The 230,686-nt window shown below is 54.2% G+C and carries 198 protein-coding genes, 1 tRNA gene, 1 rRNA gene, 2 pseudogenes and 1 riboswitch (1 of these 203 cut by a window edge); of the genes and pseudogenes, 95 read left to right on the top strand and 107 right to left on the bottom strand.

Annotated elements, in window-relative coordinates; translation table 11 throughout:
• The 7 genes from murA to mlaF all read right to left on the bottom strand — a co-directional run.
• Window positions 1-603 carry the 5' end (the start) of a UDP-N-acetylglucosamine 1-carboxyvinyltransferase gene (murA, locus tag DFO57_RS07450; RefSeq protein ID WP_014595155.1) on the bottom strand. The gene continues 657 nt to the left of window position 1, outside the view, so the window shows 603 of its 1,260 coding nt (coding positions 1-603); its start codon is at window positions 601-603; the stop codon falls past the left edge of the window.
• 64 nt (window positions 604-667) lie between these two features.
• A complete protein-coding gene (gene ibaG, locus DFO57_RS07445; protein WP_010251880.1) occupies window positions 668-925 on the bottom strand; it encodes a BolA family iron metabolism protein IbaG in 258 nt (85 codons plus the stop codon).
• 122 nt (window positions 926-1,047) lie between these two features.
• Window positions 1,048-1,344: a lipid asymmetry maintenance protein MlaB gene (gene mlaB / locus DFO57_RS07440; RefSeq protein ID WP_013024334.1), complete on the bottom strand. Its 297-nt coding sequence runs from the start codon at window positions 1,342-1,344 to the stop codon at window positions 1,048-1,050.
• A complete protein-coding gene (gene mlaC / locus DFO57_RS07435; RefSeq protein WP_024472197.1) occupies window positions 1,344-1,976 on the bottom strand; it encodes a phospholipid-binding protein MlaC in 633 nt (210 codons plus the stop codon). The genes mlaB and mlaC overlap by 1 nt, the downstream gene beginning before the upstream one ends.
• A gap of 16 nt (window positions 1,977-1,992) precedes the next feature.
• The gene (gene mlaD, locus DFO57_RS07430; protein WP_014595154.1) at window positions 1,993-2,547 is read right to left on the bottom strand and encodes an outer membrane lipid asymmetry maintenance protein MlaD; all 555 of its coding nucleotides are present in this window, start codon (window positions 2,545-2,547) and stop codon (window positions 1,993-1,995) included.
• Between the two features lie 4 nt (window positions 2,548-2,551).
• A complete protein-coding gene (gene mlaE, locus DFO57_RS07425) occupies window positions 2,552-3,334 on the bottom strand; it encodes a lipid asymmetry maintenance ABC transporter permease subunit MlaE (protein ID WP_013024331.1) in 783 nt (260 codons plus the stop codon).
• Between the two features lie 4 nt (window positions 3,335-3,338).
• Window positions 3,339-4,154 (bottom strand): phospholipid ABC transporter ATP-binding protein MlaF, encoded by an 816-nt coding sequence (gene mlaF / locus DFO57_RS07420; protein ID WP_014595153.1) that lies wholly within the window; start codon window positions 4,152-4,154, stop codon window positions 3,339-3,341.
• Between the two features lie 212 nt (window positions 4,155-4,366).
• Between mlaF and DFO57_RS07415 the strand changes: the two genes are divergently transcribed.
• The 11 genes from DFO57_RS07415 to npr all read left to right on the top strand — a co-directional run bounded on the left by DFO57_RS07415 (window position 4,367) and on the right by npr (window position 12,361).
• Entirely contained in the window at window positions 4,367-5,347 is a 981-nt protein-coding gene (locus tag DFO57_RS07415) for a calcium/sodium antiporter (RefSeq protein ID WP_013024329.1), read from the top strand.
• Window positions 5,348-5,363: 16 nt separating this feature from the next.
• Window positions 5,364-6,350, top strand: coding sequence for an arabinose-5-phosphate isomerase KdsD (gene kdsD / locus DFO57_RS07410; protein ID WP_013024328.1), 987 nt, complete (start codon window positions 5,364-5,366; stop codon window positions 6,348-6,350).
• A gap of 13 nt (window positions 6,351-6,363) precedes the next feature.
• Window positions 6,364-6,930 (top strand): 3-deoxy-manno-octulosonate-8-phosphatase KdsC, encoded by a 567-nt coding sequence (gene kdsC, locus DFO57_RS07405; RefSeq protein WP_013024327.1) that lies wholly within the window; start codon window positions 6,364-6,366, stop codon window positions 6,928-6,930.
• Window positions 6,927-7,508, top strand: a complete 582-nt coding sequence (lptC, locus tag DFO57_RS07400; protein WP_014606755.1) for an LPS export ABC transporter periplasmic protein LptC — start codon at window positions 6,927-6,929, stop codon at window positions 7,506-7,508. Before kdsC ends, lptC begins: the two co-directional genes overlap by 4 nt.
• The gene (lptA, locus tag DFO57_RS07395) at window positions 7,477-8,031 is read left to right on the top strand and encodes a lipopolysaccharide ABC transporter substrate-binding protein LptA (protein ID WP_014606756.1); all 555 of its coding nucleotides are present in this window, start codon (window positions 7,477-7,479) and stop codon (window positions 8,029-8,031) included. The genes lptC and lptA overlap by 32 nt, the downstream gene beginning before the upstream one ends.
• A gap of 5 nt (window positions 8,032-8,036) precedes the next feature.
• Complete coding sequence (gene lptB / locus DFO57_RS07390) at window positions 8,037-8,762, top strand: LPS export ABC transporter ATP-binding protein (RefSeq protein ID WP_013024324.1); 726 nt, start codon at window positions 8,037-8,039, stop codon at window positions 8,760-8,762.
• A 48-nt stretch (window positions 8,763-8,810) separates the two neighbouring features.
• On the top strand, window positions 8,811-10,247 hold the full coding sequence (rpoN, locus tag DFO57_RS07385) for an RNA polymerase factor sigma-54 (protein WP_013024323.1): 1,437 nt from the start codon (window positions 8,811-8,813) through the stop codon (window positions 10,245-10,247).
• Window positions 10,248-10,268: 21 nt separating this feature from the next.
• Window positions 10,269-10,556: a ribosome hibernation promoting factor gene (gene hpf / locus DFO57_RS07380; protein WP_013024322.1), complete on the top strand. Its 288-nt coding sequence runs from the start codon at window positions 10,269-10,271 to the stop codon at window positions 10,554-10,556.
• Between the two features lie 152 nt (window positions 10,557-10,708).
• The gene (ptsN, locus tag DFO57_RS07375; protein WP_013024321.1) at window positions 10,709-11,188 is read left to right on the top strand and encodes a PTS IIA-like nitrogen regulatory protein PtsN; all 480 of its coding nucleotides are present in this window, start codon (window positions 10,709-10,711) and stop codon (window positions 11,186-11,188) included.
• A gap of 49 nt (window positions 11,189-11,237) precedes the next feature.
• Window positions 11,238-12,092, top strand: a complete 855-nt coding sequence (gene rapZ, locus DFO57_RS07370; protein WP_013024320.1) for an RNase adapter RapZ — start codon at window positions 11,238-11,240, stop codon at window positions 12,090-12,092.
• Window positions 12,089-12,361 carry a PTS phosphocarrier protein NPr gene (gene npr / locus DFO57_RS07365; protein ID WP_013024319.1) on the top strand — a complete coding sequence of 91 codons (273 nt, stop codon included), beginning with the start codon at window positions 12,089-12,091 and terminating at the stop codon, window positions 12,359-12,361. The genes rapZ and npr overlap by 4 nt, the downstream gene beginning before the upstream one ends.
• A gap of 2 nt (window positions 12,362-12,363) precedes the next feature.
• Here npr and mtgA read toward each other — a convergent pair whose 3' ends face one another.
• Both mtgA and arcB read right to left on the bottom strand, forming a co-directional pair.
• Window positions 12,364-13,083: a monofunctional biosynthetic peptidoglycan transglycosylase gene (gene mtgA / locus DFO57_RS07360; protein ID WP_013024318.1), complete on the bottom strand. Its 720-nt coding sequence runs from the start codon at window positions 13,081-13,083 to the stop codon at window positions 12,364-12,366.
• Between the two features lie 879 nt (window positions 13,084-13,962).
• Window positions 13,963-16,299: an aerobic respiration two-component sensor histidine kinase ArcB gene (arcB, locus tag DFO57_RS07355; RefSeq protein ID WP_110015216.1), complete on the bottom strand. Its 2,337-nt coding sequence runs from the start codon at window positions 16,297-16,299 to the stop codon at window positions 13,963-13,965.
• Between the two features lie 890 nt (window positions 16,300-17,189).
• On the opposite strand from arcB, the gene DFO57_RS07350 reads away from it, so the two are divergent.
• Both DFO57_RS07350 and DFO57_RS07345 read left to right on the top strand, forming a co-directional pair.
• Window positions 17,190-22,721: a glutamate synthase-related protein gene (locus DFO57_RS07350; protein WP_014606757.1), complete on the top strand. Its 5,532-nt coding sequence runs from the start codon at window positions 17,190-17,192 to the stop codon at window positions 22,719-22,721.
• 177 nt (window positions 22,722-22,898) lie between these two features.
• A complete protein-coding gene (locus DFO57_RS07345) occupies window positions 22,899-24,656 on the top strand; it encodes a sulfite reductase subunit alpha (protein WP_013024315.1) in 1,758 nt (585 codons plus the stop codon).
• 113 nt (window positions 24,657-24,769) lie between these two features.
• On the opposite strand, the gene sspB is transcribed toward DFO57_RS07345, so the two are convergent.
• From sspB to zapE, 5 genes are all read right to left on the bottom strand, one after another.
• Window positions 24,770-25,255, bottom strand: coding sequence for a ClpXP protease specificity-enhancing factor (sspB, locus tag DFO57_RS07340; RefSeq protein WP_013024314.1), 486 nt, complete (start codon window positions 25,253-25,255; stop codon window positions 24,770-24,772).
• A gap of 3 nt (window positions 25,256-25,258) precedes the next feature.
• Window positions 25,259-25,900, bottom strand: a complete 642-nt coding sequence (sspA, locus tag DFO57_RS07335; protein WP_013024313.1) for a stringent starvation protein SspA — start codon at window positions 25,898-25,900, stop codon at window positions 25,259-25,261.
• Window positions 25,901-26,216: 316 nt separating this feature from the next.
• Window positions 26,217-26,609 carry a 30S ribosomal protein S9 gene (gene rpsI / locus DFO57_RS07330; RefSeq protein WP_006121723.1) on the bottom strand — a complete coding sequence of 131 codons (393 nt, stop codon included), beginning with the start codon at window positions 26,607-26,609 and terminating at the stop codon, window positions 26,217-26,219.
• 15 nt (window positions 26,610-26,624) lie between these two features.
• A complete protein-coding gene (gene rplM / locus DFO57_RS07325) occupies window positions 26,625-27,053 on the bottom strand; it encodes a 50S ribosomal protein L13 (RefSeq protein WP_006121722.1) in 429 nt (142 codons plus the stop codon).
• Window positions 27,054-27,278: 225 nt separating this feature from the next.
• Window positions 27,279-28,406 carry a cell division protein ZapE gene (gene zapE / locus DFO57_RS07320; protein ID WP_110015215.1) on the bottom strand — a complete coding sequence of 376 codons (1,128 nt, stop codon included), beginning with the start codon at window positions 28,404-28,406 and terminating at the stop codon, window positions 27,279-27,281.
• Window positions 28,407-28,583: 177 nt separating this feature from the next.
• On the opposite strand from zapE, the gene zapG reads away from it, so the two are divergent.
• From zapG to degS, 3 genes are all read left to right on the top strand, one after another.
• Window positions 28,584-28,985 (top strand): Z-ring associated protein ZapG, encoded by a 402-nt coding sequence (gene zapG / locus DFO57_RS07315; RefSeq protein ID WP_006121720.1) that lies wholly within the window; start codon window positions 28,584-28,586, stop codon window positions 28,983-28,985.
• Window positions 28,986-29,094: 109 nt separating this feature from the next.
• A complete protein-coding gene (degQ, locus tag DFO57_RS07310; protein WP_014595149.1) occupies window positions 29,095-30,477 on the top strand; it encodes a serine endoprotease DegQ in 1,383 nt (460 codons plus the stop codon).
• 89 nt (window positions 30,478-30,566) lie between these two features.
• A complete protein-coding gene (gene degS, locus DFO57_RS07305) occupies window positions 30,567-31,628 on the top strand; it encodes an outer membrane-stress sensor serine endopeptidase DegS (RefSeq protein ID WP_013024309.1) in 1,062 nt (353 codons plus the stop codon).
• 84 nt (window positions 31,629-31,712) lie between these two features.
• On the opposite strand, the gene epmA is transcribed toward degS, so the two are convergent.
• The gene (gene epmA, locus DFO57_RS07300; protein ID WP_110015214.1) at window positions 31,713-32,690 is read right to left on the bottom strand and encodes an elongation factor P--(R)-beta-lysine ligase; all 978 of its coding nucleotides are present in this window, start codon (window positions 32,688-32,690) and stop codon (window positions 31,713-31,715) included.
• Window positions 32,691-32,824: 134 nt separating this feature from the next.
• On the opposite strand from epmA, the gene DFO57_RS07295 reads away from it, so the two are divergent.
• Window positions 32,825-33,349, top strand: a complete 525-nt coding sequence (locus tag DFO57_RS07295) for a lipocalin family protein (RefSeq protein ID WP_014595147.1) — start codon at window positions 32,825-32,827, stop codon at window positions 33,347-33,349.
• Window positions 33,350-33,389: 40 nt separating this feature from the next.
• Here the strand turns inward: DFO57_RS07295 and DFO57_RS07290 are convergent, their stop codons facing one another.
• From DFO57_RS07290 to efp, 3 genes are all read right to left on the bottom strand, one after another.
• Window positions 33,390-33,524: an entericidin A/B family lipoprotein gene (locus DFO57_RS07290; RefSeq protein ID WP_014606758.1), complete on the bottom strand. Its 135-nt coding sequence runs from the start codon at window positions 33,522-33,524 to the stop codon at window positions 33,390-33,392.
• Between the two features lie 104 nt (window positions 33,525-33,628).
• On the bottom strand, window positions 33,629-33,760 hold the full coding sequence (locus DFO57_RS07285; RefSeq protein ID WP_024472200.1) for an entericidin A/B family lipoprotein: 132 nt from the start codon (window positions 33,758-33,760) through the stop codon (window positions 33,629-33,631).
• A gap of 48 nt (window positions 33,761-33,808) precedes the next feature.
• Entirely contained in the window at window positions 33,809-34,375 is a 567-nt protein-coding gene (efp, locus tag DFO57_RS07280) for an elongation factor P (RefSeq protein WP_013024304.1), read from the bottom strand.
• Between the two features lie 40 nt (window positions 34,376-34,415).
• On the opposite strand from efp, the gene epmB reads away from it, so the two are divergent.
• Window positions 34,416-35,444, top strand: coding sequence for an EF-P beta-lysylation protein EpmB (gene epmB / locus DFO57_RS07275; protein ID WP_013024303.1), 1,029 nt, complete (start codon window positions 34,416-34,418; stop codon window positions 35,442-35,444).
• Window positions 35,445-35,605: 161 nt separating this feature from the next.
• On the opposite strand, the gene DFO57_RS07270 is transcribed toward epmB, so the two are convergent.
• The 4 genes from DFO57_RS07270 to DFO57_RS07255 all read right to left on the bottom strand — a co-directional run bounded on the left by DFO57_RS07270 (window position 35,606) and on the right by DFO57_RS07255 (window position 38,834).
• Entirely contained in the window at window positions 35,606-35,956 is a 351-nt protein-coding gene (locus tag DFO57_RS07270; protein WP_014606760.1) for a DUF4156 domain-containing protein, read from the bottom strand.
• A gap of 192 nt (window positions 35,957-36,148) precedes the next feature.
• Window positions 36,149-37,798, bottom strand: a complete 1,650-nt coding sequence (groL, locus tag DFO57_RS07265; protein WP_013024301.1) for a chaperonin GroEL — start codon at window positions 37,796-37,798, stop codon at window positions 36,149-36,151.
• A gap of 48 nt (window positions 37,799-37,846) precedes the next feature.
• The gene (locus tag DFO57_RS07260; RefSeq protein WP_014606761.1) at window positions 37,847-38,140 is read right to left on the bottom strand and encodes a co-chaperone GroES; all 294 of its coding nucleotides are present in this window, start codon (window positions 38,138-38,140) and stop codon (window positions 37,847-37,849) included.
• 232 nt (window positions 38,141-38,372) lie between these two features.
• Complete coding sequence (locus tag DFO57_RS07255) at window positions 38,373-38,834, bottom strand: FxsA family protein (protein ID WP_014606762.1); 462 nt, start codon at window positions 38,832-38,834, stop codon at window positions 38,373-38,375.
• A 321-nt stretch (window positions 38,835-39,155) separates the two neighbouring features.
• Between DFO57_RS07255 and aspA the strand changes: the two genes are divergently transcribed.
• From aspA to DFO57_RS07225, 6 genes and pseudogenes are all read left to right on the top strand, one after another.
• The gene (gene aspA, locus DFO57_RS07250) at window positions 39,156-40,592 is read left to right on the top strand and encodes an aspartate ammonia-lyase (RefSeq protein WP_015701111.1); all 1,437 of its coding nucleotides are present in this window, start codon (window positions 39,156-39,158) and stop codon (window positions 40,590-40,592) included.
• A gap of 114 nt (window positions 40,593-40,706) precedes the next feature.
• Window positions 40,707-42,008 (top strand): anaerobic C4-dicarboxylate transporter, encoded by a 1,302-nt coding sequence (locus DFO57_RS07245; RefSeq protein WP_013024297.1) that lies wholly within the window; start codon window positions 40,707-40,709, stop codon window positions 42,006-42,008.
• Between the two features lie 57 nt (window positions 42,009-42,065).
• Window positions 42,066-42,380: pseudogene (gene cutA, locus DFO57_RS07240) on the top strand (divalent cation tolerance protein CutA).
• A complete protein-coding gene (locus DFO57_RS07235; RefSeq protein WP_029569493.1) occupies window positions 42,356-44,050 on the top strand; it encodes a protein-disulfide reductase DsbD in 1,695 nt (564 codons plus the stop codon). Before cutA ends, DFO57_RS07235 begins: the two are co-directional and overlap by 25 nt.
• A gap of 64 nt (window positions 44,051-44,114) precedes the next feature.
• Window positions 44,115-44,693, top strand: coding sequence for a transcriptional regulator (locus tag DFO57_RS07230; protein WP_014606765.1), 579 nt, complete (start codon window positions 44,115-44,117; stop codon window positions 44,691-44,693).
• A gap of 106 nt (window positions 44,694-44,799) precedes the next feature.
• A tRNA-Phe gene (locus DFO57_RS07225) sits at window positions 44,800-44,875 on the top strand.
• A gap of 928 nt (window positions 44,876-45,803) precedes the next feature.
• Here the strand turns inward: DFO57_RS07225 and DFO57_RS07220 are convergent.
• The 8 genes and pseudogenes from DFO57_RS07220 to feoA form a co-directional block, all read right to left on the bottom strand.
• Complete coding sequence (locus tag DFO57_RS07220; protein ID WP_014606869.1) at window positions 45,804-46,223, bottom strand: hypothetical protein; 420 nt, start codon at window positions 46,221-46,223, stop codon at window positions 45,804-45,806.
• A 59-nt stretch (window positions 46,224-46,282) separates the two neighbouring features.
• Window positions 46,283-47,137, bottom strand: coding sequence for a hypothetical protein (locus DFO57_RS07215; protein WP_014595140.1), 855 nt, complete (start codon window positions 47,135-47,137; stop codon window positions 46,283-46,285).
• Between the two features lie 821 nt (window positions 47,138-47,958).
• Window positions 47,959-48,111: pseudogene (locus DFO57_RS07205) on the bottom strand (transposase); the annotation flags it as partial.
• 595 nt (window positions 48,112-48,706) lie between these two features.
• Window positions 48,707-49,702, bottom strand: a complete 996-nt coding sequence (locus tag DFO57_RS07190; protein WP_014595139.1) for a glycosyltransferase family A protein — start codon at window positions 49,700-49,702, stop codon at window positions 48,707-48,709.
• Between the two features lie 402 nt (window positions 49,703-50,104).
• A complete protein-coding gene (locus DFO57_RS07185; RefSeq protein WP_014606871.1) occupies window positions 50,105-51,409 on the bottom strand; it encodes an oligosaccharide flippase family protein in 1,305 nt (434 codons plus the stop codon).
• Window positions 51,406-52,404, bottom strand: coding sequence for a glycosyltransferase (locus DFO57_RS07180; RefSeq protein ID WP_015701205.1), 999 nt, complete (start codon window positions 52,402-52,404; stop codon window positions 51,406-51,408). Before DFO57_RS07180 ends, DFO57_RS07185 begins: the two co-directional genes overlap by 4 nt.
• An 862-nt stretch (window positions 52,405-53,266) precedes the next feature.
• A complete protein-coding gene (gene feoB / locus DFO57_RS07175) occupies window positions 53,267-55,588 on the bottom strand; it encodes a Fe(2+) transporter permease subunit FeoB (RefSeq protein ID WP_089517677.1) in 2,322 nt (773 codons plus the stop codon).
• Complete coding sequence (feoA, locus tag DFO57_RS07170) at window positions 55,588-55,812, bottom strand: ferrous iron transporter A (RefSeq protein ID WP_013024283.1); 225 nt, start codon at window positions 55,810-55,812, stop codon at window positions 55,588-55,590. The genes feoB and feoA overlap by 1 nt, the downstream gene beginning before the upstream one ends.
• A 433-nt stretch (window positions 55,813-56,245) precedes the next feature.
• Here feoA and cspA point away from each other — a divergent pair, with 433 nt between their 5' ends.
• Together cspA and DFO57_RS07160 are read left to right on the top strand one after the other, a co-directional pair.
• The gene (gene cspA / locus DFO57_RS07165) at window positions 56,246-56,458 is read left to right on the top strand and encodes an RNA chaperone/antiterminator CspA (RefSeq protein WP_014606872.1); all 213 of its coding nucleotides are present in this window, start codon (window positions 56,246-56,248) and stop codon (window positions 56,456-56,458) included.
• 562 nt (window positions 56,459-57,020) lie between these two features.
• Entirely contained in the window at window positions 57,021-58,682 is a 1,662-nt protein-coding gene (locus DFO57_RS07160; RefSeq protein WP_013024281.1) for a methyl-accepting chemotaxis protein, read from the top strand.
• A gap of 101 nt (window positions 58,683-58,783) precedes the next feature.
• On the opposite strand, the gene DFO57_RS07155 is transcribed toward DFO57_RS07160, so the two are convergent.
• Complete coding sequence (locus DFO57_RS07155) at window positions 58,784-59,917, bottom strand: endo-1,4-beta-xylanase (RefSeq protein WP_233255853.1); 1,134 nt, start codon at window positions 59,915-59,917, stop codon at window positions 58,784-58,786.
• A gap of 388 nt (window positions 59,918-60,305) precedes the next feature.
• Here DFO57_RS07155 and DFO57_RS07150 point away from each other — a divergent pair, with 388 nt between their 5' ends.
• The 5 genes from DFO57_RS07150 to DFO57_RS07130 all read left to right on the top strand — a co-directional run bounded on the left by DFO57_RS07150 (window position 60,306) and on the right by DFO57_RS07130 (window position 64,649).
• Window positions 60,306-61,268, top strand: coding sequence for an aldo/keto reductase (locus DFO57_RS07150; protein ID WP_110015213.1), 963 nt, complete (start codon window positions 60,306-60,308; stop codon window positions 61,266-61,268).
• A gap of 213 nt (window positions 61,269-61,481) precedes the next feature.
• Window positions 61,482-62,816 (top strand): carbohydrate porin, encoded by a 1,335-nt coding sequence (locus tag DFO57_RS07145; RefSeq protein ID WP_031283312.1) that lies wholly within the window; start codon window positions 61,482-61,484, stop codon window positions 62,814-62,816.
• A 212-nt stretch (window positions 62,817-63,028) separates the two neighbouring features.
• On the top strand, window positions 63,029-63,340 hold the full coding sequence (locus tag DFO57_RS07140; protein WP_014606875.1) for a cupin: 312 nt from the start codon (window positions 63,029-63,031) through the stop codon (window positions 63,338-63,340).
• A gap of 70 nt (window positions 63,341-63,410) precedes the next feature.
• The gene (locus tag DFO57_RS07135) at window positions 63,411-63,950 is read left to right on the top strand and encodes an AAA family ATPase (RefSeq protein ID WP_110015212.1); all 540 of its coding nucleotides are present in this window, start codon (window positions 63,411-63,413) and stop codon (window positions 63,948-63,950) included.
• 177 nt (window positions 63,951-64,127) lie between these two features.
• Window positions 64,128-64,649 carry a GNAT family N-acetyltransferase gene (locus DFO57_RS07130; protein WP_031283310.1) on the top strand — a complete coding sequence of 174 codons (522 nt, stop codon included), beginning with the start codon at window positions 64,128-64,130 and terminating at the stop codon, window positions 64,647-64,649.
• Window positions 64,650-64,674: 25 nt separating this feature from the next.
• On the opposite strand, the gene DFO57_RS07125 is transcribed toward DFO57_RS07130, so the two are convergent.
• Window positions 64,675-65,487: an IclR family transcriptional regulator gene (locus tag DFO57_RS07125; RefSeq protein WP_014595130.1), complete on the bottom strand. Its 813-nt coding sequence runs from the start codon at window positions 65,485-65,487 to the stop codon at window positions 64,675-64,677.
• Window positions 65,488-65,805: 318 nt separating this feature from the next.
• Here DFO57_RS07125 and DFO57_RS07120 point away from each other — a divergent pair, with 318 nt between their 5' ends.
• The 13 genes from DFO57_RS07120 to DFO57_RS07055 all read left to right on the top strand — a co-directional run bounded on the left by DFO57_RS07120 (window position 65,806) and on the right by DFO57_RS07055 (window position 79,015).
• Window positions 65,806-67,332: a sugar ABC transporter ATP-binding protein gene (locus tag DFO57_RS07120; protein ID WP_110015210.1), complete on the top strand. Its 1,527-nt coding sequence runs from the start codon at window positions 65,806-65,808 to the stop codon at window positions 67,330-67,332.
• 22 nt (window positions 67,333-67,354) lie between these two features.
• A complete protein-coding gene (locus DFO57_RS07115) occupies window positions 67,355-68,455 on the top strand; it encodes an ABC transporter permease (RefSeq protein WP_013024268.1) in 1,101 nt (366 codons plus the stop codon).
• Window positions 68,452-69,552, top strand: a complete 1,101-nt coding sequence (locus DFO57_RS07110; RefSeq protein ID WP_110015209.1) for a substrate-binding domain-containing protein — start codon at window positions 68,452-68,454, stop codon at window positions 69,550-69,552. Before DFO57_RS07115 ends, DFO57_RS07110 begins: the two co-directional genes overlap by 4 nt.
• 14 nt (window positions 69,553-69,566) lie before the next feature.
• Window positions 69,567-70,397: an SMP-30/gluconolactonase/LRE family protein gene (locus tag DFO57_RS07105; protein WP_014595129.1), complete on the top strand. Its 831-nt coding sequence runs from the start codon at window positions 69,567-69,569 to the stop codon at window positions 70,395-70,397.
• 252 nt (window positions 70,398-70,649) lie between these two features.
• The gene (gene yiaK, locus DFO57_RS07095) at window positions 70,650-71,648 is read left to right on the top strand and encodes a 3-dehydro-L-gulonate 2-dehydrogenase (protein WP_014595128.1); all 999 of its coding nucleotides are present in this window, start codon (window positions 70,650-70,652) and stop codon (window positions 71,646-71,648) included.
• Window positions 71,649-71,658: 10 nt separating this feature from the next.
• The gene (locus DFO57_RS07090; RefSeq protein ID WP_019105625.1) at window positions 71,659-72,126 is read left to right on the top strand and encodes a YhcH/YjgK/YiaL family protein; all 468 of its coding nucleotides are present in this window, start codon (window positions 71,659-71,661) and stop codon (window positions 72,124-72,126) included.
• Between the two features lie 15 nt (window positions 72,127-72,141).
• Complete coding sequence (locus DFO57_RS07085) at window positions 72,142-73,437, top strand: MFS transporter (RefSeq protein WP_029569394.1); 1,296 nt, start codon at window positions 72,142-72,144, stop codon at window positions 73,435-73,437.
• The gene (locus DFO57_RS07080) at window positions 73,434-74,915 is read left to right on the top strand and encodes an FGGY-family carbohydrate kinase (protein ID WP_078828961.1); all 1,482 of its coding nucleotides are present in this window, start codon (window positions 73,434-73,436) and stop codon (window positions 74,913-74,915) included. Before DFO57_RS07085 ends, DFO57_RS07080 begins: the two co-directional genes overlap by 4 nt.
• On the top strand, window positions 74,912-75,568 hold the full coding sequence (ulaD, locus tag DFO57_RS07075) for a 3-keto-L-gulonate-6-phosphate decarboxylase UlaD (RefSeq protein WP_013024260.1): 657 nt from the start codon (window positions 74,912-74,914) through the stop codon (window positions 75,566-75,568). The genes DFO57_RS07080 and ulaD overlap by 4 nt, the downstream gene beginning before the upstream one ends.
• Window positions 75,565-76,425 carry an L-ribulose-5-phosphate 3-epimerase gene (locus DFO57_RS07070; protein WP_014595123.1) on the top strand — a complete coding sequence of 287 codons (861 nt, stop codon included), beginning with the start codon at window positions 75,565-75,567 and terminating at the stop codon, window positions 76,423-76,425. The genes ulaD and DFO57_RS07070 overlap by 4 nt, the downstream gene beginning before the upstream one ends.
• Window positions 76,422-77,120 (top strand): L-ribulose-5-phosphate 4-epimerase, encoded by a 699-nt coding sequence (araD, locus tag DFO57_RS07065; RefSeq protein WP_029570889.1) that lies wholly within the window; start codon window positions 76,422-76,424, stop codon window positions 77,118-77,120. Before DFO57_RS07070 ends, araD begins: the two co-directional genes overlap by 4 nt.
• Before the next feature lie 38 nt (window positions 77,121-77,158).
• Complete coding sequence (locus DFO57_RS07060; protein WP_078828962.1) at window positions 77,159-77,677, top strand: DUF1440 domain-containing protein; 519 nt, start codon at window positions 77,159-77,161, stop codon at window positions 77,675-77,677.
• Between the two features lie 264 nt (window positions 77,678-77,941).
• Entirely contained in the window at window positions 77,942-79,015 is a 1,074-nt protein-coding gene (locus DFO57_RS07055; RefSeq protein ID WP_105083329.1) for an acyltransferase, read from the top strand.
• Between the two features lie 43 nt (window positions 79,016-79,058).
• On the opposite strand, the gene DFO57_RS07050 is transcribed toward DFO57_RS07055, so the two are convergent.
• From DFO57_RS07050 to iucA, 6 genes are all read right to left on the bottom strand, one after another.
• Window positions 79,059-80,726, bottom strand: coding sequence for a methyl-accepting chemotaxis protein (locus DFO57_RS07050; protein WP_110015208.1), 1,668 nt, complete (start codon window positions 80,724-80,726; stop codon window positions 79,059-79,061).
• A gap of 209 nt (window positions 80,727-80,935) precedes the next feature.
• On the bottom strand, window positions 80,936-83,131 hold the full coding sequence (locus DFO57_RS07045; RefSeq protein ID WP_014595119.1) for a TonB-dependent siderophore receptor: 2,196 nt from the start codon (window positions 83,129-83,131) through the stop codon (window positions 80,936-80,938).
• A gap of 27 nt (window positions 83,132-83,158) precedes the next feature.
• The gene (gene iucD / locus DFO57_RS07040) at window positions 83,159-84,493 is read right to left on the bottom strand and encodes an NADPH-dependent L-lysine N(6)-monooxygenase (protein WP_013024253.1); all 1,335 of its coding nucleotides are present in this window, start codon (window positions 84,491-84,493) and stop codon (window positions 83,159-83,161) included.
• A gap of 3 nt (window positions 84,494-84,496) precedes the next feature.
• Window positions 84,497-86,230 (bottom strand): aerobactin synthase IucC, encoded by a 1,734-nt coding sequence (gene iucC, locus DFO57_RS07035; RefSeq protein ID WP_015701216.1) that lies wholly within the window; start codon window positions 86,228-86,230, stop codon window positions 84,497-84,499.
• On the bottom strand, window positions 86,230-87,177 hold the full coding sequence (iucB, locus tag DFO57_RS07030) for a GNAT family N-acetyltransferase (RefSeq protein WP_110015207.1): 948 nt from the start codon (window positions 87,175-87,177) through the stop codon (window positions 86,230-86,232). Before iucB ends, iucC begins: the two co-directional genes overlap by 1 nt.
• Window positions 87,178-88,902, bottom strand: coding sequence for an aerobactin synthase IucA (gene iucA / locus DFO57_RS07025; RefSeq protein ID WP_146206684.1), 1,725 nt, complete (start codon window positions 88,900-88,902; stop codon window positions 87,178-87,180).
• A 132-nt stretch (window positions 88,903-89,034) separates the two neighbouring features.
• On the opposite strand from iucA, the gene DFO57_RS07020 reads away from it, so the two are divergent.
• From DFO57_RS07020 to DFO57_RS07010, 3 genes are read left to right on the top strand one after another with little or no spacing between them, the layout of a single operon-like run.
• The gene (locus DFO57_RS07020) at window positions 89,035-90,246 is read left to right on the top strand and encodes an MFS transporter (RefSeq protein WP_015701218.1); all 1,212 of its coding nucleotides are present in this window, start codon (window positions 89,035-89,037) and stop codon (window positions 90,244-90,246) included.
• Between the two features lie 15 nt (window positions 90,247-90,261).
• Window positions 90,262-91,152 (top strand): siderophore-interacting protein, encoded by an 891-nt coding sequence (locus DFO57_RS07015; protein WP_015701219.1) that lies wholly within the window; start codon window positions 90,262-90,264, stop codon window positions 91,150-91,152.
• A gap of 37 nt (window positions 91,153-91,189) precedes the next feature.
• Window positions 91,190-91,621, top strand: coding sequence for a GFA family protein (locus DFO57_RS07010; RefSeq protein WP_105077052.1), 432 nt, complete (start codon window positions 91,190-91,192; stop codon window positions 91,619-91,621).
• 35 nt (window positions 91,622-91,656) lie between these two features.
• Here the strand turns inward: DFO57_RS07010 and DFO57_RS07005 are convergent, their stop codons facing one another.
• A complete protein-coding gene (locus DFO57_RS07005) occupies window positions 91,657-92,526 on the bottom strand; it encodes a LysR family transcriptional regulator (RefSeq protein WP_105079527.1) in 870 nt (289 codons plus the stop codon).
• A gap of 98 nt (window positions 92,527-92,624) precedes the next feature.
• Between DFO57_RS07005 and DFO57_RS07000 the strand changes: the two genes are divergently transcribed.
• Both DFO57_RS07000 and DFO57_RS06995 read left to right on the top strand, forming a co-directional pair.
• Entirely contained in the window at window positions 92,625-93,134 is a 510-nt protein-coding gene (locus DFO57_RS07000) for a phenolic acid decarboxylase (protein WP_015701223.1), read from the top strand.
• Between the two features lie 208 nt (window positions 93,135-93,342).
• Window positions 93,343-93,663 (top strand): hypothetical protein, encoded by a 321-nt coding sequence (locus DFO57_RS06995; RefSeq protein ID WP_013024243.1) that lies wholly within the window; start codon window positions 93,343-93,345, stop codon window positions 93,661-93,663.
• Between the two features lie 10 nt (window positions 93,664-93,673).
• Here DFO57_RS06995 and DFO57_RS06990 read toward each other — a convergent pair whose 3' ends face one another.
• Window positions 93,674-94,909 (bottom strand): FAD/NAD(P)-binding oxidoreductase, encoded by a 1,236-nt coding sequence (locus DFO57_RS06990; protein ID WP_105079046.1) that lies wholly within the window; start codon window positions 94,907-94,909, stop codon window positions 93,674-93,676.
• Between the two features lie 185 nt (window positions 94,910-95,094).
• Between DFO57_RS06990 and DFO57_RS06985 the strand changes: the two genes are divergently transcribed.
• The 5 genes from DFO57_RS06985 to dsbG are packed head-to-tail and all read left to right on the top strand — an operon-like array spanning window position 95,095 to window position 98,865.
• Window positions 95,095-95,886 carry a sulfite exporter TauE/SafE family protein gene (locus DFO57_RS06985; RefSeq protein ID WP_029570883.1) on the top strand — a complete coding sequence of 264 codons (792 nt, stop codon included), beginning with the start codon at window positions 95,095-95,097 and terminating at the stop codon, window positions 95,884-95,886.
• A gap of 17 nt (window positions 95,887-95,903) precedes the next feature.
• Window positions 95,904-97,187, top strand: a complete 1,284-nt coding sequence (blh, locus tag DFO57_RS06980) for a bifunctional sulfur transferase/dioxygenase Blh (RefSeq protein WP_110015206.1) — start codon at window positions 95,904-95,906, stop codon at window positions 97,185-97,187.
• Window positions 97,188-97,223: 36 nt separating this feature from the next.
• On the top strand, window positions 97,224-97,649 hold the full coding sequence (locus tag DFO57_RS06975; RefSeq protein WP_072137749.1) for a YeeE/YedE family protein: 426 nt from the start codon (window positions 97,224-97,226) through the stop codon (window positions 97,647-97,649).
• 15 nt (window positions 97,650-97,664) lie between these two features.
• A complete protein-coding gene (locus tag DFO57_RS06970; RefSeq protein WP_110015205.1) occupies window positions 97,665-98,099 on the top strand; it encodes a DUF6691 family protein in 435 nt (144 codons plus the stop codon).
• Window positions 98,100-98,112: 13 nt separating this feature from the next.
• A complete protein-coding gene (dsbG, locus tag DFO57_RS06965) occupies window positions 98,113-98,865 on the top strand; it encodes a thiol:disulfide interchange protein DsbG (RefSeq protein WP_014595108.1) in 753 nt (250 codons plus the stop codon).
• A 6-nt stretch (window positions 98,866-98,871) separates the two neighbouring features.
• Here the strand turns inward: dsbG and DFO57_RS06960 are convergent, their stop codons facing one another.
• The 7 genes from DFO57_RS06960 to DFO57_RS06930 all read right to left on the bottom strand — a co-directional run bounded on the left by DFO57_RS06960 (window position 98,872) and on the right by DFO57_RS06930 (window position 110,334).
• Window positions 98,872-99,888 carry a substrate-binding domain-containing protein gene (locus DFO57_RS06960; RefSeq protein ID WP_013024236.1) on the bottom strand — a complete coding sequence of 339 codons (1,017 nt, stop codon included), beginning with the start codon at window positions 99,886-99,888 and terminating at the stop codon, window positions 98,872-98,874.
• 29 nt (window positions 99,889-99,917) lie between these two features.
• Complete coding sequence (locus DFO57_RS06955; protein WP_110015204.1) at window positions 99,918-101,327, bottom strand: sucrose-6-phosphate hydrolase; 1,410 nt, start codon at window positions 101,325-101,327, stop codon at window positions 99,918-99,920.
• Window positions 101,327-102,697: a sucrose-specific PTS transporter subunit IIBC gene (locus tag DFO57_RS06950; RefSeq protein WP_013024234.1), complete on the bottom strand. Its 1,371-nt coding sequence runs from the start codon at window positions 102,695-102,697 to the stop codon at window positions 101,327-101,329. Before DFO57_RS06950 ends, DFO57_RS06955 begins: the two co-directional genes overlap by 1 nt.
• A gap of 66 nt (window positions 102,698-102,763) precedes the next feature.
• Window positions 102,764-104,281, bottom strand: a complete 1,518-nt coding sequence (locus DFO57_RS06945; RefSeq protein WP_014606901.1) for a carbohydrate porin — start codon at window positions 104,279-104,281, stop codon at window positions 102,764-102,766.
• A gap of 250 nt (window positions 104,282-104,531) precedes the next feature.
• The gene (locus DFO57_RS06940) at window positions 104,532-105,776 is read right to left on the bottom strand and encodes an MFS transporter (protein WP_014606902.1); all 1,245 of its coding nucleotides are present in this window, start codon (window positions 105,774-105,776) and stop codon (window positions 104,532-104,534) included.
• Between the two features lie 49 nt (window positions 105,777-105,825).
• Complete coding sequence (locus DFO57_RS06935) at window positions 105,826-108,912, bottom strand: beta-galactosidase (protein ID WP_110015203.1); 3,087 nt, start codon at window positions 108,910-108,912, stop codon at window positions 105,826-105,828.
• 504 nt (window positions 108,913-109,416) lie between these two features.
• Window positions 109,417-110,334, bottom strand: coding sequence for an aminoimidazole riboside kinase (locus tag DFO57_RS06930; RefSeq protein WP_110015202.1), 918 nt, complete (start codon window positions 110,332-110,334; stop codon window positions 109,417-109,419).
• Between the two features lie 228 nt (window positions 110,335-110,562).
• Here DFO57_RS06930 and yghU point away from each other — a divergent pair, with 228 nt between their 5' ends.
• Together yghU and DFO57_RS06920 are read left to right on the top strand one after the other, a co-directional pair.
• Window positions 110,563-111,426, top strand: coding sequence for a glutathione-dependent disulfide-bond oxidoreductase (gene yghU, locus DFO57_RS06925; RefSeq protein WP_013024229.1), 864 nt, complete (start codon window positions 110,563-110,565; stop codon window positions 111,424-111,426).
• An 11-nt stretch (window positions 111,427-111,437) separates the two neighbouring features.
• Complete coding sequence (locus tag DFO57_RS06920) at window positions 111,438-111,728, top strand: DUF1330 domain-containing protein (RefSeq protein ID WP_013024228.1); 291 nt, start codon at window positions 111,438-111,440, stop codon at window positions 111,726-111,728.
• A 158-nt stretch (window positions 111,729-111,886) separates the two neighbouring features.
• Here the strand turns inward: DFO57_RS06920 and DFO57_RS06915 are convergent, their stop codons facing one another.
• Together DFO57_RS06915 and DFO57_RS06910 are read right to left on the bottom strand one after the other, a co-directional pair.
• Window positions 111,887-113,323: a methyl-accepting chemotaxis protein gene (locus DFO57_RS06915; RefSeq protein WP_015701235.1), complete on the bottom strand. Its 1,437-nt coding sequence runs from the start codon at window positions 113,321-113,323 to the stop codon at window positions 111,887-111,889.
• Between the two features lie 154 nt (window positions 113,324-113,477).
• The gene (locus DFO57_RS06910) at window positions 113,478-114,410 is read right to left on the bottom strand and encodes a LysR family transcriptional regulator (protein WP_013024226.1); all 933 of its coding nucleotides are present in this window, start codon (window positions 114,408-114,410) and stop codon (window positions 113,478-113,480) included.
• A 135-nt stretch (window positions 114,411-114,545) separates the two neighbouring features.
• Between DFO57_RS06910 and DFO57_RS06905 the strand changes: the two genes are divergently transcribed.
• Window positions 114,546-115,616 (top strand): tartrate dehydrogenase, encoded by a 1,071-nt coding sequence (locus DFO57_RS06905; protein WP_014606905.1) that lies wholly within the window; start codon window positions 114,546-114,548, stop codon window positions 115,614-115,616.
• Between the two features lies 1 nt (window position 115,617).
• Here the strand turns inward: DFO57_RS06905 and DFO57_RS06900 are convergent, their stop codons facing one another.
• The 4 genes from DFO57_RS06900 to DFO57_RS06885 all read right to left on the bottom strand — a co-directional run bounded on the left by DFO57_RS06900 (window position 115,618) and on the right by DFO57_RS06885 (window position 120,069).
• A complete protein-coding gene (locus DFO57_RS06900; protein WP_013024224.1) occupies window positions 115,618-116,949 on the bottom strand; it encodes a glycoside hydrolase family 28 protein in 1,332 nt (443 codons plus the stop codon).
• A gap of 37 nt (window positions 116,950-116,986) precedes the next feature.
• Window positions 116,987-117,802 carry a carbohydrate ABC transporter permease gene (locus tag DFO57_RS06895; RefSeq protein ID WP_014595099.1) on the bottom strand — a complete coding sequence of 272 codons (816 nt, stop codon included), beginning with the start codon at window positions 117,800-117,802 and terminating at the stop codon, window positions 116,987-116,989.
• A complete protein-coding gene (locus tag DFO57_RS06890; protein ID WP_013024220.1) occupies window positions 117,802-118,674 on the bottom strand; it encodes a carbohydrate ABC transporter permease in 873 nt (290 codons plus the stop codon). Before DFO57_RS06890 ends, DFO57_RS06895 begins: the two co-directional genes overlap by 1 nt.
• 63 nt (window positions 118,675-118,737) lie before the next feature.
• Window positions 118,738-120,069 carry an extracellular solute-binding protein gene (locus DFO57_RS06885; protein WP_033770543.1) on the bottom strand — a complete coding sequence of 444 codons (1,332 nt, stop codon included), beginning with the start codon at window positions 120,067-120,069 and terminating at the stop codon, window positions 118,738-118,740.
• A gap of 526 nt (window positions 120,070-120,595) precedes the next feature.
• On the opposite strand from DFO57_RS06885, the gene DFO57_RS06880 reads away from it, so the two are divergent.
• Complete coding sequence (locus DFO57_RS06880; protein ID WP_041930951.1) at window positions 120,596-121,195, top strand: GNAT family N-acetyltransferase; 600 nt, start codon at window positions 120,596-120,598, stop codon at window positions 121,193-121,195.
• Between the two features lie 12 nt (window positions 121,196-121,207).
• Entirely contained in the window at window positions 121,208-122,299 is a 1,092-nt protein-coding gene (locus DFO57_RS06875) for an ABC transporter ATP-binding protein (RefSeq protein WP_014606908.1), read from the top strand.
• A 22-nt stretch (window positions 122,300-122,321) separates the two neighbouring features.
• Here DFO57_RS06875 and DFO57_RS06870 read toward each other — a convergent pair whose 3' ends face one another.
• Window positions 122,322-123,440, bottom strand: coding sequence for an ROK family transcriptional regulator (locus tag DFO57_RS06870; RefSeq protein WP_013024216.1), 1,119 nt, complete (start codon window positions 123,438-123,440; stop codon window positions 122,322-122,324).
• Window positions 123,437-124,312 (bottom strand): BadF/BadG/BcrA/BcrD ATPase family protein, encoded by an 876-nt coding sequence (locus DFO57_RS06865; protein ID WP_019105643.1) that lies wholly within the window; start codon window positions 124,310-124,312, stop codon window positions 123,437-123,439. Before DFO57_RS06865 ends, DFO57_RS06870 begins: the two co-directional genes overlap by 4 nt.
• 274 nt (window positions 124,313-124,586) lie before the next feature.
• Here DFO57_RS06865 and DFO57_RS06860 point away from each other — a divergent pair, with 274 nt between their 5' ends.
• The 3 genes from DFO57_RS06860 (at window position 124,587) to DFO57_RS06850 (ending at window position 129,570) form a co-directional block, all read left to right on the top strand.
• Window positions 124,587-125,747 carry a Gfo/Idh/MocA family protein gene (locus DFO57_RS06860; RefSeq protein WP_014595093.1) on the top strand — a complete coding sequence of 387 codons (1,161 nt, stop codon included), beginning with the start codon at window positions 124,587-124,589 and terminating at the stop codon, window positions 125,745-125,747.
• Window positions 125,748-126,307: 560 nt separating this feature from the next.
• Window positions 126,308-126,913, top strand: a complete 606-nt coding sequence (locus DFO57_RS06855; protein ID WP_013024213.1) for a hypothetical protein — start codon at window positions 126,308-126,310, stop codon at window positions 126,911-126,913.
• Window positions 126,914-127,179: 266 nt separating this feature from the next.
• Window positions 127,180-129,570, top strand: coding sequence for a glucose/quinate/shikimate family membrane-bound PQQ-dependent dehydrogenase (locus tag DFO57_RS06850; protein ID WP_014606912.1), 2,391 nt, complete (start codon window positions 127,180-127,182; stop codon window positions 129,568-129,570).
• A 48-nt stretch (window positions 129,571-129,618) separates the two neighbouring features.
• Here the strand turns inward: DFO57_RS06850 and DFO57_RS06845 are convergent, their stop codons facing one another.
• The 3 genes from DFO57_RS06845 to DFO57_RS06835 form a co-directional block, all read right to left on the bottom strand.
• Entirely contained in the window at window positions 129,619-130,842 is a 1,224-nt protein-coding gene (locus DFO57_RS06845; RefSeq protein ID WP_110015201.1) for an MFS transporter, read from the bottom strand.
• 109 nt (window positions 130,843-130,951) lie between these two features.
• Window positions 130,952-131,848 (bottom strand): LysR family transcriptional regulator, encoded by an 897-nt coding sequence (locus DFO57_RS06840; protein WP_110015200.1) that lies wholly within the window; start codon window positions 131,846-131,848, stop codon window positions 130,952-130,954.
• A gap of 185 nt (window positions 131,849-132,033) precedes the next feature.
• Window positions 132,034-132,402: a helix-turn-helix domain-containing protein gene (locus DFO57_RS06835; RefSeq protein WP_014606915.1), complete on the bottom strand. Its 369-nt coding sequence runs from the start codon at window positions 132,400-132,402 to the stop codon at window positions 132,034-132,036.
• Window positions 132,403-132,626: 224 nt separating this feature from the next.
• Here DFO57_RS06835 and DFO57_RS06830 point away from each other — a divergent pair, with 224 nt between their 5' ends.
• The 3 genes from DFO57_RS06830 (at window position 132,627) to DFO57_RS06820 (ending at window position 135,773) form a co-directional block, all read left to right on the top strand.
• Window positions 132,627-133,286 carry a response regulator gene (locus DFO57_RS06830; RefSeq protein WP_014595088.1) on the top strand — a complete coding sequence of 220 codons (660 nt, stop codon included), beginning with the start codon at window positions 132,627-132,629 and terminating at the stop codon, window positions 133,284-133,286.
• Window positions 133,283-134,632, top strand: coding sequence for a HAMP domain-containing sensor histidine kinase (locus tag DFO57_RS06825; RefSeq protein WP_026020989.1), 1,350 nt, complete (start codon window positions 133,283-133,285; stop codon window positions 134,630-134,632). The genes DFO57_RS06830 and DFO57_RS06825 overlap by 4 nt, the downstream gene beginning before the upstream one ends.
• 274 nt (window positions 134,633-134,906) lie before the next feature.
• A complete protein-coding gene (locus DFO57_RS06820) occupies window positions 134,907-135,773 on the top strand; it encodes a nucleoside-specific channel-forming protein Tsx (protein ID WP_014595086.1) in 867 nt (288 codons plus the stop codon).
• Between the two features lie 86 nt (window positions 135,774-135,859).
• On the opposite strand, the gene yjdN is transcribed toward DFO57_RS06820, so the two are convergent.
• Window positions 135,860-136,297: a VOC family metalloprotein YjdN gene (gene yjdN, locus DFO57_RS06815; RefSeq protein WP_013024205.1), complete on the bottom strand. Its 438-nt coding sequence runs from the start codon at window positions 136,295-136,297 to the stop codon at window positions 135,860-135,862.
• A gap of 571 nt (window positions 136,298-136,868) precedes the next feature.
• Between yjdN and DFO57_RS06810 the strand changes: the two genes are divergently transcribed.
• Window positions 136,869-138,413, top strand: coding sequence for a methyl-accepting chemotaxis protein (locus DFO57_RS06810; RefSeq protein ID WP_014595085.1), 1,545 nt, complete (start codon window positions 136,869-136,871; stop codon window positions 138,411-138,413).
• A gap of 355 nt (window positions 138,414-138,768) precedes the next feature.
• Window positions 138,769-140,178 carry an MFS transporter gene (locus tag DFO57_RS06805; protein ID WP_014606919.1) on the top strand — a complete coding sequence of 470 codons (1,410 nt, stop codon included), beginning with the start codon at window positions 138,769-138,771 and terminating at the stop codon, window positions 140,176-140,178.
• A 43-nt stretch (window positions 140,179-140,221) separates the two neighbouring features.
• Here DFO57_RS06805 and DFO57_RS06800 read toward each other — a convergent pair whose 3' ends face one another.
• From DFO57_RS06800 to DFO57_RS06790, 3 genes are read right to left on the bottom strand one after another with little or no spacing between them, the layout of a single operon-like run.
• Window positions 140,222-141,532 carry a cytochrome c gene (locus DFO57_RS06800; RefSeq protein WP_105082563.1) on the bottom strand — a complete coding sequence of 437 codons (1,311 nt, stop codon included), beginning with the start codon at window positions 141,530-141,532 and terminating at the stop codon, window positions 140,222-140,224.
• Window positions 141,533-141,543: 11 nt separating this feature from the next.
• A complete protein-coding gene (locus DFO57_RS06795; RefSeq protein ID WP_013024201.1) occupies window positions 141,544-143,328 on the bottom strand; it encodes a GMC family oxidoreductase in 1,785 nt (594 codons plus the stop codon).
• A 2-nt stretch (window positions 143,329-143,330) separates the two neighbouring features.
• On the bottom strand, window positions 143,331-144,056 hold the full coding sequence (locus DFO57_RS06790; RefSeq protein WP_019105649.1) for a gluconate 2-dehydrogenase subunit 3 family protein: 726 nt from the start codon (window positions 144,054-144,056) through the stop codon (window positions 143,331-143,333).
• Window positions 144,057-144,329: 273 nt separating this feature from the next.
• On the opposite strand from DFO57_RS06790, the gene sbmA reads away from it, so the two are divergent.
• Window positions 144,330-145,577 (top strand): peptide antibiotic transporter SbmA, encoded by a 1,248-nt coding sequence (gene sbmA / locus DFO57_RS06785; RefSeq protein WP_110015199.1) that lies wholly within the window; start codon window positions 144,330-144,332, stop codon window positions 145,575-145,577.
• Window positions 145,578-146,110: 533 nt separating this feature from the next.
• Here sbmA and DFO57_RS06780 read toward each other — a convergent pair.
• Together DFO57_RS06780 and DFO57_RS06775 are read right to left on the bottom strand one after the other, a co-directional pair.
• Window positions 146,111-146,320: a DUF1471 domain-containing protein gene (locus DFO57_RS06780; protein WP_014606922.1), complete on the bottom strand. Its 210-nt coding sequence runs from the start codon at window positions 146,318-146,320 to the stop codon at window positions 146,111-146,113.
• A 214-nt stretch (window positions 146,321-146,534) separates the two neighbouring features.
• Window positions 146,535-147,722, bottom strand: coding sequence for an MFS transporter (locus tag DFO57_RS06775; RefSeq protein WP_013024197.1), 1,188 nt, complete (start codon window positions 147,720-147,722; stop codon window positions 146,535-146,537).
• A 104-nt stretch (window positions 147,723-147,826) separates the two neighbouring features.
• Between DFO57_RS06775 and DFO57_RS06770 the strand changes: the two genes are divergently transcribed.
• Entirely contained in the window at window positions 147,827-148,792 is a 966-nt protein-coding gene (locus DFO57_RS06770; RefSeq protein WP_014606924.1) for an AraC family transcriptional regulator, read from the top strand.
• Here DFO57_RS06770 and DFO57_RS06765 read toward each other — a convergent pair.
• From DFO57_RS06765 to gltP, 4 genes are all read right to left on the bottom strand, one after another.
• Window positions 148,789-150,333 carry a PAS domain-containing methyl-accepting chemotaxis protein gene (locus DFO57_RS06765; protein WP_013024196.1) on the bottom strand — a complete coding sequence of 515 codons (1,545 nt, stop codon included), beginning with the start codon at window positions 150,331-150,333 and terminating at the stop codon, window positions 148,789-148,791. The two genes, DFO57_RS06770 and DFO57_RS06765, sit on opposite strands and share 4 nt — an antisense overlap.
• 322 nt (window positions 150,334-150,655) lie before the next feature.
• Window positions 150,656-152,089 (bottom strand): PTS N-acetylmuramic acid transporter subunit IIBC, encoded by a 1,434-nt coding sequence (murP, locus tag DFO57_RS06760; RefSeq protein WP_110015198.1) that lies wholly within the window; start codon window positions 152,087-152,089, stop codon window positions 150,656-150,658.
• Entirely contained in the window at window positions 152,089-153,000 is a 912-nt protein-coding gene (murQ, locus tag DFO57_RS06755; protein WP_105079068.1) for an N-acetylmuramic acid 6-phosphate etherase, read from the bottom strand. The genes murP and murQ overlap by 1 nt, the downstream gene beginning before the upstream one ends.
• 150 nt (window positions 153,001-153,150) lie before the next feature.
• Window positions 153,151-154,452, bottom strand: coding sequence for a glutamate/aspartate:proton symporter GltP (gene gltP / locus DFO57_RS06750; RefSeq protein WP_110015197.1), 1,302 nt, complete (start codon window positions 154,450-154,452; stop codon window positions 153,151-153,153).
• Window positions 154,453-155,037: 585 nt separating this feature from the next.
• Here gltP and acs point away from each other — a divergent pair.
• From acs to actP, 3 genes are all read left to right on the top strand, one after another.
• Entirely contained in the window at window positions 155,038-156,993 is a 1,956-nt protein-coding gene (acs, locus tag DFO57_RS06745) for an acetate--CoA ligase (protein WP_110015196.1), read from the top strand.
• A 129-nt stretch (window positions 156,994-157,122) separates the two neighbouring features.
• On the top strand, window positions 157,123-157,452 hold the full coding sequence (locus DFO57_RS06740) for a DUF485 domain-containing protein (RefSeq protein WP_014606928.1): 330 nt from the start codon (window positions 157,123-157,125) through the stop codon (window positions 157,450-157,452).
• Window positions 157,449-159,104: a cation/acetate symporter ActP gene (actP, locus tag DFO57_RS06735; RefSeq protein ID WP_013024190.1), complete on the top strand. Its 1,656-nt coding sequence runs from the start codon at window positions 157,449-157,451 to the stop codon at window positions 159,102-159,104. The genes DFO57_RS06740 and actP overlap by 4 nt, the downstream gene beginning before the upstream one ends.
• 67 nt (window positions 159,105-159,171) lie before the next feature.
• Here actP and DFO57_RS06730 read toward each other — a convergent pair whose 3' ends face one another.
• The 3 genes from DFO57_RS06730 to DFO57_RS06720 form a co-directional block, all read right to left on the bottom strand.
• A complete protein-coding gene (locus DFO57_RS06730) occupies window positions 159,172-159,717 on the bottom strand; it encodes a YfaZ family outer membrane protein (protein WP_014606929.1) in 546 nt (181 codons plus the stop codon).
• A gap of 183 nt (window positions 159,718-159,900) precedes the next feature.
• Window positions 159,901-160,596: an LrgB family protein gene (locus DFO57_RS06725; protein ID WP_019105652.1), complete on the bottom strand. Its 696-nt coding sequence runs from the start codon at window positions 160,594-160,596 to the stop codon at window positions 159,901-159,903.
• Entirely contained in the window at window positions 160,589-161,020 is a 432-nt protein-coding gene (locus DFO57_RS06720; protein ID WP_015701251.1) for a CidA/LrgA family protein, read from the bottom strand. Before DFO57_RS06720 ends, DFO57_RS06725 begins: the two co-directional genes overlap by 8 nt.
• Window positions 161,021-161,117: 97 nt before the next feature.
• Here DFO57_RS06720 and DFO57_RS06715 point away from each other — a divergent pair, with 97 nt between their 5' ends.
• Window positions 161,118-162,020: a LysR family transcriptional regulator gene (locus DFO57_RS06715; protein WP_013024186.1), complete on the top strand. Its 903-nt coding sequence runs from the start codon at window positions 161,118-161,120 to the stop codon at window positions 162,018-162,020.
• Between the two features lie 64 nt (window positions 162,021-162,084).
• On the opposite strand, the gene DFO57_RS06710 is transcribed toward DFO57_RS06715, so the two are convergent.
• The 4 genes from DFO57_RS06710 to soxR form a co-directional block, all read right to left on the bottom strand.
• Complete coding sequence (locus DFO57_RS06710; RefSeq protein WP_013024185.1) at window positions 162,085-163,737, bottom strand: Na+/H+ antiporter; 1,653 nt, start codon at window positions 163,735-163,737, stop codon at window positions 162,085-162,087.
• A gap of 144 nt (window positions 163,738-163,881) precedes the next feature.
• A complete protein-coding gene (locus tag DFO57_RS06705; RefSeq protein WP_110015195.1) occupies window positions 163,882-165,231 on the bottom strand; it encodes an NCS2 family permease in 1,350 nt (449 codons plus the stop codon).
• Window positions 165,232-165,568: 337 nt separating this feature from the next.
• A complete protein-coding gene (locus DFO57_RS06700; protein ID WP_031283300.1) occupies window positions 165,569-166,234 on the bottom strand; it encodes a glutathione S-transferase family protein in 666 nt (221 codons plus the stop codon).
• A 39-nt stretch (window positions 166,235-166,273) separates the two neighbouring features.
• Complete coding sequence (soxR, locus tag DFO57_RS06695; protein ID WP_013024182.1) at window positions 166,274-166,759, bottom strand: redox-sensitive transcriptional activator SoxR; 486 nt, start codon at window positions 166,757-166,759, stop codon at window positions 166,274-166,276.
• A 164-nt stretch (window positions 166,760-166,923) separates the two neighbouring features.
• Here soxR and soxS point away from each other — a divergent pair, with 164 nt between their 5' ends.
• Together soxS and DFO57_RS06685 are read left to right on the top strand one after the other, a co-directional pair.
• Window positions 166,924-167,349, top strand: a complete 426-nt coding sequence (gene soxS, locus DFO57_RS06690; RefSeq protein WP_013024181.1) for a superoxide response transcriptional regulator SoxS — start codon at window positions 166,924-166,926, stop codon at window positions 167,347-167,349.
• A gap of 245 nt (window positions 167,350-167,594) precedes the next feature.
• On the top strand, window positions 167,595-167,876 hold the full coding sequence (locus DFO57_RS06685; protein WP_014606931.1) for a YjcB family protein: 282 nt from the start codon (window positions 167,595-167,597) through the stop codon (window positions 167,874-167,876).
• 52 nt (window positions 167,877-167,928) lie between these two features.
• Here DFO57_RS06685 and DFO57_RS06680 read toward each other — a convergent pair whose 3' ends face one another.
• Window positions 167,929-168,879: an ATP-grasp fold amidoligase family protein gene (locus DFO57_RS06680; RefSeq protein WP_022622123.1), complete on the bottom strand. Its 951-nt coding sequence runs from the start codon at window positions 168,877-168,879 to the stop codon at window positions 167,929-167,931.
• Between the two features lie 8 nt (window positions 168,880-168,887).
• A complete protein-coding gene (locus DFO57_RS06675; protein ID WP_024471458.1) occupies window positions 168,888-170,144 on the bottom strand; it encodes a polysaccharide biosynthesis C-terminal domain-containing protein in 1,257 nt (418 codons plus the stop codon).
• A gap of 522 nt (window positions 170,145-170,666) precedes the next feature.
• Here DFO57_RS06675 and DFO57_RS06670 point away from each other — a divergent pair.
• Window positions 170,667-171,062, top strand: a complete 396-nt coding sequence (locus DFO57_RS06670) for a transposase (RefSeq protein ID WP_014606933.1) — start codon at window positions 170,667-170,669, stop codon at window positions 171,060-171,062.
• 1,478 nt (window positions 171,063-172,540) lie between these two features.
• On the opposite strand, the gene DFO57_RS06665 is transcribed toward DFO57_RS06670, so the two are convergent.
• Window positions 172,541-173,383: an AraC family transcriptional regulator gene (locus DFO57_RS06665; protein ID WP_013024176.1), complete on the bottom strand. Its 843-nt coding sequence runs from the start codon at window positions 173,381-173,383 to the stop codon at window positions 172,541-172,543.
• A 114-nt stretch (window positions 173,384-173,497) separates the two neighbouring features.
• Here DFO57_RS06665 and DFO57_RS06660 point away from each other — a divergent pair, with 114 nt between their 5' ends.
• Together DFO57_RS06660 and DFO57_RS06655 are read left to right on the top strand one after the other, a co-directional pair.
• Window positions 173,498-174,016 carry an isochorismatase family protein gene (locus tag DFO57_RS06660; RefSeq protein WP_015701260.1) on the top strand — a complete coding sequence of 173 codons (519 nt, stop codon included), beginning with the start codon at window positions 173,498-173,500 and terminating at the stop codon, window positions 174,014-174,016.
• Between the two features lie 96 nt (window positions 174,017-174,112).
• Entirely contained in the window at window positions 174,113-174,685 is a 573-nt protein-coding gene (locus tag DFO57_RS06655) for a DUF1349 domain-containing protein (RefSeq protein WP_015701261.1), read from the top strand.
• A gap of 95 nt (window positions 174,686-174,780) precedes the next feature.
• Here the strand turns inward: DFO57_RS06655 and ssb1 are convergent, their stop codons facing one another.
• Complete coding sequence (gene ssb1 / locus DFO57_RS06650) at window positions 174,781-175,326, bottom strand: single-stranded DNA-binding protein SSB1 (protein ID WP_013024173.1); 546 nt, start codon at window positions 175,324-175,326, stop codon at window positions 174,781-174,783.
• Between the two features lie 222 nt (window positions 175,327-175,548).
• On the opposite strand from ssb1, the gene uvrA reads away from it, so the two are divergent.
• Complete coding sequence (uvrA, locus tag DFO57_RS06645; protein ID WP_013024172.1) at window positions 175,549-178,377, top strand: excinuclease ABC subunit UvrA; 2,829 nt, start codon at window positions 175,549-175,551, stop codon at window positions 178,375-178,377.
• A 222-nt stretch (window positions 178,378-178,599) separates the two neighbouring features.
• On the opposite strand, the gene DFO57_RS06640 is transcribed toward uvrA, so the two are convergent.
• Window positions 178,600-178,845 (bottom strand): TIGR04076 family protein, encoded by a 246-nt coding sequence (locus DFO57_RS06640; protein WP_013024171.1) that lies wholly within the window; start codon window positions 178,843-178,845, stop codon window positions 178,600-178,602.
• 811 nt (window positions 178,846-179,656) lie between these two features.
• Here DFO57_RS06640 and DFO57_RS06635 point away from each other — a divergent pair.
• Complete coding sequence (locus DFO57_RS06635) at window positions 179,657-180,721, top strand: NAD(P)-dependent alcohol dehydrogenase (RefSeq protein ID WP_014595065.1); 1,065 nt, start codon at window positions 179,657-179,659, stop codon at window positions 180,719-180,721.
• 38 nt (window positions 180,722-180,759) lie between these two features.
• Here the strand turns inward: DFO57_RS06635 and DFO57_RS06630 are convergent, their stop codons facing one another.
• The 6 genes from DFO57_RS06630 to dnaB form a co-directional block, all read right to left on the bottom strand.
• Window positions 180,760-181,083: an MmcQ/YjbR family DNA-binding protein gene (locus tag DFO57_RS06630; protein ID WP_014606938.1), complete on the bottom strand. Its 324-nt coding sequence runs from the start codon at window positions 181,081-181,083 to the stop codon at window positions 180,760-180,762.
• A gap of 2 nt (window positions 181,084-181,085) precedes the next feature.
• The gene (locus DFO57_RS06625; protein WP_014606939.1) at window positions 181,086-181,502 is read right to left on the bottom strand and encodes a secondary thiamine-phosphate synthase enzyme YjbQ; all 417 of its coding nucleotides are present in this window, start codon (window positions 181,500-181,502) and stop codon (window positions 181,086-181,088) included.
• Window positions 181,503-181,627: 125 nt separating this feature from the next.
• Window positions 181,628-182,821: an amino acid aminotransferase gene (locus tag DFO57_RS06620; RefSeq protein WP_024471455.1), complete on the bottom strand. Its 1,194-nt coding sequence runs from the start codon at window positions 182,819-182,821 to the stop codon at window positions 181,628-181,630.
• A 41-nt stretch (window positions 182,822-182,862) separates the two neighbouring features.
• Window positions 182,863-183,477, bottom strand: a complete 615-nt coding sequence (locus tag DFO57_RS06615) for a YitT family protein (protein WP_110015194.1) — start codon at window positions 183,475-183,477, stop codon at window positions 182,863-182,865.
• A gap of 195 nt (window positions 183,478-183,672) precedes the next feature.
• Window positions 183,673-184,164 carry an Lrp/AsnC family transcriptional regulator gene (locus DFO57_RS06610; protein ID WP_110015193.1) on the bottom strand — a complete coding sequence of 164 codons (492 nt, stop codon included), beginning with the start codon at window positions 184,162-184,164 and terminating at the stop codon, window positions 183,673-183,675.
• A 125-nt stretch (window positions 184,165-184,289) separates the two neighbouring features.
• Entirely contained in the window at window positions 184,290-185,696 is a 1,407-nt protein-coding gene (gene dnaB / locus DFO57_RS06605) for a replicative DNA helicase (protein ID WP_013024164.1), read from the bottom strand.
• Window positions 185,697-185,792: 96 nt separating this feature from the next.
• On the opposite strand from dnaB, the gene DFO57_RS06600 reads away from it, so the two are divergent.
• A complete protein-coding gene (locus DFO57_RS06600; RefSeq protein WP_015701265.1) occupies window positions 185,793-186,776 on the top strand; it encodes a quinone oxidoreductase in 984 nt (327 codons plus the stop codon).
• 181 nt (window positions 186,777-186,957) lie between these two features.
• Here DFO57_RS06600 and pspG read toward each other — a convergent pair whose 3' ends face one another.
• From pspG to DFO57_RS06585, 3 genes are all read right to left on the bottom strand, one after another.
• The gene (gene pspG / locus DFO57_RS06595; RefSeq protein ID WP_014606942.1) at window positions 186,958-187,224 is read right to left on the bottom strand and encodes an envelope stress response protein PspG; all 267 of its coding nucleotides are present in this window, start codon (window positions 187,222-187,224) and stop codon (window positions 186,958-186,960) included.
• Between the two features lie 162 nt (window positions 187,225-187,386).
• Window positions 187,387-188,382 carry a tRNA dihydrouridine(20/20a) synthase DusA gene (dusA, locus tag DFO57_RS06590; protein ID WP_110015192.1) on the bottom strand — a complete coding sequence of 332 codons (996 nt, stop codon included), beginning with the start codon at window positions 188,380-188,382 and terminating at the stop codon, window positions 187,387-187,389.
• A gap of 98 nt (window positions 188,383-188,480) precedes the next feature.
• Window positions 188,481-189,752: a conjugal transfer protein TraF gene (locus tag DFO57_RS06585; protein ID WP_013024160.1), complete on the bottom strand. Its 1,272-nt coding sequence runs from the start codon at window positions 189,750-189,752 to the stop codon at window positions 188,481-188,483.
• 428 nt (window positions 189,753-190,180) lie between these two features.
• On the opposite strand from DFO57_RS06585, the gene zur reads away from it, so the two are divergent.
• Window positions 190,181-190,702 carry a zinc uptake transcriptional repressor Zur gene (zur, locus tag DFO57_RS06580; protein ID WP_013024159.1) on the top strand — a complete coding sequence of 174 codons (522 nt, stop codon included), beginning with the start codon at window positions 190,181-190,183 and terminating at the stop codon, window positions 190,700-190,702.
• Between the two features lie 70 nt (window positions 190,703-190,772).
• Here the strand turns inward: zur and DFO57_RS06575 are convergent, their stop codons facing one another.
• The 4 genes from DFO57_RS06575 to DFO57_RS06560 form a co-directional block, all read right to left on the bottom strand.
• Window positions 190,773-190,985, bottom strand: coding sequence for a CsbD family protein (locus DFO57_RS06575; RefSeq protein ID WP_014606944.1), 213 nt, complete (start codon window positions 190,983-190,985; stop codon window positions 190,773-190,775).
• A gap of 171 nt (window positions 190,986-191,156) precedes the next feature.
• Entirely contained in the window at window positions 191,157-192,479 is a 1,323-nt protein-coding gene (gene dinF, locus DFO57_RS06570) for an MATE family efflux transporter DinF (RefSeq protein ID WP_105079056.1), read from the bottom strand.
• Window positions 192,480-192,589: 110 nt separating this feature from the next.
• Window positions 192,590-193,204, bottom strand: a complete 615-nt coding sequence (gene lexA / locus DFO57_RS06565; RefSeq protein ID WP_014606946.1) for a transcriptional repressor LexA — start codon at window positions 193,202-193,204, stop codon at window positions 192,590-192,592.
• A gap of 106 nt (window positions 193,205-193,310) precedes the next feature.
• Window positions 193,311-193,679: a diacylglycerol kinase gene (locus DFO57_RS06560; RefSeq protein ID WP_110015191.1), complete on the bottom strand. Its 369-nt coding sequence runs from the start codon at window positions 193,677-193,679 to the stop codon at window positions 193,311-193,313.
• A gap of 128 nt (window positions 193,680-193,807) precedes the next feature.
• Between DFO57_RS06560 and plsB the strand changes: the two genes are divergently transcribed.
• Window positions 193,808-196,234 carry a glycerol-3-phosphate 1-O-acyltransferase PlsB gene (gene plsB, locus DFO57_RS06555; protein ID WP_014595060.1) on the top strand — a complete coding sequence of 809 codons (2,427 nt, stop codon included), beginning with the start codon at window positions 193,808-193,810 and terminating at the stop codon, window positions 196,232-196,234.
• 129 nt (window positions 196,235-196,363) lie between these two features.
• Here plsB and ubiA read toward each other — a convergent pair whose 3' ends face one another.
• From ubiA to psiE, 3 genes are all read right to left on the bottom strand, one after another.
• Complete coding sequence (ubiA, locus tag DFO57_RS06550) at window positions 196,364-197,248, bottom strand: 4-hydroxybenzoate octaprenyltransferase (RefSeq protein ID WP_029569358.1); 885 nt, start codon at window positions 197,246-197,248, stop codon at window positions 196,364-196,366.
• An 11-nt stretch (window positions 197,249-197,259) separates the two neighbouring features.
• Window positions 197,260-197,772 carry a chorismate lyase gene (gene ubiC, locus DFO57_RS06545; protein WP_072136291.1) on the bottom strand — a complete coding sequence of 171 codons (513 nt, stop codon included), beginning with the start codon at window positions 197,770-197,772 and terminating at the stop codon, window positions 197,260-197,262.
• Between the two features lie 84 nt (window positions 197,773-197,856).
• A complete protein-coding gene (gene psiE / locus DFO57_RS06540; RefSeq protein ID WP_013024151.1) occupies window positions 197,857-198,267 on the bottom strand; it encodes a phosphate-starvation-inducible protein PsiE in 411 nt (136 codons plus the stop codon).
• A 627-nt stretch (window positions 198,268-198,894) separates the two neighbouring features.
• Between psiE and DFO57_RS06535 the strand changes: the two genes are divergently transcribed.
• Together DFO57_RS06535 and DFO57_RS06530 are read left to right on the top strand one after the other, a co-directional pair.
• On the top strand, window positions 198,895-199,707 hold the full coding sequence (locus DFO57_RS06535; RefSeq protein ID WP_014595057.1) for an alkaline phosphatase family protein: 813 nt from the start codon (window positions 198,895-198,897) through the stop codon (window positions 199,705-199,707).
• A gap of 397 nt (window positions 199,708-200,104) precedes the next feature.
• A complete protein-coding gene (locus DFO57_RS06530; protein WP_014606950.1) occupies window positions 200,105-201,730 on the top strand; it encodes a Na/Pi cotransporter family protein in 1,626 nt (541 codons plus the stop codon).
• A 48-nt stretch (window positions 201,731-201,778) separates the two neighbouring features.
• Here the strand turns inward: DFO57_RS06530 and panS are convergent, their stop codons facing one another.
• Window positions 201,779-202,699, bottom strand: a complete 921-nt coding sequence (panS, locus tag DFO57_RS06525; RefSeq protein WP_013024148.1) for a ketopantoate/pantoate/pantothenate transporter PanS — start codon at window positions 202,697-202,699, stop codon at window positions 201,779-201,781.
• A gap of 117 nt (window positions 202,700-202,816) precedes the next feature.
• Window positions 202,817-204,169 carry a lysine-sensitive aspartokinase 3 gene (gene lysC, locus DFO57_RS06520; RefSeq protein WP_110015190.1) on the bottom strand — a complete coding sequence of 451 codons (1,353 nt, stop codon included), beginning with the start codon at window positions 204,167-204,169 and terminating at the stop codon, window positions 202,817-202,819.
• 110 nt (window positions 204,170-204,279) lie between these two features.
• Window positions 204,280-204,472: riboswitch (Lysine riboswitch) on the bottom strand.
• Between the two features lie 399 nt (window positions 204,473-204,871).
• Between lysC and pgi the strand changes: the two genes are divergently transcribed.
• The 5 genes from pgi to DFO57_RS06495 all read left to right on the top strand — a co-directional run bounded on the left by pgi (window position 204,872) and on the right by DFO57_RS06495 (window position 211,002).
• Complete coding sequence (gene pgi, locus DFO57_RS06515) at window positions 204,872-206,518, top strand: glucose-6-phosphate isomerase (protein WP_014606951.1); 1,647 nt, start codon at window positions 204,872-204,874, stop codon at window positions 206,516-206,518.
• A gap of 564 nt (window positions 206,519-207,082) precedes the next feature.
• A complete protein-coding gene (yjbE, locus tag DFO57_RS06510) occupies window positions 207,083-207,331 on the top strand; it encodes an exopolysaccharide production protein YjbE (RefSeq protein ID WP_026020991.1) in 249 nt (82 codons plus the stop codon).
• Window positions 207,332-207,524: 193 nt separating this feature from the next.
• Window positions 207,525-208,172 carry a YjbF family lipoprotein gene (locus DFO57_RS06505; RefSeq protein ID WP_033766286.1) on the top strand — a complete coding sequence of 216 codons (648 nt, stop codon included), beginning with the start codon at window positions 207,525-207,527 and terminating at the stop codon, window positions 208,170-208,172.
• Window positions 208,169-208,912, top strand: a complete 744-nt coding sequence (locus tag DFO57_RS06500) for a capsule biosynthesis GfcC family protein (RefSeq protein ID WP_110015189.1) — start codon at window positions 208,169-208,171, stop codon at window positions 208,910-208,912. Before DFO57_RS06505 ends, DFO57_RS06500 begins: the two co-directional genes overlap by 4 nt.
• Window positions 208,912-211,002 (top strand): YjbH domain-containing protein, encoded by a 2,091-nt coding sequence (locus tag DFO57_RS06495; protein WP_013024142.1) that lies wholly within the window; start codon window positions 208,912-208,914, stop codon window positions 211,000-211,002. Before DFO57_RS06500 ends, DFO57_RS06495 begins: the two co-directional genes overlap by 1 nt.
• Before the next feature lie 32 nt (window positions 211,003-211,034).
• Here the strand turns inward: DFO57_RS06495 and metH are convergent, their stop codons facing one another.
• Window positions 211,035-214,718, bottom strand: a complete 3,684-nt coding sequence (gene metH, locus DFO57_RS06490) for a methionine synthase (protein ID WP_110015297.1) — start codon at window positions 214,716-214,718, stop codon at window positions 211,035-211,037.
• Between the two features lie 191 nt (window positions 214,719-214,909).
• Between metH and iclR the strand changes: the two genes are divergently transcribed.
• Complete coding sequence (iclR, locus tag DFO57_RS06485; RefSeq protein ID WP_014595049.1) at window positions 214,910-215,740, top strand: glyoxylate bypass operon transcriptional repressor IclR; 831 nt, start codon at window positions 214,910-214,912, stop codon at window positions 215,738-215,740.
• Window positions 215,741-215,876: 136 nt separating this feature from the next.
• Here iclR and DFO57_RS06480 read toward each other — a convergent pair whose 3' ends face one another.
• Window positions 215,877-217,049 carry a serine hydrolase gene (locus DFO57_RS06480; protein WP_105088421.1) on the bottom strand — a complete coding sequence of 391 codons (1,173 nt, stop codon included), beginning with the start codon at window positions 217,047-217,049 and terminating at the stop codon, window positions 215,877-215,879.
• A 598-nt stretch (window positions 217,050-217,647) separates the two neighbouring features.
• Here DFO57_RS06480 and DFO57_RS06475 point away from each other — a divergent pair.
• From DFO57_RS06475 to uxuR, 3 genes are all read left to right on the top strand, one after another.
• Entirely contained in the window at window positions 217,648-219,177 is a 1,530-nt protein-coding gene (locus DFO57_RS06475; RefSeq protein WP_014595047.1) for an MFS transporter, read from the top strand.
• A gap of 120 nt (window positions 219,178-219,297) precedes the next feature.
• Window positions 219,298-220,560: a glucuronide uptake porin UidC gene (gene uidC, locus DFO57_RS06470; RefSeq protein WP_013024137.1), complete on the top strand. Its 1,263-nt coding sequence runs from the start codon at window positions 219,298-219,300 to the stop codon at window positions 220,558-220,560.
• 206 nt (window positions 220,561-220,766) lie between these two features.
• Window positions 220,767-221,537: a Uxu operon transcriptional regulator gene (gene uxuR, locus DFO57_RS06465; RefSeq protein ID WP_014595046.1), complete on the top strand. Its 771-nt coding sequence runs from the start codon at window positions 220,767-220,769 to the stop codon at window positions 221,535-221,537.
• On the opposite strand, the gene aceK is transcribed toward uxuR, so the two are convergent.
• The 6 genes from aceK to DFO57_RS06435 all read right to left on the bottom strand — a co-directional run bounded on the left by aceK (window position 221,495) and on the right by DFO57_RS06435 (window position 229,389).
• Window positions 221,495-223,300, bottom strand: a complete 1,806-nt coding sequence (gene aceK / locus DFO57_RS06460) for a bifunctional isocitrate dehydrogenase kinase/phosphatase (protein WP_088900584.1) — start codon at window positions 223,298-223,300, stop codon at window positions 221,495-221,497. The genes uxuR and aceK overlap by 43 nt on opposite strands.
• Window positions 223,301-223,358: 58 nt before the next feature.
• A complete protein-coding gene (aceA, locus tag DFO57_RS06455) occupies window positions 223,359-224,660 on the bottom strand; it encodes an isocitrate lyase (RefSeq protein ID WP_014595044.1) in 1,302 nt (433 codons plus the stop codon).
• Between the two features lie 17 nt (window positions 224,661-224,677).
• Entirely contained in the window at window positions 224,678-226,276 is a 1,599-nt protein-coding gene (gene aceB, locus DFO57_RS06450) for a malate synthase A (protein ID WP_088900583.1), read from the bottom strand.
• Window positions 226,277-226,538: 262 nt separating this feature from the next.
• A complete protein-coding gene (gene metA, locus DFO57_RS06445; RefSeq protein ID WP_013024132.1) occupies window positions 226,539-227,468 on the bottom strand; it encodes a homoserine O-succinyltransferase in 930 nt (309 codons plus the stop codon).
• Between the two features lie 180 nt (window positions 227,469-227,648).
• Window positions 227,649-228,374: a substrate-binding domain-containing protein gene (locus DFO57_RS06440; protein WP_064372940.1), complete on the bottom strand. Its 726-nt coding sequence runs from the start codon at window positions 228,372-228,374 to the stop codon at window positions 227,649-227,651.
• Window positions 228,343-229,389, bottom strand: a complete 1,047-nt coding sequence (locus tag DFO57_RS06435; RefSeq protein WP_015701279.1) for an ABC transporter substrate-binding protein — start codon at window positions 229,387-229,389, stop codon at window positions 228,343-228,345. The genes DFO57_RS06440 and DFO57_RS06435 overlap by 32 nt, the downstream gene beginning before the upstream one ends.
• 622 nt (window positions 229,390-230,011) lie before the next feature.
• On the opposite strand from DFO57_RS06435, the gene DFO57_RS06430 reads away from it, so the two are divergent.
• On the top strand, window positions 230,012-230,227 hold the full coding sequence (locus DFO57_RS06430) for a DUF1471 domain-containing protein (protein WP_014606960.1): 216 nt from the start codon (window positions 230,012-230,014) through the stop codon (window positions 230,225-230,227).
• Between the two features lie 372 nt (window positions 230,228-230,599).
• On the opposite strand, the gene rrf is transcribed toward DFO57_RS06430, so the two are convergent.
• A 5S ribosomal RNA gene (gene rrf, locus DFO57_RS06425) occupies window positions 230,600-230,686 on the bottom strand; the annotation flags it as partial.

Genomic DNA, 230,686 nt, shown 5'->3' with positions numbered 1-230,686 from the left:
CAGCGTGTTGAGGAAGTTGGCGGTATCAACGATTTCAGGTTCACGCGCCGCATTCTCAATCACGGTAGTGCCGGTTGCCAGCGTCGCTGCGCTCATGATGGTGACGGTCGCGCCCACGCTGACTTTGTCCATCACGATCAGCGCGCCCTTCAGGCGTCCGTTAACGGATGCTTTGACATAACCTTCTTCCAGCTTGATCTCTGCACCTAACTGCTCAAGGCCCGTAATATGCAGGTCAACCGGACGCGCACCGATGGCGCAGCCGCCCGGCAGTGACACTTCGCCCTGGCCAAAACGCGCCACCAGCGGACCCAGCGCCCAAATTGAGGCACGCATGGTTTTCACCAGTTCGTAAGGCGCACAAAAAACGTCTACACCGCTGGCATCAACGTGTACAGAACCGTTGCGCTCAACCTTTGCACCCAATTGCGTCAACAGCTTCATGGTGGTGTCGATGTCACGCAGCTTTGGCACATTCGTGATCTCTACCGGCTCTTCAGCCAGCAAAGCAGCAAACAGAATGGGTAGCGCGGCGTTTTTCGCGCCGGAAATAGTGACTTCACCACTTAAGCGGGTGGGGCCTTGCACACGAAATTTATCCATTAACACGGTTCTCAATTAACTGGCTATAAAACGGTCACGCTCAGGCGAGCAGCCCCGGAGGGAATCAAAAACCGTTGAGTTTACGGTCACGCGCCCACTCTGCAGGCGTGTAAGTTTTGATGGAGACGGCATGAATACGGTTGTCCGCAATAAATTCCATCAGCGGCGCATAGACAGCCTGCTGCTTCTTCACGCGGCTTAACTCACCAAACAGCTCACCCACGGCGATAACCTGGAAATGGCTGCCATCATTGCTCATGACATGAACTTCATCTAAGGGCAGCGCTGCCATCAGCACGGCCTGAATCTCACTGTTTTCCATTGCTCTTAACTTCACTTAATAATAATAAGGCTGACATAGTAGAGGAAAGTGCCTGATTCTTAAATACGCAAAAGCCCCTGTACGGGACCGGGGCTTTGACGAGAAAGGCCAGTTCAGGCGCTTTAATCTGCAGAAACAATAATTTGTTGCAGGTTGTAAAGGGTGATCAACGACTGCAATTTGTCGCCGATTCCCACAAAGCGCAGCGAGCCTCCCTGCTGCGAGGTAATCTCCCGCAGGTGAACCAGCAGCGCAAGTCCCGATGAATCCACCCTTTGCAGGGCGGAAACATCGATCAGTTCGACCGCGTTAACCAGCGCTTCACGCTGCTCCCACAGACTCAGCAGCGTGTCACGATCCAGCTCGCCTTCCAGCCGCAGCGTGTTTGCCTCGCGTGACCAGTGCAGTGATGCCTGCATTATTTGTTTTGATCCAGGGTGATAGGCTGTTTCGCTGAGGCTTCCAGCTGAGCGGTCAGCGCATCGATCCCCTTGGTACGCAGCAGATCGCCCCACTCATTCTGTTTGGTGGTGATCATGCTCACGCCTTCCGCGATCATATCGAAAGCCTGCCAGTTGCCGGTCTGGCTGTTCTTACGCCACTGGAAGTCGAGGCGTACAGGCGGACGGCCCTGAGGATCGATAATGGTCACGCGGATAGCCACAATATTGGTGTTGCCAATCGGCTTCTCAGGTTCAATCTGATAAGTCTGACCGTGATACAGGGCCAGCGCCTGGCCATAAGCCTGAGCCAGATAGTCGCCAAACGCTTTGAAATAAGCTTCACGCTGTGCCGGTGTGGCATCGCGGTAGAAGCGGCCCAGCACTAATGCACCGGCATATTTGATTTGCACGTAAGGCAGGAGCTCCTGACGAACGATCTCACGCAGATAGTTTGGATCCTGCTTAATTTTCGGCTGTTCGTTCTTGAGACGGGTGAACGTTTTGTTAGCCGCTTCGTTCATCAGTTTATAAGGATTGCTTTGATCGGCCGCGGTGGCTGCCAGTGGCGTGACCACCAGCATGGCGATCATCAGAAAACGTTTAAACATCATGTTATCCCTCTATTTAAGGTTGAGCCGCTGCTGCCGGTGCGGCCATCTCGCCGCCCTGCGCGTCCTTACTGTCACTGGTTTGCTTGTTGCCTTTATTGTCGCCGCTTTTATACAGGAACTGGCCAATCAAATCTTCCAGCACCATCGCCGACTTGGTATCGCGAATCGTCCCGCCGTCATTCAGCATTGACGATCCTAGCTCAGGATCGTCAAAGCCGATATTTAACGACAGAAACTGCTCGCCCAGTAACCCCTGAGTGCGGATCGCCAGCGAACTGGTATCCGGAATCTGGTTGGCATATTTATCACTGATATCCATTGTGACGCGCGGCAGTAACGTTTTAGGTTCAAGAGAAATGTCCGTTACGCGACCAATCACCACGCCGCCAATTTTCACTGGCGAACTGGCTTTCAGGCCGCCGATGTTATCGAAGGTGGCATACAGTTTCCAGGTGGGCTCCGTACCTAAAGATTTGAGATCTGCCACGCGCAGGCAGAGAAACAACACGGCAATCATTGCCATGATCATAAACACGCCAACCCAAATTTCGCTTTTTTTGCTTTGCATCGCATCAATTCCCAAACATCAGTGCTGTCAGCACAAAATCTAAACCGAGCACCGCCAGTGATGCATGCACCACGGTGCGCGTCGTGGCGCGGCTAATCCCTTCAGAGGTCGGGATGGCATCGTAACCGTTGAACAATGCAATCCAGGTGACAGTGACGGCAAACACAGCGCTTTTAATAATGCAGTTGACCACATCGCTACGAAAATCGACGGCGTTTTGCATCGCCGACCAGAAGAAGCCAGGGTCAATCCCTTTCCAGCTCACGCCTACCAGCGCTCCGCCCGTAATCCCTACAGCAGTAAAGATTAACGCCAGCAGCGGCATGCTGATAAAACCCGCCCAAAAGCGCGGCGAAACGACACGGCGCAGGGGATCGACCGCCATCATCTCCATACTGGAGAGTTGCTCCGTGGCTTTCATCAGCCCGATCTCTGCCGTTAAGGCCGATCCTGCGCGCCCTGCAAACAGCAGCGCCGTCACAACCGGACCCAGTTCACGCAGCAGCGACAGCGCCACCAGCATGCCCAGACTGGTTTCAGCGCCATAGGTGGTTAACACCAGATAGCCCTGGAGGCCCAGCACCATGCCAATAAACAGACCGGAGACGACAATGATGACCAGAGACAGTACGCCGATGCTGTAAAGCTGTTTGATCAGCAGCGGAAAGTGTTTACGGAACGCGGGCTTACCGACCAGCGCATGAAAAAGCATTAAACCGGCACGCCCAAAGCTGGCGCAGGTTCCTATTCCCCGGCGTCCTAATGACGCCAGTGCTTTCAACAACATCAGCTTAGATTCTCCCTGAGCCGGTTAAGTCGGCCAAATAGTCGCCCGCCGGAAAACGAAACGGCACTGGCCCATCCGCAATGCCGTCAATAAACTGGCGCACACGGGGATCGTTGTTAGCACGCAGGTCTGGCGTCGTGCCGTGCGCAATAATTTTTTGTCCTGCCACAATGTAGGCGTAATCAGCAATACTCAACACTTCGGGCACGTCGTGGGAAACCACGATGCAGGTCAGGCCCAGCGCATGATTCAGTTCATCAATAAGCTTAACCAGCACGCCCATGGTAATGGGATCCTGCCCTACAAAGGGTTCATCGAACATAATGAGTTCAGGCTCAAGCGCAATCGCGCGCGCCAGCGCAACCCTGCGAGCCATCCCGCCTGACAGCTCCGCAGGCTTCAGCTGCGCAGCACCGCGTAGACCCACGGCTTCCAGCTTCATCAGTACGGTACTGTGTAAAATCGGCGCGGGCAGCCGGGTATGTTCACGCAGCGGCCAGGCCACATTTTCGTATACCGTTAAGTCGGTAAACAGCGCGCCTGACTGAAACAACATGCTCATCTTTTTACGCGCTTCATACAACTTTGTGCGCGACAATGTCGGAATGTTCTCATCCCGAAACCAGATCTCACCGCTGTCAGGTTGCAGTTGTCCGCCGATTAAGCGTAGCAGCGTTGTTTTCCCGATCCCCGACGGCCCCATAATCGCCGTCACTTTACCTTTTGGCACCGTCAGCGAAATATCGTCGAAAATTTTGCGATCGCCACGTGAAAAACTCACGCCACGAACCTCAACCAGGTTCGTTTTTTGTTGGATCATTATCACCTCTATTACGGATCGGGCGTCAACATAGGGTACGATGGTAGCCTGTTAAGGCTAAACGCACGATAGCTTTACAGAAACTTAATACAAAGATTTGGCGAAAACGGTCATAAAATTTACTTTTGCCGCTCAGAAGGTCAAAATCAGCGCCTGTTTTGTCACAAAGAACCTGAAGGCGAGCCGACAGGGGTTTTAAGCAAGGATTTTTCATGTTCGTCGCTACCGCACTGCTGATTATCGGACTGCTTTTACTGGCTTATGGTGCCGATCGTCTGGTGTTTAGTGCTGCAATACTTTGTCGATCCTTTGGCATCCCGCCCCTGATAATCGGCATGACCGTCGTCAGTATCGGCACCTCGCTCCCGGAGATCATTCTCTCTTTCTCGGCAGCGCAGTACGGACAGATGGATCTGGCGGTGGGCACCGCGCTTGGCTCAAACATCACCAACATTCTTTTGATTCTCGGTGGCGCGGCCTTGTTGCATCCCCTGAGCATCCATTCCAATTTAATACGCCGTGAACTGCCGCTGATGGTGCTGGTCTCACTTCTTAGCGGCATCATGTTATTTGATAACTATCTTAGTCGCCTGGATGGCCTTGCACTGATTGCTATCGCCGCGATTTATCTGATAGTGACCATCCGCATCGCGCGCAAAGCAGAGAAGGACAATAACGATACGTTAACGCGCGAACAATTAGCCGAACTGCCGCGTGAAGAGAGCGGAAATACCGTCGCCTTTCTCTGGCTGGCCGTCGCACTGATTATCCTGCCCATGTCGACGCACATGGTGATCGATAACGCGACCGTATTTGCGGATTACTTTGGCGTCAGCGAGTTGGTCATGGGGCTGACGCTCATCGCGGTCGGCACCAGTCTGCCAGAGCTGGCAACGGTCATCGCGGGCGCGCTGAAAGGTGAAGATGATATCGCTATCGGCAACCTGATTGGTGCCAATATTTATAATCTGGCTATCGTTCTGGGTCTGCCGGCCCTGATTCATCCCGGCAGCGTAGACTATCACGCATTTGCGCGCGATTACTGGATAATGCTGGGTGTCAGCGTGCTGTTCGCCATGCTTTGTCTGCTGCGTCGCCGCCGGGTTGGCCGTACGGCGGGCTCGCTTTTACTCTGTGGTTTCTTCGTCTGGGTAACGCTGCTGTGGCTACAGCCGGCGTTTATGGACGGCTAACAAGGACAGATTCGCCATGTCATATCAGCAACCAACGGTAAATTTTGATTTTCAGAAAGCCGGTAAAACGGTATTACGCATCGAGCGCGAAGGCCTGGAGCAGCTTGATCAATATATTAATGAGGCTTTCGCCGACGCCTGCGCACTGATTTATGCCTGTCAGGGAAAAGTGGTGGTCATGGGGATGGGCAAGTCGGGCCATATCGGGAAAAAAATGGCGGCCACCTTTGCCAGCACCGGCACGCCGGCGTTCTTTGTGCATCCCGCTGAAGCCAGCCATGGCGATCTTGGCATGGTAGGTAAAGACGATGTCGTCATCGCGATATCTAACAGTGGCGAATCCAGTGAGATTTTGGCGCTGATACCGGTAATGAAACGCCAAAAGATTCCGTTGATCTGTATGACAAGCCGTCCTGAAAGCGCCATGGCCCGCGCCGCAGATATCCACCTGTGCGTGAAAGTCCCACAGGAGGCCTGTCCGCTCGGCCTGGCCCCCACCACCAGCACAACCGCAACGCTGGTCATGGGCGATGCGCTGGCCGTTTCCCTGCTGGAAGCCCGCGGCTTTACGCCAGAAGACTTTGCCTTGTCCCATCCGGGCGGTGCGCTGGGCCGGAAGCTGCTGCTACACGTCAGCGACATTATGCACAGCGGGGATGAACTCCCGCACGTCACTCGCGATGCTTCCCTGCGTGATGCCCTGCTGGAAATCACCCGTAAAAATCTCGGCCTGACGGTTATCGTGGACGATCTGATGAAGATCGAGGGCATCTTTACCGATGGTGACCTGCGCCGCATCTTTGATATGGGCATTGATTTTCAACACGCCACTATCGCTGAAGTCATGACCCGGGGTGGCATTCGCGTGCGGCCTAACGTGCTGGCGGTGGATGCGCTGAATTTGATGCAAACCAAAAACATTACTTCCCTGCTGGTGGCCGATGACGACCGTCTGTTGGGTGTGGTACATATGCATGACATGCTGCGCGCTGGCGTAGTGTAAACAGGAAGACATAATGCAGTCGGAAAATGCCACTTTAGAAACGTGCTACGGCCCGGTCAGTTCAGATGTCATGACGCGCGCCAGTAAAATTCGCCTGCTGATCTGCGACGTTGACGGTGTGATGTCGGATGGCCTGATTTATATGGGGAACAGCGGCGAAGAGCTGAAAACCTTTAACGTGCGCGATGGCTATGGCGTTCGCTGCCTGCTGACCTCTGACGTCGAAGTGGCTATTATTACCGGCCGCACGGCCAAATTACTGGAAGACCGCTGTAAAACGCTCGGGATTCGCCACCTTTATCAGGGGCAATCAGATAAGCTTTTGGCCTATGGTGAACTTCTGGATACACTGTCGCTCTCTGACGATCAGGTCGCCTATATTGGCGACGATCTGATTGACTGGCCAGTGATGGCGAAAGTCGGGCTAAGCGTGGCTGTCGCCGATGCCCATCCATTGCTATTGACGCGCGCGAACTACGTTACCCGTATTGCCGGTGGGCGCGGCGCGGTGCGGGAGCTGTGCGATCTCATCTTAATGGCGCAAAATAAATTCGAGGATGCCAAAGGGCAATCAGTATGAGTAAAAGCAGGCGTTGGATAACGTTGGGTCTGGCCTTGATTGCGCTGGTGCTTATTGGCTGGAATTTCACTAACCGGGATGGCGACAACAGCGCGCCGGTAGCGAATAATGATCAAACGCCAACCTACACTAGTGCCAATTCGCATACCGTAGTCTACAACCCGCAAGGCGGGCTGGCTTATAAGCTGATATCGGACAAAGTCACCTATTACGAAGACAGCGGAATAAGCTGGTTTGATAATCCGGTGATGACTACCTATGACGAAAATAAAATGCCGACCTGGACGGTACGTTCAGATAAAGCAAAGCTTACCAAAGATCGTATGCTGTATCTGTACGGCCATGTTGAGCTGAATGCTCTGGCTCCAGATTCTGAGCTTGAGAGAATTAAAACGGATAACGCTCAGGTCAATCTTGTCACGCAGGACGTCGCCTCTGACGACCAGGTGACGTTATATGGCCGCAGTTTTAACTCTACCGGTATGAAAATGCGCGGTAATTTACGGACAAAGAACGCCGAGTTAATCGAAAAGGTCAAAACTTCTTATGAAATTCAAAATGAACAAAAACCGCATTAAGTTTTTACTGGCCAGTATGCTGCTTGCAACCAGCCTGCCTGCTCTGGCGCTGACCGGTGACTCGGACAAACCCGTCAATATCGACTCTGAGAATCAGTCTCTGGATCTGCAAGGCAATGTCGCGACCTTCACCGGTAATGTTATTGTCACCCAGGGATCGATCAAAATTACTGCGGATAAAGTGGTGGTCACGCGTCCGGGCGGTGACAGTAAAAAAACCATCGTAGATGCTTACGGTAACCCTGCCACCTTTTACCAGATGCAGGACAACGGCAAACCGGTTCAGGGTCATGCGTCCAAACTGCATTATGAGCTTGCCAATGACTTTGTTGAGCTGACCGGCAACGCCTACATTGAGCAACTGGACAGCAACATCAAAGGCGACCGCATCACCTATCTGGTAAAAGAGCAAAAAATGCAGGCTTACAGCCAGGGCCAGAGCAAGCGCGTAACGACCGTGCTGGTGCCGTCGCAGTTGCAGGATAAGCCCGCGTCAACCAACAGCGAAAAAAAGAGTAACTGATCACTATGGCCACATTAATCGCAGAAAACCTGGCAAAGGCTTATAAAGGCCGCCGCGTGGTTGAAGACGTCAGCCTGCAGGTAAAGTCCGGTGAAATCGTCGGGCTGTTGGGTCCAAACGGTGCGGGTAAAACGACCACCTTTTACATGGTGGTGGGCATTGTTCCGCGCGATGCGGGACGCATCATTATTGATGACGAAGATATCAGCATCCTGCCGCTTCATGCGCGTGCGCGCCGCGGCATTGGCTATCTGCCGCAGGAAGCCTCAATCTTTCGTCGCCTGAGCGTTTACGACAACCTGATGGCGGTCCTGCAAATTCGTGATGACTTAACCGAAGAGCAGCGACAGGATCGGGCTAACGAGCTAATGGAAGAGTTTCACATTGCTCATCTGCGCGACAATATGGGGCAATCGCTGTCGGGTGGTGAGCGCCGTCGCGTAGAAATTGCGCGTGCGCTGGCAGCTAATCCGAAATTTATCCTGCTGGATGAACCCTTTGCCGGGGTCGACCCGATTTCCGTTATCGACATCAAAAAAATCATTGAACACCTGCGTGACAGTGGCCTTGGTGTTCTCATCACCGACCACAACGTGCGTGAAACGCTGGCGGTCTGTGAACGCGCCTATATCGTCAGTCAGGGAAACCTGATTGCGCACGGTACGCCGAATGAAGTCCTTGCAGATGAGCAAGTTAAACGGGTTTATTTGGGTGAAGAGTTCAGACTCTGATAAGGTGTCGTTAATACTGATGTTTACCCGGGAATATCCATCCTGTCTATGAAGCAAGGTTTGCAACTCAGGCTCAGCCAACAACTGGCGATGACCCCACAACTGCAGCAGGCGATACGTCTGCTGCAGCTCTCTACGCTCGAACTCCAGCAAGAGTTACAGCTGGCGCTGGAAAGCAATCCCCTGCTTGAGCAAACCGATCTGCACGATGAAATAGACGCGAAAGAGTATCAGGAAGGCGAAGCGGGACTGGATACCCGAGAAGCGCTGGAACAAAAGGATATGCCTGAAGAGCTGCCGCTTGACGCCACGTGGGACGAGATTTACACCGCAGGCACGCCTTCAGGAACCGGCACCGATTATCAGGATGACGAGCTGCCGATTTATCAGGGCGAAACCACACAGTCACTGCAGGACTATCTTATGTGGCAGGTCGAGTTAACGCCCTTCAGCGATAACGACCGTGCCATTGCGACCTCTATCGTCGATGCCATTGATGACACCGGTTATCTTACCGTTTCACTTGAAGAGATTCTCGATAGTATCGGTAACGACGAGCTGGAAATCGACGAAGTCGAAGCCGTGTTAAAGCGCGTTCAGCGTTTCGATCCTGTCGGCGTCGGCGCGCGTGATTTGCGCGACTGCCTGCTGGTGCAGCTGTCGCAGTATGCGCCTGAAACGCCGATGCTGGCGGAAGCAAAATTGATCGTCAGCAGCCATCTCGATTTGCTGGCGAACCACGATTTCCGCAGCCTGATGCGCGTAACGCGTCTGAAAGAAGACGTACTGAAAGAGGCGATGCTGCTGATTCAGTCGCTCGATCCGCGCCCGGGTCAGTCGATTAACACCGGTGAACCCGAATACGTGATTCCCGATGTGCTGGTACGTAAAGTGACGACGCGCTGGACGGTCGAGCTGAATACCGACAGCCTGCCCAGGTTGAAGATCAACCAGCAATATGCCGCCATGGGCGGAGCCGGACGCAACGACAGCGACAGTCAGTTTATCCGCAGTAATTTGCAGGAAGCCCGCTGGCTGATTAAAAGTCTTGAAAGCCGTAACGAGACATTGTTAAAAGTCTCCCGCTGTATTGTGGAACAGCAACAGGCCTTTTTTGACCAGGGTGAAGAGTTTATGCGTCCTATGGTGCTGGCCGATATTGCCCAGGCGGTGGACATGCATGAATCGACGATTTCCCGCGTGACTACGCAAAAATACCTTCACAGCCCACGAGGCATTTTTGAACTGAAGTATTTTTTCTCCAGTCATGTTAATACTGAAGGTGGCGGAGAAGCGTCATCTACCGCTATTCGTGCGCTGGTGAAAAAATTAATCTCGGCGGAAAACCCCGCCAAGCCCTTGAGTGACAGTAAACTGACCTCCATGTTATCTGATCAAGGGATAATAGTGGCACGTCGAACCGTCGCTAAGTACCGCGAGTCTTTGTCCATACCGCCTTCAAATCAGCGTAAACAGCTGGTTTGACAGAAATGAGAAGGAAGACCTATGCAGCTGAACCTTACCGGGCAAAATGTTGAAATCACCGAACCCCTGCGTGAGTTCGTGACAACGAAATTTGCCAAACTGGAACATTACTTTGATCATATCAATCAGGTGTATGTTGTCCTGAAAGTTGAGAAGGTGACGCAGATTGCTGATGCAACCCTGCACGTCAACGGTGGCGAGCTGCACGCCACATCTGAAGCGGAAGATATGTATGCGGCAATTGACGGATTGATTGACAAGTTGACCCGTCAACTGACCAAATATAAAGACAAGCTAAAAAAACACTAACCTTCACGCTGGCAGGCGCGCCCGGCGCGCAAAGCTGAAAGGATGGGGCGGATTAACCGCCCCGTTTTGTCATCTGTGCCAGCGCCATTATTCCGCGACGTGATGTTTACGTACCGGGTTGATGGCTATGTGAACTCGCAAGTGAAACGACAATGAACAATGATTTAACACTGGAACTGAGCACGGTGCTTTCGCCAGACTGCACCCGCAGTAGCGTACACTGCCAAAGCAAAAAACGGGCGCTGGAGATTATCAGCGAACTGGCCGCTAAGCAGCTCAACCTGCCGCATCAAACGCTGTTTGAAGCGATCCTAACCCGTGAGCGCATGGGGAGCACCGGTATCGGTAACGGTATCGCGATCCCTCACGGCAAGCTGGAGGAAGATACTTTACGGGCCGTAGGCGTCTTTATCAGCCTGGAGCAACCCATCGCTTTTGATGCCGTGGATAACCAGCCTGTCGATCTGCTTTTTGCGCTACTGGTGCCGGCTGACCAGTGCAAAACCCATTTACATACGCTGTCGTTAGTGGCAAAACGACTGGCGGATAAAACGGTTTGCCGCCGCCTGCGTGCCGCGCAGAGCGATGAAGAACTGTATGCGATTATTACCGAAGCACAAACAGAGCAATAAAGCGCGTGATTTACCGGTGTAAGCCGGCTTTAAAACGGGAGAGAAGGTCATGGTGCTGATGATCGTCAGCGGTCGGTCAGGCTCGGGAAAGTCAGTGGCGCTTCGCGCGCTGGAAGATATGGGTTTTTACTGCGTTGATAACCTGCCAGTGGTGCTGTTGCCTCAACTGGCTGAATCACTGGTCGAGCGCAATATCTCTGCGGCCGTGAGTATTGACGTACGCAATATGCCCGAATCTCCTGAGATTTTTGAGACAGCGCTCAGCAGTTTGCCTTCAGCATTCTCACCGCAGTTGCTGTTTCTTGATGCCGATCGCAACACGTTGATCCGCCGTTACAGTGATACGCGCCGTCTGCATCCGTTATCCAGCAAGAATCTGTCGCTGGAAAGCGCGATTGACGAAGAGAGCGACCTGCTTGAGCCGCTGCGTTCCCGTGCCGATCTGATTATTGATACTTCAGAGATGTCAGTACACGAACTGGCGGAGATGCTGCGTACCCGCTTGCTGGGTAAACGTGAGCGTGAGCTGACAATGGTGTTCGAATCGTTTGGCTTCAAGCACGGCATTCCCATTGATGCAGATTACGTTTTCGACGTGCGCTTTTTGCCTAACCCGCACTGGGATCCCAAATTACGTCCCATGACCGGTCTGGACAGGCCCGTGGCCGCGTTCCTCGATCGCCATACTGAAGTCCATAACTTCATATATCAGACGCGTAGCTATCTGGAACTCTGGTTGCCGATGCTGGAAACCAACAACCGTAGCTATCTTACCGTGGCGATTGGCTGTACTGGCGGCAAACATCGCTCCGTGTATATTGCCGAACAGCTGGCTGACTATTTTCGCTCGCGGGGTAAAAATGTACAGTCTCGTCATCGCACGCTGGAAAAACGTAAATCATGACCGTTAAGCAAACCGTGGAAATCAGAAATAAGCTCGGCATGCATGCACGTCCTGCTATGAAGCTGTTTGAACTGGTGCAGAGTTTCGATGCCGAAGTGCTGTTACGTAACGAGAGCGGAACAGAGGCCGAAGCCAGCAGCGTTATCGCGTTGCTGATGCTGGATTCGGCCAAAGGCGGTCATATTGAGATCGAAGCCAGCGGTCCACAGGAAACGGAAGCCCTGGCCGCCGTCATTGAGCTGTTTGAAGCCGGATTCGACGAAGACTAACGTCAGTTCAGGTGATTGCGCTGCAGGAAGCCTTCGCCACCCAGCTGACGCATCTGGCGCAGGATCCACTGCTGGCGTTGACGGACATAGCCTGAAGGTGCATCTGCGCGAAAGCGCAGCGGATTAGGCAAGACAGCAGCCAGCAGCGCCGCTTCGGACAGGGTTAATCGGCTGGCAGGTTTATGAAAGAAGCGGCGTGAAGCCGCCTCTACCCCGAACGTGCCTTTGCCAAACTCCGCGATATTCAGATAAACCGTCAGGATCCTCCGTTTGGTCCATACGGTTTCCAGCCCGACGGTTAATCCCGCCTCCAGTCCTTTACGCACCCAACTCCGGCCATCCCACAAAAACAGATTTTTTGCCGTTTGCTGTGACAGCGTGGATGCTCCGCGCATCCGGCTGTCACTGTCGTCCAGTACGGACCGGATTGCTGCCACGTCAAACCCCCAATGGTCGGGGAAGTGTTGATCTTCAGAAGCGATGACGGCCAGTTTCATCCAGGGTGAAATTTCATCTGCTCCTACCCAGTCCGAATGAGAGACGTAGCCAAAATCGCCCCTGAACCAGGCACCTACCTGACGTTCTGCCATCACGGCTGAAAAGGGGACAGGAATGAACGAAAAGAGCAGAATGCCCGCCAGCCACAGCCCCAGCCAAATAAACACAATGCGCATCACTACAGGCTTCACGCGCCGCCACAGGTTCCCTTTATGCTTACTCATGCGCTCGTCTCAAGATTTTTATGCGTTAATTAATTTCAGGCGTGACCACTGCCCGGCGTACACTTTTTTACTGACAAATGCGCTGCTACATTGTGCAACGTTTATAACAAAACAATGAAAATGCATTCTGAATGCAACAATAGTTTGAATGAGTTCAATTACTTCCACGCGTAAGGAATCGGTTCCATCTTTTTTGTAATGCGCTCACCTTTCTAAAAAGATGATACCATTTTGTGACAATCCCATACCTCAATGTTTCACAAAACTTATATATAATTCTGCGGACTGTAAAAAGCCCTCACGGCACCTGCTGATAAAATGTTCACTCAGTGACCTTGCTAAGGGATTTATTTGTCACACAGCGTTATTTTAACTCTATGTTTTTGCCGAATTATAAAAGACTTTCTATCGGCAAAACCTTTTGATGATGAGATAAGATCCGGTGACCCGAAACGTTTTGGGTCCGATCGACCTGTTTTCTTCATTATTCTTTATTATCATAAGTTTATATCTATTTTACTCGCAAGCTACGGCAAAAAATTTTGGTTACCGCGCGCAACACAGGTTTTGTTAACAAATTTGGCTTAAGCCCGTACAAAAAACAGTAGGTTTGATTAAAAAACAACCAATACGACGGTAAAATTGATTCATTGCTTGACTATGTTGTCGAATTAATGTTTCCTGTATTTAAACGCGGTTCAACATCACAAATTTTAATGAATCTTGTCACAAAGTAATTTGAATTTGCTAAGGTGTTGCAAGTGTTAACCAATACCCCGCTGTTGCATGAATAACATTAAGCATAGCAGCAGCGTCTTTTTCCCTGGTGTTGGCGCAGTATTAGCGCACCCCGGCTTCGGCTGGGGTCATTTTTTTGTATCAACGCTGTTTTTCAGCAACCCACTCGCGCAGTACCTGCACATCGTGTTGCCATTCACGCTTCAGTTCTTCGACCCATTCGCCCACGTTGTCCCACCATGCCGGTAGTTCAGGGCTTTGAATCTGCTTTGCCACCTGCTGAAGATGCTGTAACCCAACCGAGCCTGCTGCACCCTTGATTTTATGCCCTTCCTCAGCAATGCCTTTTTGGTCACGCGCCATCATGTTGGAATCCAGCACCTCAAGATAACCCGGCATCATCTGTTCAAACATAGTCAGGCTTTGCGTAATCAGCTTCGGCCCCACCAGATCCAGATATTGTTCGAGCATAGGAACATCCAGTATTGCATCGGTTTTACTGTTATTCATGAACCTGGCCGGCTGCGCATCGCTCTCAGACTGATAGTCCCAAAACTTTTTAATGATGGCCGTTAACGCGGGCACGGCAAGGGGCTTACTGAGCACGTCGTCCATGCCAGCGTCGAAGTACTCTTTTTTGTCTTTCAGCACGTTGGCCGTTAACGCCACCAACGGCGGCAGGTTTGCGTCTGGATGTTGCTGACGGATGGCGCGTGACACATCCATCCCGGTCATGTCCGGCAGCTGGATATCTAACAGCACCAGATCAAACTCAAGCGGATCAAACATCTCCAGTGCCGCCTTGCCAGTCATCGCCACTTCTACGCTGCATCCGAGTTTTTCCAGTACCGAGCGTGCAACAACGACATTCAGCTCAATATCTTCCACCAGCAGGACGTGCAAAGCAGGGAGCGGAAGCGGGTCGTCCACGCCTTCATCTTCCACTTCTTCTGCAATGCGTGGCGCTTTTATCACAACGGTAAAGCAGGAGCCCTGCCCCGGTGCGCTGTTTACGCTGATATCCCCGCCCATGGCCTGTGCCAGGCGGCGTGACACTGCCAGACCAATACCGGTTCCGGTCGCCGGCTTCCCGCCGTGTTGATCGGTAACCTGATAATACATCGCAAAAATTTTATCCTGCTCTTCCTGCCGAATCCCCTGCCCTGAGTCCTGAACCTCAAAGCGCAGCGTTTCATCCTGCTCGTACGCGACGCGTACGACGATCTCTCCCTGCTGGGTGAATTTCACCGCGTTACCAATCAGATTCCACAGAATCTGCCGCAGGCGCGTGCCATCAGTCGAGATCTTATGCGGCAGCGGGAGTTGTGGCGCCATGACAAACTTCAACCCTTTAGGCTGAGCCAGCAGGCCTGAGAGGTTTTCCAGATCGGCCAGGAAACTGGTGAAGTCGACCGGCTGGTTATCCAGCTGAACCTTGCGGCGTTCGATCTTATCGACTTCAATGACGTCATTGAAAATGTTGCCCAACGTAATCGCGGAAACGTGGATCGTTTTCAGGTACTTAAGCTGCTCCTGGTTCAGATCGGTATCCAGCAAGATGCGACTGAGCCCGACAATGCCGTTAAGCGGCGTACGAAGCTCGTGGCTGATCGTTGAGATAAAGGTGGTCTTCTCGCGGCTGGCACTCTCCAGCGCGTCCTGATAGCGTTTACGCTCGGTAATATCGCGTCCGAAGCCCATCAGCCCACTGCGCTTACCCACGCGGTCATAATAGGGCACTTTGCGGATCTCAAAACAGGCTTTACGGCCATCGGGATACTGCAGCCACTGCTCATAGGTCAGCGAGACGTTATGCCGGAAGACTTTTTCGTCTGTCTCCAGCACCTTGGTGGCCGTATCGTTGTCATAGATGTCGCGAGGCGTCAGACCAATAAGCTGTTTTTCGCTTTTGCCGGTTAACAGCTCCATGGCCCGGTTACAGCCCGAAAACTGTTTGTCGATATTGCGGTAAAAGACCAGATCCGGTGAGGCATCCAGGAACGAACGCAGAAAGGAAGACTGTTGCTCCAGCTCAATTTGCGCCTGCTCGCGGCGCGCCACCTCTTCACGCAGCTTCGCCATCACCTGCTCACGTGCTTCCTCAGCTTTTTTACGATCGGCGATTTCATTATTAAGCTGTGAGATGTTCTCTTTCATCTGTTGATTTAGTTCGAGATCGCGCGTGCGCATCTCTTCCAGCTTATCCACCAGCCTTGCCAGACGCTGACGAGACTCTTCCAGCTGGTCAACCACCACAGAAAGGAAGTAGACCGCCCAGGGCGTGATTAAGAGGCCAAAAAAGACCGAACGCACCATATCGATACTTTCGACGTGGCCACGCAGTACCATGGTGACCGCCATCTGCACAATCATCGCCAGCACGACCAGCGCGGAGGCCAGCAGCAGCGAGAAACGTACCAGGCCAAGCTTGACCATTAAATCAACATAATATTGCGCCAGCAGGCGAATCTGTTTCATAAACACTCCCTGGATGAGAACAGCCACATGATAGCGTATTTATTTCGCTGTAGTCGCAGTGCATAAGGTAAGATCGCCGCGCGGATGCACTTATATGGTGCAAAACACGGTCTCTTCGCCGACGTTCAGCTCCTTAATGCTAAAACCCTTGACTAATTGTGCTAACTCAATGAATCTGTAAGGCCGCCTTTTTGCAAGGCGGGCTATTACTGCCTCTGCTTTTTCGCCAAATAACCTCCTGTTATCGCGACGCCATGCTTTTCATGCATACTCATTCATATAAATTGCAGTTTTAAGCAACCTGACGTGATTAATTTTGCTAATCATGATGCCCTTATTCATTCAAATTTGGTGCTATAAGAAAAACAGATACATCCTGTGCTTACACTGCCTGCAGCAGCATTTGATGCTGTTTAGTCCCTTATCGCCAGCATACTTCAGTGATTTCACGCCTTCTGCACAGTGATACAGTTCACATTTCATCCCCTATACCTGAATGGCAAACTGACACAGTTTAGACATAAAAAAATAATAAATTCATTTAGTTAAGGATACAAAGACGGGATTAAACTGTGTCAGTATCACTATTTGACCTCGATTCGCTTTCCCGATAAGTTGGAATTCCGCTGAAAGCTTTCATGATGGATACGTGTCACGGCATATCTATGCAACATGACGCCCACATGGTTTGAGTCATCTCCTTTCGAGAACGGAAAAATCAAGCGCAACGCCTCAAGGGACCTTTCTCCTGGCGATGAAAAGTGCGTAAAACCCAATCGCGCAGGCTGTCAGGCGCGGAAATGAAAGAATTTGCGCTGGGAAGTGTGCAGTTGAACTCAGTGCCTGAAACAATGCAGGTAATGTCTAAAGCAGTTTTAAGGAGACCCTCAATGTCCAGTAAAAAACCTGATTCCTATGGCTTATATGACCCAGCAGCAGGAAGTGACAGCTGTGGTGTAGGTTTCATTACCCGTAAGGACGGCGAGCAGACTCATGAAATTCTGCGCATGGCGCACAGCGCACTCTGTACGGTTCCGCACCGTGGCGGTATGTCCGCCGAAGGCGTGGGCGATGGCGCCGGGGTTAACGTCGATCTTTCCCTGCATTTTTTCCGTAAAATTACCGGTCAGGCGCTTGAGGCCGGACGCTTTGGTGTAGGTAACTTCTTCGTGCCGAAAGACACGGAACTGCGCGCCAATGCCGAACGTTTAGTCGAAGAGACGCTAAATCGCTTTAATCTGCCGGTTATCCTGAAGCGTGAAATGCCGCTGGATAACAGCGTCACGCGCCCGGCTGCCATGCAGTTTCAGCTTCCCATTGTGCAGTGGATTTTTGCCGCACCTCAGGACATCAGCAATCAGATCGATTTCGAAAAACTGATTTATCGCGCCCTGCTGACGATCGAGGCACAAGCCTTTACCCAAACCGAATTTGGCGGGTTATATCCACTGTCATTGTCGTCGCGCACCCAGGTCTTTAAAGCGCGCCTGAATTCAAATGAAGTGATCCCTTACTTCAAAGATCTGACCGATCCCGATCATCACGTACGCGGACTGTTTTTCCATACTCGCTTCTCAACGAATACCGATCCGCACACCACCATGGCACAGCCTTTCCGGTTGATGGCCCACAACGGTGAGCTGAATACCGATCGTAAAAACCGCATCGCCGAATCTGCGTTGGCTTCCGCCCGTGGCAAAACCATTGTGCGTCCGAAAGGCCAGTCAGACAGTTCGCGACTGGATCAGAGCATTCACAGCCGCCTGATGGAAGACGATCTGGACCTGATCACCGCGGTGGTGTCGATGATGCCGCCTGCCTGGGAAAACGATACCGCGCTCTCCCCTGCCGTGCGTGACATGCTGGAATACTTTTCGCTTTATGAAGAGAAAAACGATGGCCCGGCCGCCTTAATTTTTGGTAACGGCGAGGTAATCGGTGCGCGTCTTGATCGCCTGGGGCTGCGCCCGCTGCGTTCAATCGAAACGGCGGAATACATCGGTGCCATGTCCGAAGCGGGACAAATTGCCTTTCCCCCTGAAAGCGTGCTGCGCCGTGGCCGTATTGAAGCCGGCGGCATGCTGTATTTTGACCATCGCGAAAAGCGCAGTTACACCACGCACCAGGCGCTGGAGAAGCTGGCTGCTGAAAAAGACTATGCGGCATTGCTCGGCAAGTCGCGTGTCGATTTACGAGAGCTGCCGGTTATTCCTGCTGAACAACAGGGTTCTCCCCTGCGCTATCGCGGCGATCTGAAAACCTATCAGCGCTTCGTGGCGTACTACTACAACCAGGAAAGCTTTAAGTTCATGATGGATCCGATGCTGAACACCGGCGCCGAGAAAATCTCTGCGATGGGTTACGGCAATGCGATTAACGGCCTCTCCGATCATGAAGGCGGCATGGCGCACTACTTCTCGCAGCGCTTTGCCCAGGTGACCAATCCACCACTGGACTCCATTCGCGAAGCGGATGGCATGACGCTGCGCGTGGCGCTGGGCGCTAAACCGCATCTGGGCCGCAGTAAAGGTCGGCAGATCATTGTGCCAACCCCGATTCTGACCCATCTGGACATGCTGCAGTTGCGCGAGCAGAACGTGGCCCCTTACGCTCGCTTCGAGATGCTTTACGAGCCGGTCACCGGCAAAGATCTGCTGAGCCGCACAGCGAACGCCAGCGCGCTGGAAAAAGCGATTGACGATCTGGCACAGCAGGTGGTGGATTTTGCCCGCTCAGAGGGCGGCATTGCCGTACTGACCGATCGCCATATCTCTTCTACCCAGGCCGCATTGCCCATGCTGCTGGTCATTTCTGCCGTTAACCAGCGTCTGGTACAGGAAGGTTTACGCCTGGATGTGTCGCTGGTGGTGGAGAGCGGACAGATCATCTCTTCTCACCATATTGCGGCTACGCTGGGCTTTGGCGCGTCAGCCGTTTATCCGCTCGGCGTGCAAATGCGTGCTGAGGAAAAATTTGGTGAAGGCGAAGAAGGCAACAAAGCCTTTAAACGCTACGCTAAAGCGGCCGAAAAAGCCCTGATGAAAACCATGGGTAAAGTGGGGCTGTGTACCGTTGAGAGCTACAGCAGCGGCGAGTTCTTCGAGCCTAACTTCCTGAATACCGATGACCCGGTACTGAGAAAGTATTTTCCAAACATTAAAACGCCTGTGGGCGGCGCGGGCTTCGCAACCATCGCTCAGATGGCGGTGGACTGGCATCAGAGCGCACTGAAAATTCAGGGCGAGTCCGAAGTGCCGCTGTTAGGCCTGTTTAAAGAACGTGCAGAGGGCGCAGGCCACTCTTACGGCACCATTGCCGTACGCACCTTTATTGATATGACGGAAGAGCCGATTCGCTTCGCGGACAAAGCGCGTGAAGAGGATAACTTTATTCGTCTGATGACGCTGGCCCGTCTGGACAATGCCTTTGGCATCAAGCCGGAGACGTTTAAAGACAGCAGCTTTGAGCGCATCCCGGATGAGGTGATGAATGATTTTGCCATTACGGCCGATTATCGTCAGTTCTCCAGCCTGATGTACGAAGAGCGCAAACGCCGCCCAGCCGCGCTGCGCGATATTCTGGCCTTCCCGGCAGATCTTACCCACATCGACAGTGAGGCCGAATTCCGGCGTAAGCTGGGTCGCTACTCGCTGACTAACAATGGTTTTGCCACCCGCGGCCTGGTCTGTGACGCCATTGAGGGCAGCCAGAATGCCTTTATGCTGCGTCTGACCGATGCCATTGCCGGACTGAAACCAGAAAGTGAACGCCTGCTCAACCTGTCACGTGCGCTGAAAGCCCGTTTTAACGACGAGATTGAAACCGCAGAAGTGGTTGCTGGCGGCCTGAAAGTCACCGCCAGCGGCAAAGCGGCGGACTACCTGTCACGCATTTTCACGGCGCTGCCGTCGCTGCCGTTGAGCGATATTCAGCCCGCGAGCGAAATTACCCGCACTTTCGCGTCTGGCGCGATGAGTCACGGTGCGCTGGTCGCACCGGCGCATGAAGCCGTTGCGCATGGCACCAACATGGTCGGAGGCATGAGTAACTGTGGAGAAGGCGGTGAGCACTACTCCCGTCACGGCACCATTCGCGCTTCACGTATCAAACAGCTGGCGTCAGGCCGCTTTGGCGTCTGGGCGGCCTACCTGGCCGATCCGATGCTGGAAGAGCTTGAGATCAAAATCGGCCAGGGCGCCAAGCCCGGTGAAGGCGGTCAGCTTCCGGCGGCAAAAGTTACCGTAGAGATCGCCGCCGCACGCGGCGGCACGCCAGGCGTTGAGCTGGTTTCTCCGCCGCCGCACCACGATACCTACTCTATCGAAGATCTGGCGCAGCTGATTCACGACTGTAAAGCGGCCCGCGTGCGCGTCATTGTGAAGCTGGTGTCATCTGAAGGTATTGGCACCATCGCCGTGGGCGTGGCGAAAGCCGGTGCTGACGTGATTAACGTTGCCGGTAACACGGGTGGTACGGGCGCCGCCTCGGTGACCAGCCTGAAATATACCGGTCGCGTTGCCGAAATCGGTATCGCCGAAGTTCACCAGGCCCTGTGTGCAAACGGCCTGCGCGACAAAGTTCTGCTGCGTTGCTCAGGCGCACAGCAAACCGGCAGCGACGTGGTGAAATCCGCTCTGCTGGGCGGCGACAGCTTTGAGTTTGGTACCACCGCGCTGATGATGCTGAAGTGCGTGATGGCGAAGAACTGTAACGTTAAATGCCCGGCGGGATTAACCACTAACGCCGAAGCCTTTGATGGCGACCCACGCCAGCTGGCACAGTACTTCCTGAACGTGGCGCATGAAGTGCGTGAGATTCTGGCGCGTATGGGCCTGCGCTCCCTGCGTGAAGCCCGTGGCCGCGCCGATCTGCTCCATCTGATGGATCACCCGTTGGAAGTCGGTAAGCTGGACCTGCGTGCCATGCTGACCGTGGTGCCCGAGCTGAAGATTGCTAAGCCAGTTTATCTGGAGAAAGATTTTGAACTGGATGACCGCTGGGTTGAAGAACTGAGCCAGCAACTGGTCGATCAGGGTAAAACCTCTCTGCAACTGGGTAAGGATGTTGTACTCAACAACCGCAATAAAAGCGTGGGCGGCCAGTTAGCTATCGATATTGAGCGCATGCTGAATCACACCCTGACGGCTGCACAGATTCAGGCAATGCCGGCCGTGCTACGTGACGATCGCGGTCGTCGCTATCTGGCACCTGCCAGCGTAGAAATCACCACGACCGGCTCTGCCGGTCAGTCCTTCGGGGCCTTCTGCAATGACGGCATGCTGATGAAACATCGTGGAACCTGTAACGATGGCGTCGGCAAAGGTCAGTGCGGCGGCGAACTGGTCGTGCTCTCACCGGGCGGCGGCGCGCAGGACAGCGATGGCAACGTTCTGATCGGTAACTTCGCTCTGTTTGGCGCCACCGGCGGCCGTCTGTTCGTTCAGGGCCAGGCCGGCGATCGCTTCGCGGTGCGTAACTCCGGTGCCACTGCGGTGGTGGAAGGCGTCGGTGACTTTTGCTGCGAATACATGACCAACGGCGCAGTGTTAAACCTGGGCACCTTTGGTAAAGGCTTCGGTAACGGCATGAGCGGCGGCTTTGCTTATCAGTACGATCCCTATGGTTCACTGGCGAGCCATGCGGCGGGCGACTCCGTTCTGTTTGGCTCAATCGCTGACCCGGATGAGCTGGCACAGATTCATAAGCAGGCGGTTCTCACCATGCTGAACTGGCACCTGGAGGCCACGCAGTCTCCGCGTGCCGCCTGGCTGCTGGAGCACTGGGAAACCGAATGTCAGCACTTTGTCTACGTTATGCCGCGTTCCCTGCTGCTTTACCAGGATGGCGGTGAAATTCTGAAGGCCAAGTCCCGCAAGGATCTGCTGGAAGAGCTGTCAACGGCGCTGGCAGGCCATCAGGTTGCCAAGTTTAAAGCCGCCTGGCGCGAAGGCAAGACCATTGCCGACGGCGCGGTTCCGGCTTATGGCGCGACAGATACGCAGGAAATGTTTGTTTTACTGAATAACTACACCGTACTGAGCTTTGCCCAGCAGTTGGCACTCAGCAAGCTGCCGAAAGGCACGCCGGTTGAAGACGCCGCCGTGGAAAAAGCCGTGCGGAATCTGCTGATGACCGAAGACTTTTCACTGGTGAGTAAGCTGCAACGCCATGCGCGAGCAGCGATTGAAAGCTATAGCGACAGCGAGTTGGCCAGCCTGATCGGTTCAAAACGCATGTCCGATTACAAAGCGGCACTGACGCAACGTAATATCCGCTCAATGGACAGCCTGGCCACTTACGGCTGGATCATGTATCAGGATGCCTGCAACCGTGACATTCTCGGTCGCCTGCCTGATTTTGAAGAGTTGTTTGCGCGTGCGGCGTTACCTGAAATTGCAGCGGCCGTGGGTAAACTGGCCTGACAGCAGGCTCAGTGAACAGAACTGTGTTTAATGATGATGACCCTGATTTGTTCGACGTGCCGGGCGCAGCGGCATCCTTATCCTCTCAGCAGCAGGCTGTTGCTGAGAGCACAGGAACCGCCCGCCATCGGCACAGCGAAGCATGACGGTTAAGAGCGGGATTGAGTAAAGGTATCCATGAAAATTCCATATATTCCTGAAGATGCACCTTTCAATGGTGATCAGAAATACTGGCTGGCGGGCTTCCTGGCCGGCCTGCACTCCCGTTTGTTGGTGCTGGAAGACAAACAGCAGCCGGCTGCGGGCAGCAGCGCTGCCGCGACCACCCAACTGCACATCCTTTATGGTTCTCAGACCGGTAATGCTGAGGCGCTGGCCCAGTCAGCGGCGAAGTCAGCCCGTGCCAAAGGTCTGGTGCCGGTCGTTCAGGCATTAGGCGATGTGGATCTCGACGTGTTCGCTACCATGCGGCACGTGCTGATTGTCACTTCGACCTATGGTGAAGGTGAAATGCCCGACAACGCCCAGCTGTTTTGGGACGCGATTTCCGCCAGCACCGCGCCACGTCTGGAGCAGATGCACTTCGCCGTGCTGGCCATTGGCGATACCGGCTATGACGGATTCTGTCAGGCAGGTAAGTTCCTGGATATGCGCCTGGAACAGCTTGGGGCAAAGCGCGTTGTTGACCGCATTGACTGCGATATCGATTACGAAGAGCCGTCAAATGAGTGGATTAACAGCACGATGCCCCAGTTTGCCAGCAGCGCAGGCAGCAGCGGCACGGTGCTGGAGAGCGCTCCGGAAGCGCCGGTTATTCCTGGCAGCAACAAATCGAATCCGTATGCGGCAGCCCTGATCACCAATAAACGCCTGTCGAGTGAGCAATCGGCAAAAGATATTCGCCACGTCGAGTTTGATCTCACCGACAGCGGCCTGAAGTATGAAGCCGGTGACGCACTTGGCGTGATTCCGGTCAACGAGCCGTCGCTGGTCAGCCTGCTGCTTACCCAGTTGAACGCCGATTACCAGACGCCGGTGCCGGGATTCGACAGGAGCCTGGGCGACCTGCTGACCTACCAGTTTGAAATTTCAGAGCCTTCACGCAAGCTGATCGAGTGGGTGGGCCAAAACACCACCAACCAGGAGCTGCGTCACGTGCTTCAGCACGACGACAAAGACGCGCTCGGTGTCTGGCTATGGGGCAAAGATACGCTGGATCTGCTCCAGCTCGAACTGACGCGTAGCCTGAGCGTACCCGAGTTCGTCGCCCTGCTGCGCCCGTTGCAGCATCGCGCCTACTCCATCTCGTCCAGCTCAAAAGCGCATCCGAATCAGGTTCACCTGACCATCGCCTCAGTGCGCTATCACAGCGGTGGCCGCAACCGCAGCGGCGTGTGCTCTACCTATCTGGCTGAGCGTGTACGCCGTGGTGAAAAGCCCGCGATCTTCATCTCACCCAACAAAGCCTTTCGCGTTCCGGCTAACGGCAACGCTCCGCTGATTATGGTCGGCCCCGGCACTGGTATCGCCCCGTTCCGCGCCTTTTTGCAGGAGCGTCAGGTAACAGGCGCTCAGGGTAAAAACTGGTTGTTCTTTGGCGATCAGCATCAGGAACACGACTTCATTTATCGCGAAGAACTGACGGCCTGGCAGGAAAGCGGGCTGCTCACGCGTCTCGATCTGGCGTTCTCACGCGATCAGGACAAGAAAATCTACGTGCAAAACCGGATGCTGGAACAGGGTGCAGAGCTCTATGCCTGGCTGCAGGAAGGCGGTCACTTTTACGTGTGTGGCGATGCATCACGCATGGCGAAAGACGTGGATAGCGCGCTGTATGAAATCGTACGTCAGTTTGGCGGGCTCTCCAGTGAACGGGCCGCTGACTACATCGATCAGTTGAAGAAAGAGAAACGCTACTTGCGCGACGTTTACTGATCGCTGCGGCAGAAAGTAAAAATCCGGGCAACCTGTGTTCCCGGATTTTTTTATGCCTGTGACCTGCTGGCAGACAGGCAAAAAAATACCCGTCAGGTGACGGGTATTCTGTGTTATTTCACCACGCGCAGTGCGGGACGGCCACCACGTGGCGGGGGATCGTCATCCGGTGAATTATCGTCATCGCTGGCATCATCAGGGCGGTCGCCGTCAATCACTGACATGACCGTCTCTTCCTGATTCTCAGCAAATTCCTGTGTGCCGCCTTCATAGGCCGGTTCAGGTTCAAACATCGTGCCTGCGCCGTTTTCACGCGCATAGATGGCGAGTATGGCCGCCATTGGGACATTCACCTGACGTGGAACGCCACCAAAACGTGCGTTAAACGAGACTTCGTCATTGCCCAGATCAAGGTTACCCACGGCACGCGGCGCAATGTTCAGTACGATCTGACCATCGCGGGCATATTCGAGTGGAACCTGAACGCCAGGCAGGTTGATGTCGACGACCAGATGCGGTGTGAGCTGGTTATCCAGTAACCAGTCATAAAAAGCACGCAGCAAATAAGGTCGGCGGGCTGTGAGTTGTGACATTTCCATACGTTAGCCCCGGGCTTGCAGGCGCATTTCACGTTCAGCTTCAGTCAGTGAAGCAAGGAAGGAGTCACGCTCAAATACGCGGTTCATGTAGCCTTTCAGCTCTTTAGAGCCCGACCCGAGCAGATCGATACCCATTGACGGTAAACGCCACAACAGCGGAGCCAGATAGCAGTCGACCAGGCTGAACTCGTCGCTCATAAAGAATGGCGTACGCCCAAACAGAGGAGCAATAGCCAGCAGCTCTTCACGCAGCTGCTTACGCGCCGCTTCAGCTTCCTGACCGCTACTGTTCTCAACCTTTCTCATCAGGCTGTACCAGTCTTGCTCAATACGGTGCATCATTAAACGGCTTTCGCCACGTGCAACCGGATAGACAGGCATCAATGGTGGGTGGGGAAAACGCTCATCCAGATATTCCATGATGATGCGTGATTCGTACAGCGTCAGTTCGCGATCTACCAGCGTCGGCACAGTGCGGTACGGATTGAGGTCAATCAGATCCTGCGGCAGGTTATCCATTTCGACCTGCTCGATCTCTACGCTGACACCTTTCTCGGCAAGCACGATACGTACCTGATGGCTAAAAATGTCAGTAGGACCAGAAAACAGCGTCATTACCGAACGTTTGTTGGCAGCGACAGCCATGAAAACCTCCCAGTTTGTTCACAAAAAGTTACTGCGAATGGCCAACCACACGGCGACTCACCTGCTCATAGAACTCGCTCGCAATCCGCGCTAACCCCCCCCGACTAATGCGAGGCGCATAACGCGCCAGCTTGCGGGCGCAAAGTGACACAGAGTTTACCAGATTTTAGGCAGCTTGTGGGTGGGGGAATGCATTTTTGCGGGTAAAATGCGAACAGTATTGTGGTTTTATACGACAGGATGACCTGAGAATAAAAATAAAAAACCCGCCGGAGCGGGTTTTTTGTGCCAACTGTGTCTGCCGAAGCAGCAACAATTAACGCTTGGAGAACTGAGGACGACGACGTGCTTTACGCAGGCCGACTTTCTTACGTTCAACCTGACGAGCATCACGGGTAACGAAGCCTGCTTTACGCAGTTCGCCACGCAGTGACTCATCATACTCCATCAGAGCGCGGGTGATACCATGACGGATCGCGCCTGCCTGACCAGAGATACCACCACCTTTAACGGTGATGTACAGGTCCAGTTTACCAACCATATCAACCAGTTCCAGAGGCTGACGCACGACCATGCGTGCAGTCTCGCGACCGAAATACTGCTCCAGAGAGCGTTGGTTGATTACGATGTTACCGCTACCCGGCTTGATGAAGACGCGTGCGGATGAGCTTTTGCGGCGACCAGTGCCGTAGTTTTGAGTTTCAGCCATTGCCTTTAATCCCGATTAAATGTCAAGAACTTGCGGTTGCTGTGCCGCATGGTTGTGCTCGTTACCTGCGTAAACTTTCAGTTTACGGTACATAGCACGACCCAGCGGGCCCTTCGGCAGCATGCCTTTAACCGCGATCTCAATCACGCGCTCAGGACGGCGAGCAATCATCTCTTCAAAGGTCGCCTGTTTGATACCACCGATGTGACCAGTGTGGTGATAGTAAATCTTGTCAGAACGCTTGTTGCCGGTTACAGCAACTTTCTCAGCGTTCAGAACGATGATGTAATCACCAGTATCAACGTGCGGAGTGTATTCCGCTTTATGCTTACCACGCAGACGGCGCGCCAGTTCAGTCGCCAGGCGACCCAAGGTTTTGCCAGTTGCGTCAACAACATACCAGTCACGTTGGACGGTTTCTGGTTTAGCTGTAAAAGTTTTCATCGAAAAGCTTACCCAAATTAAGTTACACGTTGGTGAAATCCCAAACGCTTAAGTAAACGAATGAGGCTCACACGACCATTTTGACCAGCAAGCCACCCCTTCGGATAGCGTTACCGGAACGCAGAGGATTTGGGAAAAAAATCCTGTGCTGTAACGTGGGGTCGCAAGATTATAGAGAAGTCGATTACAAAAATCGAACCCTATTTTCATTTATTACCTGGAATCTCAGGGTAAATGCGCCAGCCGCAGGTACTCTTCGCTCTGCATTTCCTGCAAACGGGACAGACAGCGCTGATATTCAAATTTCAGGCGCGTCCCCTGATAAATTTCGAACAAGGAGGTTTCTGCAGCGACAACCAGTTTGACATGGCGCTCGTAAAACTCATCCACCAACGCCAGAAAACGCCGCGCCTGATCTTCCGTCTTGTAGATCATGACCGGTACATCGAACAGCAGGACGCTGTGAAAGCGGCGTGACAGCTCAATATAATCATGCTGGCTGCGCCCTTCTCCACACAGGGTTTTAAAATCAATCGCAATCACCCCTTCTGCCACGCCCAGGGTCGGCATTTTACGGTGATTGATCTCCAGCACCGTTGCGCTGTCGCGTTTTTCGCCTGACAATGCCTGGAACATGCGGTCCATCTCGGCGTAGGTTTCCGGCCCCAGAGGAAACGTCCACAAATGCGCGGACGTCAGCGTACGCAGACGGTAATCAATGCCCGCATCGACATTCATTACCTCACAGTGCTGCTTAATCTGCTCGATGGCGGGCAGAAAACGGGCACGCTGCAGGCCGTTTTTGTACAAGTTATCAGGCGGAATATTCGAGGTCGCAACCAGGCTGATGCCGCGCGCAAACAGGGCTTCCATCAGCGTTCCCAGCAGCATGGCATCCGTGATGTCAGACACAAAAAACTCATCAAAACAGAGAATATCGGTTTCTGCTCTAAAGCGGTCGGCGATGATCAGCAACGGATCGCTGTGCCCCTGCAGTTCGGTCAGCTCTTCATGCACGCGCAGCATGAAACGGTGAAAGTGTAAGCGCAGTTTGCGGTCGCCAGGAATAGACTGAAAAAACAGATCCATTACCCAGGTTTTCCCCCGGCCAACACCGCCCCACATATACAAGCCACGGACGGGCGCTTTGGGCTGCGACTTTTCTTTTCCCATCAGCTTCGACAGACGACCTAACAGCCCCTTCGAGGGAAGTTCGGTGGTGTGCTGACGCGCGATCAGCCCTTGCTGGATAGCATCTAAGCGGGTAATCGCTTCACGCTGTACGTCGTCGGGCTTGAAATCGCCCTGTGATAGCGCTTGCTCATAGCGGGCAAGCGGAGATGAGGTTTGCATGGTTCGCTCAGTGTCCCTGAATTTTGTCTTATTCAAACGTCGTTTGTCGAAAAAAAGGCCGCTCTACACTAAGGCATGGCGCTCCAGAGTTCCACATCCATAAGATTAACGGGTATAGTGACTATTATTAAGTGGTGCAACGCCCTACGGAACAACGGAAATAACACGGGAGTCATTATGACCTGGGAATACGGGCTAATTGGTTTAGTGGTAGGTATTATTGTCGGCGCAGTCGCAATGCGTTTTGGCAACCGGAAGCTGCGTGAGCAGCGCAGCATGCAGTACGAACTGGATAAGACGAAAGCCGAGCTGGCAGATTATCGCGAAGAGCTGACCAACCACTTTGCGCAGAGCGCAGAGCTGCTGGATAACATGGCGCGTGATTACCGTCAGCTCTATCAGCACATGGCGAAAGGGTCCAACGACCTGCTGCCGAACATGCCCGGGGACAAAAACCCCTTTGCATGGCAACTGACCGAAGCCGAAGCGGATAACGATCAGGCACCGGTGCAAATGCCGCGTGACTACTCTGAAGGCGCCTCTGGCTTACTGCGTGGTGAACGCGCCGTCCGCGACTAAGCATGATCGGGCACAGTGACGCTGTGCCCGCTGTTTTTGCGAACCCCGGCCGCAAACGGCTGTCTCATTGATTTACTCCCCCCATTTTTGCAGCGAGAGCGTTGTAGCAATGAAAAAACAAGCACGACTGTTAAGCGCATTAGCCTTGAGTATTGGAATGAGTCTTGCCGCTGCGCCCGGCGCGATGGCGACGCTACCTGCACAGATTCAGAGCCAGCCGCTTCCCAGCCTGGCACCGATGCTGGAAAAAGTGTTACCTGCTGTGGTCAGCGTGCACGTTGAAGGCACCCAGTCTGATGCCCAGGCCCAGACACAGGATATTCCCGAGCCGCTTAAGCGTTTCTTTGGCCAGTTGCCCGGTGGCGCCCCAAGCCAGCCTCAACCCTTTGAGGGGCTGGGGTCCGGTGTCATCATTGATGCCGCCAAAGGCTATGTTCTGACCAATAACCACGTGGTCAACGGCGCGGATAAGATCAACGTCCAGCTCGGCGATGGCAGCGAATATGATGCCAAACTGATTGGTCACGATGAGCAGACCGACATTGCTCTGATCCAGATTCAGGGCGCGAAAAACCTGACGCAGATAAAAGTCGCCGATTCGGATCAGCTGAAAGTCGGTGATTTTGCCGTGGCCATCGGCAATCCTTTTGGCCTTGGTCAGACAGCGACCTCCGGAATTATTTCGGCACTGGGCCGCAGCGGCCTGAATCTCGAAGGGCTGGAAAACTTTATCCAGACCGATGCCGCCATTAACCGCGGTAACTCGGGCGGCGCGCTGGTTAATCTGAACGGCGAGCTGATCGGCATTAATACCGCCATTCTGGCCTCCAGTGGCGGCAATATCGGCATTGGCTTTGCGATTCCGAGCGATATGGCCATGAACCTGGCCGAGCAGTTGATTAAGTACGGCGAAGTCAAACGGGGTCAGTTGGGTATCAAAGGTACCGAGATGACCGCGGACATCGCAAAAGCGTTTAACGTTGACGCACAGCGCGGCGCGTTCGTTTCTGAAGTGCTGCCCCAGTCTGCGGCGCAAAAAGCTGGTATCAAGTCAGGCGATATCATTGTTTCGGTCAACGATAAACCGATTACCAGCTTCGCAGAACTGCGGGTGAAGATCGGCACGACGGCACCAGGTGAGAAAGTGAAGCTTGGCCTGCTACGTGAAGGTAAACCGGTGAGTGTTGATGTCACCCTTGAGCAAAGCGCCCAGACGACGGCCAGCGCACAGCTGCTTTCTCCAGCCCTGCAGGGCGCGACTCTGAGCGATGGTCAGACCAAAACCGGTGATAAAGGCGTGAAGATTGATGCCATCGAAAAAGGCACTCCGGCTGAACAGGTCGGCCTGCAAAAAGATGACGTGATCATTGGCGTCAACCGCACGCGAATTCAGAATATTGCCGAAATGCGCAAGGTGCTGGAAGCCAAACCGCCGGTGATGGCGCTGAATGTGGTTCGTGGTGAGGAAAGTATCTATCTGTTATTGAGATAAACCCCGCACGATGGCGGACACAAGCACGTGTGTGTCCGCCGCTCTCATGTTATTCTCCCCAACGTTCTCCCCTGACGTGATTTAACACCATGTTTCTTAAACTCTTGCGTTCAGTGGTGTTGGGACTGATTGTTGCGGGCATCTTGCTCGCAGCGCTGCCCGCACTGCGTTTGGGCGGTGCTGCCCTGTATAGTCAAAATGACAGTAACGATGAAACGCCCTTTGGCTTTAATCAAGGGGTGAGGCGTGCCGTGCCTGCCGTTGTGAATGTTTACAACCGCAGCGCGCATGGGAACAACAACCGCGGTATTACCACGCTGGGCTCTGGCGTGATTATGAATAACCGGGGTTATATCCTGACCAACAAGCACGTTATCAATAATGCCGATCAGATCATCGTCGCTCTACAGGATGGCCGTTTTTTTGAAGCCACGCTGGTGGGTTCAGATGCCATGACCGATTTGGCCGTGCTAAAAATTACCGCGTCAAACCTGCCGGTTATCCCGATTAATCCCAAACGCGTCGCACACATTGGCGATGTGGTGATGGCCATCGGCAACCCCTATAACCTGGGACAAACGGTCACACAGGGCATCATCAGCGCCACGGGCCGCGTTGGACTCAGCTCGTCAGGCCGCCAGAACTTCCTGCAAACGGATGCATCAATCAATCAGGGGAACTCCGGTGGTGCACTGATTAATTCGCTGGGCGAACTCATGGGCATCAATACCCTGACGTTCGATAAAAGCAGCGATGGCGAAACGCCCGAAGGCATTGGTTTTGCTATCCCCACCGCGCTGGCAACCAAGATAATGGATAAGCTCATCCGTGATGGTCGGGTCATTCGCGGCTATATCGGCATTACCGCCCGCGAAGTGCCGCCGCTTCACGGCCAGGGCAACAGTCTCGATCGGGTTCAGGGCATTATCGTCAGCGTGGTGACGCCGGGCGGCCCGGCTGAGAAAGCCGGTATCCAGGCCAATGATGTGCTGCTGAGCGTAGACGGTAAACCGGCGCTCTCCGCACAGGAAACCATGGACCAGGTTGCGGAAATTCGGCCCGGCTCGGTGGTGAATGTGCAGGTGCTGCGTAATGACAAGAAGCTGACCTTCCCGGTGACGATTCAGGAGTTTCCGGACAGCAGTCAGTAGCGGTGAACGCAAACAAGGCCCACTTGAGGCCTTGTTTATCAGCTTAAATGGCGCTGCGCCATTCTGTCAGCACGGCGTCAAGGGTCAGCAGCGGTCTACCGGAAACGCAATAACCTCCGACAGCGACTCTGCCTTCAGCGCCAGCATAATCAACCTGTCCACGCCCAGTGCAACGCCCGAACAGGCTGGCATGCCGTGCTCCAGCGCGGCCAGCAGGTAGTGATCAATCGGATGTTGCGGCAACCCTCGCGCCGCACGCCGACGATTATCCTGCTCAAAGCGTTGGCGCTGTTCACGGCTGTCGGTGAGTTCGCGGAAGCCATTCGCCAGCTCAATGCCCTTGTAATACACCTCAAACCGCTCTGCCACCCGATGATCTTCCGTGCTGATCTCCGCTAATGCCGCCTGGCTGGCCGGAAAGTGGTAGATAAAACACGGCTTGTCCTGACCAATCTTCGGTTCCACGCCCAGCATAAACAGCAGCATCAGCAAGGTATCGCGATCCTCTTCCCGACTGGCCAGCTCGCCCTCACCCAGCTTTTCCGCCGCCTCACGCAGCTGCGCTTTGTCGGCAGAAAGCGGGTCCAGCTCAAGGTGACGAATAAAGGCCTGCTGATAAGAGAGAGACTCCGCGCTGTCGCACTCCAGCACCTGCTGCAGCAGATCGTCGACCTCATTCATCAGGCGGTACATATCGTAATGGGGGCGATACCATTCCAGCATGGTGAATTCAGGGTTGTGGTAGCGCCCGGCCTCTTCGTTGCGAAAGCTGCGGCCCATTTGATAGATAGGGCCACTTCCGGCCGCCAGCAGGCGTTTCATGTGGTATTCCGGGCTGGTCATCAGCCAGAGATCGCGGCCTTCAGACAGGCCAGGGCCGACAAAGCGCGTCTGGAATGGCACCAGATGAATGTCGGTAATCGTGGCCTGACTCATCGCGGGCGTGTCGACTTCCAGTACGGCACGATCGGCGAAGAAACGACGCACTTCAGCAATAATGGCTGCGCGTTTAATTAAACTGGCAATCGAAGCGCCAGGTTGCCAGCTTGTCGTTTCACTCATGGTGACGGCTCCTGATACAAATAAGGGAGGGAAGTCTACTCGTAATGTCAGTGGCAAACAATCGTGGCGCAAGCCTGTCCAATAAACTGACCGGCTTCTATAATTAACAGGTTAAATAACAAAGGAATCTTTTTATGTCTCCATGGAAAACATTGGTCGCCAGCCTGAGTGCCTTCCTGTCCGTCGCCTGCACGACCACACCGCCAAAAAACGTTACCGTCGTTGAAAACTTCGACAGTCAGCGTTACCTCGGTCAGTGGTACGAGATAGCCCGGCTGGATCATGGCTTTGAACGCGGCCTCGAACAGGTTACGGCAAATTACAGCCCACGTGAGGATGGCGGCCTGAAAGTCGTTAATCGCGGCTATAACGTTAAAAAGCAGCGCTGGCAGGAGAGCGTGGGTAAAGCCTACTTCACCGGCGATAAACAGCGTGCGGCACTCAAGGTCTCGTTCTTTGGGCCCTTCTACGGTGGCTATAACGTGATAGCGCTGGATCCTGACTACCGTTACGCACTGGTATGCGGGCCTAACCGCCACTATCTGTGGATACTGTCACGGACGCCGCAGTTGGATGAAGGTGTGAAACAAAAGCTGGTGCAGCAGGCACGCCAGGCCGGTTTCCCGGTAGATGAGCTGATTTGGGTGAAACAGGGCTAGAGAAAGGCCGGTACGAAAAACGTTCGTACCGGTTTTACCGTTACTGCGCGCTACGCTGGATTGCATGGCCGCCCGCTTCAACGTCTTCGCCGACGCCGCGCGTGGTGTTGCAGCCAGAAAGCAGTGCAGAGAACATCATCACAGAGAAAATCGCAACAATACTTTTCTTCAACATATCCATATCCTTTTTGGTTGCATTATAGGTACAGCTTTTAAAGCATAGACTGATTATGCAACGTCGCGAGCCTGAGCCGCCGAAAAAAGGAAGGCAGGAATAACTTATTTAGCCGCGCGCGAGATTGCGCCGCCCAGGTGAGATACGTCTTCGCCAAAACCGTGGAAGGTGTTACAGCCGCTTAGTCCAGAAGCCACCAGCAACGCCAAGGCGATAAGTTTTGCTCGTTTTTTCATGGTGAACTCACTCAAAAAAAGGCGCATCACAGGATGCGCCTTTCAGGGTTATTTTACGCGTGACACGTATTCGCCAGAGCGGGTATCAACCTTCACCACCTCGCCAATCTGCACGAACAATGGCACTTTAATGACTGCACCCGTAGACAGCGTTGCTGGCTTACCGCCCGTACCGGCAGTATCACCTTTCAGGCCTGGGTCAGTTTCAATGACTTCCGCTTCAACAAAGTTTGGTGGCTGAACCGCAATCGGTTTATCGTTCCACAAGGTTACGATACACTCCGCGTTGTCCTGCAACCACTTCTGCACTTCATCCAGCACTTTTGCTTCAACCTGGTATTGCTCAAAAGATTCCGGGTGCATGAAGTAGTAGAAATCGCCGTCGTTGTAAGAGTACTGCAGCGTCATATCCTTCACGTCTGCGCCTTCGGCAGAATCCGTTGATTTGAAGGTTTTCTCAACGCGTGAACCGGTCAGCAGACGACGCATTTTTACACGTGCAAACGCCTGACCTTTACCCGGCTTAACGAACTCGCTTGATTCGATGGCATAAGGTTCGCCTTCGAACATGATTTTAAGACCGGGACGGAAATCGTTGCTAAGATAAGTCGCCATAAAGGCCCTCTGTAGATATTAACTGGTAATAGCCAAAAAAATGGCACACATTGTAACCCTAAATTCCCCTTCCAGAGAAGATTGGTTGCAGCAACTTGCTGATGTTGTCACTGATCCTCATGAATTACTGCAACTTTTAGCGCTCGACCATCATCCGGATCTGGCTGCTGGCGGCGACGCACGCCGACTTTTTGCCCTGCGCGTGCCGCGCGCCTTTATCCGGCGAATGAAAAAAGGCGATGCGCAGGATCCCCTTCTACTCCAGGTCCTGACCAGCCGTCAGGAGTTTGTCGACGCGCCAGGTTATAGCACCGATCCGCTGGACGAACAAAATAGCGTCGTGCCGGGATTACTGCATAAATATAAAAACCGTGCATTGCTGCTGGTCAAAGGCGGCTGCGCGGTGAACTGCCGCTACTGCTTCCGCCGTCATTTTCCCTATCAGGATAATCAGGGCAACAAGCGTAACTGGCAGGCCGCGCTGGATTATATTACCGCCCATCCTGAACTGGATGAGATCATCTTTTCGGGTGGCGATCCGTTAATGGCAAAAGATCATGAGCTGGCCTGGCTCATTGACGCGCTGGGCGCTATCCCGCATCTGAAACGGCTACGTATTCACAGTCGACTGCCGGTCGTGATTCCGGATCGCATTACCGAGGCGCTGTGTCAGACGCTGGCGGAAACGCGGCTTCAGGTCTTGATGGTCACCCACATCAACCACGCCCGTGAGATTGATGAGGCGCTTTGTGATGCCATGCTGCGCCTGAAACGTGCTGACGTGACGCTGCTTAATCAGAGCGTACTGCTGCGCGGCGTGAATGATGATGCACAAACCCTGGCGGCGCTGAGCAATGCGCTGTTTGATGCCGGCATTCTGCCCTACTACCTGCATGTGCTGGACAAAGTGCAGGGCGCAGCGCATTTCTTCGTTTCTGATGAAGAAGCCCGGGCGTTGATGCGTAGCCTGCTGCCGCGGGTGTCCGGTTATCTGGTGCCGAAGCTGGCACGTGAGATCGGCGGGGAACCCAGTAAAACCCCGCTGGATCTGCAACTTCGGCAGGAATAAATCACGGGCGGCACACAGCCCGGTAGCCGCAAGCCTCATTTCCGCCGAGCAGCGGGCTGCCAACCCGTTGCACTGGCGGCTAAAAGCCATTGATAAACGCTAAAAAAACGACCGGCACATTGGCCGGTCGTCTCAAAAAATGTTGCCTGTTCAGCGCAGGATCAGTTAGGGCATTTATAGACCTGGCCGGTCATCTTGCTGTCGAGTGGTGCAAAGGCTGAAAGCAGGTTTTGTGTAGGACTGGTTGCGCCATAAATGACGTTTCCGCCCATTTCGGCAGCACGGTTCCGCAGGTCGTTAGCTGCACCGCGCAGCGCGCTGGTTTCGCCACCGGCTCCGCTTAACCAGTTACTTTGCGAGCCGGTCAGGCTGCCCAGAAGCTGACATTGTTTGCCAGGCTGCTGATCGGTAAAGGTGACGCGCTGTCCAGCAGAAGTCAGGTCGGTTGAGCTGCTGCAGCCTGCAAGCAATAACGCACCAGCCGTAAGACCGAGCAAGAGGTTAATACGCATTATAATCCCCATTTATTATCATCAGTGTCGGATGGCAGCGTAGCAGAAAAACACGCATTTTTTCTGAACATTCATTGCCCTAATCCGTGCCAACGTAACCGTTGCGCCCCTACTTATACCCTTTCCTCTGCAAAAGAAAAACCCCCGACCGTTTCCGATCGGGGGTTCTTATGACGCAAGCGTCAGGGGCGATTACATCATGCCGCCCATACCGCCCATGCCACCCATACCGCCAGCGCCTGCACCTAAGTCTGGCGCATCGCCTTTCGGCAGGTCAGTGACCATACATTCGGTGGTGATCATCAGGCCAGCAACCGATGCCGCGTACTGCAGAGCAGAACGGGTCACTTTGGTTGGGTCCAGAATACCGAAGTCGATCATGTTGCCGTATTCTTCAGTCTGCGCGTTGTAACCGTAGTTACCGTCGCCTGCTTTCACGTTGTTCGCCACAACAGAAGGCTCTTCGCCGGCGTTAGAAACGATCTGACGCAGTGGAGATTCCATTGCGCGCAGCGCAACTTTGATACCCACGTTCTGGTCTTCGTTCTGACCACGCAGTTCGGTCAGCTGTGCTGCAACGCGAACCAGCGCCACACCACCACCTGCAACCACGCCTTCTTCAACCGCAGCACGGGTTGCGTGCAGGGCATCTTCAACGCGTGCTTTTTTCTCTTTCATTTCAACTTCAGTTGCTGCGCCCACTTTCAGAACGGCAACGCCGCCTGCCAGTTTCGCTACGCGCTCCTGCAGTTTTTCTTTGTCGTAGTCAGAGGTGGCTTCTTCAATCTGCTGACGAATCTGAGTGACACGACCCTGAATAGTGGTTTCTTCACCCACGCCATCGATGATGGTGGTGGTGTCTTTGTTGATCACGACACGCTTCGCCTGGCCCAGATCTTCCAGTGCTGCTTTTTCCAGCTCCATACCGATCTCTTCAGAGATCACGGTACCGCCGGTCAGGATAGCGATATCCTGCAGCATGGCTTTACGGCGGTCGCCGAAGCCCGGTGCTTTAACCGCAGCCACTTTCACGATGCCGCGCATGGTGTTCACCACCAGCGTCGCCAGCGCTTCGCCTTCTACGTCTTCCGCGATGATCAGCAGTGGTTTGCCTGCTTTCGCAACGGCTTCCAGCACTGGCAGCATTTCACGGATGTTAGAAATCTTCTTGTCAGCCAGCAGGATGAACGGGGTTTCCAGCTCAACGGCACCTGTTTCTGGCTTGTTGATGAAGTACGGAGACAGGTAGCCACGGTCGAACTGCATACCTTCAACCACGTCCAGCTCGTCCTGCAGGCCGGTGCCTTCTTCAACGGTGATGACGCCTTCTTTGCCCACTTTTTCCATCGCCTGAGCGATCAGGGTACCGACGGTTTCATCAGAGTTAGCAGAGATAGTCCCTACCTGAGCGATAGCTTTAGAGTCTGAGCAAGGAACAGACAGTTTTTTCAGCTCTTCAACCGCAGCGATGACCGCCTGGTCGATACCGCGCTTCAGATCCATCGGGTTCATGCCCGCTGCAACGGCTTTCAGGCCTTCGGTGATGATGGACTGCGCCAGCACGGTTGCCGTGGTGGTACCGTCGCCTGCCGCGTCGTTCGCTTTAGAGGCAACTTCTTTCACCATCTGTGCGCCCATGTTTTCGAACTTGTCTTCCAGCTCGATTTCACGCGCAACAGAAACACCATCTTTAGTGATGGTCGGTGCACCAAAAGATTTATCCAGAACCACGTTACGGCCTTTCGGGCCCAGGGTAACTTTTACTGCATCTGCCAGTACGTTCACGCCACGCAACATTTTTACGCGTGCGTCATTACCGAATTTTACGTCTTTAGCTGCCATTTCAAATTTCCCTTAAATTCGTTTCGTTCAGTGAATTACGCGTAAAACTTACGCTTCAACAATCGCCAGAATGTCGCTTTCAGAGATGATCAGGACTTCTTCGTTGTCGATTTTTTCAGTTTTGGCACCGTAGCCTTCGCTGAAGATCACGACGTCACCAACTTGTACGTCCAGCGGCTTCACTTCGCCACTCTCAAGGATACGGCCTTTGCCCACAGCCAGGACTTCACCACGCGTGGATTTGCCTGCTGCAGAACCGGTCAGCACAATGCCACCCGCTGACTTAGCTTCAACTTCTTTACGCTTCACGATGACACGATCGTGTAATGGACGAATTTTCATTTGATAGCTCTCCTTTGAGAAGTCCAATCATTCATTTTTGGGTTGAATACCGGGCTGTGTGGCTTCCGGCCTCGTGACCAGAGAGATAGGGCCGCGACCTGACACTTTCAAGGGGGCAACCCACAAATTTTTTTAGTCTGATGATGCAACTGATGACTTTTTAGACAAACCGCGCGGACGGGTCAGAAGACAAACAAAAAGCGCGACCTGATGTCGCGCTAAGAGGATGAGATTAACGATCTTTTGGATCGTCATGATGTTCAAGGCGATCGCTGTCTTTGCGTTCGAACTCGCCATCCATTGTATAACCGCTGTCCGGGCCTGCACCCGGCCCCCGCCAGACGCGCAGATGCGGCATCAGTTTTAAGGTCAGGTGTTTTTGCACCGGTGGCAGTAAGAGCAGCAGGCCCAGCATGTCGGTAAAGAAACCCGGCAGCAGCAGCAGGAAACCGGCAATGATCAGCGAAACGCTTTTCACCATTTCCTGCGCCGGACTTTCGTTACGAGCCAGCTTCTCCTGCATCAGCATAAAGTTTTTCATGCCCTGATTTTTTACCAAAGACACGCCGATGCAGGAGGTGAAAACCACCAGCAGCATGGTGAGCAGCACGCCAAGGACGTGTGCAACCTGAATGAAAAGCGAGATCTCAATCCAGGCCAGTACGAAAAAGATCACTAACGGTAACCAGCGCACCGGATTCTCCTGTGAGTCAGGCTGCCCGGCTGATGACCCGGCAGCGTAAAAATGATGGTAACAAGATACAGAGATGGTCATTCAGGCCGCCCATTTCAACCGTGCCAGGCAAATTTTTGCTGCAGGGTTAAATTTGTGAGCAATTTCACATATTGTTAACGTCATAAGGCCAGTAAGGTGATCTCTGTTCGCGCTTTAGGGCTGGGTCAGAATAGGATCGTGCTCACCCGCCTGAATACGGATAAAATAGCGGTTCTGGCGCTTCCCCACAAAACAAACACATCATCTGCGATGGTTAGCAGTGACAACAAGAAGGTTATCATGGCGAACAACATTCGTATCGAAGAAGACCTGTTAGGCATGCGCGAAGTTCCGGCGGATGCTTATTATGGCGTTCATACTTTGCGTGCGATTGAAAACTTTTACATCAGCAACAGCAAAATCAGTGATATTCCTGAGTTTGTGCGCGGCATGGTGATGGTAAAAAAAGCGGCGGCGATGGCCAATAAAGAGCTGCAGACGTTGCCGCGTGACATCGCCAATACCATTATTCAGGCCTGCGATGAAGTGCTGAACAAAGGTCGCTGCATGGATCAGTTCCCGGTCGATGTGTATCAAGGCGGCGCGGGCACCTCGGTCAACATGAATACCAATGAGGTGCTGGCCAATATTGGTCTGGAGCTGATGGGGCATCAGAAAGGCGAATACCAGTATCTGAATCCCAACGACCACGTGAATAAATGCCAGTCCACCAACGATGCTTACCCGACCGGCTTTCGCATCGCCGTTTACAGCTCGCTGTTGAAACTGCTCGACGGCATCAGCCAGTTAGCCGAAGGTTTCCAGCGTAAAGCTGACGAATTCCAGACGATTTTAAAAATGGGCCGTACTCAGCTACAGGATGCGGTGCCGATGACGCTGGGTCAGGAATTCCATGCGTTTAGCGTGCTGCTCAATGAAGAGACGAAAAGCATTTTGCGCACCGGCGAACTGCTGCTGGAGGTTAACCTGGGCGCGACCGCTATTGGTACTCGCCTGAATACGCCGGATGGCTACCAACACTTAGCCGTTCAGAAACTGGCAGAAGTCAGTAACCTGGCGGTGGTGCCAGCCGAAGATCTGATCGAGGCCACCTCCGACTGCGGCGCCTACGTTATGGTGCACTCTTCGCTGAAGCGTCTGGCCGTGAAGCTTTCTAAAATTTGTAACGACCTTCGCCTGCTCTCGTCGGGTCCGCGTGCCGGCCTGAACGAAATTAACCTGCCAGAATTGCAGGCCGGCTCCTCAATCATGCCTGCCAAAGTGAATCCGGTGGTGCCTGAGGTGGTAAACCAGGTGTGCTTCAAAGTGATTGGCAACGATACCACGGTCACCATGGCGTCCGAGGCCGGGCAGCTGCAGCTTAACGTTATGGAACCGGTGATTGGCCAGGCGCTGTTTGAGTCGGTCAGCATCCTGACTAACGCTTGCTACAACCTGCTGGAAAAATGCGTTAACGGCATCACAGCCAACAAAGCGGTCTGTGAAGCTTATGTGTTTAACTCCATTGGCATCGTCACTTACCTGAACCCCTACATTGGGCACCATAATGGCGATATCGTCGGTAAAATTTGTGCCGAAACCGGTAAAAGCGTTCGCGAAGTGGTGCTTGAGCGCGGCCTGCTCACCGAAAGCGAGCTGGACGATATTTTCTCTGTGCAAAATCTGATGTATCCGGTTTATAAAGCCAAACGTTACACCGACGAAAACGAACAGTAAGGCTTAATTGTACTTACTGATGTAAAAGGCACATCGTAATCAAAACGATGTGCCTTTTTGTTTGTTAAAAGGATGAGTTTGCTTACCGGCTAATCCTGTTTGAGGAAGTGACAGATGTTCCTGATTGAGCTGTTTATCGTGTTGATGGCGATCTGGCTGGGCGCACGCCTGGGCGGCATCGGCATAGGTTTCGCAGGCGGCACAGGCGTCCTGATCCTGACGCTGGGCTTTGGCATGAAGCCCGGTGCGATCCCTTTTGATGTGATCGAAATCATCATGGCCGTGATCGCCGCGATTGCCGCCATGCAGGTGGCGGGCGGCATGGATTATCTGGTCAGCCTTGCCGAGCGTTTGCTGCGTCGTCATCCACGTTATGTCACTTTCCTTGCGCCGCTGGTGACCTACATGATGACCCTGCTGGCGGGTACCGGCCACACCGCCTTCTCCACCTTGCCGGTCATTGCTGAAGTGGCGAAAGAGCAAGGCGTCCGGCCTTCCCGCCCGTTATCGATTGCGGTTGTCGCCTCTCAGGTCGCCATTACCGCCTCTCCCATTTCGGCAGCGGTGGTGTTCTTTGCCACGCTGCTGGAACCGCGCGGGGTGAGCTATATCATGCTGCTGGCGATTGCCATTCCGGCCACCATGGTGGGGCTGTTTCTTGCCGCCCTGGTGACCAATTTTCTGGGTAAAGAGCTAAAAGATGATGAGGTTTATCAGGCAAGGCTGGCGAAAGGTGAAGTGACGCTACGCGGCGAGACGGTTTATCAGACTCAACCCGGCGCTAAAAAATCGGTACTGCTGTTCCTGGCCGGTATTGCCGCCGTGGTGATTTACGCCACCGCCACCAGCGAAAGCGTCAACCTGATCGCTAACCCACCGCTGCCGCGCAATGAGGCGATCGTCGTGTTTATGCTCACTATTGCCACGCTGATCAGTCTGACCTGCAAAATTGATACCGGTGCTATCCTCAGCGCCAGCACATTCAAGTCTGGCATGAGCGCCTGCATCTGTGTGATGGGCGTGGCCTGGCTGGGCGACACCTTTGTAAAAGCCCATCTGGCTGATATCCAGATGCTGGCGGGCGATACCTTAAAAACCTATCCGTGGATGCTGGCGCTGGTGCTGTTCTTCTCTTCCATGCTGCTTTATTCCCAGGCCGCCACCGCCAAAGCCCTGCTGCCTGCCGCGTTAGCGCTTGGCGTAACGCCACTGACAGCCATCGCTTCATTTGCCGCCGTGTCTGCGCTGTTTGTGTTACCGACCTATCCCACCCTGTTAGCCGCCGTGGAGATGGACGATACGGGTTCGACCCGAATCGGTAAGTTTGTCTTCAACCATGCCTTTATTATTCCTGGCGTCCTTGCTATCACCTTGTCTGTCATGTTCGGCTTTATTTTTGGTGGGCTGTTACTGTAACTCCAGCCGGGCAGGGAACGTGCTACTATCGGCGTTATTTTCAACAGGATCGTTACGATGAACGCCGTTATCATCCTCTGTACTGCGCCAGACCAGGCCTGTGCGCAACAGCTTGCCGCACAGGCGCTGCAGGCCAGGCTGGCCGCCTGCGTCACCCTCTTGCCGGGTGTAACGTCATATTATGTCTGGCAGGGCCAACTGGCGCAGTCCAGCGAAGTTCAGATGTTACTCTAATGCGACACAGCCCATCAGCAGGCCTTGATCGAACTGCTTAAGCTCGCGCATCCTTACGATGTACCAGAACTGCTGGTACTTCCGGTTCAACATGGAGACAGTGAATACTTGTCATGGCTGCACGCATCTCTCGCTTAATCACACTGGTACTGGCGCTGTTTATCTGCCTGCAGGCGCAGGCTGCCTTATTTTCCCCCAAAACCACCAGCCGCTTTTTGCCCGTTGACCAGGCTTTTGCCTTTGATTTCGATCAGCAAGGCTCGCAGCTTAACCTGCACTGGAAAGTCAAAGAGGGCTATTACCTTTACCGCCAACAGATTAAGGTCGTGCCCCATGATGCACGTATTGCGCCGTTAGCCCTGCCTGCGGGCCAGCCGCATGAAGATGAATTTTTTGGTAAAAGCGAGATTTACCCGCAGGATCTCAGCGTGCCCATCATACTGCAGCAGGCCGCGAAAGGAGCGACCCTTAGCGTAAGTTATCAAGGCTGTGCCGCCGCCGGCTTCTGTTATCCACCGGAAACCCGCAGCATCCCCCTTTCCCCGGTAGCCGCCACAATGTCCCCGCCAGCCGTTGCGCCTGCCAGCGCCAACCCTCTGCCCTTTTCGCCGCTCTGGGCGCTGCTGATTGGCATCGGCGTGGCCTTCACGCCGTGCGTGTTGCCGATGTATCCGCTGATCTCTGGCATTATCCTTGGCGGTAAGCGTAACTATTCACCGGGCAGGCTGTTTGCGCTGGCCATGGTCTATGTGCAGGGAATGGCGCTCACTTATACCTTACTGGGCGTGATTGTGGCGGCGGCGGGCCTGCGCTTTCAGGCGGCGTTGCAGCATCCTTATGTGCTTATTGGCTTATCGGCGCTGTTTATCCTGTTAGCCCTGTCGATGTTTGGCCTGTTTTCGCTACAGCTTCCCGCCAGCGTGCAAACGCGTCTGGCACTGTGGAGCAATCGTCAGCAAGGCGGCTCACTGCCGGGCGTTTTCCTGATGGGCGCGCTGGCAGGCCTAATCTGCTCGCCCTGCACCACTGCGCCACTCAGCGCAATTCTGCTTTATATCGCGCAGAGCGGAAACCTGCTGGCCGGTGCCGGTACGCTTTGGCTGTATGCCGTCGGGATGGGACTGCCGCTGATTGCCGTTACCCTGTTTGGCAACCGCTTTCTCCCTAAAAGCGGTCCCTGGATGCAGACCGTCAAAGAAGGGTTTGGTTTTGTTATTCTCGCGCTGCCGGTCTTCCTGCTGGAGCGGATACTGGGCGATCTGTGGGGCATGCGTTTGTGGAGCCTTTTGGCCGTGGCATTCTTTGCCTGGGCATTCAGCGCGAGCTTACGCGCCAGCGGCGGCAAATGGCGCGTGATGCAAATTATGATGCTGGTCGCCGCCCTGATCAGCGCCCGCCCGTTGCAGGACTGGGCCTTTGGCAGCGGCGCGCCGCAGCAAAACATCGCGCACCTTCCCTTTCAGCCTGTTCAAACCCTTGAACAGGTAGACCAGGCCCTGCAGCAGGCTCAGGGCCGTATCACCATGGTGGATCTCTATGCGGACTGGTGCGTGGCCTGTAAAGAGTTTGAAAAATATACTTTTAGCGACAGCGCGGTACGTGACAACCTGAACAATGTGCAGCTGTTGCAGGCTAACGTCACGGCGAACACGGCCACCGATAATGCGCTGTTGCAGCATTTGCACGTGCTCGGGTTACCCACGATTTTGTTCTTTGATGCGACAGGAAAAGAGATCCCGGAATCGCGTATTACCGGCTTCCTGAAGGCGAATGATTTTCGCGCGCATTTGCAGAAATTGCATGAGTAAACAACACTGGAACCAGGACACAGTCTGCTGAACAAAACAGGCTTGCACACCAGAGGAGAACGATTTGCAACGTGAACAGATACTTGACCATGCGTTAAACGTACTGGAACAAAACGGTCTGGCGGCGACCTCATCGCTGGCAATCCTGGCCGATGATATGCAGCTCAGCCTGACACAGCTTGAACAGTTTTGGCCCGATCGTGACGCGCTGCTCTACGATGCACTGCAGTTTCACGCCCAGCAGATTGAACAGTGGCGCCATGACATTCTGCAGAACGACGCTCTGCGTCCTGATCAGAAGCTGATGGCACGCTATGAAGGATTAAACGAGCAGGTCAACAAGGGCCGCTTTCCCGGTTGCCTGTTTATCGCCGCCTGCAGTTTTTATCCCCAGCCCGATCAGCCCATCCATCAGTTGGCAGAAAAGCAGAAGCGCGCCTCATGGCAATTTACGCATACCATCTTAACCTCGCTTGGTCTGGATAACCCCAGTATGGTTGCCGATCAAATGGAACTGATACTGGAAGGCTGCCTGAGCAAACTGCTGGTTAAACGCAACGTGCAGGACGTTGATGTGGCGAAACGCCTGGCGGAAGACGTATTGAGTATCGCCCTCTGCCGTAAAAACGGCGCACTGGCCTGAGTTTCATCGTCTTTGACTGAAATTCAGGCAATCAGTCACGTTTTGCGTGGTTTTTTTATCAAAGCCGTTGACGGCCTGCGGCCTTTACGGTTTAATGCGCCCCGTTGCCCGAATAGCTCAGTCGGTAGAGCAGGGGATTGAAAATCCCCGTGTCCCTGGTTCGATTCCGGGTTCGGGCACCATATTATTGTCTTGGGATAGCTTAGTCAGTCCGGAGACATAAAAATCAGTACGTTAAATAAACCCGATGATATCACTGAATATCAACGGGTTTTTTTATATCTGGATTTTGGGGCATAACTGCAAGCTCGTGGGTTCGATAAACGCTGGAACCCCCATCAATACGCCATCCGCACTGCCACGCTGCTCAATGAACCTGACAAGCTGCAGCAACATCATTCAACGAACAGCGCTATGCTCTGGCAATCCATGCAAGCACGACACGCGTCGCCAGTAGGGTTATATTTCGGCGTGACAATCCCGGCAGCTGATTTTGCAGATGTGGGGGCGAAATGGCGATCGGTAAAGGCCCGCAAACAGTTTTATGCGGTTTAGCGAGGCGCGACGCTGATATCGGATCCGCCCTGCAAAACCCCATGAGGGAATAATGTGATCGCGGCCTGTCCGTTGATTAGCAGACAGGAATCCCTCACGGCGTGCAGCGAGTCGCTGATTTCAGGCTCTGATTTTTTCTGGTGGAAAAGGGAATTCATCGCTGTTTAGATAAATTTGTGCACAACCGACACGTCTTAAAGCGTAGTGTCAATCACCTGAGAACAGAGCCTGACATTTCTTTCAATGTGTGCCCGACGCATTACTGAAGATGGACGGGCGTACAGGGTATTTAATTCCCTGCCGGATACATTTAATTCAGCCAGACCGAAACTGGCTAGCCCTGATTATAACTGGATTAAACTCGGGGTCAGGATTAGACGTTAGGATATAATGATAAGGTTAAATCTGATTGAGGCGGCGCGGTGCCAGAGCGCTAACGACGAAATCCGTTCTACATCAATTATTCATAAAAAACGAAAGTCAGTCGTAAAGCATTGGCAATAAAAATTTAAAAAAGAGGGTGACATATAATCTCACCCTCTTTAACTTCCAGTTTTACATATACCAATTACTTACAACGTTGTTTTTATCAAACCAAACGGATAAATAATCACTATGTTGCTCAGTATTGCCAGTCAGTTTGCCGGATGCTTTTGTCATTGACTCAGAGGCACCTTGCGCACTCGAAGCCATTCCAACGGCGCTTGAGAGGGCACTCACGCCCGGAATATATCCTAAGACGCTTGACGCAGTACTTAAGTTTCCACCCTTTCTATAACGCCAGTTGACCGAACCATCTGAGGATGAACTTTGATCGTCAGGTACGCCATAAAGCGCCTTGACTTCAGCCTGTGTGGTTTTGTTGGCTATGATATGGGATGAAACATAAGTGCGGCTAAATTTATCCTCCCCACCCGATGTGCTACATCCTGTTAATACGAACATTATTGTGAAAAGAACCATGATGCTTTTCATTTTTTTCTCCATGAGTTGTGAACGACTGACCGCTTTATGGAATCGATAAAAAAGGTGAGTTAGCTTTTATTAATATTGAATGTCTTGAGTTTGAATAAACACCCGATTGCCCCTTTTAAAGGCTTCGCGTCAACAGGTATAGACGTGAGAAAATCACCGGCAGTACTTACAGAACATCCCGCGGTATCCATTGCTGAATCATCAAAACCCCATTTTAATCCACCTGACCACATACAGACCTCTTGTTTACCATTACTCCAGGCAGTACAGGGAATACCTTTATATTGCTTTTCTCCCGTTATTTTCCAACCGACAGACTGGGCATTCTGATGATTTTGAATGCGACTGTCGCTGTCGATAGCCTGATACATTCCTTCCTCTGCAGCATCTTTAACTTCGTTTTGGTCTGTGTGTTCTTCGAGTTTAATCATACAGGCATGTTGAGCATCCTCACCCTCAGCGCCCATCGTCCAGCTGACTTCCTTAGCAACCTGATGATGTCCATCAATAGATATCTCTACCTCTCCCTTACCCAGCCTGGCCTCATCTTGTGCTGAAAGCGCTTTGAAAGGCATACCGGAACCCTTGCAGGCATCAAGTTTCACTTGATAATTCTTGCGCGCAAGGTTTTCACCATTTGGCAACCACTCCCATTCAAGTACCACATACATTGTCGGGAGCGCCAGGGCACTACCCTCTGAATGAGAGGCTTTGTCACTGTTTTCTTTATAGTCGTCTTGATTATCTGTGGCAGATAATATTCCAGCAGACTGGGCATAAGCACCACCGCCAGAAAAAAAACAAAAAATAAAAGCGATAAGCGCTGAAAAGAGCGCCGCTATGCTTCTGTTAAAAACAGCGTTGCGTGTCTTTTTTACGAAGCATAATGGAATGTTTTTTTTGTTTTTTTTCATTTTTACCTTCAAGTAATTTTTACTATAAAGCTTCAATGAAAGTTAATATCAAATAAATCTGGCATGACAGATTTATTTGATATCAATATTATGACCAGGTAGCTTTAAAGCGTTGATTTTGATACCGGTGTGTTGGGAATCAACTTCGCACCTTCAGGTCTTTTCGGACAAACGCCAGAAGAATACCCTCTGGTTATTAGGCCATTTTCAACACGAAAACGCTGAAAGCAGGTGGCATATTGAGGAATAGAATGCCATATGGTTGAGTCGCTGCCATTTATTTGCCACCTGTACTGGTAAGCCAGTATGCTGCAACCCTTACTCAGGGTTCCGCTTTTTTTTGGTGGCCTCCATGACATAACAAGGTCATCTGCCGATTCCCCAACCTGTGATGCAGCGATATTCGAACTTGTCTGGTATCGTTGATTCATCATTAAATTACTCAGGGGCAATCCTGCACATCTATTTAGAGATTTTAGGGTTAACAACGCAGAAAGTCTTTTCATTTCCCTCTCCAGACAGAAGTGAAAGCTGTCAGGTGTGTCAGTGTAAAACTTTATTAAATGTTGCTAAATTGTAACCTTTCTATGCTTTTTTTACGGTTAATGCAAGCGCAAAAATTACAAAAAATTACATAGGCTGCTATTAATTCAAATTGGAATGATTGCCGATATCGTTACCCATTGTTTTTTTGATATTTTTTATTTAATAATATTTTAATGAATCGTTTGATACTTTTGCATCTCTTTCCAATTCGGCAAAACGCGTTTCATGCATTCGATTCAGAATTATTGATTTATATTCTGACTGTTCATTATTACAGAAAGAATCCGGACCTGACGTCTTTATCCCTGCGTGAAGCGGTGGGTGGGGATATCGAGGCGTAGTGCGAGACTGGAAACAGAATGGCCGCGATCAACGACCTGTTTCACTGCTTCGATTTTAAACGCTTCGGGATAACGCTTACCGCTCATGGACACCTCTCATTAAGTCATTTCAACTGACGCTGAGAGGGCGGTTAAACCCGTGGCGATTGACTGAAAATGGTTATCGATCCTTTAAAAGACATCAGGCCACACACTATCGCGGCTATTTTGGAATTCGTCTACAGTTCAGCTTACGACATCTGGAAAGAACGCGAGTCTGAAGCCACTTATTATGATGTTCTTGATGACGTTTTTTCTCTTATTGAAGAGGGGATAAATCACTCTTGTGTATCATAATCCATCAATCTCATGGGGTCGTTGCCCGATGCTGGCATTGATCAAAGCGATAAAACCCACCCAGCGTGCTCTTATTCCGCGTTTCAACTGGACGTGACGACCTGCCAGACGGGTTGTTATATCGCTCAAGGACACTGACTGAATTTGGGAAAATCACAGAGCGTTGGCTGACGGCATTCAACAGCCCGCGCTCTTATGCATGCCTTAACAAACTGACGCTGGAAAAACAGCGCCTGATGCTGACGATCCGGAAATCGCAAAACCAGGTAAAGTTAAAACAACAACATGCCCCGCCCTGCACCAGAAGGCTGGTAGTGAATAATGAAAACAGGCGACAGTTTGAATCTTAAAAAAAACGCAATCTGTAGAGCATATACAGCACCAGATAGGCCGCTCTGGCATTGACGTTCATGACATGATACTTCACTTTCTCGCTTCTGTTTAACAGCCCCAGGACATTCTCAGGATAACGCTTCTCTTTGATACGCTTGATGCTGTTACGCACCTCATTAATATTCAGCGTGGTGTAGTACATCGCGGTCACGATCTGCATATCCAGCGTCAGCTTACGTTTGGTTATTCCAGTAGAAAAGCGGGCCATATCGCCGTTTTTATACTTAACCAGCAGCCTTTGATATAAGTCGTTGAGGTAATGTTTACGATCCAGCAGCTCTTCATACAGTACGCGTTTCTTTGAAAGCGAGTTCTCTACATCATCATAGTGATAGGAGGCACTGTCGAAAACAAACAGGTTATCGATGTAGTAGAAATAGTTAAGATTAAACAGGAGATCTTCACTCATCGAAATGCCTTTAGTGAAGCGAATACTAAAATCATCGATAATTTTTTTTCTGTAACACTTGTTATGAAGATAACCAATATTATCGCTGAGCTCTATCTCGCCCAGGACGGCCGGAATCTCGGGTTGCGTAAAATAACCGTAAGTCGAAAGGTCGCCCACGCGATCGCACTTGAGGTTCCCTACCATCAGATCAACAGGTTGTGGAATGCCTGAGTAAAGGTGCTGATGAAATACAGCAAGGAAATCACTGTCAACCCAGTCGTCGGAATCGATAAAGATAACATAGTCACCCGATGCCGCTTCCAGTCCAGTATTGCGGGCGACGCTAACCCCGGCATTATCCTGAGTAATGACTTTAAAATTATTGTACTGTTTGAACTCCTCAAGGATCGCAGCGCAGTTATCTTTACTACCATCATTGACCAGAATGATTTCATAATTTTTAAATGTCTGGAGAAGAAGGCTTTGCAGCGTACGCATCACCGTTTTCTCGGCATTATAAACCGGTATTATTATACTGAATAAATATTTATCATTCATTTTAAAACCTCGTAACCAGCATACGTCATGGCACTATCGGACAGAGGAAAACTGGCGCTGTTTAGCCGCCTTCATTCCTTATCTCCCTGGAGAAAATGAGCTTTTTAATTATTTATAAATCCACGATCACAGTATAAAAGCGCTAAATTAAACTGACTATAAACAGGTATAATTCCGGCAACGAAGATCAGTAATTAACCTTAATCAAATACTGTAGATAAAATAATGAATGAAATAATAAAAGCATACGTACGCCTCCCGCAGGTTTGCAGGATTATAAAAATAATATTTATCTGAATCCTACAGATAATCTACGAGGAAATTAAATCTCAATGAATGTATTTCAATATGATGAAAGGTATTATTTCTCAAAAATAATAATACCTTTCATAAAAGCTTAACTTACCGGCCAGAAAACAGGGTACGGTTAATCAGGAACCATAATTTACCCGGCTGGATGAATATTTTATGAATATTCATCATCGGCTGACCACGGAAAAAATAATTAAGAACGGTGAAAGCCATAAACTCGGTAATGACAACGCTTATCGCCGCTCCGGTGATGCCAAACAGCGGCACCAACGTTACCGTCGTTGCCAGACACACGGCCAACACACAAAACGTTTTTTTGATCAGATAACGATAACCGTTGTACTTGATGATGAATCTGTCCATTACGCTGCTCAGCACACCGAACATGGCACCAACGCTTAACAGCACCATGGGCGCAATTGCTTCGGTGTAGGCCGCGCCATAGAAATGCGCAATAAACCACGGGCCGACAAGGATGATGCCAAGGATCACACCAAGTGAGACGGCAATGACCAGCAACTGCAGTTTTTGGGCCCGCACCACGGCCACGTCAGGATCGCGTTCGGCAAACAGAGCCGGATAGAAAGAAGCCAGCAGCGCATTAGGCAAAAACACCCACGCCACTGACAACGTCATCGCGACCGAAAAAATACCCGCCTCTTTCAGGCCTAAAAACCAAGAGACGCTGAGCTGATTCAGTCGGGTATAAATGGTAATCGCGATAACCGACATCACCAGCGAACGCCCGGCCTGAAGGATATAGCGGCTGTAACGGCGAATATGGCTCAGCCTGGGAAGCGGCGGTCGTACCTGAGAATGCCTGTGATACCAGCCAAACACGCAAATTTTAATGACGAAAGGAATAAAAGTCGCCAGTACAATCGGAATCGCCAGCAACTCAGGTTCGAGCTGGTAGTACGAAATTCCATAGCGAATGCCCAGACTGATGAGCAGACCGGTCAGATTCGCCATGACATTCAGCCTGGCATTCAACACCGCTTCGTTATAGATGTTAATCAGGTCGATAGCAGAAAACAGGCAGGCCAGCGCGGCGGCGCAGATAAAGACAAAAGCCTGAGCACTCATCTCCTCACGCATCACGATGATGCCAATCACAGACAACACGCAGTAGATGGCAAAGACCAGCATGACGGCGGGCACCATAAGCCGGATGCCAGAGCGGTGGTTCTGCGCAATGCGTTTGAGCAGAATGACGTCGCAGCCCATCATGGCAACCGACTGGATAAACTGGAATATCAGCATCGAAATTGCGATGACGCCGAACGTCACAGGCCCCACGTATTTCGCCACAAAAGAGGTGACGAACATCAGCCCAAAGACGGCAACCAGCTTCTCAATAATCATCCACAGGGAGTTTTGTAGCTTCTGTTTCACGACCGTGCCCTCAGCACATTCTGTGCGAAGTGACGCAGCCCCGATACCAGCCGCGGAGACAGAAAGAAAAAGGTGAAGTACAGGCTCCATGCATCCGGAATGACACCGGCGGCGCAATAAGCACGGTAATTTTGACGGTAGAGATCGATATATTGCTTAACAAACGCAGCGTTGAACTCCCTACTGTGCAGTGCTTTGTAAATGTGCGAAGCGGTCACCTTCAGGAACAAAAAGTAGTAAAAGCGTTCATGGGGGCGCAGCAGCAGCATTTTAATTCCTGCAAACGCCCGGACATAGGTGAAGTGTTTTTCTTTAAGATCCGAACGCGTGGCAGAGTTTCTTGATTCGACATAGTGATAAACCACACGACGGCTAAACACGACCTGCCCGTGGCGCGCAGCAGACAAATAACTGATGACAAACAACAGATCTTCAAAGTTAAAGATATCTTCACGGAAGCGCAACTGCTGCTGCTGCACGATGTCTCGGCGGAAAAACTTATCGCAAAGACCGTGCCTGGGCGTGTGATACAGCAGTTCACTTATCGCCTTATCCGCACTCATACAGCGCTGTGTGTCGTTTTCTGTTACCTCTGACAGAGGTTCCCCATCATGAGAAAACGTACGCGATTCGCCTACGGCTAAAATTGCATCGTCCTTCATGAGCATCAGCCAGGTATCAAGTACACGTGGGGGCAGGAAATCGTCAACATCAACGAAAGAAATAAAGGTACCCTTTGCGGCGTCCAGCCCACAGTTACGCGCTGAAGAAACCCCGCCATTAGGCTTATCGATGATCAATACACCAGGATAATTCTGGTATTCATTCAACAGTTCAAGTGAATTATCGCTGGATCCATCATTCACCAGAATCAGTTCACAGCGCTCAGCCTGTGGCTGCTTAAGAATACTCTTAACGCAGCGCGCAATAAATTCGGCGCCATTGTAAACGGGCACAATAAATGACACTAAAGGGCCCTGCTGATTATTAATCATATAACCTCTGGTGTGACAAATTTATTAAAATGAAATGCAGAGAGATGGCCAGTTAGTCCCAACTATTTTTTATTTGAACAATTTTTGGCTACTCTAAATCAGTCGTATGTAGGCACATCGTCAATTTTTGTATCAAAATGTTTTAAAGAACTCCAGTGATAAAAAAAACCAAAAAAAACAAAACAATAACAGATAAATTAGGAGTATTCTGTAATTTATAAAGGACCTGGAATACCGTCTGAAATGCACAAAGGATGGTATATTCCACTTTACACAAATGCGGATCGTTTTCGCAATAAGCCGGCTCTACAAACCGCCCCACAATGCGAAATCAGGACTCTCTTAATCGTAGTCTTACGGGGAGGAAGTGGGGATTCTGTCTCAGGAATAAGAATATCCTTATAATAGCCATCAAAATGCTAAAGGCGGCATAACTAAAAAAACAGCAAAGTCCACAACTAAATAAATATATAAAGCAGAAGACGCCATCGTGTTTAATTAACGTTTAACTTCATGCATCGATGTATTGAAGATATATCGCCACGCTAAATATTCACGCGGCTGATATATCGAATACTCTTTTTTGCTTAAACGGCCTGTTTTTTTAAACATCACATTTTGGCCGGTAGCCGTCATGCTCACACGGGCCTATGAGCACGCACTATGTATTGTACCTAAATCGAAACAGGCTGAGGGCCAATCAACTGCCGCGTGATTAAGGCTGTTGTCAGCGGGCACAGTGGTTTTCAGGATCGGGGCAACTGACAACGCCCTGGCGTCGGACCATCAGTACCATTGCGCCCATCACGCCAACAGCAACAGAGGCGAGTTCCGGGCACTGATTCGTCGCACGGCAAACGCCCTAACCTGTATGCTGATGTTTGGCGCATCCCTGGCAGCCCCCACAACCCACTGAGGTTGCCACGCTGGAAAAAGGCGTCACCTTCACGCGCGTGCTGAATCGCCGCAGCAGAACAAACACCACAGCGTTGACCATTACGACACCGATCAGGCAAAGCGCACTCACGCCAGGGTGGCTGCGGAAGCTGACGCTCTGATAAAACAGCGTGGCGACGGAATAGGCGACGTTTAAACCCCAAAAGAATGAAAACAGCATCCAGTTTCTTCCAGCCTCGCGGGCAATCGCCCCCATAACCGAGACGCAGGGCACGTAAAGCAGCACAAAAATTAAGTAGCTGTAAGCGGCAAAGCCGTTGCCAAACTTCGCACTCATCACGCCCATCTGCCTGGCATTTATTTCACTGTCTCCTTTGCTGGCCTCGATAGGATTTGCCAGCGCGCTCAGGCGAAACGCCGCTTGCAGACTGTTGCCGGTTTCTGTGAGTGCGTCGCCCAGCTCACCTAACAGATCAAAGTGCTGCGGATCAAAGGCACCGCTTTGCACATCTTCTCCGACATAGAGGCTGTTCAGCGTTCCAACCACCACTTCCTTTGCCATAATGCCGGTGACCAGGCCCACAGTGGCCTGCCAGTTATCCGGAGTGATCCCGATTGGCCGCAGTGCTGGCGTGACGACTTTGCTGGCTGAGGCCAGGGCGGACTGGTTGATATTGTCCACCGTCGATCCGTTAAACGAAAAGCTGCTGAGCAGACCGATAACCATGCTCACTAAAATGATGACCCGTCCGGCACGGATGATAAACATTTTCAGGCGCTGCCAGGTCTGGATCAGCAGGCTCTTGAGATGGGGACGATGATAGACGGGCAGCTCCATCACAAACGGAGACGCTTCTCCACGCAGCAGCGTATGTTTCAGGATCAACCCGGTGATAATCGCCACAGCAATGCCCAGCACGTAAAGGGAAAAGACCAGGCTGGCGCTGTAAGCCCCAAAAAACGTGGCGGCAAATACAGCAAAAATGGCCAGACGAGCGCCGCAGGACATGAAGGGCGCAATCAACACCGTAAGTAAGCGCTCACGGGGTGTGTCGAGCGTGCGGGCGCCCATAACGGATGGCACATTGCAGCCAAAGCCGACGATTAAGGGAACAAAGGATTTACCGGGCAGGCCCAGCGACTGCATCAGGCGATCGATAACAAATGCCGCACGCGCCATGTAACCGGAATCTTCCAGAAAAGAGAGAAACAGATACATAAGGCCAATCTGCGGCAGAATCGGTAGCACGGTATTGATTCCGGCACCGATTCCCTGTGCCAGAAACACCGTCACCCAGTCGGGAAAGTGAAAGTGAAAACCCAGCCATTGCGTGCCATGAATAAACAGCGCCACCGAACCGCTATCGAATAGTGGCTGGAGGGCGGCACCAATATTGATCGACAGAACAAACATCAGGTACATCACACCCAGAAAAACTGGAATACCTGCCCACCGGTTGAGCACGATGCTGTCCAGTCCTTCAGTCAGCGTGCCCGGCGCCGACTGCTGAATATTACTGACGGCGGCACAGAGCGTCGCAATGGCCTGATAACGGCTGTCGGCGATCACCATCGCTGGATCGCCGCCAGCCGCCTCAACAATCTCGGGCAAATGCGCTACGGCCGCAGGACAAACCTCACGGCTGTGAACATCGCCTTCCAGTAGCTGTAACGCCAGCCAGCGCTGTTTTTGCGTGCTGATCTCGCCGGGCATCATAGCGCGGAGCCGGGAAATCGCTGCTTCGATCCCGGACGGGTACACCACCGGCGGCGGCGCGATCTCTTTTTGCCAGCTATCAATGGCGTCTTTCAGCTTAGCGATGCCGTCAGCACGGGTAGAAGTCAGGGTGACAACCGGACAGCCCAGACGGGCTGAGAGTGCAGCGATATCAATGCGAATGTTATGGCTGGCCGCAATGTCCTGCATAGTCAGCGCCACAATGCAGGGAACCCCCAGTTCCAGTAACTGAAACGTCAGGAAAAGATGGCTCTCCAGGTTTGAACTGTCGATCACGTTCACAATCAGGTCGGCGTGATCGTCAAACAGGTATCGGCAGGCGATGCTTTCATCAACAGAGCCGTCCGCCGAACAGGTGGTGAGCGAGCGGGTGCCTGGCAAATCCACCAGTCGCACATCCGTTGTGGCGGTAAAAAACTGCCCTTCTTTACGTTCGACAGTGACGCCGGCCCAGTTGCCGACGCGCTGACGTGCGCCAGTAAGCTGGTTAAACAGCGTGGTTTTGCCGGTATTTGGGTTGCCAATCAGGCCTAGAGTCAATGTTTTCATCAGCGTATTTCTTCCAGCATGACGGACGCCAGGTCCTGCTGCCTGACCGCAAGGCTCACGCGACGCGTGCGGACCTGCACGGGATCGCCCAGCGGTGCGATCCGAACGACCTCAATCAGCGTGCCGGGTAACATGCCCATAGTTAATAATTTTTGCCGCCAGGCGGGATGAATAGAATGTTGGTATCCCCTGATGCGATAGGTTGTACCTGGTGTAATTTGCATGGCCTTATCCGTTCCGGTAACAGCAGAAAGGGATTATACAAATGATAACTATTCTTGTTTATTGATCTGGATGGGCAGAACCCCAGGAAAGCAGAAATGAATGGGGTGGTGGCGATCGGGATAAGCGGGCCTATTCAACAACGGGCCGTGGCCAGCGCAAGGCCGTGCGCTGGCCGGGTTTGTTACATGGCCGCCTGCCTGTCTGACTTAAATAAAATTAAACCTTGCTTAATACGTTCAACCTCTATAGTGTAGCGACATCGGTTTGGAACACAGACCTTATGAAAGCAGTTTTAGTAAAGCAGTCCTCAGTTCAAGCGTCATTCCCAGATGCCCTTCTTCATGAGCCTCCTCCTAAGTGCCCAATAAGTAAAATCTGCAAAACAGGCCATCTTCGTCACCTTGCGTGGCTCAAAATGAAAAGGACACATCTATGTCAACTAAAATGACTGGTTTAGTAAAATGGTTTAACGCTGATAAAGGCTTCGGCTTTATTTCTCCTCAGGACGGCAGCAAAGATGTATTCGTACATTTCTCTGCTATTCAGAGCAGCGATTTCAAAACATTAGATGAAGGCCAGAAAGTGGAGTTCTCAATCGAGAACGGCCCTAAAGGTCCTTCAGCTGGCAATGTTGTTGCTCTGTAACAGCTGATGCCCTCACGACCGCTTACGATAGCGATGATGGCAACAGCCTGAGCAGTTAAGTCGTTGTGAAAAGAACCCGCCTTGTGCGGGTTTTTTTATGCCTGTCATAAACTGCATTCGCCCTTGCTGCAGCCTTCCAGAATATTGTTCGCCCTCCATTGCGCCAGCACGCCTGACATCCGCTAACCTCTGCATCGCTTGCACGAATAACGCCAGTGGGAGAAAAGCGCCGGGCATCAGGTTTTTATTATTATTTCAAAGCGTTATTATATTCACGTGAAAATACAGGCATCGGGTGTGCAAAATAACGACGCATGGGCGCAAACCGTGGACCTTTTTATTATTCTCAGATCACAATAATGTATCTGATGGTACATTTTAGCCGCGCTGCCTTTTATCATTGAGACGATGTTCCCCAAGGGCTCGCTAACATTTTCTCTCTTCAGAAAAGCCGCTTTTATTTCTTAGTTATTGTCATAGATCACATTATTTATCGCGTCACTATTAAGCTAATCATTTTAATACCGATAAACCTGTATCACCTTTTACCGGGATTACTGCAATGCTTAAAAACCTTAAAATCACGACGGGTATTGTTGCCGTGTTATTTCTTTTTAGTGCGCTATTGACCATTACGGGCTTTCTTTTTTATTCCTCTGTCAGTCAGGCCGGGCGCAATTTCTCGCATACTGAACAACTTACGCTGCAGCAACAACAGTTGAGCGACAGTGTACAAACGCTGATTAAAACCCGCGTGACGATCAGCCGCGTGGCGATCCGCTTCCTTAAAAACCAGAAAGATCCGGCGTCACTGGCGTCTATTGCCAAACTGCTGGAGGTGGCAAAACAATCCGCCGATAAAGCTGATGAGTATTTCCAGGCTTATAAGACCGCACCCGCATTACCGGGTCAGCATGCTGAGGTGACAAAAAATGTCGAGGCGGCTTACAACAAGATGCACGAAACAATGCTCGCCTCAGTAGACTTCCTGAAAAATAATAACTATCAGGGTTACGGGAATCTTGATGCGCAGGAAGCTCAGGATAATCTGGATAAGGCTTATCAGACATGGCGCAGTGCGAACTACCAGTTAATGAAGCAGATAGCCGCTGAAAACGATAGCAACTACAGTAATATGCTGTGGACGTTGCTGATTATCGCGATCATTGCCCTTGTCACCGTTGCCACTGTTTGGGCCGGTCTGAGAACCCTGCTGCTGAAACCGCTGAGCATGGCGACGGATTACATGCGTGCTATCTCTGCCGGTGATCTGACTCAGGAGATCGCCAGTGAGAGTCAAAATGAAACCGGCAGACTGCTTCGCCAGCTCGAAGAGATGCGCAGTGCGCTGGTTGTCACCATCCGCTCTGTGGATGATGCCACGCAGTCAATTTTTACCGGCGCGGCAGAAGTTTCTGCCGGCAGTACCGATCTCTCCTCGCGCACCGAACAACAGGCCGCAGCCCTTGAGGAAACCGCAGCCAGCATGGAGCAGCTCACCTCAACGGTAAAACTGAACGCGGAAAATGCTCAGCAGGCCACCACCATGGCGAAAGATGCCTCCGTGATGGCCTCGCAGGGTGGGCAAATCGTCGCGAAGGTGATCGCCAACATTGAACAGATAAGTGAAAGCTCAAAACAGATCGCCAGCATTATTGGCATTATTGACAGCATCGCCTTCCAGACCAATATCCTGGCGCTTAACGCCGCAGTGGAAGCCGCGCGTGCGGGCGAGCAGGGACGTGGTTTTGCTGTGGTGGCCGGTGAAGTGCGGTCTCTGGCCGGTCGCAGCGCCAGCGCGGCCCAGGAAATCCGCACGCTGATTGACCAGTCCACCCAGCGCGTAAACAGTGGTTCGACGCACGCCTCAGAAGCAGGCGATGTGATGGGCAGCATTGTGAATTCCGTTAACAGCGTGACGCAGTTGATGGCAGAGATTGCCTCCGCCTCGGCCGAGCAGACGCGCGGCATTGAGCAGGTGAGTAAAGCGGTATCTGAAATGGACGGCGTCACGCAGCAAAACGCCGCGCTGGTTGAAGAGTCGGCCAGTGCCGCTGCATCGCTGGAGGATCAGGCAACGCAGTTACGCCAGTCGGTAGCGGTGTTTAACACAGGCAGAACCCCGGCCGCAGGTCAGAATGTGCTACGTAAACCATCGCTGAAGAAGCCTTTAGCGGAGAGCACTAGCGCTGGCCTGTCAGCGGAAAACTGGCAGTCCTTCTGATCGCTTAACCGCAGAGCAAGGTTCCGCTCTGCGGTTAAGCCTCTCATCAGATGATGGAGATGACGCCGCTGCGTTATCGCCAGTGGATAGCCGCACGTGCGTCATCTGAGATCCGGTGATGAGCGGAGCGCGTGCAGCGCCGCCCAGCTGGCGTCTTTGAGGCTGCCGTCTTTACCAAACAGCAGCGGCCCGGTCGCCAGCGCGTCCCCCGCCTTCGGTGTCGCAGCCGTGCGGTGCGGCGTATCCCAAACGCCCCACGTTAAAATGGCGGCAACGCCCGCCTCCAGAACCAGCGAAAGATAGCGTTTATACAGACCGGCAACCGCCATCGGTCGGCTCTCCATCGGCACGCTGCTGTCATCCACGTCCAGTTCGGTGATGTACACCTTCAGGCCAAGCGATTTCACGTCGTGAATAAATGCCGCCAGCCCCGGCCCAAAAGCGGGATGGGGACCGGCTTTGAGATGAGACTGGATGCCGAGCGCGCCAATCGGAATATGTCTGGACTGCAAGTCGCGCAGCATCGCCAGTACCGCCGCCCGTTTCCTTTGCCCACTCACATCGTCACTTTCCAGCCCGTAATCGTTGTAACAGATGACCGCATGGGGATCGGCCTGGTGCAGCGCCTCGCAGGCAATATCCATATAACGCGTACCAAGCCGCTGATACCAGAAACTGTTGCGCCATCCACCAGGTTGTCCGTCGGCGAGATTGATGATTTCGTTAGCCACGTCCCAACTGTGAATCTGCCCGCGGTAGCGGCCCGCAACGGTCGCTATATGCTGCCTCAAAACCTTCTCCAGCTCAGCCTCATCAGCAATAGCCTGTACCCAGTCCGGCAGGGCGCGGTGCCAGCAAAACGTATGCCCGCGAAGCCTTATCCCCTGCTCGCGGGCAAAGGCGGCGATCGCATCGGGCCCGGCGAAATCGTAGCGATCGCGCGCGGGATGGACGGCCATCCATTTCAGCGCATTTTCCGGCACGATAATGCTCGCCTGACTCGCCACAAACTGCCGATAGTGCGCATCGGATTGCAGACTGTCGGGCCTGACGGCAAAGCCAAACAGCCGATGACTTTGCGCCGCAACAGTTTTAAGGGCGGGAAAAGGTGGGATGGATGCCAGAACCGGCAACGGCAGCGCGCCCGCCAGCATCAGCGCCGCGCTGCTTTTCAGAAACCGGCGTCGGCATGACGAGGTTGAGGTAAAGACGGTATCGGTAAGACGTAGCGCCACGATGCCTCCGGATTCCAGTGGGCAATATTCCGGCCACGTTGGCCCGGCCCCTGCTTTTTTATAGCGCCAAACGACCTCGCCGTCTGCCGCGATTCTTTGCATTCTGGTTAAGATGGGTTTCAGACTGTAAAAAATGCAAGGTCAGGTTCCGTGCCGGGAAAAGATGGCCTTATCAGCTGGCATCGGCGGCGCCTGATGGCGGGCAAAACAGATGAAAAGACGTTCCCTTTCATCTGCCCTATACGGGCTAAATTCATCTCACCCTTCTCATCCGTCTCGGCACATTGCATTCGCCTGGCGCACGGGTTGATAAGCCGAATTAAATAACGAGGATTTTCCTTTGCTAAGCTGAAAGATATACCTTATTCGTTTAACCAAGGAGAATGCTATGACGCAGCTTAAAACCCGCCAGCTCGGCAACAGTGGTATCAACGTGCCGCTTCTGACTTTTGGCGGCAATGTGTTTGGCTGGACGGTAGACGAGAAAACCTCGTTTTCCCTACTTGATGCGCTGGTTGAAAAAGGTCTGTTCTTTATTGATACCGCAAACGTCTATTCCCGCTGGGCACCAGGCAATCAGGGTGGCGAGTCAGAAACCATCATCGGCAAATGGCTGAAGAAAAGCGGCAAACGCGACAAGATCGTGCTGGCGACAAAAGTCGGTATAGAGATGTCGCCAGAGAAAAAAGGGCTGAAACCCGCCTATATTCGCCAGGCCGTGGAGGATTCCCTGCGCCGCCTGCAAACGGATGTTATCGACCTCTATCAGGCACATCGGGACGACGAATCCACGCCGCTGGCCGATACGCTGGGCACTTTCGACGCACTGGTGAAAGAAGGAAAAGTGCGGGCGCTGGGTGCATCCAATTACAGCGCGCAGCGGTTGCAGGCGGCGCTGGATATCAGCAAGCAGCAGGGGCTGGCGCGCTATGAAACCCTGCAGCCGGAATACAACCTTTACGACCGCGAAGGTTATGAAAGTGAACTGGAGCAGGTCGCACGCGACAACCACCTTGGCGTGATCAATTACTATGCGCTGGCCAGCGGCTTTCTGAGCGGTAAATACAAGAAACCTCAGGATGCGGCGAAAAGTCAGCGCGGCCAGGGCATTGTGGATAAATACCTGAATGAACGCGGCTTGCGGATTGTTGAGGCGCTCGAAGACGTCGCCGCCTCGCATGATGCTTCGGCTACTCAGGTTGCACTGGCCTGGCTGATTGCCCGTCCGGGTATTACGGCACCTATCGTCAGCGCCACCTCCCTGCAACAGCTTGATGAACTGGTAAAGGCAACGGAACTGGCCTTAAGTAAGCAGGAGATTGAAGAACTCTCCCGCGCCAGCAAAGCCTGAGGCGAAAGGGATGCTCCGGCATCCCTTTTTTTACGCTGCCTCGCAATAAATGCCTTTTCTGTTAAAAACATATTCGTTCAGAGAGACCTGTCACACTTGCGTTAATTACTTATTATCTTGACGTTATATACGCACGGATTTGCAAAAATTGACATTTAGTCAGCATTATTCTCTGCCCTGTCAATTACTGTCATTCACACAAGAATAACGATTATGAATATGCAAAAAGCAGTGCAGTTTATGCCTCGCCTGGCCGCGGGCACCCTGATGTTTACGATGCTAAGCGCCTCCGCGCTGGCCGCCGATGCCTTCAGCTACGATTCACCTTATCTGTTTGGTGACTGGAACGGTTCGCGAACACAGCTGGAACAAGACGGCATTAAATTAGACGTTAATTACACCATGGAAAGCGCCGCTAATCTGGGCGGCGGCGCCGATACCCATACCTCGATGCGTTACAGCGATCAGTGGGCTTTCGGGGCCAATTTTGATCTGCAAAAACTCCTCGACTGGCAGGATACTCAGTTCCAGGTGACCATCACCGATCGTAATGGTCGCAACATCTCCGATCAGGTTGCCGACCGTCGCACCGGGATGCTCTCTTCGACACAGGAAGTCTACGGCCGCGGCCAGACCTGGCGACTGACGCAGTTCTGGTTAAGCAAAGGCCTGTTCGATAACACAGTGAATGTTAAAGCCGGCCGCGTCACCGTCGGAGAAGACTTCGATAATTTCGACAGCAAGTTTCAGAACCTGGCATTCGGCAGCGGTCAGGCCGGTAACTGGCGGGGCGATCGCTGGTTCAACTGGCCGGTATCCCAGTGGGGCGGACGGGTGAAGGTTAACTTTACCCCTGAGGTCTTTTTCCAGGTTGGTTTCTATAATCAGAACCGCGCGAACTACGACCGGGGCGACGGCTTCCGTCTTGATACCAGCAATTCTGAAGGCAATCTGGTGCCGGTCGAACTGGGCTGGAAACCGACTTTCGGACCGGAGAAGCTGCCGGGTAATTATCGCATCGGCTACTACTACTCGTCGGCAAATGGCGATAACTACGGCAGCTGGCGTGATGGCGCCTATCAGAGCAAAGACCATGCCTACGGCGGCTATGTGCTGTTACAGCAGCAGCTTACGGCACAAGGCGGTGATGCCAGCCGTGGCCTGGGCGTCAGCCTTCAGGCGGTCATGAACGATCATAAAACCTCTAAAACAGATAACTACCAGTCCATCAGCTTCACCTGGAAAGGGCCGTTTGATGCCCGTCCGCAGGATGAGATGGGTGTGGGGGCCGCGCGTATTCACGTTAACAGCGCCTATACCCGCTCGCTGCGTGAGCAGAACGATGCCAGCGGCCAGACTGACTTTACGAGTCCAACCTACCTGCCCATCCAGGAGGGGTCGGAATACAATTATGAGATTTACTACAACGCCCAGTTGACCAGGTGGCTGCAGTTGCGTCCTAACCTGCAATACGTTGTTGCGCCGGGCGCCGTCAGTGAGGTGAAAGATGCCTTTGTGGGTGGAATCAGCGCTAACGTGAACTTCTGATTCCGCCTTCATGCCAGCCGGGCAGGTGACCGCATCCGGCTGGCTGGTTTTATCGTGCACGTGGCAGCGCCCCGGCGTGCCGCGCTGGCTCACCTGGCCCCGTGCGAGTGACCTCCCCTTCCTCTGCCAGCAATATGCGCAATATTTTGCAAATCATGCCTCATGTGATGCGATATAACCGTATCACACGCGTTCAGACTGTCAGGAAAAAAATGAAAACCTACGTCAGCAAAGCTTTCTCAGCCGAAAAGGCCTGGGGCGCCCTCGACATTGCTAATTTTGAAGGCACAACCGTGCGCCTTCACTGGACAGACAGGCCTTACAAATGGCATATCAATGATGGCCAGGAAGTGTTTGCCGTTATGGATGGTTGCGTTGACATGCATTACAAGGAAGCGGGAGAAACGAAGACAATTCGTCTCGAAACGGGCGATATTTTCTATGCCAGTATCGGTACCGAGCATGTCGCCCATCCCCAGGGTGAAGCGCGAGTGCTGGTGATCGAAAAAGAAGGTTCAGTCTAATTCTGCTGGATTGCCCTTCTGCCCGTCGGGCTGAGGGCAATCCACCACACCTTCTACTAGGACCGTCGCCATGAATGCGTTAATCAGTCTTGAGGATCTGGGGCCACGCATCTGCATTATGGGGCCGTCTAACAGCGGAAAATCAACGCTTGCGACCGCGATCTCACATCACACCGCCCTGCCTGCCATTCATCTTGACCAACTTTATCACCTGCCCAATACCCACTGGCAGCCAAGAGAGAAGGCTGAGTTTTTGCATTTACATCATCAGGCTATTCACCGGGATTGTTGGGTAATGGACGGCAACTACACAGCCTGTCTTAACGAACGACTGGCGCGAGCAACCGGCTATATTCTGCTTGATGTCCCAATGCCCGTCAGCTTGCTGCGTTACGTCAGACGCTGTTACGCCAGTGCCAACCGGCCGGGCGCACTTGAGGGCAGTGTGGATAAGGTGAACTGGGCGATGATAAAGCACATCGCGTTGATAACGCCGGGAAACCGCAGACGCTATAAAACGCGCTACCCGCACATCGATCTGCCCAAATGCTTTTTGCAGGGCACAAAGGCGATTGATGAGGCTTACAGGCGCTGGAATTTGGCTGTGTAATCCGCGTATTCTTGTTCGGGATCGGTCGTGTCTGGCCCGGTTGTATGGTGGGAGGCGTTGCGCCTTACCGCGTCCGGTGCAGCCAACCGGGCCTCTGCTGGTGAAGCGCGATGTCCGGTCGTTTTTATTCTGATGACAATGCCCTTTCGCGACGCTAACAGGCAGGGAGACAGTGAAATGGAAATAATACTGGCAGAAGACAGCCACGTTCCGGCAATACAACAGATTTACGCCCATCACGTATTACAGGGCACGGGCAGTTTTGAAATCGTCCCGCCCGACGAGGCAGAGATAGCCAGCCGGCTGGAAAAACTTCGCGCCGCCGGGCTGCCCTGGTTCGTCGCCCTCAGTGAAGGACAGGTTTGTGGCTACTGTTATCTGGGCTTTTACCGGCCCCGTTATGCCTATCGTTTCACCCTGGAGGATTCCCTGTATATTGCGCCCGCGTTCCAGGGAAAAGGCATTGGCAAACGCCTGCTGGCCCATGCTATTCACTGGGCTGAGTCCCGCGGCTTTCGCCAGATGGTGGGAAACGTAGGTGACAGTGCCAATGTGGCCTCTATCGCCCTGCACCGTGCCGCCGGTTTTACCGTGACCGGCACATTAACGTCGGTGGGGTTCAAGCATGGCCGCTGGCTGGATACGGTGCTGATGCAGCGCACGCTCGGTGACGGAGACAGCACGCTCCCTGAAAACTAAGCCTGGCTCGGCAGGCCGGGCGTTTTCAGGCGGTGAAGCCCAGCTCTTCTGAAATGGCCTGCGCCGTGGCAACCACCTTCGCCATCAGATGCTTCGCGCCAATCTGCTGCAGCTTGGCCGTCGGCAGGGATACCGAAACCGCATAAGGGACACGCTGCTGAATATCGAACACCGGTGCCGCAATGCAGGTGACGCCCAGTTCATTTTCTTCGCGATCCATCGCGGTGCGCTGCTGAAGAATATCGTTGAGTTCCTGCTGCATCTCGGGCAGCGTGGTAATGGTATTTTTCGTCAGTTGCTCAATGCTGTCCTGATGGTTTTGCCAGTATTGCAGCAGGTACTCTTCGCTGCCCCAGGCCAGAAAAATTTTGCCCATGGCTGAACAGTAGAGCGGCATATGCTGACCGATGTAGGCGCGGGTGCGCATCATGCCCGTAGTAGGTTCTAACTTGTTGATCAAGACAACGTGATCGTCTTCGCGGCTGGAGAAGTTCACGGTTTCACCCACGTCCAGGTTGAGTTTTTCCAGATGTGGCCCTGCAACGTGAATAATATTGAGCGACGACAGCGCCTTCTGACCGACTGAAATAAACTTGGTGGTTAAGCGGTAACTCCCGGGCGAAGGTGCCTGGGTCACGTAACCGCTGCTGTGCAGCCCCTGCAACAGGCGATGTACGGTGCTTTTGTTCATTCCAGACAGTTCAGCAAGATGGGCTAGCGGGCAACCGTTAGGATAATTACTTAACAATTCTATTAACTGCAGGCCACGAAACAGGCTTTGTGTCCCTAAGGGTTTATCGCTCTTCGTTTCCTTTGCTTTATCCACTTTCACCGCCATCCACCGACCCTCTCCATTTCTCACTTCCTGAACGCGCTAACGCATGATGTTAACTCAAGGCTTACCGACAGGGAATCTTTAGCTTTTTAGTGTGGTCGGGCGCACGCTTCTCGTCGTGACAGAAGTGCGCTGTTCATCACAAATTCAAAACAATATTTTAACTTACTGTTTCTTATAGATAAATATCCACCCTCCTTCTTTGCTTTTCCCCGGCGTCAGGAATACTATTTTTTGGAATAGTATTTCACATATTGAAATTAGCAACGAGCGGTCGCCGCTCTTGCTGCCGATACTCACCAGGCGTCACGGGAGGCAGAAATGCAACCTCATCCGGATAAACCGGTTCTTACACTCAGCCATATCACCAAACGCTTTGGCGGCAACCCCGCGGTTAATGATGTGAGTCTGGACGTCTTCCCCGGCGAGGTGGTGGCGCTCTTGGGGGAAAACGGCGCAGGTAAATCCACCCTGATCAAAGTGCTGGCTGGCGTGTATACCAGCGATGAGGGCCAGATTACCTTTCAGGGAAACGTCACGGCATCCGCCGCCGCGTTGAAAACGGCAACCAGCCAGCCCATCGCGTTTATTCACCAGGACCTGGGGCTGATTGAGTGGATGACCGTGGCGGAAAATATGGCACTGGTGATGGGATTCAACCGCCGCTTTGGCCTGGTCAACTGGCGGGCGGTGCGTGAGCGGGCGCGTTCGGCGCTGGAGGAAGTCGGTATTCAGCTGGACCCCGATGCCCGCGTGTTTGAACTGTCGCGGACAGAGAAATCGCTGCTGGCCATCGCCCGTGCCGTCGCGGTCAACGCCGAAGTGCTGGTGCTGGATGAGCCCACCGCCTCGCTGCCCGCCAACGACGTGCGCCACCTGTTTGGCGTGATTGAACGCCTGAAAAGCCGCAACGTCGGCATGATTTACGTGACACATCGCCTGGATGAGGTGATCGAAATTGCCGACCGTATTTGCGTGATGCGAGACGGTAAACGCGTTGCGGAAGGCGTCACGGCAGATTACAAGCTTCACGATCTGGTGGAAATGATTGTGGGCGAGGCGCTGGAGAGTAACCAGCGCCTCGTGCTGCCCGAGGCGCGGCCGCCGGTGCTGTCGCTGAATCAGCTGTGCATTGACGAAGTCGGGCCGGTTTCTTTTAGCCTGCAGCCAGGCGAGATGCTGGCGCTGGCAGGACTGCGCGGAGCCGGTCAGGAAGAAATAGGCCGAATGCTGTTTGGCCTGAAGCAGGCCACCAGCGGACAGGTTATTTTTCGCGACAACCCCTGCCACCCACGCTCTCCCCGTGAGGCGATGGCAGCGGGCATCTCACTGGTTGCAGGCGACCGCACGGGCGAAAGTCTGGTGATGTCGATGAGCGTGCGTGAAAACCTGTTTATTAACCCCTGCGCCAGCGGTCATCGGCTGATATCGCACTATGGTCGCCGCGCCGAGGTAGGCGCCAGCTGGTGGAAAGTCCAGCTGTTCGACGTGCGTCCCAAAGACGTCAACCTGGATATCAGCGCCCTGTCCGGCGGCAACCAGCAGAAAGTGGTCATGGCCCGCTGGATGCACCTCAACGCGCCGCTACTGATTCTTGAAGATCCTACCGCTGGCGTGGATGTCGGCGCACGCGAAGAGATTTATCACCTGCTCAATAAAGCCCTCGCCGAAGGCGTGGCGGTGCTGGTGATTTCCAATGACCTTGAAGAAATTGCTCATATCTGCAACCGCGCGCTGGTGTTTAACCGGGGCCAGGTGGTGGGTGAGCTGAGAAATGAACAGGTTACGTTTGCAGGTTTACTGGAGCTGGCCTCGGCCAGTTCTGCTGCTCCATTAGCTACCGTCTGAACAGGCAGTCAGGAGAAACGAAATGTCTAAAACCTCGGTGAAGTCCACCGCGCTCGAACAACGGGTCAGCCTTGCTCAGCATGGCTTTGCGCCGTGGTCGATGCAGATCCTCACCCGCTACGGGCTACTGCTGTTATGCGTGCTGTTAGCGTTACTGTTTTCAGTTCTGTCCCCCACCTTCGCTTCGATGTTGACCGTGCAGGCGATTCTGTCCAGTAAGGCAAAAATTGCGCTGCTGGCGCTGGCGGCCACCTTGCCAATGATCGTTGGCAAAATTGACCTCAACGTCGGTTTTGGCATCGTGCTGTGGCACATCCTGGCCATTACGCTGCAGGTGGAATATGGCTTTTCCTGGCAGATGGCGGTGCTGACGGTGCTGGTGTTGTCGGCCCTGTATGGCCTGCTTAACGGCATCCTGGTCGCGCTGGCAGACATTGACAGCTTCGTCGCCACGCTGGGCTCCGGGACGGTGCTGTATGCCATTGCGCTGTGGCACTCCGGCGGCCGACAAATTGTGGGCGATTTACCGGATGCGTTCAGCGCGCTGCACAGCACGGAAATCCTTGGCATTCCGATTGGCGCATTCTATGTGCTGGGCCTGGCGCTGGCGTTATGGCTGGTCACCGAGCATACGCCGCTGGGAAGATGCATGTATGCCGTGGGCGGTAACCCCGTCGCGGCACGCCTCAACGGCATCGCCGTTAATAAGTACGTTATTGGATCCTTTATCGCCTCCAGCGTCATCACCGGCTTCAGCGGCGTGCTGATTGCCGCAGAACAGGGCGTCGGCCAGGCCAGCGTCGGGATGGATTACCTGCTGCCTGCCTTAGTGGGCGCCTTTCTGGGCAGCACCACCATTCGTCCGGGACGGGTTAACGTTTGGGGCACCGTAGTGGGCATCGCCATTCTGGCTATTGGTATCGCCGGTATTCAGCAGTTTGGTGGCGCCTTCTGGGTTGAACCCTTATTTAACGGTGCCACGCTGTTGCTGTCGATTACGCTTGCCGGCTACGCCCAGCGTCGCCGTATGTTGAACCAAAAAGCTGTCGTGCGCAGTCAGAGCACGCCAGCAACAACACCTGACCCACAGCAAAAAACCATCACACCAGGGAACTCATTATGAAAAATCCGGTATTTGGTATTTCTCTCGTTGCCATGCTGGTCGCCTCTCTGCCCGCTCATGCAGACAGCTACCTGGAACAGGCCACCGCGGCCGTCGCCAAAGCCACGTCCAGCGCCACCACCTGGGACGGCCCTACCACGGGGCCGAAACTCCAGGCGAACAAGAAACTGATTTTTATCGCCTCAGATATGAAAAATGGCGGTGTACAGGGGGTTCAGCAGGGGCTGAGCGAGGCGGCGAAAGTGGCGGGCTGGAAGCTGGATACGCTGGACGGTGCGGGATCGGTGAAAGATCAGCTTGCCGCGCTGAATCAGGCTATTGCCCAGCGCCCTGACGGCATCATTATTGGCGGCTGGAACCCCAACGTCGCCAAAATGCCGCTCAAAAAAGCGGTCCAGCAAAAGATAGTGCTGATGGCCTGGCATGCGGAGCCACAGCCAGGCCCGATTAAGCAGTACGGCATTACGGATAACATTACTTCTGACTCAAATGAGGTTGCCCGCCTGGCGGCACAGTACGCGGTGGTGAAATCAGGCGGTAAAGCTCAGGTCATCATCTTTACCGACTCGCTGTACAAAATCGCGCTGGATAAAGCCAATGCGATGAAGCAGGAAATTGAAAAGTGCAGCGAGTGTAAGGTCATCGACTTTATTGACACGCCGCTGGCCGATACCTCTAACCGTATGCCGTCGCTCACCTTCAGCTTGTTACAGAAGTACGGCGACCGCTGGCAGTACTCGCTGGCGATTAACGATCTCTATTTTGACTTCATGGCACCGGCGCTGAAAACCGCAGGCAAGGGGGGCAAAAACGCGCCATACAATATCTCTGCGGGCGACGGGTCTGTCTCGGCCTTCCAGCGTATTCGCAATGGTGAAAGCCAGTCGGCAACCGTGGCAGAACCGTTAAAACTGCACGGCTGGCAGTTGCTGGATGAGTTCAACCGCGCCTTCGCTGGCCAGCCGCCTTCCGGCTATGTCACGCCTGCGCACTTAATTACTCAGGAAAATATTAGCCGGGATGGCGGACCGCAAAATAACTACGACCCCGAAAACGGTTATCAGCAGCACTATAAAACCATTTGGGGCGTGAAGTAACGGAGGCCAGCAGCATGCAGGTAGAAAAACTGTGTTCCCCTGCCATCTGGGCCGAAGGCCCGGTATGGCTGCCGCAGCACGATGCGGTGGTATTCAGCGATGTCAAAGGCAACCGCATGTACTGCTGGCAGCGCAACGGTGAGCTCAGCATCTGGCGTCATCACGCTAACTATGCCAACGGTAATGCCCGGGATGGGCAGGGACGCGTAGTTAGCTGCGAACACGGCCGCCGGGCTATCAGCCGGACCGAACTGGATGGCACGGTCAACGTGTTGATCGACAAAGTAGAGGGCAAGCGCTTTAACTCGCCCAACGATCTGGCGATCCGCGCCGATGGCACCATCTGGTTTACCGATCCGCCTTACGGGATCGTTAACGATCACGAAGGCTATCTGGCCCCGAGTCAGGTGATTGGCTGCTATCTCTACTGCTTCGATCCCGCCTCCGGGCAGCTCAGTATTGCGGCCAGCGATCTGCAACGGCCTAACGGGCTGGCGTTTTCGCCCGACGAGAGCCTGCTGTATGTTGCCGATATGTCGGTGGTGGACTTTCCAACTCTGGGGCGCCACCAGCTCCGGGTCTATCAGGTTAAAGGACGCGAGCTGTCGCCCGGCCAGTTTTTTGCCGATGTCACGCCGGGCTTCCCGGACGGATTCTGTGTCGATTCTCACGGCGACATTTACTGTAGCTGCGCAGACGGCGTGATTATTTTTAACCCTGACGGAGAGCGCAAAGGCAAAATTCCGATCCCTGAAACGGTATCCAACTGCACATTGGGTGGGCCGGATAATAATGAACTCTATATCACCGCAAACACGTCGCTCTACCGGGTAAGGCTGCCCTAAGCCGTCTGCTCAGGCAGGGATGCCGCACGCGTCAATCAGGTCAGCCTCTCTTGGGCTGACCGGCCCGCCTGTGGGCAAAATCTGGCGAATAAGCCAGAGATCACAAAAGCCGACAATAAATATAAGATACTGATTTTTATTGATTAATTTTTCGGTCATTTCTTTGACTGGCCCGGCTTTTCCCCATAGCATTTAGTTGAAATGACATTCCACATTATGAAATAAAGCGGTAACGCTGGGAGTATCAGTCGTATGAGAATCAGCTATCAGCAGTTGTATGAGGAGTTTCTCCGCGTACTTACAGGTCGTAACGTGCCTCAGGATAAAGCCGAAGCCTGCGCGCGCATGTTTACCGAAACCAGTCTCAACGGCGTGTATTCCCACGGCGTAAACCGCTTCCCGCGGTTTATTCAGCAGCTGGATGCTGGCCATATCGTGCCCGAGGCGGAACCACAAAAAGTCCTGTCGCTGGGCGCGATCGAGCAGTGGGATGCGCAGCGCGCCATCGGCAACATCACCGCGCACGGGATGATGGATCGTGCTATGGCCCTGGCATCGGATCACGGTATTGGGCTGGTGGCACTGCGTAATGCCAATCACTGGATGCGTGGCGGCAGTTATGGCTGGCAGGCAGCCGAAAAGGGCTTTGTGGGCATTTGCTGGACGAACTCCATTGCCGTGATGCCGCCCTGGGGCGCGAAAAGCGGCGCTATCGGCACCAACCCGCTGATCATCGCCGTGCCAGGCGAGCCAATCACCATGGTGGATATGTCGATGTCGATGTTCTCCTACGGCATGCTGGAAGTGAACCGTCTGGCCGGTAAGAGCCTGCCGGTCGATGGCGGATTTGATGATGAAGGCAATTACACGCGCGATCCGGCCACTCTTGAGCAGAACCGTCGCATCTTACCCATGGGTTACTGGAAAGGCTCCGCGCTGTCGGTGGTGCTGGACATGCTGGCCACCCTGCTCTCCAACGGTGCCTCCGTCACCGAAGTGACACACGACAACGGCGATGAATTCGGCATCTCGCAGGTCTTTATCGCGATTGATGTTGACCGCCTTATCGACGGTGAAACCCGCCAGCACAAGCTCGACCGCATCCGGGCATCGATTATCAACGCTGAACGGGCCGACAGCGCGCAGGCCATTCGCCTGCCCGGCGATAAGTTTCCGCCGCTGCGGGCTGAAAATCAGCGACTTGGCATTCCGGTAGATGAGCGCGTCTGGGCGCGTATCCAGGCGCTGTAAGGAGGGAATCATGATCACCGGACACATCGCGAATACCGACCCGCGTCACTATCCTCCGGCGATCGCCAAAGCGATCGCCTGCCTGACCCGCTACGACCTGCTCACCCTGGCGGCGGGACGTTATCAGGACAGTGAAACCGGCTGGGTTATGCAGGTACTGGATCTGCACACCGTTCCGGCCGAGGAGAACTACCCGGAAGCACACCGCCTGCACATTGATGTGCAGTACCTGGTTACGGGCGAAGAAGTCATCGGCGTCGCAACGCAGCCTGTGGATTTCGCGGTGCATCAGCCTTACGACCCGGAGCGCGACATTATTTTTTACCAGCACGTGCCGCATGAGACCCAGGTGCGCATGCTGCCGGGCACCTTTGCCGTGTTTTTTCCGCAGGATATCCACCGCCCAAATTGCGCGGTGGGCACGCCAGGACCGATTCGCAAAGTGGTGGTCAAGATCCCCACCTGCGATCTGGCGTAAGCAAGGAGAAAGGCCATGAGTCTGACATCAACTGCCGTTAACCGTGAAAAGATCCCTGCCCTGCGCTGGTTACGGATCATTCCGCCTGTCCTGATCACCTGCATCATTTCCTATATGGATCGGGTTAATATTGCCTTTGCCATGCCGGGCGGAATGGACGCCGAACTGGGCATCAGCGCCTCAATGGCCGGTCTGGCGGGCGGCATTTTCTTCATTGGTTACCTGTTTTTGCAGGTGCCGGGCGGCAAGCTGGCCGTCTACGGTAACGGCAAACGCTTTATTGGCTGGTCGCTGCTGGCCTGGGCAGTCATTTCGATACTGACCGGCATGGCAACCAGTCAGTACCAGCTGCTGGCACTGCGCTTTGCGTTAGGGATCGCCGAAGGCGGCATGCTGCCGGTGGTGCTGACGATGATCGGCAACTGGTTCCCGGATGCCGAGCGCGGCCGCGCCAATGCCATTGTGATCATGTTTGTCCCGATCGCCGGGATCATTACCGCGCCGCTCTCCGGCTGGATCATTACCGGCTGGGACTGGCGCATGCTGTTTTATGTGGAAGGCGTGTTATCGCTGGTCGTCATGGCCCTGTGGCATTTCACCATCAGCAACCGGCCGCAGGAGGCGAAGTGGATTTCTCCGGCTGAAAAGCAGTATCTGATTACGACCCTGCACAACGAGCAACTGATGATCAAAGGGCAGAATGTGCGCAACGCTTCTCTGCTTAAGGTCATGCACGAGCCCGTGATGTGGCGGCTGATTCTGGTCAATTTCTTTTATCAGACCGGCATTTACGGCTACACCCTGTGGTTGCCCACCATTCTTAAAGAGCTGACCCACGGCAATGTCGAGCAGGTTGGTATGCTGGCCATACTGCCCTACGTCGGGGCGATCTTCGGCATGTTTCTGTTTTCTGTTCTTTCGGATGCAACCGGGCGGCGCAAGCTGTTTGTGGCGCTGCCACTGGCAGGTTTTGCGCTATGCATGGCGCTGTCGGTGTTGCTAAAAGCGCATATCTGGTGGTCCTACGCGGCGCTGGTGGGCTGTGGCGTGTTTATTCAGTCTGCAGCGGGCGTGTTCTGGAGTATTCCGCCGCGCCTGTTCAATGCCGAGGTCGCGGGCGGGGCACGCGGCCTGATCAACGCACTGGGCAACCTTGGCGGCTTCTGTGGGCCTTACATGGTCGGCGTGCTGATTGCGTTCTACAGCAAAGATGCCGGGGTTTACAGCCTTGCCATTTCGCTGGCGCTGGCTGCGCTGCTGGCAATGACCCTGCCTGCCCGCTGTGATTCTGCGAAACGGGAGGCGTTATGAAACGCTGGCTGGGACTGGACTGCGGCGGCACCTTTATTAAAGCCGGACTCTACGACAGGCAGGGCCGCGAGCTGGCCGTTGCGCGGCAAAACCTGCCGGTACAGGTACCAGAGCCGGGTTATGCCGAACGCGATATGACGCTGCTCTGGCAGCAGGCGGCAGCGGTCATTCGCGAAGTACTGACCCGCAGCGGTCAGGATGCCGCCGACGTCGCTGGATTAGGCATCTCTGCTCAGGGTAAAGGGCTGTTTCTGCTGGATAAAGATCGCAATCCGCTGGGAAATGGCATCTTATCCTCCGATCGTCGCGCCCTGAGCCTGGTGCAACAGTGGCAGCGGGAAGGCATGCCGCAAAAACTCTATCCTCTCACCCGACAGACGCTCTGGACCGGTCATCCGGTGTCGCTCCTGCGCTGGCTAAAGCAGCATCAGCCGCAGCGCTACGCCGCAATCGGCAGCGTACTGATGGCCCACGACTACCTGCGTTTCTGTCTGACCGGCGAGCTGGCCTGTGAAGAAACTAACATCTCTGAATCCAATCTGTACGACATGCAGGCGGCAGACTGGTCGCCCGCGCTGGCTGAGATGCTGGATATCAGCGAGATCGTGCCGGCGTTGCCCCCGATTGTGGCATCAACGCAGATTGCCGGCTATGTGACCGCGCAGGCTGCCGCCGCATGCGGTTTGCTGCCCGGCACGCCTGTGGTCGGGGGCCTGTTTGACGTGATGTCCACCGCGCTGTGTGCGGGACTGAATGACGCAACGCGCCTGAACGCGGTGATGGGCACCTGGTCGGTGACCAGCGGCATTACCGACTGCATTAGCGATGAAGCAGACTATCCCTACGTTTACGGTCGCTATGCCATTGAAGGCCAGTATCTTATCCACGAAGCCAGCCCGACATCGGCGGCAAACCTGGAGTGGTTCTGTGAGCAGTGGGGCATCCGCGACTACCAACAATTAAATCAGTGGGTCGAGGAGCTGGAGCCTGCCAGCAGCGCGCTGCTGTTTCTGCCTTTTCTGTACGGCACCAACGCCGGGACCGACCTGCACGGCAGTTTCTTTGGTCTGCAGGCGGGCCATACGCGTGCCCACCTGGTGCAGGCCATCTACGAAGGCGTGGTGTTCTCCCACCTGACGCATCTCAACCGCATTCTGCAACGCTTTCCTCAGGTCACTGCCCTGCGTCTGAGCGGCGGCCCTACGCGCTCCGCGCCCTGGATGCAGATGTTTGCCGATGCCAGCGGCCTGCGCGTTGAAGTGCCGCAGATCAGCGAAAGCGGCTGTCTGGGCGCGGCGCTGGTGGCGTTGACCGGCACCGGTGCTTACACCTCGCTGCAGCAGGCCCAGCAGGCCCTGGCGCCGGATATCGTCACCTGGCTACCGGACAGCACACGGCATGCCCGTTATCAGCAAAAGTATCAGCGTTATCAGCATCTGATCCGCGTCCTGAGTGACGCACAAGGAGCCCTCTTATGAGCCTGCCTTTACTCCAGCTGGCGCTGGATCATACCGCGCTGGATGCGGCGCTGGAGACCGCACAGCAGCTGCATCAGCATGTCGATATCATCGAAGCCGGTACGTTGCTGTGCCTGAGCTGCGGAGTCGAAGCCGTGCGCCGTCTGCGCCAGCAGCATCCGCAAAAGACCCTGGTGGCCGACTATAAAGTGGCGGATGCCGGCGGCACGCTGGCAGACATGGCCTTCACGGCGGGCGCAAGCTGGATGACGGTCATCTGTGCCGCACCGTTGGCGACGTTTGCCAGCGCGCTGGACGTGGCGCAGCAGCACCAGGGCGATATTCAAATCGAACTGTTTGGTCACTGGACGCTGGACGATGCCCGCCGCTGGCGGCAACTGGGTCTGAAACAGGCCATTTACCATCGGGGGCGGGATGCCCAGGCCAGCGGGCAGCAATGGAATCAGCATGACCTGGATACCATGAAAGCCCTGTCGGATTTGGGTTTTGCGCTCTCCATCACGGGCGGCATTACGCCTCAGGATCTTGCGCAATTTAAAGACGTTGACGTGAAAGCGTTTATCGCCGGGCGCGCCCTCAGCGATCCCGCCAGCGGCATTCAACGCGCAGCGGAATTCCATCAGGCCATTGCCAGCATTTGGGGAACAGTATGAAACGCCAGCATCCGTTAGGTATTTACGAGAAAGCCCTGCCCGCTAACCTCACCTGGCCTGAACGACTGGCGCTGGCAAAAGCCTGTGGCTTTGATTTTGTGGAAATGTCGGTAGACGAAACCGACGTGCGGCTGGAGCGCCTGACCTGGAGCAAAGAGCAGCGCCTGTCGCTGGTCAACGCCATGATTGAAACCGGCGTGACCATTCCCTCCATGTGCCTGTCGGCGCATCGCCGCTTTCCGTTTGGCAGTCACGATCCGGCGATCCGCCAGCGGGCAGACGATCTGATCGATCGCGCCATCCAACTGGCAAAGGACGTGGGGATCCGCACGATTCAGCTTGCCGGTTACGACGTCTATTACGAACCTCACGATGATGGCACCGTAGCGCGCTTTGCCGAAGGCTTGTCACGTGCGGTGCAACGCGCCGCCGCGGCGCAGGTGATGCTGGCGGTTGAGATCATGGATACCGAGTTTATGAACGCTATCAGCAAGTGGAAAGTCTGGGAGCAGCAGCAGGCTTCTCCATGGTTTTCCGTTTATCCGGACGTGGGCAATCTCAGCGCCTGGGGCAATGATGTCACCGCCGAACTGACCCTGGGTATTGATCGCATCGCCGCGATTCATTTGAAGGATACCCAACCCGTGACCGCAAGCTCGCCGGGCCAGTTTCGGGACGTCCCCTTTGGTCAGGGCTGCGTGGACTTTGTCGGCGTATTCCGCACGCTTAAGGCGCTGAACTATCGCGGATCGTTCCTGATTGAAATGTGGACGGAAAAAGCCGAGGAGCCGGTTGCCGAGATCGTGCAGGCCCGGCGCTGGATTGAACAGAAAATGCAGGAAGGAGGTTTAGTATGAGCATAGCCGCCATGAAAGAGCAGGTGCTGGCCGCCAACCTGGCGCTGCCGCGCCATCAGCTGGTGACCTTTACCTGGGGCAACGTCAGCGCTGTCGATCGCGCGCAGGGGCTGATGGCCATCAAACCCTCCGGCGTGGAGTACGACGGCATGACGGTGGACGACATCGTGGTCGTGGAACTGGAAAGCGGACGGGTGGTGGAAGGCAGTAAAAAACCCTCGTCGGATACCGCGACGCACCTGGCGCTCTACCGCGCCTTTGCGGATATTGGCGGCATTGTGCATACCCATTCGCGCCACGCCACCATCTGGGCGCAGGCCGGTCAGGACCTGCCCGCCTGGGGCACAACCCATGCCGACTACTTTTACGGGGCCATTCCCTGCACCCGGCTGATGACGGAGGCCGAAATAGCCCACGACTATGAACACAATACCGGCGAAGTGATTATTGAAACCTTCCGCACGCGCGGCATCAGCCCGACAGCTATTCCTGCCGTGCTGGTTAACGCGCACGGGCCCTTTGCCTGGGGAAAAGACGCCGATAATGCGGTCCACAATGCGGTGGTGCTGGAAGAGATCGCCTATATGGGCATTTTCTCCCGCCAGCTGACGCCCGGTATTACCCACATGCAACAGCCCTTACTGGACAAGCACTTTCTCAGAAAGCATGGAGCAAATGCCTATTACGGGCAGTAATCCACAGTGGTTATCTTACTCAGCAGGAGCGGTTAACTATGAACAGGTCGTTTCGTCTGACGTCCCCTGCCGACCGGCATTATGGTCCGGCGCTTTGGGCAGGGTTTTGGGGCGGCAACGTTGCCAGCTTCGTAAAATGGGGAACGGAGAATCCGTTTCCGCCCAGAACGCCTGACAGGGCGATTCCCCCTGCGGAGATGCTGCAGGATATGGGGATCAACGTCAGCAACCTGGTCTATCATTATTCCGGTCACGTGGTGAACTGGGGCATTGCCGGGGTTCACCACCTGTTCTCAATCGTCTTCGCCCTGCTCTACTGCGCCCTGGCCGAGATCCTCCCGGTCGTTACGCTGGGCCAGGGCGTAGCGTTTGCCCTGCTCATTACCCTGGGCTTTCACGGCGTGATCTTGCCGATGAACGGCTGGGCACCGCCCTTGTGGCACCTGCCGTTAGCGGAAATCGCCTCGGAGACGTTGGGGCATATTCTGTGGATGTGGACGATTGAGATCTTCCGGCGCGCCATGGGCGGGAGCGTCTTTCCGCGCGCGTCCGCGTAGTGCCTGTATCCCCTCAAGTCATCATATTTGTTTAAGAACCCTCTGAAATCCCAACGGCGCACTTCTGATCCTGTGCGCCTAACTCCGTCGATCGTCGCCATTTTTTCTGCAAAATTAGGCTATCAGGCAAAACCCTTTTTTCCTGGCTGCTAAATGGCGGTTGATAATCGTTAAGGCATTTTTACAATACGGCCTACGCTTAACCCTAACCGGCTCGTTCAGGCGAACGCCGTGATTGAGTAAACTGACAGGCCTGTAACGCTCATGAAAATCGTCTCAATCCAGTATCTGCGCGGCCTGGCTGCGCTACTTGTGGTGCTGGCGCACAACTCATCGCTGTTAGAAAGTCACTGGACCCGGCACATCCCCGGCGCGCTGGGCGTGGACGTATTCTTTATTATCAGCGGCTTCATCATGACTTTTATTACGCATCAGTTTAACGAAGCGCCGACGTCGTTCATGGTGAAACGCTTTTTCCGCATCTGGCCGGTCTTCTTTGTGGTTTGGCTGCTTTCGTTCGTGGTGGTTTATCACGACCGTTCGCTTCAGGATATGTCCTGTGCGCTCTACTTCTGCCTGCAGGATTACAGCAGCCCCGGGCCGACCTTTGGATTCAGCGCATTAGGTCCGCCGTGGACGCTTTCCTATGAGATCCTGTTCTACGCCGTGTTTACCGTGGCGATGTGCATAAACTATCGCTACCGTAGCTTCCTGTGTGCACTGATTTTCCTCGCCTCCAGCGTGGGCTTTCAGCTGTATTACAACGGCAGTTTTACCTTTTCCTCTCAGGTTTCGCCTGATATGGCGGTAACGCACTGGTGGCAGGCGTGGATCAAACTTATCAGCAATACCATCTGCATGGAGTTTATCTTAGGGATGATGCTGGCTGAATTAATCGTCAGACAAAAGCTCCCTGAGCTGAATCCTCAGATGCGCAGAATACTGCAGGTGGGGCTGGTACTGGCGTTTGCGACAGCGCTGATGATTGGGCCGCAGCCGTTTGGCCTGCATGGCGGTTTCTGGCTGGCGGCGGCCATTGTGAGCATCACGGTGATGCTGGGTTACCGCACGGAAAGTGGTCATAACCGCACGCTGATCTTCTTTGGCGATATCTCGTATTCGCTCTATCTCATCCACTATCCGATGATGATATTGCTGATGAACAGCCTGGCGGATAAAGCCTGGACGGACAATCTGATGATTTTCATCTTCTCCATTAGCATCAGTGTGGCGCTGGCCTCCGTGATGTTTTTCTGGATTGAAAAACCCGCCATTAAGGCAGGCAAACGCGTTGCCCGCTGGTTATCAACGCCGTTAACGCTGCACAGAAGTTCGTAACCCTTTAAAAGCAGCGGCCGCCCGGGCCACTGCTTCGCCACGATCAGAAGCTCTGCCAGTTATCTTCCTGCGCACCTGCACCTGCACCTGCCGCCGCAAGCTGTGGACGCTTCAGCACGGGTGCGGCCGTCACGGCGGCTAAAGGCGGCTTAGCGGCGACAACCTGAGCTGAACGGATGGTAAAGGCGGCCACCAGCTGTTGCAGCGTGGTGGACTGCTCCGTTAACGAACGCGCAGCGGCAGAAGCCTGCTCCACCAGTGCGGCGTTTTGTTGGGTTACGCTGTCCATCTGATTGACCGCTTCATGTACCTGACCAATGCCCTGCGACTGTTCGCTTGCCGCCACCGCAATCTCATCGACCAGATCGTTTACCTGACGCACGGCATCGTTCATCCGGCCCATATTTTGTCCGACTTCTTCAGCCTGAGCGGCACCGGTTTCAACGTAGCGCATGGAGGACTCGATCAGTGCTTTGATCTCACGGGCAGAAGAAGAAGAGCGCTGTGCCAGATTACGCACCTCTCCGGCGACCACGGCAAAACCGCGTCCCTGCTCACCGGCACGGGCGGCTTCAACGGCCGCATTCAGCGCCAGGATGTTGGTCTGGAAGGCAACGCCTTCAATCAATGCAATAATGTCGTTGATTTTCGCTGAACTGCTTTTGATATCGGACATGGTGCTCAGCATGGTTTTGACTTTGCCCGAGCTGTCTTCCGAGATTTCACGCGCATTTTTGGACAGCTGGCTGGCAAGGCGGGTATTTTCAGCCGTCTGACGCACGGTTTCGCTCAGTTCAGACATACTGGCCGCCGTTTCCTCCAGCGACGCTGCCTGCTCTTCGGTACGCGCCGAGAGATCGTCGTTGCCGGCTGAAATCTGGGATGAGGCAGAGCCGACAGAGTGGGATGCCTGTTCAACGGACGACAACGACTGCGCCACATTGCTGACCAGGTGATTATAAGCGCTGGCCGTTAAGCCAATTTCGTCGCGACGCGACTCATCTGCGCGCAGCGTCAGATCGAGGCGTTCGCTGGCGCTTTCCATGGTGGCACGAATCGCGTTGAGCTGACGACGGATGCTGAAGATGGTTTTCACCGAAAACGCGCCAAGCAGCAGGATAATCAGCAGCGAACCGCCGGACATGCCCCACAAGGTTTGTTGATAAACCTGATTGTTTTGCTGGCTGTAGGTTTTGCCAATGTCCACATTCAGCTGCAGCTGTCGCTTTAACCCCGCTATCAGATCGCGAACAGACTGGCCCACACCACTGTCTCCCTGGATCGCGCCCAACGCGATGGCATCATTTTGTGCCCGTGACCCGGCAAAAAAGGTCGGCAGCCTGGCTTCCGCTTCTTTTATCTCCGCAAAGGCTTTTTCGCTCAGGGCCTTGTCTTCAGCACTGGAAAGGTCGTGATCAAAGTAATACTGGTTTTGCTTTTTCAGATCCGCAATCACGCCAGCGATATCTTTCTCAAACTGGGCCTGCTTGCGTTGATCGGTCGCACTTTGATGGCGATAAAGCAGCAGTGTCAGGGCATTGCTGCTATCGACAAGCTTATTAAGATCGGTAATAGAAGGAATTGTATTTCTCTGCACGTAATCGAAGCGTGATTGAAATCCTGTTACCACCGTGATCGCCACCATAGCCAGAACAGCCAGTGAGGCGGCAAGGAGGGAGAAGGTCAGGAAAAGTCGCTGTGTAATGGTCATTTTTTGTTCCGCCTGGTCGTTAAAACGAAAATGCTTTGTGCATTAAATGTACGTACATAAAGACTATCGGCATGTACCTGACAAAACTGAGCGTATTCGTTTAGGTATTGTTTACATTATGTAACGGCACAGCGTGTTTAGCGGCGACAGGAGGAAAAAGTGAGATTGAGTGAGGCTTGCCCGGCGTCACACCGGGCAAGAATGAAGACTTAAAACAGTACCGAATAGTTCAGCCCAAAGGTGCGACCCCGGCCTTTGTACTGATACAGCGACGGCGAGCCATAGGTCGGGCTGTAGAACAGCGGCGCACGCTGTCCCCACACCGTGGTGTAGTCGCGATCCAGCAGGTTCTCGACGCTAAAGCTCAGCTTGCCCACCGGCAACTGGTAGCTGCCGATAAAATCAACGGTGGTATAACCGTCAATTTTGTTGCCGCCGTTATCGGTCAGGTCAAACGACTGCGTGCTTTGCAGGCGCAGGCTCCAGGGATCCGGCGACCAGCCAACATAGGCGGTGGCTTTCGATGGACTGGCATAAATGACATCCCACTTCTTCCAGCCGCCATCTTTTTTGGTTTCAGACTTGACCAGGTTGAAGTTGACGCCGGTGCTCCAGTTGGTATCGGGGATAAAGTAATCCACCGCACCTTCCACGCCATAAATACGGCGCTTGTCATCGTCCACGTTAATGGTCATATCGCTGCGGTTGACCGAAATCGATTTGTCTGACAGCGAATAGTAGGCTGCTAACTGCGTGCGCAGGTCATTACCGGTGTAACGCCAGCCCAGCTCGTAAGAATCGACTTTGATGCCCTGAAGCTTCGACTGATCGACATTAACGCTGTTCAACAACTGGTAGTTGCCGTTTTGCAGACGATAGGTGCCGTTGCCGTAATACTTGCCCGGATCCGGCAGTTCAACGCCTTGCGAGAAGTTGAACCATGCCTGCTGCCGCTCGGTGATATGCATCAGGATACCGGCGTTGTACAGGACGTTGTCGTAATCCGTTGAGCCGCCTGGAATCGCATCGGCCGAACGCGCCGTGCCATTAGCAATCGCCTGCTGCTGGGCATAGCCGACAAAGTCGTCCACCTTGTTTTCGGTGTACTGATAACGTACGCCGCCACTCAAGGTGAAGGTATCGTTGATGTCGTAGCTGGACTGCAGGAAAGCCGCCAGGTTAGTAATGTCATAACCCGGATAGCGTCCGGTGGTGTAAATGCTCTGGTTGTTCAGGCCACCCGAGGCGGCCGACTGTGCCAGATCAAAGAACATCTGATTGGAACTAAAACGTTCATGATCGGCATCAACACCGTAGGTCAGCTGCAGGTTGTCGAGCGGTTTACTGGTGATTGCCAGCTTGCCGCCGTACTGATCAGTATCCTGTTTAGAGGAAGAGAGGCTGGTCACCCGCCCGCCGGACACCGTTGGGAAGGGATAAAACGCCAGAGATTCATCACGGTAGTAGACCTGACCCACCAGCTCCTGACCCAGGAAATCGGTATTAGAGTACTGCAGACTGACCAGGTGGCGCTCGGTGCCGGGAATACGGTCTGAGTTCAGTCCTTTACTGGTGTAGGCGTTACCGTTACCGGTTACCGCCGAAAAGTTTCGGCCAAGATAGAGGCCATAATCGTCATCGCCCTGGCTCTTGTAGTATTGCGTCACCAGCTGCAACTGCTGGTGATCGTCAATCTCAAGCGTGCCGGTGCCCATCACATCCAGACGATCGGAGTATTGCAGGCCCGTCTGGGTGTTATCGAGCAGAACAGAATCGCCGTTGCCGTCATACCAGCCGCCAAACTTCTGGTAGGCCACCGACAACCGTCCGGACGCGCGATCGTTCCCCCCAGAAATCGCGCCCGCCACGCGCTCATCGTGATCTTTACTGTTGTTAAACCCGGTTTTGGTGCCGGTTTCAAACTCAAACTGGGTGCCCGGCTGGCCTTTTTTGGTGACGATATTGATCAGGCCACCGGTGCTGCCCCCGCCGTACAGCGAGGTTGAACCGGAGATCACCTCGATGTGATCGATGTTAAAGGGATCGATCGAATCCAGCTGGCGGCTGTCTGTGCGCGAAGAATTCAGGCGAACGCCGTCCACCAGCACCACAATCGCGCGGCCGCGCATGTTCATGCCGTAGTTGGTTCGGCCCTGGCTACTGACGTCCAGGCCCGGCACCAGCTGCGCCAGCGCATCTTTAAACTCTTTGCCGCCCTGGACTTGTTGCTCCAGTTCGGCCCCCTCAATCACCCAGGTGGTTTGAGCCATTTCTGCCACCGTACGGTGCGTACGGCTGGCCGAAACCACCATGTCATTTTCACTGGTTTGCTGTGCGACCGCGGGCGCCATCATGGCTAACAGCAGCGGATTAAGCAGCCAGATATTCTTGTTTTTAGTCTTCATTATCGTTCCTGCGTGCGAGGTTAAGGCTTACCCCAAGGACTCGGTATAGTTTTTAGTGGACGCAGCGCCGTGCTGCGGTTTTTCCCGGCTGACGCTGCGCCACTGGATCAGGGCGGGCGGCGTGCTGAGATCGAACAAATCGCGCCCCAGTGCGCGATTCAGAATACGGGCGGATCGCCATGCCATCAGGCTGAGCTGAGGCTCCGCGATACCGTGGGTTTGCATACTGGCGTTCACCGCAAAGATGTTATTTTCTTTTGGCCCGTTCCACTCAAGCGTGAAGTCCTCACGCACGCTGAACGTGCACTCATCTTTCATGGTCAGGCGGCTCATCAGGGGGGAGAGCAGTTCTGGCAGCGCAGGCCGGTAGCCGGTGGCGAAAATCACCACATCGCATTCGATAAGGTCGTAGCCCTGGTCAAGCTGATGCTGCAACTGAAGCTGCCAGCCCTGGTGATGACTGTTGAGTTCAATGACCGAGCGGCTCGGCAGCAGGTGCGCATTGCGCGGCTGACGCTGCACTTCAAAGCGATGATACAGCTCGCGATAAATCGTCAGCAGGGAATCTGCCGTGATGCCGTCCGAGGTCATCTTCTGTTCAGCCAGCATTTTCTGTCGGGCAGCCTCGTTCAGACCGACAAAGCTGGAAACGTATTCTGGCGTGAAGTACTCGTTGGCAAAAGCGGCCTCATCCAGGGCGTTAAAATTGTTGCGGCGCGACACCCAACTGACCTCAGCCGGTTCGCCCCATTCACCCCGGAAGGCGTTGAGGAACAGATCGGCACCACTCTGACCGCCGCCAATCACCGCCACACGCTTGCCGCGCAGGTCGGGTTTACGCAGGCTCATTTCGCTGGCGTGGAAACAGGTGGCGCTGATGCGGTTTACGCAGGGCGGCAGGTAGGGCTGCTTGCCAATGCCCAGACAGATGTTGCGGGCATAGCTTTCCCCACCGTTGCTGTGAATCACAAAGCGTTTATTGGCCTCATCAAAATCGATGCGTTCCACCGTGTGATTAAAGCGCAGGTTGTTCATGCCCTCGGCAGCCCAACGCAGATAGTCGGAAAACTCATCGCGCGAGACGGTACGTAACTCGGTGGTCATAAAGCGGTAAAACTTTTTACGCTTCACCAGATAGTTCACAAAGCTGAACGGGCTGGTGGGCGCGACCGCGGAGACCAGATCTTTTAAAAACGAGGTCTGCATATGGCAGTCAGGCACCAGCATACCGGGATGCCAGGCAAAATCCGGCCGGCTGTCTAAAAACTGGCTGGTAAAGCCTTCAGCTTCGTGTGCCAGCGCCGCGATACTCAGGTTAAACGGGCCAATGCCAACGCCAATAAAATCAACAGTGTTTGTCATGATTCAGTCCTTGGTAACCAGCCACAGCGGGTTTTGCAGATTTTCCAGGTAATTGGGCAACATACGGCTTCCGCCGTCCTGATCGGGCCAGGTGAGTTTTACCGGGTTCAGCACGACACGAATGATTTGTGGCTTGAAGAGTGAGAAAAGCGCAAAACGCGCCGACAGTTGCGGATGGTCCTGCATATAGTCGCTCAACACTGCGGCAAGCAGTTGGTAAAAACGTCGTTCCGGAACGCCAAGGCGCGCCATTAACGGCGAAATAAAACGCAGGACCGTGACAAAATGGCCAGTCTGCAAATCATGAATCAAATAGTCAGCACTCAGGCGTGCCGTCACATCGCGGACGTCCTGAGGCAGAGAGTCCATCTCCGGAAAATCGTCCTTTACCAGACGCATATCGCCCTGAAAATCTTTCAGCAATACGCGCTGGGGTACGCCGTCTTTCATCGCCAGCGTAATATTTTGCCCGTGTGCGATCAGCGCCACGCCATAACGGCACAGCAGGTGATACAGCGGCACCACGGCCACGCGGAACATCTGACTTAACCAGGCCTCGGCGCTCAGGCCCGAGCGGGCAATGTAGGCGCCGATAAGCGGCTGGTTGTTTTCATCGCACTCCATCAGCGTGGCCATCAGAATTGGCGTTTCGTCCGCGTGCAGCCAGCGCGACGGATTTTCACGCCAGATCACGCCCAGCATTTCCTGGTAGCGATAGGGGGCTTCGGGCAACGCGCCGTAGCCGCGATGGGAAACATAACCGGCGGCCGGCTCGCCCAGGATCACCGCCCCGCTCTGCTGCAGCGTCGTGTCGGTGGCAAAGACGTTTTGTAGCCAGCGGGAGGCCAGCGGGCCCGCCGCGATATATTTGCCCGGAATACCGCGATAGCAGGAGGTGTTGTAAATGGTAAGCGGCAGTTTGATATCCAGCCCGCCCTGACGGCTGGCGTTGGTCAAGGTGCGCAGTGACTGTTGCGCCAGCCAGCGATCGCCAAATTCACCCAGCGACAGCATATTGCCCGTGGCCAGATCCGCGACAAAATCGAGCGCGATTTTTTGCTGCCACTGCCAGGGATGCACCGGCAAAGGCAGCCAGCTGTCGTCCAGCCCCTGCGCCTGCCAGGCCTCGGTGAAACGCGTATATTCGGCTCTGTCCATCGCGGCCTGCAACAACTGCTGGATGTCCAGCTCGCTGTCGCAGCGCCAGACCATATGATCACGCTTTACCGCCAGCCAGTGCAGGCGGAAGGTATTCATATATTCGGGTGCGTAGCGCGCCAGCGCCTCTTGTCCCCATCCGCGACGGCCTTTATTAAAGGCAAACTTGGGATGGCCGCTGAGCAGGCACTGCAGGCGGTCGGCATCCATATCAATCAGCGCATCGGCACTCATGCCCTGACGTGCCTGCATAAGCTGAAGATCGCCGCGCAGCGTGGCATAGAGATCCTGCATATGTTCCGCCACCGTGGCATCACTCATCGACAGCACCGGCTGTAGCTGGCACAGCAGCGTCTGGGCCAGTACCGGCTCATCCGCACAGCGCAGGCTTTGTGCATCTATCCATAACCAGCCCCAGATGCCCCGCTCGGCGGTGAACTGCCATTCGGCACCCGGCAGACTGATGCAGTAACGGTTGTCGCCCTGCGGCTGAGCCTGAAAGACCTGCTCGTACTCCAGCTCGGCCAGCATTTTTGCCACCAACTGACGGTTAACGGTTTCCCATGCGTGCGAATTCATCACAGGCCCACCTCGCTGAAGAAACGGGCGCGCTGGGTCATCACCAGGCGAGAGCGCTTGTGCGGAAAGTCGAACTCTTTCACGCTGGTATAGCCCGCGGGTTCAAGGTGACGAAACAGGCGCTGATTATCCGCCCGTGGTTCCAGCACCAGGCGCTGAGTTTGCGGATTATCCAGCAGCAGATAGTGGCTGATGCCGCGCAGCCAGCTCTGCACAAAGTGCGGCCCGCGCCACTGCGGCTCCCCCACCAGCAGATGCAAACCGCGATCGTACGGCTGCCAGCTGTAGTGCCGTCCGATACGATCTTCCGCCGCCCAGTAAATTTCAAAGTAGCTGAAGGGCTCGTCATCAAAACAGCCAATCAGCGGAAAGGCATAGCTGCTGCCGAGCTGGCGTTCAAGATAGGCGGTCTGAGTGGCCAGCGATCCGCTCTGCTCCCAGAAGTAATCCACGCGCGGATCGTTCATCCAGCGGGTAAACGCTTCGGCATCCCGGGCAGGATCGGCCACGCGGAAGCTCAGCGTGCGCCGTACGCGCGGATCGTAACGGCGATACACTTCGCCATCAGGTCGCGCTGGGCGCCGGGGAAAATAGATCTCACGTTCGGCATCAAATACCATCTCGCCGGAGGCCTGCTGACGAGGCGCAGACAACCACAGCGGCAGTTGCCAGAACGTCTCGCGGTGGACGATATCGCTTTTCAGGGCCGCAAACAGCGCCAGCGCCTGAGGCTCTTCACGCCACTCTGCGAAGGGCAGCACCACGGCAGAAAGCTGCGGGGCAGCGATAAACATCTGATCCAGCGCGTCACGCAGCCAGCCTTCGGGCAGTGGACCGGCAAAATGCAGCACCGCACTGTTGTCCTGTCCCCAACCCAGATTCAGGGTTTTTCCTGACTTTTCGCAACGCAGGCCGTGGCCGCTGTGAACAATCGTTGCCTGAGACATTTAGCGCTCCTGAGACAGCAGTGGGTTGATGAAGTCGAAGTAGATCACCGACGGATCGACGATGGTGTTTTCATTGTGATCGTGCAGGTAACAGAAGAAGTTGCCCTTGACGTTCCAGTGCGGGCTTTCCAGCACGTAATCCAGGCAGCCCTTGTGCGTGACCTCGTTACGTAGCGCACTTAACGCATCGCGTACCCGCGCCATCAAATGGGTTTCACTGTCCATGCCCGCCGCGCCCAGTGCCGCCGTGACGGCAAAGGTAGAATTCACTAACAGGTAATAGGGGAAGTAGCGCAGCAGCTGCTCGCGACTAAAGACGTTTTCCGCCTGCGCTTCGCCAATCATGTCCAGCCAGCCTGCGGCGTGAGGCATAAAGGCGCTGCCCTGGCAGTCGCGATAAATCAGGCCAACCGGCAGGTCCTGCTCCATTTCCACCAGGATATTTTGCTGATGGGCTAACAGCACCAGGCCGTAATCGGCTTCGGCGGTGAACAGGGGCTTCAGCACCTGCTGGCAGTAGGCGTCGACCCAGGCATACGCAGCCTGTTTTTCGCTGATGTGCAGTCGCTGGCTCAGGCGCTTTACTGCGGCAGACAGCAGTGAGTCGCCGCCGTCCGGCGCGGACTGCGTCAGGGAAACCAGCACGTTGGTCTGGCTCTGCGGCCTGTCGACAATCAGGTTTTCACGCAGTGCGAACAGGCTCTCTTCCATAATCGTGCCCTGCGCATCGCGCAGTCCGGCCCAGCCATCTTCCTGCATCACGCGAAACGCCGGGAAGCGTGCCTGCATGTCCTGCCAGCGGTCGGTCTGCGCCAGACGCGCCAACCGCATGCCGCGTTTGACCTCTTTGACCGACAGGGTGCGGACGGAGTTTGTCAGCCGCACGCTCAGGGAAAACTTGATCATGTCGCGGCTGGTCGCGCAGTACAGCGAACGCGATGAGGTGGTGGGCAGCCAGGGCGCACCGGCTTCACCCAGGTCAGTAACCAGGCCTTTTTCCACCAGTTGCTGACACCAGGTCTGCTGGAGCAGATAGTCCGCCTGCCAGGGATGGAGCGGGAACAGCCATTGCCGATCGGTTAGCGCATGCAGTAACTGCGGCGCGTTTTCTGCCGCAAAGCGCGTCAGGCGCTGCTGCAACGTCAGCTGCAGGCTGTCACCCGCCAGATGGTCTTTATCCACCGCAAACCAGCGTAACGGAAAATGTGGCGCAAAATCAGGCAGGTAACGTTCGGCCTGCTGCTGCGTAAAAGGTTCATGTGATTTGGGTGCCGGATGGAAGGCGTGCCCGACCAGCAGGGCCTGCTCTGCTTCGGCAAAGTTCAGGGCTTTCTCACGCAGGCTTCGCCAGTCGTGGCGGGCAGCCGTTGCCTCAGCGGTATGCGCATGGCTTTCCATCACGCGCTGGTAAAACGCCTCACAGCCGGGAGCGGGCAGCTGTTGCTGATGTTGCAGTTTATCGACAATCAGTCTGGCAACGGTGGCGAACGTCACCGTCTCGCTGCCACGGTGAGTGACCAGCCGGGCCGGGAAGGCAAAACGGTGATGCTGGGTAGGAGAAAAGTAAGCCACCTTAAAGTGTAGGGCCTTCTCTTCCGCCAACGGAATCACTAACTCGGCGGGTTCACCCTGGCTGAGTCGCCAGTCCTTGGTTTCACGGATCAGGGAATTCAGGAAGCACTGTGCGGCCACATCCCAGGATCCATTGTGCGTCGATTGAATCATTATCAAACAATTTCCAGGCGTTATGATAATGCGAATTCTGCCGATAACAGTTCTCATTATCAACGACAATTGTTAGAATTGGCGGAATAAATTTTACAAATACATACAACAAAGATACGGGTTAGCAACATTGTGACATCTCTTGAACTGACCGCTACGCCACAAAAAGCCTTACCTAACTGGCCTTTAGCATTAAGCGCCGGACTGCTGGGCGTCGGACAGAATGGTTTGCTGGTGGCTATCCCGATGCTGGTTGCGCAGACCAGTTTAAGTCTTTCGGTCTGGGCGGGATTGTTAACGCTCGGCTCTATGCTGTTTTTGCCCTCATCGCCGTGGTGGGGAAAACAGATTGCGCGTCTCGGCAGCAAACCGGTCGTGCTTTGGTCACTGGCCGGTTATGGCGCAAGTTTTTTGCTACTCGCTATGGGCTGCGCACTTCTTTCCACGCGGGCGGTCAGTGCTCCGATTGGATTAGGTATATTAATTATTGCCCGGGTGATTTATGGCCTGATGGTATCGGCGATGGTTCCGGCGTGCCAGGTCTGGGCGCTAAACCGTGCCGGTGAAGGCAAGCGCATGACGGCGCTGGCGACCATCAGCTCCGGTCTGAGCTGCGGCAGGCTGTTTGGCCCGCTGTGCGCTGCCGGAATGTTAGTTATTCATCCGATGGCACCGCTGGTGTTACTGGTCGTTGCGCCGTTGCTGGCGCTGGCTATGTTGTTGCCGTTGCGCGGTACCGAGCCACAGCCTGCGGTGGCGCGCAGGAATGCCCGCCTGCGCATCGATTGTCTGCCCTATCTGCTGTGCGCTCTGCTGCTGGCGGCCACGGTGAGCCTGATGCAGTTGGGCTTATCCCCGGCACTGGCCAGACAGTTTACCGGTGATACCGCCGCAATCAGCCATCAGGTTGCCTGGCTGCTGAGCGTGGCGGCCATCGCCTCACTGGGCGCCCAGTTTATGGTACTGCGACCCCAGTTACTGACGCCGCTTGCGCTGTTGCTGAGCGCAGGGCTGTTGATGTCTCTGGGTCTGGCGATGATGCTGAGCACACCGCTCTGGCTGTTTTACACCGGCTGTGCCCTGCTTTCGTTTGGTGCTGCACTGGGTACGCCGGCTTATCAGCTGCTGCTAAATGACAGGCTGGCAGACGGTGCCGGTGCCGGCTGGATAGCCACCAGCCATACCTTAGGCTACGGATTGTGCGCGCTGCTGGTTCCCCTGGTGTCGCAGTCACAGGGCGCAACGGCGCTGATCGCTGCCGCATTCAGCGCTGCCCTGCTGTTCGTGGCGATGTCAGGTGTGATCTGGCGTGCACGTCGCCGCTCAACCTTATCGGCTCATTAACCAAAAGGAACGACGATGGCTGAAGCCCATAGCTACCGCCTGTTTGACGTAAAACTGGCACGCAAGCGTCATCTTTCTCCCTCAATGCTGAGCCTGGTGTTCAACGGGCCTGACGTGGCGCAGATGAAGTCTGACGCGCCCGATCAGCGGATCAAAATTTTGCTGCCGGCGGAAGATGGCAGCATGCCTGCGCTTCCCAATGATGGCGAGTGGTACCAGACCATTCTGTCGCTGCCAAAAGAGAAGCGTCCGCTGTTGCGCACCTATACGCTGCGTCATCTCGATCCTGAGCGCCAGGAGTTGACGATTGAGTTTGTCAGCCACGGTACGGAAGGCCCGGCATCGGCCTGGGCAATCAATGCTGAACCGGGTGACGGCCTGGTGATCGTTGCGCCCAATGCGGCCTGTGAATCTGACAGCGGCGGATATGAATGGACGCCACCGGATGCGCTGCGTAATGCGTTACTGATTGCCGATGAAACCGCATTACCCGCGGCGAAAGGCATTCTGGAAAGACTGTCCAGACAGGAAAATCCGCCTCGGGTTCAGGCCTTTTTTGAAGTCCCGGATGCGGAAGATTGCGTCGATCTGCACGCCTATACCTTTGCCGACATCGTCTGGTTGCCGCGAAAACCTGCATTTGCTTCACACGGGGAATGCCTGGTTGAGGCAATAAAATCCCGGGTTAACGTTCCCGATGGCGGCCGCCAGCAGGACGTGCAGGAAGAGGCAGAAGGCGAATTGCTGTGGGACCGTGCTCAGGGCCGCAATACGGAATTTTACGGTTGGGTAGCGGCCGAATCGACCGTGGTGAAGCTATTACGCCGCCACCTGATAGGGGAGCGCGGCGTCGATCGCGACGCGATTAACTTTATGGCTTACTGGGCCAAAAAGCGGGCACACTAAACATCGCCTTAGGGTTGGCGCATTCAGGGAAAAAAGGATGATTTCTGGACGTTGTTTATGCGGAACGGTCGTTTTCAAGCTGGCTCAACAACCCAGCCATTTTTACCGCTGTCACTGTTCGCTTTGCCGCCGTCAGACCGGTACCGGCCATAACCTGGCCACGCTGGTTCATGCCGATCAGTTTAGCTGGCTGGCCGGTGAAGCCGATATCAGCAGTTGGCGTCGCCCGCAGGGATACCGTAATGACTTCTGCAGGCACTGTGGCTCGACGGTGCCGAACCTGTTGCGCGGCCGCCCCCTGATCTGGCTACCGATTGGGCTGTTAGATGAAGACCTCGCGTTGCAGTGTGCAGCCGATTATTGCCTTGAGGATGCAATGTCCTGGGACGTTAAGGAGGTAAAAAACGGATATCCGCACGCGCCAGATTCGCTGGATGCCCTGCTCCTTGCGTTGAACGGTGACAAATAGCCCCTGAAGACGCGTTCCTCATCGCGATCCCTCTGTCACGAACGGGTGGCGTTTTTCAGCAGATCGAGCAGGGTAACAATTTGTGGATCCAGCGTCAGGATATCTTTCTTAATCAGTAAGTGCAGCGGGGTGGCACGACGAACGCCGTGCTGTAAAGGCAATATTTTTAGTGTTCCCTGCGCCAGTTCATGTTCGATGCGCTCGAAGGGGATCCAGCCATAACCCACCTGGTGCACCACCGCCTCTACCGCCGCCTCAATAGTCGAAAACGACCAGTAATCGCCATTGCTGCTCTCATCCTGCACGGTGAAATGTTCCCGGTCGGCAATGCGAATCAGCGGATACTGTGCCAACCGTTCTTCATCCAGGATGCCGCCATGCTGATGCAAGGGATGGTCGCAGTGCGCCACGGCGACGAAATCCACATTCATCAACCACTCTCCCCGCCCGGCCATATCCTGGCGCTGGGTCACCACCATCACGTCGGCCTCGGCGTAATCGGTGTTGGTTTCCAGCACCTCGGTCAGGTTGATCTGAGTATGAGGATGGCATTGCTGAAACGCCTTAAGGACGGAAAACAGTCGGCGACGCGGAAAGATGCTGTCAACCACCAGATCCAGCTTTGTTCTGACGCCGCTGCGTATTGATCCCGCAAACGCCTCCAGTGAATGAAAAGCTTTCAGTAGCGGGCGCACCTGCGCCAGCAGCAACTCGCCTGCGGGCGTCAGCACCGCCTTGCGCCCCTCTGCATGTAACAGCGTAATCCCTATGCGCTGCTGCAACATAGCAAGGTTATAGCTGACGGATGACTGACTGCGGTTGGTCAGACTCGCCGCTCTGGCAAAACTGCCCTCTCGCACCACCTTGTCCAACAGGCTCCACTGCTCCAGTGTGGTTTTATGCATAACCCATCCAATTTTTGAATCAATTTCATCATAAATTAGCGTTTTTAATTCACAAAGTGAATGGGTAAGCTGGTTTCAACCACAGAGGAGAACAAATAATGAGCAAATTCGACAAACACAATCTTGACGGTTTCATCGGTAAACATCTGGTTTATACCTATGACAATGGCTGGAATTACGAGCTGTATATTAAAAACGAAGACACCGTCGATTACCGTATTCATAGCGGCATGGTGGGCAACCGCTGGGTGAAAGACCAGCATGTCTATATTGTCTGCGTCGGTGAAGACATCTATAAAGTGTCCTGGACTGAACCGACCGGCACCAGTGTCAGCCTGATTGCCAACCTGGGCGACAAGCTGTTTCATGGCACCATCTTCTTCCCGCGCTGGGTCATGAATAATCCTGAACGCACCGTCTGCTTCCAGAACGATCATCTGGACGAAATGGCGCAGTACCGCGATGCCGGCCCGACTTATCCAATAGAAGTCATTGATGAGTTCGCGACTATCACCTTTGTCCACGATGCGGGAAAAAATAACGATGACGTGATAGCCTGCGCGGCGAGTGAATTACCTGCCAATTTCCCTGAAAATTTGAAAAAATAATTAGCTATTAAAAGGGGAACCCCTCTTTTTTTTTTAAAAAAAGACGCACACAGCAATTTCGAATTTATCAGAGCCGCTATTTTTCTTTTTTTAGAAACCATCGTCGACGACATATTTTCTTTCACTCATCACATTTATCCGATCCTCACGCTGTTTTATTCTGAGCCATTCGTTTTTCGCCCGTCGCGATAACAACCTGAGGCCCAGAATGAAAATCATTTTGCATGTACCTGATAAAAATCGCATTGCTCACGCCCTGGCTAATGCTGGCAATCTGCTTAAAGAAGAGGATTTTGACGGGGATATCGCCATCGTTTTTAATGGCGACGCGGCAGGTGATGTGACTGGCAGGACGATTTCAGATGCCCTTAAGAATGCGCCGAGCGTGACGCTGTTACTCTGCAATAACGCCCTCCGGGCACAAAATATTGACGTCAGCATGCTGCCATCCCACTTTCGCGTCGTGCCCGCCGCCATAACCTACATTATTGAACAGCAGTCGCGGGGCGCTTTATACGTTCGCCCCTGAACGGCCTTCACTACAGGGGTTTACTTTTGGCCAACCACTCAATACCGCGCAGCATACCAGCCCAATAAAAGCGCGGTAAAAACCAGGCCTTTAGCCACCATGCTGCGCGGCTGGGACGGGCTGAATGGAGCGGAAAGGTCGGCAGCAGGCGGTTGCCATAACCAAACTCAGCCAGCACGACTTTGCCTTTCTCCACGGTGAGCGGACACGAACCGTAGCCATCGTAACGCGTTTGCGGGATCGCCCCGTTAACGACCTGCCTCAGGTTTTCGGCCACGACCACGATCTGTTTACGCGCCGCTGCGGCCGTCTTGGCGTTCGGCGTTGAGCAGCAATCGCCCAAAGCAAAAATATCGGGCCAGCGGCTGTGCTGCAGCGTTTCTTTATCGACATCACACCAGCCTGCAGCATCCGCCAGACCGCTTTCGGCAATAAAGTCTGGCGCAGCCTGAGGCGGGACAACATGGAGCATATCGAACGGCAGGGTGACGTCACGCGTGCTGCCGTCGGGATCGGTGAGAGTAAACGTCGCCTGCTTATTGATTCCATCAACGGCAGTAAGCGTATGTCCAAAATTGACCTGCGCCTGATATTTCTCCAGATAGGCCTTCAGCGGCGGAACAAATTCGGGCACGCCAAAAACGACCTGACCTGCCAGGCAGAACTGAATGTTGATCTGTGCCAGACGGTCCCGTCGCAGCCAGTAATCGGCGGAGAGATAGAGCGCCTTCTGCGGCGCACCCGCGCACTTTATCGGCATCCCTGGCTGGGTAAAAATGGCTTTTCCCTGCTTCAGGTTTTGCACCAGTTCCCATGTATAGCGCGCCAAATCGTATCGGTAGTTTGACGTTACGCCGTTGCGGCCCAGGGTTTCACTCAGGCCCTTGATTTTATCCCAACGAAGCATCAGACCGCTGGCGATAATAAGATAGTCGTAACCTATTTTTTGGGCTGTCGCTGTTTCAATATATTTCAGATCAGGTGAAACATGCGTCACGGCATCTTGAATCCAGTTCACGCCCGACGGAATAACGTCACTCATGCGTTTTCGGGTTTTTTCAGCGGAAAATAATCCGGCACCCACCAGTGTCCAGGCAGGTTGATAATCATGTTCTTCCTTTGGCTCAATTAGCGTTATTTTGATGTTTTTAATGCGTTTCTTAATACTTGCGATGACGCCAATTCCAGCTGAGCCACCACCAATAACAACAAGATGCGGGTGATGGGGATTATTTTTATCATTCATGCAGGCCTCCCTTTCATTTAACCGTAGTGGATAGCAGCACAGATATAAAGCAAATCAATAGACTTTAAAGTTATAAAAAAAACCTATTATAACATTTAGCTATATGATATAGCAAAAAGAAATAATGAGTTGACAGTCATTTTTACGACCTCTTTAATAGCGTAAAAATAACGCCAGGAATGAAAATGATCATTCAGGAATTCACCCATTTTTCAGCCCTCACGGTGAGCCTGTTAATTGTAACAGGCATCGCCGTAGGCTTTTTTCTGGCGCTGACCGGCGGCGGCGGATCGGTCATGTGCGTGCCGCTGCTGCTGTATCTGGTGAAGGTACCCGACACGCATCGGGTCATCGGCACCAGCGCCATTGCGGTGGCGGTCAGCGCCCTGATCAATCTGTTTGCCCATAGTCGTAAAGGCAATGTCAGATGGGCAACGGGTGCGAGAATTTCTCTTGTGGCGGTCTGCGGCGCACTGCTCGGAGCCGAACTGGGAAAAATCGTCAGTGGACAATACCTGCTACTGCCGTTTTCCCTTTTGATGTTCAGCGTGGCGCTGATGATGCTGAGAAAACAGTCTCCTTTGCCCGGTGCCTCCGCGCCAGACAGGCACTTTGCCCCCGCTATCGTCTGGGGAAGCGTACTGCTGCTGGGCATACTGGCCGGATTTATGGGCATCGGAGGAGGATTTTTAGTGGTGCCCGCGCTTGTCTGGTTGTTCCGCTTACCCATGGTGGAGGCGATAGCAACCTCGCTGATGGTGGTGTTCGCCATGGGGATCTCGACCAGCGCAAGCTATGCCCTGGCGGGCAAAGTCTCTGTGGTGATGACAATCTACCTCATTGCTGGCGGCCTGCTGGGCGGCTTAGTCGGTGTCGCGGTGGCCAGCCGGCTGAAACACAATGCGCGCGCGATCAATGCCGTCTTTTCAGCCATGTTGATCGTGATGGCCTGCTACATGTTGCTTAAAAATCTCTGAATAAACGGGAACAGGTTATGAATATCCGCCATTTTAATGCGCAAATCGCGTTTTCCGATGCACCACTTGCAGAGGATTTCAGCCAGTTGCACCAGTTGGGCTTTGACGTTGTGGTTAATAATCGGCCTGATGAGGAAGAAGGCCCCTTTCTGCCTCATCAGCAGGAAAAGGCGCTGGCTGAGCAACTGGGCATGGACTACGTCTACATGCCCTTCACCTTTGACACGCTGAGCTGGGAAGACGTTGAGGCTTTTCATCGTCGGGTTAAACGCGGTGCAAAAATCTTTGCACACTGTCGGAGTGGTGCGCGATCGCTTAGCCTGTTTTTACTGCATGAGTTACGCGAAGGCCGGATAGATGAGGCCGAATTTCGGGCTACCTGCCAACAGTTTGGTGCCGATGCCGATAAGCCCCTGGCCTGGTATGCAAACAGGCTGCGCCATCCGCCTCAGGCAGAGGTGTACCATTTCTATGAACCGGAGAGCGGAAGCCTGCAATATGTGATTGCTGACGGACAAACCCGGCGCTGCGCCATCATCGATCCGGTGCTGGACTTTGATCGCCGCTCGGGAGCGGTATCCTTTCAGCAGGCCCAACGCATACTGGATTTTATTCAGCAAAAAAACTGGCAGGTTGCGTGGGTTCTGGATACCCATCCTCATGCCGACCACTTCTCTGCCGCCGCCTGGCTGGCCGGGAAAACCGGTGCGCCTACCGGCATCGGTGAAAAGGTCACTGAGGTGCAAAGGCTGTGGCAAACTCTCTATAACCTGCCCGGTCTGACGCCAGCTGAGAAAATCTGGGACACCTTATTCAGGGACGGCGAGGTGTTTTACATCGGCAATCTGCGGGGTGAAGTCATTTTATCTCCCGGCCACACGCTGGCGTCGGTGACCTATCACATCGCCGACTGTGCTTTTATCCACGACACGTTTTTTATGCCCGACAGCGGCACAGCGCGGGCTGATTTCCCCGGCGGCAGCGCTGCCGTATTATGGGACAGCCTGCAACGCATTCTGCAGTTACCTGACGACACACGTTTATTTACCGGTCATGATTATCGCCCTGACGGGCGCGACGTGCAGTTTGAAAGCACGGTACGTGAGCAGCGGGAAAACAATCCGTGGGTGGTTGATCAACATCAACAGGATTTTATTGCCCGGCGGCAGCAGCGTGATGCCACGCTCCCGCTTCCTGAACTGATGCTGATGGCACTGCAGGTCAATATCAACGGCGGACGGTTACCTGAACCCGAGAGCGATGGCGAGCGCTATCTGAAAATCCCGCTAAACCGCTTTTAACGCATGACGTAAGCACTGCACTGGGAAGGGGGGATAATGCATATTGACCTGATTCATTTTACGCCGCTGCAAAGCCTGGTGGGCGGGCTGCTGATTGGCGCGGCGGCGGGCATGCTGGTGCTGTTTTGTGGCCGCATAGCCGGTATCAGCGGCATTCTGGGCGGTCTGCTTAAACGCCGCTCATCAGACAAGCCCTGGCGGCTGGCCTTTATTGCGGGTCTGGTCCTGTCGCCGCTGGTGTTCCAGCTGTTCAGCGCCCTGCCCGCCATTGAAACTGAAGCGTCATGGGGACGTCTGGTACTCGCCGGCGTGCTGGTGGGATTGGGTGTTCGCCTGGGCTCGGGCTGCACTAGCGGTCACGGCGTATGTGGATTATCGCGGCTGTCACTGCGCTCACTGGTGGCGACGCTGGTCTTTATGTTAACCGCCATGCTGACCGTTGGCGTGATGGGCCACGGGTGAATATCAGGAGGAACAATGGCCGTTTTATTTTCTCTGCTTAGTGGGCTGTTATTTGGCACGGGCTTAATCGTCAGCGGCATGGCGAACCCGGCCAAGGTTCTGGGTTTTCTGAACATTACCCGCGCCTGGGATCCCTCTCTGGCGCTGGTGATGGGCGGCGCGATTACCGTCGGGCTGGTGGCCTTCTGGCTGGCCTCCCGACGTGAGCGTCCGGTCTTTGGCGAAACCTTTCATCTGCCCGGCCAGCGCGCGCTGGATAAAAAACTGATCGCAGGGGCTATGCTGTTCGGGATTGGCTGGGGGCTGGCAGGCATCTGCCCCGGTCCGGCGCTGGTGCTGCTCGGCGGCGGAGTGCTTAAGGGCTCAGTGTTCCTGATCGCCATGCTGGCAGGCATGCTGCTCTTTGAGTGGCTCGACAGCCGCACCGCCTCACTTTCATCACGACGTTAAGAGACAGGGATTAATGAAAACGTTCAGGATACTGGTTTCCGCACTGCTGTTGAGCAGCACGACCCAGGCGGCTACGCTGCCCGCCCCCGTCCAGCAAATTGAAAAGCAGGGCGTGGAAATCATCAAACCCTTTAAGGCACCCGGCGGGGTTCAGGGCTGGCTGGGTCAATATCAGGGAACCGGCGTCACCATTTACCTGACGCCAGATGGTCAGCATGCGATTTCGGGCTATATGTATGACGCGCAGGGCAATAACCTCAGCGAAAAAATCATCAATGATGAAATTTATTTGCCCGCCGGACGTGCCATGTGGAAGCAACTGCAGGCCATGCCGGGCATCAAGGAGGGAAGCGCTGAAGCCCGCTGTCAGGTCGTGGTCTTTGCCGATCCGTTCTGCCCCTACTGCCGGACCTTCTGGCAGCAGGTGCAGCCGCTGGTACAAAATAACTCGCTCAGCATCAAAACCCAGCTTGTCGGCATTCTTAAGCCCGAGAGCGGACGCTACGCGTCTGCCATTCTCGCGGCGGCCGATCCTGCTAAAGCCTGGCAGGATTTCGAACGCTCGCAGGGTAAAAATAAGCCGGCCTTCCCAGACAGCACGCCGCGCGCGCTGTTTGATCAGATTCAGCATAACCAGGCGCAGATGCAGGCGTTAGGGGCCAACGGCACGCCCGCTATCTACTACCTGAATCATGAACAAAAGCTGCAACAGATTGTTGGCCTGCCTGATAAACAGCAGATGGCCGATCTGGCCGCCTGTCGGTAAGCGGCGTTAACGCGCCAGAGATGAACGGTAGCGCAGCCTGGCGGGCAAGATAATCTGTCTGTCCGCCGGTTCATGCCCCTGGATCATTTGGCTAATCACGGAAAAGCACTCCTGCGCCAGGCGCGGTACGTTCTGTTCTACGGTATCGATATGCAGTGACAGCGAATCATACAGGTAGTGATCGTCGAAACTGGCTATGTGAATATCACTCTCCAGCAGATGGTGCTGGCTCATATAGCGCAGCACCCCTTCCAGCAAACCGCAGGCGGCGGTAAACAGCGCCTTAGGTGGCCTGCCAAGACGGGCACACAGGGCCGCAAACATTTCATAGCCGCTGCTGGGATGGTAGTTGCCCTGAATAATCCATTCCGGCCGGGGACTTACTCCCGCCCGCTCCAGCCCCTGCATAAAGCCGGCCAGACGATCTTTGGTCGGCGACAGTCGTGGCTGCCCGCCCAGGAAATAGACCTCATCGGGATGAGCACGCGCCAGGCGCTCTACCAGCTCGGCGGTCGGCGTAATCGAATCGGTGATCACCAGCGGCAAACTGCTGTTATTCACGTGGCGGTCAAACAGCACGACCGGCAGCTGTTCACTCAGCTTCAGATAGTCGCTGTCGCTCTGCTGGCTTGAGGCGACGATCAGGCCATCAACCTGACGCGAGACCAGGTTGTTAACCACCAGCGTTTCCTGGCTGGCATTTTCATCGGTACAGGAGATCAGCAGCTGTAGCCCGGCTTCACGGCAAAGGTTCTCTAGCGCGTGAGAGAAAACGGCGAAACCGTAGTTGGTGATCTCCGGCACCACCAGCCCTAACGTATGGCTGCGGTTTTCGCGCAGCAGACGGGCATGGATACTGGGTAGATAATGGTGCTGTTGCGCAAGAGACATCACGCGTTCGCGCGTCTCTTCTGCCACGCGCAGCTCTTTACCGCGCCCGTTGAGCACCAGGCTGGCCGTGGCTTTTGACACCCCGGCCAGCGCAGCGATATCACTGATGGTCACGCGCTTTGTTTTTTTCACGTCGGTGCTTCGTTCAAGGAAACAAGGGCTTATTCTACCATGCAGGATCGTAACGACCAGTAGCAGGCAGTGACTTCTGCGCTGCCACTCAGGCGTAAACGGGCAGGATGCTGCGGGAAGTAGCGGCTACTCATCACGCCTTCGCCGTCATTGATAAAAATCTCGACGCTGGAGTGATCGCACAGAATATGCAGTTTGCGCGCGCTACCGCACCAGTGACGATAAAGCCATTCGCCGTTTTCCAGACTGCGGCGTGCCAGACAAAGCGTCTCCTGATGCCAGCTCAGCCGGAGCGTATCAGCAAAGTCCAGCGTGATATCGCCGCCGGACGTCAGCACCAGCTCAAGACGTCGGGCCGCCATCTCCGGTGCGCCATCCGCAGGCCCGCGATAGCGTTGCTCGTCCAGCCGCAGCGCCTGCAGCTCGGCCACCGGCTGCTGATAAAGCCGCCCGTCCCGCTCGGTCAGCTCACGTATACAGGTCATCTGATGAATCCAGCCAAACGCCACGGTAGGCTGGCGCATTTCTTCGCCGTCCGGCACGCCCATCCAGCCCACCAGCAGCCTGCGCCCGTCCTGGGTTAACGTGGTTTGCGGGGCATAAAACTCAAAGCCGGCATCCAGTTCATTAAAGGCACCGTGCGAGTAATGCGCGTTCTCATAGTCGAGCGTACCGCTGAGCCATGCGCAGGGATGGGTATTCAGATAGCGCTTCTCTTCCCGGGGAATGCCCTGCGGGCAGCAGATCAGAAACGTCGAGGCTCCCAGGGTAAACATGTCAGGGCATTCCCACATATAGCCCGCCGCGCCTAATCCGCCCAGGCCACTTCCCGCTATTTCGCCCAGGTTCTCCCAGTGGCGCAGATCGCTGGCGCGCAGTAACAGGACTTTGCCCTGTAACTGCGCGTCCTGCGCGCCCAGCACCATGTACCAGTACCCGCCATGCCGCCAGACTTTGGGGTCACGGACATGACCGGTGTAGCCTTCAGGCAGCGGGATAACCGGCCCCAGCTTGTCGAATCCGCCCTCACCGTTCTGCACGGCCAGGCACTGCCAGGCGGTACGTGAGCCGCCCTCAAATTTAACATTCCCCGTGTAACATAGGGTTAGCTCGCCATTGTTGTCCACCGCACTGCCGGAATAGCATCCGCTGCGGTCATACTCTTCATCGGGCAACAGCGCGACCGGCTCGTGTTCCCAGTGCAGTAAATCCGCTGAACGCCAGTGGCCCCAGCATTTGTGCTTGTGCTCGCAGGCCAGGGCATTCCACTGATAGAACAGATGGTACTGTCCGTTGAAGTGGATAAAGCCATTGGGATCGTTAAGCAGCCCGGTAACTGGCGCCAGGTGCCAGCCCGGATAGTGGCTGTCCTCCCGCGCCCTGGGCTGGCCTTTCATTACCGCCTTAAGCATGGCGGGGAGCAGGTTTTTCAGGGCCATTATTCAGAATCCGTTTTGTACTTGAGCAGGAAAGCGATGACAAAGGCGACACTAAAGGCGATCACCATACCAATAATATAATTCAGCAGCGAACTGGCCTGAACAATGGCCATGCCGGGTAAGCCAGTCAGCCCCACTGCGGTCATATAGACCTTAACGGAAACCACCCAGGCACCGCCGATGGCACCACCGATCAGTCCGGCAATAAACGGCTTCATAAAGCGCAGGTTGATACCAAAGATGGCGGCTTCGGTAATGCCCAGCAGGGCCGAAAAGGCTGAAGGCAAGGTAATGGCTTTGATTTTAGGATCCTTGGTTTTAAACCACACCGCCAGACAGGCACCGCCCTGCGCCACGTTGGCCATCGCCCAAATCGGCAACAGGAAATTGACGCCGATTGAAGGATTACCCAGCAAGCCCGCTTCAATGGCGTGGAAACTGTGATGCACGCCAGTAATCACGATAACGGAGTACAACCCGCCAAACAGTAATCCGGCCAGCCAGCCAGCATGAGCAATCAACGTGCTGAGCACGAAGGAGATGCCATCACCCAAGGCACGCCCCGCCGGACCAATAATCAGCAGCGCCACAAAGCCAGAAATAATTACGGTCAGGAACGGCGTCAGAATCAGGTCGAGCGCGTCAGGGATGATGCGCCGTAACTGTTTTTCCAGCAGGCTCATAAACCACACGGCCAGCAACACCGGAAACACCGTGCCCTGGTAGCCGATCATCGCGACTTCAATCCCAAAGAAGTTCATGGTGTGGAACCCGGACGCCACGCCCCAGGCATTGGTCAGCGCCGGATGGGTCAGGATGCCGCCCAGCGTCGCCCCCAAAAACGGGTTACCGCCAAACTCACGTGCTGCCGTAAAGCCGATCAGGATCGGCAGAATAATAAACGCCGCCGAACTGCACATATCCAGCATGATATACAGGGCATTTTCCGGGTTCACCCAGCCATAAGTTTTGACCATGCCCAGCAGGCCCATGAGCAGGCCGGACGCGACAATGGCCGGAATAATCGGCACGAAAATATTCGAGAGCAAACGGGCGATGCGCTGGAAAGGATTGAGCTTGCGGGCCGCGATATCGGCGGCTTCAGATTTACTCGATTCACTGATCCCGGCTTCGGCGACAAAGGCGGCGTAGACTTTGTTGACCACCCCGGTGCCAAAAATCACCTGCAGCTGTCCGGCATTACGGAAACAGCCTTTTACCCCGTCGATTTTACCGATCGCGCTGGTATCCGCTTTGGCGTCATCGACCAGCACCAGCCGGAGCCGGGTCGCGCAGTGCGCCGCGCTGGCAATATTCTCTTTGCCCCCCAGCAACGGCAGTAATGCACGGGAGATTTGTACGAAATCCATAAAAAACCTCTGTTTTATCATGTAATAGTGTCGGCCCGGCTGAAACGGCCCCGCAGGGCCGACTGATCAGAACCAGGTTTCCATTTGTACGCCGAAGTTCCACTCACCGCCCGCTTCAAAGCCGCTGCTGCCAAAGGCATCGCCGCGCGCGTAGTTATCCAGTCGGTGGTCCCAGTCCATCCAGGTGGCAAAAAGGCGAATTTCCGGACGTTTGAGGAATTCACCCACGTTGCTGGCCTTCAGCGTAGGCGCAACGGTCAGTTTGTAGAAATTACCGTTGACCGCACTGCGCTGATTAAAGCCCTCTGGCCGCAGATCCATATACTGATAGGTAGCTTCGTACTGCATTTCAAAGTTCTCGGTCAGCCCCTGAATCAGGCGCATGTTGGCGGTGGCCCACTGATAGCTGTCGCCCTTGACGTAACGATCCTTACTGCTTTGCGCCAGCACCGCCGGGGCGATATGCCAGCCGCCGCCCAGCGGGGTAATCCCGTAGCTGGCCAGCCGCCAGGTATCGGCATCCGGTAACAGTGCCCCGTCTGAACCGATAGCTTTTACCTCTGCACCTAAGCCGTGACCGTACAGCACGGCCGTTTTCGCTGAACCTTCGCGCAGGCCATAGAAGCTGTCGTTATGCAGCCCCACCAGCGCATGTAACCCGGTATTCGCGGCATCGCCCTTCACCTTCAGGCCGTTCACATCCAGCCGGTCGTCGTTATCTTTCGCCCGCATGCCGCTCAGCATCAGCTGGAATGGGCCGTAAAAGTTGTTAGCCGTCAGAATATAGTTCTGTGCGGTGTTGTCGTTGTTCTCGATATCGCCAAAGGTTCGTCCGTAAAGCGACAGGTTGCTGTGGGCCTGATCGCTCCACTTCATGTCGTAAATACCTGCTCCGGTACCGGCGAGAAACACCACATCGGAGTCGATCCAGTGGATATCGAAATTATCCCGGTCAAAGCGTTTACCCGCCCAGACGGTCGTGTCTTTGAACGCGCCGGTAAAGGTTGGGAGCTGGCCCAGCTCGACAAAAGCCTGACGCAGATTGAGGTCGCTGCTGGATGCCGTCCAGTCGTTATAGGTGCGCTGACCGTCGGCCAGCATCGCCTTGAAGCGGGTCGTTGCACCGTTTTCCAGCGTTTGTTTATGTTCCAGATTCAGCTCTACATAGGTATCAGGTTCGTTACCTAAGCGGCCGACGTGCCCGCCGGTTTCCCCGGCAGGCGTCACGGTCGGGCCGCCCTGAGTTTTGGTCGCCGAGCTGTTCATCAGTAGCCCGGAACGGGCATATCCGTGAAATTCGAAGCCGTCTTCACTGCTCGCTTTCTGCTCCAGCTTCGCCGTGCGCTGTTCAACCTGCGTCGCGGTGGCCTGGCTTTTCTGCTGTGCGCGGGCAAGCTGCTGCGCCTGTTTTTCTGCGGCTTCTGCGCGATTCTCTGCCGCATTCGCCCGCTGCTCCGCGGCCTGTAACCGCTGCTCCAGTGCCGCCAGCCGTGCTTCAATACTGCTCATGCTTGGTTCTGCTGCCAGAACCGGCCCCGCGCTCAGTAGCAGCCCAACGGTTACGGCAAGTGCCTTTTTATTCATCGTTTTACATCCCAGAAAAGGTAAGGGTAGTGATGCTGTCTTTTGCTAAACCGTTTTAGTTTTCGGATGATATTCATCGATGTATTTTCAGGCAAAGTAATTTGCTAAACCGATTTTATGAATGTGAGACAGTTCGCAAAACGAAGCGGCGACGAGGCGAAAAGGGGGAATGACGTGATGAAAAAAACGCGGTCGGCAAGCAGACAACCGGATGCGTCATGACGCCTGTCCGGTTGTCTTGAGGAAGGGATCAGGCAGCCTGACGACGTAACAGCGTCAGCGGTCCCGGCCCGCTCAGAGTGAAAACGGAGATCAACGTAAAGGCCATCGCAATAGAGCCTAGCACCAGATAGGCGCCATGGAAGCCAATACTTTCATACATGTTACCCGCCAGAACCGACATGAATATCATCGCTAACTGTTTGAAGAAGCAGAAGCACACCAGATAAATGGTGGCGGAGAAGCGCACTTCAAACTGGCTGGTGATGTATTTAAAGCAGCCGACAATCAGGAAAGGGATTTCAAACATGTGCAGCGTTTTAAGAATCACCACTTCCACTGCCGTGGTGGCAAAGGAGGAACCGATAATACGCACGGACATGATCATGCCTGCCAGCAGCAGAGCGTTCTTGCCGCCAATGCGGTTAACGATCAGCGGAGCAAAAAACATGATGGACGCGTTCAGTAATTCACCCAGGGTGGTCACATAGCCAAATACCCGCGTACCCTGTTCGCCTGTGGCAAAGAATGAGGTAAAGAAGTTAGCAAACTGCTGGTCGAACACGTCATAGGTACAGGACACGCCGACGACATACAGGGATAAAAACCACAGTTTTGGCTGCCTGAACAACTCCAGCGCCAGCTTCAGGCTGAACGCCGAGTGATTCGCTCCCACCGCCTGCGCAACCGTCGCGGATGACGATGTGCTGGTACGGGAGAAGAACAGCAGCAGCGCCAGAATCACGGCACAGCCCGACCCCAGCCAGAACACAAACTGGTTATTGATGGTGAACATGATCCCGACGATGGAGGCGCACAAGGCCCATCCTACACAGCCAAACATGCGCGCCCGGCCAAATTCAAAATTGCTGCGGCGGCTGACTTTCTCAATGTACGCTTCAATCGCGGGTGCCCCGGCGTTGTAGATAAAACCCAGGTAAATACCGCCAACAATCGAGCCCGCCAGAATATTCACCTGTAATAGCGGCCCAAAAACGTAAATAAAGAAAGGTGCGAACATCACCAGCATACCGGTGATAACCCACAGCAGGTGTTTGCGCAGGCCGAGCTTATCGGACAACAGGCCAAACAGCGGCTGAAACAGCAGAGAAAACAACGAAATACTGGCAAAAATAATGCCAGTATCCCCTTTGCTGATATGGTTAATATCATGCAACCAGATGGGGAAGAACGGGAAATAGGCACCCATGATGAAAAAGTAAAAGAAGAAGAAAAAACCAAACAGCCAAAAATTCGTGTTTTTTAAATAGTACATATTGGACGTCCTTACGCGAGAGTCAGGCAGGCGCGAGCCTGCCCGCTCATTATTTTTGTTGCCCCCAGATAAACTGGTAGCTGTAACGTCCTGCACTGAGCAGGAATTCCGGTGATACCGACGGGCTCCAGGAATCGTCTCCGCCGACGCCCATGTGGAAGCCATCAATATTGAGCCACGTGCCCGCCTCAGGCCGTAACAGGTGGCGATGGCAGGTTTCCATCAGCTGTGTCTGGCTGTAGCGACTGATGTTGAACTGGAAATCGCCACGCCACTGGTGCGCACCATAGTTGAGTTCACGCGTGCCGCAGCGCAGGCCGTTTTCAGTGGGGAAAACATACGGAGTGTACATTTCACTCAGCGGTAAATCCCAGCGGTCGAAGCAGGCAGAGGTCAGGCGATCCGGGTAATTTTCATGCGGCCCCAGGCCTAACCAGTTCACTCGCTCGACGATCTGGGTGAGCTGACAGCTCATACCGATGCGTGCCGGATAAGGCGTGCCGCTCGCAATCTCCACGTTGACCGTCACCGCCATCTCGCCAAATCCATCAATACGGTACACTTTACGGCTAATAAACAGCGTTTTGCCTTGGAACTGCCAGGCATGGACGGTGTTGATCACGACGGCGTCGGAGAGCGCTTCGGCGGTGCACTGCAGGGTAGTGACCTCAGACTGATAGTGCCCCGCCGCTTTCCAGCGCTCGACCCAGGCATTAGGGTCGATGCGCGTGACTTCGCTGACGCCGATATCGTTATCCAGCGGCGCACGGGTAAACTGATCGCGCAGCGGCGACAGGAGCTGCGGCTGATCGTCGATCCAGTACTGCGTGAGCACGCCCTGCTGACGGCTGAATGCCCAGCGCTGGTTGTTCACCGCCACGCTGAAGGTGTCTTCGCCGCGGCTGAGCTGTGGCGCACTCGCCGCCTGAGGCGGCAGGGCCACATTCAGGATCGCCTCCAGTGGCCACTGCTGCCAGGCGCTGATATGACCGGCTTCTGACCAGGCCGTCGGCTGAGGCTGTTCCACCCGCACCGTCAGCCAGAGCTGGCCTGAAGATTGAGGCAGCGGCACCTCCGGGAGTGCGATCTGCTGGCGGCCCTGTGGCGCGATATCCAGCGTGACTTCACCGGCGGCCAGCAGGTTGCCATCCTGAGCCACCGACCAGTGCAGGATTTCATTATCACTGTGGCGGAACAGGTATTCGCTGGTCACTTCCAGCGTGCGCTCGCTGCCCGGTAGCAGCCTGAACTGGAAGAACTGCTGCGCATGGCGGGCTTCGTAGAGCGAGGGATGGGGCGTCCGGTCGGCAAAGACCAGCCCGTTCATGCAGAACTGGCGATCATTAGGCGTATCACCAAAGTCGCCACCGTAGGCAGCCCAGGGTTCGCCGTTATCGTCATATTTTATGAGCGACTGATCGACCCAGTCCCAGACAAAACCGCCCTGCAGGCGAGGATACTGACGAAATGCCTGCCAGTATTTTGCGTAGCCACCAAGGCTGTTTCCCATGGCATGAGCATATTCACAGAGAATAAGCGGACGCTGCTCGCCTGGCATAGACAGCCATTTTTTAATGGACCATTTCGGCACGGCCGGGAAAGGTTGATCCTCATCGACCCGCGCATACATCGGACAGATAATATCGGTCGCTGCGGTATTGGCCCCGCCACCTTCGTACTGGACCGGGCGGGAAGGATCTTCACTTTTCAGCCAGCGGTAGAGCGCATCATGGTTAGCACCGTGGCCCGATTCGTTACCCAGTGACCAGATAATAATGCAGGGGTGATTACGATCGCGCTGCACCATGCGCGTGACGCGCTGGCTCATGGCGGGAAGCCAGACGGGATCGTCGCTCAGGCGATTCATCGGCACCATGCCGTGCGTTTCGATGTTGGCTTCATCCACGACGTACAAGCCGTAGTGGTCACACAGGCTATACCACAGGGGATCGTTAGGGTAATGGGAGCAGCGCACCGCGTTGAAGTTATTCTGCTTCATCAGCAAAATATCCTGCACCATAGTGTCACGATCCATCACCTGACCGCGTTCAGGATGATGCTCGTGGCGGTTGGTGCCGCGGATGAGCAGTGGCTGACCGTTGAGCAGCAGCAGGCCATTTTCGATGCTGACGTGCCGGAATCCCACGTCGCAGGCCTCCGCCTCAATCAGCGTACCGTCCGTCCGGTGTAACTGCACAACCGCCCGGTAGAGATGCGGCGTTTCCGCACTCCACAGCGCAGGGTTGGCAACGTTGATGCACAGCGTTGTCCGATCGTTCCACGCGCCGCGCTCGTCAATAATCGCGCTGCCCAAGGGCGACGTCGCTTCTCCGGTTAGCGTGTCACCCGCGAAGAGCTGCACGCTGACCCGTAAATCTTCATCCAGTGCTCCAGCAACCCGCACCTCAGCTTCCAGCCGCGCACGACTGAAATCGTCATTGAAATGCGTACGAATGCGCAGATCGCGAAGATGGCTGGCAGGCTTATGCAGCAGGGAAACATCGCGGAAAATACCACTCATGCGCCACATATCCTGATCTTCCAGATAGCTGCCATCGCTCCAGCGCAACACCATCACCGCCAGGCGATTTTCACCTTCGCGCAGAAATTCGCTCAGATCAAATTCAGACGGCAAGCGGCTGTCCTGCCCGTAGCCCACCCAGCGTCCGTTGCACCAGAGATAGAAGGCTGAATTCACGCCGTCAAAAATAATTCGGGTTTGTCCATGTTGCAGCCAGTCTGCATCCACATTAAATGTGAGCGAATAACATCCCGTAGGATTTTCAGCCGGAACGCGCGGGGGATCAACCGGAATGGGATAGGTAACATTGGTGTAAATCGGAACATCATAGCCCTGCATTTGCCAGACTGACGGCACGGTAATCGTCGCTGCCGCCTGCAAATCCTGGGTGCGCCAGCTATCCGGCACCGCCTCGGGCGCAGGGAAAAAGGCAAACGTCCATTCGCCGCTCAGGCTTTTTCGCTGCGCCGATGGCGCGTTGTTATGGGCCGCCTCAGCGCTGCGCCAGCTGTAAAACGGCGGATGGGCTTCCAGCCGGTTATGTTCGCTGACGCCGGGGTTTTCCCAGTCGCGCCGGGCGAGTACGGCCGCTAATGAATCTCTGTCCAGGGTCATGGCAGTCTCCTGCATAAAATTGTTATCCGCTCACATTAAGATGACATTACGAGGCCGGAATGGGGATGTAAAGCAACGAAGGGCGAATGAGTGAACTGCCTCACAGCAAAGCGGGATCGGCAGTGAGATTTATGAGCGGGGTCGCTGTCTTGCCGGCCCCGGTCAGGATGCGCGAACGGGGAGCGCTGACAACGGGCGGATGGCCGCGGGAACAGATCAATGCGCGAAAAGGCTCGGCATGATGGGGCAACAGTAAAACCTGCGTTGCGGTGACAGACAAAGCCCGACCACGCTTTATGCCGGCAGGCGGTTCACCCTGAGCGGCCGGGTCATCAGCGTGGACAGGGGCTGATCGCTCTGCCCGACCTGAGGTAACGGGCGCTGTCCCCTTTAGTGATGACAGGCCCGCTGGATGAGCGGCCGACCCCGTTCGGGGCTGCACCCGCTGACTGACCGGACACAGGCGAGGGTTGCCGGTCAGTGCATCGTGGCGTTATCGGGATATCATCCTTCAATTTGGTGACGATAAGGCAACGCGGTCATCGCCCCTTTTGCCGTCGTCGCCAGCGCCCCACACTGCTGTGCGCTGCTGAGTCGTGCCGCCAGCTCGGCCTCAGTAGCGGGCATCCCCTTTTCCGCCAGCCCCCATAGCAGCCCGGCGACAAACGCATCCCCTGCGCCGGTGGTGTCCACGCTCACCACAGGCAGCGTGGGATAGTGATAATGTTTACCCTGATGCCAGACTTTCACTCCGGCCTTGCCCTGGGTGACCATCAGCAGGCTAATCGCAAAGCGTTCCGCCAGCGCCTGCATGCTGTCAGCGTGTTGCGCAGCCGGCGTCAGAAAAGCCAGCTCTTCCTCAGACAGCTTGACCACATCGGCCAGCTGTAACGCCCGGTTCACACAGTCCCGCAGTTGGGCATCGTCGTGCCACAGATCGTGACGAATATTGGGATCAAAGCTCACAAAGCCACCGGCATCGCTGATCTGCTGCATGGCAGAAAAGGTGGTGGAGCGCGAAGGTTCTGCCGCCAGGGCAATTGAGCAGCAGTGAAGCCATTCACCTTGCTCAAACCTGGGGAGATCGCCTTGTTCCAGAAACAGATCTGCACTGGGGCGCACCATAAAGGTAAAAGTCCGCTCACCTTCCTGATCCAGCGCCACCACCACCGTTGAGGTGCGCTGGGCGCTGTCCAGCGTCATATAGCGGGTATCAACCTGTTCAGTCGCCAGCGTGTGCTGCATAAAGTGACCAAAAGGATCGTCCCCAACCCGGCCAATAAACCCGCTGCGGCCCTGTAAGCGGGCAATGCCCACCGCCACATTGGCGGGCGCCCCGCCTGCACACTGTATTAAATGCCCCGGCCCGTCCGGAAGCAGGTCCACCACGGCATCACCCAGACACCAGACTCGTGCTGACATACCTCTCTCCTACGCAGATAAAGCTAAATTTTACTAAACCGTTTTAGCTTAGCATTGCTCAGGCGTCATAAATGTGATTTGTGTGGGGAAAATCTCTTCGCACTGGCGGTAAAGCTGTCTTGAGCGCTGTAGTAAAGCGATACAAAGTCACCGCCACCAGGGTTAAACCAGCGCGCTGGCAACTGCTACACTCGTGAAAACTCCAAACACAAAAAGGCGAACCTCATCATGTCTGAACAACACTATCAGCCCGCTAAAGTCTGGAAGTGGGACCCGGAAGCGAAAGGTAATGGTGCCAAAACTAACCGCCCTACCGCTGGCCCAACCCATGAAAAAGCCCTGCCGGTTGGTAAGCATCCGCTGCAGCTTTACTCTCTGGGCACGCCTAACGGCCAGAAAGTCACTATTCTGCTGGAAGAGTTGCTGGCGCTGAACGTGAACGATGCAGAGTACGATGCCTGGTTAATCAATATTGGTGAAGGCGATCAGTTCAGCAGCGGTTTTGTTGAGATCAACCCCAACTCCAAAATCCCGGCACTGTGCGATCATTCAGCCACACCACCGATTCGCGTATTTGAATCCGGTAACATCCTGCTCTATCTGGCGGAAAAATACGGTTATTTCCTGCCGAAAGATCCGGCCAAACGCACCGAAACGCTGAACTGGCTGTTCTGGCTGCAAGGCTCTGCCCCTTACCTTGGCGGCGGCTTTGGTCACTTCTATCATTACGCGCCAGAAAAGATTGAATACGCCATCAACCGCTTCTCACTGGAAGCCAAACGTCAGTTTGACGTGCTGGACCGTCAGCTTGCCGATAACCGTTATCTGGCGGGTGACGATTACACCATCGCCGATATCGCCACCTGGCCGTGGTACGGCAGCATGGTGCTGTATAACCAGTACAATGCGGCAGAATTCCTCGATCTTCAGTCCTACAAAAATGTGGTGCGCTGGGCCGAAGAGATCGCCCTGCGTCCGGCCGTTATGCGCGGCCGCAAGGTAAACCGTGTGATGGGCGAACCCGCCGATCAGCTGCGCGAGCGCCATGACGCATCGGATTTTGATACGCAAACCCAAGACAAGCAAGCCTGAGGAGAAAAACGTTGAGCGCTTACGTCGTATTTATTCGTGACAACACCCTGGATCAGGATGAAATGGTGACTTACGCCGATAAAGCCGGCAAAGCCCATGGCAACCATCCCATCAAGCCATTAGCCTTTTACGGCGATCTGGAAACCCTGGAAGGCCCCGAGGCGGAAGGTGTGGTGATTATTGAATTTCCGAGCACCGACGCCGCCCATGCCTGGTATGACAGCCCGGAATATCAGGAGGCGAAACAGCACCGCCTGAAGGGCGCGACTTATCGCGTACTGTTGGTAAAAGGCGTCGATTAATCGCTTTGCGGGCATGCCCGCCATTGCCCCGCAGTCCATCTGGCCTGCGGGGCACTCGCGCCCATCGACGCGGCTGATACGGCATGCTCGCGACCCGGGCAATAACGCCCGTGTTTTCTCCGCCAGAACCGCCTCATGATGGCTTCTGCCTGCTTCGCCTAGCTAAAACGAAACAGTGAGATGGCCTGTTGTAACGTGCTGGCCTGCTGACGCTGGTGCTGCGCCACCTGTAGCGTTTCGGTCACGTGTTTGACGTTATGATTCACGCTGTCATCAATACTGTTAATGCTGTGCTGAATCTGTTCGATGCTCTGATTTTGCTGCACGCTCATCTCCGACAGCTCGTTCACCAGCTGTGAAAGGCTGTCGATACTGACGTGAATCGCCTGCATGGTCTGGGCGGCCTGATCAACCTGCGCGGTGCCCTGCTCGGCGCTGGAACTGGACACATCCATGAGCTGGCGAATCTCACGGGCGGCATTTTCACACCGCAATGCCAGGCTGCGCACTTCGTTGGCCACCACGGCAAAACCCCGGCCTTCCTGACCCGCGCGGGCGGCTTCTACTGAGGCATTCAGGGACAAAATCGTCGTCTGGAACGCAATGCCGTCAATCAGTTCAAGAATGGTTTTAACCCGGCCAGACTCCACGTTAATCTGCGCCATGGAGGCCATCGCCCGCTGAATATTCTGTTGACCTTTATTCGCTACCTGGCGGGTTTCATGAGCCAGATCGCAGGCCGTTTGCGCCTTATCCTTCGCCTGACTGGCGGCAACGCTGATTTGTGACATCGCGGTGGTCGCCACCTCCAGCGCCTGAGCCTGTTCATCGGTGCGCTGCGACAGGGCGGCGTTACGCGACAGCATGCTGTCGGCCTCCTGCAGCAGTTCAGCGACGCCGTGGCTGACCTGGTTCAACGTACCGCGCATCGTGCTCAGCGTCTGGCTAAAGGTTTTGGCGAATGGCGTTTCACTCTGTTGATTTTCCACCGACAGCGTCAGGCAACCTGGTTCACGGTTGATGCGGGCAGCCAGTTGCGCGACCTCACTTGAAGCGCGGAGATCGGCGGCCATCTGCCGGGCGATAAGCACCAGCATCGCGGTCTGTACCACCACAAACAGCGCGTGGAAAAGCACCATATCCAGACCGGGATGGTGAAAGACCACGATGCCAAACAGATCGTGTTCCTGCAGATAGTTAAACAGGAGATGATGAACGGCGCCTGTCGCGGCGGCCACCAGCAAGGGTCGGCTGTCGCGATAGACCAGCAATACCGACAGCAAGACAAACACCGAAAAGTGGAACTCGGTTTCGCCCTGGCCCAGTTGAATCAGCAAACCCGCAAAGCCGATGAGCGTGAAGGCCAACCATAAGCGCGAAAATAGCGTGCCGTTTGCCAGCCATCCCACCAGCGTGGCGACCAGTGCCAGCCCGGTGCCGACCGTTATCGCCAGCCAGGTTGACTGGTACAGGCTTCCGACGATGGCTGAAATCACCACCATGATCCAACACAGCATGACAACCAGCCTGTCTGCCTGTTTTGCAATACGTTGAGGGGAAACGCCATCCCCGGAGCGTGTTAAATCTGTATTCATCGCCAGGCATCCACCAGAGGTTAAACCGCGCCTCAGACCAGAGGCGTGCTCACAGTCGATCTACGCAACGGGCGCAGACACATAAGATCGGTATCGACGCTGCCGGAAAATACTTTAATAGTGATAATGATTTACAGAAAAGTTGCGTGGGACATCACAGATGAGTTAACGCGCTATCGCTTTGAAGCCTTTCCTGTAGAAAGGTCACAAACGCCATGAGGCGCGAGGGCTGCTGTCGCTGCGCCTGCCAGACTGCGAAGATATCGCCGTCCGGTGACCGCCATTCGGGCAACACATGCCGCAGCTCCCCGGCTGCAATGCTGTGTTTTGCATCCCACCAGGAGCGCAGCAGGATGCCATGACCATCCAGCGCCATGCGCATCGCCACCTCGCCATCGTTCGTGACCAGGTTCCCGCGGACTTTCTGACTCAGGCTCTCCGCATCGCCGACAAAACGCCACAGGGCGAAATCGCTGTCATGCTGCCTCAGTAAAATGCAGTTATGCTGCGCCAGCGCCCGGATGCTGTCCGGCAACCCGTGTTTGGCGGCGTAGGCGGGCGAGCAGCAAAGTACACGCGGGTTGTGCACCAGTTTCCGGGCGACCAGCCGTGAGTCTGGCGGTTCGCCGACGCGAATGTCGATGTCCACATGGGCATCAAGAAAATTCAGCGGCTGACTGCTGAGCTGCAGGGAAAGCGCCAGATGAGGATGCAGGGCAGCAAAGGCAGACACGCAGGGCGCGATATGGCGGCGGCCAAAACCAAACGAGGCATTAATATTCAGCGTGCCGCGCAGCTCGGCCGTTTCCCCGCTCACCGCGTCTTCCAGCGCCACCAACTGCTCCAGCAACGGGCGAGCCCCTTCCAGGTATCGACGACCTTCGGGCGTCAGTTCCAGCTTGCGCGTGGTGCGGCGCAGCAACTGAACCCCCAGCCGCTGCTCCAGCAGGCTCAGGCGTTTGCTGACGGCCGCCAGAGAAAGCCCCAGCGCCCGCGCGGCCGCCGTCAGGCTGCCCAATGACGCCACGCGCAGGAAAAACGCCAGATCGTCACTTGACGTCCGAGATTCTCTACTTTGATTCAACATGGGATTAACTTTAAGGCCAATTGTTTACCTCAGGTGGAGAGTTATACTGCGCTAACGCCCGGTGATAAATCAAGCTGCATCAAGACAGCATACGGAAACCTGACCGACTCACCCTACCAACCTCAGAGGTGCCCAGTGACAGAGAAGATCCATCGTATTGCCGTGATTCCCGGCGACGGCATTGGCAAAGAAGTGATGCCAGAAGGCGTGCGCGTGATGAACGTGGCGGCAGAGAAGTTCAACATTCCACTGCGCTGGGAGTGGTTCGATTATGCCAGCGCAGAATACTGGCAACAGCATGGCAAAATGCTGCCGGACGACTGGTTTGCTGAGCTGAAAACGTTCGATGCGATTTATTTTGGCGCGGTTGGCTGGCCTGATGTGGTGCCGGATCATGTTTCGCTTTGGGGATCGCTGTTGCAGTTTCGCCGTGAGTTTGATCAGTACGTGAACCTGCGTCCGGTACGCCTGATGCCCGGCGTGAAAGCACCGTTAGCCAACCGTAAGCCGGGCGATATCGATTTCTACGTGGTGCGGGAAAACACCGAAGGCGAGTATTCCAGCGTGGGCGGCACCATGTTCCCCGGCACCGAGCGGGAAGTGGTCATTCAGGAAACGGTCATGACCCGCGTGGGCGTCGATCGCATTCTGAAGTTTGCCTTCGAACTGGCCCAGCGTCGGCCCAAAAAACACCTGACCTCTGCCACTAAATCGAACGGTATCGCGATTACCATGCCCTACTGGGATAACCGCGTTCAGGCGATGGGTGAGCACTATCCCGAGATCAAGGTGGATAAATATCATATTGATATTCTTACCGCCAATTTTGTGTTGCATCCCGACTGGTTTGATGTGGTGGTTGCCAGCAATTTGTTTGGCGATATCCTGTCGGATCTCGGCCCTGCCTGCACCGGCACCATTGGCATCGCGCCGTCTGCCAATATCAATCCGGAAGGCAAATTCCCCAGCTTGTTTGAACCGGTGCACGGCTCGGCGCCCGATATCGCCGGTAAAAATATCGCCAACCCGATCGGCCAGATTTGGTGTGGTGCCATGATGCTGGAGCATCTCGGCTACAAGGAAGCCGGTGATGCCGTGCTGAACGCCATTGAGCGTACCCTGGCCGCCGGTGAACATTTAACCCGCGACCTGGGCGGCAGCGCGGATACGCAGCAGTTGGGTGCCGCTATCGCGGCGGCGCTGTAACTTAGTCTGCCAGCAGTACAACGCTGTCCGGATGCCAGCCTGACGGCAGCGGCTCAGGCCGCTGAATCGTCAGGTTGTTCAATTGCAGGTTCTCAACGCCGCGCGCAAACAGTCCCGGCAGCCCACCGGGATAGCGCTCAACGCCGTAAGCCTCGCCAGTGGTTTTATCCAGCCGGTAAGCATTATCCAGCCCCATCCCGGTGGGGGAATCGGGATTACAGGGCGGCCGCACATCGTACTGTCCCTGCACGCCCTGCGCGACAGTTTGCCGCAGATGGAGTTGATTGAGTGAAATATCACGGATCCAGCCTGGCTGGGCAGCATGCAGGTTGATCGCGCCCTCTGCCACACCGCTGAGCTGACTGAACTGGACTTGCTCCACGATCCCCGGCAGCACCGCCGGATCACGGGTCCGTACGGAGATAAAAATGGGATCGGCTTTGCCCCAGTGGCAGGCGGCAACATGATGGCAGCTAAAGGCGATCGTGCTGAAGAGGACGCGCCGTATCGCCCCACCATCCCGTGACACAATGCCGATGCCGCGGTTGGAATCAAACAGGGTGCAGCCTGAAACGGTAATGTCTTCAATATCGTCCCAGGTTTCAGTGCCGATCTTCAAGGCGCAGCTGTCGCTGCGCAGCAGGCAGTTGCTCACCGCGATTCGTCGCGCCGGACGACGCAGGCCAGCGGGCTTGAAGGTGGTTTTGATGCAAATCGCATCATCTGCCGCGCTGAAATAGCTGTTGCTGATAAAAACCGCCTCGCAGCTGTCAATGTCCAGAGCGTCGGTGTTGGGCAGCGTCATGGCGTTATCAATGGTCAGACGTTCGATATGCACATGGCGGCAGCTGACAAGGTGCACCGTCCACATCGGTGCGCGGATCAGGCTGATGTCCTGCAACCTGACCTGCTCGCAATCCTCAAACACGATCATGCGTGGCCTGTCTGCTTTTGGGACCCGGTAGCCCTGTTCGTCAGGCTCCGCCGCAAACCACGCTTCGGCGTCTCCCTCAATATGGCCCTGACCAGTAATTGTCAGGTTACGCTGCCCCAGCGCATACAGCAGGACGTTATGCGATTTCTCGGCACAGCTCAGCGCTTTCCACTGTTGGTAGTCCGCCAGATGTCGGCTGGCAACCAGCACTGCGCCGGCTTCAAGGTGCAGCTCAAAATCGGAAGGAAGGTTCAGGCAGCCGCTGCGATAACGCCCCGGCGGCAGCGTAAGTCGCCCACCGCCCGCCGCCGCAATCTGGTCAATCGCCTGTTGCAGGATGCGTGTATCAGGGGTTTCGCCGTCTGCGACGGGATGAAAATCGCCAAGGGAAAGATGCATCGTCCGGCCTTAGTGAATGAGAGATGAACCGGTGCGCTTACTTCACCGCACCTTCCGTTACGCCGCTGATAAACTTGCGCTGGAAAAACAGGAAAACCACGATAAGCGGCATGATAACGATCATCGCGCCAGCCATCAGCACCGGGATATCAATGGTGTTCTTATTCTGGAAAAACATCATGCCAATGGGCAAGGTTCGCAGCTCATCTTTGTTGACCAAAATCAACGGAATAAGGAATTCGTTCCACGTCCAGATAAACAACAGCAGGGCCAGCGTGGAGATCGTGGGCCAGATGGCCGGAACTAAAATCCCCCACAGGATTTTAATGCGAGGCGCGCCATCCATCACCGCCGCCTCGACTAACTCTTTAGGCACCTGCTGGAAAGCGCTGGCAATCATCAGGGTAGTAAACGGCAGCGACAGCGCAACCTGCGGCAGAATCAGGGCCAGATAGGTGTTGGTCAGCCCCATCCAGTGCAGTTCATGATAGAGCGGAATAATAAAGGCTTCACTCGGCAGCACCATGCCCAGCGCCAGCATGGCCGCCACCACTTTCTTGCCCGGAATTTTCAGTAAGGCAAAGCCAAATCCGGCCAGAATACCCAGTAAAATACTGCTCAGCACCACCGGAAACACCACCAGCACCGAGTTCATAAAGTAAACGTTAAAGTGTCCCTGCTGCCAGGCGGTGATGTAGTTTTTGACATTCAGTGAGGCGGGTAAATGAAACACGCCCTGAAACAGCTCCATCTGCGTTTTAAACGAGGTCATCAACGCCATTAAAAACGGCATGATGGTCATCAGCGCCACAATCCAGATCAGCGCACGAGAAATGATCGGTGTGCTTTTCATCAGTAACGTTCCTTCAATGCCAGATGGATCAGATAGTTAAGTCCTAACACAATGACCATACTGAATACGGCAACCGATGAGGCATAGCCGAAGTAATGCAGATCAAAGCCCTGCTTGTACATAAAGATATTGGTCACCATGGTGGAGGTGCCAGGGCCGCCCTGCGTCATTACGTACACCAGATCGAACGCCTTCAGACTGGCGATGACCGTCAGCAACAGCGCGATGCGCAGCTCCGGACGCAGTCCCGGCAGCGTAATGCGCATAAACTTCTGGCGGCGCGAGGAGCCATCCAGGTCCGCCGCTTCAAGCAGGGACGGATCCATTCGCTGCAGTCCCGCCATAAACAGCACCAGACAGAAACCAAAAAAGTACCAGGTGGCGACCATGCCGACGGCCGGCAGTGCCCAGGTAAAATCCCCGAGCCAGGACATCGCCAACTGCGGCAATCCGATGGCACGCAGGACCTGATCGATGGGGCCAAAGGCCGGGTTGTACAGCCAGCGCCACACTACGCCGAGAACCGCCATCGGCATGATATAAGGTAGAAAGAACAGGATGCGCAGTACGCTGCGCTCGGTGTTGTTTCGGGTTTCATACAGAAAGCTGCACAGCAGCAGCCCCACGCCAATCGGCAGGAGAGTATAAAACAGCATCAGAATGGCGTTATTGCCAAGGGCAATCCAGAAGACCGGATCGCTGAACATACGCAGGTAGTTACTGATGCCCGCGAAAACTGGCCGCGAGGTGCCATCCCACTCGGTAAAGCTGATTCCCAACGACGCGAGCAGCGGTAACAGCAGAAACAGGCCATAAACCAGGACTGCGGGAAGAAGATAGAGAAAATTACGCCAACTGCTTTGATTCAACATAACCGTACTCGTCGTAGTCAGAGCGACATTCAGGCCCGGCAGGTTCGCTGCCGGGCAACCGGCTTAGTGTTTCAGGGTTTTCATGTAACGCTGATAGTTGTTATCGAAGTTAATCACCATCTGCTCAGCCGTCTGTCGGCCCGCCAGCAGCAGCTGAACGTTTTGATTCAGTTCGGCGTTCATGGTCGGGGTTGCCCAGTCGACATAATGGCCCAGACCGTCGTAGGCATTCAGGTTCAGCCACACCTGCCAGGCTTCGCCTAACAGCGGATTATCCGCCGGGATTTTTGCGTCTTTATTGGTACTGGCCGGCAGGAAGCCAACGTTCAGCCAGCGGTTTGCCATGCTGTCCGACACCATATAGTTAATAAATTTGGCGGCGGCATCCTGCTGGGCTTTGGTTTTCGCCATGCTGGTCATCGAGAAGGCCAGATCGGTTCCGCCGACCATCAACGGCTGCTTAACGCCGTCACCGGCTGGCATCCCGGTGAAGTGAATATCTTTGTTGTCTTTAAACTGGCCCAGATACCAGGTTCCGCTCACCAGGAACGCAGACTGACCGTTCTGGAATAACGTGGCGGCATCATCATGACCAATGCCCTGATAGCCCGGGAACAGATAACCTTTGTCCGCCCAGCCTTTCATCATGGTGGCCGCTTTTTTCAGCTTGTCATCTTTGAACGTGCCGCCCACGTCGTAAATCAAATCATCCAGTTTTTTGCGGTCGCTGCTTTCAATTTGCGCTTCCCACAGCGTACTGAGTAACTGCTGCCCCATGTTGCCGTCTAATAAACCCAGCATCATTGGCGGCGTGCCCTGCTGCTTGAGTTTTGCCATTGCGGCGTCAAGCTCGCTCAGGGTTTTCGGTACCGCAATACCGGCCTTATCCAGCAGCGCCTTGTTATAATAGAGGCCAACCATTTCACCGAGGCTGGCCACGCCGTACAGCTTGCCGCTGCCAAACTGGCCGCTGTCAGACCAGCGGTTACGCTTGAGAATGGAGTCCGGGAATTTTTGGGTCCAGCCGTATTCGGCCGCATAGCTATCCAGCGGCAGCAGCAGTTTGTCTTTGACCAGCGATCCCATATCGCCGCCGCCCTGATTCACCTGGGCAATCTGCGGACCTTCACCTGCGGTCAGGGCCAACTTAAGAGGAATGCGCGTGTCTTCAAAGGAGTGCACGGACCGGTTGATAACGATACCGGGGTTTTGCTGGGAAAAGTCTTTAATACCTTCATCGACGGCCGCCGTTTGCTGAGGATAACTGTAGATATCCCATTCATTCAGGGTAACGGTGCTGTCGGCATGCGCAACGCTGCCCATCAGCAAGCCCGCCGCCAACAGGCTACGAACCGAAGTGCGAAAACGGAACGAACGAACTGAGGAATCAGACATCATGCTCACTTTCTCCAATACAGGATGGGCATCCTTTCTTCACAGGGTCTGCAATCCCGCAGACTGTCGCCGCATAAATCACCTTCTCACTCATAGTTACTTTAATAAAAAAATAAAGTCAAACATCCCACCTTGGGAATTGCCAGGTTGTGAGCCTGCGCAAAAAAACACGCTGACAGGGCAACGCTCAGCATAAGTGGAGAGAAATCCGCACAAATCTGGCGCGTTATCGGTGTCCGTTCGCCGCGGGCCAGCACGATAAACCAGCCTAAAAATGGCGTAATAACTTGCTGATAAAAAATATGAAAATCATATGACGCTCACATTTTTAACTTTTTATTTCCTCTGACGATTGCCGCCAGCCGGTTCACCGCCTGCGACAGAAGCCCACAGGGACTGGCCTGGTCAGCTAATAAGATCCGAGCGGAGGCGACTTCAGGATAGCGGGGCAATTATTCCATCTTGAAAACTAAGTCAGCTTTCATTACCGTGAGGTTGTTCAACTACTGACCTGTGAGAGATGACGATGGCGAATCAAGGTGTCATTCGTCCGGCCACCGAGTCGGACTATTCAGCGCTTTACCGCATCTGTCTGGAAACCGCCAATGCCGGTAAGGATGCCCGTAACCACTATTCCGATCCCGAGTATCCTGGACAGCGCTTTGCGGTGCCCTACGCCCGCTTTGCACCGGATTTTGCCTTTGTGCTGGACGTGGAAGGCGAAGTGATGGGCTATGTTGTCGCTACGCCCGATACCCGCGCCTTTGAAGCGCAGCTTGAGCAGCACTGGTGGCCTCAGCTTCAGGAAAAATACCGTGACCGCACGCCCAGCGCCCCCTATGACAGCAAAATTCTCGACAGCATCCGTCAGCCTGAACGTGCCGATGCGCAGCTGGTGACACAGTGGCCCGCGCATTTACATATCAATCTGCTGCCGCCGGTGCAGCAAGGCGGCTGGGGCCGCAGGATGATTGCACAGGAACTGGCTGCGCTACGCCAGGCCGGCGTGAAAGGCGTTCACCTTGGCGTCAGCCTGCAAAATGAACAGGTGTGCGCGTTCTATCAACGCATGGGATTCAGCCACATCCTGCGCAGCAACGCCATATATATGGGCCAGTTACTTTAAGTGAGAGAGTTTATGACCAGCCTGCGCTTACAGAACGTTAAGAAGTCCTATGACCATATCGATGTGATTCACGGCGTCGATCTCAGGGTAAACAGCGGCGAATTTGTGGTGTTCGTTGGGCCATCCGGCTGCGGTAAATCTACCCTGCTACGGATGATCGCCGGGCTGGAAGAAATTACTGACGGCACATTGCTGATTGACGATAAAGACATGACCCGTCAGCCCGCAACCGAACGCGGCATCGCCATGGTGTTTCAGTCTTATGCGCTTTATCCCAACATGACGGTGCGCGGTAATCTGGCCTATCCGCTTGAGGTGATGAAAAAGCCGAAAGCCGAGATAGCCCAGGCAATTGAACAAACCGCCGCGCGCTTGCACCTGACCGAACTGCTGGATCGCCTGCCACGGGCGCTTTCCGGGGGCCAGCGTCAGCGCGTGGCCATTGGCCGCGCCATTATTCGCCATCCGCGCATCTTCCTGTTTGATGAGCCGCTCTCCAACCTGGATGCCGAGCTGCGTCTGCAAATGCGCATCGAGATTGCCCGCCTGCACGCCTCGCTGGGCAACACCATGATTTATGTGACCCACGATCAGTCGGAGGCGATGACGCTTGCCGATCGTATCGTGGTGCTGCGCAAAGGACGGATTGAACAGGTTGGCGCGCCGTTAGCGTTGTACAGCGACCCAGACAACCTGTTTGTGGCCGGTTTTATCGGCTCGCCGAAGATGAATTTCCTCCAAGCCGAAGTCACCGCCACGGGTCAGGGTGAGGTGCAGTTACGCGTGCCGGATTTGAAGATAACGCAGCTGGTGCTAAAGATTGCGGCGCCCTGCCGCGAGGGCCAGCGCGTCACCCTGGGCATTCGTCCCGAGCACATGCAGCCCGCCGCGGAAACGCCAGCCGAACGTCAGTTCAGCGGCACGCTCTCCTTTGCCGAAATGCTCGGCCACACCAATTATCTTTACCTTGATTTAGGCATTGAACAGATGCTGGTTGTTGAGGCGCGCGAGGCGCAACGGCGTGATTTAGGCGTGGAGGTCAGGCTGGGTTTATCGGCAGACCACTGCCTGCTGTTTGATGAGCAGGGGCAGCGTCTGCGTTAAACAGGATGGCGCTGCGGCGCCGTCAGGTCACGGGTTCTTCATCCGCCTGGGCAGCCAGCAGATCGAGCAGCATATTCACGGCAAAGCCTGCCGCGCCCAGCGCCCACATGCGGTTTGATTCTGTCAGAAACTGCAGCGGTGTCATCTGTGGCGTCAGCTTCAGACGATAGGCCTGAAAGCTCTGGGTAATGTGGTCCAGCAGAATACGTGAAGCCATGTGCGGTTCCATCGCTAGGAACACGACGTCAGGATCGTACGCCACCGACAGATTGGCCAGGGAAATTCCCAGTTCACGTCCCGCCTCTTCCAGTGCGCTCAGCACCTCGGCCGTGGGCCGCTGATCGAGCGCCTGCAACGTTAGCGGACCGCCCGCTTCATCCTGCTGGACACGTTGCAGGATTGCCCGGGACGAGGCCACATCCTCGAGCAGACGCAGCGAGCCATCGCCGACCAGGCCGTTACCGATCTCGCCCGCTTTGCCATGTCGCCCGCGATACAGTCGGCGGTTAAGAATAATGCCTGCGCCAATGCCTTTACCGTAAGTCGCAATAACCGCTGACTGCGCGTTGCCCAGTTGGCCAAACACCAGGGTGGCCATCGCCATCGCATTGGCATCGTTTTCGATAAATACCGGCAGGGAAAAGCGTGTTTCCAGCATCTGCGCGATAGGGACATTCTCCCAGTCGAGCACTTTCGAACGAATACAGTAGCCGTTTTCGGCATCGACTAAACCGGATAAGGCCAGGCCAATCGCGCCAACCTGTTTTTCTTCCACGCCGCGTAGAAATTTAGCCAGCGCATCGCCCAGCTGTCGTGGCGTGATGGCGCCGGAAGGCATCTGCTGTTCTCCCAGCAGATTGCCGCTGAGGTCGGTCATTACGATCAGGTTACGTTCGGCGTTAAGCTGAATGCCAATGACGCTGGCGCGATCGGGATTCAGCCCCAGCAAGGTTTTAGGCCGCCCCATTGATACGCGGCGCAGCCCCAGTTCCTGCACGATGCCCTGCGCCAGCAGTCGGTTGGTCGCCTGGGAGACGGTAGACATGCTGAGTCCGCTTCGGACCTTGAGGTCAGACTGGCTGACAGGCGCATGTTCCACGATCAGTCTCAGAATGCGCGCGGTAACGTTTGGAGCAATCATAGCGTCCTCAGATTTGCCCGGGCCATCATTAATGCCCCGTCCAGAGCATCGTGTTGCGCAGCGACCAGCCGGGCCTGACTCTCCGCGCTCAGCCAGGGCTGAATCGGTGTGGCCAGCCCGCCCATGAGGGCGACGCATCCCTGACTGATGGTAGAGAGACGGCTGACCATTAAGCCAATATCGCTTGCAGTCTGCTGCAGGAGATCCACGGCATGACGATCGTCCGCGTGCGCGGCGGCGAATACATCAGGCACCACGCGCGCCCAGTCGGCGGGCATCGCTTCTCGCGTCCACATCAACATGGTTTCCGGGCTGTGGTTAAACTGTGCCATCAGGCCGTGGGTAAAGTCTGTGCTGTCAACAATGGCTTCATGGGCCAGTAATGCCAGCCGCAGCGCGCGTCGCCCCAGCTCAGCGCCGGAGCCGTGATCGGACAGCGCGAATCCCCAGCCGCCCAGCAGCGTAAACCGCTCGCCATCCCAGGCTGCGCCCTGGCTACCGGTGCCAATAATAAAAACCGCACCGGGTGCCGCCGCATGGGCGCCGGCGCAGGCGATCTCAACATCGCTGACCACCTGCACGGTCGCGCAGGCAGGCTGCCATTGCGTCAGGCGCGCCTTAACCGAGGCCACATTCGCACCGGCTAATCCTGCCACCAGCGAGGTCTGCGCCAGCGCCTTTGGCGTCAGCCCTGCCTGAGACAGCACGGCTGCCATGAGCTGCTCAACGCAGTTCAGAGCCGCATCAAACTGTGACCAGACGTTGGCAGGGCCGCCCACCGCCTGAGCCAGCACGTTGCCATTCGCGTCGGTCAACCGCGCGCGACACTGCGTACCGCCGCCATCAATACCAAGGAGATAGTGTGATTGCACGCGCTTCCTCCCGCCGTAAACGCATCTCGATTCTGTAATCTGCGAACGATAGGTGAAAAAAACTTAAATCGCAATAACAAATAAATATAGGCAAAAAACAATAACTATTTATTATTTAAAATCAATGAAATATCCAAAAATACGTATGCAAATCACACAACGTGTTATTGACATTAGTTTTTCTGTCGTAATAAGTTGGTAGCCAGTCTTTCCATCATTGCGTCCCGTCAGCGGCGTACTCACCGTTGTCAGAATTCAGGATCAGGGGTTTACCATGAAAGTAGGCATTATTGGTCTCGGCTTTCGTCTTTCTCATGTCGTTAAAGAGTTTCACAAGGCTGATACCGAATTTTCGCTGGTAGGTTATTACGATCCAGCACCGGCCGGTTTGCCGAATCTGCACAGTTTCGGCATCGATCCCGGCAAAGCGTTCGATTCCGTTGAGGCGCTGCTGCAACAGGGTGGTTTTGATTTGCTGCTGGTGGGCTCGCCTAACTTTATGCATCTTGAGCATGTCACACAGGCGCTTGCAGCAGGCTATACTGTGTTTACTGAAAAGCCTGTCGTGATTAACGAAGAACAAACGATGGCGATGGCAAAACTGGTTCAGCAGTATGGCGAAGACCGTATTCTGGTAGGGCTGGTGCTGCGTTACTCGCCGCTCTATCACGATCTGCTGGCAGCACGTGACGATCGTCGCCTGGGTGAAATCACCTCGATTGAAGCGACAGAACATATTAAGCCTTATCATGGCGCGTTCTTCCAGCGCGACTGGCGCAGGCTCGAAAAGTATGCCGGTCCTTATATTCTGGAAAAATGCTGTCACGACATCGATCTCTACCAGGGATTAATGCAGGAGCGCCCCCTTCGGGTAGCCAGCTTTGGCGGACGCAAGTCGTTCACGCCTCAGCATGCACCACAAGGTGCGATCACCGAGCAGTCTGAGATTTATCACACTAAGCCCAGCGGCTGGTCGAGTACCGACGCGGTGTTTAGCAGCGATGCCGATATTGTCGATTACCAGACCGCCCTGATTGAGTACGCCAGCGGCGCAACGCTGTCTTTTCACGCTAACCTCAACGTCCCGGACGAATTCCGCCGGTTCTGCGTGATAGGCACTGACGGCATGGCTGAAGGCGATTTTGTCCGTAACTATTTTCGCGTGCACAACGCACGCACCGGCGAAAAAGAAGTGGAAACCGCCTACAGCGGCAACGCCTATGACGGTCATTACGGTGCCGATGCCTTAATGGCGGAAGAGATCGTTAAGCACGTCAAGCAGGGAACGCCGCTAAAAGTTTCTGTTGTTGACGCACTGGAAGCCGGCCTGACGGCCATTAAGATTGATGAAGCGCGCAAAACCCGCAGCGTCATCGATCTGACCGAAAGCTGGACACGTTTTGACGCCAACCTGGGAAAAACGGGAACGCACTAGTTCCCTCCTGATAGCTCACTCCCCCGAGCCCATCAGGTTAAACATAGCTCGACGACTGGTACCCTACTTAAACCGGCCTCAGGCCGGTTTTTTTATTCCTCCACACCTGTACTTCTCCTGCCCTGCGGGCAAGCGTCGCGCGGCATCAGGCGTTTCCGCCTGCGTTTTTTCATGAGGATTGACCTGTGCGGATGATTATTAAAAAAAACCGCCTGCTCTGCTGATAACTTAACTCAGGATAAGATAAAGCAGTAAACGAAGCGGCCGTTGTGACATCAGAACGACACTTTCTGCTGATAATCAGATGACGTTTATTACGCGTTTTACAAAACAACGTGCAGGGTGAATTAACGCTTTCGACGAGTAGTCACGCCAGAAAAGACCATTTAACGTTATCATTAGAGTGCATATAAATTTAAATAACGGATAACAAAAAAGTGCTGATTAATATATAAAAAACGTGTGTTGCCAGGAGAATCGCGTATATTAATCGCCGTACTTCCCTCTCGTTATGCAAAAAATAAAATTCACAGCAAACGTTAAATAGTTTCGATGAGATAATGAAAAATAGCGGATATAACCCTTATATTACTGAGCCTATTCATCACGTCACGAGTCAGGTGGCCGGTATTTGTTACCACCTCCCGAATTCGGACTGCACACAACCGACGAAAAGGATACTTAACGATGACAACATTATTTCATTGCACAACCATCTTGCAACTGAAGAAGCATTAATCATTATCCCCCTGTGTGATGCACAGTTAAAAGAATGGATTCAGCATCCCGAACGTTATTTACACCTACAGGATGCGCGGGTGCGTATTGGTATTAATTATCGCAACCTCAGGGCCCATCAGGAAAAATTACTGGAATTAATTAACGCTTATCGTTTCTGGCTTTTTGACTTTGCACCGCCTGGCGCAGACTGGCATTTAGTCGAATCCTTTCCTTTTTCCGCCATTGTCTTAAGTTATTCATTCTTTAATGACAACTATCGGAAATTTACATTTCCTTTTTTTCTTGAGTCATTAAAAGGGAAAGGCGCCGAGATTATCGTGCGCGGTTACGAACCGACGTTATCAGCAGAACAACTCGCGGCACTTAACATTAGCGGCTGGCAATTACAACGCGCGTCTGGCGATCTCATTCCCTTTACACTTTAACCTTTCTTATCTCCTGGCACTATTGAATCATATCGGCAAGCCCCATTAACACCCTCTAAAGTATTGCCTTAGATGCGTTGTTAAGAGCTTTAAGCCAAAAAAATCAAAACTCATACCAATTTTGCTATAACATTTAACAGATATGGATCATCACGCTTCAGGGAAGAGCGAAATAAGAATGCCTTTCATCTTTTGTACTTTATGACTGACAACAATCTATCTGATTGTTTTCCTGAGTTTTCTGGCAACGAAATGAGGTCAACATTATGGGGAAAAACTCCTCATCCTTTAGCGTGGTCCGTTTTTTAACGGTGCTGTTCGCCGTGCTAACGGGTGCGTTCATGTTAATTGGTGGTATCTGGCTGGCCACGATCGGTGGTTCCTGGTACTACATCATCGGCGGTGCAGCCATGCTGCTTACCGCTTTCCTGCTGTGGCGACGTAACAGCGCTGCCCTGGTTGTCTATGCGCTCTTACTGCTGGCTACGCTGGCCTGGGGCGTTTGGGAAGTCGGCACCGACTTCTGGGCACTGGCACCGCGTACCGACGTACTGGTGATCTTTGGCGTCTGGCTGGTGTTGCCCTTTGTCTATCGCGGCTTATACCAGCCGGGTAAAGGCGCACTGGGTGCCATGGGCGTAGCGCTGGTTGCCAGTGCAGCGGTGTTAACCTATTCCGTCTTTAATGATCCGCAAGTGGTTAACGGTGCATTACCGGCAACAGCGGATAATGCGCCTCAGGCACAGCCGTTGAGCAATATTGCTGATGGCGACTGGCCGGCCTATGCGCGCGATCAGCAAGGGACGCGCTTCTCGCCGCTCAAGCAGATCAACCACGACAATGTGAAAGAACTGCAGGTTGCCTGGCAATTCCAGACCGGTGATATGAAACGCCCAAGCGATCCGGGCGAAATTACCGATGAAGTGACGCCAATCAAGATTCGCGACACGCTGTATCTTTGCACGCCACATCAGATTTTATTTGCTCTGGATGCGGCCACCGGCAAGCAAAAGTGGAAGTTTGATCCCGGCCTGAAAACCAACCCAACCTTCCAGCACGTGACCTGTCGTGGTGTGTCATACCACGAATTCCCTGCAGCGAAGGATGCGTCCAATACCCAGCCTGCGCTGTGCTCGCGTCGTATCTACCTGCCAGTCAATGACGGGCGTTTGTTCGCGCTGGATGCGGAAACCGGTGAACGCTGCCCGGCCTTTGGTAACAACGGTGAGCTGGATCTGCAGCACAAGCAGCCGGTCACAACGCCAGGCATGTATGAGCCAACCTCGCCACCGGTGATTACTGACACTACCATTGTGATGGCTGGCGCGGTAACCGATAACTTTTCAACCCGTGAACCTTCAGGCGCCATCCGTGGCTTTGATGTGAACACCGGTAAACTGTTGTGGGTGTTCGATCCGGGCGCGAAAGATCCTAACGCGATTCCGGCGGATGAACACACGTTCACCATGAACTCGCCTAACTCGTGGGCACCTGCGGTTTACGATCCGAAGCTGGATATCGTTTACCTGCCAATGGGGGTGACCACGCCGGATATCTGGGGCGGCAACCGCACACCTGAGCAGGAACGTTATGCCAGCAGCGTGCTGGCGCTGAACGCGACGACCGGTAAGCTGGTGTGGTCATATCAGACTGTGCATCACGATCTGTGGGATATGGACCTGCCTTCGCAGCCGACGCTGGCGGATATTACCGATAAAGACGGTAATACCGTGCCGGTTATCTATGCCCCTGCCAAAACCGGGAACATCTTTGTTCTGGATCGCCGCACAGGTAAAACTGTGGTTCCGGCCCCGGAAACCCCTGTTCCGCAGGGCGCAGCTAAGGGCGACCATGTCTCAGCTACACAGCCTTACTCTGAACTGACCTTCCGTCCGAAACAGAACCTGACGGATAAGGACATGTGGGGCGCGACGATGTATGACCAACTGGTGTGCCGCGTGATTTTCAAACGTCTGCGCTACGAAGGTCCATTTACGCCACCTTCTGAGCAGGGCACCCTGGTCTTCCCGGGCAACCTGGGCATGTTTGAATGGGGCGGCATTTCCGTTGATCCGCATCGTCAGATTGCGATTGCTAACCCAATGGCGCTGCCGTTCGTGTCTAAGCTGATCCCACGCGGTCCGGGTAATCCGGAAGAGCCACCAAAAGGCGCAACGGGCGGTTCAGGTACTGAAACCGGTATTCAGCCGCAGTACGGCGTGCCGTATGGCGTTGAACTGAATCCGTTCCTGTCACCTTTTGGTCTGCCGTGTAAACAACCTGCATGGGGTTATGTTTCTGCTGTTGACCTGAAAACCAACGAAGTGGTGTGGAAACAACGTATTGGTACCGTTCGTGACAGCTCACCTGTACCGCTGCCCTTTAAAATGGGTATGCCAATGCTGGGCGGACCGGTTGCCACCGCAGGCAAAGTGTTCTTTATTGGCGCAACGGCTGATAACTACCTGCGTGCTTACAGCACCGACACCGGTGAACTCTTGTGGCAGGCGCGCCTGCCAGCCGGTGGTCAGGCAACGCCAATGACTTATGAAGTTAACGGCAAGCAATACGTTGTGATTGCTGCCGGTGGCCATGGTTCATTCGGCACCAAGCTGGGCGATTACGTGATTGCCTATGCGCTGCCCGACCAGAAGTAATTAACACCTGAACAGAGGCGGACTCCGGTCCGCCTTTTTTTATGCCTGCTATCTGCCCTGCGCTTTTGCGCGTGGGGAGCGCCAGCTTAACCAGGCGCACAGCCCCATGACCATGCAGGTGGCCAGAAATACAGGCCGCATTCCCCACGCGCCACCGATCACCCCACCAAAAAGGGGACCACTGACCTGGCCGATATACTGCGCCGACGTCGAATAGCCGAGCATGCGCCCCACCTGCACGGCGGGAACGTTGTGACGGATAATGGCGGTAATGCAGGGCATCAGACCGCCCAGCGACATGCCCATCAGGAAACGTAACGGCAGCAGCTGCCAGGCATCGGTAATAAAAGCCTGAGGGATCAGTAACAGCGCGCAGCCAAACAGGCCAGCGCTCAGGACCCGCCAGTGCCCCACGCGGTCGGCCAGCTTGCCGACAAAGGGTGCTGAAAGAATACTGCCCAGCGCGGCTGCGGCCATCACCAGGCCGGACATCAGGATGATGGCATGCTCCTGATGTAAAAACTGGCCGATATACAGCGTGATGACAGGCTCTATCGACATATTGGCAAACACCAGCAGCATGGCCATTAACCACATCAGCCTGACTATCGCCCGGTCAAAGGGAGCAGCAGCCTCGCCCGGCTGAGGACAAACGCTCTCCACCTTCTTGCGCGCCACGGCTGGCTCCTTCAGCAAAAAGGTGGTCGCCAGGAATGCCACAAAAATGACCGCCCCCGTCAGCCAGAACGTAGCCCGAATGCCGATCAGCGGCGGGAGTACACCGCCCAGTAAGGGGCCTATAACATTACCGGCCATCATGCCGGATGCCAGCACGCCTAACGCCCATCCGGTATGCGCTTTAGGGGTTTGCGCAGCAATCAGAATGGTGGAGCCGGAAGAATAGCCCCCGAGTAATCCCGCCAGTAAACGCAGCGCCACCAGCTGCCACACAGCGGTTGCCATGCCGATCAGTGCCATGGCGAGGGCCATTCCCAGGCTCGCCCGGATCAGCATCAGCTTACGGCCGTAGCGATCGCCCAGCCTGCCCCACAGCGGCGCGGTTAACGCGGCGCTGAGAAAGGTTGCGCCATAGGCCACGCCGGACCAGCGCGCAATGGCCGCCGGGTGCTGTACGCCCAGCTGTTGAACATACAAGGGTAAAAAAGGCAGCAGCAAGGTCATGGCGACCAGGGTCGTAAACGAGCCAAAGACGCAAACCCATAAGTTACGTTTCCAGTGGTGGAATACAGGTGCCTCAGACGTGATTTCCATGCGATATCCCCATCGTGTTTAGGGACTCAGGCTAACAATGGTGACGAGACAACAACAGTCGGCGCGCGATATTTGCTGACTGGCCTGTTTTGTTGCTGTACTGCAACAATCAGTGCGCGCCCAGTTGGTCGATCAGCGTATCGCACAGCAGGTTGATGGGAGAGGCCGATGCGATGTCCTGATGCCTCAGCAGGTAGCTCTGTGAGCGATCCATCTGCCACTCCGGCAGCACCTGGACAATTTTCCCCTGCGTCAGCGCCTCCTGCACCATATAGGAAGGCAGATAGGCGATGCCGTTGCCCGCCAGTGCAGCGTTCAGCAGCGCCATACTGTTATTGGCCCGAAAGCGGCTACGCACGTCTACCGCCAGACGCAGCTTATCGCGACGAAAAGGCAGTGCCGCCGTGTGCGCCGGGCCGTGAAACATCAAAAGATCATGGCGGGGTAACAGGCGCGGATGCGAAATGGCAGGATGCTGCGCCAGGTAGTCAGGGGCGGCGTACAGGCCCCAGTGGATGTCGCTCAAAACACGAAAGTTGCCCTGGCGGGGCGCATGAGCACGGATAACTATCGCGATGTCTACCCCGTCGCCAAGGGTCTCATCGTTGTTATCCGTAAGGCTGAGATCGACATTGATGTGCAGATGACCGCGCAGAAACCGATTCAGCAGCGGCACGATGCACTGGCAGCCATAGGTGACGGGCGCCTGTAAGCGGACATTACCGGCAGGATTTTGGTGAGCCTGCTGCACAAAATCTTCGGCCCGGTGCATTTCGTCCAGCATACGCACGCAAAAGGGATAGTAAGCCTGGCCGAGTTCCGTCAGCGTCATCCGGCGAGTCGTACGCTGGAGCAGCCGAATGCCCAGCCGCTGTTCCAGCCCGGCAATTTCCCGGCTGATATGGGACTTTGACACGCCGAGTACGCGTGCGGCTTCCGTAAAGCTTTTGAGTTCCACCACGCGCGCAAACAACATCATGGCGATCAGGTTATCGCTGTTAGTCATCGGATTCCTGGGACAAATCGGCCTGCTGAAGGTTATTGCACAGCCACGACGCCGTGCCTCAGGCAGTCAGAATAAAGCAACGGAAGGAAAGCGGACAGCGTGGGAGCAGGAAAAAGGACGCGAGGCAGCCCTGGCGATGCATGGACATTCCCACAAGTTCGCGGATGGGAATGTCCATACAGAGACTAACTTGCCATGGCATAAGGGAATAATAAACGATCTGGCTCTACCCGGCGCTGACGGCGCAGTTGACCCGGCGTGACCATAAAATAGTTTTTAAACGTTCGTGTGTAGGCCTGTTGGGTATCAAACCCATAGCTCATTGCCACCTGTAAAATCGCTTCGTTGCTGTTAAGCAGCGTCAGGGCCGACTCGGTCAGACGGCGCTGACGGATATACTCGGCCAGTGAGAAGCCGGTATGCTGGCGAAATAACCGTTGCAGGTGCCAACGGGAATAGCCCGCGCGGCGAGCAACTTCGTCCAGATGCAGATCGTGTCCTAAATTGCTTTCTATCCATTCCAGCAAACTACGAATAAACTCGCGCTGATTCATGGTGTTCTCCTGGTTAAAGCAGATGTGCAGGGAACACACTGTAGCGCGTTAAATTTATCCCTTAATTAGCGAAAAATTAGCGCAGAATTAGCAAAGCGGTAAAATCGCCTCTTTAGGTACAGGCATCCGGCGCGCCCCGGCCTTTTAGCAGGCTGAGCGCCCCAATAATTCTGCGCTAATAATCCAGCGCTACACTGTTGCCATTTTTCGGGAGGGCATCATCCATGCGCGTTTTGTTGGTCGAAGATGATGAAATGATCGGCGCGAATTTGCAGCAGGCGCTGGAAGCGGCAGGCTGGTCAGTTGACTGGGTACGCGATGGCGTGTATGCGCAAAACGCCTGGAGCGAAGGCGGCTACAGCTGCGTCCTGCTTGATCTTGGCTTACCCCGGGACGACGGATTGCAGGTGCTGAGACGGGCACGCGGGCGCGGGGATGCCACACCGGTCTTGATCCTTACCGCCCGCGATACGGTCGCTCAGCGCGTACAGGGCCTGGATTATGGTGCGGATGACTACCTGCTTAAGCCTTTTGATCTTCAGGAGGTGATGGCCCGCATGCGTGCGATTACCCGGCGCCATCACGGTTCCGCCGATTCGGTGCTGGGCAGCGGGGATGTTCAACTGGATATGCTGACGCGCGAAGTCCTGTACAAAGGGCAACGTGAACAGTTAACCGCCCGGGAATATGCCCTGCTCTATGCGCTGCTGGAGCGGCCCGGTGCCATCCTGTCACGCGAGCAGTTAGAGAACCGCATCTATGGCTGGGGCGAAGAAGTCAGCAGCAATGCAGTAGACGTATTAATCCACGGCATGCGGCGCAAGCTGGATAATGATGTGATCCGCAACGTGCGCGGACTGGGTTGGCGAGTACCGGCAATATGAAAATCTTTATGCGATCGTTACGGAATAAATTACTCAGTACGTTACTGGTCATTCATTTGCTGATGATTGGCGGCGTGGCCTGGTATTTCTTTAGCTGCTACGGTGAAATGGTGGGCGTCATCAAGGATGAGCAGCTCGCCAAGCTGGCCGATGCCTGGTCAGTGAATCGCGAAATCCCTCCACTGATGCCGCTTATTGCGCCAGCGCACAAGATCAAAAGCGCCTTCGTCATTCAGCTATGGGATGCCAAAGGTCAGCTACGCTCCAGCTCCTGGCCTGAGTTGCACGCGCCGTTACAGGCCGAAAACGGCTACAAAGATGTGCAGATCGGCGGCTGCCACGACTGCGAATGGCGAATTTATACCCGCTCCGGCCAGCCCGGCAGCGAGATAAAGACCATTCAGGTGATGCTCAATCTCAGCTACATGAAAGAAATGATGGTGAGGCGGGCGCTGTCGGCGATTATTCCGCTGATTTTAATGATGCCGCTGTCATTACTGGTTATCTGGCTGGTCGTGCGCAAAATCACCCGGGATTTGCGCGTTGCCTCCCGGGAGATTGCCGCGCAGGATGCCCATCACCCACACAGCGTTTCACCGGGAAGCCTGCCTGATGAAATTCAGCCGCTGGTCGCCGCCTATAATTCGCTGCTGGATAAACTTCGTGCGGCCTGGTCTTCACAGCGCCAGTTTATGGAAGATGCCGCGCACGAATTGCGGACGCCGGTCACGGCGGTTACGTTGCAGTTGGAGAACCTGCGGCAGCATATTCAGCCTGGCGAGGCCAGCCGTCAGTTTGCACAACTGGAATCGGGCGTGACCCGCACCCGCCATCTGGTGACCCAATTGCTGAATATGTCACGCTGGGAAGATCAGTCGGTTGTCGCCAGCCTCGAAACTATCGCGCTGGAAGATGTGCTGAAAGAGAGCATTGAGCAGCTCATGGTGGTGGCAGATAAACGCGGTATCGACATTGGCTTTAGCGGCACCACGCACTACCAGTTGCAGGCCGGACGATCGGAGCTGCGAAGCCTGTTTGATAACCTGATTGGCAATGCCATGCTTCATACGCCTGAAGGCAGCCTGGTGGATGTCCTGCTGCACCGTGTTGACGGGCAAACCGTGGTAGATATCGTCGATAACGGCCCTGGCATGCCGGAGTCGTTTATTGAACGCGCGTTTGATCGCTTTGCCCGCGCCCCGGATGTTAAAGCCCAGGGGAGCGGGTTAGGCTTGTCTATTGTACGAAGCGTGGCACACAAACATCATATCCGCGTTGCCCTGTCCAATTGCCTGAATCCGCACGGTGTGCGTTGCGGTTTTCAGGTCCGCGTCACTTTTCCCTGATCCTCGCTGTTTGATTCGGAACCAGACAACGTAAACGGTTGCCTGGTTCCGTTCGCCTGAGACAATATTGTGACAAACATCACAATATTGATGAATTGTTATGCAACACATTTTGACAAATGTGACCAAAAGCTATTTTCTATCTCTCTGTTACAGGCACGCTACGCTAACTAAAACAGGCGGCCTGAGTACATTACTGCCCAACCTTTGGGATTGATTTCCAAACAGCGCGCAAACGATTGTCTTGCGCATAAAAACCAGTGGTCAAAATATAATGAAATTTAAAACGTTAATGGCAGGCGCCCTGCTGGCAGGTTCCTTAAACGGTGCAGTGCAGGCTGCTGACAATGCTCCCCAGTACGTTTCCGACTGGTGGCATCAGAGCGTAAACGTGGTGGGCAGTTACCATACTCGCTTCGGACCGCAGTTCAATAATGACGTCTATCTGGAATATGAAGCGTTTGCGAAAAAAGACTGGTTTGATTTTTACGGCTACGTTGATCTGCCGAACTTCTTTGGCGTGGGCAACAGCAATGCTAACGGCATTTTCGACCACGGTTCGCCGCTGTTCATGGAAATTGAGCCGCGTTTCTCCATTGATAAACTGACCGGCACCAGCCTGGCCTTTGGTCCGTTTAAAGAGTGGTACTTCGCGAACAACTATATCTACGATATGGGCCGCAACAGCGCCAACCGTCAGAATACCTGGTATATGGGCCTGGGCACCGACATCGATACGCACAGCGATATCGGTCTGTCGCTTAACGTCTATGCCAAATACCAGTGGGAAAACTACGGTGCAGCGAATGAAAACAGCTGGGATGGCTATCGCTTCAAAGTGAAATATTTTGTGCCAATCACCACTCTTTGGGGCGGTAACCTTGGCTACGTAGGCTTTACCAACTTCGACTGGGGTTCAGACTTACGCGAAAAGAGTGGCCCGATTCGCACCAGCAATTCAATCGCCTCCAGCCATATCCTGTCGCTGGGTTACGATCACTGGCACTTCTCGGCCGTCGCCCGTTATTTTCATAACGGCGGTCAGTGGGGAGCGGGTCAGGAGTTAGGATTTGGTGAAAGCGCGTCTGAAATCAAGTCCACAGGCTGGGGTTACTACCTGGTCGCTGGCTATAACTTCTGATTGCTGTCGCACCGCGAAAAGAGGTGGCGGCAAACGTTGAGGCCTTCCCATAGGGAAGGCCTCGCGTCTTTACAGACTGCAGCGTATTACGCGTCGGGTTTTACCACGTTGATGCGCCATGGAATATTGAATTTATCGATAAACATGGCGAAGCCGTTAGACCAGAACGTCTCCTGCCATGGCGTAGTGACTTTCCCGCCTGCAGACAGCTTTTCAAACCATGCCTTACCCTGCTCTGCATCATTGGTTGCCAGACTCACGGCATAGCCCGCGTGTTCTGAGGCCGGAGGCTGATGGGGATTGCCATCACTCATCATCAGCTCACCCTGACCAATGCGGAGGTGCGCATGCATAATTTTCTCAGGGGGCAACGGCGGAGCGGACCGATCGCCCACCTGTTCACCCTGCTCCGGCATATCGCCAAACGTCATTTTTTGCAGCAGTTTTCCACCCGTTGCCTGCAAATAGAATTCTATCGCTTCTTCACAGCGACCATAGAGAAACAAATAGGGACATACTTGCATTATTACCTCGATACCGGTGAGTAGAGACTTCCTTATAACGATGTAATAAGTGTAGACGACAGGTCAGGGTTGACGACGATAACCGGATAAAGATTCATCATTCGGATTATTTACCTGACGTAGGTCAGCCTTTTCTCTGTTGATTTTACAAATAAAACAGGACCAGACCTGACAACAATAAAAGCGTGATTTCCTGTCAGATATTATTGTCATGGCAATAATAACAAAGCATGACCGTCGAATGATGAAATAAAAGGCCAGTTTATAACGCGTTACGATACATCACCTCTTGCGCCGTGCTGTTTATCGCCAGCAGTCATCCTGTGCACGCGCCGATCGTTCGGGCTTTGTTAAATCTGTCTGGCCCTAAAACTCAGGTTATCTAACGTAAAGGGCGAAATAACCGAACCGGCAGAAAAGATCATCAGGTAATAATATTGAATCATCTGGTTCATTATTTCGCTCATCTTTTACCCACCTTATTGTTTATTAATTTCAGCACGTTCCCACTAAATATTTACCCTCCTGATGCCGATATATCAGTCCATAATCCCCTATTCAGGACTGCGTAATGTCGTTAAAAAAATCTTCACTACTGGTTTTGTCGTTCCTGTTAATTCTTTTTCTTATCAGCATATCGGTCAGCATCTGGTTACTGGCCCGGAGCAACGCGTCGTTAAATGCGGTTAATAAAGAAATCCGCGTAGTGTTATCAGTTATCGATCCTATCAACCACAGCCGAACGTTACGCGTCCGGCTGATGGAATACATGAAAGAAATTGAGAACGACGGCCCGCAGGGCGGCTATTCTCTGGACAGCGTGAAAAGCGTCGCGGCTAAAGCCGATGCTGCCTTTCAGGCTTATCTGAGTGCGCCACGCATTCCGGGTGAAGAGGCCGATGCAGACCGCTATCGTCAGGCCTATCTGGCTTATCGCGATCAGGGAATTCAACCCTTGATTGAAGCGGCCGAAGCCCGCGATCAGCAGCGCTTTAAAAATCAAATTGCCAACGTAGTCCGCCTCGACCGACAGTATGAAATCGTGCTGGATCAGGTGCTGGCCCAACACGAGGCTTATGCGAAGAAACTGAATACTGACGCCCAGGGCAACTTTTCATCCGGGATCACGCTGCTCATCGTGTTTGGCTTGTTATTCCTGGCCATCATCATTGCGATACTGATCTTTGTCAGACGCTATATCTTATCGCCGCTCAATAACGCAAAAGCGCACTGCAGCGAGATTGCGGCAGGCGTGCTCGATCACCCGGTGCCGGTCAAAATCGGCTCGAAGAGCGAAATTCAGCAACTGATGAGCTCGATGGAGCAAATGCGGACGTCTCTGACGGACATTATTATCCGGGTGCGCCACTCAACCCACGCGGTGTCCTGTGCTTCACAGGAAATTGCCAGCGGTAATATCGATCTGGCGTCCCGTACCGAGCAGCAAGCTGCGGCGCTAACGGAAACGGCGGCCAGCATGGAGCAGTTAGGGGCAACCGTTAAACAGAACACGGACAACGTGTTTGAAGCCTGCCGTCTGGCTAACGAAGCGGTACAGAACGCAGAAACCGGCGAGAAGGTTTCTCAGCAGGTTATCGTTTCAATGGCCAAAATTAATGAAAGTTCGAAGAAGATCGAGGATATTACCAGCGTTATTAACAGCATTGCTTTTCAAACCAATATTCTGGCGCTGAACGCCGCTGTCGAAGCAGCGCGCGCCGGTGAGCAAGGCCGGGGTTTTGCCGTTGTCGCCGGTGAAGTGCGTAATCTTGCGCAACGCAGCGCCGTGGCGGCGAAAGAAATTGAAGGACTGATTGCCGAATCGGTCGCGACGATTCGCGTGGGTTCTGATCAGGTCAGCCGCACGGGCGAGGCGATGAATGCGATTATTTCCTCGGTGAGCCGGGTGAACGAGCTGATGGACCACATTTCAACCGCGTCCGATGAGCAGCATCACGGTATCAGCCAGATTGAAAAGGCGGTCACTGAGATGGATGGTGTGACGCAGCAAAACGCCGCGCTGGTCCAGGAGTCGGCCGCCGCGGCTGCTTCGCTGGAAGAGCAGGCTCAGCACCTGACCCACTCCGTTTCTGCTTTCCGCCTGTCTGGCGTCTAAAACGGATTCCCGCTCGGGTGATCAGGCCTGAGCGGGAAACAGACTCTGTGCGGCGCGGCGTCAGCCTGTGAGTGCCTGGCCTTTACCGGCCCGCCAATCGTGGTGACGGCTGACCGCGCCTTTGTGCCCTGACCGGCTCTTGTGCCTTTACCTCGGCCGCCTGCCGTTCTGCCCAAAAAACCGTCCCAGTCAATACTGCAATATGCGTTGCTAAAAATTCATCATTATTCCTGTCGGCAAGAATCAGGTAATTGATTATTCTGCTGCTTCACGGCTCGCGAATGGGCAACGCTTTCAAAACACATCACGGCCTGTAGCGGGAATGGCAATCATCCTGACATGAGGTTCACCTTACATGACACCAGCCTTCATCACAGGGATAGCACCGACGGCGGCATCGTCGGCCAACACCAGCTTAGCTGAGCGCATTGATGCGCTACCTTCTTCTGTCGGTTTATGGCGCTTTATCTCGCTGCTGGCGCTGGGCGGGTTCTTTGAGCTTTACGATCTGTTTGAAACCGGGTATATCAGCACTGGCTTGCTGGCGGCCGGTATCTTCCACACGGGCAGTGCCGGGATACTGGGCATTACCGATCAGGCTGCGTTTGCTTCCGCTACCTTTCTGGGGCTGTTTGTTGGCGCCAGCCTGCTCACGCCCCTTGCCGACCGCTTTGGTCGTCGACTGACCTTTATCTGTGCCCTGGCCTGGTACGGCGTATTTTCACTGCTCATGGCTTTTCAGCACAGCGCGGAGATGGTGATCCTGTGCCGCTTTCTGGTGGGGATTGGGCTGGGCGTAGAATTGGTCACCATTGATACTTATTTGAGTGAATGGGTGCCCACTCACCTGCGTAACCGGGCTTTTGCCTTTTCATTTTTTATCCAGTTCCTGTCGGTGCCTGCCGTCGCGCTCATGTCGTGGTGGCTGATGCCGCAAAATATCCTTGGGCTGGAAGGCTGGCGCTGGGTGGTGATTGCCGGTGCGGTCTGTTCACTGGTGATCTGGTTTGTGCGCAAAAACCTGCCAGAGTCCGCGCGCTGGCTGGTGCAGCAGGGGCGCGTCGATGAGGCCCATCAGGTGATGGCGAAAATGGAAAAACGGTGCGGCATCGCCCCGGGCCTGCCGTTGACGAAGCCGTCCGTCTCAGACAAGAAACCGGAGAAGAGCCGCTTTCGGGAGATCTGGTCAGCCCGCTATCGCAAGCGCACGCTTATGTTGGTGGTCATGAACTTCTTTCAGGCGATTGGTTTTTATGGTTTTGGTAACTGGCTGCCGGCATTGCTGTCCGGTCAGGGAACGTCGATCACCCACAGCCTGCTGTATGCGTTTTTTATCACGCTTGCCTACCCGATTGGATCGCTGATTTGTGGCAGTTTTACCAGCCAGCTCGAAAACAAATGGCAAATCGTTCTCTCTTCGCTCATGACGGTGGTATTCGGTACGCTGTTTGCCCTGCAAACCAACCCGGTACTGCTGATTATTTGCGGTTTCCTGATCACCTTCTCGAATGCCTGGCTGACCTGCAGCTATCATGCCTATCAGACCGAGATTTTCCCCACGCACATCCGCGCACGGGCAGTAGGTTTCTGCTACTCGTTCAGCCGGTTATCAACCGCATTCAGCAGTCTTTTGATCGGTGTGATTTTGCAGTACGCCGGCACGCATGGCGTTATCGCGTTTATCGTGCTGAGTATGCTGATGGTGATGCTGTCGGTGGGCGTTTTCGGGCCTAAGACGCGCGGTATCAGGCTGGAACATATCTGAACATTCAGCCTTCCCCCTGCGGGGAAGGCTGAAACACTGAGGTCTACTTCCCTTCTAACACCTTGATATCTGCATTGCCCTGACGATCTTTGACCTCTTCACGCAGGGCAGCCACCTGCTTCGCCGTCACGTTATCCGCCGCATTGTTGCCCCAGCTGCGACGAATAAAGTTCACCACGTCTGCGACCTGCTGATCGTTCAGACGCCAGCCAAATGCCGGCATAGTGATGGTTGAAGGCGCGCCTTTTACTCCACGCAGTTCGCCACCAACCAGCACGATGTGAATCAGCGAGGTCGGATCGTCTGCCATCACCACAGGATTGCCCCGCAGCGCAGGATAGAAGCGTTTATAGCCGCTGCCATCGGTTTTATGGCAGGCTGCGCAGCTGTCCACATAGGTCGCGGCGCCCGTCTGACTGTCGTCGCCCTTCCATAAGGCTTTGGCCGTCGCGTCATCCACGCTAAACGCCACCTGATGCGGATCTTTGGCACCCAGCGACTTCAGATAGCGGGCGATGGCCGTGATGTCTTCATCCGTCAGGTGCTGCAGGCTGTGGTCGACAACGTCCACCATGCCGCCAAATGCCGCCGTGTGGTCGTTACGCCCATAGCGCAGGAACTGGCGCAGGTCATCTTCACTCCAGCGGCCCAGGCCATCGCGGTTATCTCCGCGCAGATTGCTTGCGGTCCAGCCGTCAACCGGCGCACTGCTGCCCGCCAGATAATCCGTTCCCCCGGCATTGGTTAACGCCTTTTCCTGCAGGGTAAAACTACGCGGCGTATGGCAGGCACCGCAGTGGCCCAGACCTTCTACCAGGTAACGGCCGCGCGCCAGCGTCGCATCCTCCTGCTCTGCAGGCTGGAACGCCTTTACATCCGGTGCAAACAGGTTGCGCCAGATCGCCAGCGGCCAGCGCATTGACAGGGGCCAGGGAATATCACTCTCTTTGTTGGCCTGACTGACCGGGGCAACTCCGTGCATGAAGTAGGCATACAGCGCCTGCATGTCTTCATCGCTGACCACGGCATAAGACGGATAAGGCATAGCGGGATAGAGCGTATCGCCGTTTTTCGCGATACCGTGCCGCACGGCTTTCTGAAAGTCGTCGTAGCTGTAGTCACCAATACCGGTCGATTTATCCGGCGTGATATTGGTGGAGTAGATCGTGCCAATCGGCGTGGCCATCGGCAATCCCCCTGCAAAGGGCTTGCCGCCTTCACTGCTGTGGCAGGCTACACAGTCGCCCGCGCGCGCCAGATATTCACCGCGTTTAACCCGATCGGCCGTGCTGTCATCCGCCAGGGCGGCGAAGGCGAGGCTGCCCAACACCAGGGCTAAAATACCGTTTTTCATCACCATCTTCCTTATGCCTGCACCAGGGGACCCGGATTCTTCAGATACTGTTCCCGAATCGCTTTCGCCGACCAGTAGGTCAGTGCGGCGACCATGCCGGTGGGGTTATATCCCAGCCCCTGCGGAAACGCTGAAGCGCCGGGAACGAAGACATTCGGCACATCCCAGCTTTGCAGATAACGGTTCACCGCACTGGTATTGGGATCTTCACCCATAATCGCGCCGCCGCTGATGTGGGTTGTCTGATACACGGTCGTGTCAAAATGCGTACCAGGCTTCTTCGCCCCGCCAATGATCATTTTAGGATTCATGGCTTCGGCGATTTTATGCATTTTCCCCACCATGAACTGCGCCATTTTGATGTCGTTGTCCTGCCAGTCGAACGTCATGCGCAGCAACGGCTGGCCGTAGGCATCTTTGTAGTTCGGGTCCAGGTCCAGATAGTTAGCGCGGTAAGACTGGTGCGCACCGTGAGCATCCATGGAAAGGTGGTGCGTGTAGGTGTCCGCCACGGCGGCTTTCCACTGACTGCCCCAGTTTGGCGTGCCGGTCGGCGTGGGGAGCCCCGAGATCGGTTTGGTGCCTGCCTGGTTCACCCAGAACGGCGACCCGCCAACAAAGCCGTGCGGACCATGATCGAAATTGTCGGCATTGAAATCATCCACGGCGACGCCTGCACCGCCAGCACCGATGAAGGGATTGGTGGTGGTGTTTTTATCGAACAGCGCTTTCAACGTCGACAGGTTTTGATAGGCGAAGTTGCGCCCTACCGTACCTTCGTTGGTGATCGGGTTGTAAGGTTTACCAATGCCGGACAACAGCATCAAATGGACGTTATGGAACTGAAAGGCAGACAGAATGACCAGATCCGCCGGTTGCACCTGCTCACGGCCCTGCGCATCGACATAGGTGACACCGGTCGCACGCTGCTTATCACCCGTGAGGTTGACGCGCAGCACGTAAGAATTGTTACGCAGCTCAAACTTTGGCTCCTGACGCAGCGCAGGCAAAATATTCACATTCGGCGATGCCTTGGAATACATATAACAGGCGTAGCCGCTGCAGTAGCCGCAGAAGTTGCACGGCCCCATCTGGGCGCCGTAAGTATTGGTATAGGGACCAGAGGTGTTCGCCGACGGCAGATCGTAAGGGTGATAACCTACGGACTCGGCGGCCTGGGCGAACAGCTGAGCCGACCAGGTACGCTTTTGCGCGGGCAGTGGAAAGTTGTCAGAGCGATCGGGCGCAAAGGGGTTACCGCCTTTGTCTTTGCCGACGACCTTGCCCTGAATACTCCAGGCACTACCGGAGGTGCCAAACACCTTTTCAGCTTTATCAAAAAACGGCTCCAGCTCCTGGTAGTCCACGCCAAAGTCCTGAATGGTCATGCCTTCAGGAATAAAGTTTTTACCGTAGCGCGCCTCATAGTGGCTACGCAGCTTCAGCTCTACGGGATCAACCCGAAAATGGACACCCGACCAGTGCAGCCCGGCGCCGCCGGTACCGGTACCGGGCAGGAAGGCCGCCAGTTGGCGGTAAGGCACGGCCGTTTGTGAGGCGTCGTGCCGAATGGTGACGGTGCTCTTAGACAGGTCCTGAAACAGCTTTTTGCGAACGTTGTAGGTCAGCTCATCAATCGACTGCGGGTAAGAACCATCCGGATAGGTATCACGATGTGGACCGCGCTCCAGCGCCAGCACGTTCAGACCTGCTTCGGTCAGCTCTTTGGCCATAATGGCGCCCGCCCAGCCAAAGCCGACAATCACGGCATCCACTTTCTTTAATTCATTTGCCATGCTCAGCTTCTCTCTCCACGAATCGACACTGACGGGAACGGATAGCGTTCACCGCGCTCTACCCAGTCCATAAAGTCGGCGCGTGCGCCAGGGAAGTTAATGAGCTTCCAGCCCACCATGCCCTGATTGCCGCCGTGGATGGGATCGCTAAAGAAGCCTTCGCGGGTGTTCTGCAATAAGTATGAGAAAAACACGTTGGCGGGCAGCTGACGGAAACCGGCTTTGCCGCTCTCCATGGCCTGTAATAATGCGTCCTGCTGCCCGGCGTCGAGTTGGGCAAACACCTTACCGTGCTGCTGCTGACTGTAATGATCGGCATCAGCCAGACCGAGACGGTAGATCTGTTGCGGCACCAGCGGCAGCTGATAGCCCATTTCTTTAGGGACGTCGGGATTGAAAGGCCCCTGCATATACCAGTTCGCTCCGGTGGCGTAAGGCGTATTCATCTGACGATCGATAAACTCAGGCACGCCTGCTTCCAGCGCGCCGGGGCCGCGTTCATCAGCAGGAATCAGGCGCGCAACGGCCGCCTTGATAAAGGCAAATTCCTCGGCGGTAAACCAGGTGGGCTGATAATCTCGGGCAGACTGGGGTGCGGCGGGCGCTGCCGCCTGAGCGGGCGCAGAAAATGCACCAAGTGCGCTACTGCCTACCGCCACTGCGGGCGCCAGGGTGATGGTCTTCAGCAAAAAATCCCTGCGTGAATGACCCTTTTTCTGGTCTGACATGACATTGCCTCATCACCGCATCAACTGCGGTACGAAAAAGAGAAGTGAGTGCGTTGTAGTGGTTTTTATCTGCGGATTTCGGGTACAACGAACTGTTACCGGTAACAGTAAATATAAGTGTAACACCATTGCCAATAAACATTTAGTTTAAGGAAACAAAAAAGCACAATTTCATTAACATATATTTTGTCGATGTCATGTTCAGAAACAACAGGCTACAGACAGATAGCCGTTTAAACGTTATAAAAGCGATTACACAACAGCGGAGTACCTATGTTTAAGTCTTTCTTCCCGCGACCGGGACTGTTTTTCAGCTCGGCCGCCCTTTGGAGTTTACTGGCGATTTTTGGCTGGTTTGGCTTTGCCAGCGATTTACCGGCCCATTTTTGGCCTGCTTTTCAGGCCGCCATCAAGCTGCCCTTGCCCACGACGGTAATGCGGTTTATTGCGCCGGGTGAGTTGTGGTTTTATGCCTATTACTGGCTGATGGTGGCAATTTTCGCGATAGCCTGGCGACTAACTGACAACCATCCGTGGCAACGTTGGTCGGTATGGGGTTCGGCACTGATTATTTTTGTCACCTGGTTTGGTGTGCAGGTTGGCGTTGCCGTAAACGCCTGGTATGGCCCTTTTTATGATTTGATCCAAAAAGCGCTGACGAAAGCCGGCTCGGTTCAAATCAACGAATTTTATGCTCAGGTGATGGCCTTTTTGGGCATTGCCTTAATTGCGGTCGTTATTGGCGTGATGAATGCTTTTTTCATCAGCCATTGGGTATTCCGCTGGCGTACCGCAATGAACAATTATTATATGCACCACTGGCAGCGCTTACGCCACGTTGAAGGCGCGGCTCAGCGTGTGCAGGAAGATACCATGCGTTTTGCCACAACGCTGGAAAGCTGGGGCGTGAACTTTATCCAGGCCATTATGACCCTGGTGGCCTTTCTGCCGGTGTTGATCGCCCTGTCACATCATGTCGAAAACATTCCGATTCTGGGGAATCTTCCTTACGCGCTGGTGATTGCTGCGGTTCTCTGGTCGCTGTTCGGTACCGGTCTGCTGGCGCTGGTCGGGATTAAGCTCCCCGGTCTCGAATTTCGTAATCAACGGGTTGAAGCTGCTTATCGTAAAGAGCTGGTTTACGGCGAAGACAACGCCGACCGTGCCACACCACCCACGGTAAAAGTGCTGTTCAACAACGTGCGGGTTAACTATTTCCGTCTGTATTTTCACTATCTCTACTTCAACATCAGCCGCATTCTTTATCTTCAGGTCGATAACGTCTTTGGACTGTTTCTGTTGTTCCCGTCCATTGTCGCCGGAACGATAACGCTGGGTTTGCTTAACCAGATAACCAACGTTTTCGATCAGGTCCGCAGCTCGTTCCAGTACCTGATCACCTCATGGTCGACGCTGGTTGAGCTGATGTCTATCTATAAACGTCTGCGCAGCTTTGAGCAGATTCTGGATGACGTGCCGCACGGTGAGATGATGCGTGACGCCTCTGAAGACGTGTCATAACCAGGCTCTTCGCCTGCGGCAGCCTCATGCCGCAGGCAAATTATCGCGAATCCAGAGTCATGAGTCGGTGCCTGCCAGGATTGTTGGCCGCGCTTCACGCAATCCAGACTGACAAGCAGAACCTGGCGACTTGCTGAGCGCAGCAGACCGGTAAACCGGTTACTGATGCGGTTTACGTCTTCCCCTTCTGCCCAGGCTCTGCTTCCCTTAGCCCGTGATGGACTTTGCCATCGGCTGTCGTCCGACCAGGCTTAGGTGGTCTTACCGTCTTGCTGTATCAGGGATCGTCCGAGGCCAGCCTGTCTTGCACCTGGCTATTAATGGCAGTAAATCGTCTCTCGCGTGAAATCGCGGCCGCAGCGGAGAAGCCTGCACGTTATCGCGCCCAAAAATCAGGCAAGCGTCTGCACAGCTTAGTGGCGAATAACAAAGGATTCTGATGGGGAACCAGGAAGGGAAAAGATGAAACGGCGGGCATCCACAAACGCCGCCAGGACGCCCATAGGCGTCCTGTCAGCACACAACTTCAAGCATTATTTCAGCAGTTCAGCGGTCATGTGCACGCCGTTATTGGTGTTAGCTTCGGTGATTTTATAGGAAGCACCAGCTTCTTGCGCCTGCGCAGCAATTTTCGCTTCGGTGCTGTCCAGAGTAGAACCGGTCGCTGTCACAGTTTGCGCGAAGCCTGCAACAGGAAGAACGGCAAGGGCGATAACAGCAGCAAAAGTTTTGATAGTTTTCATGATAAATTCCTCGGTCATTTTCAGTTTATTTAAGGCGTTTTGCCTTGTGTGAAAACATAATAGGCCGAATATTGATCAGAAAAAAGCAGAGGGTTTTGCTTAAGTTGTTCAATAAAACTGAAATTGAAAAGCACGTTTAGCCCTGTTAAGACACAAAAGGTTAAAAAACCAGGCAGAAATAAAAAGGCAGCATATATCGCTGCCATGAGTCACATTAACCGTGATGCCTGACGCGGGAAAAGATCGTTACTGCCGCCACCAGCATCAGCGCGCTACTGGCAAGGAAAACGCCGCCTGCGCCGCGTAAGTCAAACATCCAGCCTCCCGCCGCCGCGCCCACCGTAATCGCCAACTGAATGGTTGCCACCAGTAACCCACCGCCCGATTCAGCATCGTCTGGCACCGCACGTGAAATCCACGTAGACCAGCCCGTCGGCATCGAACCAAACGCCAGGCCCCAGATCGCGACACCGCCTGCAACCAGCCAGCCAGTATGGCCAAAACTCACCAGCATCAGGGCCGTCGCGCCCATCAGCAGGGCCATTCCGCTCAGCGTCAGTGATACGCTACGTGTCACCAGATAACCGGCCAGATACGTACCCACAAAGTTAGCGATGCCAAATGCCAGCAGCACCAGAGACAGCTGGCTGAGGTCAAGCCGCGCCACGCTTTCCAGAAATGGTCGCAGATAGGTGAAAAAAGCAAAGTGGGCAGTAAACATCATGATCACCGCCAGCATTCCCCAGCGCATGACATTTATCCGTAACAACGCCAGCACACCGCCGCTGCGCGCGTTGCCTTCGGCAGGCATGGCGGGAAGGGTGAAAAACTGCCAGAGCAGGGAAGTCGCGCCCAGGCCCGCCGTAAACAGGAAGATCGCTCGCCAGCCTACCAGCCCGCCCAGATAACTGCCCAGCGGGGTCGCAATAATGGTCGCCAGTGAGATACCACTAAACACGATGGAGAGTGCGCGAGGGACCTGATCGGCGGGCACCAGCCGCATGGTAATGGCGGTAGACAACGTCCAGAAGCCACCAATGGCCACCCCCAGCAGGACGCGCGCCAGCAAAATGACGGTCAGATTGGCGGCCAGTGCCACCATCAATGCGGAAACGATGAGCAGTAATGAGAAGGCCAGCATCACCACCCGGCGATCGATGCGTCGGACCAGGCTGCCTACCGTCAGACTGGTGAGAAGCGCAATCAGGGCCGTGACGGTCACTGTCTGTCCCGCCAGACCTTCCGAAACGTTCAGGCTGCGCGCTATCGGCGTCAGCAAACTAATAGGTAAAAACTCGGCGGTAATCAGGCTAAATACGCCAAACGACATCGCAAAGACGGCGCCCCACGCTGGCTGAGTGGGTATGGAAACCTCATCAGCCACTTCAGTGTTGAGACTCATGTTGCTTCTCCGGAAAAAAAAGTAGTGCTGAGCATAGAGGGGATGAGCAAGACGATCTATGATGGTTACACCGTCATTTTTGATAATTCGTCTGGATTTCTGTGATGAGCCGTTACGATGAGTTGACCAGTGAGTTGCTAATGGGCATGCGCCTGTATGGCGTTAACTACCAGCGCATTGCCGTCAGCGCCCCTTTTGGCCTGCGCTTTAATGATTCTCCGGGACGGGCCCAGTTTCATTTTGTCGGGCGCGGTACGCTGCTGGTGCGTGGCGCATCCGGCGCGCTTTTCACGCTGAACAGTGGCGATGCCCTGCTGATCCCTCACGGTAAGCCGCACAGCCTGCTCTCCAGTGAGGATGCCGACTGTCAGTGCATTGACGCGATGGCGAGCAAACCGATCTGTGACAGTATCTGTGCCATTACGGCACCGGCGGATGCCTGTGAAGATGACCACAGCGTCCTGTTATTCAGCGCCAGCATGGCATTTGAACTGGGCGGCATGCAGCCGCTGATCAACACGATGCCGGACGTCATGCTGGTCAGTACGCTGCTGTCACACTACCCGGAGATTCGCCCAATGCTGGAAGCGATGGAGCGTGAATCACGAACCCGACACGCGGGTCACGCCGGGATTCTTTCGCGTCTGGCGGATGTGGTTGCGGCCCTGGTGGTGCGTGGCTGGGTAGAAAATGGCTGTGGGCAAAGTAGCGGGCTGGTGCAGGCGATGCGCGATCCGCGCCTGAGTGAGGCCATTGCCGCCATGCACCGTTCTCCGGGCGAGAACTGGACGGTAGAACGTTTAGCGCGCGAAGCCGGTAGCTCACGCTCGGTATTTGCCGAACGCTTTCTTCATGCCACCGGTATGACGCCGCTGCGCTACCTGACCGAATTGCGCATGCGACTGGCGGTTAAACGCATCGCCGACCATGGTGAGGCGCTGGAAACGGTCGCTTTCGATTTGGGCTATGGTTCACTGGCCGCTTTTAGCCGGGCCTTTAAACGAATAATCGGCCAGTCACCCGGTGCGCTGCGTGCCGGCTATGCGGGCACGCAGGCGGTCGCGTCTTAGCGAAACACGCTGATCGCTTCAACCAGCCGGTTAGCCTGATGCGTCATGCGCCCTGAGGCTTCTGCGCTTTCCTGAACGCGGGCGGCGTTTTGATGGGTAATATCGTCCAGATCTTCCACCGCCGTGCTCACTTCACTCAACGCGGTGGACTGTTCTGCTGTCGCGGCGCTGATTTGGCCGATCAGTGACGTCACGTTCTGGACCTGCTGCACAATGTCCTGCATGGTGTGGCCTGCGGCACCCGCATGTTCGTTACCTGAATTGACCCGGCTGGCGCTGGTTTCAACCAGCGCTTTAATCTCGCTGGCGGCTTTTGCGCTGCGCTGTGCCAGGCTCCGCACCTCACCGGCCACCACAGCGAACCCTTTCCCCTGTTCACCCGCTCTGGCCGCCTCTACCGCCGCGTTCAGCGCCAGGATGTTGGTCTGGAAAGCAATGCTGTCGATAACGCTGGTGATACTGGCAATGCGCTGTGAGCTGTCAGCGATTTCTGCCATCATTCCCATCATCTCCTTCATGACCTCGCCGCCCTTGCTTGCCGCTTCACTGGTGTTAACAGAGAGCGAACTCACTTCCTGTGCGGTCTGCGTATTACTTTTTACCGTTGCGGTCATTTCGTTCATGGTCGCGGCCGTTTGCTGTACGTTGGCCGCCGCCTGCTCGGTGCGACGACTCAGTTCATTATTGCTACGGGCAATCGCATCACTGGCACTCAGCACATTAATGGCCTGGCCACTGACATCATCGACTAACCAGCGGAACATCAGCCCCAGCTGTCCAATGGCGCGTAGCGTCAGTCCTACCTCGTCGATGCGATCCATCTGCTCAACCTGATGGCTGGCACCGGTTGCCACACGCAGCGCCTGCCTGCACATGCGCTCGATGGGACGCGAGATCTGCTGTTCAAGCCACAGGCTGGCCAGCAACAGCAGGCAGGCCATACCGCCCGTAAAGCCCGCCAGCGCCAGTGGCGCAACGCCCAATGCCCAGACGCCCGCAACCGACAGCGGCAAGACAGCCAGTAACGCAGTGCGAATGCGCCAGCGGAGCGGCAACGTTTTTAATATCGATCCAAGACGACGCCAGCCGCTGCGTATAATCAGCCCTTTGTGAAACTGGCGGCCCCTTGCGCGTCCTTCGCGGAAATCGCGATACAGCGCTTCACACTGTTTAACCTCCTGCGCTGAGGGCTTGGTGCGAACGGACATATAGCCCTGGACCTTGCCGTCACGCACCACCGGAATGGCATTCGCCCGCACCCAGTAATGGTCTCCGTTTTTACGCCGGTTTTTAACCAGCGCGGTCCAGGGTTCACCCTGTTTTAAGGTGGCCCACATATCTGCAAAGGCTTCTGGTGGCATATCCGGATGGCGCACCATATTGTGCGGCTGCCCTTTTACCTCATCAGAGGTAAAACCACTGGCCTCAATAAAGGCGTCGTTGGCATAGGTGATATAGCTATTCAGGTCGGTCGTTGACATCAGTGTGGCATGATCGTCATAGACATATTCACGCTGGGAAACAGGTTGGTTATTGCGCATAGGAGTCCTTGCTCGTACCAGTCAGACTTACACCAGAAGTGTTAATGAGTGAGTGTTAAAAGGTAAAGATTACCTTTTTTTATGTTTTCGGCACTTGCGTAATGACTCTTTAGTGCTACGCGCAAATTTGTTGCATTTAAAAAGCCGCTTTAGGGCGGCTTTTGGTATTTATACCGCGATCATTCATTGCGAACGTAGCGGGTTGAGTACGCAGACTGGTAAGCCCGAGACAGTGTTAGGGACGTTTTGATGCAACAGATTCCCCATCCTTATTTTTTTACAGACCTGCCTAACAGGCTTTCTTCGTGTTTTATTTATCAATTCAGCGCAGGTCGACATTGCGGGTGCCGAACCACCACGTCAGTAAAAAGCCGCTAACCCAGGCGACAATCAATCCCACCAGATAGACAGCCATGCCGGCAAAAATCCCCTGATGCGACGTCATCAGCGGCAGCGTGACCAGCCCAGACGGGCCAAATACGGTATTCATGCCCACCGGCAGCCCCATCCATGCCACTAAGCCAATAAAGAATCCGCCGACCGCACCGCCACAGCAGGCGGTAATAAAAGGTTTGAGGCGCGGCAGCGTTACTCCGTAGATAAGCGGTTCCCCCACGCCCAGTAAGCCTGGCACGATAGCGCCTTTTATCTGGGCACGCAGCAGCGCGCCCTTTTCCGCTTTGCACCAGAGCGCCAGCGAGGCACCGACCTGACCGGCACCCGCCATGGCGAGAATCGGAAACAGTGAGTTAAATCCCTGGGTTTCCATCAGGGCAAAATAGACCGGGATAAATCCCTGATGAATGCCAAACATGACGGCGATCAGGAACAGTCCGGCCAGTAGCGCACAGCCAAACGGGTTGTTATTGAGGTGGATAAAGAGCCATGACATGCCCTTAAACAGCTCGCCGCCGACCGGCATAATCAGCAGGTATGTCAGCGCGCCCGTGATCAATAAGGTCAGCAGCGAGGTGAGAATCATATCCAGATTGTCTGGAATGATCGTGCGCAGCCGCCTTTCCAGCCAGCCACCAAACATGGCCGCCAGCAGCACCCCGATGATATTACCGCGCGGATCGATAGCCAGACCAAAAAAGCTGTCCATACCGCTGTAATAGCCGACTTTGGCATCCGGCACGTAGCCCAGAATAAACAGCGAGGCGATGATGGCCCCGTTTACGCCCGTGCCGCCAAAGGCTTTTTGCGCGTTGTAGCCAATCAGAATGCTGAGGAAGGTAAACAGCCCTTTGCCGAACACTTTCATATAGGCCACGCCCTGAATCAGCCAGCCTGGATGACCGCCAGGCGTGCTCAGGTGCAGGCTTTGCTCAATCAGGGTGGCAAACCCCAGCAGTAAACCTGCGGCAATAAAACCCGGAATGAGCGGCGTAAAAATGGTGGCGAAGCGTGCCAGGAACTGCTGCAGCGCGCCAGTCTGCCTGGCTTTTATCTGCTGTTTCTGTTCTGCCGCTACCTGGTGCAATACCGCGGCATCGCCCTGCGCCTGCGCCAGGATGGCCTGCATCCGTTCTGCCGCCGTCTGTGCCTTACCAGGACCGAGCACTATCTGCAACTGATCATCGCTGTCGATGACGCCCAGCACGCCGGGCAGGCGTTTCAGCCGGGCAATATCGGCCTGATTGTGTCTCAGCGTCAGTCGTAAACGCGTCATACAGTTGCCGCATACGACGATGTTCGCCGCGCCGCCCACTGCCTGCACGATATCGTGCAGAAGTGCATCGGTCATTTTTGCCATTAGCGCGCTCCCGAATCCTGTAATGCTTTGCGGATAAAGCCCTGGTGCTTAGCGAGCAGCGCGATCGCCTCATCGGCATTTAATCCTGCCAACACCATGAGGATGGCGGTTTTACAGTGTCCGCCACAGGCTGACAGCGCCGAGCGGGCGCTGGCTTCATCACAGTCAGTGGCCTGCATAACAATGTTAACCTGCCGCTGCACCAGCTTTTGGTTAGTGGCTTCAACATCCACCATCAGGTTGCCGTAAACCTTACCGCTACGAATCATCGCTCCGGTGGTGAGCATATTCAGCACCAGCTTCTGTGCGGTTCCGGCTTTCATGCGTGATGATCCCGTCACCACTTCAGGCCCCACTACTGGCGTCAGGGCGATATCGGCGACCTGAGCCATTTTGCTGTGTGGATTACAGGTCAGCGCTATCGTGGAGGCACCGCACTGCCGGGCATAGTCCAGCGCCCCCAATACGTAGGGCGTCCGTCCACTGGCAGCGATGCCGACCAGCACGTCGTGGCGGCTAAAGTGAATAGCCTTCAGATCCTGAGCGCCCTGTTCCATATTGTCTTCTGCGTTTTCTACCGCCTGCAAGATGGCCTGATGGCCCCCGGCAATCAGGCCAATAACCTGGTCACGTGGCGTTCCGAAGGTTGGTGGGCATTCACTTGCATCAAGAATACCTAAACGGCCGGATGTCCCGGCACCGCAGTAAATCAGACGTCCCCCTGCGCTGAACGCCGCGCAGATCGCCTCCACCGCGCGCGCAATCTCCGGCACGATCGCCTCCACGGCCAGAGCGACTTTTTTGTCTTCCTCGTTGATGACCCGCAGCATCGCCTCTGTGCTCATTTCATCAATATGCTGGCTGGCCGGATTGCGCCCTTCCGTGATCATCTGACTGAGATCGATTTTCACACTCGTCCTCCACAGGAATAATTTATTCTGGATATTTTTAACACAACGAATGAATAATTCATCCTCTGCCCACGTTTTTTTCTGCGGTGATAAAAACGGGGTAAAAAAAAGGCCCAACCACCGTTGAGCCTTTGTCTTGCTAACCCGCTGTTAACTGGCGGTTTGCGTCCGTAACTGTAATTCGTACGCTTTAGCCTGTTCTGTATCGAACTGGTTTTCCCAGCGCGCAATGACCAGCACTGCCAGAGCATTACCCACCACGTTGAGCGCGGTGCGGGCCATATCCATAATGCGGTCCACGCCCGCAATAAACGCCAGCCCTTCCAGCGGAATACCCACGCTGCCGAGCGTTGCCAACAGCACAACAAAGGATACGCCGGGCACGCCCGCAATGCCTTTGGAGGTGACCATCAGCGTCAGCACCAGAATAATTTCGTCCGTCAGCGACAGATCAATGCCATACAGCTGAGCAATAAAGATGGCGGCGATGCTCTGATACAGCGTTGATCCATCCAGGTTAAACGAATAGCCGGTCGGAACGACAAAGCTGGTAATCGCTTTGGGCGCGCCATAGGCTTCCATTTTCTCCATGATGCGCGGCAGCACGGTTTCTGAACTGGACGTTGAGTAAGACAGGATCAGCTCATCTTTTAAAATGCGCATCAGCGTCGTAATGCGTAGCTTGCAGAAACGCGCGACCGCTCCCAGCACCACAAAGGCAAAGAAGAGGATCGCCACATATACCAGCAGCACCAACTTCGCGAGCGGCCACAGCGACGCGAAGCCAAAGTTAGCAATCGTCACGGCGATCAACGCAAACACGCCCACGGGCGCGTAACGCATAATCATATGCGTCACTTTAAACATGGTTTCTGATACGCCACGGAACAGATTGACCAGCGGATCGCGCTGTTCTGACGATAGAGCGGACAGTCCCAGCCCAAAAAGTACCGAGAAAAAGATAATCGGCAGCATTTCACCCTTCGCCATGGAGGCAAAGATGTTCTGCGGGATCAGCGACAGGATGGTCGCCACCAGACTGTGGGTGCCTTCCTGCACCTGAGCGGTTGTGGCTTCATATTTAGAGATGTCCACCGTTGCCAGCGTAGACATATCAATGCCGGTGCCGGGCTTAAACACGTTGGCCAGGGTAATACCAACAACAATGGCAACGGTGGTAATCACTTCAAAGTACAAAATAGTTTTGAGACCAATGCGTCCCAGCTTTTTCGCATCCCCGACACCCGCAATGCCGACAATCAAGGATGAAATCACGATGGGCACGACAATCATCTTAATCAGATGAATAAAGATATCGCCCGCCGGGCTGAGAATATTATTGACTAACCATTCACGATCTTCTGGCTGATTATGCAACACGGCACCCACGATGATGCCAAGCACAAGTGCGATCAGAATCTGCCAGGCAAGGCTGATTTTAAAACCTTTCATAACGCGTAATTTCCTCAGTCAAAACCCGTTTCTCTCTACTGCGAAGGTGCAGAAGACAATACACACAGGGAAGTGAGCAAAAAGCCCGGTAAATTAGAGGGTGTTTATAGACGGCGTCCCGCATTGAAATGCGATGATTTCCATACCCATTTTCAGACGCGGTCTGAGTTGATACCTGATGATCAGGGGCGAGATAAGTACCATTTTCACTGTGGTAAATGCAACCCTTGGAGGCTTCGATTAAAACTTCACCATCTCTTAAGCATAAAATGCTGGCACAGGCGCAAATCCCTAACCTGCTGTTATGAAAAGTAAACCTTCGATAAGTTTTCGCATAGCTATTCAGGCAATGCTCAATGTCTGCGCGGTTCGTTCGCTGTTTTTTTAACCAGAGCCCTTCACAAAATGTTGCAACTTAAATCCCCATTTTTTGCAGGGAGTTAGGGTGATTTTATCCAATTCACGACGTTTTTATGTCAGCAAGGTTAACGCGTGATCTATGGCGCAAAAAAGAAACAAAACCCGTTGTCGGGCTTCACTTAACCATTGATTGACATATGATTAACATCTTCAAGGAGATTCGCCATGAGCCAACATCATATCTATCCTGTTCCAGAAAATATTGCAGCAAACGCGCTGATTACTGCCGAACAGTATCAGGCGATGTACCAGCAATCGGTTACCGATCCAGAAACATTCTGGGGGGAGCAAGGTAAAATCCTTGACTGGATAAAGCCTTACAGCAAAGTTAAAAACACGTCTTTTGCGCCTGGCAATATTTCCATTCGTTGGTATGAGGACGGCACGCTCAATCTGGCGGCGAACTGCCTGGATCGTCACCTGGCAACCCGGGGCGATCATCCTGCCATCATCTGGGAAGGTGATGATGCCAACGAAAGCAAAACAATAACCTTTCGTCAGCTTCACGCCGATGTCTGTCGCTTTGCCAACGTGCTGGAGCTGCTCGGGGTTAAAAAAGGCGATGTCGTCGCGATTTATATGCCAATGGTGCCGGAAGCCGCGGTCGCCATGCTGGCCTGCGCGCGCATTGGCGCCGTGCATTCGGTTATTTTTGGCGGCTTTTCACCGGAAGCGGTGGCAGGTCGCGTGATCGACTCCAGTGCAGCCTTAATTGTGACAGCCGATGAAGGCGTGCGCGCGGGGCGTACGATCCCACTGAAAAAAAATGTGGATGAAGCGTTAAAAAATCCCAACGTAAACAGCGTGAAAAACGTCGTGGTCTTTCAACGTACCGGCAAAGACGTCGGTTGGGTTGAAGGACGTGACAGGCACTGGCACGAGCTGATGCAGAACGCCAGTACCAACCACTCTGCGGCAGAAATGCAGGCAGAAGATCCGCTGTTTATCCTGTATACCTCAGGTTCAACCGGCAAGCCGAAAGGCGTGCTGCATACGACCGGCGGCTATCTGGTTTACGCCGCGACCACCTTTAAGTTTGTTTTTGACTACCATCAGGACGATATCTACTGGTGTACGGCTGACGTAGGCTGGGTTACCGGACACAGCTATCTGCTGTATGGCCCGCTGGCCTGCGGTGCCACGACGCTGATGTTTGAAGGCGTGCCTAACTGGCCGACGTCCGCCCGCATGGCGCAGGTGGTGGATAAGCATAAAGTCACCCTGCTCTACACCGCGCCCACGGCTATCCGCGCGCTGATGGCCGAAGGGGACAAGGCGATTGAAGGCACCGACCGTAGCAGCCTGCGTATTATGGGTTCGGTCGGTGAGCCGATTAATCCGGAAGCCTGGGAGTGGTATCACAAAAAAATCGGCAACAGCCAGTGTCCAATAGTGGATACCTGGTGGCAGACCGAAACCGGGGGGTTTATGATCACCCCGCTACCCGGCGCAACGCGGCTTAAGGCCGGTTCTGCGACCACGCCTTTCTTTGGCGTACAGCCCGCGCTGGTCGATAATGAGGGGCATCCTCAGGAAGGAGCCTGCGAAGGTAACCTGGTTATCACTGACTCCTGGCCAGGCCAGGCCCGAACGCTGTTCGGCGATCACGACCGTTTCGAACAAACCTATTTCTCTACCTTCAAAAATGCCTACTTTAGCGGTGACGGCGCGCGACGTGATGAGGACGGTTATTACTGGATCACCGGCCGCGTGGATGATGTGCTGAATGTGTCAGGGCATCGTCTGGGCACGGCAGAAATCGAATCGGCCCTGGTTTCCCACCCTAAAATTGCCGAAGCCGCTGTGGTGGGGATCCCGCACAGCATTAAGGGCCAGGCCATTTACGCCTATATCACCCTGAATCACGGCGAGGAGCCCTCACCAGAGCTTTATACCGACGTGCGTAACTGGGTACGCAAAGAAATTGGCCCGATCGCCACGCCCGATGTGCTGCACTGGACCGACTCTCTGCCAAAAACCCGCTCCGGTAAAATCATGCGCCGTATCCTGCGGAAAATCGCCGCGGGTGATACCAGTAATTTAGGCGATACGTCAACGCTGGCCGATCCTGGCGTCGTTGAGAAACTGCTTGAAGAGAAACAGTCCATCACCATGCCGTAACAACCCGGCGGAAAGCATCAGGCTTTCCGCCACCACTTCCCTACGTAGTGTGTTTCTGTAGTCACAAAAATATAACTCATTCACGCTTTTGCGTGAGGTCCACGCCTGCATGCTTCTGGAGATAATGTGATGAATGATGCCCTGCCCGAACAGGAAAGGATCTACCAACAAATTGAACGTAATCCTCGCTTTCAGGAATTGGTACACAAGCGCCAGTCCTTTGCCCTGCTGCTGTCGTTAATTATGCTGGTGCTGTATGTCGGCTTTATTCTGCTTATTGCTTTTGCCCCTGGCTGGCTGGGCACGCCTCTTCATGCCGGCACCAATGTGACACGCGGCATTCCGCTCGGCGTAGGGCTGATCGTCATCTCCTTTGTCCTAACCGGCGTGTACGTCTGGCGCGCAAACGGCGAGTTTGATCGTCTGACGAAGGCTATCCTCAGCGAGGTAAAACCATGATACGTCTTATGCTGTGGATGCTGGCAGCGCTGCTGCCATTTTCTGCTCTGGCCGCCGATGCCATTACGGGCGCGGTACAGAAACAGGCTGTTAACTATCAGGCGATCGTCATGTTTGTGATTTTCGTCGGCGCCACCTTGAGTATCACTTACTGGGCGTCGAAGCGAACGCGTTCGCGTAGCGATTACTACACCGCAGGCGGAAATATCACCGGCTTTCAGAATGGGCTGGCCATGGCAGGCGACTTCATGTCCGCCGCCTCTTTTCTGGGTATTTCGGCGCTGGTGTATACCTCGGGCTATGACGGCTTAATCTATTCGCTGGGCTTTCTGGTCGGCTGGCCGATGATTCTGTTTCTGATTGCAGAACGGCTGCGTAATCTGGGGCGCTATACCTTTGCCGATGTTGCCTCGTATCGCCTGAAGCAAAAACCCATACGCACCCTGTCAGCCTGCGGTTCACTGGTGGTGGTTGCGCTCTATCTGATTGCTCAGATGGTTGGGGCAGGTAAACTGATCCAGCTTCTGTTCGGCCTCAATTATCATATCGCCGTTATCCTGGTGGGGATCCTGATGGTGATGTACGTGCTGTTCGGCGGCATGCTGGCGACGACCTGGGTTCAGATCATCAAAGCCGTTCTGTTGCTGTTTGGTGCCTCATTCATGGCCATTATGGTAATGAAAAGCACCGGATTTAGCTTTAATACGCTGTTCACCGAAGCGATGGCTGTCCACCCGAAAGGCGCGGCCATTATGCAGCCCGGCGGGCTGGTTAAAGATCCCATTTCTGCCCTGTCGCTGGGGCTGGGGCTGATGTTTGGTACGGCGGGATTGCCGCATATTCTGATGCGCTTCTTTACCGTTGCCGACGCCAAAGAGGCACGTAAAAGCGTATTTTGGGCCACCGGTTTTATGGGGTACTTCTACTTTCTGACCTTTATTATCGGTTTCGGCGCCATACTGCTGGTCGGTGCCAACCCGGCCTTTAAAGATGCCTCCGGCGCGTTAATCGGCGGCACCAATATGGCGGCGGTACACCTGGCGAATGCGGTTGGCGGCAGCACCTTCCTGGGCTTTATTTCAGCCGTGGCATTCGCCACGATTCTGGCCGTGGTGGCTGGCTTGACGCTGGCGGGCGCTTCGGCGGTCTCTCACGATTTGTATGCCAGCGTTTACCGTAAGGGCCAGGCCAGCGAGCGCGACGAGCTGCGAGTGTCGAAAATTACGGTGCTGGTGCTCGGTGTTGTGGCGATAGCCCTGGGTATTCTGTTTGAAAAACAGAACATCGCGTTTATGGTCGGCCTGGCGTTCTCGATTGCGGCCAGCTGTAACTTTCCGATTATCCTGCTTTCCATGTACTGGTCTAAACTCACCACCCGCGGCGCGATGGTCGGCGGCTGGTTAGGGCTGATCACCGCCGTGGTGCTGATGATTCTTGGCCCTACCGTCTGGGTTCAGGTGTTGGGCCATGCTTCGCCGATCTATCCGTATGAATATCCGGCCCTGTTCTCTATTACTATCGCCTTTGTGGGCACCTGGCTGTTTTCGGTAACCGATCATTCGCAACAGGGCGCAGAAGAGCGTTCACGCTTCCGGGCGCAGTTTATTCGCTCCCAGACCGGTGCCGGTATTGAGCAAGGCAAAGCGCACTAATCCCTTTTCCCGGGCATAAAAAAAGGGCAGGGTCCGCGAGGTCCCTGCCCTTTTTCTCAGGCCACTATCAGAAGCGCAGTGATGCACCCACGTATGGACCATCGACCAGGACGTTGTCTTTACGACCGCCTTTATTATTCAGCTCGATATACTGATAACCCACGCGCAGGTTAAGCAGAGAGACTGGCGTAAAGCTCACACCGCCGCTCGCTTCCTGGTAGCTGTCAAGATGATCGGTAAGGCCTTCCGGCGCATAATAATACTGGCCGTACAGGCCCCACATGCTGTTGAAGTTGTACTGCGCGCTGCCGCCCAGCGCCACCGCAAATCCGTCTTTCCCGTCTTCAGGATGGGTAAAAATCGCCTTTGCGGTTGGCGCCAGTCGCAGATCGCCGAAATCGACGTTGTAGCCCAGGCCAGCGCCGTAAGTGCTGCCGTCATGATCGCTACGCAACCAGTTGCCGTTCAGGAACAGGCCTGGTGAGGTCGTGCCCAAACCGACATTCAGGTTGGTGCTGTGCTCGCCAACATCGACGCTGCCCTCGATGGCCTGCGCGGCGCCGCTCAGCATAATGAAGCTCAGAGCGCTTCCGGTAACAAGTTGCTTAAACATGATTCTCTCCATGATGGGTCAAATAATTCCGCATCAAGGGTAGCAGTCTGAAACGAGGTGACAACTAAATTTGGAAAGCTTTACGTAAAAAGAGATGTCATTTTGTGCCAAAACGGACAACGCGCTGTAAGTTAAGCGGAAAAGAGCGGATGACAGGCGCATTCAGGCCTGTCATCACCGGGCTCAGTGTGCCCACATCAGGTGCCCGATGAACGGTGCCAGTATGACGGTTACTACACCAGACAGCATCATCACCAGGCTAGATACCACGCCTTCCTGCTGCCCCAGTTGATAAGCGCGTGCCGTACCGGCACCGTGCGAAGCGGCACCGAATCCGGCCCCTTTCGCCACGCCCTGTTTGATGGCGATGCGCAGGAACAGCACATCCCCTACCGCCATGCCAAATACGCCTGTCACAACCACAAACAGCGCCACCAGATCGGGCTGCGCACCCATGGGTTTGGCCGCCGCCAGCGCAAAGGGCGTAGTAATGGAGCGCACGGCCAGACTTCGCTGAATAGTTTCCGGTAAATTCAGTAAGCGCGCCAGCCAGACGGAACTGCATACCGAGACTGTTGTGGCGGTTAACACACCGGCACTCAGCGATAACCAGTGGCGTTTAATCACCGCCAGATTTTCATAGACCGGCACCGCAAAGGCCAGCGTCGCGGGGCCCAACAGCCACAGTAGCCAGTGGCTTTCCGCAATATAGTTTTGCCAGCTGATATGGGTCAGCAGCAGCAGCGCCACCAGAATGAGCGGGGTCATGATCAGCGGCATCAGTAACAGTGTTGGCCAGCGGCGATACAGCCGTTTATTCAGGTAATAAATCAATAGCGTGACGGCCGCACACATCAGGCTGATAAACAGATTACGCATCGTCGCCGCCCTGCTTACGCGCGGCCCGCGCGACCTCGAAGCGGTACAGGCGATCCACCACCAGGGCGGTCGTTGCCAGCACCAGTAGCGTACTGACCGCAATCACCACAAAAATCCGCCATCCATCAATCTGCAACAGATCAGCGTAATTCACCACCGCCACCACTGCCGGGATAAAAAACAGCAGCATCTCTGCCAGCAGCCAGCTGGCACCGACTTTCACCCAGCGCAGCGGCAAAACGCGTAGCGCAATCAGCATTAACATCAGCAGCATGCCGACAATGTTGGCCGGCAGCGGCAGATGCAGCCAGTTCACCAGCTGCTCGCTGGCGACGAATACCGAGATAAACAGCGCCAGCTGTAGCGGTAAGCTGAGCCGTTGCAGCCTGTCGAGGTTAAGGCGCGGCAATGCCAGGGCCATCATTTTTCTCCCATATTGTTAATGCGCTCAGTATAGAATCACGAGGTACTGTGAAAAAAATGAATTAAAATTATTAAAATCATGCCAGAAAGGAATAGTTATGGACGTTCGTGCGTTGCGTTACTTTACCGAAGTGGTACGTCAGCAGAGTTTTACCCGGGCCGCGCAAAAGCTGTTTGTGACGCAGCCGACGATCAGCAAAATGGTGCGTCAGCTGGAAGAGGAGCTGGACTGCGCGCTACTGCTTCGCGATGGACGTCGCCTGCATCTCACGGACAGCGGACAAGCCGTTTATCAACGCGGACTGGCTATTTTGCAGGAGTTCCATCAGCTTGAGGCAGAGATAGGCGATATCAATCAGTTGAAAACCGGCAAGCTGCGGCTCGGTATTCCCCCAATGGTCGGCATGCAGATCGCCGGATCGGTTTCGGCGTTTCGTCGCCGGTATCCGGGCGTGGAACTCAGCATTGCTGAGTTTGGCGGCTTAACGGTTCAGGAGGCGGTGCTGGCAGGCACGCTGGATATTGCCCTGACGGCGCTCCCCGTTGATGCCGAGTTGCCCCTCGAAACCTTATCGCTGATGCAGCATCCGTTATGTGTCTTACTGCCCCGTCAGGAACCCTGGCTGCAACGCACCCAGCTCAGCCTGCGCGATTTGGCTCCGCATCCTTTGCTGATCTTTAATGAAGAGTTTTCGCTGAACCGCCAGTTAATGAAAGCTTTTCAGCGTCAGGAGATAACCCCTACCATTGCCGTGCGTAGCGGGCAGTGGGATTTTCTGGCCGCCATGGTGCAGGCCGGGATGGGGCTGGCAATTTTGCCGGAGCCGATATGCCAGCGGTTAGATAAACAGTCGTTACTGTGGCTGCCGCTGGAATCCGAGCTTCAGTGGCATCTGGGGCTGATCTGGCGGGAAGGCAGCTATCTGTCACGCAGCGCGCAGGCGTGGATTGCGTGTTGCCGCGAACACTGGCCCGATCAGGCGCCGCGCCTCTCCGTCTAGTGCAGCAGCCCGCCCGGCCGTCGCAGAACGCAGGTGACCGGGCGGGCGCGGCGCAACAGGGAGTTTACTCTTCTTTCTCGATCAGAAGCGCTTCCAGCAGGTCCAGATCGTGCAACAATTTTTGCATCGTTTCGTTGGATATCTGCTGGGTGGCACGCAGGTGATACACTTCGGCACGTTCGGCACGCAGTGCGTTCAAACGGAAGCGACGTTCCAGGTTCTCGGCAAACAGCGCGTGCTCAAGGTCGTTTTTCCCCTCCGCACGGCGACGCAGGTTGCCGATGACACGCAGGCTGACCTCTTTCAGCAGCTCAGGATCGATATTTTCGTCGGTTTCCTTTTCGAGCCGTGCCTCCATCTTTTGCAGACTCTCGATAGCCACACCGGCCATCACCGCTCTTGCATGCTGAAGTTCGTGCCGATGGGCACTCTTATCCATCGTCTCGACGCCGCGCAGCAGCACCGGCAGAACAATGACGCCAACCAGTAACGAGAACAGAATCACGCCGGTTGCGATAAACACCAGCTCATAGCGCGCCGGGAAAGGATTGCCGTTGCTCAGGAACAGGGGAATCGACAGGACACCCGCCAGGGTGATGGCCCCGCGCACGCCCGCAAAAGAGGCAATCAGCAGTTCGCGCAAAGAGTAGCTAGAGAAAACTAACGGCTTGTTTTTTAACAGGCGCTTGCTGAAACGCTGCATGATCCACAGCCAGCCGAAACGCACCACCATTAACGCCGCATAGACCAATGCGATATCTGCAAAGATCATCCAGATATCCACGTTGGGATCCGCGTTCGCCTGTTGAATGGAATTTTCCAGGATAGAGGGCAATTGCAGGCCCAGCATCAGGAACACCATGCCGTTAAACACAAACTCCAGCATGTGCCAGACGCTATTGGCGCGCAGTCGCATGGTCAGCGGGGCCTGACGGATAATACCGGAGCGCGTGATGGTCATCCCGGCCGCGACGGCGGCTAAAATGCCGGAAACGCCCAAGTGTTCTGCAATCAGATACGAGGCAAACGGCAGCAGCAGCAGCAGGACGATCTGTGTGGCGGCATCGTCCCCACCGCTCCAGCGGTTCAGGACACGCAGTGACTTACCGTAGAGCCAGCAGACCGCAACACCGGCAATTAAGCCGCCGACCGCCACTTTCAGGAATTCGACGCTGGCACCGCCCCAACTAAACACCATGGTGCCCATCGCCACCGCGACGGCAAATTTCAGTGAAACCAGGCCAGAGGCATCGTTCATCAAGGCTTCGCCCTGAAGTATTCCCATAATTTTCTTAGGAATGCGGCCTTCGCCGACAATGCCTGACAGCGCCACGGCATCGGTAGGTGATAACACTGCCGCCAGGGCGAAAGCAGGGATAAGAGGAATACCGGGAACCGTCCAGTAAATCAGATAGCCAATTCCGACGACGGTAATCAGCACCAGCACCAGCGCCAGGCCAAGAATTTCCCGCCCGTAATGCAGAAACTCGCTAACCGGCGTTTTCCAGCCGTCAGCAAATAACAGCGGCGGAATAAATAAGACGAGGAACAGTTCCGGATCAAAATCCACATGCAGGCCGAAGTTAGGCCAGGCCAGTAGCGCACCGACGGCGATCTGCACCAGCGGTAGCGGAATTTGAAAAGGCAAGATACGTGCGGCGACCCCGGAGAGCGACACCACCAGTGTCATAATTAAAATAGTAAAAAAGATTTCCATGCTTTCCTTAGGCGGTTGTTATCTTCGAATCAACTATAAGTTAAAAGTGTAAAACAAACTGGCCAGGGCAGGAAAAGCAAGCCGTGCTTAAAAGACCAAAAAGCGGATAATTCCGGACGCTCCGCTGAACGTCCGGTTTGACAGTCAGATCGCCCAGCCTCCGGCATAAAAGGCGACTAACGCGGCGGCAATCACGACAGTGCCCACGTTGAGCTTACGCCACTCGCCCGCAAACAGACGGCCCACCACCAGAGTGGCGAACCCCATCATAATGCCGGTAACGATGTTACAGGTCAGCACGATAATCACCGCCGTGAGCAGGCCGGACATGGCATCAACGAAGTCACCGAAATCGATCTTGGCCACGTTGCTCAGCATCAACAGGCCGACATACATCAACGCTGGCGCGGTGGCGTAAGCCGGCACCAGGTATGCGATCGGCGACATGAACAGAATGACCAGGAACAGGAGACCCACAACGATCGCCGTCAGGCCGGTTTTACCGCCCGCCGCCGTACCGGCGGCAGACTCAATGTAGACTGCCGCCGGCGAAGCACCGACAAGGCCAGCAAACAGGCTACTGACGGAATCCGTGGTCAGCGCCCGACCACCGTTGATGATCTGCCCGTCTTTATCCAGCAGATTGGCCTGGCCCGCAACCGCGCGGATCGTGCCGGTGGCATCAAAGACCGCCGTCATCACTAGCGCCAGCACGCTGGGCAGCACCGCAGGCTGCAAGGCGCCCATGATGTCCAGGCTAAAGAGCTGTGACTCACCCTGCGCATCACGCAGGCTGGGCAGGGCAAACAGTCCCTGCCAGAGCACGGCCGGGTCGAACACCAGCCCCAGAGCAGAAATCGCGATAACGGTCAGTAAAATACCGCCAGGCACGCGGCGTTTTTCCAGGCCAAAAATGGCGGCCAGCCCCAGCAATGACATCATGACGGGGAACGACGTAAACTGGCCCAGGGCAACGGGTAACCCTGAGGCCGGATTTCTGACGACCAGTCCCACGTTGTCTGCCGCAATCAGCAGCAAAAACAGACCAATGCCGACGCCCGTTCCGTGCGCAACCCCCATTGGCAGATTGCGTAAGATCCAGGCGCGAATCCCGGTGGTGGAAATCAGGGTAAAGAGCAGGCCCATCAGGAATACGGCACCCAGCGCCACGGGTACGCTAATGTGCTGACCCAGCACAAGGCTGAAAGCGGTAAACGCCGTCAGTGAGATAGCACAGCCAATTGCCATGGGTAAATTCGCCCACAGCCCCATGATGATCGATCCCACGCTCGCCACCAGACAGGTCGCAACGAACACCGCCGTGGGTGAAAATCCCGCCTTACTGAGCATGCCGGGCACCACGATCACTGAATAAACCATGGCGAGGAACGTAGTCAGCCCGGCGACAATTTCCTGTCGCACGCTGCTGCCACGGGCCGAGATGGCGAACCAGGCATCCAGCTTTCCACCGGACGGGCGTGATTCAATTGACATAGTTGAGCCTCAAAAATTGTTGTAGTGGGATCGTGCGGTAACGGCCCTGACGTCCCTGGAAACCTGTCATCGCCAGCGGGCAGCCGGCAAAAGGCAAACGTTTACTTCGCCGCACAGAACGGGACGTCACGCTGCCCCGTTTAAAGGGGGCAGATTATCCGGCGTTTAACCGCCGTTTTTCAACCGCTGAGTGAGGATTGGTGACTATAAAGATCAGGTTGATAACATCAGGAATGCTCTTGATACCATCATTTAACATTCTGTCCGTCAGGATAAGGCGTCAAAAACGAGAAGGCAGGCAAGAATGACGCCGGGCGGCGTCATCGGGCAACGTGCATCAGCCAGAAAGATTAATCTCACCGCCTTGTTGAACAGCGCGCTGCCAGGCCGCGCGCTGTTGCACGGTCGTTAACCATTTTTGCGTAGCGGGGGCATCTTTCAGTCCGGCGCGCTGGCTCAGCGCCAGAACAGGGAAACTCATCTGCACATCCGCAATGCTGAAGCGCTGACCCGCGAACCACGGCTGTGTTGAAAGGTGAGCTTCAATGACCTGCTTGTGCAATTTGAGTTGTTTGTCCAGCCAGGCTTTCTGAACGCCTTTGCCCAGCGCCGCGCCCACGGGGCGAAGCAACCAGGGCACCGGCGCGCTGCCAAGGCGGCCAAAAACCAGCTTCATCACCAGCAGCGGCATCAGTGAACCTTCCGCGTAGTGCAGCCAGTAACGCGCCTGTAGCTGCGCCTCTTCATCGGTGAGCTGCAGCCGCTTTTCGCTGTCGTATCTTTCTTCCAGATACTCAAGGATGGCACCGGACTCGGCCACCACGCGATTGCCATCGGTGATCACGGGCGACTTCCCTAACGGATGCACTTTTTTTAAAGCGTCCGGCGCCAGCATCGTGGGTTCGCGCTGGTAGCGCTTGACCTGGTAAGGCACTTCCAGCTCTTCCAGCATCCACAGCACCCGGTGAGAGCGCGATTGTTCAAGATGGTGAACGGTGATCATCATGGTTCCCTGTGAGTGAATATGCTGCAAGTATAGACGTCACCTTGTCTTATGCAGGGAACCATCCTGCTCAGGATCGAGCAGTACCGCGCCAGAGCCCTGCTGGCCCAGCAGGTCGCCAGGGTTGCGCAGCGGGCAGTCACGCATTGATAAACACCCACAGCCAATGCAGCCATCCAGATCGTTACGCAGGCGCGTCAGCGTTTCGATGCGCTTATCCAGTTCGTCGCGCCAGTGCTGCGTCAGATTGCCCCATTCCTGAGCAGACATCCGCTTATCTGCCGGCATGTTCTCAAGGCTGTCACTGACGCTGGCGAGCGGAATACCAATGCGCTGTGCAATTTTAATAATGGCCACCCGTCGCAGCACATCACGGCTGTAACGCCGCTGGTTTCCGCTATTACGGGTGCTGAAAATCAGCCCTTTGCTTTCATAAAAGTGCAGTGCAGAAACGGCAACGCCGCTTCGGCGCGCCACTTCGCCCGGTGTCAGAACGGGTTTTGGGTAATTGCGATCTTTTTTCATTTGGCACTTTACCTCAAGTTAACTTGAGGAATTATACTCTTTTCCCATCAGAACGACACCTTCCCTTATGATGTCATGCGCCAGCGAGCGGACCCGGTTTTATCGCCGAAAGCCTGTTAATTCCGCATGAACGCTAAGGGGAAATTCACCAGAAGGATGAGGCCATGATACAAGAAGAGATCATTCATTCACTGACGCACTGGATTGACCAAAACCTGGATAAGAGCCTGTCAATTGACGAAGTCGCCGCCAAATCAGGCTATTCGAAATGGCATCTGCAACGTATGTTCCGTAGCGTGACGAAACAGACGTTGGGTGGCTATATTCGCGAACGCCGCCTGACGCTGGCCGCTGAAGCGCTGCGACAAACGCAGCGGCCGGTGTTTGATATTGCGATGCAATATGGCTATGACTCGCAACAGACATTCTCACGCGTTTTTCGTCGCCAGTTTTCACAAACGCCCACGGCTTATCGCCACGCGATGCGCCGCCAGGCCATCCAGCGTCCGCGTTTGATGCGCTTTGACTGCAGCGACACGATGACCAGCTTTACCCAGCGGACAACGGGAGAATGCTGTCCAGTTAGCTGACGCGCTCCGTGCGCCTGCCCAGGCGCACGCCGCATTCAGTGCCCCAACCTTGTCGTAAGCGCCCTCTTTTTCTGCTGCCAGATCAGACAAATTTTGTACAAAAATCAGAAATCGGATGATATAGTGTGACCCACATCACATTATGACACTTGTTGCCGACGAAAGAGCCCGACCTGACAGACTTTTCCGCCGACGTGATGTTCGCAGACAGTCAGGCGTAATCTCCGATTTTGAGGTCAAAATTGATGGCGACTTTAACCACCAGTTTTCTTGTTATGCGCTGGGAATTGCTTAGCGCGATAATGATGTTTTTTGCCAGCACGCTAAAAACCCGTCTCCGCCAGGACAGTCATCACGTCATGGCGTTTCTCTGTGGCAGCGTAGGCGTTGGGATGTCGTGCTGGTTCGTGACCGGCTTGATGGGCATCACGTTGAGTATGGAAAACGTGCACCATTTCTTTAGCGTCTCTAAAGATGTCTTTATCGACGTGATGAGTCGAGCGCCCGCTAACTGGCAAATGCCCTGATAAACTCATAAAAAACCCCGCAAAGCGGGGTTTTTTATATTGCTGTGTAGCGTCAAATTTTCTTCAACATAACAGGAATGGCAACGTCCTGTATTTCTACGTCCGGCCTCTGCGTTCCGCGACGATCCTGAATCCACATTTCACCCATCATCTTATCCAGCCCGCGATCCAGACCCGTCACCATGCCTGCGCCTGGCGTGAACGTCAGCTCGCCAAAATAAATGTGTTCATCATGGATATACCAGTCAACACGGACATAGTCGAAGTCGCTGGCCAGCGTTTTGCTTAACGCCAGGGCCTGTTGTAACGATGGCATCACCGTCGAAACGTCCAGCCCGGTATCGCGAATTTTATGGAACGCCTCACTCAGGTTGTTCACATAAAAATTCATTGAGAGCTGAGGCTGACAGCGGTTGTAAATGACCTGAAGCACATACTCAAAGTTGCCATCGCGCTTATTAAACATGTGGAACTTGTAGTCAACCGGGGCACTTTTGCCATCACCGATGTATTGCTCAACCAGAATACGTGGCTTGATGTAGCGATAGTGAATCTCACGCGCTTCGTTGGCGAAGTCAGTCTTTAACCACGTGTAGCAGTTATGAATGATTTGCTGCTTCCGGAGTGCGTTAGGTTCCTCCAGCACGATCTCGACCATGTTTGACGCATGATTCGGTTTGATTACCGTTCCCTTCCAACGCGTCAGATTGTTCAACGTGGTGGGATCGGTCGTGTCATGAAGCAGCGGTATCAGATATTCATTGCCGATCTTCTCAGCAATAAACTCACGCACCGAAAACTTGTCAGAGAGGCGGGCATAGAGCTGATAGTCACCATGAATGAACTTGCGATACAGCACTTTTTCATTGAACACCTTGGGCTCACGCAGGTTGGGGAGCCTTCTGAACTTACGGAAATAATAAATCCGGTCCTGATAAGTCCAGGGCATCTTCTTGATGAAGTATTGCAAACTTCTTCTGAGCTCGTGTTTTAACTTGAGCATATTTGACCTCATTTGTAGGTTTTGTAGTTGAGTGAGGAAACCTGGATTTTTTGAATCACGCCGTGTTTAAAGAAATAATTCATGACGGTCAGGGACAGGAGCTCTGATAGAAAAACGCTCCATGCGGCTCCTGTAATGCCATAGCCCTGAATCAGCCACCAGGAAAGCGGCATACTGATGATCACCAGACAAATGATTTTCTTCAGTAAATAATCAAAGCCCCCTTCCTTTACCATGTAGCGATACGCGACGGTGCCCAGCGCCGAAAAGCTGGTCGCTATCGACAGCAGGGTGATGAGATTGCCTGACTGGGTAAACGCTGGGCCATACAGCGCGATGATTATCTGTTCACCGAACAGTGCGACGATCAGCAACATCAGCAAAGACACGGCCATCACGTAGCCATTGAGCCGCGCCGTCAGCCTGATCGCTTCCTCACCGCGCGCGCGAAAAATTTCGCTAAAACACGAGGTGATGAGTGCGACGGGAATAAAAATCCACGAGGCGGCGATGGTATTGGCTGCGGCAAACAAGCCAAGCTCCTGGGCCGATGCGATGCCAGCCAAAAACATCTGCGCGGCTTTTACCTGGACAGAGATAAAAATGCTGGAAATCGCCAGAGGCAATCCGGCATACATCAGGTAACGCAAATACAGCGTTCGCGTCTCGCGCGGCGGAAGCTGGTCCTGATGTGCCTGATAAAAGGTGTAACGTTTGATGGCGTAAGGCACCAGCGTGACCGTGATAACCGAAAGCGTTAGCCACAATGGATTGAGACGCAGCCAGGCAATGATAAAGCTCAGGACAAAACTCATCAGCATGCCAATCGCATTGGCCACGGTATTCAGCTTTGAAGCCAATCGTGCATTGTTGTAAACGCTAAAGGTGTCCTGTGTGACAAAAACAGACGCAACAAAAGAGGCCAGTGCAAATGCCAGGAAGTTCTCCTGCATGTTGTACCAAACCCAAATTAATACTGGCCCTGAGGTGAGAAGTAATAAACCCATGCGCAACGTGCGTGCGATGCGCATTAAACGTAAACCTTTGGCCGCATTTTTGCTGACACGTTTAAACAAAATTGTTTCAGTGCCAAAGAGGGCTATGGTTTGCACCATAGCAAATAATGACGTTGAAAATGCCATCTGACCAAATAGGGTCGGACCGAAGGATTTTGCCACATATGACGTCACGAAAATGACGCCAAAGACGGAGATAATCTTTTCAGACATCATCCAGGCGGCATTAGACATTACGCTCAATTTCATCGACTGTTCCTTAGTATTACTCTACATCTACCACTTCGGTGCCCATCCCTGGGACGAATTAATAAGCGCTTAAATTTCATAGCGAAATTATAAACATCGCGCCAGTCCGGCGCGAAAATGAGAATCCAGTCTTATTTTATCGGGAGAATTCAGGAGAATTCTGATTATATCTGGACCGAATACCCTCTACTGGAAACGATTTCAAATTGAAACCAATAATGTTTCCAAAAACCATCCTCCCTGAATAAAACAGGTCAGGCGGCTTTGAATATCAAATTTACAGTCATTTTTTATCTTTGGGATGCGATGAATTTATATCAAAAAACCCATACCAGGAAGGCGCGGCATCCCGATAAGAATAAAATAAGATTTATCCCATGATGATATTTATTCTAAATATCTTAATTTAACCCTCGCAATTTAACGTCCGTATTTAAATACGGCACTCAATGAAATCATACAGTACCAAAGGTTAATAAAGTAATTCTCATCCATTAATTGATAAGAAAGGTAAGAGCATTTATGAGAAAGTCACGATATAGCGAAGATCAAATCACAAATGCCATTAAAGCTTCTGAATCGGGCGTTAAGGTTAAAGAGATTTGTGAAGAGCTGGGCATCTCTGAGGCAACCTTCTACAGCTGGAAGAAGAAGTTCTCTGGGCTATCCTCGGAAGAAGGCAGAAAAATCAAAGAACTGGAAGAAAAAGTACAGTTTCTGACACGCGAACTGCAAGCGCTGAACGCGGATAAGGAAATGCTACAGAGCGTATTGAAGAATTTCTTCACCACCAACGAAAAACGTCAGGCGGTCAACTTCTTACAGAGCACTTTTGATGTAGGAACCCGGCGCAGCTGCCGTTTACTGGATATTAGCCGTAGCGTTTATCATTACCCTGCCGGTTCAGATAACCGCTAATAGTGAGACAACGGCTTTATAATGGCGACATCGCTGAGATTTGTTCTTACCAGAAGAGATGAAGAGCATTTAACAGGACATTTATGGTGGTGCGCTTCGCCCAGTCCGTAATTAATGAATGGATTTGCGGTTACGCTTCCTTTTTTGCGGTAAAATTGATTCACAACAGCAAAAGTCTCTCTATCTACGCCACTTTTATACGCCAAATCTCATTTCGGTGAGATTGGCGCCCCTCTTTTTTTCATTAGCCTCCCTAAAAGAATCGAATATCCACTGGCCTCTTTGTTCAGCAAGGGTAATGTTAAGTCGGTTTATAAAGTGCTTTTTTTAGCCACCTCTGGCCCTGGGAATTTTTTCCAATCTCGCCGCGATCGTTGTCAGCATAAAAAGATAAAAACAGGCCAGAATAATCTCAGATAAACAGTTTATTGATACTTATCACTTTCAGCAGCCAATAGCACATATCCTGTACTATTGATGCCCATCGTTAAACATTAAATAAAAGCGAAGCGGGATGAACGAGCGATTTAATTAGACACTGCTGAAGTAAAGGGTGGTTTTTTATAGGGATTTATCTTAACCAAACGGCAACGCTGCGTGCTGGTTACACATAAAATTTGGCGGCCAGCCTAAACATCAGGCTCACATTCTCCTCTTTTTAGGGCGAATGACGGTCGTGCCCCGGACAAAACTGTCTGTTTTTTGTTCAAAATGCACCCTGCAGCACGTGGTAACGCCCTACAGGGATCACATTTTTTTGCAGAGCGCGCGGCGCATATAACAGATAAAGGCCAGTTACAGGGTGAGAAAAGCGCGATTACCGCGTTATTTTGCCGTGCCTGAGTCAGGCATAATCCGAAAAAGCGTGAATATCACACTGGGTAATTATCAATTATCAGGGGCAAGGCTTATCGAATGTTGATGGCAGTACCGCGTGGCTGAGGTTTAAATCGCATCGTCCAGAACAGGCCAGAAGCCAGGCAAAAAAACAGCGACAAATGTGAATACAGGTTGCCCGTATTGAGTCCAGACCAATGTCCACAACGGCCCGGCGAGGATGGCAAAAACGGAGGGAGGCCTCATCAACAACAGCGATAAGCGCTGGCTGTGTTCCCTCACAGGAAAGGCGGCATGATTCACATCAGCGGAGCGAAGTGAGGCCCCAGTAGCAGGCCAGCTGACCACTGTTCAGCACACTCAAATCAGCGCCAGCAGTCGCCTCATAAACGCCTGCGTGGTTATGGGTTTATCTGTTTTTGATAGCGGCCCGGCGTGATGCCATAACGACGGGCCATTGCCAGGCCAGCTGCCCACTGTTCAGCACACTCAAATCAGCGCCAGCAGTCGCCTCATAAACGCCTGAGTGATTGTGGGTTTATCTGTTTTTGATAGCGGCCCGACGTGATGCCATAACGACGGGCCATTGCCAGGCCAGCTGACCACTGTTCAGCGCACATAAATCAGCGCCAGCAGTCGCCTCATAAACGCCTGAGTGATTGTGGGTTTATCTGTTTTTGATAGCGGCCCGGCGTGATGCCATAACGACGGGCAAACGCGCGCGTCAGATGAGCCTGATCCGTTAAGCCCACGGCGGCAGCCACGCTGGCAATGGCCTCACCCTGAGCCAGCTTCTGTTTGGCCTCATACAGTCGATAAGCCATTAACATTTGCTGAGGCGTAACGTGAAAACGATCGCGGAAGGCCCGTAAAAAGTGCCAGGGCGACAACGAGGCTAACGCGGCCAGCGTCTCCAGTCTGAGCGGTTCAGCCAGATTGGCGCGCAGGTAGTCGCGCACGTCATCGAAACGGTGTCGGGCTTCAGCTTTACGCGGTGAGGACATTCGCGCCAGCGGGCGCATATACAGCAGCAGTTCAGATAATAAACTGTCGCGTGCCAGTGCCGTATCGGCCTGCCACAGCGCCGAGAGGAGTTGCGATAAAGGTTGTGCCAGACGCACATCCGTTCTGAGCGCCTCATCAAACCACCAGCCGCGATCGCCACTGAGTTCGTCCATCAACTGCGGCTGAATATAAATCATCTGATAGCGCCAGCCGTCTTCGCAGGCCGATTCACCGGTATGCAGCTCATCGGGATTCATCATCACCAGCGAATGCGCGGGCGCGATGTACTGCGTACCGCGATAGCGAAAACGTTGTGCTCCCACCTCAATGGTGCCTATACCAAACGCTTCGTGCGTATGCGGCTCAAAGGCGTAATGAGAGATGTGCGCCTGATAAAGCTCCACACCTGGCAGGTCTGGCGATTGCTTAAACTGCGCGCGATCTTTTTCACCGGGAAATACGGCTGGAATGCCCTCCACCTCACCTCTCCTTATTCCTGCAACAAGGTCTTCTGCACCGCACCCAAACTGCAGATTGTTATCCTCTGTCGATTAGGTAACACTGCTTCACAGGCACACTCACCGGGAGCAATTATGCAGCGCGTAGTCATGGTCGTTGATATGCAAAATGGCGTGTTTGAATCGCCGCGTTTCGATCGCGCCGGGCGAGTGGCGCAGATCAACCGACTGATCAGACAGGCTGACATTACACTGTTTATTCAGCATCGCGAAGGGAACATGATTGAGGGCAGCCATGCTTTTGCACTGCTACCCGAAATTGAACAGCCCCAGAATGCGTATTACGTTACCAAAACCGCCTGCGACAGTTTCTGGCAGACAACCCTGGCTTCGCTGCTGAGCACCTTAGCTATCACTGACTTCGTAATTTGTGGCTGTGCCACCGACTACTGTGTTGATACCACGCTCAAAGTCGGAGCAGGCTTAGGGTATCGCATCACCGTGGCCGCCGACGCGCACACCACTGCCGACAGGACTTATGCCAACGCTGAGCAGTTAATTGGTCAGCATAATGAAGTCTGGGCAGCCCTTAGCATGCCCGGTAACGTGCCGCGCGTTGTCGATACCGCCACCCTGCTGGCCGAATGGCGCTGAGGCCTGTCCGCTCAACGTCGTTTGATCGGCACACGTCTTCTTAGCCGACTATCCTCAACGCTAAGGCTGTGATTAATGGTTTATTCTGGAGGCACCGTGCTCGACTCTTTTTCCTGGATCAATGAACCCACAAGGTGGCAGCATCAGAACGGTATCCTGCACGTGGTTACCGACGAAAAAACGGATTTCTGGCACCAAACCTGGTATGGATTTGAACGCTTTTCCGGGCATATCTTCGCCAGGGCGGTGCAGGAGGATTTTACTTTCCAGGTCAAGATTCGTGCCGACTTTACGACGCTGTACGATCAGGCCGGACTGATGCTGATGCGCGATGCACAGCACTGGTTGAAAGCGGGCATTGAATATAATGATGGTGCGCCCGCTATCGGCAGCGTCCTGACGCTTGGTCAGTCTGACTGGGCCACGGGCATCTTTCCCGGCGATGCGCGCGCATTCTGGTTGAGGCTGACGCGCAAAGGCGACAGCCTGAGACTGCAGTATTCAACCGACGGGCAATGCTGGCCGCTGCTGCGTTTGTGCCCCTTCCCGCCGGGCCGCGTTAACGTTGGCGTCATGTGCTGCACGCCAGAACGCGCTGGCCTGGCCGTTGCGTTTGAGGACATCTCACTGAGCCCGCCGCTGGATAAGGCGCTGCACGACCTGAGCTAAAAGCCAGGCTGTCACGGCGGCAAAATCAAGGCAGAAAAACAAAAAGCCCCGGTAAGGGGGCTTTTATAGGGTAGAAAAGCGACGCATCGTTGCAATCAGAACGGAATGTCGTCGTCGAAATCCATCGGTGGTTCATTGTTGTTGCTGGCAGGTGCGCTTGGCTGCTGCTGCGGGCGAGACTGCGCGCCACCGCTAAACTGGTTGTTGTTCGCCTGCTGCGGTTGCTGAGGCTGGCCCCAACCGTTGTTGTTGCCCTGGCCGCCGCCTGCTGCTGGCGCGTTACCGCCCTGCTGACGTCCACCCAGCATTTGCATGGTGCCGCCGACGTTAACCACGACTTCGGTGGTGTAACGTTCCTGGCCACCCTGATCCTGCCATTTACGGGTACGCAGCTGGCCTTCAATATAGACCTGAGAGCCTTTACGCAGGTATTCACCCGCCACTTCCGCCAGCTTGCCAAACAGCACAACACGGTGCCATTCGGTGATTTCTTTGTTTTCACCGGTCTGCTTATCGCGCCAGCTTTCCGACGTAGCCAGCGTAATGTTGGCGACAGCGCCACCATTTGGCATGTAACGTACTTCCGGATCCTGACCCAGATTCCCGACAAGAATCACTTTGTTAACGCCACGACTGGCCATGTTGCTGTCTCCCGATGAATTTTTACGTAAGTCTACGCGATCAATTCTAACACGTCCCGCGCCTGGTTTCCCACTTTAGAGCGGTGTTCCATTTTTATCATCCGTCTTAAAAAGGCAAAAAACTACTGGATATTTGTTCAGTCTATTTTTTGTGCCATAATGATGCGTTTCTTCTGGCCGTGTCGTAGGGCGCGGTGAGTGCTGCTAATCCGGGAAAGGTGAATGGATAAGATCGAAGTTCGTGGTGCCCGCACCCATAATTTGAAAAACATCAACCTGACGATTCCTCGCGACAAACTCATTGTGGTGACGGGCCTGTCAGGTTCCGGTAAGTCCTCTCTGGCGTTTGATACGCTGTATGCGGAAGGTCAGCGCCGCTATGTGGAGTCGCTCTCTGCCTATGCGCGCCAGTTTCTTTCTTTAATGGAGAAACCGGACGTCGATCATATCGAGGGGCTGTCACCGGCGATCTCCATTGAGCAAAAGTCCACCTCGCACAACCCGCGATCCACGGTGGGGACGATCACGGAGATTCACGACTATTTGCGTCTGCTGTTTGCCCGCGTGGGTGAACCGCGCTGTCCGGATCACGACGTGCCGCTGGCGGCACAGACGGTCAGCCAGATGGTCGATCAGGTGCTCGAGCAGCCTGAGGGCCGCCGCCTGATGCTGCTGGCGCCGGTCGTGAAAGATCGTAAAGGCGAACACACCAAAACGCTGGAGAATCTGGCGACGCAGGGCTATATCCGCGCCAGGATTGACGGCGAGGTGTGCGATCTTTCCGATCCGCCCAAGCTGGAACTGCAGAAAAAACACACCATCGAAGTCGTTATCGATCGCTTCAAAGTGCGTGAAGATCTGGCGACGCGCCTTGCCGAGTCGTTTGAAACCGCGCTTGAACTCTCTGGCGGTACGGCAATTGTTGCTGATATGGACGATGCTGATGCGGAAGAACTGCTGTTTTCGGCCAACTTTGCCTGTCCGATTTGTGGATACAGCATGAGTGAGCTGGAACCGCGCCTGTTCTCGTTCAATAACCCTGCCGGGGCCTGCCCAACCTGTGACGGTCTGGGCGTGCAGCAATATTTCGATCCCGATCGCGTGGTGCAAAATGCTGAGCTGTCGCTGGCCGGTGGCGCTATTCGCGGCTGGGATCGTCGTAATTTTTACTATTTCCAGATGCTGCGCTCACTGTCTGAACACCTTAATTTTGATATTGAAGCGCCATTCAGCAGCCTGCCAGATAACGTTCGCAACGTAATCCTGTATGGATCCGGCAAAGAGAACATTGAGTTTAAATATATTAACGATCGGGGTGATACCTCGATTCGCCGCCATCCGTTCGAAGGCGTGCTGAACAATATGGAGCGCCGTTATAAAGAGACGGAATCCTCCGCAGTACGCGAAGAGCTGGCGAAGTTTATTAGCAACCGGGCCTGCGCCAGCTGCGAAGGCACACGTCTGCGCCGCGAAGCGCGCCACGTGTATGTTGAAAACACGACGTTGCCCACTATTTCAGAGATGAGTATTGGGCACGCCATGTCATTTTTTGAAAACCTGAAACTGAGTGGCCAGCGGGCTAAAATCGCCGAGAAAGTGCTTAAAGAGATTGGCGATCGCCTGAGTTTTCTGGTCAACGTCGGCCTGAATTATCTGTCGATGTCGCGCTCTGCTGAAACGCTCTCCGGCGGTGAAGCTCAGCGTATTCGCCTGGCCAGTCAGATCGGTGCCGGCCTGGTCGGCGTTATGTACGTGCTGGATGAACCCTCCATTGGCCTGCATCAGCGTGATAACGAGCGCCTGCTTGGAACGCTGATTCACCTGCGCGATTTGGGTAACACCGTCATTGTGGTCGAGCATGACGAGGATGCGATTCGTGCCGCCGACCACGTTATTGATATCGGCCCTGGCGCCGGAGTGCACGGTGGTACGATTGTCGCGGAAGGAACCGTCGATCAGATTATGGCTGAAGAGGCCTCCCTGACCGGTCAGTTCCTCAGTGGGAAACGCGAAATCGCCTTGCCCGCTGAGCGGGTGAAAGGCGATCCGTCTAAGGTGTTGAAAATTACCGGCGCGCGGGGTAATAACCTTAAGGATGTCACCTTAACCCTGCCTGTCGGCCTGTTTACCTGTATTACCGGCGTATCCGGTTCAGGTAAATCGACGCTCATCAATGATACGCTGTTCCCGATTGCGCAGCGCGCCCTGAACGGCGCAACGATTGCCGAACCGGCACCGTACCGCGACGTAGCTGGACTGGAGCACTTCGATAAAGTTATCGATATCGACCAAAGCCCTATCGGCCGTACGCCGCGCTCCAACCCGGCCACTTATACCGGTATTTTCACGCCGGTACGTGAGCTGTTTGCCGGTGTCCCTGAGTCCCGCTCTCGCGGTTACAATCCCGGCCGTTTCAGCTTTAACGTCCGTGGCGGACGCTGTGAAGCCTGCCAGGGTGACGGCGTCATTAAAGTTGAGATGCACTTTCTGCCGGATATCTATGTGCCGTGCGATCAGTGCAAAGGCAAACGCTATAACCGTGAAACGCTGGAGATTAAATACAAAGGCAAAAGCATTCACGAAGTGCTGGAAATGACCATTGAAGAAGCCCGCGAGTTCTTTGATGCCGTTCCGGCGCTGGCGCGTAAGCTGCAAACGCTGATGGATGTAGGTTTATCCTATATCCGTCTGGGCCAGTCGGCGACGACACTCTCCGGTGGTGAAGCCCAGCGTGTGAAGCTGGCGCGTGAATTGTCGAAACGCGGTACCGGCCAGACGCTGTATATCCTGGATGAACCGACCACCGGGTTACACTTTGCCGATATTCAGCAGTTGCTGGAAGTTCTGCACCAGCTGCGCGATCAGGGCAACACGATTGTGGTGATTGAACACAATCTTGACGTGATTAAAACGGCGGACTGGATTGTCGATCTGGGCCCAGAGGGCGGCAGCGGCGGCGGCGAAATTCTGGTATCAGGTACGCCAGAAACCGTGGCGAACTGCGAGAAATCGCATACCGCGCGCTTCCTGAAGCCCTTGCTGGAAAAATAACAGAACGCCGCAACGGATAACGTTGCGGCGTTCTTTAAATGCACTCATACCTTCATTACGTCAGGCAAGCAAAGCGCGTTGGCGGGCGTTTCTGCCAGGCTCTGGCAAGCACATCAGGCAAAGCGTAAGAAGCAGCCCCCATCTGGCGAGCCCTGACACAAGACGAGACGCTGTATGACCATGCCCCTGATATCACAGGGATATGACAGTGGCTTTTAATTGCTAAAACGACCTGGCCTCTTCATCCAGCGTTTCGAGCAAAAATGTCACCGGCCGGTACCCGTCATTGCAACACACCACCGCTTTGCCCTGTCTGGACCAGTCATTCCAAAATAATGGCTCGCTGGTATGAGCCAGAGTAAACACGAACTTTTCCATACAACCCCAGGCGTCTTCACAGAGGGCATTGGGTTTGCGAAAGTCAGTAATAAATTTCTCGCCCTCTTGATGCTTAGGACATGTCTCCATTTTCGGATAGCCATCCGCTCAATTAGCGTTGGCTTCAACTCTACCGATAAAACCGTTATTTTTACTTTATGCATGCCCGCACCTTTAGCTCGTTCAGGTTCTCTGACGCGCCGGAAATCGCGACTGATTCCGCTGACTATCTACATGTCTGTCCGGCGCCACCATAAAACCATACTTTACGTAATGTTTTTTGACGCGATTTGACCTGCCGGCTCTTCTTCAATCGCCTGTCCGACAACATTCCAGCTTACGGCAACAGAACCTTTCCGGGGACGATAAGCAGCCTTAGTCGTCCAGATGAACGAACGCAATAACAGATACCAGTGAACTATCCTGCTCGTGTGTCCGGCCGTTGAGAACGCCGGGAATGGCAAGGGATGACCTCATCCTCTGTTTCCCACACGACCCTACTGAACGCCCCGGCAGCGACGTTCACATCGTTGGCCATTTTTCACGGACTGATGTTGTGATCTTCCGGCCAGGCAGGCGTAAATCAGGAGAAGGCCGATGGCACATCGCCATCGGCGGTAGCGCTGAGTAATGGTACAGCCGTTTTTCAGGCCACCTTTGAGCGGAGGCGTGACTGACAAGCAGCACGGCTCTGGCAGGCTTTTTTTGATCGCTGTTCTGTTTACCCTGAGAAATGCAGGATCAGGCAAGATTCAGACACGTATAGGCATATACGCTTTTCAATCCCCTGACTATCCTTAATCCGTTCCTCTTTGGTACGCCCCTGGCGTCACCTTCTTGCTGCGCGCTTTACGCTGCGGCGTTGATCAAAAAATCACGACACACCTTAACTGGAGACACCATGAACATTACCCATGCGTATGCTGCTCAGGATGCAAAATCCAAACTGGCACCGTTTGATTTCAAACCGCGTGAGCTTCGTGCTCATGACGTACAGCTTGAAGTGCTGTTCTGTGGCGTTTGTCACTCTGACTTGCATCAGGCACGCAATGAGTGGAAAAACACAATTTTCCCAGTGGTACCGGGACACGAGATTGTCGGTCGCGTTACCGCTGTTGGCCCTGAGACCCAAAAATACAAAGTGGGCGATTTGGTCGGCGTCGGCTGTCTGGTGGATTCCTGCCGTAGCTGTCCGAGCTGTCAGGAAGGGCTGGAGCAGTATTGTGAAAATGGCTTTGTCGGCACCTACAACGGTGAAGATCGCTTAACAGGGGCCATTACCTATGGCGGCTACTCCACCTCAATGGTGGTGGATGAAGACTTTGTACTGCGTATTCCTGCAAATCTTGAACTGGCAGGCGTGGCACCGCTGCTGTGTGCCGGCATTACGACCTATTCGCCGCTGCGCCACTGGAACGTAGGCCCCGGTAAAAAAGTTGGCATCGTCGGTCTGGGCGGCCTGGGTCATATGGGCGTGAAAATTGCGCATGCTATGGGCGCGCATGTCGTGCTGTTCACCACCTCTCCGTCTAAAATCGAAGACGGTAAACGCCTGGGCGCGGACGAAGTGGTGATCTCAAAAGATGCCGACCAGATGGCTCAGCATGCTAACAGCTTTGATTTTATCCTGAATACCGTCGCCGCCCAGCACGACCTCAACCCGTTTATCACCCTGCTGAAGCGCGACGGGAATATGACCCTGGTTGGCGCACCTGAGCACGACCACCCGGCACCACAGGTTTTCAATCTGATCTTTAAACGCCGCAGTATTGCCGGTTCACTGATTGGCGGCATTGCAGAAACCCAGGAAATGCTGGATTTCTGTGGCGAGCATGGCATTACCTCAGATATCGAGCTGATTGCGATGAATCAGATTAACGACGCCTACGAACGTATGCTGAAAAGCGACGTAAAATACCGCTTTGTTATTGATATCAATACGCTGCGTGATGAATCAGCGGCATAACCCTGCCGTTTGCCCTTTCCCGCCTCGGGAAAGGGCAGTTATCGTCCGGCATCAGCCTGCTGAAAAGAGGCGTCCACCAGATAATAGATTTGCGAATCTTTTAACGTGCCGTCCAGAAACAGCGTATTCCAGTGGGATTTATTCAGGTGTTCACTGGGGAACACATCGCTGTGCTCTTCCCGCATCAGCTCGGCCAGCGCAGGCGTCGACTTTAACGATACCGCTGGACGCCCTTTTACCTCGTGAACCATGGCAAACAGTACGCCGTTGCTTTTGATCTGCGTGGCCTTCCAGTCGCTGTGTACGCTCTGTTCGGCGCCAGGTTTGTTCATGCAATAGGTCAGTAACTCCGAATTATTCATTATCATTCCCCTTGTAAGGTGGCAACGATACGCCGGGCACCGCCGTGAATGCGATGCTCACCCAACCAAATCCCCTGCCAGGTGCCTAATACCAGCTGACCGCGCTGCACGGGCAATGTCAGCGATACGCCGAGACTGGACGATTTAATGTGCGCGGGCATATCGTCACGACCTTCATAGTCATGCTGATAAGGTGCGTCTTCCGGGACGTGGCGCATGAAATGCTGCTCCATATCACGTCGAACCGTAGGATCGCAGTTTTCATTCAACGTCAGTGAGGCTGAAGTATGTTGCAACAGCAAATGCACCAGTCCCGTTCTGATATCACGTAATCCCGTCAACTGCTGCACGATTTCGTCCGTGATCAGATGAAAACCACGAGATTTCGCGCTTAAGACCAACGTTTGTTGATGCCACATAATTTTTTCCCTGAATCTGTCAGACCATTTAAGTGTGCAGAATGTGGCGCAAAGGTAAACCCGAAGCCTGAAAATAAAAAAGCCGCCAGACAATGCTGGCGGCCAGAACCTGTGACGGCCGTAAATTACATGACCGCGGCGAACGCTTCTGCAACCTGGTGAACGTTTTTACTGTTGAGGCCAGCCACGCACATACGACCGCTGCCGACCAGATAAACACCAAACTCTTCGCGCAGACGATCCACCTGCTGCGCGCTCAGGCCGGTGTAGCTGAACATGCCGCGTTGCTTTAACAGGTAGTCGAAGCGCTTGCCCGGTAATGCCGTGCTCAGCACCTGTACCAGCGCCTGACGCATATCGATAATACGCAGACGCATCGCTTCCACTTCTGCCAGCCAGTTTGCCTTTAAAGCCGCGTCGTTCAGGACACGTGCCACAACCTGCGCACCAAAATTCGGCGGGCTGGAGTAGTTGCGACGCACGGTCGCTTTTAACTGACCCAGAACTCGGCTGGACTCTTCAGCGCTGTCGCACACGATGGACAACCCACCGACGCGTTCGCCGTAGAGCGAGAAAATTTTCGAGAAGGAGTTGCTGACCAGCGCAGGCAGGCCCGCGGCGGCAACCGCACGCATCGCGTAAGCATCCTCTTCCATTCCGGCACCGAAGCCCTGATAGGCGATATCGAGAAACGGGATCAGTTCCTGCGCTTTCAACACCGCGACGGTTTCGTCCCACTGAGCATTGGTCAGGTCGGCGCCGGTTGGGTTGTGGCAGCACGGATGCAACAGCACGATGCTCTGCTTTGGTAAGGTTTTCAGCGTGTTGAGGAAGGCATCGAAACGGACACCGTTAGTTTCAGGATCGTACCAGGGATAGGTCTTCACCTCAAAACCGGCACCGCTAAAAATAGCGACATGGTTTTCCCAGGTCGGATCGCTAACCCAGACGTTTGACTGCGGAAAATAGCGCTTGAGGAAATCCGCGCCCACTTTCAGCGCGCCCGAACCGCCTAATGTCTGGATGGATGCCACATGGCCCGCTTTTAGCACCGGATGATCGGCACCAAATAACAACGGGGCAATCGCGTTGCGGTAGGTACTCAATCCTTCCATTGGCAGATAAAGCGACGCCTGCTGCGGCTCGGCACGCAACTGTTCCTCAGCATCGGCCACGGCCTGTAGCTGAGGAATGATGCCTTGCTCGTTGTAATAAAGCCCAATACTCAGGTTCACTTTATGCTCGCGCGGGTCCTGTTTAAAGGCTTCCATCAGCGACAAAATAGGGTCGCCAGCATAGGCATCAACGTTTTGGAACACGGTGCAGATCTCCATGGTTGGTCTAGAAATAAAAGGGGCCACTAAACCCTGTACCGCCCGGGGCGATGGTTCATTGCGATAATCACATTAAGCACCACCGCACCGGCTACAGAAGCAAGCAACATTGGCAGGCTGACGACAAAAAGTGACGCCAGCACGACGCAGGTATCTACCGCCATTTGCAGTTTACCTGCGCGGATATCGAAACGATCCTGTAACCACAGCGCCAGAATATTGATTCCACCCAGGCTGGCTTTGTGACGAAACAACACTATAAACCCAATCCCCATGATGACGTTACCGAACAATGCCGCATAAAAAGGATTCAGCGCGGAAAAATGCATAAACAGCGGGTGCAGGTGGGTAAAAAGCGACACCAGTCCGACGGCACTGAACGTTTTCAGGGTAAATTCCCAGCCCATCCGTTTTACGGCCAGCCAGTAAAACGGGATGTTAATGAGAAAAAAGGCGCTGCCAAAAGACATGGGCGACAGGTAGCTGATTAAAAACGCGAGGCCTGCCATGCTGCCGGTCAGCGCGCCCGCCTGCTTCAGCATAATCACGCCGAACGACACCATTAACGTGCCGAGCAGAATTGCAAGCGCATCTTCAAGACGAGAGTGGGGAATATGAGCGGGTTGTACAATGTTATCCATGATGCTGTCTCAGTACGGGTAATGACGCACTGATGCAATAACTGCGCCAGCCGGGCTGCGCTGGCAACAGGTTGACAGAAGATCACCGTTCTCGCCCGTCCGGGCGGGGACTTTCGTGCAACACCGACTTATTTTATGCACAGATAGCGCAAAATCAGGCGGTTTATCGCGTTTAATCTGCACCAAAATGGCATATCATGCGCTTTTTTGGCGCACAGCCGGTTCCGCACTCATCATCATGCCATTCTCTTTCAGTCTGCCTAGCACGACCGACGTTTTGACATGGGAAACGCTCTGGTGCCCGGCTAAAAGCTGACTGATTAAGGCACTGAGCGAGGCTAAGTCAGCTACCGCGACTTTAAGCAGATAGTCGGCATCGCCGGTGGTTTTATAAGCATCAACAATGGCCTCTTCCCGTTCCACCATTTGATGAAAGCTCTCAACATAGTCTGCAGTATGGTTGATCAGGCGCACTTCGATTAGCCCAACCATGCCAAGACCGACGGCGTCGGGCGACAAACGCGCATGATAGCCAAGAATAAGGTTTGCCTGTTCAAGATTGATACGGCGGCGTGAGCATTGCGATGCAGAAAGACCCACTAAATCACTGAGTTCCTGATTAGTAAGGCGGCCATTGGATTGTAACAGAGTGAGGATTTTCAGATCGTAATCGTCTACATGAGTCATGCTGTTTCCATCGCGTAAAGTGTTGCTTTACTACAGATAACCCGATTATCTGCAGGCTTGTCCAACACTATTTCGCACGGCGGGGGCGGACATGCACAGATCGTGCATGTCCGCATGCAGCAGCATTACTCGTCGTCGTATTGCGGCCCAGCGTAGTTATCGAAACGCGACCACTGACCGTTAAAAGTGAGGCGAACGGTACCGATGGGGCCGTTACGCTGCTTACCCAGGATGATCTCGGCAATCCCTTTAAGATCGCTGTTTTCGTGGTAGACCTCATCGCGATAGATAAACATGATCAAGTCGGCATCCTGCTCGATCGATCCGGATTCACGCAGATCGGAGTTCACCGGGCGTTTATCTGCGCGCTGCTCCAGAGAGCGGTTTAACTGGGATAAGGCCACCACCGGCACATTCAGCTCTTTTGCCAGCGCTTTGAGTGAACGCGAAATCTCCGCGATTTCCAGCGTACGGTTATCTGACAGTGCCGGTACGCGCATCAGCTGCAGGTAGTCGATCATAATCAGGCTCAGTCCACCGTTCTCACGGTAGATACGACGCGCGCGCGAACGCACTTCGGTTGGCGTCAGGCCTGAAGAATCATCGATATACATATTCTTCTTTTCCAGCAGGATGCCCATGGTGCCTGAAATCCGCGCCCAGTCTTCATCGTCGAGCTGGCCGGTACGGATGCGCGTTTGATCCACGCGCGACAAGGAAGCCAGCATACGCATCATGATCTGCTCGCTGGGCATTTCCAGACTGAAAATCAGAACCGGCTTGTCCTGCAACATCGCGGCATTTTCGCACAGGTTCATGGCAAAGGTGGTTTTACCCATAGACGGACGGGCAGCCACAATAATCAGGTCTGACCGTTGAAGCCCGGCGGTTTTCTTATTCAGGTCCTGGTAGCCGGTATCCACTCCGGTGACACCATCATGCGGCGTCTGATACAGCGACTCAATGCGAGAAACGGTCGCTTCAAGAATCTGCTCGATGTTCTTTGGGCCGTCATCTTTATTGGCCCGGGCCTCTGCAATCTTAAATACGTTCGACTCAGCAAAATCCAGCAGATCTTCACTGCTGCGCCCTTGCGGATCGTAACCGGCATCGGCGATCTGATTTGCCACGGCGATCATTTCGCGCACCACGGCGCGTTCGCGCACGATATCGGCATAAGCGCCGATGTTCGCAGCACTGGGCGTATTTTTGGCCAGCTCAGCCAGATAGGCGAAACCGCCTGCCATTTCCAGTTCGCCCCGCGTTTCGAGCGATTCTGACAGGGTGATCAGATCGATTGGCTTACTGTTTTCCAGCAGGCGCTGCATCTCGGAAAAAATCAGACGGTGCGAGCGATTAAAGAAATCATTAGCCACGACGCGTTCGGACACATTGTCCCAGCGCTCGTTATCCAGCATTAACCCACCCAGTACCGACTGTTCCGCTTCCAGCGAATGCGGGGGCATTTTCACGCCTTCCAACTGGCGATCCTGCGTTTCGTTCGATTTGTTGGTGGGTTTATTTCCTGCCATAGTGAATGCATTACCGATCTTCTGTGGGGACGCGCAAGTATACCTCAGTTAAGGGGCGCGCCTCACCCTCATGATGAAACAATCACAGGAGTAAGAATGGCAAAGCGTATTCAGTTCAACGCACACGGCGGTCCCGAGGTCTTAAACTGGGTCGATTTTGAGCTTGCCGATCCCACCGAGCATGAAATCCAGGTAGAGAATCGCGCGATTGGCATTAACTATATTGATACCTACGTGCGCAGCGGTTTGTATCCAACGGGCCATTTTCCCTCGGGGCTGGGCACCGAGGCGGCCGGTGTCGTCACCCGCGTCGGTTCGGCCGTTACGCGCTTCACGCCCGGCGATCGCGTCGTATATTGCCAGGCGGCGCTGGGCGCTTACAGTGAACGCCACAATGTAGCTGAAGAGCGTCTGATGCTGTTACCAGACGCAATTAGCTTTGAGCAGGCAGCCGCCAGTTTCCTCAAAGGCCTGACCACACAGTATCTGCTTCGTCAGACCTACAAGGTAAAACCGGATGAAACGTTCCTGTTTCATGCGGCGGCCGGTGGGGTTGGGCTGATTGCCTGCCAGTGGGCGAAAGCGCTTGGCGCACACCTGATTGGCACCGTCGGCTCTTCAGAAAAAGCGGCGCGGGCAAAAAACGCCGGCGCCTGGGCCACCATTAACTACCAGCAAGAAGATATTGCCCAGCGCGTCATGGAACTGACCGCAGGCGAAAAGGTTGGCGTGGTATATGACTCCGTGGGTAAAGCGACCTGGGAGGCCTCGCTCGACTGTCTGCGCCGTCAGGGGCTGATGGTGAGCTTTGGTAATGCTTCGGGTCCGGTGACCAATATCGATCTCAGTATCCTAAACAAAAAGGGATCGTTGTTCGTGACCCGGCCCTCCCTGTTTGGTTACATCACCAATCGCCAGGAACTGGAGACAGCCAGCGCTGAGCTGTTTTCTTTGCTGGCCAGCGGTGCGATTAAGGTCGATGTGCCAGAACAGCAACAATTTGCCCTTAAAGACGCCAGTAAGGCACATCAGGTGCTGGAAAGCCGGGCCACGCACGGATCGAGCCTGTTAATTCCGTGAAATAAAAAGGGCTTCCCGCAGGAAGCCCTTCTTTTATTTTTCATTCGCACTGATGTAGGGGCAGAAGCGATGAACAGATTATGAAATCACGCGAGCCATCCTGACAGAAAATATAAGTAAAAAGTATGGTCCGCAGCCATTATCTTACCGGCAATCTCTTAACCTGTGATCTCGCCCACATTTAGTACCGGCCATCTCTTTCCAGTCGGCTGAAGCGGCGTTTGAGCCTGTTGCGTCGACGTGTGTCTTCATCAGTAAAAAAGCGGCGATAAAGCCACACCGCTGCCACCGCCAGTATGAGCCAGGGCAGAACGTGTACGATAAGCGCAAACACGCCACCGATAAACATCACCACCGTCGCGACGATCAGGGCAGCAATGACGCCTAACAGGGACACGCCGGTGAATAACAGCATCAGGAAAAAACCCAATACAAAAAGTATGTCCATTTTGGTGCTCCTCGTTATCAATAGATTATTTATTACAAGAAACGTGCCAAAGGTTAACTTTTTGATTTTAAATAAGATAACAGAATAGCCCCAGCCCAAGGATGATGAAATTCACCAAATTATGGTGTTAAAAAAACCAGCCTGATGGCTGGTTTGGCAGAACTAGGCTTCCTGAGGAATTTTGTCGGCGACCAACGCCAGCGCCGCCTCTAGCACGCGGACGTCAGCGCCAGGTTTGTGCGCATTTTCACTAAGATGACGACGCCACTGACGTGCACCAGGAATGCCCTGGAACAGGCCCAACATATGGCGCGTGACATGGCCGAGATAGGTGCCTTTCGACAGTTCTGCCTCGATATAAGGATACATCGCGCGCACCACCGCAACCGGATCGACAGCAGGACGGTCGCGGCCAAATAATTCACGATCCACCTGTGCGAGGATACCGGGGTTTTGATAGGCTTCGCGGCCCATCATGACGCCATCCAGGTGCTGAAGATGCGTTTTCGCTTCTCCAAGCGTTTTAACGCCGCCGTTAATCGCAATCGTTAACTGAGGGAAATCGCGTTTTAACTGGTAAACACGTGGGTAATCCAGCGGTGGGATCTCACGGTTCTCTTTCGGGCTGAGTCCGGAAAGCCAGGCTTTGCGGGCATGGATAATAAAGGTGTCACAACCACCGCGTTCGGCAACCGTGCCGATAAAGTCGGTAAGAAAAGCATAGCTGTCCTGATCGTCAATGCCGATGCGCGTTTTAACCGTTACCGGGATATCCACCACATCGCGCATCGCTTTGATGCCGTCAGCCACTAAGCCAGCTTCCGCCATCAGGCAGGCGCCAAAACGACCATTCTGTACCCGGTCTGACGGGCAACCGACATTGAGGTTCACCTCATCGTAACCGCGCTGCTCTGCCAGCGCCGCACACTGCGCCAGGGCTACGGGATCGCTGCCGCCCAACTGCAATGCGACCGGGTGCTCCTGCTCGTTGTATGCCAGATAATCGCCTTTGCCATGAATAATCGCGCCCGTTGTTACCATCTCGGTATACAGCAGCGTGTCAGCCGTAAGCTGGCGATGGAAATAGCGACAGTGACGGTCAGTCCAGTCGAGCATGGGGGCAATGGAGAAGCGTTGGGATGAAAAAGTATCGGTCATGAAGCGCAGTCGGTCCGGTGGTTAACAGTGATGATATTCTGCGCAAGGATAGCATAAGGGCGGGCGACAAGGTATCGCCCGCCCGTGAATGGCGGAGATTAGAAATTAAATCCGAGCTGAGCCATCGCGCCCCAGGTATTGTTTTGGCCTACCGAACCCGCCAGATCCAGGTGCACAGAATTATTGAATGGTGACAGGCCGAAACCGGCTGTGGCTACGTTCTCATCAGTCGAACGCATGTCCGCGCGGTAACCAGCACGTAACTGCAGCCAGTCCAGTACACGGTATTCCGCACCGACGCCAGCGTACTGGCTGTTTTCCTGCGATTTAAAACGGTGGGTTTCAGTGAGGTCAACATCGCCTGTCAGGGTAACGGGACCTTTATCCCAGGCTAAACCCGCGGTTACTAACGGCCGGATTTCGTAAGTATCGCGGTAGCCGTTCACTTCTTTCGTTTCCAGATCGCGGGAAACCAGGTTTTGTCCGGTCACGCCCAGCGTCCAGTTTTCAGCAAACACTGTCGCCATGCCGGCATCAATGTTGAAGCCACTTTCCGTGCTGCGGTAGCGGCCATCGCGTAAATCGTTTTTGTCGTAGTTATAGACGCTGGCGGAATAGTTATACAGCCAGGTTTTTTGCAGCTTGGGTGTAATGCCAATTGAAACCGGCTGACCGGCGATGGTGAATTCATGCGCAACGGCAATACCATAATCCGTATTCAGTGCAGCCAGCCCATTGGCACTGGAACCCAGTAAGTTTTGGATATTAGCCAGCCCAAAGGGACCGCCAGGAATACCTGCAAAGCTGCCATCAGCAACGCCCTGCAGTATGACAATGTCGCCCTCTTTTACGTTTGCGCGTACATGTGCTGTACCGTAAGCCTTAGTCACAAAAGCAAAAGGCAGGGTTTCGTTAGGGATGGTTACGGCGATCGCCACGCCCGCTGTGGCATTGGCTTTGTTACCGCGTAGGTCCCGGAGCGTATTCGCTAAGTCGCCTGACGCGGCCTGTATCTCAGGAATACGACGCAACAGCTCAAACCCCGATGCATTTTCGAACAGATCCTGATAGCGATTCACTGTGTCAGTGATGTTATCGATCTTATCGACCATCTTGTCTTTGTCGGTGATTTGCGCACCGGCACTGGGAATAATGATGCTGACATCGTCATCAGGTTTCGCTTTGGTCATCAAGGCCGGGTTGGCCAGAACGGCTGATCCGTAGGTCGACGACGCCACGCCTGTTCCACCCATGGCATCGTTACGGGCATCATACCAGGTTCCTGCGGCCAGCGCGGAAGATGAAAAAACCAGGGCATTGAACACTGCAGGAAAAACCAGAACGGAACGTGGTACGGTTAATTTTGCCATTTGCTTATCATCACCTGAAATATTGCCGTCAAAACATTAACGACTGAATAGTTTGTTAGCTCCATTGTGGAGGATTGCTAACGCTTTATTGCTGTGAATTCAGAGTAAATAGTGGCGCAATTCCGTGGATTGATTATTTTTCGATCCGATATGTGCAGTTACCGCCAGAAAAGCTTCAGGCAAATCCGGTCTGAGCCAGCACTTTATTAAGAACATTTAAACATTAGTGCTTAACTCAGTGAGATGTAAAGTAAAAGTAAAAAATATCTATAAACATTCTGAAATACACTGGTCTCAGGCGGGTTGTTGCCGGGGGAAAACAGGGGGGAAAAGCGGCCAAAAAGGCAGGCTTAGGGACTCCTGGCGAGGTTCAGCGTCAACATAATTATTGTGATAAGATAACATCACCTGTCCAGCGGAGAACTTTCATGTCAACCATGACGCCAGAGCAAATTATGACCCAGGCTGAGAAGCTGTGTTTACAGCGCGGTGTCCGCCTGACAACACAGCGAGCAGAAGTGCTGAGGTTGATGGCCGGACAGCCTGGCTCAATCAGTGCCTATGATCTGCTTGATCAGCTGCGGGTTAGCGAGCCACAGGCAAAACCGCCCACCGTTTATCGCGCGCTGGATTTCCTGCTGGAGCAGGGATTTATTCATCGGGTGGAGTCAAATAACAGCTACGTAATGTGCCATCACTTCGAAGCGCCTGCACACACGTCGGTTATGCTGGTGTGCGATCGCTGTGCTGGCGTGACCGAAAAGCAGGCTCAGGGCGCGGAGCAGATCATCGCCTCTTTGGCTGAGGAAGCCCATTTTATCCTCAGAAATAGCGTGATCGAAGCGCATGGTTTATGTGAGAACTGTGCTGAAGTTGAGGCGTGTGAACAGCATGAACATTGTGATCACGACCATCACACTGAAGGGAAAAAGCGCGGTAAGCGGAGCTAGTTTGCACATCCTTGTGCGGTGGCCGGCATGAGCGTACCGACCCGGGTAGGAGCGTCCCTGAAAAGCGTGATTACCAGCGGTAATCTTTGTTAGAACCTTCCCAGGCCGTTACTTCCTTCTCCGCTTCTTCTTTTGCGTAGCCGTAACGTTCCTGGATTTTACCGACCAGCTGATCGCGTTTACCTTCAATGACTTGCATGTCATCATCGGTCAGCTTGCCCCATTTCTCTTTCATTTTTCCTTTGAACTGTTTCCAGTTACCACTCGCTTCGTCTTTATTCATTGCAGACCTCCACGTTATCCTTCGGTTTCGCATTATCTTGCAGTTAAGCAAAATCACGATATAAAGCGCTGGTCATCAGCGCCATTCAAAGTTAATTGTAGTAGGTAATTTCAGGATTGCCGGAAAAAATGAAAATATTATGTATCCTGCGTCATAATTCCGGCTGAGCGGTCAGGCATTGAACCAGGTGCCATTACGCCAGTGCTTCCGCCAGACCAGCCACAAGGATAAGCCACGCAGGGCCAGGAAAACGGCGATAGCCAGCCACAAACCATGGTTGCCCAGCCAAGGCAGTGTCGTGAGCGTCAGGAAATAACCCAGCGCAGCCACTGCCATGCTGTTACGCATTTCTCTACCCCGCGTTGCGCCAATAAACATGCCATCCAGCAGATAGCACCAGACGCCGATCAGCGGTAACACCATCTGCCAAATCAGAAAACTATCGGCCGCCTCTTGCAGTGCACGAATAGAAGTCAGCAAAGTCACGATCTGATAGCCAAAAAAAGCATAGGCCAGCGAGAAAAACAGCGCCACTAACAGGGCCTGGCGACAGGCAGACAACCATACCTGCTGCAGTCGGCTACCGTCTTTTGCCCCGTGTGCTTCGCCAGCAAAGGCCTCGACGGCATAGGCAAAGCCGTCCAGGGCATAAGCGGTAAAAGTGATAAACATCAGAAGGATAGCATTTACCGCTACCACATCCGGGCCAATACGGGCACCCAGTACGGTCAGCGAGGCAAAGCAGAGCTGCAAGAGCAATGAGCGCAGTAAGATATCGCGGTTAAGGCGAAGAAGGCGGTGAATATCGCCACGCCAGCTGCGGGCGAGCATATCAAACCTGATACCACGGAGCCTTAATACGCGCCACACCATTGCCATACCGACCAGCAACGTCGCGTATTCTGCCAGCGCGGTGGCGGTGGCAGCACCGGCCACGCCCCAGTGCAGGCCCAGAACCAACCAAAGATCTAACAGGATATTGATGACATTCCCCACCACCAGCAGGATGACGGGTGCCCGGGCATACTGAACGCCCAGCAGCCAGCCCAGGATTACCATGTTAGCCAGCGTTGCGGGCGCGCTGAGCCAGCGAATATGAATAAACAGAGCAGCCTGTTCCAGCACCGACGGATCCCCACCGACAAAGCGGGTCGCCAATGCGGTGACGGGATAGCGGAGGAAGATAAACAGGATGCCGACCACCAGGGCGATGATCAGTGGCTGTGTCAGCGCACGCGCCAGCGCGGTCTTATCGCCCGCACCGAATGCCTGTGCCGTTAAGCCCGTAGTGCTCATGCGTAGAAAAAGCAGCAACATGAAGACAAAGCTGGTGACGGTCGTGCCGACGGCGACGCCGCCCAGATAGATCGGACTGTCGAGATGGCCAATAACGGCCGTATCGACCAGGCCGAGCAAAGGAACCGTAATATTTGACAGGATCATGGGCAGCGCTAACCGCCACAGTTTTTTATCGGTAGCCGTCAGAAAGCGCATTCGTGAATCCGTGCGATGAACCGCCGGGGTTTCAGGTCAACCCACAGCGGAAAAGTAAGGACAAGCAGGGGAATAGTAAGATTGACGAAAGCCGACAATCTTAACCGGTTTTACAGCCACTCACCGTTACGCACAATGCCCACGGCCAGACCTTCAACGGTCAGTGACTGGGCACGGGTGTCAACAACGATAGGCTCGAAATCATTGTTTTCAGGTAAGAGATGCACCACAGAACCCTGCTTTTTCCAGCGTTTTACCGTGACTTCGTCATCGATGCGCGCCACCACAACCTGACCATTGCGCACGTCCTGCGTTTTGTGTACGGCCAGCAGATCGCCATCCATGATGCCGATGTCTTTCATTGACATACCGCTTACGCGCAGCAGGAAATCCGCTGAAGGCTTGAACATGTCGGGATCCACTTTGTAATGCGTTTCAATGTGTTCCTGGGCCAGTAATGGCTCACCGGCGGCAACACGACCGATCAGCGGCAGGCCGTCTGATGGCTCTTCTTCCATTAACAAACGGATACCGCGGGACGCACCAGAGACAATTTCAATCACGCCTTTACGCGCCAGTGCTTTCAGGTGTTCTTCGGCCGCATTGGGCGAACGAAAACCGAGTTGTGCAGCAATTTCTGCACGCGTTGGCGGCATGCCTGTTTGATTAATGTGGTCGCGAATCAAGTCGTAGACCTGTTGCTGCCTGCTGGTTAATGCTTTCATCCCGCCCCCTGGTTGTTTATACAGTCGCTGTGAGTATATACAGGTATTGGTGAAATGGAAACCAAAACTCAGGTCAAAATCAGTTATTTGAGCCGAGATGGAACGCTTATCGCAAATGCGACCAAAGCAGCGTTCCCCAGACAAAAAGGGCCAGTAATATTGCGATAAAAACGGCAGCGGATCCCATGTCTTTTGCCCGCCCGGCAAGCGGATGACGCTCCTGGCCTGTGCGGTCTACCACGGCTTCTATCGCGCTGTTCAGGACTTCGACAATAATCACCAGCACGACAGAACCAATCATCAGGATGCGCGAAACAGTATCGACATCCAGCCAGCAGGCCAGGATAATCGCCACCACTGCGGCAACCGCTTCCTGACGAAAAGCGGCTTCGTGCTGCCAGGCAGCACGCAGACCTTGCCATGAATAGCCGGCTGCTTTCACAATACGGTTAAAGCCGGTGGCATTATTTGTCATAATAAAGGAACTCTTTTCAAAGGATTGACGTCAATATTGGGCAGCGCACAATTGTCGCTGTCACAGATTTTTGCTGCGCTTTCTGATAAGCTTGCGCCGCTTTGCTAACAAGAGGCTTCATATTGTCTATGTCAGGTTGGCGTATACTTTTTTATAAATTACTGAATTTACCCCTTTCGTTTCTGGTAAAGAGTAAGGCTATTCCGGCCGATCCCGTATCCGAACATGGGCTAGATCCTACCCGGCCTATTATGTATGTCCTGCCTTATGATTCAAAGGCCGATCTCCTCACTTTGCGTGCGCAGTGCATCCGGCACGATCTGCCCGATCCGCTCTCACCACTGGAGATTGACGGGGCCCTGTTGCCGCGCCATGTCTTTATTCACGACGGTCCGCGCGTGTTCCCCTATTTCGTGCCCAGCGTCGAGTCGGTAAAAATCTTCCACGAATATCTTGATCTGCACCGCAGTAATCCTGAGCTTGATATTCAGATGTTACCGGTTTCAGTTATGTTTGGTCGTGCACCTGGCCGGGAAGTGCAGGGTGAAGACAATCCACCGCATTTGCGCTTGCTTAACGGCGTACAAAAATTCTTTGCCGTGCTCTGGCATGGACGTGACAGTTTTGTGCGCTTCTCACCGACCGTCTCTCTGCGTCGTATGGCGACTGAGCACGGCACGGATAAATCCATCGCCCAGAAACTGGCCCGGGTTGCCCGTATCCACTTTGCCCGTCAGCGTCTGGCGGCTGTTGGCCCGCGCCTTCCCGCGCGCCAGGATTTGTTCAACCGCCTGCTGCAATCGAAGGCGATTGAAAAAGCGGTAGAAGACGAAGCACGCAGTAAAAAGATTTCCCATGAGAAAGCGCAGCAGAACGCCATCGAGATGATGGAAGAGATTGCCGCCAACTTCTCCTATGAAGCCATTCGCGTGACGGACCGGGTAATGGGCTGGCTCTGGAGCCGCCTCTATCAGGGTATCAATGTGAACGGCGGTGAGCGCGTGCGTCAGTTGGCGCAGGACGGACACGAGATCGTTTATGTGCCCTGCCACCGCAGCCACATGGATTACCTGCTGCTGTCTTACGTGCTGTATCACCAGGGGCTGGTACCGCCGCACATCGCCGCCGGTATTAACCTGAATTTCTGGCCTGCCGGGCCGATTTTCCGCCGTCTGGGTGCCTTCTTTATTCGCCGTACCTTTAAGGGCAACAAGCTCTACTCCACCGTTTTCCGCGAATATCTGGGCGAGCTTTTTACCCGCGGCTATTCCGTCGAGTACTTCGTTGAAGGCGGCCGTTCACGTACTGGCCGACTGCTGGATCCTAAAACCGGGACGTTATCCATGACGCTGCAGGCCATGTTGCGCGGCGGTACGCGCCCTATCACGTTAGTGCCTATTTACATCGGCTATGAACACGTCATGGAAGTGGGAACCTACGCGAAAGAACTGCGCGGTGCCGTTAAAGAGAAAGAAGGCTTTATGCAGATGGTGCGCGGCTTGCGCAAGCTGCGTAACCTCGGCCAGGGATACGTGAATTTTGGTGAGCCGCTGCCGCTGATAAATTATCTGAACAAGCGCGTTCCTGAATGGCGGGATTCTATCGATCCCATTGAAGCCCAACGCCCGGGTTGGTTAACCCCAACGGCGAATGATATCGCGGCCACCATCATGGTGCGAATCAATGAAGCCGGCGCGGCGAATGCCATGAACCTGTGCGTGACCGCCCTGCTTGCTTCACGTCAGCGCTCACTAACTCGCGAGCAGCTGATTGAGCAACTGGAGTGCTACACCCAGTTGCTGCGCAATGTGCCCTACTCACCGGATGCAACATTGCCAGACATGTCCGCCGAAGCCTTGCTGGACCATGCCCTTAGCATGAACAAGTTCGAGAGTGAGAAAGACAGTATTGGTGACATCATTATTCTGCCGCGCGAGCAGGCCGTGCTGATGACCTACTACCGTAATAACATTCATCATATGCTCGTGATGCCAGCGCTGATTGCGGCGATTGTGCAGCAGCACCGTAATCTGAGCGAAGCCGAACTGCTGCGTCAGGTCAGTCTGATTTACCCCATGCTGAAGAGCGAACTGTTCCTGCGCTGGAGCAATGACCAACTGCCGCAGTTGCTCACTGATTTGTGCCAGGAACTGACGCGTCAGGGGCTGATTACCATTGAAGCGGGCCTGCTGTCGTTCAATACCGCGCGTTACCGTACGCTTCAGCTGCTGGCCGCAGGTGTACGTGAGACGCTGCAGCGCTACGCCATTACTTTCTCCATCCTGAGTGCCAAGCCCACCATCAACCGTGGCACGCTGGAAAAAGAGAGTCGTACCCTGGCGCAGCGTCTGAGCGTGTTGCACGGCATCAACGCGCCGGAGTTCTTTGATAAAGCGGTGTTCTCCTCACTGGTGCTCACACTGCGTGATGAAGGCTATATCAGCGACAGTGGCGATGCAGACGTGGCGCAGACGCTGGCGACCTGGCATATCCTGGCTGAGCTGGTTACCAGCGATGTACGCATGACCATTGAGAGCGCTGTCGCGCACGATTAACGAGTCAGCGACAACGAAAAAGGCGACCATTGAGGTCGCCTTTTTTATCCGCGTGCTGGCATGGCGCAACTACCCGCTTTGACCCACTTTCCAATCCACAAGCTAGCTGTGATGTCCTGTCAATGGCGTTTAAAGAAGCTGTGAAAACGGCGGCGTATTCATTAGCACGCCCAGAAACAGAACCAGTCCTACGTAGTTGTTGTTCAGAAAAGCGCGGAAACAGGCCTGGCGATCGCGCTCTGCGATCAGCTTTTGCTGATATACAAACAGCCCGCCAGCCAGCAATAGTGTCCAGTAAAACGCCCCGTTCAGATCCAGAATCATCCCTACCCACGCCATGAGTACCAGCGTCGCCAACTGCAGCAAACCAATAATGAATTTGTCGTAGCGGCCAAACAGTATCGCCGTTGATTTAACGCCAATCTTCAGGTCATCATCGCGATCGACCATGGCATATTGCGTGTCATAAGCCACCGTCCAGCAAATGTTAGCCAGAAATACCAGCCAGCAGACAAGAGGTAAGGACTCACTAACTGCCGACCATGCCATGGGAATCGCCCAGCCAAACGCCGCGCCAAGCACCACCTGCGGCAAATGCGTATAGCGCTTCATAAACGGATAGACCCAGGCCAGTGCCAGGCCCACGACCGAGAGCATGATGGTCATCAGGTTCATGCTCAGCACCAGGGCAAAGGCAATCAGTCCTAACACCACAAATAAGTATTTGGCCTCTTTCGCGGTGACGGCACCGCTTGCCAGCGGCCGGTGCTTCGTGCGCTCGACATGACCATCGACCTTGCGATCGGCATAATCATTGATGACACAGCCTGCGGCGCGCATAACAAATACCCCGGCGACAAACACCGCCAGTATGTGTAGGGGCGGAACAGCCATCTTTGCCAACCACAGCGCCCACAATGTTGGCCACAGCAGCAGCAGAGCGCCAATCGGCTTATCAATGCGCATCAGACGGCTGTAAGCCTGCCATTTCGTCATGTTTTGTGTGTTCTGCACAGGTCAAACCCTTAACCTTGATCACGATAGAGCGGCGAAGCCGGTAAAAACAGTTCCGTTAACAGCAGCGGTTTCCCTGACAGTCGCAGGCGCGAGCGGCGTCCCCAGAGCGCATCAACGCGGCCAGGTTCAATGAAATCGCGGGTCAGCGTTGAGGACGAGAACAGGTAACGCCCCAGCGGGCGCGTACCGAGTTGCTGTAACATCGCTTCCGGGCCGTTGAGGGTACTTTCTGGCACCAGCGTGCGCCCTGCCAGCCAAGGTTCCTCATCCCCGTAGAGAATGACTTCTCGCAGCCAGAAACGCTGCTCGGCAGGGAGTAATGCCCCTTCATCGCCGAGTTCATCGGCGGAGATAAAGCCCTCACGTACAGGTTCCACCCTGACCTTCTGGCAATGCTGTTCAAAACGTCGCGTCATGGAATCCTCTTCCATTAGCCAGTCACGAAGCGGTTGCGTCAATGCGGCATCGTCCAGCGCTAGCCAGTTAAGTGAACGTAACGAACGGAGCGGGTCTTGCGTCATGGCACTTTCCCCTAAAAATTTTCAGAGAGGTAGTTTAGCGCAGAGCGATACGAGGAACACCCGTCCTGAATGCTGAGAACGTGATTACTCGCGTTTAAGCCGGTTACTGTTTGCCAGCCACAGCGTGATCACCAGCAGCAGGATGGCCGCAGAGTAGCACAGCGTATCAAAGGGATTTTTATGGTCGACGATGATCAGCCTGATGATGGCCGTAATCCCGATATAGACAAAATAGCGCAAGGGAAAATGGTAGCCCGACTGAAAGTACTTCACGATGAGTGCAATGAACTCAAAGTAGAGAAAATAAATCACAATGCCCTCAATTAGCAGGTAGGAGGACGCCTGCTCACCGGTGCTAAACAGCACATTGGCCAGATGTACCGTCTCCTTGCCCAAAAATACCATCAAAATGAAGGCCAGGATCAACAGCCCCGCGTTCAGCACCCACTGCATCAGGCGCGCAATCTTCTGTGCTGCAGGATTTTTATCACTCATGTCACGCCTCGAGAATCGAATGGAGTTCGGTTAGCGTTATCATGCTTTAGTGTGACCTAAATCACAATATAGCCGTCAGGCTTACCGCATCCGCTGCCCTCTCCGACACAACGTTGAGACGTGCCGTGTTCCCTGTCAGGCAGGGTGAATTCCGTCTCCCAAAGGCGGAATGACACAGCTGTACAGGCCGTTTTTTTATTGCTGTGTTGCTGCGGCTCACATCGGCCCGTTACGGCGGCTGATTTTCGCCGTGCCGCGGGTTGTTAAGCCTGTCATCCATTTTTCATATCTGCAGACTACATTGGCTCGGCTTTTGCGAACGACGGCGTCAGACAATGCTTTCACCGGCGTCTCTGGATGAAGGCGTTTACTGCCCTGAGCTGGCGCGTGGCTTCTGTCCTCTGGCAGTGAGCAGAGTCAGGTGGCCGCAAAAAACGCGATGCAGTACGCGAGACGTCACCAGAAAGCAGACGGCTCGCAATAAGTTAGTGTGCGCACACTATCAAAATAGATCCTTCGCAGGCGGTAATGAGACGTGAAATCAAAGCCTGTCACCGCGTCAGATAACCTCACAGTGATCCCTGAGGGCTCAGACGCGCAAATTCAGCGGCGCAGCAAGGAGAAAACATGAAAACGATTTTGGTGATTTTGGACGGCCTGAGTCACTACGTTGCTCAACATGCTATGGGTTACCTGCATGCGGAATGCGCCCAGGACAGAGGGCATTATTACAGCCTGACCTGCGAGCTACCCTCGCTGTCACGTCCGCTGTATGAATGTATTCTGACCGGCGTTGCGCCGGTGCAGAGTGGCATCATTCATAACGACGTTAACCGTATGAGCCGCGAACGCAGTGTGTTTCACTATGCGCGCGATGCCGGACTGACCACCGCCGCCGCCGCTTACCACTGGATAAGCGAGCTGTATAACCGCACCCCTTTCGTCCCGGCACGCGATCGCCACACTGAGGCCCCGACCCTGCCTGTTCAGTTTGGTCATTTTTACGTCGATGACAGCTATCCAGACTCGCACCTGTTTGAAGATGCCGAGAGTCTTCGGTTACGTTACAACCCGGATTTCCTGCTGATTCATCCGATGAATATCGATCATGCCGGACATCAGCATGGCCTGTCTTCTGCGCAGTACCGTAACCGCGCGCGCATGGCGGATGGCTATCTGTCGCAGTGGATGCCCGGCTGGCTAGCAGAAGGCTATCAGGTCGTCGTCACGGCCGACCACGGGATGAACGACGACCGGTCGCACGGTGGCATGCTGCCAGAAGAAACGACCGTTCCGCTGTTTGTGTTTGGCGAGGGATTCTCGCTAAGGCCCGGCCTGGCGCCTCAACAAACCGAGCTTTGTGGCACCCTGTGTTCACTGCTTGATGTGCCCCATGATAAGCCAGTCCATCATGCCCTGCTGGCGGGCTCAGCATACTGAAGCTGGCGCCCTTCCCCGTGCGGCGGAAGGGTTAAGAACATGAACGTCTTAAACCCGCTCCTGTGCTGACCTGCCAGGGTCAGCAACCGGGTATCACCCGCAGCCCTCTCCGGCCAGCCCCGCGCCCACTGAACGTCTCTGCCTGTGCGATGCGCTACCGCTGACCGTCCAATCGGCCTGAAAAGGCTCGCCCGGTAAACGAAGCGGTGCGCGCAGGCCGGATTTGTCCATGCAGATCGCCAGAGTAGTCTACATTTAGAGATGTCGACGTTGCGCAGGTTGTTTAAAACACTGAAAAAAATTGCACAGCGTCCGGCAATCACGTGATCAGATTGCGTTCTCCATCAGGCTGGCAATCTGAACCGCCTGAAGCCTGATGGTTAAGGAGCCACTATACGTGTTAACCCTGCTTAACTTACTCTCTGCCGTTGCGCTTCTGGTATGGGGCACGCACATTACCCGCTCCGGAATTATGCGCGTATACGGTGCCGATTTGCGCCGGGTGCTCAGCCGCAGTGTAGAAAAGAAACCCATGGCGTTCCTGGCCGGCATTGGCGTGACCATGCTGGTACAAAGCAGCAATGCCACCACGCTGCTGGTGACCTCATTTGTGGCCCAAAACCTGGTGAGCCTGACACCGGCATTGGTGGTGATATTGGGTGCTGACGTCGGGACAGCCATTATGGCGCGCGTCCTGACGTTTGATCTCTCCTGGCTTTCACCACTGTTTATCTTTTTTGGCGTAGTGTTTTTCATCAGCCGCAAACAAACCCGCGCAGGACAGCTTGGACGTACCAGCATTGGTCTGGGGCTTATCCTGCTGGCGCTGCAGTTGATTGTCGAAGCCGCCAGGCCAATCACCCAGGCCTCGGGCGTACAGGTGCTGTTTTCCAGCTTAACGGGTGATGTGATGCTGGATGCCTTGATCGGCGCGGTCTTTGCGATTATCAGCTACTCAAGCCTGGCAGCGGTGCTGATTACGGCCACCCTGACGGCAACGGGCGTGATCGCCTTTAAGGTGGCGTTGTGCCTGGTGATTGGCGCTAACCTCGGCAGTGGTTTACTGGCCGTCATCAACGGCAGTGGCTCCAACGCGGCGGGTAAACGCGTGGCGATGGGCAGCCTGCTGTTTAAGCTGATTGGCTGCGTATTGATTCTGCCCTTTGTCGATCCGGTTGCGGTATGGCTGGACAAGCTGCCGGTGAACGACGAAGAGCTGGTGATCTTCTTTCACGTTTTCTACAACCTGATTCGCTGCGTGGTGATGGTGCCGTTCGCCGATGCCATGGCGCGTCTGTGTTGCCGACTGATTGCTGACGATGCCGAAAGCGATACCACGCTGAAACCCAGGCACCTTGACAGCAGCGCGCTGGATACACCGGCACTGGCGTTGGTTAACGCGGCGCGCGAAGCGTTGCGCATGGGCGACGTGCTGGAGCAGATGCTGGACACGTTTCTGCAAGTGGTTCGTGGAGAAGCACGTGCGGAACGTCGCGTGCGGCGGCTGGATGATGACGTCGATGTGCTCTACACCGCCATCAAACTCTATCTGGCGCGCATGCCCAAAGAGGATTTATCAGAGCAGGATTCTCGCCGTTGGGGAGAAGTGATTGAAATGTCGCTAAACCTGGAAATGGCAGGCGATATCATTGAACGCATGAGCGGCGATGTCGCCGATAAGTCTCTTGCCGCGCGGCGGACCTTTTCGCCAGAAGGCATGAAAGAGCTTGAGTCACTCTACGAACAGCTGGTTGAAAACCTGCGGCTGAGCCTGTCGGTTTTCCTCTCGCACGACGTCACCAGCGCGAAGCGGTTGCGCCGAGCCAAACACCGTTTCCGCCTGAAAATACGCCGTTATTCCCATTCACACGTCAATCGCCTGCACCAGCAGAATGTGCAGAGCATTGAAACCAGCTCACTCCATCTGGGCCTGCTGGGTGATATGAAGCGGCTGAACTCCCTGTTCTGCGCAGTGGCCTACACGGTGCTGGAACAGCCGGATGACGAAAGGGACGGGGATTAATTTACAGGGGCCATCCGGCCCCGTGATATCGGTTGTACAGGCAAAAAACTACTTCTTTTTCTCAACAGGTTTACCCGACCAGTAACCCGCCAGCAGTGAACCGGACAGGTTATGCCAGACAGAGAACAGGGCGCCCGGCAGCGCTGCCAGAGGAGAAAAGTAAAGTTTGCCCAGCGTTGCGGCCAGTCCTGAGTTTTGCATACCGACCTCAAGCGCCAGCGTGCGGCAGGTGGACTCATCAAAGCCAAACAGTTTACCGCCCCAGTAGCCTCCCAGCAGACCAATGGCATTGTGCAGGATGACCGCTGCAATCACCATGACACCGACTGAGGCAATAAAGCCCTGGCTACCTGCCACTACGGCGCTGATGATCAGCAGAATACAGAGCATGGAAAAGGCTGGTAGATAGGGCTCGATCCGGCGCACCACGCTGTTCATGGTGTGATGAATAATCAGGCCTAACCCGATAGGGATCACGACGATCTTCACGATGCTCAGTAGCATCCCAGCGACATCAACCTGAATGTGCGTATCCACGTAAAAGCGCGTCAGCAGCGGCGTGGCAAACACGCCCACCAATGCTGACACCGACGAGATCGTCACCGACAGGGCCACATCGCCTTTAGCCAGATAGATCATTACGTTAGAAGCGGTTCCACTGGCAACGCTGCCCACCAGAATCATCCCCGCAGCGAGATCCGGCGGCATATGAAACAGCTTAGCCAGCGCCCAGGCGGCCAGCGGCATGACCAGATAGTGTAAGAAGGTGCCGGCAATAACCGGCGCCGGGCGCGTCAGCACGCGTTTAAAATCATCAATGTTCAGCGTTACGCCCATGCCAAACATAATCAGCATCAGCAGATAAGCGACCCATGGACCGATGCCAAGAAAGGTTGTGGGTGAATAGTAGGCAGCGACAGACAACAGAATTGCCCACAAAGGAAACAGACGAGTTAAGGTGGCAAGCATAAACAGATATCCTTATGAGCGAGTGAGGGACTACTGTGAAAGCACGCTGTGCCGCCTGGCGGCCTGTCGTGAAAAAGCCGGACAGAGCCCGGCTTTAACCCAGTGGCGGCTGAGCGCTTATTCAAACAAATTGTGATGCAGTGTACGCACTACGCTTTCAGCATCATTGCCCGGCACAAGGAAACAGAGATTGTAGCTGCTGGCACCGTAGCAGATCATCCGCAGGTTAAAAGGTTCGAGCACGCCGAAGACCTCTTTCCCTACGCCGCAGGCTTTCGACAATTCGTTGCCGATAATGGCCACCAGCGCCAGGTTTTCTTCCACTTCCACCCGACAGAGTGACGACAGCTCCGTCAGCAGCGCCTGGCTCAGCAGATTGTCGCCCGTTGAGGTTGATCCCGTGGTATCCAGCGTTAACGCCACGCTGACTTCCGACGTGGTGATCAGATCCACTGACACGTTGTGACGCACCAGAATATTGAACACTTCAGACAGGAAGCCCGGCGTGTGTAGCATATTCAGGCTGTGCAGGGTGACCAGGGTTTGCTTGCGGCGCAGCGCCAGCGCACGGAACAGCGGTGGATTCGCCGTCTCATTGCACACGCGCGTACCGCCCGCGGCAGGATCTTTACTGGAACCAACAAACACCGGAATGTCGCTACGCACCGCAGGCAGCAGCGTCGCAGGGTGCAGCACTTTGGCCCCAAAGGTGGCCATTTCAGCCGCTTCTTCAAAGGTGATCTCATCAATACGTTTTGCCGCAGGCACCACGCGCGGATCGGTGGTGTAGATCCCCGGCACGTCCGTCCAGATATCCACGCGCGAGGCTTTTAACGCTTCACCCAGCAAGGCAGCCGTGTAGTCACTGCCGCCGCGACCTAACGTGGTCGTGCGCCCTTTTTCTTCGCTGCCGATAAAGCCCTGGGTCACCACCAGTGACGCCGCAATACGCGGTTGCAGCTGCGCGCTAACCTGTTCAGCCAGTACGGCCACATTGGGCTCAGCACGGCCAAAACGGTCATTGGTGCGCATGACTTTGCGTACATCGAACCATTCCGCATTAACCTTGCGTTCACGCAGGATCTCAACGAACAGCAAGGTCGACATCAGTTCGCCGTGGCTGACCAGTTCGTCGGTTAAGGCGTTAGACGTGGCCAGCGCGGCCGCATCGGACAGCATGCCGATGTTATCAATGATGCGGTCGATTTCGTCGCGAATGACGTCCGGATTTTGCAGACGATCGATGATGGCGTATTGAATGCGGCGGATGTCATCGAGTTGCGCTGCACGCTGCGATGTCTCCTGGCCTTCGGCAAGAGAGACCAGCAGGTTTGTGATGCCTGCAGAGGCAGAGAGCACCACCAGCCGGGTATTGCTGTCCTGCAATACCACATCGGCGCTACGGTTCATGGCATCGAAATCGGCAACGCTGGTACCGCCAAATTTCGCTACATTCAGATTCAGAGACATTGTATGACCTCGTGTCAGGGTACGTTGCCCTCATCCGTTAACGGGTGAGAAACAGTAATTCAGCCTAAGCACAAGGAAAGAGCAGAAACGGGTAAGATCGAATAGACGAGTCACCCAGAAGCGCTCCACCTTGCAAAACGTCCGACTGTGGACGTTTCTGGTGACAACCCAGAGGATTCAGCCCCTGTAGCCGACAGTCAACACACCGTGTGTTTACCACCTCGGCGTCGCTCCCCCTGATGTGTTATCGCCGGATACGGTTCCTCCAACACACTGCCTGGGCGACGCGCCTCTTCTGGCTTGCGCACGGGTGCGCAAGTAGCGCGCATAGATTTATCGATTTCTGGCCCTGCTGTCAATGACCACTGTGGGACAATTTTTCATGCAGAGCGCACCGGATAACAAATTTTGCCCTAATGCAGCGACTACAGTGCTTAATGGCTTCAGCAACGCCACCACTTTCTGATGTGGCACAAGGTATGCGGTCTGCTAACAGGCCATACTTTTCAGCCTTTCCCCCATGGAATCAGGCTGAAATCTTGCCGCATTATTGACCGTAAAACAGCGTGTTTTCATCATGGTGCCTTTATGGCGCAGACAAAATTTTCCTTTCAGTTGCAACTGTGGTCATACTGAAATGCTAACCGGGTACGATGCGACCCCGATGGAATGACGGTTCTTAATATCAACAAGAGTGTTGCCATGAAAAATATCAATCCGACCCAAACCGCAGCCTGGAAAGCGCTGCAAGAGCACTATGAACAGATGAAAACGGCGAAAATTGCCGACCTGTTTGCCCAGGATGCCGATCGTTTTGCTAAATTCTCAGCCACCTTTGACGACCAGATGCTGGTGGATTTTTCGAAAAACCGCATTACTCAGGAAACCCTCGATAAGCTTCAGGCACTGGCAAAAGAGACCGATTTAAGCGGTGCGATTAAGTCTATGTTCTCGGGTGAGAAGATTAACCGCACTGAAGATCGCGCCGTGCTGCACGTCGCGCTGCGTAACCGCAGTAATACGCCGATTATCGTTGATGGCAAAGATGTCATGCCTGAAGTCAACGCCGTGCTGGAAAAAATGAAAGGCTTTTCCGAACGCATTATCGGCGGTGACTGGAAAGGCTATACCGGAAAACCCATTACGGACGTTGTTAACATCGGTATCGGTGGCTCTGACCTCGGTCCCTTCATGGTGACGGAAGCGCTGCGCCCGTATAAAAATCACCTGAACATGCATTTCGTGTCTAACGTCGATGGCACCCACATTGCCGAAACGCTAAAAGATCTGAGTCCTGAAACCACGCTGTTCCTGGTCGCCTCTAAAACCTTCACCACCCAGGAAACCATGACCAACGCCCACAGTGCGCGTGACTGGTTCCTGAAAACGGCCGGCGATCAACAGCACGTTGCGAAGCACTTTGCTGCGCTCTCCACTAATGCCAAAGCGGTAGGCGAATTTGGTATTGATACGGACAACATGTTCGAATTCTGGGACTGGGTAGGCGGTCGCTATTCACTCTGGTCAGCAATTGGTCTGTCAATTATCCTTTCTATTGGCTTCGATAATTTTGAGCAGCTGCTGAGCGGCGCGCACGCCATGGATAAGCACTTCTCAACCACGCCAGCGGAGCAGAATCTTCCGGTGCTGCTGGCGCTGATCGGGATCTGGTACAACAACTTCTTCGGTGCCGAAACAGAAGCCATCCTGCCGTACGACCAATATATGCATCGCTTCGCGGCCTATTTCCAACAGGGAAATATGGAATCGAACGGTAAATACGTTGACCGTGCAGGCCAGCCTGTTACCTATCAGACAGGCCCGATTATCTGGGGCGAACCGGGTACTAACGGCCAGCACGCGTTCTACCAGCTGATTCATCAGGGCACCAAACTGGTCCCGTGCGACTTTATCGCCCCTGCTGTGAGCCACAATGCGCTTGCCGATCACCATCCTAAACTGCTGTCTAACTTCTTTGCCCAGACCGAGGCCCTGGCCTTTGGTAAATCGCGTGATGTGGTTCAGAAAGAGTTCACCGACGCCGGAAAGTCTGCCGAGTCGGTCGCGCATATTGTGCCGTTTAAAGTGTTTGAAGGTAACCGGCCTACTAACTCTATTTTGTTACGCGAAATCACGCCGTTTAGCCTGGGTGCCCTGATTGCCCTGTATGAACATAAAATCTTCACCCAGGGTGCCATTCTGAACATCTTTACCTTCGATCAGTGGGGCGTTGAGCTGGGCAAACAACTGGCAAACCGTATTCTGCCAGAGCTCGAAAATGACAGTGATATTACCAGTCATGACAGCTCCACTAATGCCTTAATTAATCGCTACAAGCGTTGGCGTTAAATTTCCACAGGCACAAAAAGGCGGCTATTTAGTCGCCTTTTTTATTCTATGATGGAGAGTGCAACCCGCTTTTTATCTGAAAAGTCGATATACGGATTGGATAATTCTTAAAATAGGCTGAGGCAAATCCGAAGTTAGCCGGGGTTAAATCATGACAATCTTATTAAAAATGGCCCTAAAACGGCACGCAACTCATTCTTACCCGTTGTTTTATAATGTTATTTAATTTAACCACGCTTAAGGAAATTCCGATAATTCTTATTCCGTACCAAAGAATACTAAATAAGTAGAAACCGCTTTGCTTTCTCCGTCTTTGCAGACAAATATCCGGCTTTTCAACATAAACCCATGCCTTTAAAATAAGTTAACGCTGAATTTACTTAATTTAGCCCGTTTACGCCCTCACAGACTGACAGGTTTTTACATTACTGAACTCTGGTATTTTGTTGCCCTATACTGGACGCGCCCGTAATGGGTCTGTCCTTCGGCTTTGCGTCAACGGTTTATGCTGTTGTGCAAAAATGTCGGATAGCAATCCTTCATTCACTCAATGTAGGTGTTGTTATGAAAAAACGCATGATTGCCGGTCTGGCATTACTTTACGTAGCCGTCTCTTCCAGTGCGTTTGCCGCGCCGGAAGAAGCTGGTGCTGCAGCGGGCGCACAGGCGGGCACCATGTCCGCAGGTACGACGACCGCTGTAGGTATCGGCGTGCTCGGCGCGTTAGTAGGACTCGGTGTTGCCGCTTCTGGCGGTGGTGACGGGGCAAATACTGGTACAACAACCACAACCACAACGGGCACCACGCGTTGATGGGTACCCTGCTCATTCGGGCTGTAGCAAGGCTGCGAACGCGCATATCACGATTCGTTTGCGCAGGTAAATGAGTCGCTATCAGGATGCCACAGCGTCGGCGGCCTGAACGAGTAAGGGTATGGGAGCTTTAAACATAACCACACTTTCGTGTGGTTATTTTTACTTTGGCATCATTTATCAGGGACACATTGTGCGCCAACTTCCGCTGCTGCTCGTTTGCCTGCTGCTGCAGGCCTGTACACAAACGCAAAAAGGACTCGAACAGACCGTGATGATGGCCATTGAAGGGCCAGAAGATGTCACCGTCACGCCTCAGCAGATTGATAATCTGCCCTATGCCAGCCTGTATGCCCGAATCAATGATGGCCAGCGCATTTTTGTCGTGCTGGGTTATAACGAAAATGGCCAGCAAAAGTGGGTCACTCGCGATCAATCGATGCTGGTCACCGCACATGGCAGGCTGATCAAAACGCTGGGCCTGCCTGACAATCTGACAGACGTCAGCAATTTACAGCAGGATCCGCTGGCTAAAGGACTGCACCTCAGCAACGGCGACAGCTGGACGCGAATTGTTCAGTGGACCGTTCAGGGCAACGTCCATAGCGGAACCCTGAGCTCAACCTTCACGCGGGGCGATGACGAGGTGCTGGATATTGCGGGGAACCGCATTGCCTGCCGCGTCTGGCATGAGCAGCTTCATATCGACAGCCTGGATCGCGAGTGGCAAAACACGTTCTGGATCGACAACAGTAGCGGTCAGGTCGTGCAGTCCCGACAAATGCTGGCTGCCGATGCATTCCCTGTTGATATCACCATTCTGAAGCCGGCAAAATCATGAAAAACATAACACGCTTGTTGGCAGGAATGAGCCTGCTCACCACCCTGGCCGCTCAGGCCGCAGGTCAGGTTACCGTGCATGCCCCCCACGATACCCAGAGCGTACAGGTTAACCAGGTGGAAAACCTGGCACAGCTGGTGACTCAGCCCGCGCTGATGACACAGACTGACTGGCGACGCGCCGTTATTGCCGAGCGCGGGGCAACGGCAGTCGCGCAGCAGCAGTATCAGCAAACGCTGGCGCAGTTGCGCGCCTGGCGTGCCGACAGTAGCGGAGAGCAGGCTGCGGCCATTGATGCCGTTATTCGTCAGTTAAGCGGTATCCGGGTGACCGGGCGGCAGTTCACCTCCCTGGATCCCGACTGGATCCGTCTGCACACGATGGATAACCGCCGCCTGGAAGGCAGCTACGATCTCTACCTTACCCAGCCCAGCACCAGCGTCCTGTTGTTTGGCCCCATCGCGGGTGCCGGTGTCGTGAACTGGCAGCCAGGGAAATCCGTACGGGATTACCTGAGCGAGCACCCCCGCCTGGCTGGAGCAGAACGTAATATCGCGATTGTGATTGCGCCGGACGGCACGACGCGGGAAGCGCCTGTGGCCTACTGGAATCACCGCCACGTTGAACCCGAACCCGGCAGCATCATTATGACGGGCTTCTCGTCGTGGAGCCTGCCAGGCGCGTTTAAAGACCTGAATGATCGCCTTGTTTCTGTTCTGACTCACCGGATACCAGACTGATGAAAAAACGTTATCTTCTCAGCCTGTTGGCTGTTTCTGTGGCAAGCGCCTGTCAGGCCCATGCGGAAATGTATGCCGCGCCGGTAACGCCTTCGCAGTCTGATTTTGGCGGCGTGGGCCTGATGCAGGTGCCCACCGCGCGTATGGCGAAAGAGGGCGAATTTAGCCTGAACTTCCGCGATAATGATCAGTATCGCTACTATTCTGCTTCACTGCAGCTTTTTCCCTGGCTGGAAACAACCGTGCGTTATACCGATGTGCGCACCCGGCGTTACAGCGCGGTGGAAAGTTTCAGCGGCAACCAAAGCTATAAAGATAAAGCTTTCGACCTGAAGCTGCGCCTGTGGCAGGAAGGTTACTGGCTGCCGGAGGTCTCGTTTGGTACCCGCGATCTGGGCGGCACCGGCCTGTTCGACAGCGAGTACCTGGTCGCCACCAAAGCCTGGGGGCCGTTCGACTTTACGTTGGGTATGGGCTGGGGCTATCTGGGCAACAGCGGAACCGTGAAAAACCCCTTCTGTTCCTACAGCGACAGCTACTGTCAGCGTCCCGGGGTCGGTCAGGCGGGATCGATCAATGGCTCGCAGATGTTCCACGGCCCTTCGGCGGTATTTGGCGGGATAGAATACCAGACGCCCTGGCAGCCGCTGCGCCTGAAGGTGGAATACGAAGGTAACGATTACAAGGATGATTTCGCCGGACGCCTGCCGCAGCGCAGCAAGGTCAACGTCGGTGCAATCTACCGCGTCACTGACTGGGCCGATATCAATGCCAGCTATGAGCGCGGCAATACTTTTATGTTCGGCTTCACCATTCGCACCAACTTCAACGATATGCATCAGGATCATATCGACAGTCCGAAACCTGCGTACAACCCGAACCCGCAACCTAAGCTGCTGGAAACTACGGTGACAGGTAATCAGCTGTCTGAACTGAAGTACAACGCGGGCCTGGCTGGTCCAAAAATCCAGACCAAAGGCAGCACGCTTTACGTATCAGGCGAGCAAACCAAATACCGTGACACGCGTGAAGGTGTGGATCGCGCGAACCGCATCATCATGAATCATCTCCCAGACGGTATTGAGACCATAAACGTGACGGAGTCGCGTTACAACATGCCTCAGGTCACGACAGAAACCTCCGTTGCCAGCCTGCGCAACGAGCTGGGGGGTTATCCATTAGGGCATGAAAAGCCGTTACAACAGGTCCGCACAGATCCGGTTGATCCGGAGCCTACCGAGCAGGGCATGTTTATTCGCAAAGAGCGCCTGAGTTACAGCCTGTCGCCGGTACTTAACCAGTCTGTGGGCGGCCCGGAAAGTTTCTATCTGTACCAGGTTGGCGTGATGGGCAACGTCGATTACTGGCTCACCGATCACTTGCTGGTAGGCGGTAGCCTGTTTGCTAACGTTGCGAACAATTACGACAAATTTAACTACAACGGCGCACCTGCGGATTCCACGCTGCCACGCGTGCGTACGCACATTCGCGACTACGTTGAGAACAACGTTTACGTTAACGATCTGCAAGCCAACTACATGGATTATCTGGGTAATGGATTCTATGGCCAGGTCTACGGCGGCTATCTGGAAACCATGTATGGCGGCGTAGGCGGCGAAGTCCTTTATCGTCCGGTAGACAGCAACTGGGCCGTTGGCGTGGATGCTAACTATGTGCGCCAGCGCGACTGGGATGACATGATGAGATTCACCCGTTACGAAGCGCCTACCGGCAACCTTACCGGCTACTGGCGCCCCTGGTTTATGGAGAACGTCTTAGTGAAAGCCAGCGTCGGGCAGTATCTGGCGAAGGATAAAGGCGTCACGATTGATCTCTCTAAGCGCTTCGACAGTGGCGTGATGGTGGGCGTTTATGCGACAAAAACCAACGTATCATCGCAGCAGTATGGCGAAGGTGACTTTACTAAAGGCTTCTATATCTCCATCCCCATGGATCTGTTTACCGTTACGCCAACCCGTGGCCGTGCGCAGATTAACTGGGTACCGCTCACCCGTGATGGTGGCCAGATGCTGGGAAGGAAGTACCAGCTGTATGACATGACCTCGGACCGTGACGCCCGGTTTAACTAAAAAAGAGGCAGCCATCAGGCTGCCTTGTTTTTTTAGTCGGCGTCGTAACCCAGATTGGGGGCCAGCCAGCGCTCCACTTCGCTTACCGACATGCGCTTACGCGCCGCATAGTCCTCAACCTGATCGCGCTGAATCTGCGCCACGGCGAAGTAGCGGCTGTCAGGGTGGCTGAAGTACCAGCCTGATACCGAGGCGCCCGGCCACATGGCAAAAGACTCCGTGAGTTTCATACCCGCGTGCGTTTCCACATCCAGCAGCGCCCAGATAGTGGCTTTCTCAGTGTGTTCCGGACAGGCCGGATAGCCCGGCGCCGGGCGAATGCCCTGATAATTTTCGCGGATGAGCGCCTCATTACTGAGGTGCTCATCGGGAGCAAAACCCCAAATCGTTTTGCGTACCTGTTCGTGCAGATATTCGGCGAAGGCTTCAGCTAAGCGGTCCGCAATAGCTTTGACCATAATCTTGTTGTAGTCGTCCTGCTGCTTATCGTAAGCCTCGGCCAGCGCATCTTCTTCCAGCCCGCCCGTAACGGCAAAAGCCCCGATATAATCAGCTTTACCGCTGCTTTTCGGCGCCACAAAATCGGCCAGACAGTAGTTGGCAAAGTCAGTTTTTTCCGTTTGCTGCCGCAGATGATGGCTGATGTTCAGCAGCGTATCGCGCTGCTCATCCGCAAAGATATGAATATCGTCGCCCACGCGATTAGCCGGGAACAGGCCGACCACGCCGCGTGGCGTCAGCGCTTTTTCGTCACTCAGCTTATCCAGCATCGCGTTAGCATCGGCAAACAGTCGTTTCGCTTCATCGCCCACGACCTCATCCTCCAGGATGCGCGGGTATTTGCCAGCCAGCGACCAGGTCATAAAAAAGGGCGTCCAGTCGATGTAATTGCGCAGCACGTCAATGCCCGCGTCAACGCGCCTGACACCGACGTGCTTAGCTACGGGCGGTGTATAGCTGTCCCAGTCAATCTTCGTCGCGTTGTCGCGCGCAGCGCTGAGTGACACCGGCGGCGTGCGCGGTTTTTTACGCGCATGCTGAATACGCACGGTTTCATATTCTTTGCGGATGCGCGCAACGAAGTCATCCCTGAGCGTATCCGATAGCAGGGATGACACGACACCCACCGTGCGCGAGGCGTTTTGCACATAAACGGTGGGCCCGCTGTAGTGCTGTTCGATTTTCACGGCGGTATGGGCTTTAGACGTGGTGGCGCCACCAATCAACAGCGGCAGCGTAAATCCCTGACGCTCCATCTCTTTCGCCATGTTGACCATTTCATCCAGCGATGGCGTGATGAGCCCAGAAAGACCAATGATGTCAGCCTTCACTTCGCGCGCGGTCTTGAGGATTTTCTCGCCCGGCACCATCACGCCGAGGTCGATAATCTCATAGTTATTGCACTGCAGGACCACGCCAACAATGTTTTTGCCAATGTCGTGGACGTCGCCTTTGACCGTTGCCAGCACCACCTTGCCGTTACTGCGTCCGGCTTCTTTACTGGCCTGAATGTAGGGTTCAAGCCAGGCGACGGCCTGTTTCATCACGCGGGCCGATTTCACGACCTGCGGCAGGAACATTTTGCCTTCACCAAACAGATCCCCCACCACATTCATGCCGGACATCAGCGGCCCTTCAATCACGTCTATCGGGCGCGCGGCCTGTTGACGGGCTTCTTCCGTGTCCTGTTCAATAAACTCGGTGATGCCTTTGACCAGTGAGTATTCCAGCCGTTTCACCACGTCCCAGCCGCGCCATTCAGCCTGCTGCTTTTCATCCGCACTGTCGCTTTTATTGCGGCGGTATTTTTCCGCCAGCGCCAGTAATCGCTCAGTGCCGTCGGCGCGCCGGTTAAGGATCACGTCCTCAACGGACTCACGCAGTTCGTCAGACAGGTCGTCATAAATGGCCAACTGCCCGGCGTTCACGATTCCCATGTCCATACCGTTACGGATGGCGTAATAGAGAAACACCGCGTGAATCGCCTCACGAACCGGATCGTTGCCCCGGAACGAGAACGAAACGTTAGATACGCCACCCGAGATCATCGCATGGGGCAGTTCACGTTTAATGTCTTCGCAGGCCCCAATAAAATCCATCGCGTAGTTGTTGTGTTCGTCGATACCAGTCGCAACGGCAAAAATATTGGGATCGAAAATGATGTCCTCAGGCGGAAACCCCACCTGTTGCGTCAGGATCTGGTAGGCGCGGCGACAGATCTCAATCTTCCGCTCACGCGTATCGGCCTGCCCCACCTCATCGAAGGCCATCACCACCATGGCGGCCCCGTAGCGGCGGACAAGGCGGGCATGGTCGATAAATACGGCCTCACCTTCTTTCATTGAGACGGAGTTGACGATGCCTTTTCCCTGAATACACTGCAGCCCTTTCTCAATAACCTCCCATTTCGAGGAGTCGATCATAATGGGCACGCGGGCAATATCGGGCTCACCCGCAATCAGGTTGAGGAAACGCACCATCGCGGCTTCCGCGTCCAGCATTCCCTCATCCATATTGATATCAATAATCTGGGCACCGCTCTCAACCTGTTGTAACGCGACTTCCAGCGCCTCATGATATTTATCTTCTTTAATCAGGCGCTTAAATTTGGCAGAGCCGGTAACGTTGGTGCGTTCTCCCACGTTCACAAATAACGATTCTGCACTGATATTCAGCGGTTCAAGACCCGAAAGACGGCAGGCAACGGGCAGTTTGGGGCGCTGACGTGGCGCAACGCCTTCCACGGCCGCCGCCATGGCAGCGATGTGCTGTGGCGTGGTGCCGCAGCAGCCGCCAACAATGTTCAGAAAGCCGGCGTTGGCCCATTCCCCAATCTGTTGCGCCATCACTTCTGCATCAAGATCGTATTCGCCGAAGGCGTTGGGCAAACCGGCATTGGGATGGGCAGTGACATAGCCTTCGGCGATGCGTGACAGTTCAGCGACATACTGACGTAGTTCATCCGGCCCCAGTGCGCAGTTCAGACCAAAGGATAAGGATTCTGCATGGCGCAACGAATTATAAAAGGCTTCGGTAGTTTGTCCGGAAAGCGTGCGGCCTGAAGCATCGGTGATGGTGCCGGAGATCATCAACGGCAGCGCCACGCCAAGGGCTTCCATCTCTGCTTTCACCGCAAAGACAGCCGCTTTGGCGTTGAGCGTATCGAATACCGTTTCAATCATGATGATGTGGCAACCGCCTTCCACCAGCGCCCGGGTGGACTCACGATAGGCGTCCACCAACTGATTGAAGGTGATATTACGGAACGCCGGATCGTTAACATCGGGAGAGATCGAGCAGGTGCGGTTGGTGGGGCCCAGTACGCCCGCGACATAGCGCGGTTTATCTGGCGTTTTTGCCGTCCACGCATCTGCGCAGGTACGCGCCAGCTTCGCGGCCGCGAAGTTAATCTCTGCCGACAGGGCTTCCATCTGGTAGTCCGCCATCGCAATGGAGGTGGCATTAAAGGTATTGGTTTCGAGAATATCCGCACCGGCGGCCAGATACGCATCATGGATCTCGCGGATCACCTCTGGTTTGCTTAGCACCAGCAGATCGTTATTGCCTTTGAGATCGCAGGGCCAGTCAGCAAAACGGCTGCCACGAAAATCGTGTTCGTCCAGTTTATAGCTCTGGATCATGGTGCCCATTCCACCATCTAATACCATAATGCGGTGGGCAAGTTGCTGATGCAGCGCGTCGGTTAGATTGCTCACGGTTGTCTCATCCACGTCAATGCGCTGGTGAAATACCAGCCAGTCATTCTTGCATAAGGTCATGATGCCTCAAAGTAACCTTAGCGGAGATTTTCAGGGAAGTGATTATCAGGTCTGACCAGCATGTCAGCGTTTGCATTCAGGCAGATTAAAACGAAAATGGTTTCCACTATGTGAAAAGGAGAAACAGAATGGCAACGCCCGTCGCCGCGAAACGCGGAAAAAAACCCCGTGGCACCCCTGCCCCCTCAGCGCCCGCAGGCGGTCAGGTTCAGTCACTGACCCGTGGGTTAACGCTGCTGGAGTTGATCGCTAATTCACATGGCAGCGTCGCGCTTACCGAACTCGCGCAGCAGGCCGGGTTGCCTAACTCCACAACACATCGCTTGCTGACCACTATGCAGCAGCAGGGGTTTGTGCGCCAGGAAGGCGATTTAGGCTACTGGACCATGGGGGCACATGCGTTTGTGGTTGGCAGCAGTTTTTTACAGAGCCGGAACCTGCTGGCGCTGGTCCACCCGGTGCTACGTACGCTGATGGAAAACTCGGGTGAAACGGTCAATCTGGCGGTGCTGGACCTCAGCGATTTTCAGGCGGTGATTATCGATCAGGTACAGTGTACGCAACTGATGCGCATGTCTGCACCGATCGGCGGCAAACTGCCAATGCATGCATCGGGCGCTGGTAAAGCTTTTCTGGCGCATCTCAGCGACGAGCAGGTCACCGCTCTGCTGCATCAGAAAGGCCTGCATTACTACACGCCCAATACGCTGATGTCACCTCAGAGTCTGAAAACCAATCTGGCACAGATCCGGACTCGGGGATTTTCTTTCGATGACGAAGAACATGCGCTCGGTTTGCGTTGTGTGGCGGCCCCCATTTACGATGAGCACGGCGAGCCATTTGCGGCGCTTTCCATCTCTGGGCCTATTGCCCGCATGACGGACGACCGCATCACCGAACTGGGCGCGCTGGTCATCCGCGAAGCCCGTCAGGTCACCCTGGCGTACAGTGGCCGTTAAAGAAATGCCGCCCGCCCCACCCGATAACGCCAGCGCGCCCTTCATGCTTTCTCAACCGCAGCCTTTATAAGAAACAGCCTGTGGACTGGCCAGCGCCGCCCTAAAAGGGGGCGCCCGCCGTCAGTCCAACAATCAATTACGCAAGACCGCTATATACGGCATCGCGCAACATCACGGGGAACTGACCGTTTACCCCCTCCGGCGTCGTGTTTGTCATGGCTAGTACACAGAGTTCTTTTTGGCGATCAACAAACCAGGTATGGCCGTAAGCGCCGCTCCACGACAGCGTGCCCGCTGACTGAGGCGACCCGGCCGCATCGGGATCGGCAAGCAATGCCCAGCCCACACCAAATCCCCATCCCGGTCCCTGCGTGGCATATTTCGCGGCAACGTGTTCCTGCGTCATATAGTCAAAGCTGTCGCGCGTAATCAGCGGCGCGCCCTGCCGGCGGATCGTTTCCAGCAATTGCATGAAATCGGGGGCCGTCCCTGCCATTCCCCCACCTGCGCACGGCCAGGCATCGGGTTTGAGAATACGGTCAGGACAGAAAATGGCTGCGCCCTCACCAAAAGGTATTCGTTGATTCTCACCTATTGCCGTGGGCACCGGGCTGTCATCGGTGTACACCGTGGTTAAACGCGCCTCATCCCTGACGGTAAACAGCGTATCTTTCATCCCGAGCGGCTCCGTGACCGCATGGCTTACCAGATCCGGCAGACGCTTACCGGTTGCCCGCACCATGATTTCGCCCAAAACATCAATGCCCAGGGAATAACGCCAGCCGCTTCCCGGTTCAAACTGCAGCGGAGTGCCTGCCAGGCGTTGTAGATTCTCTTCGATGGATAATCCCGGTTGATAGTCGATCCCATCAGACACGTTCAGGGTGTGATAAAGGGAATCAGCCGGCGCGGAATAACGGTAACGTAAACCTGACATGTGACTCAGGAGATGTCGTACCAGGATGGTTGCAGGTTTCCCCTCTTCCAGGCAGGGACGGAAATTGGGAAGCCAGCGCGTAATGTCGTCATCCAGCGTCATGTACCCTTGTTCGATCAGGCGCATTGCCGTCAGGCTCACGATGGGTTTGGTCAGCGAGGCAAGGCGGAAAATCGCATCCAGCGCCATGCCTTTCTTCTGCTCTCTGTCAGCCAGACCCGCCGCTCGCTGATACATTAATTCGCCGGCTTGGGCTACCATCACCGTACAACCGACAATGCGCTGTGCATCAATCGCCTGATCGATAACCGCATCCATAGCGGCTTCAAGTTTTGCAGAGGATGGAACACGTCCTGATGTAAAATAAATCATTATCGATTCCTTGAATAATTTCAAAAAAAATAAAAAGCGTTATTTTCATTACTTTTATACATTACAAGAAGAATAGATTTTATATATTACCCACCACCTTATTTAACAAAAACCCCAAACAAGACCCACATCAAATAACATCCTTCTCACATAATAAAACATCCCATTCATTTAACTGGTCAACCAAAAGTTGACTTTGAGTCTAACTTATGGACATCCAGGGGATTTGTGATCGACCTCTTTTTTTTAAAAGAGCAGACTGATTACCATGCATTCGCACTACAAGCAAAAAATACACTGACAGATAATCAACATAGTCTTCACTGTGTTGACTTAACCACCGTCAACACTGGTTAACCAAAATAAATTTCATTTGACATTAAACATCAGAACGGGAATCAACCCACTTATTTTAAACATTAAAACCAACCAACAATAAAAAACAAAAGGAGGAACATTATTTAAACAAAGCGCCGATTCAATTTAACCGTTTTCTCCTATTACAAATTAACTAAAAAAAATTCTCTTCATCTTCACGATCGCATAACAACCTGAAGATGTTTTCTGACCGTTACGCTGAATTAATCAAGGGAACATTATGATGACAACAACAATACCGCCACGCAGGAAGGTGGGCACGGGCACCGCAATAGGCTATGGCATTACCGATATTTTTGGCGGTGGCTCCATGGCGCTAATTGGGACTTGGTTGCTTTTTTTCTATACGACATTTTGTGGTCTTTCGATGCTCGAGGCGAGCTCCATTTTTGCTATCGCCCGCATCATTGACGCTATTCTCAGCCCGATAATGGGCTATATCACCGATAAGTTTGGCAGCACCCGCCTCGGTAAACGTTTTGGCCGACGCCGCTTCTTTCTGCTCATCAGCGCCCCGCTGATGTTTATCTATGCGCTGGTCTGGGTCAGCGACATGAGCTACTGGTACTATCTTGGAACCTATCTCGCGGTAGAGTTACTGGTGGCGATGGTGTTGGTGCCCTGGGAAACCCTGGCGGCAGAGATGACCAACGATTTTGGCGAGAGAACCCGTATGGCGGCAATCCGCCTGACGTTTTCTCAGGTGGGCACCTTCCTCACCGCCTCAGTACCGGGCGTTATGATCCAGTATTTTGGTCAGGACTCTGCCCTGACATTCACCTACACCGGTATCCTGTTTTCATGCCTGTTTTTTATTGTGGTGCTGATTACCTGGTCCTGTACCTGGGAATCGAAAGACATGAATCCCGAAGAGTTTGAGCGACTTAACGCCGGGCCAAGTATTGGACTGATATCCCACCTGAAAAATATGTTTATCGAGCTGGCCACCACCTTCAAAATAAAAATATTCAGACAGCACTTGATTATCTATATTTCATCATTTACTGCGCTGGATATTTTCATAGCGGTGTTTGTTTATTTCGTCGTATATGGCCTGAGCCTGGATGCGGCAAACGCGTCAGCCTATCTTTCGATTGCCACCTCCGTATCCATTCCCGCGACGCTGCTTTTCATGTTTATGCTGGACAAGCTGAATATCAGGCCCGCCCTGGCCATGCGTATTTCTTATCTGTGTATTTTTGCTGTACTCGGTTATCTCATTTTGATGTATATCGGCCATAGCGCTGTGTCTTCCTGGTGGCTCACCACGCTGATATTTGTTCTGTTAGGTTTTGGCCGCGCAGGGCTTTATTTTATTCCCTGGAATATTTACAGCTTTATTCCTGATGTGGATGAAATGGTCACATGTCAACGGCGTGAAGGCGTCTTTGCTGGCGTGATGACGCTGATGCGCAAAAGTACCGTGGCCGTCGCAATTATGATAGTCGGTGCCGTACTGGAGCACAGTCATTTCGTCAAAGGGCAGTTAATTCAGCCAGAAAGTGCGCTGAATGCAATTACTGGTCTGCTGGTCTTTGGCTCCGGTGGTTTATTACTCATCAGCTTATATATGACCTTCAAATTTAAACTGACCCGTGAAACGCATCGGGTTCTGGTGAAAGAAATTGATCGTCTTAAGGCCGGCGGGAATAAAGCCGACTGTACACCCGAAACCAAAGTCGTGGTGAAGGCCCTGACCGGCTACGACTATGAACAGGTGTGGCAGCAGGATAATAACGCACGCCCTTAATTCAACCAAGCCAGTTCTTGAGTGGGTTGCACGTTACGCATGGCTGATCCCATCGGATAGCAGCCCGTTCTGCCTGCGCCTGAACGTAATGAAAATACTTAATACGCCAGGGATTCCTTTATGAACACACGTTTTTTTCGCTGCATGGCCATCGCTTTGCTGCTGTGTCCCTCGCTGCTGTACGCCGCAGCCATTAATGATAATGAAGACAGTTTAAGAATTCGTTTAAAGAATGATTTTCGACGTGCAGACAAGCCGAGTGCAGGTACCGGGCGTGATATCTACGCCTGGGTACAAGGCGGGCTCATTGATGTGAACACCCGCTACTATTCTGACTTTATTGGTATCAGCGCGGGTGCCTATTACGTATACAAACTGGGGGCGAAAGACGGCTGGAGCACCCGCTACTATCTGGATGGGCACGATAGCTTTGGCGTGGCAGTCGGCGCGGTCAAGCTTAAACCCGCCGATAATCTCTACTTAACCATTGGGCGGTTTGGTACCGACTATGGTTACGGCAGTCTCCCCTACCGCATTCCACTGATCGCCGATAATTCGTCCCGCACGATACAGACGATTTCTGAAGGCGTCCTGGCCCGTTTTGAGGCAACAGAAAACCTGGAATTCTGGTCAATGTGGCGTAAACGCGCCTTCTACTATGTCGATTCGGCAACCGGCGTACGTGATGAAGGGGTGATTGACAGCGCAACAGGTAAGTACCATCCCCGCCGGGGACGCGGCTATTTGGTGGGATCATGGCACGATGCGTCGTCACGCTATTCGTTGGGGGCGTCCTATCAGCAAGATGTCTCAACCCAGGTGCAGAGCATTTTTGAAAAAACGCATACCTTTTCCAACGACCATACACTGAAGTGGGAGCTTATGGGATTTTATGGTCAGGTAGAAGGGATGAGTAAGCCTCTTAGTTACCATCACGAGACCGCCTTAATTTCCGGACGCTTAACTTACTCTTTTGATAAGGCAAGATTGTTTGGCGCCGTGGGCAAACTGACCCATGATATCGATGGGCGCATTGTCTACACCGATATTGGCTATCCCGACTCTCTGAGCATCGACCGCAACAAGGAAAACATGTTATCCGCGCAGTTTGGCGGGCAGTATTTCTTTAATCAAAACGTCGGTGTCATGCTGGGGCCAGTTATCACCAGAGGTTACGAAGACAAGCAGCGTAATACTAAAATTAACGGGCTCGGACTCATGGGAGCGGTGATGTATAACGTTACCGATGGGCCATTCAAAGGACTGAATATGTACGTGGCTGCTGACCGTGCCAGAGAGAAGCGGCCCGGCAGCGCGCTGGGCGATAAACTTTATTACTGGGATGTGAAAACCGGCGTGCAATACGATTTTATGTTGAAGTAACGACGCATCCATTACGTCGCACAGGTGTTTCAAAAGTGGCATCGTATGATGTCACTTTTAATAAAAACCGCAATTAATTGTTAAATAAGGGATAAATCCCCTTTTCATCTGGTCAACCAGTTTATCTTAACGTGCGCAAAACCCTGTTACCTTACCCGTTGGGTGATATAGTTTTCGCCGGAACGGTATCTGACGGGAGCATAATTATGAGGTCTGTCTCTCAGCAGCGGCCCTATCAGCAAGTGGGTATAAAAATCCGGCAACTGATTCTGGAGACGCCTTACCGCTCGGGTCAGCGTTTGCCGCCAGAACGTGAAATTGCTGACATGCTCGACGTCAGCCGCACCGTGGTTCGCGAGGCGTTGATTATGCTGGAAATTGAAGGGCTAATCGAAGTCAGACGCGGTGCTGGTATTTATGTGGTGGAGCACAAAAATCCATTACGTATTGAAGAAGTGAACACGCATTTTTGCAACGATGCCGGCCCGTTTGAACAGCTTCAGGCACGACAGCTACTGGAAAGTAATATCGCCGAATTCGCCGCGCTTCAGGCCACGCGAGAAGATATCGTCAAAATGCGTCAGGCCCTGCTGTTAGAAGAGCGCGAACTGGCAAGCTGCTCGCTGGAAAACTCAGAGAGCGGTGACATGCATTTTCATCTTGCCATTGCCGAAGCAACGCATAACAGCATGCTGGTCGAACTGTTTCGCCAGTCATGGCAATGGCGTGAAAATAACCCTATGTGGATTCAGTTGCACAGTCACCTGGGCGATACGCTTTATCGTAAAGCATGGTTGATCGATCACCGACAGATTCTTGCTGCACTTATCAAGAAGGACGCACGCGCTGCAAAGCTGGCGATGTGGCAACATCTTGAAAACGTGAAACAGCGCCTGCTGGAATTTTCCAATGTTGATGACCTTGATTTCGATGGTTATCTGTTTGATTCATGGCCGCTGGCAAAAACGGACGGCTGAATGCCTGCAGTAGCAGGCACTCGTGACGACGTCGTCAACGTGCTGCCGTAACGGATGCAGAAACGCTGGGCATGCTGCCAGGCGATCACGTCCTCAATATGCCCCTGAGCGATGCGCTGCTGTTGTGCACGCCACCAGCTAGCCTCAAAAATTTCCGGATGCCGTTGTTGCAGTAGCGCGCCTGTGGCAGGCTCGCTGCATAATGCATAGCGGAAGGTTTCAGGAAATACGTCATCCGGCCCCACGCTGTACCAGGGCTCCGCACTGAGCTCATCTTCTTCATATCGCGCCTGAGGAACCTCACGAAAATTGAGTTCCTGCATAGGGCGGATTTCATCGTAATCATAAAACACGACGCGCCCGTGTCGGGTGATGCCAAAGTTTTTAAACAGCATGTCGCCGGGAAAGATGTTGGCGGCAGCCAGCTGTTTGATCGCATTGCCATACTCTTCAATGGCGTGCTGGCGTTGGTTTTCACTGGCCTGCGCCAGGTAAAGATTCAGGGGCTGCATCCGACGTTCCAGCCAGAGGTGGCTGATGATCAGGCGATCGCCCTCAATACGTATCTTTCCGGCAATCGTGTGTTGAAATTCCTCCAGTAGCGCGGGAGCGATACGCGCGAGCGGCAACGCAAACTGTTCAAAAGCCTGTGTATCGGCCATGCGCCCCACACGGTCGTGCTCTTTGACCTGCTGATAACAGGCCCTGACCTGCATTTCGGTGACCTCTTTTTGCGGTGCAAACCGATCTTTGATGACTTTAAATACCCGATCAAAGCCCGGTAATGTGAACACCAGCATCACCATGCCACGAATACCCGGTGCAATATCAAACGCGGCGTCGGTTTGCGCCAGCGCCTGGAGATATTCCCGATAGCTTTCCGTTTTGCCATGTTTTTGACAGCCGATAGCCATATAGCGCTCTGCCAGGGTTTTACCCGGCAATACAGGCTTGAGCCAGGCCACCAGCGCCGCCGGCAGCGGCGCATAGACCATGAAATAAGCGCGGGCAAAGCCAAACACGATGCTCGCGTCATTGACGTCCGTGAGGCAGGTATCAATCCACAGTTCGCCCTTATCGCTGCGCTGAATCGGCAACAGACAGGGAAATATGCCGTCGGGCAGGTGCAGCCGGGAGACAATCCAGGCGGTTTTGTTGCGAAAAAACAGCTCACTGCACACGTCCAGCCAGCCCTGCTCCAACTGGCCAGCGGAAAACTGCTCGCGCAAATGGCGGTGAATCCACGCTTCATCGCGCGCCCGATCCTGCCATGGCAGCGTTAAAGGCAGGTCGCGCAGTACCTGATGGAACAGCGCTTGCCAGCCCTGATGTGGCAGATAGGTCCGCGCCAGAGGGCGCGCAGGGGAAGTTTGCGTTGAGGCTGGCTGAGAGCTGAAAATAAACAGCCGTTTCGGCTGCAGTGCATTATGGCCATGCAACCGGCAGTACACCGAATTAAAGAAGCTCTCGGCAATTTCGTAGCGCGGATAGCCGGGCAACAGGGTTTCGTAATGGCTTTTAATCGTCAGCCAAAAGTCATCGTCCCAGTGTGCCGCCCCGTTCAGCACGCGCAGTTGATCGGCGACTAATGCCACGTGATGATCGTAAAGATGAATACGCGCCTTCATCGCCTGCTGTACCGCCTGCCATTCGGCCTGTTCAAAACGCTGTTGTGCGCCTGCGGTAATGTCGAGAAAACGACCATACTGCGCGTCAAAACCCTGCAGAATGGTGTGAGCAATCAGTGATTCGCGTGGCGGCATGATTCACTCCTGAAAAAGCCCGCCCGCAGATGCCGGGCGGGAAAGACACAGACTCAACTCAAAACTGATGCTCCTCGGTGGACCCTGTCAGGGCCGTCACCGATGACTTGCCGCCCTGAATCGTGTTGGTCACCTGATCGAAATAGCCTGTTCCGACCTCCTGCTGATGCGATGAAAAGCTGTAACCCCGTTCGCGCGCAGCAAACTCCGGCTGCTGAACTTTTTCCACATAGTGGCGCATGCCTTCGCCCTGAGCGTAAGCGTGCGCAAGATCGAACATGTTGAACCACATGCTGTGGATGCCCGCCAGCGTAATGAACTGAAAGCGATAGCCCATGTCACTGAGCGCCTGCTGGAAGGCCGCAATGGTTTTGTCATCCAGATTCTTTTTCCAGTTAAACGAAGGCGAACAGTTGTAAGCCAGCAGCTTGCCTGGATAGCGGGCGTGAATCGCATCGGCAAAACGCTGGGCCATGGCCAAATCCGGGGTGGAGGTTTCACACCAAAGGACATCGGCGTAAGGGGCGTAAGCCAGTCCACGGCTGATTGCCTGCTCAATGCCGGCGTTGGTGCGGAAAAAACCTTCCGCCGTGCGGTCGCCGCGTATAAATGGGCGGTCGTATTCGTCACAGTCAGACGTGATCAGGTCTGCGGCATCCGCATCGGTCCGCGCCAGCAGGATCGTGGGTACGCCCATGACATCGGCAGCCAGACGCGCCGCCACCAGCTTCTGTATCGCCTCCTGGGTTGGCACCAGCACCTTACCGCCCATATGACCGCATTTCTTCACCGCCGCCAGTTGATCTTCAAAGTGCACGGCCGCCGCGCCTGCGCTGATCAATGACTTCATCAGTTCAAACGCATTCAGCACGCCACCAAAGCCCGCTTCTGCATCGGCGACTATAGGCAGAAAATAGTCGATATAGCGGCTGTCCCCAGGTTCTGTGCCGTTAGCCCACTGAATCTGATCGGCGCGCTGGAATGTCTGATTAATACGGGTGACCACCTCAGGCACGGAGTTGACCGGATAAAGCGACTGATCCGGATACATTTGCCCTGCTACGTTGGCATCGGCAGCGACCTGCCAGCCAGACAGGTAGATCGCTTCTATACCGGCCTTTGCCTGTTGCAGAGCCTGACCGCCCGTTAATGCTCCCAGACTGTTGATATAGCCTTTTTTGGCGTCGCCATTGAGCAGCGACCAGAGCTTCACCGCCCCCCGCTCTGCCAGAGTACAGGCCGGCACAACAGAGCCCCGCAGGTTAATCACTTCCTCTGCGCTGTACGGGCGGGTAATGCCCTGCCAGCGCGCGTCCTGCCACTGTTTTTCAAGTTGCTGAATATGTTGAGTACGTGTCATGGCAACGGCTCCTTAAGTCAGGGAAGCAGGCGGTAGCCTGGCAGAGTCAGAAAGGAAACCAGTTCGTCCTGAGTTGTGATCTGCGCCATCAGGCGCGCCGCTTCCTCATAACGACCTGAACTGAATGTCTTATCGCCCAGATGCATCTGTAGCGTTTGCAGCTCATCGTTCAGCAGCTGCTGGAAGAGCGCGGCCGTGACCGGCTGTCCATCGAGCAGAGATTTCTGATGGCGGATCCATTGCCAGATTGAAGTCCGGGCAATTTCTGCAGTTGCGGCATCTTCCATCAGGCCATCGATGGGGACACAGCCATTGCCGCTAATCCAGGCTTCCAGATACTGCAACGCCACCCGAATATTGGCGCGCATGCCCGCTTCCGTTCGATCGCCTTCGCAGGGTGCCAGAAGCTGCTCTGCCGTTATCGGGCTGTCATCCTGCCGCAGAATGTTGAGCTGATTGGGGCGTTCACCCAGTACCTGGTTGAAGACTGACATCGCAGTGTCTGCCAGGCCGGGATGCGCGATCCAGGTACCGTCATGTCCGTTGTTGGCTTCACGCTGTTTATCTTCAGTGACGCGCTGCAGCACCCATTCATTGCGCGCGCTGTCCTTGCTGGGTATCAGTGCTGACATGCCGCCCATGGCAAAAGCACCGCGGCGATGGCAGGTTTGGATCAGCAGTCGTGAGTAAGCATCCAGAAAGGGCTGAGCCATGGTTACAGACTGCCGGTCGGGCAGAATCCGATCGGCATGTTCGCGCAGCGTTTTGATATAGCTGAAAATATAATCCCAGCGGCCGCAGTTCAGCCCCACGATATGATCCCGCAGATTCCACAGGATCTCGTTCATCTGGAATACCGCCGGTAGCGTTTCGATCAATACGGTGGCTTTTATGGTGCCGCGAGCCAGATCAAAACGATCCTCGGCAAAGCTAAAGATATCCCGCCACCACGCAACTTCCTGCCAGCTCTCAGTTTTAGGCAGATAAAAATAGGGGCCACTGCCTTTTACCAGTAAGGCTTCCGCGTTATGAAAAAAGTAGAGAGCAAAATCGAACAGACCACCGGGAATCGCATTGCCCTGCCAGCTAACATGTTTTTCAGACAGATGCAGTCCACGTACCCGGCACATCAATACCGCAGGATCGGCCCGTAGCTGATAGATTTTTCCGTTCTCGCTGGTATAGCGCAGCGTTCCCGCCACGGCTTCCCGTAAGGTTTGCTGTCCGTCAATGAGTTTTTCCCAGCAAGGTGCCAGCGAGTCCTCAAAGTCGGCCATAAACACCTTTACGTTAGCATTCAAGGCGTTAATCACCATTTTGCGATCGGGCGGACCGGTGATCTCAACGCGACGATCCTGTAAATCGGCCGGAATACCACGGATCGTCCACGCTCGCTCTCTTATGGAAACCGTTTCCATATCAAAGTCAGGTAACCCGCCGGAATCGTACTCTTTTTGCCGGACCTGACGTGCGGCTAACAATCTCTCACGCTGGGGTGCAAAACGCGTCACCAGTTCCTGCAGAAAAGCGATGGCGTCGGGAGTAAGCAACTGCTTTTCCGCATCGCTAAAGGGTTTACTGAAAAGTAATTCACTGTTGATAACCGAGTCTGTCATGTCTGCTCTCTCCTGTTTACAGGCGGATCAACATGGATGATCCACAGATAGGGTAATTATTGAGCTACAGGATCAGAGCATATTCATTTTAATTTTAAAATCAAAAACTATTTCCATTTTTAATAAATAAACAACTTATCATTATGATTAATAAATGATTTATTTTATTGTTTAACAGGTAATACTTTTCACTCACGTTTTACAGACGAAAAAAAACCGTGCTGCCAGCGGCTAACACGGTTCAGTTGTCGCTAAAAAAGGATTATTCCAGCGTGGGATTCATATGGCGCAGATCAAACGGCGTAATCTGGTAGACGTAATAATTCAGCCAGTTTGAAAACAGCAGGTTTCCATGGCTACGCCAGGTGGCGCGCGGTGTAAGCTGCGGATTATCCTGTGGGAAATAGTTATAGGGTACTTCAGGATTCAGCCCGGCTTCATAGTCGCGTTGAAACTCTCCCGCCAGCGTCAGTGCATCGTACTCCGGATGCCCGGTCACAAACGCCAGCCTTTTGTCTTTGCTCGCCATCAGATACGCGCCGGTTTGTTCCGATTCAGCAAATAATTCCAGATCGGTATAATCCGTGATGAGCTGCGTCGGGAAATCAGCGTAACGTGAATGGGGAGCGAGGAAATTATCGTCGAATCCCCGCGTCAGTAAGGAATGGGGATGCAGTATCTGATGCTCAAAGACGCCCGCCAGTTTAGTCTGCCGGGTCTGTTTAGGAATGCCATATAAAATGTTTAATGCCGCCTGGACGGCCCAACAGACAAACAGCGTTGAGGTAACATGATCTTTCGCCCACTCCAGCACCTGTTTTATCTGCGGCCAGTAAGCCACATCGTTAAATTCAACCAGGCCCAGCGGCGCACCTGTCACGATTAAGCCATCGTAGTTATCGTGCTGAATATCGTTAAAATTGCAGTAGAAGTTGTTGAGATGATCGCTGGGTGTATTCCGCGACTCCCGGCTGTCGATGCGCAGTAGCTGGATATCGATCTGCAGCGGTGAGTTAGAGAGTAAGCGCAGAAACTGGTTTTCTGTCTCAATCTTCTTGGGCATGAGATTAAGAACCAGCACTTTAAGCGGACGGATCTCCTGAACACTGGCACGTGACGACGTCATCACAAAGACGTTTTCGTTACGTAAAAAATTCACTGCCGGTAATTCGTCGGGGACCCTGATTGGCATAGCTTAATCACCTCTAGTAACCATATACACGTTTAGACATCCAGACAGCCAAAGATAACCAGTTAAAGGCTAAATGTCGAGTCTGCATATCAACAGGTGAAAAAGTTTCAAGGCGCGGGGCAGAGATGTGACATCTCGCTAAGCGCGCCCCTGCGGAAAAGAAATTGAAAGCCTGTTCTGTCACTGGCTGAGGGACAGAAAACCGTACTGGCGTAAAATTTGTTGCGCGGTATCGGAACTCAGGAATGCCGCGAGCGGCCTGGCAGCGGCGGACAGCGTGGCCCAGCCATATCGTGCCTGGACATTGTAAGTGGAAGAAATGTTAAAAACCCGAAGCTGGGAAAAACGAGCCAGGCGAGGCGCATAGCTGGCGTAGCCGATAAACAGCTCAGCATGGCCTGCACTGATAATCCACTGCGCCGCCAGGTCACCCGCAGGCACAGGCAAGCTGTCTGGTCCGCCAACCATCGCGATCGCTCTTTGCCTGAGTGCATCGCCACAACCGGGATGGCGCTGTTCGATATGGTCAAACAACTCCAGGGTGTAATCACCTGAGGGATCGCAAAGCGGCGTTGAGGTTCCCAGCCGCAAATCCTCACGGAGTAATAGCGACAGCCAGTCATCCTGTTCAATGACGCAATCACGTTTAGCCGTCAGGCAAAGCTTGTTATTTGTAAAATGGCCGGTATGATCTGCCAGGCCTTGTTGGCGCAGCTTTTCTGGATGCTGTAGGTTAGCCGACACAAACAGGTCGCATATTTCACCCTGTTCAATGCGCTGACGCAGCAGACCGGCTGGCCCATACTGAGTATTTGCGGTTAAGCCGGATTCGGCATGGAAGGCGGTCATGAGCATCTTCCACACGTCACGCAGGCTACCTGCTGCCAGAACCTGTAGATTTCTCATGGTATGACGTCCGGTAGAACCGTTGATACCAGCGATTAGCCTGCTGCTGCATATCGATGTCGCGGAATTTATCTGGGTAGAGTTTTTTCGCCATCCACAGTTCGCCTAACCCTATGGCCTCCGGCATGGGATAGCCCCATGCCTTGGCATACTCAGGCATCAGCCATACCCGGTGATGTTTCACTGCATCAATGGTTCGCCAAAGGGGATTCTGTTGAATCTCCTTTACCACCTGTGGATAGCGGTCCTGAACGAAGATGACCTGTGGGTTCCATACGACAACCTGCTCCATGCTGACCTGCCTGAATCCCTGAATCGACGAGGCCGCCACGTTAAGGGCACCGGCATGCGCCATCATCAGGCCGGTATATTTACCCGCTCCGTAGGTGGTCAGATCGGGATTAGCCATATAGGCGCGAACACGCTGCTGCTCGGGGATATTTTTGAGACGGTCGGTGACGATCTGACGACCGGCGAATGCCGCTGAGATTAACGCTTTGGCCTGCTGCTGCCTGTTGACGACTTCCCCAATCAGCGTAATCCCCTCTTTTATACCCAGGTCGTACGCCTGATCTTCGTTTTGCATATTGGGGTTGATCTCACCCTGCTGTCCGGCGTCGTCATGGCGCAATGAAATTGCCAGGACCGGAATACCCAATGCAGAGATTTGGTCAATCATCTCTTTTGGCGCATAGTTAGTGACAAATACCACCTGTGGATGCAGCGCAACCAGCTTTTCCAAATCCACGTGGGTCAAATCACCCAGCAGCGCTTTATGCGTCAGTTCAGGTACCAGCGTCGCGTAATTGTCCCCTAGCTGCTGCTTCCAGTTAGCGAGAATCCCTACGATTTTATCTGTCGCGTTTAACTGCACCAGGAGATTCAGCGTTTGATGCTGAAGCACGACCACACGATCAACCCGATCTGGAATCGTAACGGTGCGGCCAATTTGATCGGTCACAACACGGCTGGCGTAACTGTTTAAGGCGGTAAGCGTCACTATGCCTGCAAGCATCAGGCGCTTTAATGTTGTATTCAATAAGGTTTCCCCGAAGCGTAATGCAAGAGATTATATAGCGCTTATCTGTCGCAAGGTAGCCTCTTGATGCGCATACCTGACCGCTGCTGTGCTCCTTTATCCTGTTTCCGAATCGGCGTCACCGAAACACCAGAAAGGTAAAAAGAGAACGGATGCGCTAAAACCATCAAGGCTGCGGAACTGGCCTTTAACGGAATCATGTTGACAGCTGACAGCGGGATACAGCTTCGCCCAGGTGGACAGGGCTTTGTGAACGTGTTCAGGCTGTACAGGCGAAGGTCAGATAAATCACTGTGCGGACGACTTGACGGTTTTTTAGATTACGAGCTGGTCAGCGGGCATAACTGGAAAGTGCATCTCACTATGCGCTGTAAACAATCAGGCTGAAAGATATTCCAGTGTATAGTTATATTATTCCAGTATTAAATCCCTACAGATTTAACCTGCTGATATTCTCTTTTACATACTGAAAATAATGCTAGCAGGTTGATATTAATTAGAGCACAGGGCGTTAATTTTAAACTGCACATACTCTGCTAGTTTAATTTTAACGGAGCCAGACAGACTCCTTCATCAACTGAAATAAAGGGGTAATATTATGAAAATCAATAAAGTAACGTCAGCTGCTGCTGCCGTGGCATTTTCATTGATGTCTTTCGGTTGTTTTGCACAAACCGTCTCTGCCACCTCATTAACACTGGATGGCGCGGTCTCTAAAATTGCCAGACAGGCGAAACAACAAGGCGATCATTTTAGAGTTATCAGTGCAGACACCAATAATTATGCCCACGTAACCGCTGAATTATATAAATAATATCGGCGCTAAAAAAGCACGTGACCGGCTGTTTTTAAACGCATTCCGCGTTTTTAAAATAGCTGGTCTTTTTTTGTCTTTAATTAATGCTGCCCATCTTATCCAACTCAACCAGGCGATCTTCAACGATTTTAAGGCGTTTTCAAAGATGCCTACTGATAACAGCCTGTCTGCCGTGTACCAGATGACGTGCCTGTGTTTTACGTCGCTCCGCCACTGCACCCGTGCCTTGCTGCTGGTTCACCGTTGCCCGCTAAACGCCGGTAAAGGGATCGTCCGGTCCGGAACGGCGCAGAGATGAGGGGTTGTCTGCCAGATCGCAGACGTAAAAAAGCCCTGAACGTCAGTTCAGGGCTTCTTTACGTGTTTGATGCCTGGCAGTTCCCTACTCTCGCATGGGGAGACCCCACACTACCATCGGCGCTACGGCGTTTCACTTCTGAGTTCGGCATGGGGTCA

The sequence above is a fragment of the Pantoea sp. AG702 genome (assembly GCF_003182295.1).
Taxonomy (GTDB): Bacteria; Pseudomonadota; Gammaproteobacteria; order Enterobacterales; family Enterobacteriaceae; genus Pantoea; species Pantoea ananatis.
Note: the sequence above shows the minus strand (reverse complement) of the source record. Positions and strands in the feature narration are given on the sequence as shown.

Bases quoted from the DNA above. Each gene is read 5' to 3' on its own strand.
- ibaG (WP_010251880.1), bottom strand. From the start codon at position 925: ATGGAAAACAGTGAGATTCAGGCCGTGCTGATGGCAGCGCTGCCCTTA.
- mlaB (WP_013024334.1), bottom strand. From the start codon at position 1,344: ATGCAGGCATCACTGCACTGGTCACGCGAGGCAAACACGCTGCGGCTG.
- mlaC (WP_024472197.1), bottom strand. From the start codon at position 1,976: ATGTTTAAACGTTTTCTGATGATCGCCATGCTGGTGGTCACGCCACTG.
- mlaD (WP_014595154.1), bottom strand. From the start codon at position 2,547: ATGCAAAGCAAAAAAAGCGAAATTTGGGTTGGCGTGTTTATGATCATG.
- mlaE (WP_013024331.1), bottom strand. From the start codon at position 3,334: ATGTTGTTGAAAGCACTGGCGTCATTAGGACGCCGGGGAATAGGAACC.
- mlaF (WP_014595153.1), bottom strand. From the start codon at position 4,154: ATGATCCAACAAAAAACGAACCTGGTTGAGGTTCGTGGCGTGAGTTTT.
- DFO57_RS07415 (WP_013024329.1), top strand. From the start codon at position 4,367: ATGTTCGTCGCTACCGCACTGCTGATTATCGGACTGCTTTTACTGGCT.
- kdsD (WP_013024328.1), top strand. From the start codon at position 5,364: ATGTCATATCAGCAACCAACGGTAAATTTTGATTTTCAGAAAGCCGGT.
- kdsC (WP_013024327.1), top strand. From the start codon at position 6,364: ATGCAGTCGGAAAATGCCACTTTAGAAACGTGCTACGGCCCGGTCAGT.
- lptC (WP_014606755.1), top strand. From the start codon at position 6,927: ATGAGTAAAAGCAGGCGTTGGATAACGTTGGGTCTGGCCTTGATTGCG.
- lptA (WP_014606756.1), top strand. From the start codon at position 7,477: ATGAAATTCAAAATGAACAAAAACCGCATTAAGTTTTTACTGGCCAGT.
- lptB (WP_013024324.1), top strand. From the start codon at position 8,037: ATGGCCACATTAATCGCAGAAAACCTGGCAAAGGCTTATAAAGGCCGC.
- rpoN (WP_013024323.1), top strand. From the start codon at position 8,811: ATGAAGCAAGGTTTGCAACTCAGGCTCAGCCAACAACTGGCGATGACC.
- hpf (WP_013024322.1), top strand. From the start codon at position 10,269: ATGCAGCTGAACCTTACCGGGCAAAATGTTGAAATCACCGAACCCCTG.
- ptsN (WP_013024321.1), top strand. From the start codon at position 10,709: ATGAACAATGATTTAACACTGGAACTGAGCACGGTGCTTTCGCCAGAC.
- rapZ (WP_013024320.1), top strand. From the start codon at position 11,238: ATGGTGCTGATGATCGTCAGCGGTCGGTCAGGCTCGGGAAAGTCAGTG.
- npr (WP_013024319.1), top strand. From the start codon at position 12,089: ATGACCGTTAAGCAAACCGTGGAAATCAGAAATAAGCTCGGCATGCAT.
- mtgA (WP_013024318.1), bottom strand. From the start codon at position 13,083: ATGAGTAAGCATAAAGGGAACCTGTGGCGGCGCGTGAAGCCTGTAGTG.
- arcB (WP_110015216.1), bottom strand. From the start codon at position 16,299: ATGAAACAGATTCGCCTGCTGGCGCAATATTATGTTGATTTAATGGTC.
- DFO57_RS07350 (WP_014606757.1), top strand. From the start codon at position 17,190: ATGTCCAGTAAAAAACCTGATTCCTATGGCTTATATGACCCAGCAGCA.
- DFO57_RS07345 (WP_013024315.1), top strand. From the start codon at position 22,899: ATGAAAATTCCATATATTCCTGAAGATGCACCTTTCAATGGTGATCAG.
- sspB (WP_013024314.1), bottom strand. From the start codon at position 25,255: ATGGAAATGTCACAACTCACAGCCCGCCGACCTTATTTGCTGCGTGCT.
- sspA (WP_013024313.1), bottom strand. From the start codon at position 25,900: ATGGCTGTCGCTGCCAACAAACGTTCGGTAATGACGCTGTTTTCTGGT.
- rpsI (WP_006121723.1), bottom strand. From the start codon at position 26,609: ATGGCTGAAACTCAAAACTACGGCACTGGTCGCCGCAAAAGCTCATCC.
- rplM (WP_006121722.1), bottom strand. From the start codon at position 27,053: ATGAAAACTTTTACAGCTAAACCAGAAACCGTCCAACGTGACTGGTAT.
- zapE (WP_110015215.1), bottom strand. From the start codon at position 28,406: ATGCAAACCTCATCTCCGCTTGCCCGCTATGAGCAAGCGCTATCACAG.
- zapG (WP_006121720.1), top strand. From the start codon at position 28,584: ATGACCTGGGAATACGGGCTAATTGGTTTAGTGGTAGGTATTATTGTC.
- degQ (WP_014595149.1), top strand. From the start codon at position 29,095: ATGAAAAAACAAGCACGACTGTTAAGCGCATTAGCCTTGAGTATTGGA.
- degS (WP_013024309.1), top strand. From the start codon at position 30,567: ATGTTTCTTAAACTCTTGCGTTCAGTGGTGTTGGGACTGATTGTTGCG.
- epmA (WP_110015214.1), bottom strand. From the start codon at position 32,690: ATGAGTGAAACGACAAGCTGGCAACCTGGCGCTTCGATTGCCAGTTTA.
- DFO57_RS07295 (WP_014595147.1), top strand. From the start codon at position 32,825: ATGTCTCCATGGAAAACATTGGTCGCCAGCCTGAGTGCCTTCCTGTCC.
- DFO57_RS07290 (WP_014606758.1), bottom strand. From the start codon at position 33,524: ATGTTGAAGAAAAGTATTGTTGCGATTTTCTCTGTGATGATGTTCTCT.
- DFO57_RS07285 (WP_024472200.1), bottom strand. From the start codon at position 33,760: ATGAAAAAACGAGCAAAACTTATCGCCTTGGCGTTGCTGGTGGCTTCT.
- efp (WP_013024304.1), bottom strand. From the start codon at position 34,375: ATGGCGACTTATCTTAGCAACGATTTCCGTCCCGGTCTTAAAATCATG.
- epmB (WP_013024303.1), top strand. From the start codon at position 34,416: ATGGCACACATTGTAACCCTAAATTCCCCTTCCAGAGAAGATTGGTTG.
- DFO57_RS07270 (WP_014606760.1), bottom strand. From the start codon at position 35,956: ATGCGTATTAACCTCTTGCTCGGTCTTACGGCTGGTGCGTTATTGCTT.
- groL (WP_013024301.1), bottom strand. From the start codon at position 37,798: ATGGCAGCTAAAGACGTAAAATTCGGTAATGACGCACGCGTAAAAATG.
- DFO57_RS07260 (WP_014606761.1), bottom strand. From the start codon at position 38,140: ATGAAAATTCGTCCATTACACGATCGTGTCATCGTGAAGCGTAAAGAA.
- aspA (WP_015701111.1), top strand. From the start codon at position 39,156: ATGGCGAACAACATTCGTATCGAAGAAGACCTGTTAGGCATGCGCGAA.
- DFO57_RS07245 (WP_013024297.1), top strand. From the start codon at position 40,707: ATGTTCCTGATTGAGCTGTTTATCGTGTTGATGGCGATCTGGCTGGGC.
- DFO57_RS07235 (WP_029569493.1), top strand. From the start codon at position 42,356: ATGGCTGCACGCATCTCTCGCTTAATCACACTGGTACTGGCGCTGTTT.
- DFO57_RS07220 (WP_014606869.1), bottom strand. From the start codon at position 46,223: ATGAAAAGCATCATGGTTCTTTTCACAATAATGTTCGTATTAACAGGA.
- DFO57_RS07215 (WP_014595140.1), bottom strand. From the start codon at position 47,137: ATGAAAAAAAACAAAAAAAACATTCCATTATGCTTCGTAAAAAAGACA.
- DFO57_RS07190 (WP_014595139.1), bottom strand. From the start codon at position 49,702: ATGAATGATAAATATTTATTCAGTATAATAATACCGGTTTATAATGCC.
- DFO57_RS07180 (WP_015701205.1), bottom strand. From the start codon at position 52,404: ATGATTAATAATCAGCAGGGCCCTTTAGTGTCATTTATTGTGCCCGTT.
- feoB (WP_089517677.1), bottom strand. From the start codon at position 55,588: ATGAAAACATTGACTCTAGGCCTGATTGGCAACCCAAATACCGGCAAA.
- feoA (WP_013024283.1), bottom strand. From the start codon at position 55,812: ATGCAAATTACACCAGGTACAACCTATCGCATCAGGGGATACCAACAT.
- cspA (WP_014606872.1), top strand. From the start codon at position 56,246: ATGTCAACTAAAATGACTGGTTTAGTAAAATGGTTTAACGCTGATAAA.
- DFO57_RS07160 (WP_013024281.1), top strand. From the start codon at position 57,021: ATGCTTAAAAACCTTAAAATCACGACGGGTATTGTTGCCGTGTTATTT.
- DFO57_RS07150 (WP_110015213.1), top strand. From the start codon at position 60,306: ATGACGCAGCTTAAAACCCGCCAGCTCGGCAACAGTGGTATCAACGTG.
- DFO57_RS07145 (WP_031283312.1), top strand. From the start codon at position 61,482: ATGAATATGCAAAAAGCAGTGCAGTTTATGCCTCGCCTGGCCGCGGGC.
- DFO57_RS07140 (WP_014606875.1), top strand. From the start codon at position 63,029: ATGAAAACCTACGTCAGCAAAGCTTTCTCAGCCGAAAAGGCCTGGGGC.
- DFO57_RS07135 (WP_110015212.1), top strand. From the start codon at position 63,411: ATGAATGCGTTAATCAGTCTTGAGGATCTGGGGCCACGCATCTGCATT.
- DFO57_RS07130 (WP_031283310.1), top strand. From the start codon at position 64,128: ATGGAAATAATACTGGCAGAAGACAGCCACGTTCCGGCAATACAACAG.
- DFO57_RS07125 (WP_014595130.1), bottom strand. From the start codon at position 65,487: ATGGCGGTGAAAGTGGATAAAGCAAAGGAAACGAAGAGCGATAAACCC.
- DFO57_RS07120 (WP_110015210.1), top strand. From the start codon at position 65,806: ATGCAACCTCATCCGGATAAACCGGTTCTTACACTCAGCCATATCACC.
- DFO57_RS07115 (WP_013024268.1), top strand. From the start codon at position 67,355: ATGTCTAAAACCTCGGTGAAGTCCACCGCGCTCGAACAACGGGTCAGC.
- DFO57_RS07110 (WP_110015209.1), top strand. From the start codon at position 68,452: ATGAAAAATCCGGTATTTGGTATTTCTCTCGTTGCCATGCTGGTCGCC.
- DFO57_RS07105 (WP_014595129.1), top strand. From the start codon at position 69,567: ATGCAGGTAGAAAAACTGTGTTCCCCTGCCATCTGGGCCGAAGGCCCG.
- yiaK (WP_014595128.1), top strand. From the start codon at position 70,650: ATGAGAATCAGCTATCAGCAGTTGTATGAGGAGTTTCTCCGCGTACTT.
- DFO57_RS07090 (WP_019105625.1), top strand. From the start codon at position 71,659: ATGATCACCGGACACATCGCGAATACCGACCCGCGTCACTATCCTCCG.
- DFO57_RS07085 (WP_029569394.1), top strand. From the start codon at position 72,142: ATGAGTCTGACATCAACTGCCGTTAACCGTGAAAAGATCCCTGCCCTG.
- DFO57_RS07080 (WP_078828961.1), top strand. From the start codon at position 73,434: ATGAAACGCTGGCTGGGACTGGACTGCGGCGGCACCTTTATTAAAGCC.
- ulaD (WP_013024260.1), top strand. From the start codon at position 74,912: ATGAGCCTGCCTTTACTCCAGCTGGCGCTGGATCATACCGCGCTGGAT.
- DFO57_RS07070 (WP_014595123.1), top strand. From the start codon at position 75,565: ATGAAACGCCAGCATCCGTTAGGTATTTACGAGAAAGCCCTGCCCGCT.
- araD (WP_029570889.1), top strand. From the start codon at position 76,422: ATGAGCATAGCCGCCATGAAAGAGCAGGTGCTGGCCGCCAACCTGGCG.
- DFO57_RS07060 (WP_078828962.1), top strand. From the start codon at position 77,159: ATGAACAGGTCGTTTCGTCTGACGTCCCCTGCCGACCGGCATTATGGT.
- DFO57_RS07055 (WP_105083329.1), top strand. From the start codon at position 77,942: ATGAAAATCGTCTCAATCCAGTATCTGCGCGGCCTGGCTGCGCTACTT.
- DFO57_RS07050 (WP_110015208.1), bottom strand. From the start codon at position 80,726: ATGACCATTACACAGCGACTTTTCCTGACCTTCTCCCTCCTTGCCGCC.
- DFO57_RS07045 (WP_014595119.1), bottom strand. From the start codon at position 83,131: ATGAAGACTAAAAACAAGAATATCTGGCTGCTTAATCCGCTGCTGTTA.
- iucD (WP_013024253.1), bottom strand. From the start codon at position 84,493: ATGACAAACACTGTTGATTTTATTGGCGTTGGCATTGGCCCGTTTAAC.
- iucC (WP_015701216.1), bottom strand. From the start codon at position 86,230: ATGAATTCGCACGCATGGGAAACCGTTAACCGTCAGTTGGTGGCAAAA.
- iucB (WP_110015207.1), bottom strand. From the start codon at position 87,177: ATGTCTCAGGCAACGATTGTTCACAGCGGCCACGGCCTGCGTTGCGAA.
- iucA (WP_146206684.1), bottom strand. From the start codon at position 88,902: ATGATTCAATCGACGCACAATGGATCCTGGGATGTGGCCGCACAGTGC.
- DFO57_RS07015 (WP_015701219.1), top strand. From the start codon at position 90,262: ATGGCTGAAGCCCATAGCTACCGCCTGTTTGACGTAAAACTGGCACGC.
- DFO57_RS07010 (WP_105077052.1), top strand. From the start codon at position 91,190: ATGATTTCTGGACGTTGTTTATGCGGAACGGTCGTTTTCAAGCTGGCT.
- DFO57_RS07005 (WP_105079527.1), bottom strand. From the start codon at position 92,526: ATGCATAAAACCACACTGGAGCAGTGGAGCCTGTTGGACAAGGTGGTG.
- DFO57_RS07000 (WP_015701223.1), top strand. From the start codon at position 92,625: ATGAGCAAATTCGACAAACACAATCTTGACGGTTTCATCGGTAAACAT.
- DFO57_RS06995 (WP_013024243.1), top strand. From the start codon at position 93,343: ATGAAAATCATTTTGCATGTACCTGATAAAAATCGCATTGCTCACGCC.
- DFO57_RS06990 (WP_105079046.1), bottom strand. From the start codon at position 94,909: ATGAATGATAAAAATAATCCCCATCACCCGCATCTTGTTGTTATTGGT.
- DFO57_RS06985 (WP_029570883.1), top strand. From the start codon at position 95,095: ATGATCATTCAGGAATTCACCCATTTTTCAGCCCTCACGGTGAGCCTG.
- blh (WP_110015206.1), top strand. From the start codon at position 95,904: ATGAATATCCGCCATTTTAATGCGCAAATCGCGTTTTCCGATGCACCA.
- DFO57_RS06975 (WP_072137749.1), top strand. From the start codon at position 97,224: ATGCATATTGACCTGATTCATTTTACGCCGCTGCAAAGCCTGGTGGGC.
- DFO57_RS06970 (WP_110015205.1), top strand. From the start codon at position 97,665: ATGGCCGTTTTATTTTCTCTGCTTAGTGGGCTGTTATTTGGCACGGGC.
- dsbG (WP_014595108.1), top strand. From the start codon at position 98,113: ATGAAAACGTTCAGGATACTGGTTTCCGCACTGCTGTTGAGCAGCACG.
- DFO57_RS06955 (WP_110015204.1), bottom strand. From the start codon at position 101,327: ATGGCCCTGAAAAACCTGCTCCCCGCCATGCTTAAGGCGGTAATGAAA.
- DFO57_RS06950 (WP_013024234.1), bottom strand. From the start codon at position 102,697: ATGGATTTCGTACAAATCTCCCGTGCATTACTGCCGTTGCTGGGGGGC.
- DFO57_RS06945 (WP_014606901.1), bottom strand. From the start codon at position 104,281: ATGAATAAAAAGGCACTTGCCGTAACCGTTGGGCTGCTACTGAGCGCG.
- DFO57_RS06940 (WP_014606902.1), bottom strand. From the start codon at position 105,776: ATGTACTATTTAAAAAACACGAATTTTTGGCTGTTTGGTTTTTTCTTC.
- DFO57_RS06935 (WP_110015203.1), bottom strand. From the start codon at position 108,912: ATGACCCTGGACAGAGATTCATTAGCGGCCGTACTCGCCCGGCGCGAC.
- DFO57_RS06930 (WP_110015202.1), bottom strand. From the start codon at position 110,334: ATGTCAGCACGAGTCTGGTGTCTGGGTGATGCCGTGGTGGACCTGCTT.
- yghU (WP_013024229.1), top strand. From the start codon at position 110,563: ATGTCTGAACAACACTATCAGCCCGCTAAAGTCTGGAAGTGGGACCCG.
- DFO57_RS06915 (WP_015701235.1), bottom strand. From the start codon at position 113,323: ATGAATACAGATTTAACACGCTCCGGGGATGGCGTTTCCCCTCAACGT.
- DFO57_RS06910 (WP_013024226.1), bottom strand. From the start codon at position 114,410: ATGTTGAATCAAAGTAGAGAATCTCGGACGTCAAGTGACGATCTGGCG.
- DFO57_RS06900 (WP_013024224.1), bottom strand. From the start codon at position 116,949: ATGCATCTTTCCCTTGGCGATTTTCATCCCGTCGCAGACGGCGAAACC.
- DFO57_RS06895 (WP_014595099.1), bottom strand. From the start codon at position 117,802: ATGAAAAGCACACCGATCATTTCTCGTGCGCTGATCTGGATTGTGGCG.
- DFO57_RS06890 (WP_013024220.1), bottom strand. From the start codon at position 118,674: ATGTTGAATCAAAGCAGTTGGCGTAATTTTCTCTATCTTCTTCCCGCA.
- DFO57_RS06885 (WP_033770543.1), bottom strand. From the start codon at position 120,069: ATGTCTGATTCCTCAGTTCGTTCGTTCCGTTTTCGCACTTCGGTTCGT.
- DFO57_RS06880 (WP_041930951.1), top strand. From the start codon at position 120,596: ATGGCGAATCAAGGTGTCATTCGTCCGGCCACCGAGTCGGACTATTCA.
- DFO57_RS06875 (WP_014606908.1), top strand. From the start codon at position 121,208: ATGACCAGCCTGCGCTTACAGAACGTTAAGAAGTCCTATGACCATATC.
- DFO57_RS06870 (WP_013024216.1), bottom strand. From the start codon at position 123,440: ATGATTGCTCCAAACGTTACCGCGCGCATTCTGAGACTGATCGTGGAA.
- DFO57_RS06860 (WP_014595093.1), top strand. From the start codon at position 124,587: ATGAAAGTAGGCATTATTGGTCTCGGCTTTCGTCTTTCTCATGTCGTT.
- DFO57_RS06855 (WP_013024213.1), top strand. From the start codon at position 126,308: ATGAAAAATAGCGGATATAACCCTTATATTACTGAGCCTATTCATCAC.
- DFO57_RS06850 (WP_014606912.1), top strand. From the start codon at position 127,180: ATGGGGAAAAACTCCTCATCCTTTAGCGTGGTCCGTTTTTTAACGGTG.
- DFO57_RS06845 (WP_110015201.1), bottom strand. From the start codon at position 130,842: ATGGAAATCACGTCTGAGGCACCTGTATTCCACCACTGGAAACGTAAC.
- DFO57_RS06840 (WP_110015200.1), bottom strand. From the start codon at position 131,848: ATGACTAACAGCGATAACCTGATCGCCATGATGTTGTTTGCGCGCGTG.
- DFO57_RS06835 (WP_014606915.1), bottom strand. From the start codon at position 132,402: ATGAATCAGCGCGAGTTTATTCGTAGTTTGCTGGAATGGATAGAAAGC.
- DFO57_RS06830 (WP_014595088.1), top strand. From the start codon at position 132,627: ATGCGCGTTTTGTTGGTCGAAGATGATGAAATGATCGGCGCGAATTTG.
- DFO57_RS06825 (WP_026020989.1), top strand. From the start codon at position 133,283: ATGAAAATCTTTATGCGATCGTTACGGAATAAATTACTCAGTACGTTA.
- DFO57_RS06820 (WP_014595086.1), top strand. From the start codon at position 134,907: ATGAAATTTAAAACGTTAATGGCAGGCGCCCTGCTGGCAGGTTCCTTA.
- yjdN (WP_013024205.1), bottom strand. From the start codon at position 136,297: ATGCAAGTATGTCCCTATTTGTTTCTCTATGGTCGCTGTGAAGAAGCG.
- DFO57_RS06810 (WP_014595085.1), top strand. From the start codon at position 136,869: ATGTCGTTAAAAAAATCTTCACTACTGGTTTTGTCGTTCCTGTTAATT.
- DFO57_RS06805 (WP_014606919.1), top strand. From the start codon at position 138,769: ATGACACCAGCCTTCATCACAGGGATAGCACCGACGGCGGCATCGTCG.
- DFO57_RS06800 (WP_105082563.1), bottom strand. From the start codon at position 141,532: ATGAAAAACGGTATTTTAGCCCTGGTGTTGGGCAGCCTCGCCTTCGCC.
- DFO57_RS06795 (WP_013024201.1), bottom strand. From the start codon at position 143,328: ATGGCAAATGAATTAAAGAAAGTGGATGCCGTGATTGTCGGCTTTGGC.
- DFO57_RS06790 (WP_019105649.1), bottom strand. From the start codon at position 144,056: ATGTCAGACCAGAAAAAGGGTCATTCACGCAGGGATTTTTTGCTGAAG.
- sbmA (WP_110015199.1), top strand. From the start codon at position 144,330: ATGTTTAAGTCTTTCTTCCCGCGACCGGGACTGTTTTTCAGCTCGGCC.
- DFO57_RS06780 (WP_014606922.1), bottom strand. From the start codon at position 146,320: ATGAAAACTATCAAAACTTTTGCTGCTGTTATCGCCCTTGCCGTTCTT.
- DFO57_RS06775 (WP_013024197.1), bottom strand. From the start codon at position 147,722: ATGAGTCTCAACACTGAAGTGGCTGATGAGGTTTCCATACCCACTCAG.
- DFO57_RS06770 (WP_014606924.1), top strand. From the start codon at position 147,827: ATGAGCCGTTACGATGAGTTGACCAGTGAGTTGCTAATGGGCATGCGC.
- DFO57_RS06765 (WP_013024196.1), bottom strand. From the start codon at position 150,333: ATGCGCAATAACCAACCTGTTTCCCAGCGTGAATATGTCTATGACGAT.
- murP (WP_110015198.1), bottom strand. From the start codon at position 152,089: ATGGCAAAAATGACCGATGCACTTCTGCACGATATCGTGCAGGCAGTG.
- gltP (WP_110015197.1), bottom strand. From the start codon at position 154,452: ATGAAAGGTTTTAAAATCAGCCTTGCCTGGCAGATTCTGATCGCACTT.
- acs (WP_110015196.1), top strand. From the start codon at position 155,038: ATGAGCCAACATCATATCTATCCTGTTCCAGAAAATATTGCAGCAAAC.
- DFO57_RS06740 (WP_014606928.1), top strand. From the start codon at position 157,123: ATGAATGATGCCCTGCCCGAACAGGAAAGGATCTACCAACAAATTGAA.
- actP (WP_013024190.1), top strand. From the start codon at position 157,449: ATGATACGTCTTATGCTGTGGATGCTGGCAGCGCTGCTGCCATTTTCT.
- DFO57_RS06730 (WP_014606929.1), bottom strand. From the start codon at position 159,717: ATGTTTAAGCAACTTGTTACCGGAAGCGCTCTGAGCTTCATTATGCTG.
- DFO57_RS06725 (WP_019105652.1), bottom strand. From the start codon at position 160,596: ATGCGTAATCTGTTTATCAGCCTGATGTGTGCGGCCGTCACGCTATTG.
- DFO57_RS06720 (WP_015701251.1), bottom strand. From the start codon at position 161,020: ATGATGGCCCTGGCATTGCCGCGCCTTAACCTCGACAGGCTGCAACGG.
- DFO57_RS06715 (WP_013024186.1), top strand. From the start codon at position 161,118: ATGGACGTTCGTGCGTTGCGTTACTTTACCGAAGTGGTACGTCAGCAG.
- DFO57_RS06710 (WP_013024185.1), bottom strand. From the start codon at position 163,737: ATGGAAATCTTTTTTACTATTTTAATTATGACACTGGTGGTGTCGCTC.
- DFO57_RS06705 (WP_110015195.1), bottom strand. From the start codon at position 165,231: ATGTCAATTGAATCACGCCCGTCCGGTGGAAAGCTGGATGCCTGGTTC.
- DFO57_RS06700 (WP_031283300.1), bottom strand. From the start codon at position 166,234: ATGATCACCGTTCACCATCTTGAACAATCGCGCTCTCACCGGGTGCTG.
- soxR (WP_013024182.1), bottom strand. From the start codon at position 166,759: ATGAAAAAAGATCGCAATTACCCAAAACCCGTTCTGACACCGGGCGAA.
- soxS (WP_013024181.1), top strand. From the start codon at position 166,924: ATGATACAAGAAGAGATCATTCATTCACTGACGCACTGGATTGACCAA.
- DFO57_RS06685 (WP_014606931.1), top strand. From the start codon at position 167,595: ATGGCGACTTTAACCACCAGTTTTCTTGTTATGCGCTGGGAATTGCTT.
- DFO57_RS06680 (WP_022622123.1), bottom strand. From the start codon at position 168,879: ATGCTCAAGTTAAAACACGAGCTCAGAAGAAGTTTGCAATACTTCATC.
- DFO57_RS06675 (WP_024471458.1), bottom strand. From the start codon at position 170,144: ATGAAATTGAGCGTAATGTCTAATGCCGCCTGGATGATGTCTGAAAAG.
- DFO57_RS06670 (WP_014606933.1), top strand. From the start codon at position 170,667: ATGAGAAAGTCACGATATAGCGAAGATCAAATCACAAATGCCATTAAA.
- DFO57_RS06660 (WP_015701260.1), top strand. From the start codon at position 173,498: ATGCAGCGCGTAGTCATGGTCGTTGATATGCAAAATGGCGTGTTTGAA.
- ssb1 (WP_013024173.1), bottom strand. From the start codon at position 175,326: ATGGCCAGTCGTGGCGTTAACAAAGTGATTCTTGTCGGGAATCTGGGT.
- uvrA (WP_013024172.1), top strand. From the start codon at position 175,549: ATGGATAAGATCGAAGTTCGTGGTGCCCGCACCCATAATTTGAAAAAC.
- DFO57_RS06640 (WP_013024171.1), bottom strand. From the start codon at position 178,845: ATGGAGACATGTCCTAAGCATCAAGAGGGCGAGAAATTTATTACTGAC.
- DFO57_RS06635 (WP_014595065.1), top strand. From the start codon at position 179,657: ATGAACATTACCCATGCGTATGCTGCTCAGGATGCAAAATCCAAACTG.
- DFO57_RS06630 (WP_014606938.1), bottom strand. From the start codon at position 181,083: ATGAATAATTCGGAGTTACTGACCTATTGCATGAACAAACCTGGCGCC.
- DFO57_RS06625 (WP_014606939.1), bottom strand. From the start codon at position 181,502: ATGTGGCATCAACAAACGTTGGTCTTAAGCGCGAAATCTCGTGGTTTT.
- DFO57_RS06615 (WP_110015194.1), bottom strand. From the start codon at position 183,477: ATGGATAACATTGTACAACCCGCTCATATTCCCCACTCTCGTCTTGAA.
- DFO57_RS06610 (WP_110015193.1), bottom strand. From the start codon at position 184,164: ATGACTCATGTAGACGATTACGATCTGAAAATCCTCACTCTGTTACAA.
- dnaB (WP_013024164.1), bottom strand. From the start codon at position 185,696: ATGGCAGGAAATAAACCCACCAACAAATCGAACGAAACGCAGGATCGC.
- DFO57_RS06600 (WP_015701265.1), top strand. From the start codon at position 185,793: ATGGCAAAGCGTATTCAGTTCAACGCACACGGCGGTCCCGAGGTCTTA.
- pspG (WP_014606942.1), bottom strand. From the start codon at position 187,224: ATGGACATACTTTTTGTATTGGGTTTTTTCCTGATGCTGTTATTCACC.
- dusA (WP_110015192.1), bottom strand. From the start codon at position 188,382: ATGACCGATACTTTTTCATCCCAACGCTTCTCCATTGCCCCCATGCTC.
- DFO57_RS06585 (WP_013024160.1), bottom strand. From the start codon at position 189,752: ATGGCAAAATTAACCGTACCACGTTCCGTTCTGGTTTTTCCTGCAGTG.
- zur (WP_013024159.1), top strand. From the start codon at position 190,181: ATGTCAACCATGACGCCAGAGCAAATTATGACCCAGGCTGAGAAGCTG.
- DFO57_RS06575 (WP_014606944.1), bottom strand. From the start codon at position 190,985: ATGAATAAAGACGAAGCGAGTGGTAACTGGAAACAGTTCAAAGGAAAA.
- dinF (WP_105079056.1), bottom strand. From the start codon at position 192,479: ATGCGCTTTCTGACGGCTACCGATAAAAAACTGTGGCGGTTAGCGCTG.
- lexA (WP_014606946.1), bottom strand. From the start codon at position 193,204: ATGAAAGCATTAACCAGCAGGCAGCAACAGGTCTACGACTTGATTCGC.
- DFO57_RS06560 (WP_110015191.1), bottom strand. From the start codon at position 193,679: ATGACAAATAATGCCACCGGCTTTAACCGTATTGTGAAAGCAGCCGGC.
- plsB (WP_014595060.1), top strand. From the start codon at position 193,808: ATGTCAGGTTGGCGTATACTTTTTTATAAATTACTGAATTTACCCCTT.
- ubiC (WP_072136291.1), bottom strand. From the start codon at position 197,772: ATGACGCAAGACCCGCTCCGTTCGTTACGTTCACTTAACTGGCTAGCG.
- psiE (WP_013024151.1), bottom strand. From the start codon at position 198,267: ATGAGTGATAAAAATCCTGCAGCACAGAAGATTGCGCGCCTGATGCAG.
- DFO57_RS06535 (WP_014595057.1), top strand. From the start codon at position 198,895: ATGAAAACGATTTTGGTGATTTTGGACGGCCTGAGTCACTACGTTGCT.
- panS (WP_013024148.1), bottom strand. From the start codon at position 202,699: ATGCTTGCCACCTTAACTCGTCTGTTTCCTTTGTGGGCAATTCTGTTG.
- lysC (WP_110015190.1), bottom strand. From the start codon at position 204,169: ATGTCTCTGAATCTGAATGTAGCGAAATTTGGCGGTACCAGCGTTGCC.
- pgi (WP_014606951.1), top strand. From the start codon at position 204,872: ATGAAAAATATCAATCCGACCCAAACCGCAGCCTGGAAAGCGCTGCAA.
- yjbE (WP_026020991.1), top strand. From the start codon at position 207,083: ATGAAAAAACGCATGATTGCCGGTCTGGCATTACTTTACGTAGCCGTC.
- DFO57_RS06500 (WP_110015189.1), top strand. From the start codon at position 208,169: ATGAAAAACATAACACGCTTGTTGGCAGGAATGAGCCTGCTCACCACC.
- DFO57_RS06495 (WP_013024142.1), top strand. From the start codon at position 208,912: ATGAAAAAACGTTATCTTCTCAGCCTGTTGGCTGTTTCTGTGGCAAGC.
- iclR (WP_014595049.1), top strand. From the start codon at position 214,910: ATGGCAACGCCCGTCGCCGCGAAACGCGGAAAAAAACCCCGTGGCACC.
- DFO57_RS06480 (WP_105088421.1), bottom strand. From the start codon at position 217,049: ATGATTTATTTTACATCAGGACGTGTTCCATCCTCTGCAAAACTTGAA.
- DFO57_RS06475 (WP_014595047.1), top strand. From the start codon at position 217,648: ATGATGACAACAACAATACCGCCACGCAGGAAGGTGGGCACGGGCACC.
- uidC (WP_013024137.1), top strand. From the start codon at position 219,298: ATGAACACACGTTTTTTTCGCTGCATGGCCATCGCTTTGCTGCTGTGT.
- uxuR (WP_014595046.1), top strand. From the start codon at position 220,767: ATGAGGTCTGTCTCTCAGCAGCGGCCCTATCAGCAAGTGGGTATAAAA.
- aceK (WP_088900584.1), bottom strand. From the start codon at position 223,300: ATGCCGCCACGCGAATCACTGATTGCTCACACCATTCTGCAGGGTTTT.
- aceA (WP_014595044.1), bottom strand. From the start codon at position 224,660: ATGACACGTACTCAACATATTCAGCAACTTGAAAAACAGTGGCAGGAC.
- aceB (WP_088900583.1), bottom strand. From the start codon at position 226,276: ATGACAGACTCGGTTATCAACAGTGAATTACTTTTCAGTAAACCCTTT.
- metA (WP_013024132.1), bottom strand. From the start codon at position 227,468: ATGCCAATCAGGGTCCCCGACGAATTACCGGCAGTGAATTTTTTACGT.
- DFO57_RS06440 (WP_064372940.1), bottom strand. From the start codon at position 228,374: ATGAGAAATCTACAGGTTCTGGCAGCAGGTAGCCTGCGTGACGTGTGG.
- DFO57_RS06435 (WP_015701279.1), bottom strand. From the start codon at position 229,389: ATGCTTGCAGGCATAGTGACGCTTACCGCCTTAAACAGTTACGCCAGC.
- DFO57_RS06430 (WP_014606960.1), top strand. From the start codon at position 230,012: ATGAAAATCAATAAAGTAACGTCAGCTGCTGCTGCCGTGGCATTTTCA.